Consider the following 172,500-nt stretch of genomic DNA (forward strand, 5'->3'; position numbering starts at 1 on the left):
CCACCTTGCCAAGGTGGGGGTCGCGGGTTCGAACCCCGTTTTCCGCTTTGCCAAAGTAACAACGCCGGGGTGGCGGAACTGGCAGACGCACAGGACTTAAAATCCTGCGGTGAGTGATCACCGTACCGGTTCGATTCCGGTCCTCGGCATTACAAATATGCGCCCATAGCTCAACTGGATAGAGTGTTTGACTACGGATCAAAAGGTTAGGGGTTCGACTCCTCTTGGGCGCGTAGTCTTTTTTATATTTTCGGGAAGTAGCTCAGCTTGGTAGAGCACTTGGTTTGGGACCAAGGGGTCGCAGGTTCGAATCCTGTCTTCCCGATTTTTTATTTTTATTGATTTTTATAGAAATGTATTTTATAATTTAAATGAACTGAATATGCGCCCATAGCTCAATTGGATAGAGTGTTTGACTACGGATCAAAAGGTTAGGGGTTCGACTCCTCTTGGGCGCGTTAATACGGAATCCTGCATTCCGTATTTTTTTATATTTTTAATGATTTCTAAGGGAAAAGTCTTTCTTCTTTCTTTCTGATATTAAATTCGCTATAATTAAGGTCAATATTAGTCAAAGGAATGAGTAAGATGGCGCATCAGAATACCTCGGATTTAATTGAATCATATATAAAAAAGTTTTTAGAAAAAAATGAAATGATTGAGATTCGCAGGATTGAACTGGCCGACCTCTTTAATTGTGTACCTTCTCAAATTAATTATGTGATTAATACTCGTTTTACGATTCAGCGAGGTTATTTGGTTGAGAGTAAACGTGGCGGTGGTGGCTACATACGGATTGCCAAAGTAAGAATTTCTGATAAAAGGCATATGTTGGAACAAGTGAATCAGCTATTCAATGAAACGATTAGTGAAAAAAATGCTTTTGCAATCATCCAAAAATTATATGAGGACCAAATTGTTACTAAAAAAGAAGGCAATTTAATGCTGAGCGCAATTGCCAAAAATACACTGAATGTAGAGGGTGGGCTAGAAGATTATGTTCGTGCTCGAATTCTTCGAGCATTTCTTGAACGATTAAGCTATGAAGATGGGAAGTGAAGATGAATGGAAGAACTTTTTACGCAAAGAGCACAATTAGTATTAGAAATTGCACAAGATGAAGCAAAAAAGTTTAAGCATCAGTCTGTTAGTTCTGAGCATATTTTGTTGTCATTGGTTATTGAACCGAATGGAATTGCTGGGAAAGTACTACGTGAAGTTGGATTAACTGAAACAGACATCTACGAAGAGATTGAGCATTTGATTGGCTACGGTACAATGACTTCATATCCTCAAGGAACCTTTTTACCTTATTCGCCACGCATGAAACAAATTTTTGCATTGGCAAATAGTGAAGTAAGAAAAATGGGTGCTCAAAAAGTGGGAACGGAACATATCTTGTTGAGTATGCTAAGAGATGAAAGTATCATGGCTACTCGGATGATGATCAATTTGGGAATCAGTTTAACGAAAGTCCGACAATCTTTGAAACAAAAAATGGGCATAAAAAATGATAGCCGTAATAATAGTATCCGTCGTAAAAACCCACAAGAAAAGCGTCAAATGGTAAAAGGTACTCCAACGTTAGATTCTTTAGCAAGAGATTTGACGAAGTTAGCGAGAGACGGAAAACTTGACCCAGTTGTTGGGCGTTCAAGAGAAGTAAAACGCTTGATTCAAATACTTAGTCGCCGAACTAAAAACAATCCTGTATTAGTAGGGGAACCTGGTGTTGGTAAGACAGCGATTGCTGAAGGTTTAGCCCAAAAAATCGTGATGGGTGAAGTTCCTGAAGAGATGCAAGAAAAACGCTTGATGATGTTAGACATGGGGTCTTTAGTAGCGGGAACAAAATACCGTGGAGAATTTGAAGACCGTATGAAAAAGGTGATTGACGAAATCTATAACGACGGTCAAGTCATTTTATTTATTGATGAGTTGCATACCTTGATTGGTGCCGGTGGTGCAGAAGGGGCAATTGATGCATCTAATATTTTGAAACCTGCTTTAGCTCGTGGAGAATTACAGACGATTGGTGCTACAACGTTAGATGAATATCAAAAGTACATTGAAAAAGATTCTGCCCTTGAACGACGCTTTGCTCGAATTCAAGTAGATGAACCGACACCTGAAGAAGCAGAAGAGATTTTACGTGGTCTTCGTTCAAGATATGAAGAGCATCATGGTGTAGAAATCACTGATGATGCGATAAGAGCTGCGGTTCATCTTTCGGTACGCTATATCACTTCTCGTCAATTACCTGACAAAGCAATCGATTTGATTGATGAGTCAGCTGCTAAGGTACGCTTAGATAAAACAGATGATCTTTCGGAATCTACAGTAATTAAGTTGGAAATCGAACAATTAGTCAAAGAAAAAGAACGAGCAATCCAAAAACAAGACTTTGAAATAGCAGCACAATTGCGAAGACAAGAAAAAGCATTACACAAAAAATTAGTAAAACTATTGATACTAGAAGAAAAGCAGGAAAATGGTTATGCTGATCGTGTGACTGAAGAAGATGTAGCCACAGTCGTTTCTGAATGGACAGGTGTTCCATTACAACAACTGGAAAAGAAAGAAAGTCAGCGTTTATTGGAATTAGAAGCACTTTTACATGAACGTGTTGTTGGACAAGATGAAGCAGTCAAAGCAGTATCAAGAGCAATTCGTCGGGCTCGTAGTGGGTTAAAAGATCCAAATCGACCAATTGGCTCCTTTATGTTCTTAGGACCTACAGGAGTTGGTAAAACGGAACTTGCCAAAGCTTTATCGGAAGTGATGTTTGGGGACGAGAATTCCTTGATTCGGGTTGATATGTCTGAATTTATGGAAAAATACAGCACGAGTCGGTTGATTGGGTCACCTCCGGGCTATGTTGGGTATGATGAAGGTGGACAATTAACAGAAAAAATTCGACAAAAGCCCTACTCTGTCATCTTATTAGATGAAGTAGAAAAAGCCCATCCAGATGTATTTAATCTGTTATTACAAGTACTAGACGATGGCCATTTAACAGACTCTAAAGGTCGGAAAGTTGATTTTAGAAATACGATCATGATTATGACTTCCAATATTGGTGCAACCCAAATTCGAGAAGAAAAAAACGTTGGCTTCAATGTCCAAGACATTACCAAAGATCATAAAGCCATGCAAAAGCGTATTTTAGAAGAATTAAAGAAAACATTCCGTCCAGAGTTCTTGAACCGGATAGATGAAACAGTTGTCTTCCATTCATTAAGCAAGGATGAAATCCATTCCATTGTTCAAATTATGAGTCGAGCAATCGTCAAACGTTTGAAAGAACAGGATATCCAAGTGAAGATCACTCCGGCAGCAATAGATGTGATCGGAAAAGCTGGTTTTGATCCTGAATATGGCGCTCGTCCAATACGAAGAGCGTTGCAAAAAGAAATAGAAGATCGTTTAAGTGAAGCATTATTAGGTGGAGAAATCCATTTAGGCGATCAAGTGACAGTGGGAGCCTCCAAAGGAAAAATCACTTTGAATGTACGTCTTCCAAAAAAGTATGTAGTTGAATCATAGGAGTTAAAAAAGAAGTGAGAGAATTTTGTTCCACATAACGATTGAAGGTTATGGGCAAAAGGCTCTCACTTTTTTATTTTTTTACTTTTTTCTTGTGAATTTAAATTCAAAAATCCACCAATAAATGTAAGAAGTGTTGGCAACTTTTTTAAGCTATGCTACTATTATGGAGTTGTAGGAGGAGGAAATGATGATCGAAATCATAACTACGGTAGAAACTTTTGAACAAGCAAAAGAATTACTTGAAGCAGGAACAGATACTTTGTATTTTGGCGAGGAACTATTTGGTTTGCGATTACCTGCGTCGTTTACAAGAGAAGAACAACGTCAATTAGTTGAATTGGCGCACACATATGGTAAAAAAGTAAATATTGCGATGAATGGGATTATTCATCCTGAAAAAATGAAAAAAGTACCTGAATATCTACAATTCCTGAAAGAAATTGGGGTAGATCAACTGACAGTAGGTGATACAGGTATCATATATACCATGAAGAAACATCCAGAATGGCGTATTCCCTACATTTTTGATGCAGAAACGTTAGTTACTAGTGCTAGACAAATCAATTTTTGGGCGAAAAGAGGAGCTGTTGGAGCTGTTTTAGCTAGAGAAGTTCCTTTTGAAGAAATGAAAGCCATGGAAGAAAAACTAAATGTTCCGGTAGAAATTCTAGTGTATGGTGCTACTTGCATTCATCAATCAAAACGTCCTTTATTGCAAAATTATTATCATTTTACCAAACAAGAAGAGCGAGTAGATCGTGATCGGGGATTGTTTATTTCAGAACCTAAGAAAGACGACACACATTATTCCATCTATGAAGACACTCATGGGACCCATATTTTTGCCAGCAATGACATCAACCTGTCAAAAGAATTAGGGTTATTGTATCAACATCAGTTCCGTACATGGAAACTTGATGGTTTATTTACCCCAGGAGAAAATTTTGTAAAAATTACCAAAGCATTTGTGGAAGCGAAAGAACAAATCCTTGCAGGTACTTGGAATGAGGAAAGTGCTGAAATATTAAGCAAAAAGATAAGTGAATTACATCCTCAAAATCGTGAATTAGATACTGGCTTCTTCTATATTGATCCTGAAGCCATCAAGTAAGGAGTATGACGAGAAAAAATGACAACAAAAAGAAAATTGAAACGACCCGAAGTCTTAGCTCCAGCTGGGACACTTGAAAAATTAAAGACAGCGATTCATTATGGCGCAGATGCAGTCTATATTGGCGGAAATGCTTATGGACTAAGAAGTCGCGCAGGTAACTTTACCTATGAAGAGATGGCTGAAGGCGTAGCTTTTGCAAAAGCACATAACGCAAAAGTATATGTTGCTGCAAATATGGTGACACATGAAGGAAATGAAGAAGGTGCTGGAGAATTTTTCCGTCAATTACGTGATGTCGGAATTTCTGCCGTAATTGTTTCAGATCCAGCGCTGATTGAAATATGTGCGACAGAAGCACCGGGCTTACCGATCCATTTATCGACACAAGCATCTGCCACTAACTTTGAAACTCTTGAATTTTGGAAAGAAGAAGGATTAGAGCGTGTCGTTTTAGCTCGTGAAGTTTCTATGGAAGAAGTGGCTGAGATTCGTAAAAATACGGATGTGGAAATTGAAGCCTTTATCCATGGTGCGATGTGTATTTCTTATTCTGGCCGTTGTACCTTATCTAATCACATGTCAATGCGTGATGCTAATCGTGGGGGCTGTTCACAATCTTGTCGTTGGAAATATGGATTATTTGATATGCCTTTTGGCCAAGAAAGAAATCATCTGACAGAAAACGGCGAAATAGAAGAAGAATTTTCAATGAGTGCAGTAGATATGTCGATGATCGAGCATATCCCGGAATTGATTGAAAATGGGGTAGATAGCTTTAAGATTGAAGGAAGAATGAAATCAATCCACTATGTCTCTACAGTTTCTAATGTTTATAAAGCTGCGGTCGACAGTTATATGGAAGACCCTGAAAATTATGTCTGCAAGCAAGAGTGGATTGATGAGTTATGGAAAGTGGCACAACGGGAACTTGCTACAGGATTTTATTACAATACACCAACAGAAAATGAACAATTATTTGGGGAACGTCGTAAGATCCCTGTTTATAAATTTGTAGGTGAAGTAATGTCTTATGATGAAAAAACCAAAATTGCAACGATCCGTCAACGAAATCTATTTTCTGTGGGAGATGAGATCGAATTTTATGGTCCAGGATTCACTCATTTTAGCCAAACGGTTGAGGTAATGTACAATGAAGAAGATGAATCCATTGACCGGGCACCAAATCCGATGATGATTTTAACTATGCCAGTGACACAACCTGTAAAACCAGGAGATATGATTCGGAAAAGAAAATAAAAGCATACGCTAATCAATCCAATAAAAATAAAGCATCAAAGTTATATTATCTGTTTAAACGTGTTAAACTTATTTTTTGTAAGGATAAAAAGAGTAGAGAAGAAATTTTTCTTGAAAATTTATCCAAAGTAAGAAGAAAAGCAAGCATCTTCTTAAATTAGGAGGCATAGCATGAAAACGTATGATTATATAGTTATCGGTGGTGGTTCTGGAGGGATCGCCTCTGCGAATCGTGCCGGAATGCACGGTGCAAAAGTTTTATTAATTGAAGGAAATGAACTTGGTGGGACTTGTGTGAATGTTGGTTGTGTACCCAAAAAGGTAATGTGGCAAGCCAGCACGATCCTAGAAACAATGGAACGAGATGCTTCAAGTTATGGGATCCAAGCAGATGTAAAAAAAGTAGATTTTAGAGAGTTAGTTGAAAAGCGTGAGAAATATATTGACTTTTTACATGGTGCGTATCAACGTGGCTTGGATAGTAATCAAGTGGATGCAATTAAAGGATATGCTACCTTTATAGACAGTCAAACCGTGGAAGTAAATGGGGAAACCTATCAAGCAACAAAAATTCTGATTGCAACTGGTGGTAAGCCTAGCAAAATGACGATCCCTGGTGGCGAATATGCAATTGATTCAAATGGCTTCTTTGAGATGACAGAATTGCCAAAACGGACAATTGTTTTAGGAGCAGGTTATATTGCCGCAGAACTTTCTGGTGTTTTACACGGGCTAGGTAGTGAGGTAATGTGGGCGTATCGAAAAGAACGTCCATTACGAACTTTTGATAAAATGCTATCTGATAACTTAGTTGAGATGTATCAAGAAGCTGGGATCAAAACTTACGCTGGACATATAGCTAAAGAAATCATCAAAAACGACAATGAGTATACAGTTGTATTTGAAAATGGTGAACGACTCTCTGGTGATTGTGTATTGTTCGCAGGTGGTCGAGTGCCTAATACCGATCAATTAGGATTAGAAAATACCCAAGTAAAATTAGATGAACGTGGTTTTATAAAAGTTGATAAATATCAAAATACCACAGATCCACATATTTTTGCGGTGGGAGATGTGATCGGTAAAATTGATTTGACACCAGTGGCAATTGCTGCAGGTCGACGTTTATCTGAACGGCTATTCAATGGGAAAGAAAATTCTTATCTAGACTATCACTTAGTACCAACAGTTGTATTTACCCATCCACCGATTGCAACGATCGGTGTAACAGAAGATGAAGCATTGGCTACCTATGGAAGTGATCAGATCAAAGTTTATCGTTCACGATTTACACCTATGTATTTTGCATTGAATGACTATCGACAAAAATGTGAGATGAAATTGATTTGCGTAGGAGAAGAAGAAAAAATCATTGGCTTACATGCAATTGGTATTGGTGTCGATGAAATGTTACAAGGCTTTGCTGTTGCAATTAAAATGGGCGCGACAAAAGCAGATTTTGATGATACGGTCGCTATCCATCCAACTGGTGCAGAAGAGTTTGTTACTATGCGATAGAAAGTATAACTATAGTGCGAGTCCAAAGTTAGTTTTTAGACTAACTTTGGACTCGCACTATATTTTTATGCTGTGATACCGATGTTAAACGAGCAATGATGTAACTCCCTTATGCATAAAGAAGTTCTTTTAGGTTGCTCCAAAAAGCAGAAGTGAGAATTTTTGATATTTTTAACATATTAGTCGAGATCTTTGTTTGATTTAGCTCGATATCAGTTAAAATTAGGTCATATTGATTGATTTTCACATAATCAACAGAGAAAATATTTTCTTGATACATATCAATTTTATATAACGACGGAAATTTTTTTAACAGCAGTTGTTTATAGAAAGACAAAATCCGTTCTTCCTGATAAGAAACAATGACGATGGATAAATGTTTTTTATAAGGAAGGAGTGTTGATAATAATTGTGGAGATAATGTAATCAGTTCTAAAAATAATTCTTCATAAAGTAATTGGTTTTCTTTGATTTCAGTCAAACCGGCTTGTTCGATTGAATTTTCATAAGCTGATAATAGTTTTTCTGATTCTTTGATAAATGTTTGTGATAAAAGATCTATGTATGTCGTCTTAAAGGATTGCAATCGTTCATTAAAATGGATAAAGTCATTTAGTCTTTGTATGTCGTTAGGAGATAAGGTAATATCTATGCCCATATAACGATAAAAACTATGAACTAAATTTTGTAATTTCTTTTGCTCCATTAATTCATCATTTTTTGAATTAAAAAAATATAAATGACTATATGAACTTAATAGGTTATGGACATTTGACTTTGTAATACTAAAATTATATTTCTTTTCAATGATCGAACAAAGAACGGTACTTTTTGTCAATAAGTCAAAAAATAATCGTTCACTTTCGGTTTCTTTTTTTAAAGGGTAATCAATTATGTGTCGTTGTCCGATACGAATAATGGACGTATAAAAATAGTAACTATTTAAAATTAACTTATATGTACTTACTGAAGAAAACGTATGGTTTTTATTATGATAACGTTGTAACAAGTCAAATATATAGTCAAAATGTGGTAGTTGCTGCGGGGTATAAATTTCACGAAACATGCTACAAAAAAAATGCCGTATAAAACTTTCGTCACCTGTAATTTGTAACTGATAAGCAACTTTGATCATGATTGGCCAGTTTCTTTCAGAAAAATATTCATTGATTTTAAAAATAATTCGCCGAATACTGGTTTCACTTAAAAATAATGTTTCAGCGAGTTTTGACAAAACAGGTTCATTAATAAAAATCGTTTTTAAGATTTGAACGTTCGTAGAATGATTTAGTATTTTTTTGATTAAGTCTTCCAGATTCATATCATTAGGCATTTTTAATGTTATGATTTGATACTGATCAATTTTAACGACAACAGGTGAATAGGTGTGGTTAAAAAAAAACAATGTCACTTAATAATGTTTTTTTTGTCACATTTAATTGCTTTGTTAGCGTGTTGCACTCAATTGATGACATACCCAGAAGTAATGCTAACTTGACTTGTCTTTCTGAAGTTTTTTCCAGTATATTAAGTTCTTTCATCATCATTTTGGATTTCAAAATCTTAGAAATCGCTTCCTCCCACCTTTCTCTTATGGTATATAAATTATTTTATCATATATTTTTGTTATGTTAGTGTTTTTTTATAAATTTCTATACTTGTTTTTTATTAACTTTATAGTAAATCGTTAATGGTTATTTGTTACATTGGTTATTATTGTATTTAGTTATTGTTATTTAAAAAATGGAATAGATATATTCTATATGATTGGATTTTTAAATTTTATATTTTAACACAATTCAAATATTTTTGAGAACTTAAATTTCTAAAACTAGAAAAAAACATACGGGAAATTAAAGGAATTGACTGTACGATACTCTTACATGATGTTTAATAGAAGGGAGTTTTGTACTTATGGGGTTACTTGAAAAGCAATTAGAAAGGCAAGTTACCTTACTTTATTTGTTAAATACTAGGTCTTCCAATCTTAACAAACTAGCAAGGAAGCTGACAATTACCGATAAAACACTAATTGCTGATATTGAACACTTCAATGATTCCTATTTTCCTGTTCATATTGAGGTAAATAATCACAAAGAAGTGAGTTTGACGATACCGAACAATGTCAATTTAGATGATATTTTTGTAAAAATACTGAATAATTCAATTAATGTCAAAATACTAAAATACATAGTCATATACGAACCAACACTAACTGAAATTTCTCAATCTTTATTTTTGAGTAAAACAAGTATTCGCAGGATTGTGTCAAAAATAAACAATTATTTTTATACAGAGACCATAAATATTCAGATCGATTTACAAGCAAAATTAATGGTAGTTGGCAATGAAACGGAAATTAGACGTTTATTTGCATGCATGTTTAAAGAGATGTATCGAATACAAGAGTTTGCTTATTTTGATTCTATCTATCAATTAATACGTAGGTGTCTCAAAGCACAAAATAAAACGGCTAGTGCTCCTAAAATTATTTATTCGGTGTATTACATTTTTCTTTCGATCATTCGTATAGGTCACAAACACTTTGTACCGGAAGATGAGTTGGAGAATAAAGAAATGGTTGTCACTGAGCTTTTAACAGTAATTCAAAAAGATACGGTCTTTACAACGTTGATGAGTCAAAAATATAAGTTTAATGTAACTAGAAATAATGTAGCAAATGTCTTAAGTTCCTATTTCGGCTTGCTCTTTACAACAGATACTAATCGCCAGACAATCATGCCTAAGAAAATTGAAACTTTTCTTACTCATTTTTATTATTTACTTAATATTGAAGGATCGGTCAGTAAAAGAACCATCGACTACTTATCTGACTTTATCAATTTTTATAAAGAATTAATGATCTTTAAAGTCAGTTATGCGGATATATTTTATCAAAAAGTGATGCAAAACAATCCTAAGATTTGGCAAGCGTATCATCATTCGCTAGAGGTTGCAGAACTGAGCTTTATTGAAAAAAGTGAATTATTACATAAAGACTTATTTTTGGAATTACTTATTTCTTCCAATCAATTAGTACATATGATCGAACCACAAGTGAAAGAAAAGTCGATTCTGGTTTTAAGTACACAGGAAATTGGTGTCGCTTTACTTTATAAAAATATTATTTTAAACAAGTATCCTTTTTTTAAGCAGATTGATATTTATGAACAAGATGTCTTTTCAATTGATTACCAGGTGTTGAATCAATATGACTTGATACTAACAGATCTCTCCCTGAATTTTGAACGAATCAATGCGGATATTTTAAAAATTTCAAAAGTGCCAACGCCAATTTTTTGGTCGAATTTTGAGGCGTGTTTATATTCTTCCTAAGGACAACTTTTACGAGTGCCATCTTTTTTATTTTTGGAAAAAATAGGATGGAGCCAGCTAGAAAGTCAGGTATGATTAAAATAAACAAAAAATAAAAAATTTAAAGGAGGAAAAAGTGATGGATTCTGAAGATCGTAGTATGTTGTTTCTTTTATGCTGTCTATTTGGGGGCTTGGGATTTTTGACTGTGAAATTATTAAAATTGACTTGGGAAGTAGCGAAGTGGACTGGGGATAAGCTTTGGATAGCAGTAAAATGGACTGGGGTTAACCTTCGAAAAGGATATAAAGTTCTTAAGAAAAAATGGAATAAACGGCAAGAAAGAAAGGCATTGGCCAAAGAAAAACAAGACCTAAGCCAAGAAACAGATAAGGTCCCATTACTTAAAGATGAACAAGTTCCAGAATTACAACCAATTGATAAACAAGTTTCAAAATTACAACCAATTTGGACAGTGGCGAAACAACAAAATCCTGTGGGAGTATCAGATAAACAAGTAGATGACAAAAAGAGTATGAAAGATGCCACTACGGGAGCAGTAAAAACCAGTATAGATACTAAAAATAGACTAACAAATGGTTTCCAAATAAACAACGGTCGTAGTGGAATTGCACATCAGATTTAATAAATTGCGCTATTATGCAATTAGAATAGATCTAGTAGAATGATCCAAGAAGGATGGAGGAGGAATGAACTACTTGGTAAGAAAGAATAAATTGGAGAACGAAACCGGTGAATGGCAAAATAAATCTAATTTAAAGTCAGAGTTTATCAAAGAAGCATCGTCGTTTTCTGTCAAAAAAGAAAATGTCTTTACTCTTTGTGAAAAGTCAATCCAAGAGAATCATGGAGAAAAGACTGCACTTTTAAAAGTGCAAGATATGTTAGATGACTTTAAATTTGAAGTACTTCAACGGATGGCTGGGGATCGCAAAGTGTTTGAATTACAAAGTGAAAAAACTGAGTATGAAGCAAGAATCGAACACGCCGAGGGAAAAATCAGCGGGGAGCAACTTCAACAAAAAATTAATGTATTAGAAAAGGAACAAGAAACGAAGATCGTAAAGCATGAAAGGGATAAGGCCACAATAGAAAAATTAGAAACAAAGGACGTTTTTTTATCTAATAATAGTCATGAAAGTAATGATTATCTTGGAGCCATCGCAATAGATGAAAAAACGAAGTACTTTGAGAATAAAGATCTGGCCGAAATATTAGCTAGTCAGATCAGTCAATCGAAACAAGAACTTACTGGGCTTAAGCAGCACAAACGAAACGAAGTAGCAGATTGTAACAAAAAATTAAATGAATTAAATAATGTTAGTCAGAAAAATCAAAAAATGATTCAAGAGACGTTAAATAAGTCAAATACGCCAAATACGCTAGATAAGGTTAGAGGCCAAACAATAACAGATGTTGTGATTGTTGATAAAATTAAGAAGCTTGTTAAAGAATTCATGAGAACTGAGAATTTTGAAATAATAAAAACGGATACTTTGGAAGAGATGTATGCAAAAGCTACTGCAGTTGATATTACGAGGGAGGAAGTAGAAAACAGAAAGGACAAGGCGAAAAAAGTTCTCGTAGAGACAGCTACTATAAGGAGGAAAAAAAGACAGGATAGGGGGAGTGTATTAGAACAAAATCAAGACCAAATGAATGTATCAGAAAGGGTTGTAGCGTTTGAAAAGAATGGAGAGTCAAAACCCGACCAAACAGTATCAGTAAAAACACCTAATAAAAATGGAAGTAATCTACCACAAGGAAACAAGCAGCAAACGAATAATTCTTTCAATCGATCTGAAGACGATTTACGAGAACAAGTAAAACCTGAACCTATCAATCGCCTAAGTAATAGTAATCTATCAAAAGAGAACGAGCAGCAAACGAATCATTCTCTCGATGAATCAGAAGTTGGTTTGCGAAAACAAGCTAAGCCTGAAATTCAAGCTACTAATAGTCTCCCAAATGGTGCATCAGAAAAGGATTCGGCAAATAATAGACCTGTCAGTGGCGATGTGCAAAGTATAATCAAACAATTTAATAGCAACAAAGAAACCTCTCCCGAGCTCCAGAAAGGTCCTAGAATAACATTCGCTCAAGGACATAGCCAACAAGAAGTGTCTAAACCAAACGGAAATAAGCAGCAAACGAATCATTCTCTCGATGAATCAGAAGTCGTTTTGCGAGATCAAGCAAAACCTGAAACTAAATCTATCAATCGCCTAAGTAATGTATCAGAAATAGTTTCGACGTTTGAAAAGAATGGAGAGTCAAAACCCGACCAAACAGTATCAGTAAAAACACCTAATAAAAATGGAAGTAATCTACCACAAGGAAACAAGCAGCAAACGAATAATTCTTTCAATCGATCAGAAGACGATTTGCGAAAGCAAGCTAAGCCTGAAATTCAAGCTACTAATAGTCTCGCAAATAGTGTATCAGAAAAGGATTCGGCAAATGATAGACCTGTCCCTGGCCATGTGAAAAATCTAATCAATAAATTTAATATAGAAGAAAAAGACTCCCTCGTGCTCCGGAAAGGTCCTAAAGCAAATTTTATTCATGGACTTAGCCAACAAGAGGAGCGTAGACCAAATAGAATAGCAAGATCTAGATCAGTTAGTCACACATTACATGAAGTACATAGAGAACAAACAGATAAAGGTCGCCGAAATAGTGCACCAGAACTCACTACGCCATCTGAATCTCCATTACGTTCAGAAGATCGAGAAACATCTTCACCCATGTATGATGACAGTCTTCATGAACGGCATTTAAAATTATCAGATTTTGAGTTAGATCCAGAGAAAAAACCATTTGATGATACACAATTTGACAAATTTCAAAGGTTTGAATATGATATTCCATTGCGTTACATTGGAAAGTTACGGAATTTAACCAATTCAGAACGTGTACTATCATCCTTATCTACAACTCAAGATTTAAAGACTCATGACAAGTTAGTTCGTAGAAATTCGGCTCCCGGAGTAATGACGGAACAGTCTATACCAAGTCACAGTTTTGACCAATTTGACCGAATTCTTATACCAAGAGTTAAATTGCGTTATGTTAATGGTCAAGTTAGTTTACCAAGGAAATTTACAAATCAAACTGCTGAACTCAATAAATTTCCAGAATTAAGCAGTTTTACAAACCGAGTTCTAACACCAGGAGATTCCTTAGACCAATCACCTGCTTCAAACTTAAGACGAAGCAATTCAGAACGTGTACTATCATCCTTATCTACAACTCAAGATTTAAAGACTCATGACAAGTTAGTTCGTAGAAATTCGGCTCCCGGAGTAATGACGGAACAGTCTATACCAAGTCACAGTTTTGACCAATTTGACCGAATTCTTATACCAAGAGTTAAATTGCGTTATGTTAATGGTCAAGTTAGTTTATCAAAGGAAATTACAAATCAAACTGCTGAACTCAATAAATTTCCAGAATTAAGCAGTTTTACAAACCAAGTTTTAACACCAGGAGATTCCTTAGACCAACCGTCTACACCCAATAGCGATTCAGAAATAAATAATCTTACAAATCAAGTTCCACTACCAAAGGATTCTTCAGATATACGTTCAGTATCAGAAGGTGACATGAACCAAACTTCTATGCCGGAAAACGTCAACAGTACATTAGATGAAACAGATAGTGTGAAAAAATCAGTTTCGGTTGAGGATCTAAAGTTAGCATACGTAGAAAGATTACGATCTCAGGTCGCGTTTGTCGAACAAAAGATAAAGCACGATGAAGAATTAAAAAAATATGGACCGTACAATAATTTTTTCCTTGATCAATCGAAGAAGTCTAAAGCAGCAAGATCTAAGATAGAAATCGATCTTACTAGAAATAAAACACTGTGTGAAGGTCTAAAGACAATTCTTGGCGATGAAAAAAAATTAGCTGAATTTTTAGAAGAGATACAACCAAAGGATCCTCAGGTGCTAGCTAAGGAACTCGAAAATGTTAAGCAAGATACGGCAGAATTGAAAGGAAAAGCCGAAGAGTTAAAAGAAATTACTTATAAAGATCTTAAAAAGAAATGGTATCAGGTGCTGACCCGCCCTTCATTTTATTTGTTTTTAGCAAGACAAGTACTGTGGGTTGCACCGATGGCGTTTTTTAGTGCGATGGCTGGCGCTCTTCCGCTAATGCCTACTGGCACACAATTATTACATGGATCCGCTGTAGTCAACTGGTTAAGAGGCGTGATTATTGGTAGTTATGTCGGTCAACGTTTAGTAAATGCCGTACCTAAAATCATTCCACGTACTTCCAAGAGAGTCCAACGATTTGCTAAGGAGAGATTTCCTAAGACAGTGGCAGCGCTAGAAAAAGGTTCAAAAACAATTGCTAGACCTTTTAAATCCATCGGAAAATCTGTGCGCTCGACAGCTAGAACAATTGGTCGACCTTTAAAACCAGTCGGTAAAGTAGTGGCTAGACCATATAAATTTGGTAAGGAAAAATTAAGTAATCTTAACGCTAAAACCTTTGTTCCAATCGGAAAGAAAATAAAAGAAACATTCGATATTGCCCATTCTGAAAAGCGTTCATCAGAAGAAAACCAAAATCTGAAAAAAGGGTTGGATGCTAACGGACAGCGGTTGCCGTTTGCTACTCGAGTAAAAAATGCGGCATTGATGACGACAACCAATTTCGCCAAACGTTTATGGAGAAATAAAGTGAAAACGTTAATTGGAGTCGCCTTATTTGTTGGGTTAGCTACTTTCGGCTTACCTTTACTGTTAACCGCAGCTCTTCCAGCGATTTCTGGTACACTTATTGCTTCAGTAGCAGCTATAGCAGTTCCTGCCCTTTTTACGTTGCTAGGTGTGTGGGTTGCTGATAAATACTTATTGAAACCCCTGCAAAATCGATTAGCTAATCGAGAAAATGCGAAGCGTGAACAGTTATTTACCGAACGCTCAACTAAAGTGCAAGAACTAGGACAGCACCACTCTCTTACCCCTGACTTTAATACGCGAGTAGCACGAGTGGCTCAGATAGACAATGAAAAGCAAACAGCTGAAAAACAGAAAACGCAGACGAGCCAAAAAACGAAAGAACAAGAATTAAATCGGACGAGTGTATCTTCCATTTCTACTTTGAATAAACAAACAGAAACTGACAAAGTAAGATTAAGGGATTCTGTTAGTAGAGTGCTGAATAATCCAACTAATGAAAAACAATCTAGTGGACGAGCATCATTGAGCAGTAAAAATGATCACCAGCGATCGGAGGGCTACGGACGTTAGGGATAATATCACATAAACGCTATATTCAAATTAAGTAACGAAAGGGATGAACAAACACTTGAGAAAGTCTCAATATGTTTTATGGGTAGTCCACGTAGTTGTGGTGAGTACATTAATGTATATAGGGAATCGTACATTTTTTTTATTTACGATTGATCAAAATACAACCGTAACATTTGTGGAAAAAATAGCTAGATCTTTTCTTCACGCAGTTGATGAAATAGCTAGTTTTTCCTTTCAATTCTCATTTAACGTAAAGTCATTACTGGGAGGGTTCGCTTTTGTTCTTTCTTATGGATTACTAGTATTATACAAAACGTTTGATGAAAAAAAAGTACGCCCAAATGAAGAATATGGAAGTGCAAAATGGGGGAAATTTCGAGATATCAAACCATTTTTGGCGAAGAAAAAGAGTTTTAATATCATATTGACTAAAACAGAGAGTTTATCCCTGTCAGGACGAATGAAAATTACTGGTAAAGATAATTTTAACCGTAACAAAAATGTCGTTGTGGTTGGAGGAGCCGGTAGTGGTAAGACGCGATTTTATGTAAAACCGAATCTGATGCAAATGCATTCTTCCTATGTAGTCAGTGATTCCAAAGGATTGTTATTGATGGAAACAGGAAAAATGTTTGAGGAAGCGGGTTACAATATCAAAGTCTTTGATTTGATCAATCGGCGTGACACCCATCACTACAATCCATTTAAATACATAAGAACGGAAGACGATATTCTAAAAATCGTAAATAATTTGATTAAAAACACTTCAAATCCTGATAAAAAAGGTGGCGATGATTTCTGGGAAAAGGCAGAGACTGCTTTATTAATGGCGATTTTTAGCTATTTGATCCAAGAAGTCGTTGAAGAAGATCGCACATTAGGAAATGTGATTGAATTGGTACGTCTAGCAGATATTGACGAAAATGTTCCTGGATTCGTCAGTCCTTTAGACGTGCTGTTCAATGAGTTAGAAGAGAAAGATCCAACAAACTTCGCGGTTGCGCAATATAAAATTTTCAAACTATCAGGGGATAAGACGACCAAGAGTATTTTAGTTAGTTTAGGGGTAAGGTTGTCTCCGTTTGATATTCCTAGTATCAAAGACTTGGTCTCTAAAGATACATTAGAATTGGACACTATTGGGGATCGGAAAACGATTTTGTACATCTTACTGCCAGATACAGATACCAGTTTTAACTTCTTAGCCAGTATGATGTACCAACAGCTCTTTGATATGCTGGTCTACAAAGCAGATAATATTTATAAAGGACGCTTACCATGTCATGTTCGCTGTATTCTAGATGAATTTGCCAATATTGGTCAAATTCCGGATTTTGAGAAAGTTATTTCGGTTATTCGAAGTCGAGAAATCTCAACAAATGTGATCTTACAAAATATTAGTCAGTTAAAAACGTTGTATAAAGACACTTGGGAAACCATCATCGGTACGAGTGACGTCTTTTTATATTTAGGTGGGATGGAACAAAGTACGCATGAATATATTTCTAAACTTTTAGGTAAAGAAACGATCGAACAAAGAAATATCAGTGTCACTAAAGGCTCAAATGGATCATTCAATGAAAGTTTCCAAAAGTTGGGGCGTAATTTGATGGACCCCGATGAAGTAGCCAGTTTGAAAGGGCAACAATGTATTTTAAAAATACGTGGAGCAAATCCTTTCCTGTCTGAAAAATATGACATTGTCAAACATAAAAACTATAAAAAATTAGGGGATGTGACAGACTCATATATGTATGAACGTAATCTCTCTACACCTTCCACTACGTAACATACATATGTAATTATCAGGAATTTAATCCTTGTCAATGATGCTGAGTGAAACTAGTAGAAGATGATATAAGGACTGTCTGGCACTCGGAAATCATGGTGAATCCAAAAGTAGCTTCTTGTTATTTTGAGCATTTTTGATTTTTCGACTTATTTTCAGGAATCAATTCTTAAGCGCTGTGCATTTATTTGAAAAAAATGGATAGATGTTCCAAGTTTTGTAGATGAATCAATCTATTGTGTCCAAAATAACGAATTTTAAAATTTTTTAGAGTAACTATTCTTCTCAGCTAGTCTGCTTTTTGATAAGGACCTCTTACATATATTGACTAAATTAGTCAATTATAAAATTTGAGAGAGGGAGTTTCTAAAATTTCTCAACTTAGAAATAACTGGCAAACATCGGTTGAAAAATTACCATATACTAAAAGTAGTAACAAATAATAAATAACTCAAAAAAGGGGAAATGTTTAAATGAAAGATGCAGCTTTATTAGAAAAAGTTTTTAGTTTAGTATCAAACTTCACTTTAGTAGGTGGAGGTCTTTGGCTAATTTGGGGAACGGTCATTTTAGCTGGTGCATTAAAAGATAAAAATGGTCCGCAATTACAGCAAGGAATTTGGCAAATTGTCGGTGGTGGATTGATTTTAGTTGCTGCAGGCTGGTTCGCAACTCAATTTGATTTCTCTTCACTTTTACAATAATACACTGAAAGCAGGATTTAATTTATGACATCAGCGATAATGTGGCTCTTTAATCAAATCATGTTTTATTTGAATGGAGATGATTTAAAATACACTCTGAGTAAGAATCTATCAGGATACATGTATGATGCATATAAATTAGTAGTAGATTTACAGGAACTAGTTGTTATTCCGCTTTCATTGTCTATTTTAGCCATCTTTATTCTTTTGGAATTTCAAAAAATTTCACTTAAGGTTGAGGGAGCTGGAGGAGCACCAATGCTTGGGTTTGAAATGATCATCAAATCATTTATTAAATTTGCGATTTGTTATGTGGTTATTTTAAAAATCCAAGTTTTGTTAGACGGAATCATAGTGATTACTTCTAATTTAACGTATAAAATTTTACAAGTAGGTGACGAAAAAACTGTAGCGAATGTAGCAGCAAGAGTAGAACAGGCGGTAAATGATCTAGACTTCTGGTCACAAATCGCTGTGCTATTAATTATGTTCATTCTATTTTTAGTGTCACTTGTTGTACGGACGTTGATTCAGGTAACGATTTATTTACGATTTATGGAGCTTTATATTTTTAGCGCGATGGCACCAATTCCGATGGGGGCTCTACCAAGCCAAGAATTTTCTGCTATGACCAAAGGCTTCTTTAAAAATTTTGCCGCCACGGGGTTGCAGTCAACCTTTATCGCCCTGGTTTTAGTTACATATCCAATGCTATTCATGAGAATAATGGAAGACGTTGGCACCCATATGTTTGGGATTATTTTAGGATTAACGATCTATATGATTGGAATCTTACTAGCTATCAATAAAACTAAAGGATGGGCCAAAACACTAATATCTGCATCATAAGGAGGGGAGATATGGCAATAGAAGTAAAAGTTCCAAAAGATATCAAAGAATACAAAGAAAAAGTAATAGCAGGAATGAATCTAAAACAATTATTGTGTCTTTGTATTGCTGGCGGGGTAAATGTCGCGATCGCACTGATATTCATTGCATGGTTAAAAATGCCAATCGAAATCATCAGTTGGTTGATGATCATTGCCTCTATTCCAATCGTGTCTTTTGGATGGTTCAAACGAAATGGCTTATCATTTGAAGTTTATGTTAAGCAATTTTTTAAATACCATATTTCGACAGGAACTAGAAAAAAGAAACGAAAAAAGAATGATGGTCAGCAAGACATGTCAGAAAGTAAAGAATTAGGCGGACAAGAACGATGATGAAATTAAAGTCAAAAATAAAGAATAATCATAAAAATTTAAAGAAGACTTCTAAAAATATAAAGAAACAACAGAAAAAAAATCCACAAGATGTGGATTTTTTGCGCGATACTTTTTACTTTAAATCAATTTTTCCCAGCGGTGTTTGTCAACTGGATGATAATACGTACTCCATCACAGTCGAATTAGAAGATATCAACTATCAGCTTTCATCAGAAGAGAATCAGATTGAGATTTTCTCGCAATATTGTGATTTCCTTAATTCTTTAAGTAGTAAAACCCAGCTACAGTTAACTGTCTACAAAAAGAAACGACCGTTGAGTGAATTGCAATCAATTCTCTACTACCAAGAAAAGAATGATTTTTTAGATCCTTATCGCGTAGAAATGAATGATGTTATTTCCAGAAAACTGGATGAAGAAAAAAATGGCTATAAGAAACGGATTTTGTTTACCTTCATCCAGCAACATCAAACAGAAAAACTTGCTCATAAAGAGCTGGAAATGGTTGTAGATCGCTTTGCAATGTTTGCGAGTCGATTAGGTAGTAGGATCAACCGTCTTGAGAAAAAACAGATGTTGACAATTTTGTCTGATATCTTATTAACAAAAAGTGATAAGGAAGAACCAGAGATTGAGGATATCCTACCAGAAGTGATTGAACTGAAACAAAATAAAAACTACTTGAAAATGGATGATCATTATGCCAAAACCGTTTATTTGCAAGAATATCCATCGGAACTAGCAGATACTTTTATTTTTGAACTGTTAGAAATCCCTCAAGAGTTGGTGATTACATTACATATCAAGCCACTTGAGCAAGATGAAGCATTTGACTTAGTGAAGACCAAATTAGCTTTTATGGAACAACAAAAAGTGGATGAACAGAAAAAAGCCCTACAAAACGGCTACGATTTTGAAATGCTTTCCTATGATTTGACTTATTCGCTAACAGAAGCGAAAAATTTAGTTGATGATTTACAGAATAAGGGTCAAAAGCTTTATTCAATGACTGGAAGTATCCATTTCCATGCCCCAACAGTTGAAAAATTAACAGAAGTACATGACGAGGTATCTTCTATTGGTCGACAATTTGGATTTAAGATCATCGAGTTAGAATTTATGCAAGAGGCTGGGCTGAACGCAACCTTACCTTTAGGAAATAATATATTGCCATTGGATCGAACACTAACGACTGCCAGCACTGCGATATTTGTGCCGTTTACTATTTCAGATCTAATTCAAGAAAATGGGAAATATTATGGCGTAAATGCTATTTCAAAGAATATTTTATCTCTTGACCGGAAATTATTAAAAGCACCCAATGGATTTGTTCTAGGAACTCCTGGTTCTGGTAAAAGTTTCTCGGTGAAGCGTGAGATCGTAAATGTACTATTGCGTGATGCCGAAGATGAAGTCATCATTATTGATCCTGAACGTGAGTATTCCGTTATCGGTAAAAATTTTAATGGTGAGATTATCAAGATCGCTAGTGATTCCGCTACCACGATCAATCCAATGGATATCAACGAAAATTATGGAGATGATAGTGACCCGGTTGTTTTAAAGTCGGAGTTTTTGATTTCATTGTTCGACTTGATCATTGGCGGTGCATTGGGGCTAACCTCTACCCAGAAAACGTTGATCGACCGTGTATGTCGTCGAACGTATGAAACGGTTAGCGATCGGATGCCAACTTTTGTAGATTTCTACCACATCTTACAAGAGCAAGAGGAAGAAGAAGCGCACCAATTGAGGACGGACTTGGAAATTTATATCGAAGGAAGTTTGTCAGTATTCTCCTCTGAAACAAATGTCGATATTACCAAACGGCTCGTTGTTTATGATATCAAAGATTTAGGGAAACAGCTCAAAACAATGGGGATGTTGATCGTGTTGGACCAAGTCTGGAATCGGATCACTACCAACCGGGAAAGAGGCGTTCGGACCTGGTTGTATATCGACGAAATGCAATTACTGTTTACAAATGAGTATTCTGAAAATTATTTCTTTGAATTATGGAGTCGTGCCAGAAAGTGGGGGGCAATTCCAACTGGGATTACACAGAATGTGGAGACACTTTTACTTTCGGACCTTGCGCGGCGGATGCTTTCAAATAGTGATTTCGTCATGATGCTCAATCAAGCAAAATCTGACCGTTCACAATTAGTCCGGTTATTTGATATCTCAGAAGAACAAGAAAAATTTGTTGTGAATTCACCAGAAGGTTATGGACTGATGGTATTTGGCGATACAACTTTACCTTTTTATGATCATTTTCCGAAAGATACGCAGTTGTATAAGATGATGTCAACCAAACCTGGTGAAGACTAAAACGAAAATGGAATCAGAAAGGATACGTCACAGTGCCCGATTTGAATGAACCCAATAACGAACAGCAGGAATCACAAAATAGTATTATCAGCACAGGATTAGAAAAAACCAAAGGTCTCATCAAAGACCAAAAAAAAGTTCAGAACTAACAAAAGCGATTCTTAAAAACAATCAGACAATTAAAGTAACGATAATTGTCCATAGAAATGATAAACTACCAATCATTAAAAAAAAATCTCGTTTAAAAAGAGTCATTAAACAAGGGAAACAAAAGATTAAACTGACTAAGAAACAAATTTCAAAAATAAAACGAGACGTTGAAGAATTTGGTAATAAAACCGTCGTATTAGCTAAAAATAGGTTCCGTAAAGTTTTAGGCCTAAAACGCAAAAATGATCAAAAAAAAGTGCGACAGGAATTACGATCTGATTCAAAAAGTCAGAATAACATCCAGGGAACAAAACAGTCGACAGATCAACCAAAAGTGAATGTGCAAAAGAAACAGCTAAAAAAAGAACAGTTAAAAAAAGTAGCAGAAGAAACAAAAAAAGGCAATTTGGTTGCTCGTTCTTCTAAGGATAGTACCCCTTACAGCTACACTGCTTACAAAGATCAAAAAGGATTTGCACCTCAAGATTCAGTGAAATCCACCAAAAAAAATGGTACAATATTTTTGGTAAGGGTAAAAAGACGAAAGTTGTCTATGTAAATCCTACAAAAGGCGTCGGCAAAAAGGGTGGGTTCTTCAAGAAATTTCTAGGTAAAAAAAAATCAGCGTCAAAATTTTTAGATATGGCTCAAAAGCTGTCACCAAAAGGGCAAGCAAAAGAAGCGGCTATGAAAATGCTTGGTGGGCGAGATGAAAAGGGAGATTTAACGATTATCGGGATCCTCATTACGCTGATTTTTTTAGTAATTACAATCAAGGCGCTATTGATCATCGCGATAGTTATCGTTATACTGGCGATCATTCTCGTGGTAATCTCGGTTGTTTTAGCGATTTGGACTTTTATTGTTGCCTTGTTCACATTGAAAACAGAAGATATGGCGATCGCTGAAGCATTTGAGTATATTTCCTATTTGGATGCCTCTAAAAATAGAGATGTTTATAATCGTTACAATCAATTAGTTGAAGAACATGATGAAGTTTATTTTGAAGTGAATGGAATGGTTGCCGATCCGGAACAATTTTCGTTTGCTTCAAATGGGGATAACTATATCTATTACTTAAATGCCAAATATGAAAATTATAATATTAAAAATAGTGCGCTTCCTAATTATCTGAAACGACTAAAAGACCAAACATCCATGAGTCCTCCATTATATATGTCTTTTTATGCCCAGTTTAAAGATAAGTATTCACCAATGGAGGAAGAGCCAGTTAAGATTGCAAAAGTAGAAGATGAACTTCGCGCAATCCATGATGGCACTTTTACATACAAAGTCGAATTTGAAGAAGATAAAGATACAGAAGAAAAAGTTAAAGACAAAGACAAAGAAGAAGAAGACAAAGAAGAAAAAGACAAAGACAGCGTCACGCTGAATGTCAAAGTACAAACGATTGCTGAATTTCTTGATTTAGATCCTCAAATCGAACTCTATTCAAACAATAAAGTGATAGGAACGATCTCAGCATTCTCACAAGATGAAATCGATAAATATTATCCTGTGTTAGAAATCGATCGTTTTCAGGATAAGATTTTTATGGATAATCCTTTAGGGAAAGTTTCGTATGCTTCTGTTATTGGTAATTATGGTTATCGCGGTCGGGACGATGCCAATATGAATGATGAAATAATCATTGATGCGAAACCACAAACGCCTGTCTATGCCACATCAAACGAGAAGGTAACAGAGATCAGTACGCGTACGGCTCGAGATCTAAATGGGAAAAAGCAAACGACAACAAGTATCAAAACGGAAACAGGGAAATACCAAGCTTATTATATTAATGTGACGCCGATCATACGTGAAGGAGCTTCTTTAGAAAGCGGAGATTTGATTGGTTACACAAGTGACAAATTTGACGGTAATTTATTGATGATCATGAAAGAAAAACGAATCTTCCTCTACCGCAATCCAGAAATCAATCCGACAATTTTTATTGAAAATTTGGTTTATGGAAATCGTACGAAATTAAGTCAGTATGATCGAGAACAATCGCAAGGTGAGCTTATTTATCCACCTGAAAAAGTGGTTCAATGGCGAGAAAAAGTAGTAACAGAAGCAAAAAAACAGAACATTGAATCATTTACCAATGTCATACTATCTATAATCTGGGTAGAAAGTGGTGGGGATGGTGAAACCGTTCCGGATATTATGGGAATTGCTAAAGCACAAAATTTGAATCAAACGATCAACCCAGAAAAGTCAATTGAATTAGGTGTAGCTTATTTTGCAAATTTAATAAGAAAAGCACAAATGTATCAATTAGGTAACTTAGCAGCGATCCAAGCTTACAATTATGGGGAAGACTATTTGGACGAGTTGATCCGTACAGATAGTAAATATACATTTGAGCATAGCAAAGCTTATGCGCAAGAAAGAAGTAATGGGGAAGTTGTTTCTTATAATAAGGGCGTGGCTTTAGATCTTGGCTATAACTGGCGTTACGCATTTGGTGATATGTTCTATGCACGCTTAATTTCTTACAACCTCTCAAACTCTACTGGCAAGTTGGTAGAGGTGGCAACTAAAGAAATCGGTACGTTAAATGGCAATAAATATTGGGAGTGGGCTGGCTATGAGAGCCGAATGGAGTGGTCTGCGATCTTTGTTACTTGGGTAGCAGAACAAGCAGGATATCTCAGTCAAGGTCGTGTACCGAATACTGTAAGACCGTTAGATATGTTCAATTGGTACAAAAAGAATAATAAATTCAAAGCCACTGATATAGGCTATATCCCGCAACCAGGGGATTTGATTTTCTTTGATTGGAAAGGTAATAAAACGGGGAAAGACCAAGTGGGGATCGTCGAATTTACAGGTGGAAATACGATTCAAGTAATTGAAGGTAATTCAGAAAATATGGTTCGAAGAAGAACCTATACACTCGATCATTCAGCAATCTCTGGATATGGGGTGCCTTAATCTTTCGACTAGCTAGTTAATGATTCATTAGTCAATTCGTGAAAAGTAAAGGTGGTGAGTAATTCCTAAAAATAACGAAAAGCTTTATTTTTAGGAAAAAATATGATCAAAAATTTTTTAGAAACCAAAACAGGTAGAAATTTTTTAATAGGGGTAACAGTTTTTTTCGTTGTGGTCTTGGGTTTGACAAGCTATTCATTGTTCTCAAACACAGCCAATCGGGAAGAGACGACTAAAAAAGGTCAGACAGAAGAAACAGCGGAAAGTAAGGAACGATTAGGAGAATACAGTGCCACTACTTATAGTGGTAAATGGTACTCCAATCGAAGTGACGAAATGGTACTAGAATTAAAAACCGACGGGACCTATCGTGCTTCTTCTTGGCTAGCAGCTGGTAAATATTACTTAGTCGATAACGGGTATTTAGTGCTAGAAGATAAAGAAGGAACCATGAAAAAACTCAAATTACAATCACGTATGGGAAGTACAATCTTTTATTTAAAAGAAGATAAAGAAGAAATCTACTTCTATCCAAATGAAGAAGTTAAAGTCAAAATGGAAGAAGAAATCACCGAACAAGCAGAAGCAGCACAACAAGTGATTTCACAAGCTTGGTTAGACGTCTTACAACAAGGCGCATGGGAAAATACGAATACCGATCGAACATTTACATTAGAATTTAAAGACGGTAAGTTAATCCAGAAAAAAATCGAAGAAGACAAAACGGTTAATGAGCTCACTTATGATTATCGTGTTGTCACCGTCAACCCAGATCAAGACGGTGCAGTATTTGTCATCACGAAAATCGACGATAACGGTAGAAAAGAAGAAGTTTCTTTCTCTATTGGAGAAAAAGGCTCGAAATATGCCCTAAGAGGCGACCCTGGTTCATTTAATTGGATTACGATATACGAGAAAGAATACGAAGCGGTATCTCCCACTCAAGATGGGACCACACGTGAAGAAGCAACGAAAAAGAATGTCTGATTCAGATGAAAAATAAGAAGGAGGTGAAAATATATGATGGAACCGGGAACGGAAAGAGAACTAGATTATACCGAAAGACTCTTTAAAAAGATGCCAGGATGGGCTGTTACTGCGACACTTTTTATTGGAAGAATGCTAATACGCGTAGGTCGAGCTGGGAAAAAATTATGGAATAAACGGAAAGAGAATCAACAACGAGCTTTTCTTACTCAACTATGTGAAGGAAAAAACGGTAGTGAAATAGAAAAAATAATAAAAGCAGATCCTAAACTAGCTAAATTAATCGAACCGAAAAAGAGAGGGTTGATTGGGCGAATAATTGATAAAGTGAGAGGTATTACGCCAGAAGCTAGGCAAAGAGAATTGCTCCAACAACCACTAAAAAAATTTAATAAGTTAGCATTAGAAGACCTCATAACTAGAGATGATACTAAGGTAATTGAAGATCGAGTCAATAGTCATATCAAATTCAAGAGTTCGATTGATCCAGTTGCAAGAGCAGAGTATAAAACTCATTTAATAGATGCAAAGATACAGGCTCAAAATGCTAAAAAGGGAGTGAGCGCACTTGACGTCGGTAATACCATGTCTCGTAAAGGAGAACTAAGTAAGCTTACTGATCTTACGAAACATGCAATACCACAGGCTAAAAGACTAACTGCACAAAACCAACGAATAATCGGCGGCAATACACTAACGAAAGGTTTACAGGGACAGCTTTTGCAAGCACCTGTAAGGTAAAAGATTAGCATTCTAAGATAACTTAAAATTAACCCATGAAGTCACAGCTTTTCATTGACTTCATGGGTCTTATTTTTATTTGAAAAATCAATGGATCTCTAAACATAAGACAACAGAATACTGCAAAGTAAGCCCAATGCATAACTACTGTTGAACAAGATCATATTTTTGATGGCATAGCTAAAACTGATGGGGTGAGGCAAGGATTGTTTGAATTGTTGCAAGTTACGATAGATCGTTGGTAATGTGAGAAAAGTCAACAAGATTGGCCACTGGTAGACATGGCTCAATAGTCCAATCAAGACGACCAGATAACAAGCATACATCAATAACTGGAACAACAATTGTCCAATGGGACGCCCAATATAAAAAACTAAAGTATAGCGATGATTTTCGATATCTCTTTCTAAGTCCCGTAGGTTATTAGCTAACATGATATTGGCAATCGTAAAAACCAAGGGGAGTGAAGCTAGGATGATCGTTAGGATACTCCAAATGTTTCCTTCTAAACGGAAGGTTCCTGTCTGAAAAGAAAGAATCAGATCAAATACTTTCGTACTGTAAGTATTGATGTAAATGACCATGGCAAAAATTCCCAACCCCATTGTTACACCGCTGAAAATTTCCCCTAAAGGCATTCGTGATAAGGGAATGGGCCCAAAGGTATAAAAAATGCCAATGAAGCAACAAGTAGCGCCCATCAATAATAATAAAATCCCAGTTCTAGCGGTTAGGATTACACCAATCAGTAAGACAAAGAAAATCATTCCTAGGATCATTTTTTGGATCAGTTTTGGTGAGATGCCAGTTCGTCCAATTACGTTTTCTTGGTATTTATAAGTTTTCGAATGGGCTTTTTGGTAGTCCATATAGTTGTTGATTGCTGTAGTTGCTAAATCAAAAACCAACATACCAATAAAAAACAACCCTGTATTAAGCCAATGTATTTCATGAAAAAAAGCGATAGAGAATAAAACCCCTATCGCAAAAGGAAATACACTAGCCACCTTTGTTCGTAGTTCTACTACTTCTAAAAAGATCTTTAGTGTCATAGTTCATACTCCTTATTTCAATTCAGAACGATTGCCCATCGTATATTTAGAATCTTTGTCCAAAACGAAAGTATCTTTGATCGGATCGGTCACGTATACTTTGTTTTCTTTGGTAACAAAAATGGCTTCCGTTCCATCATTCAGTTCACTTTCGACGTATTCCAATCCTTTTTTCACACCCATTGAAAAGACAGCTGTCGACAAGCCATCACCATCAATTGATTTATCTGTGATGATTGTAACACTAGCAATATCATTATCAAAAGGATAACCAGTATCTGGATCAAATAGATGATGATATTTTTTACCATCTACTTCTAAATAACGCTCATAGATGCCAGAAGTCACTAATGTTTTGTTCCGTTCTTTGATCGTCCCTAAAACAGAACCACGTGCTAGATTCGGATCTTGGATACCAACTGTCCAGTCTTGATCTTCACCACGTGGGCTATGACCTAAAACATAGACATTTCCACCTAAGTCAACGATAGCAGTCGTTACACCTTGCTGTTTTAACACTTTGACAACTTCATCTGTGATATAGCCTTTAGCAATGGCTCCAAGATCGATGATCATGCCTTTTTCTTTCAGATAAACAGTTTTGTCTTTATCGTTCAGCTCAATTTTATGGTAATCAACCAGCTTTAATGCTTGATCGATTTCTTCTTGGGCCGGTTTTCTCGCATCGTCAAACCCAATACGCCATAATTGAGTAACAGCACCGATTGCCATGTCAAAACCACCTTGTGAATCTTGACTATATTCATAAGCACGTTTTAGTAACGTGTAGATATCATCAGAAACCTTTACTGGCTTGATACCCGCTTGTTGGTTCACTGCGTCGATTTCGGAACCCTCCTGATTGATCGTGATTTTATCACCTAGTTCTTTGACCCGAGCAAAGGCAGGTTTTAATGCTGCTTCTTTGCCTTCATCATAGATTCGAATCCGAACATAAGTCCCTAATAAGAACTGTTCATCAGAATAAGGTTCTTGTAAAATTTTGGTGGTCGTTTTGCTCTCAGAGGTCGTTTGTTTCGTCGCTGTGCTGCAAGCTGCTAACGTGAACAAACTTAAAAAGGCTACGAAAGAGAGTAATCGTTTCTTTAACATGTGTTTCCTCATTTCATTAGTGGAAGGGACGGTTGCTGAGAAATCAAAAAGTGTACTTTGAGAAATAAGCCGAAACATCACAAAAATTTTTCAAAGAAAAATTTTGGACATCTCGGCTTGGATCTCAAAGAAACAACTTGTGCAATCGTCTCTTCCACGGATAATTATAGAAAATTTATTTTGTTACGATATTGTCAACTTGAATTGTTTGAGTGTCGCCTTTTTCAGCAGCATTCACTAATTGTTGTGCATACATTACAAATGAATGTGAGCTGTGAGTCGCACCAGTAACAACTTCAACATCTGCAGGTGAGCCATCTTCTTCGCCCATTGCTTTGACAAGTTCATCGTTCAATTCAGGGATGTAAGTCTCTGGAGACGTACCACTTTTTGCTTTCATATTTTTGTTGTAGTCAGCATCGTCTTGTTTTGAGTTGCCGTCTTTGTCGACATAGTCAAATTTAGATTCAGATACTTTACCATCAGCGACTGTCATTTCAAATTGTACACGGTAACCATTAGAATAGTTTTTCTCTTCTAATTTGTATGTGCCATCTTGAAGATCTGCACCGTTATTGATTTCAATTGTATCAGTATTACCAGCTTGAGCAGCTTGGATCAATTGTTGTGCATAGTTTTGGAAGCTTTCTGAAGAATGAGTTGCACCAGTAACAACTTCAACTCCACTTGCGCTTTGTGCTTCGACTAATTGTTCATTCAATTGTGGAATGAATTTTTCTGGGCTAGTACCAGCTTTTGCTTCCATGTTTTTGTTGTATTCTGTATCTTTGGTTTTAGACTCGCCATTTTCGTTGATGTTGTCATATTTAGATTCAGTGATTTTGCCGTCTTTGACAACCATTTCGAAGACTGCACGATAACCGTTAGAGTAATTTTTTTCTTCTAATTTATAAGTACCATCTTGTAACTCGCCGCCAGCAACGATTTGTGCTGAGCTTTCAGTTGTTTTTGTTTCTGATGTCTTAGCAGTTGAAGCTTCTGTTGAGCTGTTAGAGCTTCCGTTATCATCCGCACCACAAGCACCTAACATTAAAGCTGAAAAAGCTAATACAGCAAATCCAGTAATAAAACGTTTTTTCTTCATTTTACTCCCACCGTTTCCTTTTTTAGTACACAATATTCTTTGTGATTCATTATACATTCTAATGAAAATCAGCCATAAGTCAACCGTTTTCGTCAAATAACTAGTGTAATCTTTAAACCGTTTTCTTTCTGTAAATTTCGTGAAAAAGAGCTTAACCACAAATTTTTAAAAATAATGAAAATGAGTTAGACAAAAGGGAATAACATCTATATAATGTATAAAGATTGTGTAATAGGTAGCAAACTAATACAAATGTTAATCATTTCAAATAAAGGATTACCAATAAGGAGCGGATGAACAATGACAAAGCAAAATATTGTCGTTGTGGGTGCAGGTTATGCCGGGGTATCAGCAACAAAATACTTGGCAAAAAAACTTAAAAAAGAAGATGTGACAATCACTTTGATTGATCGTCATTCGTACCACACGATGATGACAGAATTACACGAAGTTGCAGGTGGACGGGTTGAACCAGAAGCAATCCAATATGATCTACAGCACTTGTTTGCTCGACAAAAAAATGTTCAATTAGTGACAGATACGGTCACTGGTATCGATAAAGAACAAAAAGTTGTGAAAACAAAATTAGGCACTTACCCATTCGATCAGTTGATCTTGGGAATGGGGGGAGAACCAAATGACTTTGGGACTCCTGGAGTAAAAGAAAACGGCTTTACCTTATGGTCATTTGAAGATTCAGTTAAAATACGTGAACACATTGAACGTACCGTGGCAAAAGCAGCTTTAGAACCTAACGATGCGTTACGTAAAGCAATGCTGACGTTTGTGGTCTGTGGTTCAGGATTCACCGGAATCGAAATGATTGGTGAATTGATTGATTGGAAAAAACGTTTGGCTAAAGACTACAAATTAGACCCAAGTGAAATTACATTGATGGTTGTAGAAGCAATGCCGACGATTTTAAATATGCTGGATCGTAATGATGCAGCCAAAGCAGAGCGCTATTTAAAGAAACATCAAGTAGAACTACTATTGAATGCACCAATCGTGGAAGTAGCGAAAGACCATATCAAGTTAAAAGATGGTCGTCAGATTCCTACCCACACATTGATCTGGACAGCTGGTGTCAAAGGAACTTCTGATGCTGCTGATTTTGGCTTAGAGTCCGCTCGTGGTCAACGTTTGGTAGCGAATGAATATATGCAGGCAAAAGGATATGAAGATAAAAACATCTATATTATCGGAGACTTGGTTTTCTATGAAGAATTTCCTGGAACACCAACGCCACAAATCGTTCAAGCGGCTGAACAAACAGGTCATACAGCAGCAGCCAATATCGTAGCTTCCATCAAAGGCGGCGAAAAGCATAAGTTTAAAGGAAACTATCAAGGTTTCATGGTATCGATCGGTGCCAAATGGGGCGTTGCCAATTTATTTGATAAGATCCATTTAAGTGGTTTCTTAGCGATTGTGATGAAACACATCGTCAATTTGAAATATTTCTTTGATATTCGTTCTGGCTATTATATGTTCCAATACATGATGCACGAATTCTTCCATATCAAAGACGATCGTAATGTGACACGTGGCCATTCTTCCCGTTATGGAAATGTCTTATGGAGTGTGCCTTTACGAGTGTTCTATGGTCTGGTTTGGTTTATCGAAGCCTTCAAAAAAATTGTTGGTGATGGGCAAGTGTTGAAACCAAGTACTTGGTTTGGTGAAGGTTCATGGTTTACAGGTAACAGCGTGTTCCCTTGGACTTGGGAATACAATGTGACCGATGTAGCAAGTGGGGCTTCCGCTGCTGGCGATGCAACAACAGCAGCTACTGGTGCAGCAACCAGTGGTGCAGGAGAAGCTGCGACACAAGCTACTCACTTTGGTCTAAGTTATGCTTATGGTGAACAGCCTATGGCCGTGATTGAAAAATCACCAGACTGGTTCACGAAAATGATGCAAGTGATCATGCCAAATAATGATGTAGCAATGTTTTTCCAAAAATTCATGGTATTCTTTGAAATTGCTTTAGCACTCGCTTTGATTGCTGGTTTATTTACCTGGTTATGTAGTGCAACGACCATTGTTTTAGTGATTACTTTCTGTCTATCTGGAATGTTCTACTGGGTAAACATCTGGTTTATCTTTGTTGCTTTTGCATTGATGAACGGTTCAGGTCGTGCAATTGGTCTTGATCGCTGGGTGATTCCATGGTTACAAAAAACACTAGGCAATTGGTGGTATGGGAGACCTAAATCCCGATATGGATCAAAATAAAAAATTAGCCTAGAGCTTAAACTGAACAATTTGAGAATAATGGCTGATTGAAGAAAGTTCTGGGGAAACCTAGGACTTTCTTTTGTTTCATGCTAAAATTGGAGAACAGTTCAGCAAGAGGAGGCGTGCGAAAAGATGAAAGAATTTATCAAGAAAAGTTTGCTTAAACCTTGGGATATTTTCATTATCGTTCTTTTGATTGCTCTTTCTTTTTTACCCATCATCGTATTTAGTTATCAACAAGACAATGTAGCTCCTGATAAAGAAGCTGTACTACGCGTTGATGGTGATGAAATCAAAACCTTCCCATTAGTAGCTGGGAGTAAAAAATATACGTATACTTATGAAGATCCACATGGTGATTATAATTTAATCGAAGTTGATGGCGACAAGATACGCATAAAAGAAGCAGATTGTGGCGATCAGATTTGTGTGAGACGAGGGTGGGCTTCTAAGAATGGCGAAACGATTGTTTGCTTGCCTCATAAATTAGTGATCGAGGTTCGGTCAACAGATGGGAGTGACAAAGATGGTCTGATCTATTAGGCTATCCACACCATGACAAAATTACAAAAAATGATTTATATATCTTTACTAGTGGCGCAAGGAGTCATCATTGGATTAATTGAGAACATGATCCCATATCCTTTTTCATTTGCTCCTGGAGCAAAGTTAGGACTTGCTAATTTGATTACCATTGTAGCGATTTTTACGATGAAAAAACGGGATAGTTTTTTATTGTTATGGCTTCGCCTATTTTTAACAACTTTGTTAGGTGGGACGATCTCTACCTTTCTTTATAGTATGAGTGGCGCGTTACTCAGCTATGTAGGAATGCTGTTAGTGAAACAGTTAGGTCCTAAGCGAGTCAGCATTATTGGAATCAGTGCAACAGGTGGCTTTATGCATAATGTCGGACAACTAGTGATGGCTTCGTTCATTGCTCAATCATGGACAGTCATGTTATATCTGCCGATTCTATCTTTCTTAGGTATTCTGTCTGGAATTGCGATCGGGATTGCAGCCAATTATTTGTTGCAACATGTACGTACATTACAACTTTTTCAAAGAGACTATGAGAAAGAACAAAAAGAGAAATGGCAACCGCTTTTTTTGAAAAAATAATGGTTATACAAGGAGTTTTTTTATGAAGCTACATCCAATGTGGAGTGAGTATCCAACTTTGAAAAACGAATTAAACGAGACGTTGAAAAAGATGGAAGATGTTGTCCGCTTAAAGAACAAGCCAGTCGAACAAGCAATCAAAGAGACGATTCATGCGGGAGGTAAACTGCTAAGACCTGCCTATCAATTGCTCTTTTCTCAATTTGGTCCAGAACAAGATCGTGAAAAGGCGATTGCGCTAGCTGCTTCGATCGAAATGCTTCATACTGCTACATTGATCCATGATGATATCGTTGATGAGGCAGATGTTCGACGTGGTCAGCCTAATTTACGTGGTCGATTTGGGAATACGGTAGCCGTTTATGCAGGAGACTATTTATTTGTTTGCTGTTTCAAATTACTTTCAAATTATTCTAATTCGCTAAAGAGCTTACAATCTAATTCTCGGAGTATGGAAAAAGTATTAGATGGTGAGCTTGGACAAATGGACGACCGTTACAATTATCATTTAACTGTGCCGGAGTATTTAGAAAACATCTCAGGGAAAACGGCCGAACTCTTTCAATTAAGTTGTTCAGTCGGAGCTTATGAAAGTGGAATGAATGAACGGTTTGCTCGAAAAGCAGGTTCAATCGGTTTAGCTGTCGGGATGGCGTTTCAGATCATTGACGATATCCTGGATTACACGAAAGATGCGGTCGATATCGGTAAACCAGTATTAGAAGATATGCGTCAAGGCGTGTATTCTCTACCATTGATTTACGCATTACAAACAGATAAAAAAGCAGAATTGATTGCATACTTGGATAAAAAAACTGAGTTGACACAAGAGGAAGCAGAAAGTGTTCGTCAGATTGTCAGGGAAGTCAATGGTGTGACAAAAGCCAAAAAATTAGCGGAAGATTACACAAAAAAAGCCTTAAAGGAAATTAGTAAGCTCCCTGATACAGCCTTTGATACACGTGAGATTCTTTTGTCAGTTACTGAGTTGATTTTAGATAGGGAAAATTAAAGAAAAATACCATAAATCAGCCGCTACAATGGCATATTCTATTTCAAGAATCAAGAAGTAAAAAGAGTAGGCATGTGATGGTTGAACTTGAGAACCTTATTGTTGAGGAATTGCTTCTTGAACGCCGTTTATTCGTTTTTAGATATACCAGAAGAGATTGAGGAAAGTTTTGGCTCAGTCTCTTTTTTATTTTAGAAAAATATTGGATCTATTTCAATCACGTTACTTCTTTATTTGGAAGATCGGTCTAAAGTTTATTCTTTAATTTTACCAATTTTTTTATTTTTAGAAAAAATAGTTGTCAAAGAGTATTGAGAAGAAAGTATGCTAATAATAGATGCCAGTGAAATCAGAGGACTTTGCTGTTGCAGTCTGAAATTTACTTAACTTTAGGCATGTACTTATAAGTGAGACTTTGTATACACAGAAAGTCGCTATCTGTATAAAAGGAGGGATCAGACTATAGGTTACAATCTTTAACTGACTATTCGTAGTTTTGGGGGAAACGACGAATAGAATTTTGAATAACATTCAGCCGGTTTTCTATTTGGGAAATCGGTTTTTTTATAACTGGATGACAAATCCAAAAGATAAGAGTGAAAAAAAGAAATTTTAACGTGTATTATTCATTAAAACAACTATTTTGCGAAACAATCTTTCCTAATTTTGAAAATAATTGTTCTGGACCAAGACTAAAAATATGTTATATTCACTAGTGAAGAAATACAATTAGAAAGGAAGATGTTGAGTGAAAAAACGATTAACAACGGATTTAACCAGAGTAGATGTAAATAAGATTTTAACCCGAATGATCAGTAAAAAAAATCATTTCTCATTTGAAGATATTGAAAAAGAATGTCAAAAACCGTTAACCACGGCGGATAAATTTCTAATTAGGACACTTGTTGTCAAAAAATTTAAGCTGAATGTAGAATATCTTTCATCTAATCAGTTAAAATTTTATCGTGTAAACAAAGAAGCGTGTTTGTAAGTCCTTTTTGTACATAATAAAATTAAAAATGTTGCAATACCATACAAAATAACACAGACCTTAAAGAATAAGGTAAGATAGAACCAGAAAGAGAAAAGGAGGAGAGCTAGGAAAGAAAAAGTGTTGTTGTGTATGGATCAAGAAGCAGCATGTTTGATTGAACAAGATTTTGGGGAAATCCGTTTAATGAAACATTATATATTGGGGAAGCGACAAATAGTAAGTAGAAGTCATACTTATATGACAGAATAGCATCAGAAAAACAAACCTTTTATAGGTGGAAGTTTGTCTGTGGCTTTTGATTGAAACATTCGATACATCAGATCAATGATATTGCAGTTGTATAAAAAAGCACATAGAGGTTTAAAAATTGTGTAGCATTTTTGTTATGAACAGCAATAGCACATAGAATAACAACTTCATTTTACAACTCGCTAAATGAAGGGGCTATGAAGTATTCTGCGAGATCACATAAAAAAGGAACCACCATTGATGAAGAAAGGGATGGGCATTTTTGCCCATCCCTTTCTTTTTGACTTACTCAATGGAGGTTAAACTAATTTCGCCAGAAAAAAGAGTGAGAAATTGGTCTTCTATTTGTACGATCAACTCTCCATGTTCTCCGATTTCTTTAGCAATCCCAGTATAATGCTGCCCTTTTTGGGTAAATTGTACTTTTTTTCCAAGAACGAAAGACTTTTCACGATAAAGTGTTAAGTATTCGTCTGTGGGTTCTGAAAGATAGTGAAAGAAATTTTTCCAAATTTGACTAATCAATTGATTCCGTGTGATGGATTTCTGACCATCAGGGAAAAGAGACGTTGCTTTCTTTTGAATTGCTTCAGGAAACTGTTTTTGCGGGATGGAAAAATTTAGACCAATGCCAATAATGATCGAACTGATCCCGCCAGTTTCCATGTCACTGATTGCTTCAGATAAAATCCCGCTAATTTTTTTTCCATTTAAATAAAGATCATTGACCCATTTGATCGAAGGGTCTTTTTTAGTCAATTCTTGAATGGCTTTCACGCATGCACTTGCTGCAATAACTGTATACTGGGGCAATTCATCAAATCGTTGATTGGGATGGATCAATAAGCTCATATAAATACCTTGTCCAGGGGCTGCAAAAAAAGGACGTCCAAATCGGCCGTGTGCCTGTTCTTGGGTATCGGCGATAAAAAGAGCGGGTCCGATTTCTTTGGTTGCCGCAAGTTTAGCATCTTTCATCGTAGATTCTGATCGTTCTTGTACCGACACCGTCAAATCTGGTATCCAAGGTTCTAATGCTTGGCGAATTTCTTGGGCATCTAACACATCAGAAGGAAGATAACGGTACCCCTTAGCTTGATGCTCAAAATGATAACCTGTTTTTTCTAATTCTTTGATTGCTTTCCAAATACTGGTACGTGACACTTGTAATTGCTGTGCCATTTTTTCACCTGATAAAAAATCAGGAGATTCTTTTAATAGTTGGAGTACTTTATCTTTTGTCGTCATCCATTGCAACTCCTTTCATGTAGTATTGTATCAATAAGAAAGCAGAAAACAAATGAGAAATTTGTCAGTTGTTATGGAAGCGACAGCAGATGATTGCTAACTTAAAAGTACTTGGTCGTCTTTCAATGCAGCGCCACTATTTTGTTTGAACATTTCTAGTAGCTGAGGGACAGTCAAATGTTGTTTTTCTGCCTGTTGAATATCCACGACGATTTGCCCTTGGTGTAGCATGATCAATCGATTTCCGTAGCGGATGGCATCTTCCATATCATGGGTGACCATGAAAGCCGTCAAGTGCTGTTCGCTAATTAATTTGTCCGTTAGTTCCATCACTGTTTTTGAAGTTGCCGGGTCGAGGGCTGCAGTATGTTCATCTAATAAAATCAATTCAGGACGTTGTAAAGTAGCCATTAATAACGTGATCGCTTGACGCTGTCCTCCAGAAAGCAAGCCGATTTCAGTGGTCAAACGATTTTCTAACCCAAGATTCAAGCGTGCGAGATGTTCCTTGAAGAAGGAACGATCTTGCGGCTTGACTCCTCGGAAAAAGCCTCGTTTTTTGCCACGTTTCATTGCTAGTGCTAAATTTTCTTCCACCGTCAATCGGACAGCAGTGCCTAATTTAGGGTCTTGAAAGACACGACTGATTTCTTTGGAGCGAGCAACCACTGACTTTTTGGTGATATCTTTGCCATTCAATAAAATCTTCCCTTGATCCACTGGAAAAGAACCAGCAATACTGTTCAATAGTGTCGATTTACCTGCACCATTTCCGCCAATAATTGTTACGAAATCACCTTGTTTCAATGAGAGATTAACTCCTTTTAGCACATGGTTTTCATTGATGGTTCCTTTTTCAAACGTATGGTGGATAGATTGAAGTGTTAAAACATCAGTCATTGATAGATCCTCCTTTTGCTTTCGTACGCTTAGGTAACTTTAATTTTTGTTGGATTTGTGGAAAAGATAAACAGATAACCAGAACAAGTGCAGAAGCTAATTTTGAATCGCTTGGTTGAACGTTCAACTCAAAAACTAACGCTAAGATAAAACGATAGATCACGGCGCCTAAAATAATTGTCAATAATCGAAGAAGCAATGGTTGGTTTCGAAAGAGGACTTCAGCGATGATGATTGAAGCCAAGCCAATCACGATCGTACCGATCCCAGAGTTTAAATCAGCAAAGCCATTGTTTTGTGCAAGCAACGAACCAGATAGAGCAATACAGCCATTTGAAATCATATACCCAATGATTTTCATCGTATCGGTGTTGATGCCATTTGCTTCACTCATTGCTAAATTATCGCCAGTCGCTCGAATCGCCAACCCCGTTTCTGTCCGTAAAAATAAAACAAGCAACGTGACAACAATCAATGCGACAAGTAAGCCAGCAATCAATACAGCATTTTCTTTTGAAACACCGAGTGATTCTGCCCATGTAAAGACGTTTTTTTGTCCTAACAAAGAAAGATTAGGTGCGCCCATGATCCGTGAGGTAACGGAATATAAGCCAGTCATCGTGATGATTCCAGCTAGAAGTGCCGGAATTTTAAGTTTGGTATGGAGCAGTCCTGAAACTAAGCCAGCTGCTGCGCCTCCTAAAAATCCTAAGAGGCAAGCAACGATTGGGGAAAGTCCATTAGTGATACTGACAGCAGCAATCCCAGCACCTAAAGGGAAACTGCCTTCAGCTGTTAAATCAGCAATATCCAGAATACGAAAAGTAAGGAAGACACCGATTGCCAGTAGTGCCCAAAGCACGCCTTGTGAAGCAGAAGATAAAAAGATACTTATTAAATTAGTCATGATTGTCCTCCTGTAAAATTATTCAGTCTCTTTGATTGTTGTTGGATCGATCCCAAGGGCTTTTGCCATGTCTTTATTGACATATAAGGAAAGATCATCTGCTGATTCAACCGGTAATTCACTCGGTTTTTTGCCAGCTAAGATCTTGGCAGCCATTTCACCTGTTTGTCGTCCTAATTCTTCATAATCAATCCCAACAGTCGCTAAGCCACCTTCTTTGACTTGATCCACGGAACCAGCAACGATCGGTGTTTTTGTTTCTTTGGCTACTTCACCGATAACGCTAGCAGCACTGGCGAATGTATTATCCGTTGGGATGTAGATACCGTCGACATCTTTGGCTAAACTTTTTGTCACTTGTTGAACATCATTGGTGGAGTTTGCCGTCAATACTTTGACTTTCACTCCGGCTTTTTTCAATGTTTTCTCGGCTAAGTCTCCTTGGATTTTGGAATTTGCTTCCCCGTTGTTGTACATGATCCCGATCGTTTTTGCTTTTGGCACGATCTGTAATAATAGTTCGATTTGTTTTTCGATCGGTACCATATCCGTTGTACCAGTCACATTTCCACCAGGTTTGTCATTAGAAGAAACTAAGTGTGCTTTTTCTAAGTCGGTAACTGCTGTCACTGTAATAGGAATCGTAGTTGTTTCATTAAGGAGTGATTGCGCAGCTGGAGTTGCAATCCCTAATAATAAGTCGGGTTGGTCTTTCACTAATTTTTCACTCATACTTTTTAGATTGTCTTGATTGTTTTGCGCATTTTGATAGTTGATTGTTAAATTGTCGCCTTCTTTATAGCCATTTTCTGCTAGCCCTTCTTTGAACCCTTTATATGTAGCATCTAATGAATTGTGTTGAACCAGTTGTAAAACACCGATTGTTTTCGAGTCATCCGATTTTGCTGAGGAACTATTTGCAGTTCCACATCCACCAAGTGCTAGTAATAATGTTGCGCCTAATCCGATCAATAAATTTTTTTCATTTCTTTTTCCTCCTTCAATTTTGAAAACAAAAAATCCATTTAGACAAAACGTCTAAATGGATTGAGTATCGAAAGAGTATGTAAGTAAGAAATCGTGATTACTTTGTACTTTTCGCTTAGCCACTTAACGTAATGTCTACGTGGCTTTTGCGTAATACAAAGTTCTTTAGCCATCATAGATACAAACCAGTTGTTTGGTGTTTGTATCCATAATTCATGAATACAAACCTATCTAAAGTAGCTAAAGTAAAAGTTATTCAATTGTGTCGGGATAAGTTGTATATTCGGTTTTTGCATAAATAAATCCTCCACAAATAATAAATTTTCCTAAGTATAGCGGAGATGTAAGGGGGTTGTCAAGACGAACATTCAGAAAATTCTCAAAATCCATGAATGTTTATTCGATATATTATAGTAAGAAAAGTTTAAGAAAAAATGATGAAAAGAGGAGGGAAACGCCAGGAAGTGTTGACTTTTATGAAAAAAGAGTGTAATATATGAAGTTGCAAAAACTATCTGATGAAGTAAAGGCAGAAACGAAATATTGTCCGTTTCGGCTTTATAATAAGGAAACAAAAATAGAAGCGCATGAAGAAATGGTTTCAAAAGAATGCTCTATTTTTGGTTTTTTTTTGCCTAAAAGCCGCAAAAAATGTCTATTGTTATCTAAATATAATATTTTTAATATTATTGTAACAATTGATCGGGTAGTCTTTTTGAATGACATTTTAGAGGGGTGAAGAGCTTGGCTGGACACGTAGTAAAGTACGGAAAACATCGCGAACGTAGAAGTTTCGCACGAATCAGTGAAGTGTTGGAATTACCAAATTTGATCGAAATTCAAACAGACTCTTACCAATGGTTCCTAGATGAAGGACTAAGAGAAATGTTTGAAGACATTTTGCCAATTGATGACTTCAATGGCAATCTATCTTTGGAATTTGTGGATTATGAATTGAAAGAACCTAAGTATACGGTAGCAGAAGCACGCGCACATGATGCAAATTACTCTGCACCATTACATGTAACGTTACGTCTAACAAACCGTGAGACAGGTGAAATCAAAGCGCAAGAAGTCTTCTTCGGTGATTTCCCATTAATGACTGAACAAGGAACATTCATTATCAACGGAGCAGAACGAGTAATCGTTTCTCAGTTAGTGCGTTCACCTGGTGTGTACTTCCATGGAAAAGTAGACAAAAACGGAAAAGAAGGTTTCGGTTCAACTGTGATCCCGAACCGTGGTGCATGGTTAGAAATGGAAACTGATGCAAAAGATATTTCTTACGTACGTATTGATCGTACCCGTAAGATTCCTTTGACTGTGTTAGTTCGTGCCCTAGGGTTTGGATCGGATGATACGATCTTTGAAATCTTTGGTGACAGTGAAACGTTACGTAATACAGTTGAAAAAGACTTGCACAAAAATGCAAGTGATTCAAGAACAGAAGAAGGATTAAAAGACGTTTACGAACGTCTACGTCCAGGCGAGCCTAAGACAGCCGATAGTTCTCGGAACTTATTGAATGCTCGTTTCTTCGATCCAAAACGCTACGACTTAGCCAACGTTGGTCGTTATAAAGTAAATAAAAAATTAGACTTGAAAACACGTCTATTGAACTTAACATTAGCAGAAACATTGGTTGATCCAGAAACTGGTGAAATCATCGTTGAAAAAGGAACTGTGTTGACTCACCAAGTGATGGAAACATTAGCACCTTTCATTGATAATGGATTGAATTCAGTGACTTACTATCCATCAGAAGATGGTGTTGTGACTGATCCAATGACTGTTCAAGTAATCAAAGTCTTTTCACCAAAAGACCCAGAACGTGAAGTGAATGTGATTGGTAATGGTTATCCAGAATCAGCTGTGAAAACTGTTCGTCCGGCAGACATCATCGCATCAATGAGTTATTTCTTAAACTTGATGGAAGGGATCGGCAACGTGGACGATATCGACCACTTAGGAAACCGTCGTATCCGTTCAGTCGGTGAATTACTGCAAAACCAATTCCGTATCGGTTTAGCTCGGATGGAACGTGTTGTACGTGAAAGAATGTCGATCCAAGATACAGAAACATTGACACCACAACAATTGATCAACATCCGTCCAGTGGTTGCAAGTATCAAAGAATTCTTCGGTTCTTCTCAGTTGTCTCAGTTCATGGATCAAACGAACCCACTTGGGGAATTGACACACAAACGTCGTCTTTCAGCCTTAGGACCTGGTGGTTTGACTCGTGACCGAGCTGGTTATGAAGTTCGTGACGTTCACTATTCTCACTATGGCCGTATGTGTCCGATTGAAACGCCTGAAGGACCAAATATCGGGTTGATCAATAGTTTATCTAGCTATGCGAAAGTTAATAAATTTGGATTTATCGAAACTCCTTACCGTCGTGTTGATCGTGAAACTGGTCGTGTAACGGATCAAATCGACTATCTAACAGCTGACATCGAAGACCACTACATCGTTGCCCAAGCAAATAGCCCATTAAATGAAGATGGTACTTTTGCACAAGACGTTGTTATGGCTCGTGCGCAAAGTGAAAACTTAGAAGTTTCAATCGATAAAGTCGATTATATGGACGTATCACCTAAACAAGTAGTTGCGGTAGCGACAGCATGTATTCCTTTCTTGGAAAACGATGACTCCAACCGTGCCTTGATGGGTGCCAACATGCAGCGTCAAGCAGTGCCATTGATCAATCCACAAGCACCATGGGTTGGTACTGGTATGGAATATAAATCAGCTCATGACTCAGGAGCTGCTTTGCTATGTAAACATGATGGTGTCGTTGAATTTGTGGATGCCTCTGAGATTCGTGTTCGTCGTGACAACGGTGCATTAGATAAATACGCTGTAACAAAATTCCGTCGTTCAAACTCAGGAACAAGCTACAACCAACGCCCAATCGTTCATTTAGGCGAAAAAGTTGAAAAAGGCGATACTTTAGCAGATGGACCTTCAATGGAACAAGGTGAAATGGCGCTAGGACAAAACGTTTTAGTTGGTTTCATGACTTGGGAAGGTTACAACTATGAAGATGCGATCATCATGAGCCGTCGTCTTGTAAAAGATGATGTCTATACTTCGATCCACATCGAAGAATATGAATCAGAAGCTCGTGATACAAAATTAGGACCTGAAGAAATTACTCGTGAAATCCCTAACGTTGGGGAAGATGCTTTGAAAGATCTAGACGAGATGGGTATTATCCGTATCGGTGCGGAAGTCCAAGATGGTGACTTGCTAGTTGGTAAAGTAACACCAAAAGGGGTAACCGAATTATCCGCTGAAGAACGTCTTTTACATGCGATCTTTGGTGAAAAAGCTCGTGAAGTCCGTGATACTTCATTACGTGTACCACATGGTGGTGGCGGGATCGTCCACGACGTAAAAATCTTTACTCGTGAAGCCGGCGATGAATTATCACCAGGCGTAAACATGCTTGTACGTGTGTATATCGTTCAAAAACGTAAAATCCATGAAGGAGATAAGATGGCCGGACGTCATGGTAATAAAGGGGTTGTATCCCGTATCATGCCGGAAGAAGATATGCCATTCTTACCAGATGGAACACCAATCGATATCATGTTGAATCCTTTAGGGGTGCCATCACGGATGAATATCGGACAAGTATTGGAATTGCATTTAGGGATGGCTGCTCGTCAGTTAGGTATCCATGTTGCAACACCAGTATTTGATGGTGCAAGTGATGAGGATGTTTGGGAAACGGTTCGTGAAGCTGGTATGGCTAGCGATGCGAAAACCATCCTTTATGACGGACGTACAGGTGAACCATTTGACGGCCGAGTGTCTGTCGGTGTCATGTACATGATCAAACTTGCTCACATGGTCGATGATAAATTGCATGCTCGTTCAATCGGACCTTACTCATTGGTTACACAACAACCATTGGGTGGTAAAGCACAATTTGGTGGACAACGTTTTGGTGAAATGGAAGTTTGGGCTTTGGAAGCTTACGGTGCCGCTTATACCTTACAAGAAATCTTGACATACAAATCAGATGATGTAGTTGGTCGTGTGAAAACTTATGAAGCGATCGTCAAAGGCGAACCAATTCCAAAACCAGGTGTACCAGAATCATTCCGAGTATTAGTAAAAGAATTACAATCACTAGGATTAGACATGCGTGTCTTGGATATCAAAGATTCTGAAATCGAACTCCGTGATATGGATGACGAAGATGATGATTTGATCACTGTAGATGCTTTGACAAAATTTGCTGAACAGCAAACAGCCAAAGAATTAGAAAAGAAAGCTGCTGAACAAGTGGAAGATGAAAGACAAGATATCATCCAAAACTTTGAAACCGCAGAAGATAACTTAGACTAATCCGGTCTATGAGCTGTAAGGCGGTCGATGATCAGCCGCCTTGCGGTTTTGCCATTAAACGAAATGGAGGGAACCCCTTTTGATCGATGTAAATAAATTCGAAAGTATGCAAATAGGTTTGGCTTCTCCCGAAAAAATCAGAAGCTGGTCTTATGGTGAAGTAAAAAAACCTGAGACGATTAACTATCGTACCTTAAAACCTGAACGCGAAGGGTTGTTCTGTGAGCGGATTTTTGGTCCTACGAAAGACTGGGAATGTGCCTGCGGAAAATACAAACGTATCCGTTATAAAGGAATCGTTTGTGACCGATGCGGTGTTGAAGTGACACGTTCAAAAGTTCGTCGTGAACGTATGGGTCACATTGAATTAGCAGCACCTGTTTCACATATCTGGTACTTTAAAGGAATTCCTTCTCGTATGGGACTTGTTTTAGACATGAGTCCTCGTGCCTTAGAAGAAATCATTTATTTTGCTTCATATGTGGTTATCGAACCAGGAAACACCAACTTAGAGAAAAAACAATTGTTGACAGAACGTGAATACCGCGAAAAACGTGAACAATATGGACAAGAATTCCAAGCAGCAATGGGTGCAGAAGCAATCAAACAATTACTAGACAGTGTTGATTTAGATGCTGAAGCAGCTGAATTGAAAGAAGAATTGAAATCTGCCCAAGGGCAAAAACGGACTCGTGCGATCCGCCGTTTGGACATTTTAGAAGCTTTCCGTGCTTCAGGAAATGAACCAAGTTGGATGGTTATGGACGTTATTCCAGTTATTCCACCAGATTTACGACCAATGGTGCAATTAGAAGGTGGACGTTTTGCAACAAGTGATTTGAATGATCTTTACCGTCGAGTAATCAACCGTAATAACCGTTTGAAACGCTTGTTAGATTTGAATGCTCCAGGAATCATCGTCCAAAACGAAAAACGGATGTTACAAGAAGCTGTTGATGCGTTGATCGATAATGGTCGTCGTGGCCGTCCAGTTACTGGACCAGGTAACCGTCCATTGAAATCTCTTTCTCACATGTTGAAAGGGAAACAAGGTCGTTTCCGTCAAAACTTACTTGGTAAACGTGTTGACTATTCAGGACGTTCCGTTATCGTTGTAGGACCTTTCTTGAAAATGTATCAATGTGGATTGCCAAAAGAAATGGCGATCGAACTATTTAAACCATTCGTGATGCGTGAATTGGTTCAACGTGAACTAGCTTCTAACATCAAAAATGCGAAACGTAAAATCGAACGTCAAGAAGACGAAGTTTGGGATGTCTTGGAAGACGTAATCAAAGAACACCCAGTATTACTTAACCGGGCACCTACGCTACACAGACTTGGTATCCAAGCATTTGAACCTGTTTTAGTGCAAGGCCGTGCGATTCGTTTGCACCCACTTGTATGTGAAGCTTATAATGCCGACTTTGATGGAGACCAAATGGCCGTTCACGTACCATTGAACGAAGAAGCACAAGCGGAAGCACGTATGTTGATGTTAGCTGCTCAAAACATCTTGAATCCAAAAGACGGTAAACCAGTTGTAACACCTTCCCAAGATATGGTTTTAGGTAACTACTACCTAACAATGGAAGAAGAAGGTCGTGAAGGCGAAGGAATGGTCTTCCGTGACCAAAACGAAGCTGTGATCGCATGGCGTAACGGCTACGTTCATTTACACTCACGTATCGGTGTGAACCCTAATTCATTAGGTGAAAAACCATTTACTGACTGGCAAAAAGAACGTACGATGATTACAACTGTTGGTAAGATCATCTTTAATGAGATCATGCCTCCAGAGTTCCCTTACTTGAATGAACCAACAGACTTCAACTTAACGGTACAAACACCGGATAAATATTTTGTTGAAGCAGGTACAGATATTCCTGCGCATATCAAAGAGCAAGAATTAGTCTTACCATTCAAGAAGAAAAATCTAGGAAATATCATTGCGGAAGTCTTCAAACGTTTCAAAGTAACTGAAACTTCTAAGATGCTTGACCGAATGAAAGACTTAGGGTATAAACATTCTACACATGCTGGTATCACAGTAGGTATCGCAGATATCAGTGTACTGAATGAAAAACAAGGAATCATTGAAAATGCCCATAAACAAGTTGAAACAATTACAAAACAATTCCGTCGTGGATTGATTACTGATGACGAACGTTATGAACGAGTAATCGCTGTTTGGAATGCTGCTAAAGATAGCATCCAACAAAAACTGATGGAAGGGTTAGAAGCGAAAAACCCAATCTTCATGATGTCTGACTCTGGGGCCCGTGGTAACATCTCCAACTTTACTCAGCTTGCTGGTATGCGTGGACTGATGGCTGCTCCGAATGGTCGAATCATGGAATTACCGATCATCTCAAACTTCCGTGAAGGACTTTCTGTCTTAGAAATGTTTATCTCTACTCACGGGGCTCGTAAAGGGATGACCGATACTGCCTTGAAGACAGCCGATTCAGGTTACTTGACTCGTCGTTTAGTTGACGTTGCCCAAGACGTTATTATTCGTGAAGAAGATTGCGGAACAGACCGCGGTCTTGAAATCCAAGCGATTCGTGAAGGAAACGAAATCATTGAATCATTAGAAGATCGTTTGATCGGTCGTTACACACGTAAAGAAGTACGTGATCCAGAAACGAACGAATTGATCATCGCTGGTAACCAATTGATTTCAGAAGATATTGCAAAACAAATCGTGGATGCAGGTGTGGAAACTGTCACAATCCGTTCTGTCTTCACATGTAACACAAAACATGGTGTCTGCAAACACTGTTATGGACGTAACTTGGCAACTGGATCTGACGTTGAAGTTGGTGAAGCAGTTGGTACGATCGCCGCTCAATCAATCGGAGAACCAGGTACTCAGTTGACAATGCGTACCTTCCATACCGGTGGGGTAGCCGGAGACGATATCACTCAAGGTCTTCCTCGTGTCCAAGAAATTTTTGAAGCACGTAATCCTAAAGGGCAAGCAGTGATCACCGAAGTAACTGGTGACGTCATCGATATCTCAGAAGATGCTTCAACTCGTACAAAAGAAGTAACAATCAAAGGGAAAACCGACACACGTACGTATACTGTTCCTTATACAGCACGTATGAAAGTCGCTGAAGGCGATATGATCCACCGTGGTGCACCATTAACGGAAGGTTCAATCGATCCTAAACAATTGTTACAAGTTCGTGATGTATTATCAGTTGAAAACTACTTGCTGCGCGAAGTACAACGTGTATACCGTATGCAAGGGGTAGAAATCGGCGATAAACATATCGAAGTAATGGTTCGACAAATGTTACGTAAAGTCCGTGTAATGGATCCAGGGGATACTGATATCTTACCAGGTACATTGATGGATATTGCTGACTTCAAAGACCAAAACTACAATACATTGGTAGCTGGAGGCGTACCTGCAACATCTCGCCCAGTCCTACTAGGTATTACAAAAGCATCATTAGAAACAAACAGCTTCTTATCTGCTGCATCCTTCCAAGAAACAACTCGTGTCTTGACTGATGCTGCGATCCGAGGTAAAAAAGATCCACTTCTTGGTTTGAAAGAAAATGTTATCATCGGTAAAATCATCCCAGCTGGTACTGGTATGGCTCGTTACCGTAACATGGAACCAAAAGAAGTCGGTGTTGCAAGTGAAAATGTTTATAGTATTTCAGACATCGAAGCACAAATGGCTGCAGAAGATGCAATGAATGAACAAACAAAATAATGTGACACCAAACAGAGCTAAGATGAACATCTTAGCTCTGTTTTTTTTGTCGTGCTAAAGTTGATAGAAACAAACGAAATTGAGAATTTGTTCATTACGGACGAGCATTTTTTCTTATTTTTGTACTTATATAAAAAATTAGTTCCGTGAATCATTGAATTGCTTAGTGAAACTTGCTAAAGGTTGCTGTGCTAGATCACTTTTGTTCATCGTTCAGGTAAAACTGCTATGTAGGGGCGGATGGGTTGAGATTTTTTCAGATAATAAGCGATACATGATCGAATGTGAACCAAATGTTTCAGTAAGTGATGTGAGTGCTTGTTGGGACGAAGGATGTGTGGTATTGAGAATCAATTTTTCAAGTAGATTTTTTGGGTTGTCTTGATCTACTAGCGTACCAGAATTCTTTACTGACTTACTTGGTAAAATTTGTTGAATTTTATCAGTGAAATTATTTTTTTTGGCATAACGTGCCATCCTGCAGTTAAAAATTTTAGCGGTTGTTAATTCAAAATCTGTGGAAAAGTATAATATAAAAGAACTATCCACAAGGAAAAAGAAAAACCGTTTATTCTCTATTGTGGAAAAAACAGTTGAGAGGGAAAAGAAAGTTATCCACAAAAGAGAAAGGAAATAGGAAAAATTGATAAAAATACCGGGAGGGGGTAAAATGATTATTTCTTTCAATAAATGTAAAAAATGTGAGAACAATAAATGGCGTTTAGGTTTAAGTCCTAGGAGTATTGTATATACTTTTAAATAGATGGATAAAAAAATCAAATCAATGAAAAGATTAGTAAAAAAGAAAATACTGCAATACTCTATCTTAATAAAGCAAGCAGGTAAGTATAGGAGTATCGATTCTTTGTTTATTCGTTTCGAAGGTAAGCAAAACAGTATCACCCTTTTATAAATCAAGGTATGATGAAAGACAAAGGGGGATTTTATATGACGAAAAAAGCAGTTTTTGCAGGTGGTTGTTTTTGGTGCATGGTCAAACCTTTTGAAACACAGCCAGGAATCATAGCAGTAACCTCTGGCTATACGGGAGGACATGTCCCAAATCCTACCTATGAACAAGTAACCACAGGAACGACAGGTCATACGGAAGCGGTAGAAATCGAGTATGATCCGTCTCTGGTTTCTTATGAACAGTTAGTCGAAATCTACTGGCAACAAACAGACCCAACGGATGCTTTCGGTCAATTTGCTGATCGCGGAGACTCTTATCGACCGGTCATTTATTATAGCGATGAAGAAGAACGTGAAATCGCTGAAGCATCAAAGAAACAACTACAAGAAAGTGGTCGATTCGATCGTCCGATTGTCACAAAAATCGAACCCCGAAGTGAGTTTTATCCCGCTGAGGAGTATCATCAAGACTATTATAAGAAGAACAAAGTCCACTATAATCTTTACCGAGAAGGGTCTGGACGAGGGAGTTTTTTACGAAAACATTGGTCTGGAAAATAAGACACATTGCATTTTGAAGAATTTCAGTTAGGGATAAAAGCTGGCTATGCTTTGGCTTGCTGTGAATTTAGTGGTTTTTATAATTTTTAGGTAAAGTTATCTAAGTGTCAATGGATCGGCCATCTGGTTGATCCATTTTTTTATAAATCAAGGTTCATTATCGTTTGTTGAATGACAGCAAGCAGAAAAGATACTAAGCTATCAAAAGCGTACGTAATGAGGCAAATAAGCGAAGTCCGTCAAATCATCATCAGTTAAAAGGATCGCATCGTTGATAACCAATAAATAGACAACTAAATTACCACACATGAAGGAGAAAAAGTGCGACACTCAAAAAAGGCACAAAAGGTACTCTTTTAGATTTTTTATCGTGAGAGAGAAAAATAAAGAAAAAAGTAATCCCAATAAACTAGCAAGAAAGAGGAGTTGCATCAGTTGATTGAGAGCTAGACCGCCACTCCAGCTTAAAAGTAATAAAACATCACCTAAACCTAAACATTCACTCCCGTAACGAGTAAGGAAAAAACTGATCAAGAATAAAACAGCAAAACTAAGCCATTGAAATTCTCCTTTGATCAACCAAGTCATCCATAAGATAAACCAGATAAAATAAAGCGTTCTTCCCTCGATCATCAAATAAAAACTATCCATTAAAGAGAGTAAAAAGGCTGACAAAAACCAAAAAACAAGTAACCCGTCTGGGCGCTGTGAAAAATAAAATAGCCAAACAGATAAACAACCATCGATACATTCTGCTATAAAATAAATCGGTGAAAGCTTGCTGCGACAGTTTCGACAACGAAAACGTTGGTAACAGATGGAAAGCAATGGGACCAGTTCATACCAAGCCAATACATGCTGACAGTTGACACAATGAGACCGTGGGTAAATAATAGAGTGTCCTTGTGGCAGGCGTTGTGCCACTAAGCATAAGAACGAACCAATGCAACAACCAATGATAAAATAGAGAAACATAGCGAGGGCCTCCTTTTAAAGAAAGATACGCCAATAACAACCATTTTATTTATTTTTAGTAGAGGTGACAAAATGAAGATTTCGATCGGAGTCGATATCGGTACGACACAAACAAAAGCAGTGGCATTCAACGAGCAAGCTGAAGTCATCGCTTCAGCTTATTTTCTAAATCCGATGATCCAAGAAGCACCAGGAATGGCAGAACAAGACCCAGAATTGATCTTCCACGGTGTATGTACAGTAATCAAAGAAGTCGTCAAACAGTTACCGAAGTCGACAACTATAGAAGTGATTGCCTTTTCAACAGCGATGCACAGTTTGATTCTGTTAGATGATAATAAACACCCTTTGACCCGTATGATCACTTGGGCAGATAATCGTGCGAAAACACAAGCTGAAAAATTAAAAAACAGCCAACTAGGGTTTCACTTTTATCAACAAACAGGCACCCCAATCCATCCAATGACGCCACTAGTTAAAATCCATTGGTTGAACGAAACTCAACCAGAACTAACGAAGCAAGTGGCGTATTATGTGAGTATAAAAGAATATATCTTTTTCCGTTTGTTTGGACAATTAGTCTGCGACTACAGTACAGCCTCAGGCACAGGTTATTTTGATATCCATCAATTCAAATGGGCAGAAGAAGCGTTAAATTACTTATCAATCACTCAAGAACAACTACCTGAAGTGATGCCGTCAACCACGATACTCAATGGATTATCAAAAGAAAAACAAGAAATTTTAGGATCAGAAAATGATATATCATTTGTTTTAGGTGGTGCTGATGGTCCTTTATCTAATTTAGGACTGGGAGCATTTGGCGAAAAGATAGCTGCGTTAACAGTCGGTACCAGTGGGGCATTAAGATTTATTACAGACAAACCACAACTACATCCCGAGATGGAAACCTTCTGTTATGTACTGGATCGTACACACTGGGTGGTCGGTGGCGCAACAAGTAATGGTGCGGGAATTTTTGATTGGGCAAGTCAAACTTTGATGCAAGAAGTAACTCAAGCGGCTATTGATCAAGGCGAAAATCCTTACGATGCCCTTTTCTCAGCAATTACGTTTGTCCCACCAGGAGCGAACGGATTACTCTTTCAGCCCTATTTATTAGGAGAACGAGCTCCTCTATGGGAGGCAGAAGCTTCTGGGAGTTTTTTAGGTTTGCAAAGAGACCACACGGAAAAAGAAATGATGCGAGCTATTCTAGAAGGAATTTGTTTCAATTTAAAAAGGATTTTGACAGGAGTTTGTTCAGAAGATCAATTAACAGAAATCAGAGCTACAGGCGGATTCTCACAATCGCCTGTCTTTCGCCAATTAATGGCTGACGTTTTGGGGTATCCGCTCATTTTCCCGGCGGTGTCTGAAGCCTCCGCTTTAGGAGCCGTTTTCTTAGGGTGGCAAAGTATCGGGAAGATCACTGATTTAAGCGAAGCTATAGAAAAAGTACAGCTTGCTTCACAAGTACCAGTTCAACAAACGGTCAAAGAGACATATCAAAAAATCTTTCCGATTTTTGTTGAAACACAAAAACAAGTAGCGGCAACTTATCAGCCTTTAGCACATTTACGTCAAACTTTAAGTACTATGGATGAAAAATAGGATGAAAAAGTAGAATGACGGAATAAGAGAGGAATAGTGTAAGAACTAGAAAAAACGACTAAAGCAATAGAAAGTCTTTTCTAAGAAATGATAGGATGAAAATCGTTCTCAACTAATTGGTTTTATTGTACTTTTGTCTCAAAGTTTACTATGCTTTTATTGTAGACAAAAGTTAGGAGGAGAAAAGAAAATGAAATTTCCACAAACAAAAGAAGTATTAAATCAATTAGTTGCAGACTTGAGTCAAATGTCTGTTGTTGTTCACCAAACACATTGGTATATGCGTGGACCAGGTTTCTTGACATTGCACCCAATGATGGATGAATTTATGGATGACTTGAATGAACAATTAGATGAAATCTCAGAGCGTTTGATCACACTAGATGGTTCTCCTTATTCAACCTTACGTGAATTTGCAGACAACACCAATATTCCTGACGAAGTAGGCAATTGGGATCGGACTATTCCAGAACGCTTGGAAATTCTTGTGAAAGGCTACCGCTATTTGGCAGACCTTTACCAAAAAGGAATTGAAGTAGCTGGTGAGGAAGGCGACGACCCAACACAAGATATTTTTATCGAATTTAAAACAGCGACTGAAAAACGAATCTGGATGATCCAAGCACATTTAGGAAAAGCACCAGAAATCGATGCGTAAAATGATCATCAACTGATGATATTATATAATAGTAAAAAAACTGCGAGGGAAGTTATTTTCCTTGCAGTTTTTATTTTAGAAGAGAAAGAAACGTTCTTCGTTCTAAAAAAGAATGAGTGCATCACAAGGATACGTGCAATAAAAACGAAAGTTTTGGATTGCTAAGAAAAAACGTTGACATTAAGGGGATTAGCAGGTAATATGTTAAATGGTATTGTTTGCCCCACAAAGAGCCCCGGAAACTCGAAGTGTATGTCAAACATCAGAACTTAAATTGGAGGAAACTAACGTGCGTACAACATATATGGCCAAACCAGGCGAAGTAGAACGTAAATGGTATGTAGTAGACGCAACTGATGTTCCATTGGGACGTCTTTCAACAGTTGTTGCATCTGTACTACGTGGTAAAAATAAACCAACTTTCACACCTCATTTGGACACTGGCGATTTCGTCATCGTAATCAATGCAGATAAAGTGAAATTAACAGGTAAAAAAGCGACTGATAAAATTTATTACCGTCACAGCAACTACCCAGGAGGATTGAAATCAATCACTGCTGGTGAATTGCGTGCTAAAAATTCTCGTCGTTTGATCGAAACTTCTGTAAAAGGAATGCTTCCTAAAAATACTTTAGGCCGCAAACAATTTACAAAATTGAATGTATACGCTGGAGCTGAGCATCCACATGCAGCACAACAACCAGAAGTTTTAGACATTACAAACTTAATCTAATAGGAGGGAATTTCATTGGCACAAGTTCAATATATCGGCACAGGCCGTCGTAAAAATGCAGTTGCTCGTGTACGTTTAGTACCAGGAACTGGTAAAATTACTGTAAACAAAAAAGATGTTGAAGAATACATTCCACATGCTGACTTGCGTGAAGTAATCAATCAACCTTTCGCTGTTACTGAAACAAAAGGCGCTTATGACGTATTTGTTAACGTAAACGGCGGAGGCTACGCTGGACAATCAGGAGCTATCCGTCATGGTATCGCTCGTGCATTGCTAGAAGTTGATCCTGACTTCCGTCTAGCTCTTAAACGTGCTGGCTTACTTACTCGTGACGCACGTATGGTTGAACGTAAAAAACCAGGTCTTAAGAAAGCTCGTAAAGCTTCACAGTTCTCAAAACGTTAATATATCTTATATATCAACGATTCTGGCACTTTCCAAATTTTGGAGAGTGTCTTTTTTTGTACTTTTGGGAACGACAATGATTTGCATTTATTGGATAAAACAATGTCTTCATTAGATCGTGTTTCCAAAGAGAGTATTCCTAATTTAGCGCCAGGACAAGTTATATTGACTGGTGTATTATTTGATCTTCCAATAATTATACAAGTTGATCCCTGTAAAAAAATTATCTATCTTTTGAGGCGTTAACAGGTTACTACTTATGGGTACTGAATCCTTTAATATAGGCAATTTGATTTTTTACATTCTTTTTGATATGATAATTATGCGAAGCGATACTATTTTTATCAATAAAGCACAAAAACCACTCTACTGCGAATAGAGTGGTTTTCTTTTTCATCCGTTGCGACTACGAATGAGTGGGCTAGAAGCAACTTGCTTTTAGTCATTGTCTGTCTCATCTAACCAGTGAGAAAAAAGTTTGATAACGATACCTACAAAAATAGGCGCAATGACCAAGGATACTATTTTTTCCAATAAAGCACACCCCCTTTGAGGGCAAGTTGCCAAAGTGAGTATAGCATATTGTGTATTAGGAAGTGAATTTAAATTTTATGGGTGAGGAATTGTTATTAAAGGGTTATCCATCCCTTTCCAAATTTTGGAGAGTGTCTTTTTTGTATATTTAGGTATAGAAATGGGTATGATTTTTTTAAACCTGCCATTCATTTTCCGTTTTTTACTTCTGCTAATCGTTGTTCAAATTTTTTATAAGTGGATAGATCGATAATTTAGTAGTTATCTTAGGAATGTTTGGAGTATATAAGTAATGATAGATGTAATTACTTGTTTCTATAATTGTATACGCGGATCGTATTTTTAAAGTATCTATTTAATAAAATGAATATTATCATTGCAATAAATAGTGTTTAATTATTTTACAAATTATCTAACCACTGAAGAAAATCAGAAGAGTATATAAAATAAATAAGTTAGTAAGGACAATTTGATTTTTTGGATTATTCTTGATATGATGATGGTGCGAAGCGATATTAATTTTTACCAATGGAACACAAAAACCACTCTACGGCGAATAGAGTGGTTTTCTTTTACAATCGTTGCGACTTCGAATGTGTGGGTTAGAAGCAACTTGCTATTAGTCATTGTCTTTCTCATCTAACCAGTGAGAAATTAGTTGAATAACTAAACCTACAAAGATAGGTGCAATAACTAGCGATATTAATTTTTCCAATGGAATCACCCCCTTGGGGGCAAGTTGCCAAAATGAGTATAGCATATTGTGCATTAGGAAGTGAACTTAAATTTTATGGGTGAGAAATTGTTATAAAATAGTCTTTTTGATTCACGCATATTTTTTGGGTACGTCTTTAGGTACGAAGGTCTTAAAATGTGGTGAAATCCATTAAAACCGTACTTGTTGAAGAGTTGCTCAATCTATTGCTATCCATCCCCTTCAAAATCTCTGCCACAGAACTAGCTCTTAAGAAAGCTCGTAAAGCTTCACAGTTCTCAAAACATTAAGAATACTATTATATCAATGTTTTAGACACTTTCTATTTTTGGAGAGTGTCTTTTTTTTGTACTTTTGGGTACGGAAATGGGTATGAGATTTTTAAACCTGCTATTAATTTTACATTCTTTGCTTCTTCCAATCGTTGTTCAAATTTTTCATAGGTGGATAGATCGATAATTTAGTAGTTATCTTAGGAATGTTTGGGGTATATAAATAATGATATTGGATATTTTTTGACTTTTCTTGCCTAAAAAATGTTGTTTTTTTACAGTGTAGAGAAAATATAATAAATGAAATACTTTCTCCGCCATTATTTGTTTTTCTCCGCCAAATAATATAAAATGGCGGAGAAAATAAGTGGATGGCGGTGAAAGAATTTAATTATTCTACACGCCTTTTGTTCGTTATCTTGTCGGAATCATTTTGCGAACTTACGGAAACTTCTCAGACAGATCGGGCGAGTTACGAGAATCACACTGTGCGAAGCTATGCTGAGTGCAGTTACCTTGAGTATGACTTTCAAGGCACTTTCCAAACTTTGGAGAGTGTCTTTTTTCATTTTGAATCATAAAAAAGATGTCGTGAGTTTCACCAACATCAAAAAAGTATAGGGGCATAATAATCTGTTCCACTTTAATGTGGAACAGATTACGTATTTATCTTTAGTGAGAAAAACTCTATGATATAGACAAGGAAAACGTTTTCTGAGGTGATAATGGATGTTATCAAAGCGCGAGAGTCAGTTAATTGAATTACTTTTAGAGGAGGAGAATTTTCAACCAGCAAGTTTCTTTAGTGAAAAACTCAATGTTTCAAATAAAACAATTTATCAAGATATTCAGAAGCTTGGACAGTTCTTGAATCGTTTTGAGTTAAAAATTGAAAAAAAACCTCGCATTGGGATCTACCTAATTGGAACGTCAACTAAAAAAAATGATGCCAAAATATTTATCACTAGTAAAGAAGCTATGTCAACAGAGGTAAAGTATAGTTCAAATTATCGTAGAGTGTACTTATTCGCCAATCTAATTTTTAAAACGGATAAAAAAGATATGAGTATTTTGAAAAAAAGTTTTTTGTCAGTATTGCAACTTTGCGTAAGGATTATGAGGAAATCATCAAATATTGTCGGTTAGCTGGGATTAGGATTACTTCAAATCATGTAATAGACACACAAAAAACACCTGAAGAGTTGATCCAGCGGACATTTGTCAATTATTTTGAAAAAAACATCGGTGTAGGGAATGAAAAATGTCAATATCACTTTGTTTTTGATCAAGCGATGGTTCAGTTTGTGGATGATTTTGTAAAGAATTTTTACCAACAGTCTAAACAGCAACCAACAAATTATATTGTCCATTCACTCAAACTTTCGTTGTTAACTTTGATTGGTCGAGTAAAGCATGGCTACCATTCACAAACAAATAAAAATCCTTTGTTTGTCGAAATAAAGAAAATGGAATTATATATGGTGGCACTAGATTTTTCAAATGGGGTCAAAGATGAATTGAATTGTTCCTTTACGATAAATGATCTTTACTTTATTTGTTCGTTGTTTATGGGACATGGAGTGAGACCGTTTGTGAATCTGGCAACCCATAGTCAACAAATCATGGAGACCACCAAACAATTTATTCAAGATATGTCGACACTGGTTGAGAAGGATTTGGGGCAAGATAGTCAGCTGCTTCAATCTCTATTTGCCCATATTGAGCCAATGGTTTATCGGTTGCAAATGGGGATTACCATTAAAAATCCTTTAAAAGAGGATATCATTCGGCAATACAGCACAATGTATACGCTAACAACTTACTGTATTCCAAAATTGGAAAAAGCAATGGGAATCAGAGTAACGGATGATGAAATTACTTTTTTGACTATTCATTTTCAGCTAGCTTTTGAAAAAATTGTGAATACGAAGCATGTTTTTCTTATTTGTCCAACGGGGTTGGGAACTTCGCAATTATTATTTCAGCGTATTCGTCATAGTTCTCCTAGCACCGTAGTCTATGAAGTGATTGATGTTCAAAAGTTGCAGGATTACAACTTAGATAGTGTCGATTTGATTATTTCAACAGTCAAATTAGAAAATGAATATCAAACGCCGATTATTTATGTTCGACCATTACCAACGAAAGAAGAAATTGCATTGATTAATCGTCATCTTCTTACCTTGAATCAACAAGACAATACATTTTTACCATCCATTGCACCGGATAAAACGATTTTAAAGAAATATTTGAAGGATGGTTGGATGTTCTTGAATCAAGATTTTGATAGTAGAGAATCTGTACTTTCTTTCATCACTGAGAAATATAAAGAAGAACAATTAGTAAAGGATAATTTTCTTGAGGTTGTACTTCAAAGAGAAAAACTAGGAGCTACCGGACTTTCATCAGGCGTAGCCATCCCACATGCAAATCCTAAATATGTAGTCAAAACAAAAATTTCTATTATCACTCTAAAAAACAAAATTACTTGGGGAGATGTGGATGTAAGGGTTGTTTTATTCTTAGCGATTGCAGAAGAAGATATGATTCAAGTGAAAAATATGATTGCACTACTTTATGATGTCTTTGTCTCACCTGAGAGAATAAAAAGTATTGCAAGTAAAGAAACAAGGAATGAGATTATTAACGAAATTATAGGAAAGAGGAAGTAAGATGACGAGTTATTTTGGAAAGAAAATTGCATTATTTCAATCTGAGGTAAAGAGTCAGAAGGAAGCTTTATCAATTATTGCAACTTGTCTATATCAAACAGGTTTAGTGAAGGATTCGTTTGCAGAGAATGTACTGAAAAGAGAAGAAGTGTTTCCTACTGGCTTATTAATCAATGATGTTGGGATTGCTATTCCACATACGGATGCAGAACACGTGAATGATTCTCAAATTGCATTTATGTCATTGAAAAAACCAGTAACTTTTTATGAAATGGGAACTGCAGATAAGGAAATTTCAGTCAGCTTGATCTTCATGTTGGCGTTGAAAGAACCACATGCACAGTTAGAAATGTTACAGAAGTTAATTACGATGTTTCAAAAAAAAGAGGTGGTTCAAAAGCTTCAAGCTGTAAATAATACTGAGGAGTATTATCAAATTATTGAAAAAGAAGGATTCGTTTAATAACCATTTTGAGGGGGAGCATTATGTTAGATTTATTACAAAAATTTGTTGATCTCGGATCAATCGTTGTATTGCCAATCTTAATTTTTGTTTTTGGTTTGATTTTAGGAACGAAACCGAGTAAGGCTTTTATTTCAGCATTAACGGTTGGTGTTGGATTTGTCGGGTTGAATTTAGTTATCGATTTATTGACCAATAGCTTAGGACCAGCAGCACAAGCGATGGTTGAACGTTTTGGACTAAACTTAACAACCATTGATGTTGGTTGGCCGGCAGCAGCTGCGATTTCTTATGGAACCGTTTTAGGTAGTTTGGCGATTCCAGTAGCTATCGTAGTCAATGTGTTATTAATTATTGTTGGCTTAACAAAAACACTGAATGTTGATATTTGGAATATCTGGCATGCAGCATTTGTTACTTCACTTGTCTACGCAGTAACGAATGACTTTGCAATGGGCATGTTGGCAACGGTTATTTATACAATGATGATTTTATTGTTTGGCGATATTTTAGGACCAATCATCAATAAATTCTATGGATTTCCAAATATTACCTTCCCACACGGAACGGCAGCACCCGGGTTTGTTTTTGCCCTACCTTTAAATTGGTTATTCGATAGGATTCCAGGATTGAAAGATTGGCATGCAGATCCAGAAACGATTCAAAAACGGTTTGGCATCTTTGGTGATTCAACAGTCATGGGCTTTTTAATTGGTTTGGTTATGGGGATTTTAGCTGGATATGATGTTGCGGGAATTGGACAATTAGCGGTGAAAACTGGCGCTGTAATGGTCTTAATGCCTAAAATGGTGGCACTTTTAATGGAAGGCTTAACGCCTATTTCAGAATCAGCAAATTCATTTGTTCAAAAACGTTTCCCAGGAAGAGAATTATATATCGGAATGGATGCCGCATTGTCAGTAGGACACCCAGCTGTATTATCTTCTTCGTTAATCTTAGTCCCAATCACGATTTTATTAGCAGTGATTTTACCAGGTAACACAACCTTGCCTTTCGGTGATTTGGCAACTATTCCATTCTTAGTTTGTTTGATGGCAGCTGTCTTTGGTGGAAACATTATTCGAACAATCTTAGGTGGGACGATCTACATGGTCACCATTTTATACATCACTTCATGGGTGGCACCATTTTTAACAAAAGCAGCACAAGCGGCAAACTTTGATTTACAAGGACATTCATCAGTAACTGCGATGGCAGAAGGTGGACTGTGGACAACACTTCTATACGTGGGTGGTGCAAAACTATTTGGTTACTTTGCCCTAGTCGGAATTGGTCTGATTATTACAGGTTTACTATTCTACGTGAATCGCATTTTACCTAAAAGAGCAGCTAAACAAACTGAAGTTTAATACAAAATAGGAGAGATGACAGATGAAAAAATTATTAATTATGTGCGGAACAGGTGTGGCTACTTCAACAGTGGTAACAGGAAAAGTAAAAGAATGGTTGAAATCAAAAGGACTCGAAAATGAAGTGAAACTATATCAATCAAAAGTTGCTGATGAGATTGGCAAAATTGATGACTACGATATTGTGGTCAGTACGACCGTGGTTCCTGACAACATTAAAGATAAAGTAATTATGGGGCTTCCTTTATTAACCGGAATTGGCATTGATGGGTTGTTTGACGAAATTGAAGCGAAGATTAAAGCCTAAAAAATACTTGAAAAGAAGGTAATCAAATGTTAGTTACAACGAAAGAGATGTTTGAAAAAGCGCAAAAAGAAAACTATGCGATTCCGGCAGCAAACTTTTTTGATTTAGATTCTGCAAGAACCTTTGTAGAGGTTGCAGAAAAAATGCAAAAGCCATTAATTTTAGCCTTTGCACAAGCGCATATTGAAGAATGTCCTCTTGAAGAGGCAGCATTAATTGCAACATATTTAGCCAAAAAAGCAAGTGTTCCAGTAGCACTTCATTTGGATCATGGACAAGATGAGGAAATCATCAAGCAAGCAATCGAGCTTGGGTTCACTTCTGTGATGATAGATGCTTCGCAGGATGAGATTGAAACAAATATTCGTCGTTCAAAAGCAATTACGGAATATGCTCATGAAAGAGGTGTTGTGGTAGAGGCTGAGATTGGACACGTGGGAACGGGAAATAGTTATGAATTTAAGGAAACCACGGACACCATTTATACCGAAGTGGAGGAAGCAGCACGTTTTGCGAAAGAAACCGGCGTCGATTCATTGGCAGTTTCGATAGGTACGGCTCATGGGCAATACAAAGGAACACCGAAAATCAGCTTTGAGCGGTTGGAAGAAATTAAAAATGAAGTTTCAATTCCATTAGTGTTGCATGGGGGCTCATCATCTGGTGATGAAAATCTACACAAATGTGCTGTTTCAGGGATCAATAAAATTAATATCTTTACTGATTTTATCACAGCAGCAATGGATGTAATTAACGAAGAAAAACCAGAGGATTATTTTACACTTAAACGATTAGCGAACCAAGCGATTGCGGATACGTTATCGCATTATTACAAAGTATTTGCAACAAAATAGAGGAGGGTTCTCATGAGAACAGTAAGAAAACCATTTTTTGTGGTTAATCCTAAATCTTATTTGTATGGTGAACAGGCATTGGAACTAGCAAAAACAGCGGATCAATTAGCTGCAGCATACGACATCGATATCATTTTTACTTGTCAACATGTTGATGTTCGGCTAATTAAAGAACAGACAACGCAGTTGATTGTGAGTGTTCAACATATCGATGGGATAGCCCCTGGTAGAGGGATGGGACACGTTTTACCTGAAGGCGTTGTAGCGGCTGGAGCAGAAGCGACCTTCCTTAATCACGCAGAACGTCCTTTATCGGTTAGTGAGCTGTGCGATGCCGTCAAGCGAGCAAAGGAACTTGGTCTATTGACTATTGTTTGTGCAAATTCTTTAGAAGAGGCGAAGCTCGTAGCTTCCTTGAAACCTGATGTGATGGTTTGTGAGCCTACGGAATTAATAGGTACAGGTCAAGCAAGTGACATTTCTTATATGATTCAAACCAATGAAGCTGTACGCAAGATGGATCCTGAAATTTTTGTTCTGCAGGCAGCAGGGATTTCAACGGTAGCAGATGTTCGCAAAGCACTTGATTCGGGGGCTGATGCAACGGGTGGAACCAGCGGGATTGTTTGTGCCAAAGATCCTGTGGACACATTGAAAGCGATGATTGAAGAAGTAAGTAAATGGAAAAAGGAGCAATCGACAAAATGACAACTTATACTGAGCAACTTGTTTTGACTTCAAATGGTCAGCGAGTGACGTATCATAACATTACCGAACAAGTAAAAGAAATGGTGGCAAAAAGTGGGATAAAAAATGGCATTTGTCTTGTTCAGTCGCCACATACTACTTGTTCAGTTATTTTTGAGGAATTCATGCACGATTTGGATTTTAATGGGGATGAATTTTTACAGGTTGATTTAAATCGGATTCTTGATCGAATTATTCCTCGAGAATTAACGGAAAATACCAATTATTGTTATCCTGGTCCGAAGCATCTTGATTTCTTGCTGTCCTTAGATGATCCAGACTATGCTGGTGATGCTGGAACGATTTTAAATGGAGATGCACATATTCGAGCATCATTCTTCGGAGCAAGTGAAAATTTCATTGTCAAAGAGGAAACATTAATGACAGGAGCTGTCGGCTCGATTTATTTCATTGATTTTGATCAAAACCGTGTTAGAAATCGAAAATGCCATATTTTAGTAATGGGTGAATAGAAAAGTAATAAGAAACAAACATTTGGGAAACTAATTGAATGGTCACACCTATAAAAATTAATACGAAAGATAATAGTTAGTTCATTCCGTTTTTTTGGTTAAACTACTAAAATTCATCATAGAGAATACTATAGGGAAACAAAAACTATTTAGTTTAGAAAAAGTATAGCCAGTTATCTGATCGGTAAATAAGATCATTGGGAAGACCTTGCTTAAGGCGTTCTTCTCAGTGATCTTAATTTATTGTTGTTTAAATCCATCCTTGCTTTATTGCAAAATTTATCGCTTCAATTCGTGAACGTGATGCTGTTTTGCTTAGAATAGCAGAGATGTAATTACGTACAGTTCCCTCACTCAAAAATAGAGTTTGGGCAATTTGTTGGGTGCTGATGCCGGTTTTTAACAACGTTAAAATTTCAAGCTCTCTTGGGGTTAAAGGGTTTTTTTGAGTAATGAATGATTGAATAACCAATTCAGGTGAAAAAATCGTATCACCCGCCATGATTGAGCGGATCGAACGAATAAGTTCTTCACTGGGACTATCTTTTAGCATATAACCGTTGACATTGTTCTGTAAAGCTTGCTGAAAATAGTGTTCTTGCGCAAAGGTAGTCAGAACCATAATTTTCACATCCTGTTTCAATAAACGAAGCTGCTTAGCAATTTCCAAGCCAGTCAACTTAGGCATTTCAATGTCTAATAAAACGATATTTGGTTTCAATTTGATGATGTCAGATAATGCCGTATCACCATCTGTTGCAGAACCAATAACTTCAAAATCTGTTTCAAGATTCAAAATCATCGTTAATGCAGTGTTCAATAATTGTTGATCCTCTGCCAAATACAATTTAATCATGCTCATTCTCCTTAGGCAACGAAATGACAATCTTTACTCCTTGTGTTCCAGTGATCGTCAACTGTCCTTTTTCAGTTTGAATCCGTTCTTTCATTCCGCTGATTCCATAGCCGGTTGATTTTAGTTGAGTGAATCCTTGTCCATTATCTTGAATGGTAATAAAATAGGTATCTATATTCTCGGTAAAATCAATCATCGCAATACTAGCTTTGCTGTGACGAATCATATTTGTGATGGCTTCTTTAATAACTGCGGATACTGTATGTTGAATGTTCGTCGGCCATTTTTCGGCTAGTTCCTCTCCTACAGAATGAAGCTGAATATTGGTAAGAACTAAATTTTTTTCTTCTTCTAGCATCGTTTGGGCAATTGTTCGCTCTTGTAAATTTGAAACGATCCCGCGAACTAATGATAAGTTTTTTCGGGAAGTCTCAGCAATATCATGTAATTCATTGGTTGCTTGGCGTGAATCAATTGCTATTAATTTCTCCGCTAATTCAGCCTTTAATGAAATGATGGAAAACGCTTGGCCTAAATGATCATGGAGATCACGAGCAATACGATCTCGTTCATTTTGGCGCACAACTGCTTCTAAACGTTTATTTTGTTGGTTGAGGCGATAGATCCGCCGATAAGATTCCCCTACCGACTTAGCTGCTAGTGGTGTAATAATAGCAGCTATGATAGTGATACCTACATTAATGTAACTGGATGAATGGGTGAAACGAGTGGTCCACAACATAGCGCCAAGACTAATCATGACGCTTACATAATAACCAGTCAAATAATGATAGAATAAACGTTTGGTTACTGGCAGGGAGCCAATCTCCCAGGCAACGAAAATAAAGAGATATCCATTTTTTTGAAAGATACCAAATAAGCAGGCAATCAATAATTGAAGGAAAACGTCCCCTGTTAAAAATTTATGAACTTCATAGCCATCTCGGTAAGCTTTTAAAAAAATAACTAAAAGTAATATAAATAACCAGTCAAACCAAGAAGTAAGGGGGAACAATGAATAGATCGTCGGTATTAAAAATACTAACCAGAAATAAGGTGCAATGCCGAATCGTTTTGGGAAAAATATGTGCTTTTCGAAAAAACTCATATGGTAGAAACCTCACTTTTACTTTGAAAAAAGACGACTACTTTGAACAGTACGAATAAAATGATCGTCCAAACTAAGAGTACCCCAAAACTAACAAAATTAAAACGTTGATAATTGATAAATCTTCTTAAAATTACAGCTGTTTGATAAGTTGGTAGCCAGTGTCCAACCTTTTGTACCCATGGGGGCATTATGCTAAGTGGCCACCATAGTCCGCTTAAAATTGCCATGGGAAAAACGATGAGATTACTAAGCAAATTTACTACGTTATCTGAACCTAATAGAGAGATGATCATTCCAATCAATATAAGTGGGAATGATAACAATGGAACGAGGAATAAAAGACCTATTAAATGAAACCAATTAATTGTTAGCTGATTTACTAAAATTCCAGTCATTATTAGTGCCAAAACCGAAAGTATATTTAACGATAGAAAGACGATTAACATCGATAGATAATATTGTGATTTTGAACCTGGACGTAGTGCTACAAATAAATCGAACTTTCTAGTATGATCTTCTAACAGAGTATGTGCGACTGTCATAACAGAACTAATCAATGAGCTATACACAATCATACTAATCATATAAGCGATATTCCATGTTTTCGAAGCTGCTGGTTGTGTTATTACCTGAGTAAATATAAGGTAAAAGCCTGTTGGCATGGCGATACTGAATAAGAGGAAGCGCAAGTTACGGAATACGATGCGTTTATAGTTGATTTGAACTTGAAACAAGAATTTTTTCATTTACCGCTACCTCCAATTACTTTTTGAAATAAAGAAGCCAACGAATTTTGCTGAATGGCTAATTCGTCTAATTGATTAAGATAAGGAATTAAAGCTTCCATCACTACGTTTGGCTCATCAGTTATTAATTGAAGATGCTGATTAGTTTTTAAACATTCTTTAACAGCTGAAATGGATGTGAATGTTTCTTTTGGTAATGGAGTGGTAAATTGGATGGTTATATGACCACTTTTTTTCCGCAATGATTTCAAGGTACCATCGTATACTAACCTAGTATCTTTTAAAATAAGGATTCGATCTGCAATCTGATCTAGTTCCTCCAGATAATGGTTAGTGATAAAAAAAGTCTTTCCATTTTGCTTCAAACGGTCAATACTTTCCCAGAATGATTGTCGACTATTACTATCCATTCCAGCAGTCGGCTCATCTAAAAAAATTAGTTGAGGGTTTCCTGCCATAGTTGTTGCAAAAGTCAACCGACGTTTTTGTCCGCCAGACAATTGATCTAAGTAACACTTCTCTTTTTCTTTTAAGTTGGCTAAGCGAATCAAGGCTTCATAAGATAATGGGTTGTGATAGTAACTACGAGCAAGATTTAAACATTCTTTGACGGTGACTCGTTCGAGTGATAAGTTTTGTTGCAACATTACACCGACTTTGTCACGGACTTTCCTGATATCTTGGGTTCCCATCACATAAGTAGTTCCTGAATTTGGTTGAATCAATTGGTTAAGTAGATTGATCAGAGTGGATTTTCCTGCACCATTTTCTCCTAATAGTGCGACAGTCTCTCCGGGTGCAATCTGAAATGAGATATTATCTAAAACGGTTGTCCGGTTATACACCTTCGATAAGTTTTGTACATCGATTATTGGATTCATATTCTTTCCTCCTACTGATGTTATCTTAGCTATTTTTTGAGTTGTAAAACAGTCATGGATGTCATCAGTTGGACATGACAATTGTCATGTCTAAAGAACACAGAAATGTAGACTGCTGACTGAATAGTCAAAAAGTTGTTATTATTAATTAAAGAAGTGGAGAAAAGCTAAACTACCTTGTTGATTGTTCATTATGGAAACTCTTTTCACTTATATCTACTATTAAATTTCGCTAATTTTGATGTGGGGGAGGACTTTTGTTACTTGGCAACCAACTGATTTTTTTGGAAGTTTGTGATTCATGGGGCACGTAAATTACTTTTATCAGACGTTCTACGGTATAATAAATGACGAACATGTTTCATTCATTTTCCTCTTACAACTAATTGAAAGCGTTTGTATTTTTGCTTCAAGAAAGATACTTAGATGCTTGGAGTATACTTTTGTTGATATCATTGATTGGAAAACGATACCTGATGCGCTTGTCACTAAAGTTTTTCCTGACAAGTGTGCATTTGGTGGTGTTCTAACTTCGTTTACTAAAGCAATTGAAATAAATTTGAGATGAAAAAGGAGCGGATAGGATGGCTTTTCCAGAGAATTTTTTATGGGGCGGTGCATTAGCAGCCCATCAATTTGAAGGTGGTGTAATTGGAACGTCAAAAGGGCTTTCGGTGGCTGACGTGATGACAGCTGGCTCACATGGTGTACCTCGAGTAATTACAGATGGAGTTGTGGAAGGTAATTATTATCCCAATCATGTAGGGATTGATTTTTACCATCGCTATAAAGAAGATATTGCACTGTTTGCTGATCTTGGGTTCAAATGTTTTCGTACATCGATTGCTTGGTCACGTATTTTTCCAAATGGAGATGAGCTGGAACCTAATGAAGAAGGTCTTCAATTTTATGACGATGTCTTTGACGAGCTGTTGAAATATGGGATTGAACCGGTTATTACATTGTCCCATTTTGAAATGCCCTATCATATTGCCAAAGAATATGGTGGATTTATGAATCGTCAAACGATCGATTTCTTTCTTAAGTTTGCAGAAGTGGTATTTGAGCGCTATCAAAATAAGGTGAAATACTGGATGACATTCAACGAGATCAACAACCAAATGAACTATTCAAATGATATTTTTGGTTGGACCAACTCAGGGGTTCATTTTGGCGATTATGAAAATCCAGAAGAAGCGATGTACATTTGTGGCCATCATACGTTAGTTGCTTCTGCTAAGGCGGTTAAACTAGGAAAATCAATTAATCCAGATTTCGAGATTGGGAATATGATTGCGATGGTGCCTATTTATCCATTTTCTTCTCGACCAGCGGATCAAATCTTAGCGCAACAGATGATGCATGATCGTTGGTTTTTCTGTGATGTACAAGTTCGTGGACACTATCCAAATTATGCCCTTAAAATGTTTGAGCGTAAAGGGTACCAGATCGATATAACAGAAGCAGATCGACAAGCACTCGCTGAAGGTACAGTGGATTATATCGGTTTTTCATACTACATGAGTAATACGGTCGATTCGCAAGTCCATCAAGATGTTTCAACGAATGTTAGTGGTGGAAGTACGTACTCCATAACGAATCCATTTATTAAGGAATCCGACTGGGGGTGGGCGATCGATCCAGAAGGTCTCCGCTATTCATTGAATGCTTTTTATGAGCGTTATGAACTCCCATTATTTATTGTTGAAAATGGGTTTGGTGCCATTGATGTTCTGGAGGCGGATCACACGATTCATGATCCTTACCGTATCGAATATTTACGTAGTCATATCCAAGAGATGGAAAAGGCGATCAATGAAGATGGTGTCGTGCTTTTGGGTTACACGCCGTGGGGTTGTATTGATTGCGTGTCATTTACAACAGGGGAGATGAAAAAGCGTTACGGTTTTATCTATGTTGATCGGAACAATGATGGTTCTGGTACGCTAGAAAGGTATAAAAAAGACTCCTATGATTGGTATAAGCGGGTAACAACCTCTAATGGAACAGAGCTTTAGACGAGCAAACATGTAAATAGAACACAAAAAATCAGCTGGTTGTTTTCAAATCAGCTGATTTACTATTTATTTGTATTAAATTGAAAGAGAGTAAAAAGTTTATGCAAGTTGACCAACCTTGTTTATAGAACCGTTTTTATTTTTTCCCATAAGTGATCCAGATCCATTGTTCCGTACTCTGCTTTAGAAATAGCTATCACTGGTATCTGAGGGAATTTCTTTTCAATTTCTTCTTTGGCATAGGCAAACGTTGGGGTTAGTAAAATAATATCTGCTTCCGAGGCGTGTTCGTCTATCTGACTTGCTTCATATATTTTAAGAGCCCAAGATTGATTTTTTTCTCTTAAAAACTTCGCTAATTTCATTTCTAAGAACTGGGTTTGCAAACTACCATTGGTAGAAATAAAATTAAAAGACAGATCAAAAATGACAATAGTTTTCATTTTTTGTTCCGCATGTTTTTGAGGATTGTTCATCGAAGTAGTAGCCATTTGTTTTCTTCCTTTCGTTTCACCTATTCGTTATCTCTAGTATACGACAATTATTTTGTAAGCGCTATTTTAAGTTGGTGGAAATAAGTGTGCTTTTTCTTTTAATTTCATTTCATATAGCTACATAGTGAATAAATTGAATAAATTGAATAAATATGAATAAACAGCTATTTTATGTTGAACTTTCATTATTCAGCTCATAAAAGGGGTCAAACAATGCTATACTTTATCCAATGGAAAACAGAATAGGAGAAAAATGTATGGATCAAAAAACATTTATTGTGCTATTGATTTGTGGCGTGATCGTTTTGCTCATTGCTCTAGATTTCAATGCGCGTCGAAAATTAAAAGAAAGTGTCCATCAGAAGTGGGGAAGAGTGCCTTATCAACCTCGATTTGATAAAGAAAAAGTTTAAAGGAAGCGTGGCTCACAGAAAAAGAATTTCGTTCATGGTCAAGTGAAGTGGATGACTTGACGTGGTACGATTTGGATATGTTTGAAGTTTTTGAAGGCATCAACCTGACATACTCTAGTATTGGTTCAGAAGCTTTATATCAACGGCTGAGGAGCTTTAACTTTGGAAAAGATCAGCGATTAGAAAAGTTAATTGCTTTTTACCAAGAAAACCCTCAAACAAGAGAAAAAATCCAATATCAATTTGCACGACTAGGGAAAAAAGATGGTAATTTTACGAAGCAATATTTAGCGGATGGCCAAAGTAAACAGATCGGACATGTCGGCTTTTATACTTTTTTAGGTCTCTTACCGATCATTGGTTTAATTTTATTATTATTTGGACAAGTCTTAGGTATTTATCTAGCGATTGGTAGTTTGATTTTTAACACACTTTATTATCAAGTCAAGAAACAGACATTAGAAACTGAGATTAATAGTATGGGTTACCTAGTCTCAACGATCTCAACAGCGAATCAAGTAGCAAAGATTGCTACACCGGTTCAAGATGAATTACGGCAAAATGTTAAACCGTTAAAAGATATTCCTAAATTTGGTTTTTCTTTTCGAGTTAAGAGTGGGTCGGAAGCAGAAATTTTATTTGATTATGTCAATATGATGTTCATGTTGCCGTTTATTTCTTATCACTTTGTTATTAGCAGGTTAGAGAAAAAAACGAAAGAAGCAATGAAGGTTTGGGAATTATTGGGAGAAATGGAAGTAGCGGCTGCGGTTCTCAACTATCGTACTTACATGCCCATTACCTGTCAGCCAGAATTTACGGACAATGGCGTAGAGGCAGAAGATCTCTATCATCCTCTCTTGAAGGAAGCGGTAGTGAACCCAGTAGATTGGCACCAGAACATTTTAGTGACGGGCTCGAATGCTTCAGGTAAATCTACTTATGTGAAAAGTATTGCGATCAATTGTATCTTAGCACAGACGATCCAAACAGCCCTCGCAGAAAAGTTTACCTTGCAGCACGGTCACGTACTGACTTCTATGGCGATCGAAGATGACTTGTTTGCAGGAGATAGTTATTTTGTTTCAGAAATCAAATCGATTAAACGTCTACTAGCTCAAGTGGAAAAAGGGGAAAGATGTTATTGTTTTGTGGATGAGATTTTAAAGGGAACCAATACGATCGAACGGATTGCTTCTTCTGCAGCAGCAGTAAGATGGTTGGCAGATTATCCTTCACTAGCTTTTGTGGCGACTCACGATATTGAATTGACTGAGATCTTGAAAAATGAATGTGAGAATGTCCATTTTGAGGAACAGGTCACAGCAGAAAAAGGAATCAGTTTTGATTTTAAATTAAAGCAAGGTCCAGCAAAAACCAGAAATGCGATTGCATTATTGAAAGTCTTAAATTATCCGGAAAAACTAGTTGCGGATGCAAAAGAAGCAGCAACATTTTTTGATCAACATCGAAAATGGGAGATTTTTGACTAAAACGTGCGGTCTTAATATGTCAGGCTTGAATGGTTTGTCGCAAACTCATTTATATTAAAAAAGGAAGAAAGCGTGCCTTTTCCTGATGGAGAAATCATGCTTTCTTCCTTTTTGGAAATGGATAAAAGGATTCATTTATTTTAGTAGAACAATTGATCGAAAGAAGATGAAATGATTGATTTTATATTGGATGCTCGAATACATAAAATTCTATTTTTATTTTGAAAACTTTATTCATTTTCTTTCAATCATTCCATGTTACAATAGAGAATCAGATGGAAAAAAGGAGATCGTTAAAAAAATGACACAGGCTCTTGAAATAAAGAATTTAAAAAAAGTATACGCAACGGGAGTTGAAGCGTTGCGAGGGATTGATTTAACGGTGGAAGAGGGCGATTTTTATGCCTTGCTTGGTCCTAATGGTGCGGGGAAATCTACGACAATTGGGATCATCACTTCACTTGTGAATAAAACTTCTGGTGAAGTAAAAGTGTTTGGTTATGACTTGGATACTGATTTGGTTCGTGCCAAACAACAAATCGGATTAGTACCGCAAGAATTCAATTTTAATCCTTTTGAAACAGTTCAACAGATCGTAGTGAATCAAGCAGGATATTATGGTGTTTCACGACAAGAAGCAATCAAGCGTAGTGAAAAATACCTTAAGCAATCCAATCTATGGGAAAAAAGAAATGTTCGTGCACGCATGCTTTCTGGTGGTATGAAACGGCGACTGATGATTGCTAGAGCATTGATGCATGAACCGAAACTATTGATTTTAGATGAACCTACTGCAGGTGTAGATATTGAACTAAGACGTGAAATGTGGGAGTTCTTGCGAGAATTAAATGAACAAGGTACCACGATTATTCTAACGACTCATTATTTGGAAGAAGCCGAAATGTTGTGTCGGAATATCGGGATTATCCAATCAGGTGAATTGATTGAAAATACAAGTATGAAATCATTACTTTCTAAATTACAATTTGAAACGTTTATTTTTGACTTAGCACCGTATGAACAAGCGCCAGTTCTACAAGGGTACACTAGTACGTTTGAAGATGAGCGGACCCTTGCTGTTGAAGTAGAACGGGATCAAGGGGTCAACGGAATCTTTGATCAATTAAGTGAACAAGGGATAAAAGTGCTTTCGATGAGAAATAAATCGAATCGCTTAGAAGAATTATTCTTGAAAATCACGGAAGAAAATGGTCATGTGGAGGAAAAAAATGTTTAGTCTTTATTTTACAGCTTTAAAAAGTTTAGCCATCAAGGAAACCAATCGCTACTTGCGGATTTGGGTCCAAACACTGGTTCCACCAGTGATTACCACCTCACTTTATTTTGTGATCTTTGGGAAAATGATTGGCGGACGTATTGGGGATATGGGTGGATTTTCCTACATGGAATTTATTGTTCCAGGGTTGATCATGATGTCCGTTATCACTAGTTCTTATTCCAATGTTTCGTCCTCATTTTTTTCTCAAAAATTCCAGAAAAATATTGAAGAAATTTTAGTTGCGCCCGTTCCCACACATGTGATTATTTGGGGATTTGTGATTGGTGGACTGGGACGTAGTATCTTGGTCGGGGCGTTGGTAACGATGATTTCGCTATTCTTCGTTCCGCTAAATGTCTTCTCTTGGGGCATCGTGATTGTTACTTTGCTGATGACATCGATTTTATTTTCACTAGCGGGTTTGATCAATGGGATTTTCGCACAGTCGTATGATGATGTGTCGATCGTGCCAACCTTTGTCCTTCAGCCATTGACATACCTCGGTGGTGTCTTTTATTCGATCTCTATGTTGCCACCAATCTGGCAGGCAATTTCTAAAGTTAATCCGATCGTTTACATGATTTCAGGATTTCGTTATGGGTTCCTTGGAACGACAGATGTACCCATCATGATTTCGATCACGATTCTTGTGTTATTTAGTTTAGTGCTTTATTCACTATGCTGGTATTTAATCAATAAAGGTAGAGGGTTAAGAAGCTAGAGTTTGTGGAATGATCAAAAAAACTTATTTGGTTTTCTACAGAAACGGATTGATTTGATCAAATTTTTGGTAATAGACAAGAAATAGTTGAGTCTAGGATAGATGCTTATCCTAGACTTTTTTTGTTCGATTAAAGGACTTCCTGATACAAATTTAGACGATCTCCACTTAAACTAGCTAAATATAATGTGTTAAAATGATAACTAATCTTTAGCTTTTAGTGTCTTATCTAGTATAGAAAAATAAAAAGGGGATATGGAATGACAATTGAATTTCGCAAAACGACGTTAGCTGATGTGCCAGCCGTCATGAAAATCATTAATGAAGCAAAACGGTTATTAGCTTCCGCTGATAGTCCGCAATGGCAAAATGGTTATCCAAATGAAGAAACGATCAGGCAAGATATCGAAAAAACATGGTCTTATGTTTTGGTAGTCGATGGAATCATTGCTGGAACATTAGCCTTACAAAAAACATCTGATAAAAATTATCAAGAAATCTTTGAAGGAAGTTGGGAAAAAGCTGATGCGCCCTATACAACAATCCATCGCATTGCACTAGCTGATGCATTTCGCGGACAAAAGCTGGCTTACCGACTCGTTGAGTATGCAGAAGCAGAAACAAAGGCCTTAGGAATGGCACAAGTAAGAGTTGATACGCACAAAAAGAATACTAGTATGCAACGTATCATGGCTCATTGTGGGTTTGAGTTACGTGGTATCGTCTATGTCGACGATGAGATAGACAATGAACGATTGGCGTATCAAAAATTGCTTTAGTAAAGGAAGCAGTGGTTTTGCTTCTTTTGTTGATTCCTAGTATAATGACTCTGTTTTTTAGAATAGTGAACGAAGAGTATTACATGGCGAAACTACAATGAAATGGAGAGTTATCAGTGAAAGAAAATTTTTGGGCAGAATTACCGAAGCCCTTTTTTATATTAGCACCAATGGAGGATGTCACAGATGTGGTGTTTCGACATGTTGTGCAGGCGGCAGGAGCGCCCGATGTGTTTTTTACAGAATTTACAAATTCCGATAGTTTCTGCCATCCTGATGGTAAAGAAAGTGTCAGAGGTCGCTTGACATTTACCGAAGATGAACAGCCGATGGTTGCTCATATCTGGGGTGATAAACCAGAATTTTTTAGACAAATGAGTATCGAACTAGCAGAAATGGGTTTTAAAGGGATCGATTTGAATATGGGATGTCCGGTTCCTAACGTTGCTGAACGTGGGAAAGGGAGTGGCTTGATTCTTCGTCCAGAAGTTGCAGCGGAACTGATCGAAGCAGCGAAAGCAGGAGGATTACCTGTAAGCGTCAAGACAAGAATCGGCTATACAGAACAAGAAGAGTTGGAAGGTTGGTTGAGTCATTTATTGAAACAAGATATCGCCAATCTTTCTGTTCATTTACGTACGAGAAAAGAAATGAGTAAAGTAGATGCTCATTGGGAGTTGATCCCTCAAATCGTAGCATTAAGAGATCAACTTGCGCCACAAACGTTGCTTACGATCAATGGCGACATTCCTGATCGGCAAACGGGCTTGGAATTAGTTGAAAAATATGGTGTAGACGGGATTATGATCGGTCGTGGGATCTTTAAAAATCCTTTTGCTTTTGAAAAAGAACCAAGGGAACATTCAGCAACTGAATTGATTGATCTTTTACGTCTGCAATTAGATCTCCAAGACCAATATGCCAAAGAAATCCCCCGTTCAATGACTGGGCTACATCGTTTCTTTAAAATCTATGTCAAAGGATTTCCGGGCGCAAGTGACTTACGTGTTCAATTAATGAATACTAAATCGACCGACGAAGTCAGAGCGCTTTTAAATGCTTTTTCTAATCAAGAGTAACCGATGAAAATTTCAAGAATACTGTATTCTGTTTGTATTTTTGAATCTTATAAAAGAAATCAGAGGTAGATAAAACGCCGAATGATCCGAATGAATTTTCGTGATCATTGGGCTTTTTTTGTAAAAGTAGTTATTTAATGAGAAAATTGAATGGCAAATGAGACAAAAATTGTCACAGTCTCTTCTAGTATCTCTAAAAACGAATAAACGGCGTTCAAGAAGCAACTCCTCAACAATAAGCGATGATTTTCTAAAACATGAGGAGCTGTTTCAAAAAATTCTTTCTTATTGTCATCAGAGCTACCCGATGTTTTCACGACCTCTGATTCACGGTGTTCAAAGAGCTGACCTTCGGCGATAAGTCAAAAAATCTCAAAACATGGGAAGCTGTTTCGAGATTTCCATCCTTAATGCTCCTGCGATTACTCGTCGCAGTTTTTACTTGGTGAGCGCTCAGGTCAAAACCCTCTTTTCACGACCTCTTGTTCACGGTGAGACAAAAGTAGCATCTTCGGAAATAAGCTGAAATTTACCAAAAATTTGAGAAGCACCAAGTAGGTAACAATCAACATCAAAAACTAGTTTTTGTGTTTCTTGTCAATTTTCGGAAATTCCTTCTTATTTCTTGATGCTAAACACTTTTGTCTCAACCTCTTTGAGCATATTAGTTTATCACTTGATAAATTTTGCGTTATCATTAAATTTATCAAGTGATAAAAAAGGTAAGTAGGTGATCCCATGAAAAAAATTATTGTCATTGGGGCGGGAGTAGCTGGATTAAGTGCCGCAGTTCGGTTGCAAAAGCTAGGATATGAAGTCACACTGTACGAAAAAGATCGTCAAGTTGGCGGGAAAATGAATCAAATCAAAACGGCAGGATTTACCTTTGATTTAGGGCCAACGATTGTGATGATGCCAGAAATTTATCGGGAAGTATTTGAATTTTGTGGGAAAGACCCCGATGACTACATTTCAATGAAAAAAGTTGATCCAATGTTAAAACTGTATTTCAACAAAGAGGAACCAATCGAGTTTTCCAATGATTTAATTGAATTGACAAAGACGTTGGAAAACATTTCGCCAGAAGATACACAAGGTTATTTCGCATTTTTAGCAGATATCTATCAGCGATATACGATCGCAAAAGAAGCCTTTATCACGAAATCATTTCGTGGTTTTTGGGATTTTTATAATCCTAAATCATTATGGGCAGGGATCCGCTTGCGGACATTCAGCGATGCGTATACGTCTATTTCTAAATTTGTGAAGGATGACCGTTTGCGTAAATCATTGGCTTTTCAAACACTTTATATCGGGGTATCGCCTTATCAAGGACCCTCTTTATATACGATTATTCCAATGATCGAATTATTTTATGGTGTTTATTTTATTGAAGGTGGAATGTATACGTTAGCGACTTCATTGGCTCGATTGTTTGAAGAGTTAGGTGGAAAGATCGTTTACGAAACATCAGTAGATGAAATCCTAATTGACAATAAGATTGCTAAAGGGATCCGAATCGGGAAAGAACAAGTGATGGCTGATGCTATTGTATGTGGCGCTGATTTTCCTTATGCGATGAAGGAATTAATTCCTGATGAAAGAAAACGGGGAAAGTATACAAATAAAAAAATCGCTAAATTTGAATATTCATGTTCTTGTTTTTTGATGTATCTTGGCTTAGACAAGAAATACCCAGAGGAACACTTGCATAGTATTTATTTTGCAGAAGACTTTAAACAAAATGTTGATGATCTCTTTGAACGAGGAAAGTTACCAGATGATCCATCTTTTTATTTGTACCGACCGTCATTGATGGATGATTCGCTTGCACCTGAGGATCAGGAAGGCTTATATGTCTTAGTACCAGTGCCAGAATTGTCAAAATATGAGAAGTGGACGGAACAAACGATGCAAGCCTATCGCCAAAAAATCATCCGATTGCTCAAAGAAAAGACGATTTTTAAGGATATCGATGAGCATATCGTATCCGAAACATTGATCACGCCCAAAGATTTTTCTGAACGTTTCAATGCTTATAATGGAGCGACTTTTGGCTTAAAACCGACATTGAAACAAAGTAATTATTACCGCCCGCATAACAAATTTTCTGCAGCAGAAAATTTATATTTTTGTGGGAGTAGTACCCATCCTGGCGCAGGGGTACCAATTGTTATGCAAAGCGCAAAATTAGCGGTAGAGGAGCTGTTGAGAGATGATAACCATTAACAATGATCCTTTTCAAGAATACCAAAAAGATTTTGCCTATTGTGAATCAATCATCAAGAAAAATTCAAAATCGTTTTACCTGGCTTTCTCACAGTTGCCTAAACGAAAAGCTCAAAGTGTCTATGCCGTGTATGCGTTTTGCCGACGTGCAGATGATTTGATTGATCGCGACAACAATCAAGCGGGATTGAGACAGTTAGAACGGCAATTGCTAGATTTTAATGAGGGAAAGGTTCCCAACGATCCAGTCTGGCGTGCGTTATCAGTGGTCTTTGACAATTTCCCCATGGTAACCGCTCCTTTTTTTGATATGCTGACTGGTCAACGAAAAGATGCTGATTTTAAGCAACCAGAAACAAGAAAAGATCTTGAAGAATATTGTTATTACGTTGCAGGTAGTGTAGGTTTGATGTTGCTTCCGCTTTTAACTGAGCGCCCAGCTGACATCGTTGTACCAGCTAAAAAATTAGGAGAAGCGATGCAGTTAACGAATATTTTACGAGATGTTGGAGAAGATTATCAAATGGGGCGAATCTACCTGACAAAAGAAGACATGACTAGATTTGGGGTGGCAACTACCATGTTAAAAGAAAAGCAAGCCCAAACACAATTAGTCGCTTTATGGGAATCACTGGCTAAGCAGGCTGAAAACTTATATGAAGAATCATTTGAAATGTTTCCTCTTATTACAGAAGATTGTCGTCAAGCACTTGCCAGTGCTGCGTTTATTTATCGTGAGCAATTAAATATCGTGAGAAAACAGCATTATTCTTTATTTGATAATAAGAATAAAGTTAGTCATTATCGAAAAGTACAGCTTTTAAAAGAGGTCAAAAGTTATCTCAAAAGCTATTGAACCGTCTGATTATTAAAGAACCGAATATAAATTCAATATTGTTGTTTTCAAACGATCATTAGTTGAAAAAATTGAAAGCAATGAGCCCGAGACCAAAAAGGTTGTCGGGCTTTTTATCACTGTTTTGTTACATAGGTCTTTCTATGCGAGAAAAATTTTCAGATAAAAATAAAGATTTAGCGGAATATTTTAGAACTTGTCGTATATTATTCATGACCAAGGTAATAGTTTTACCAACTAAATGCTAGGAGGATGGAAGAATGGGACCAATTGCAGTTACGCCTGATCAATTAAAATCACAAGCGAAGATCTATCAGCAATCAGCGCTCCAAATACAAGAGGCTATCCGAAAAGTAAATACGATGAACCAGCAAATTGCACATAATTGGAAAGGACAAGCTTTTCAAGCATATCTTGATCAGTATCACCAGTTAGAAGTTAGCGTTAAACAAATGACACAATTATTTGAAAGTATTTATGAGCAACTCAACAACTATGCGAATACCGTCTCAGAACGGGATCGTCAAGATGCTCGGAATTTTGGGTTGCTATAGCGTTTATCAGTAAAAACCAATCTTCGTTTGACTTGTACCCATTAAAGCAGCAAATGTCAGTTGTTTTTTAGCTATTTTCATTTGGTTTTTGTTTTGATTCCTTGACTTTGAATGTAAAAAATAAGCCATACATGAAAAAAGGGGTAACTCAATGAAACAGGGAATAGTCATTGATATTTGTTTGCAAATCGAACAGCAAACGATCGACTTGCAAATACCTAGGGAAATAACCATTAGGCGCTTAAAGGAATTATTTGTGAACGCGCTTCAGGTTTCTTCGATCGTGCTACCGGCTGCGTTCGATTTAGAAGTGACAAATAAATCAATACGATTGAATGAAGAATTTCTTTTATCAGATTATCCAATTAGTCATGGTGACCAACTGTTAATCAAGCCACGTATCCTTAATGGTGGTGACAACAAGTAATTGAAGAGCGAAAAGGATGTATTTAAAAAAGAAGGTATTAAAATAACCGATGAACGAGTGGAAATTCAGCTACAAGCGAATCAATATGCGCTGGATCAGATCGAACAATATACATTTTTTTTAAAACCTAAAAGAAATTTACTGGCAGGTGACGTTAGCCATTTATCTACAGAAAAATTAATCATTCAATACAAAAAAACAAATCAAATGAAGTGTTTCTCACAGGTTTTGATTAAATTAGATTTTTACCAACGATTATTGCTTGCCCAAAAAGTCAATCAATTGTGTGATTTTATGAATGGACCGATCCAACCATTGTTTCATCCCGATAATTTGTTTCTGTTTGGAGAAGAGATTTTTCTTGCACATCGAGGGTTTATGCAAGTTATCGCTCCATATACGGTCACTGAAAATGATTTTCTGAAGCAATATCGGGCACTGGTGTTGGCTATCTTATATCCTAATTTGAGTTATGAGAGTTTAAATGGAGGAAGTGAAGGATTAACAGATGACTTGTCGAAATTGCTCCATGGAGCAAAAAATGTAACAGAAATCAATCAGATTATTAGCGACCAAATCGAAACACAAAAGGAGATTCGAGCGACAGAATTACGTGTGGTCAGTAGGAAAAATTACTTTATTTTTAAATGGGGTAGCCTTTTATTCAGCTTGTCAACCATCCTTTTTGCTTTATTAACAGGAATTTATGCGTTTTATCAATTACCACAGATAGAACGGAGCGTGGATGCACAAGCAAAATATATAGCCAAGGATTATGCAGGTGTTTTAACGGCTTTAGCAGATGTATCCCCCAGTTTGTTTTCTCAAAGTATCAAATATATAGTGGCTGTTAGTGTCATTCAATTAGATCATTTAACTTCATTAGAAAAAACAGCTATTTTAAATCAATTATCTCAAGAGTCAAGTGAGAATCGTTTGCTTTATTGGATTTACATTGACAGAAATAATCTCCAACAGGCATTGGATATCGCTCAAAACATTGGAGATGAGCAGTATCTTTTGCATGTCTATACTAAGTTATATCTGACAGTAAAAATGAACGATCAAATGAGTGGTGAAAAAAAGCAAAAATTACTAAAAAACTATCAAGAAAAAATTAGTCAATATAGCAAAAAGCCAGGAGAGAATAAATCTGAAAATCCCACAAAATAAGACACTATGCACCGAAAATCAGATGAATATCAGTCTTTCCATCCTTTTTGATCTCTTTTATTTTGGGGAGATGTTTATTCATGAAGTATTTACTCAAAATGATAAAGAGCTGGTGATCGCCGGCAAAAAAATCTGTTATATCAAACAGCATATAAATTTTTCAGACTCTTCGATCAAAGATGATCCGAGGTTTCTGATATTAAAGCATGAAACATTGCAGAGAAAGTGGATCGATCCACCGAAGCAATTGATTGATATTTCATGTGCAACAACCTCTGCCTTGATGATTGAATCAGATGCAATGATTGCGATAGATTATCAGGATAATAACTATCAATTGAGTATATATCCTAGTAAAGCACCCGTTTATTATAATCAGCAACTTGTAACAAAAGGTGTATTTACTTTCCAAGTAGGTGATCAGATCGTAGTGGATCAGTGGATTATCGAAAGGCGGGAAAAGCAGTGGCAGATCATCGGTTTAGGTCAAGCGATCCAATTAAATCCATGGGTACTTTCTGAAGTCCCTTATATACCTGAATATCCTAAGCACTTCCCCTTTTTTAGAAGAAGCCCTAGAATCTATCTGGAAGAGCCAAAAGTACAAGTGGAGGTTCGATTACCGAGACACGAAGCAGCTCAGGAGAAACAATCCTTTTTTAAATTGGTTCTCCCGTCTTTAGGCATATTTATCTTAAGCGGAATGTTTCTATTTTTTAGCAATCGAAACCTGCTTCTGATACTAGGTATGTATGGACTTAATTTATTGACGTCCAGTATCTCTACTATCAATTATTTATTAAATAAAAAGAAAATAAAACGAAAAAAAAGTGAACAAAAAATAACTATCCAACAATATAGAATCAAAAAAGCTTTTGAATTAAACAGGTTACAGCAAAGACAAAAAGAAGTTTTACAGTACATGTATCCTTCTAATAATCAATTAGCACGAATGACAAAGGAATGTCATCCAAGAATCTATGAACGTCGACCAAAGGATAAAGATTTTTTAACCGTTTGCTTAGGAATAGGCGAACGTCCATCCAGTTTTAAAATTGTTAGTTCTTATTTGGATGAGGATCAATGGAACGATGAAATTCTATCCGATTTTATTCGTCCTTATCAAAAATTAAAGAACGCACCTATTGCGATTTCATTAGCAACTCAGTCAGTGGGGCTTGTCGGTCCATCGAATGTTTTGCAGGAAGCTCTTCAATCTTTACTATTTCAAATTTCTGTCTTGCACTCTTACCAAGAGGTTGAGTTTATCACTCTTCTTCAAGAAAAAGAATATGAAAAAACATGGAAAAATTGGCGTTGGTTACCACATCATACGTTGCGATCCTTTCCACTTAAACAAAGAGGGCTCCTATTCAATTTAAAAAATCGAGAGTTGGTTTTAAGTGCATTTTATAAGATCCTTTCTAAAAGGAAGCAAAAACTACAACATGCTGATTATCAGAAGATAGCTTTTAAACCAACTTATGTTTTTTCAATTATCACAGAAGAAGGCTTGTGGGAGCATGAAATCAGTGAGTTTTTAACAGAAGAATTAAATCGGTATGATGTCGTAGTTATTTGGGCGAAGGAATCTATCGATCAGTTGCCTGAAACTGTAACGACGTTAATAGCGTATCAAAGTCAAGATATTGCTATGTTGATCAATCATAAAGAACAACACATTAATCAACCATTTACACCTAATCGTTTACCAACTAGTTATCCACTTGAACAAGCAATTTTTCGCTTAGCTAACTTATTCCATGAAGAAATTGAAAATCAAAATCTGCCAGAAAAAATCAATTTATTAGAGCAATATCAAGTTCAGACTGTTGAGGAGTTAATGATTTCTAAGCGCTGGTTGAACGCAGAGCCAAGTAAGACATTGCGTTCATTGATCGGCTGGCAGAGAAAAAATCAGGGGATCTACTGGGATCTCCATGAACAGGCACATGGACCTCATGCTTTAATTGGTGGCACGACTGGTTCAGGGAAGTCAGAATTTCTGATTACTTATTTAGTGGGATTAGCCATCAATTTTTCTCCTGAAGATGTAGGGATTCTAGTGATTGATTGGAAAGGTGGCGGCCTCGCACAAACAGTAAGTAAGTTGCCACATTTTATGGGTGCGATCACTAATTTAGACCGAGTTGGTACGTCCCGTGCATTGATCAGTATCAAAGCGGAGCTGGAAAAGCGACAAAGGTTACTTGCGACCTATGAAGTAAACAACATCAATGAGTATATGCAGTTATACAAACAACGAAAACAAAGGAACGTTTCTGCGTACCCTGATCAGCCGCTGCCTCATCTTTTTCTAGTATCCGATGAGTTTGCCGAATTAAAAGTCAATGTGCCAGAATTTTTGGAGGAGCTGACTTCAGTAGCGCGGATTGGTCGTTCACTTGGCGTCCATTTAATTTTAGCTACCCAAAAACCAGCCGGAGTAGTCAACGACCAAATCGAGGCGAATAGTAAAAGTAAAGTGGCATTGAAAATGGCAAGTGTTCAAGACTCAAAGGAACTTTTACAAACAACAGATGCAGCTTATGTGTCAAGACCAGGGAGGGGTTATCTTAAGGTAGGAGAAAATGACGTCTATGAATTGTTCCAAAGTGGTTATACAAAAGCACCCTACGCACCAAACCAATCTCTTGAAGATGAACGGATCGTTGTTGTGAATGAATTTGGTCAAAAGGAAGTCCTCTTTGCTCCTACAGAAAAAGATTCGAGGAAAGCAGCGGGCAGTATAGTTACGCAATATGAGGCAGTCAGAAGGTTGATTGTACAAACTTTTCAACAATCAACATTCAGCCAACCATCACAACCTTGGTTACCAGAATTACCAACGTGGTTAGTAATGCCTATCTTTAAAGGAAATGAACGGAATACATTAAAGGTTCCTATAGGCTTGTTAGATGTACCTCATGAGCAAAAGCAAAGTCATTATTACTATGATTGCGAGAAAAGTAGTCATACCGTTGTATTCGCTAGTTCTGGATATGGAAAATCTACGTTATTACAAACAATTGTTTTAAGTCTTGCAAGACAAAATACTCCAAATCAAGTATGGTTTCATCTAGTTGATTTTGGTACTAATGGCCTTTTACCGTTGAAGAAGTTGCCACATGTCGTTGACATCGTCACTTTAGAAGAAGAAGAAAAAAGACAAAAAATGTTTGTGAGAATCAATCGATCATTGGCGGAGAGAAAACAACTGTTTAAAGAAAAGGGTGCCACAAATCTCTACCAATACCAAGAAAAAACGAGCATCCAATTACCGATCATTTTTATTATATTAGATAGCTACGAGAGTTTGGGGATAGAGGATAAACGAAAAGATTCCATCGATGAAACAATCGTGCATTTACTAAGAGATGGTGCAAGTTTAGGGATTTATCTTATTCTATCTGCAAATCGTGTCGGGAGTATTCGCCTAAATATGATGAGTCAATTTGCAACAAAGCTGTTTATGTATTTACATGATGAAAGTGAAATCAAACAAGTGCTGGGAAGAGAAGCGATTGTTGCGTTGCCTATTAAAGGAAGAGGGCAAGTGATGCTTGACCGACCAACGATATTACAATTTTATTTACCCACTAATGGTCAAAATGAATCAGAAATATTCGAAAAAATGGCAGAAGAAATAACAAATATAGATCAAGACTGGGTAGGAAAACGTCCTGAAAAAATCCTGATGGTGCCCGAACGGTTAACGCCAAAACTTTTCAGTCAGTTTGTGCGCAATAAAGAAAAAGACTTGGTGTATCTAGGTTTGAATAAGCAAACAGTTGAGGTGGAATCATTTGCATTTTTTCTTGGAAAGCAGCTAGGTTTATTTTTTACTTCCAATGTACAATTGCAGAGGATGTTTTCATGGTGGCTATCACAAATGATGGATGTGGAAGAAAATGTTATTTTAATCGATGTTTCTGGAACATTGGAGCAAATAAAAAACGAAGTGACTTCGTATTTTAGCTTGCATGATGTCGCAAAACGAAGTGAGAAATTTACTCATTTCTGGGATGAACTGTGGTTCACGCCAAAAACGAGAAAAATCGTGGTTCTTAATGGACTGGCTGATTTCGTGGAAGAAATGGGGTTATTCTCGGGAGAAGTGGGCAAGTTATTAAATAGAGGAAATTCGTGTTTTCAATTCATTTTTATTGATCTGTTAGCGAAAACTGGCAACTTTTATGGTGGAATGACTCAAATAGTAAAAGAAAATGTTTCTCAGATCCTTTTTGATGGGAGTCTCCAAACTCAAGGATTTGTTGATGATTTCACATTTACAAGAGAAAATAACCCAAATAATAAAAATAGTTTTTACAGTTTAAAGGATGGAAAGTTGGAAATCATAGTAGTTCCTGTCGAAGAAGAGTGAGGGTAAAAATGATACCGCACTAAAAATAATGTACCCGAACAAGAGGGCACGGGTGCATGGGTTAGCTCCAACAACAGAAGGAAGAATTTTTTGTAATAGCTTCTCAAGTGTTCGAAAATTCATGCGATTTCGAGGAATTAATTCTGGAATGTCTATTTGGCAAGAAGGTATGCTCACCATTTATTCATTTTTACACCTAAAAGAGTCTGGGAAGTCCTTTTTTGTCCCAGACTCTTAACGGTAATTTTTTTGAAAACTTCTTCTTATTATTGAAGTTTAAAGCATTTTTTTCTGTCTTTGGCAAAAAACTCAGGATCACTCGTAAATAACGTTGGCATAATAAATAGTTACATTTTTTTTCGAGTAATTTTAATTCTTGGATCATTGCTTTTTTTCGCGGGTATTTTTCTTTTAATTCTTTGATCAACAATTGAACCGAGATCATGCTGTTTGGTAAAGTAGCCATTTCTTCAATATATCTCACCAGTTTATGATAATGATTCCGAGTAGTCATAGTGTGGGCTATTTTCCGCAATTCATATTCATATTTCTGTAATAGTGCTTCGGGAGTCTGTTTTTTTAAAATATTGAAATAACGATTAGCTTCTTTGATTCCAGAGGTCTCTAACACACGATTCAATAATAGATCATAGCATTTTTCCTGTGAATAAAGTAAGCCAATGTCTTGATGATTATGTAATTCTTGGAACAAACGGTTTCGCAACGATATCCATTCGTCTTTTGAACAAGTTTTTTTCAATTGGTGAACTAGATTCATATCTAATGCATCATTCTCAATCAATAACTTAAAAACTTGATTTATGTATTCTTCTTTTTTTCCTAATTTATAATAGAGTTTTTTTAGAGAATAACGATGAAGTTGAACGAGATCAGGAGATTGACGATCCAAAAGCAGACTCTCCTGTAGTACTTTTTCTGCTTCTTTGTATATTCTGTTTTTAAGTAAGTAATTAACATATTGTGTCCTGATAGTAGGGGAGTGCCAGTTTTCTTGGATAGTATGTTGAATTTTTTGCTTGGAATAGTTTAAGTACTCCATTTGTTTAACAGATAAAATTTGTTTCTTTTTTTTCAATCCTCTTTTTTTGTCTGCGGGTTCTTTCTTCAACGAGGAAGCAGATTGTTTCTCATAGTATGCTTGATATTTATTGATATCAAAAGAAGCATCTGAATAAATATATTGTTGAAAACGTTTTGCTAAGTGGTCATTTTCCTTTAAAATCATCTTTAAAAAAGGACGGATTTGTGAATCTTCCGCGTAGGAAACCAAATATGCGCTGTTATTTGCATCTTTCTTTTGTAAGTATTTATTGTATTCGAATAAAACGGCTACTAAATGGGGACAATGATCGTTCGATAAGCAGGGGCAGCTACAAACCATTTTTTCTAAATAAAAGTGGTCAACGAGGTCAATGATTGCATGATAGTTTTCATTACTAGTAATGTTGGCAGTAATCTGTTTTTGCTTAACCTTAAAGTTTTTTACCTGTTCCCCAATAAAATAGGAGTATCCTAAATCTATTGTAGTTTCTAAAAAATATTCTTTCCAGTTGTTCACCTAATCTCCTCCTTTATATTAATTCTTACTTAATAAGTTTAACGGATAAATGGATGAAAAACAGTATTTTTTTGTTGATACGTAAGTTATTTAATTTTAATATAAATGGCTATTTTTAGGTATATTTTTTATAGTAAAATAATTACCAATTGTTGTTTAAAGAAATTTTTTTATTCTTTCGTGATTGTGAGGGCGTTTTTCAATTTCTAATACAGCAATTTTGTGTAGCAAAGAGTCTAACGTGATATGTGACATTTCTTCCTCTACTTTTGCTTGGAGTTGGGTATAGCTTGCCGTCAATGTTTCTTGAATATTCGCACCAACGATACAATTTGGGTTTGTTTTCGGATCCACTTGAATGAGATTAGTATTTCCTTCAATACTTTTATAAATATCTAAAAGTGAAATTTTTTCAGGAGAACGAGCTAAAGAAGGTGCAGCTTTTCCGACTTGCGTAATAATCAAATTCGCTTTTTTTAGTCGGCTCATGATTTTACGGACATTAGCTGCACTGGTTTCAATACTTTTCGCAATCATCTCACTAGATAACATATCGCTATCTTGAAAAATTGCTATGTAGGCTAAGATGTGGATCGCATCGCTCAATTGTAAAGAATATTTCATACTATCCCATTCCTTTCGACGTTTATTCTTGACTTATTTTAACATACTCTTTAAGATAATGGTGTAACTTAAAAATGTACAGGTTCTATTTAAAAAATTTATCAACGTGAAAAAAGGAGTGGTTAGAATGAATTATCTCATTACTGGAGCAACTGGTGGTTTTGGTAACTATGCTATGGAGTACTTAAAACAGCTCGTTCCTCAGGAAAATATCTATGTGTTGGCGCGGAATGAAGAAAAGGGGAAAACACTTGAAGAAAAGGGTTGGAATGTCCGTTTCGGAGATTATGCTGATTATTCTTCTATGAAAAATGCCTTACAGGGAATTGATCGCTTGTTGTTTGTGTCTGGTGCACCTGGTAATCGGCAAGCTGAGCATGAAAATGTTGTGAAGGCCGCAAAAGCAACTGGTGTTTCTTACATTGCTTATACTAGTTTTGCTGATGCCGATCACTCGACCAGTATTCTAGCGCCAGATCATCAGTTTACAGAGAAAGTAATTGCTGATTCTGGAATCGCACATACTTTTTTACGTAATAATTGGTACTTAGAAAATGAATGGCCACTCATTGAACTTGCCTTAAAGAATGGGCGCTTTATTTATTCAGCAGGTGAAGGCAAAACTGGCTGGGCATTAAAACGAGAATATGCCGAAGTTGCAGCAAAAGCACTAGCAAACTTGAACTTTCCAGAAGTTCTTGAATTATCGGGTCAACCGATCACGTATGAAGAACTAGCTAAAGAATTAAAAGAAGTGACAGGCAAACCTATTGATATCGTGGCTACCAATGACCATGAGTTCATCAAAAATTTAGAGGAGGCTGGTTATCCTGAATCTGCTGCACAAATGTTTGCAGCTATTCAAAAAGATATCAAGAATAATCAACTCGATGTTTCCTCAAAAGATTTTGAACAAGCTTTGGGACATCCACTTGTCTCTTTAAAAGATGGACTAGAAGAATTGTTGAATCAATAGTTGTAAAAAGCGGTTGAGACAACGTTTTTAATTTTATAAAACAAGGGTAAATTCTCACAAGTGACAAGAAGTATAAAAATAAGGTTTTTACGGTTGACACTTACCTGCTTACTGTTTCTTATTGAGTTTATTGCTGAAAGTTTAGTCAGTGAAAACCGTGAACAAAAGGTCGTGAAGCATCGTTTAGCTCTGATAACCTTAAGAAAGATTTTTTGGAACCAGTTTTTTGGTTTTGAAAAATTCGGACTTATTTCAAAGAGTAGCTGGTTGAACACTGTTTATTCGTTTTCACACCTATTTAAAGAGTCTGGGATCAGGCTCTTTTTTTGCATTTAAGTGATAAGTAGAAGATTGACTTTTTTGAATGTAATAAAAAAAACACTTACGAGAAAATGAGAAATATGCTACGATACTTTTCGTGACAAATTTAAAGGAGTGGTATAGTTGCCTACAAACAAAAAAGAAGGAATTATTTTTACATCACTAATGTGTTTTCTCATGGTCTTAGGAATGAGTGTGTATAATCTCTGGCTTCATGGGGATTTATATTTTTCAAATCTATTGATTGGTTTAGTTCCAGGATTCATCGTGGCTTTTATTTTAGATGTCTTTATTGTTGGTGTGATTGCGAAAAAAATAGCTTTCAAGTTGCCAGTAAATTCAGAAAGTAAATTTCAAATGATCGTAACGATTTCTTGTCTGATGGTCCTAGGAATGGTTACCTGTATGTCGTTGTTTGGTGTTGTGATTGAGCAGGGAATACCTGACCAACTATTTTCAGCGTACCTTACCGCATGGAAAATGAATGTGATTGTTGCATTGCCTTTGCAATTACTAATCGTAGGTCCTATCTCTCGATTGGTATTAAGCACGATCCAAAACTAAAAAGATCTTTTAGATTATAAAAAAAGAGGATGCGACTTGTTTAGCATCAAGAGATAAAAGAACTTGCCTAAAATTGCGTACACGCTTATTAGGAAGTTTCGTTTATTTTTTGAATGAGCTACTTCAGTCACATGCTCTTTTTTTTAAGAACAATTAATCAAAAAATGTTTGCATCATTTCACGAACCTGTGTACACCATTGTAGTTCTTGCTGGCAAAGTAAAATTCTTCGTTGAATAACGACATAACGTCCAAATTCCTCTTTTTTATTTACTGAAAGATCTGCTAGTTTTGCTTGGTTTTTTTGCATGATTTTGTTTAATTGTTGTTCTCTTGTAAATAAAAGACCCGTCGCTGTTGTTTTATCTAAGGTAGAAAAAGCGTACAGTTTGGCTAAAAATTCATCTTTTTGAGTAGGAGCAGGGGTCTCTTCTTTGATCCATTCTTCTACGATCGCTTTTCCTTCATTGGTAAGGGTATAAATTTTTTTCTGCGAATGTTCTTCGATTTCCAGGACAGAAATATAACCTTTCTGGTCTAATTTAGCCAGTGTCGTGTAAATCTGACTGTGGTGAGCTTCCCAGAAAATGGTGATTAATTGTTTTAGTTCATAACCGGAACGAGGTTTAGACAAAAGAACGCATAATAAGATATAGGCTAAAGTATTCATACGATACCTCCTGACTGGTTTTCTCTTATTATAGCATATTTTTTATTTTTGTTTTTATATGTGCATATTGACATGTAAAATAAATCATGTATGATGCTAGGTAGAGAAAGGAATGGGGAATTTGGAGAATCAAATAGAAATCAAAGAAGAACTAACAGAGAAAGGACAGGAACAAAGTAAAGGAAAGAATTCAGCGTTAGTAGTCGCTGCAACTTGTATGTTTGCGTTTATGGGAGTTGGCTTAGTAGATCCCATTTTAAAAACGATTGCTGCTCAATTAGATGCAACACCTGCCCAAACGACATTATTATTTACGAGCTACATGTTGGTAACGGGAGTAGTGATGTTGTTTACAGGTTTTTTATCGAGTCGAATTGGTTTGAAAAAAACATTGATGGCAGGTTTGGTCATTATTGTTGTATTTGCTGGCTTAGGTGGATTGTCCAATGATATTGGTACATTGATCGGATTGCGTGCTGGTTGGGGTGTAGGGAATGCTTTATTTGTTTCAACAGCACTTGCGACTATTGTAAGTATTTTAGTGGGTAACACTGAAAAAGCTATTATGATGTATGAAGCAGCACTAGGCTGTGGGATGGCTGTTGGACCATTAGTTGGCGGCATACTAGGAAGTGGCTCGTGGCGGTATCCTTTTTATGGAGTAGCTACGTTGATGTTTATTGGCTTTTTAGCATTGGCGATCCTTCTTCCAGAGGCAGGAAAACCACAAAGGAAGGTTGGTTTTTGGGAAGGGGTCAAGGCGTTAAGTAATCACAAATTGCGTTCCGTTGGTCTGATTGCCTTATTATATAATTTTGGTTTCTTTACGTTACTTGCCTATGCACCATTCTTATTAGTGGGGTATAGTGAGTTAGAGGTCGGTTTTGTTTTCTTTGGTTGGGGCGTTTTATTAGCAATTGCTTCGATTTTTGTCGCACCAGTACTAGAACAAAAATTCACTACTTACTGAACGATTTTAGCAGCGTTTGTTTTCTTTATTATTTGTTTGGCGTTACTAGGTGCCGGTTCAACTATCCAAATTTTAGTGCCAATCAGCATTGTACTTTCAGGTTTTTTCCAAGGGATCATCAATACATTATTGACAACGATTGCTATGGAGATACCAGGTTTACCAAGAAATGTGGCTTCTTCAAGTTATAGCTTTGTTCGTTTCTTTGGTGGGGCATTAGCGCCATTTATTGCAGGGATCATTGGCGAAAAACTAGGTGAAAGTTATGCTTTTTATTTTGCTGCGATCATTGTCGTAATTAGTGTCTTTTGTATTATTCATCATCAAAATTATTTTGTAACAGATGAAGATCAATAAAAATGAGGTTTTGAAAGAAAGAATAAAAACCGAAAAAAATAGTTAATGATGAATCAATAAAACCTTGAATTTCACATACTGTGTTTCAAGGTTTTTTTCTGTTATTTGTGACGTTCGATCTACAGTTCTGGTAACTGGTATCGTGAGAGGGTTTATTTTTAACATGTGTTTCAACGAAAAAGGTCAATGAATACACTGTTTTTGTCATAAATCATGTTATGATGAGAATAAGACACAGCCAGTAAAAAGTGAGGAAAAGCGATGATTGAAGAATATTTCAAAGAAGTAGGTATCACGTTGGTTGAACTTCCCATCGAGTTGGTGGATGATCGACCCGTTTATGGTGGTTATCTAAAAGAGCTGCCTGTAATCAATGCGACAGGAGAATCTCGAAAAATCATGCACCAGAAACTAGCGAGTATGTATCAAGCCTATCGTGAACAACTACTTACAGATATGGAAATAGAAAAAGAAAAACAATGAATCTGTCGACAGAAGAATTGTTAAGATATTATGATGGTGAGACATTCGATGGGTTTGCCATTTTTTCTAACGATAATGAAGATCATCTTGGCTAAAATAAGCTATTATCGACTTAAAATTACGCTTAATGCGTTTCTTTTAGTCGATAATAGCTTATTTCACTCATTGTAGTTATGAGGCATTCTAGTTAAAGCGCTTGGGTAAGTTGTTTTTGTTTAATTGATATTTGAAAGACAAATGGAAAATTCCGGCAATCAATAAAGTGATCGTATAAGCAATCGAATGGTGGAACGCTAGATTGTAATTGATCACAGCTAAAATGCCTAAAGCGAGCATATAACTAACATGTAGCCTTTGAACAATGCCTTTAGGACCAATTTTTTGAAGATAAACTTGCCATTTTTCCTGAGTGGGATTAAAATTTCTTTTTTTATTTGGAAAAAAGTGGCTAAAATCATCACTCCTATAAAGGCAGCGATGTTTAAAGAAATCAAGTATACTAAAAATATCGTGAAAATTTCGAACATAAAAGTAACCTTTCTAACTAAAAAACTTTTCAAGAATCAAAAAATAAAGAAAAATTTTGTCATATTTTTATTGTGAAGACTAAAATGTTTCGTGTGAAACATTTTAGCGGATTTGACCTTCGCCGTAAATGATATATTTCGTAGAGGTCAGTTCATTCAATCCCATCGGACCTCGAGCATGTAATTTCTGAGTAGAAATACCGATTTCAGCACCAAAACCAAAAACAGCTCCGTCAGTAAAACGAGTTGAGGCATTCACATAAACCGCAGCGGCGTCCACTTCGTTCAAGAAACGTTGGCTTGCTTGGTAACTATCCGTAACGATGGCTTCAGAATGTTTTGTATTATGGCGATTGATATGGTCGATCGCTTCATCTAAAGAATCAACGACTTTCACAGCCAGAATATAGTCTAGATATTCCGTATCCCAATCAGCTTTTTCTGCAAGGGTTGCAGTTTCTAAATATTCCATGGCACGCGTATCTGCACGTAGAGAAACCCCATGATCTACTAATGCTTTTTCAATAACAGGTAAAAAGAAAGGGGCGATCTCTGAATGGATCAACAATGTTTCTGCAGCATTACAAACAGATGGACGAGAAGCTTTTGCATTGACGATGATATTCGTTGCCATGGTCAACTGAGCATCTTTATCGATATAAATATGATTGTTACCAGTGCCAGTCTCAATGATTGGGACTGTGGCTTGTTCCTTCACTCTTCTGATCAAATTTGCGCCGCCTCGAGGAATCAACACATCTAAGTACTCTGTTAATTTCATTAATTCAGCAGCCGTTTCATGAGATGTATCGTCCACAAATTGAACAGCGTAAGGAGACAGGCCAGCATCAGTTAACGTTTGTTGCAGAAGCTTCACTAATAATTGATTGGAAAAGAAAGCTTCCTTTCCGCCTCTAAGAATAACGGCATTTCCTGATTTAAAAGCCAAGCTGGCTGCATCAGTCGTCACATTCGGTCTAGATTCATAAATGATTCCGATGACACCAAGTGGGACACGTTTTTTTCCAATCAGTAACCCATCAGCATTCTTCCACATTTGTTCTACTTTTCCAATTGGATCCTCTAATGAAGCGATTTTACTGATTTCTTCAGCCATATCATGGATACGCTCAGGCGTTAAGCGTAAGCGGTCAAGCATCGTTTCGCTCATCTGATTTTCGGTTGCTTGCTCTAAATCTTTCTGATTGGCTTCAAGTATCGCTCCTTGATTTTTTTTGAGCATCAATGCCATCTGTTTGAGAAGGTCATTTTTCTGTTCTGTACTCATCAAAGCAAGAGTTTGGGCGCTTTGTTTTGCATTTTTTCCAAGTTGATTTAAATCAGTCATACGTGTTCCTCCTTAAATAAGGTTCCAAGTTCTTTACCGGCTAAAAGATCGAAGATAATGGTAGGATTTTTTCCGTTTGCCAGGATCATTGTACTGTTGGCTTCAAAAATACGTAATGCTGCTTGTAACTTACTAGACATTCCTCCTGTTCCAAAGGTGCTGCCAGCACCACCCGCTTGTGCCATTAAACACTCGTCAATGACCGAAACGGTTTGATACATCTTTGCGTCTGGATTTTTTGAAGGATCGGCGGAATAAAATCCGTCAATATCAGATAAAACAATTAATAAATCTGCTGTGATCAATTTTGTAACGATCGCAGATAGTTGATCATTATCACCAAATTTCGTTGTATGTTCAAGTTCATCGACTGCTACAGTATCATTTTCATTAACGATCGGGATGGTTCCCATTGCTAATAACTGTTCAAGTGTGTTGATCACATTGACTCGACTTTGAGGAAAATCGATCACATCCCGAGTAACGAGGATCTGAGCTGTTTGCTGATTGTAAACACTGAAACGTTGATTATAAATGTTCATCAATTCTGCCTGTCCGATCGCAGCAATTGCTTGTTGTTCCGGGATCGTTGTGGGGCGTGTAGCTTGATTCATTTTGTGCATCCCGACACCAACAGCGCCGGATGAAACTAATACGACTTCTTTCCCTTGATTCCGAAGATCAGACAAGACAAAGGCAAGCTGATCAATCGCAGCGAGGTTGATGTTTCCATTGGGATAGATTAAAGTACTCGTTCCCACTTTAATAACAATTCGTTTGGCTTTTGTAACTTCTTTTCGCATGTGACACCTCTAACTAAATACACGTTTTGATTTCGTTCTATTCTACTTGTTTTACACCATAAAGTCATGTATAAAATTTATTTTTTATGACAGCAGTATTTTATTCATCTTAACATAAATTAATGAAGAATTTTTTAAGTCGTCCTTTTGGTATCATGAATATGGTAAAATAAATATAGTCTATTTTGGGAGGAAATTCGGTGAGAAAAAGAGGATTTGAAGTTATTTCAACATATGCACAACAAAAGATACAATTACCTCAACGAGCAACTCATCATGCTGCTGGATATGATTTTGAGGCGGCAGAAGATATTGTTATTCCAAGTATTTGGAAAGCTGGATTAAAACAAGGGATAACAGCTCTTTCAGAGGTATTGAAAAATGAAGAAACAACAGTCGACGAGAAAAAATTAAAACCAGTTCTTGTTCCAACTGGGATCAAAGCCTATATGGGAGAAGATGAATTTTTACAGTTAGCCAATCGTTCAAGTAATCCGTTGAAGCGTTTTTTAGTTTTAAGTAATGGAGTAGGTGTCATTGATAGTGATTACTATAATAATGATGCAAATGAAGGGCATATCATGTTCCAATTTACTAATTTTGGTTTGAAGGATGTTGTCATCAAAAAAGGTGAGCGAATTGGACAAGGAATTTTCTTGCCATTCTTAAAAGCAGATCAAGACCAAACAGAACAGGCTCGTAAAGGTGGCTTTGGTTCATCAGATGTATAACTACTCAAGGTTTATTTAATTCAAAAATAATTATTTAAGGAGGCGGGACAATGGCAAAAAAAGCGAAAGTCCAGTTTGTTTGCCAAAATTGTGGCTATGTTTCGCCTAAATTCTTAGGGCGTTGCCCAAATTGCGGGAAATGGAACACGATGGTCGAGGAAATCGAGCAAGATACGACTGACCGTAGAACACGAACAAGTTTGACTGGAGAAAAAGCCAAACCAACGAAAATTGCAGAAGTGATTCCTAAAAAGGAACCACGAGTCAAAACAAAATTAGATGAATTGAATCGAGTTTTGGGCGGGGGCGTCGTTCCGGGGTCAATGATTTTGATTGGTGGCGATCCAGGCATCGGTAAATCCACATTACTTTTACAAGTATCCCAACAATTAGCTGATATCGGCGGGAAAGTATTATATGTTTCTGGAGAAGAAAGTGCAGAACAAATTAAATTACGTGCCGAGCGTTTGGGTTCAATAAATACAGAATTTTACTTATATGCTGAAACTGATATGAATGAAATTAGCCGTGCCATCGAACAGATTTCACCAGATTATGTGATCATTGATTCGATTCAAACGATGACACAACCTGATATTACGAGTGTAGCAGGGAGTGTCAGTCAAGTGAGAGAAACGACTGCTGAGTTGTTGAAAATAGCGAAAACAAATGGGATTGCGATTTTTATCGTAGGACATGTAACGAAAGAAGGATCGATTGCGGGTCCACGTATGCTTGAACATATGGTTGATACTGTTTTGTATTTTGAAGGAGAACAGCATCATAGTTTTCGTATTTTGAGAGCAGTAAAGAATCGATTTGGTTCAACAAATGAAATTGGTATATTTGAAATGCATGAACATGGATTAGAAGAAGTTGCGAATCCTTCCCAAATCTTTTTGGAAGAACGATTAGAAGGAGCAACAGGCTCAGCGATTGTTGTGGCGATGGAAGGTACCCGCCCAATTTTAGTGGAAATCCAAGCACTGGTAACACCAACAATGTATGGAAATGCTAAACGAACCACTACTGGCTTAGATTTTAACCGAGTATCATTGATCATGGCAGTTCTCGAAAAACGAGCAGGCTTACTGTTGCAGAATCAAGATGCTTACTTAAAAGCAGCAGGTGGGGTAAAATTAAATGAACCAGCCATTGATTTAGCGATTGCTGTGAGTATTGCTTCCAGTTACAAAGAAAAAGGGACACAACCGACAGAATGTTTTATTGGCGAAATCGGGTTGACGGGCGAAATTCGCCGTGTCAGTCATATTGAACAGCGTGTCAAAGAAGTACAAAAGCTGGGTTTCACAAAAGTTTATTTGCCAAAGAACAATCTAGGAGGGTGGAATCCTCCGACTGGCATTGAAGTCGTAGGTGTCGCTACCTTGGCGGAAACGTTAAAACGTGTCTTTCGTTAAAAATAGTAAAATTAAAGAAATGGAGGAAAGAGTATGCAAAAACGTGTCATCACCTTGCTGATGATTATTGTCGGTGCCAGCTTAGGTATTTCTTTTTTACCAATGGCTTGGCAGACAATTGGTCAGCAAACAAATGGATGGCTGAATAATACATTTACCAATAGCCTGTTAGGTGCACTTATTTTCTTTTTATTGTCTTTGCTATTGGCAAAACATATCTCAGCTGTTATCAAGCAAATTGAGGGAAAATTAAGTGAGGTTAGTTTAACTTACCTATTGTTTGGTGCAATTGGTGGGATTATCGGGCTAACTTTAGGTGTAATTATTTCAACGCCACTATATAATTTGAAAATTCCGTTTGTAAATAGTGTTCTTCCCATCTTATTAATGGTTATTTTAGGCTATTTAGGATTCAGGATGGGAACCACTCGAATCGATGAATGGAAAAAAATCTTTGGTTCAAGAAACAAGAAAGTGGAACAAGAAACACCTAGTCAAGTGGAGAGCCAAATACTGGAACGGAAATTAGGCGAGAACTTTCATAAATACAAGATCTTAGATACTAGCGTGATCATTGATGGACGAATCTATGACATCACCAAAACTGGTTTTTTAGAAGGCACACTGATGATTCCGAATTTTGTGCTTTATGAATTACAGTATATTGCTGATTCTGGCGATAGCCTAAAACGTGTTCGCGGACGCCGCGGGCTGGATATCCTCAATGCTTTGCAAAAAGAAGAAGGAATCTCTGTTGAAATGTATGACGGTGATTTTGAAGATATCACTGAAGTGGACAGCAAATTGATCAAATTAGCGAAAATTTTAGATGGTGTCATCGTGACAAATGATTATAACTTAAATAAAGTCTCAGAGTTTCAAAATGTACCAGTGTTGAATATCAATGCTTTAGCGAATGCAGTAAAACCGGTAGTTATTCCAGGTGAAAACATGAATGTTTTAGTCGTAAAAGCAGGAACAGAACGTCAACAAGGGGTTGCTTATCTCGATGATGGCACCATGGTGGTCGTGGAAGATGGACAGCATTATATGAACGAACATATCGAAGTGGTTGTTACAAGTGCCTTACAAACAGCTGCCGGGCGGATGATTTTTGCAAAACCAGCCCATGCAGGTCGTGGGATCGATAATAAAGACAATAAAAAAGAAACTGAAAAAAGTAAACATGCTTAACGAAAGAAAAATCGGAATATGAGTATAAAAAGTAGCCAACTGGTAAGGAAATTCAACCAGTTGGCTTTACTATTTCCCATATTAAAGGTAAAATTTGTGCTGAGTGGCTTTCATTTTAATGAAAAAGCCTTTAAGAAATATGAGGATGTAAAACAGAACATGTTTTTCGTGTTTTATCTCATATTTTAAAGTCTAGTTTGAAAGAAGAGGAAGAAAATGACGAAAGTACGCGTACGCTATGCACCAAGTCCAACTGGGCACTTACATATTGGGAATGCTCGAACAGCATTGTTCAATTATCTATTTGCTCGCCACAACGATGGAGACTTTATTATTCGTATTGAGGACACAGACCAAAAACGAAACATTGAAGATGGTGAAAAGAGCCAATTGGAAAATTTGGCTTGGTTAGGTATCGATTGGGATGAATCTCCTGAAAATCCTGGAGAATATGGTCCTTATCGTCAATCTGAAAGAAAAGAAATTTATCAGCCTTTGATTGATCAACTTCTTGCAAGTAATCGGGCATACAAATGTTACTGTACAGAAGAAGAGTTAGAAGCAACTCGTGAAGAACAACGTGCACGTGGAGAAATGCCTCATTATGCGGGTACTTGTGCAAATCTAACACCAGAAGAACAAGCAGAAAAAGAAGCGCAAGGGATTGAACCAGTGATCCGATTCCGTGTACCACGTAATACGGAATATGCGTTCAAAGATATGGTCAAAGGGGATATCACCTTTGAATCAGATAATATCGGTGGCGACTATGTCATTCAAAAACGTGATGGTATGCCAACATATAACTTTGCTGTAGCTGTAGATGATCATATGATGAAGATTACTCATGTCTTACGTGGGGATGACCATATTGCAAATACACCTAAACAATTGATGATCTATGAAGCTTTTGGTTGGACACCACCAACATTCGGTCACATGACATTGATCATCAATACAGAAACTGGGAAAAAACTAAGTAAACGTGATGAATCGATTTTACAATTTATCGAACAGTATCGTGAATTAGGTTACTTACCAGAAGCAATGTTCAACTTTATTGCATTATTAGGTTGGTCACCAGTAGGCGAAGACGAAATTTTCAACCAAGAAGAATTGATCAACATGTTTGATCCAAATCGTTTGAGTAAATCACCTGCAGCCTTCGATGCGAAGAAATTACAATGGGTGAATAACCATTACATGAAAGAAATGGATTTAGATAAGTTAACAGACATGTGCTTGCCTTACTTGATCGCTGACGGTCGAGTACAAGAAAATCCTGATGAAAAAACGATCGAATGGGTCAAAAGAATCGTTAGTCTGTATCAACCACAAATGAGTTACGCAGCTGAAATCGTAGAAGCTTCTTCCTTATTCTTCAATGAACATCCTGTATTGAACGATGCGGCTAAAGAAGTATTAGCAGGCGAAACTGTTCCACTTGTTCTTAATGCATTTAAAGCACAACTAGAACAAATGGAAGTCGTGGATGCCCCAACCGTAAAAGCAGCAATCAAAGCTGTCCAAAAAGAAACTGGCGTTAAAGGTAAAAATCTTTTCATGCCGATCCGAGTAGCTGTTTCAGGACAAATGCACGGACCAGAATTACCAGATACGATCGAATTGCTTGGTCGTGAAAAATCATTAGCACATTTAAATCAAGTCATCAACTAAACACGATGAACAGAAAGAAGTAAGTAATCATTGATCTCAAGAGAGGTGACGGGCGGTGGAAGTCACTGATTGATGTTTACTGAAATGCCTCTGGGAGTGGTTTCGGCGAGTGAAATAGACACATCTCTTTGTGACGAATTTCAGGTAGTCGAGAACGTGTAAGCTTACGTTAACAGCTAGAGGTAATCATATCTGATTATAAATAAAAGTGGAACCACGCCAATTAGCGTCTTTTAATAAGGAAACTTGTTAAAGGCGCTTCTTTATTTGTCAGAGAACTACATAAATTATTGAGAGGAAGGAGCGATGACGATGGGGTGGTTTGCCCGAGCGGTAGAGGCAGCTAAAAAAAATGACCCGGCTGCTCGTTCAACATTAGAAATCGTTTTGACATATCCAGGGTTTCATGCCTTATTTTGGCATCGGGTGTCACATTACTTATATCAGCATAAACTTTACTTGCTGGCAAAAATCAATGCACAATTTTGGCGATTTATAACAGGAATCGAGATACATCCTGGAGCCCAGATCGGACAAGGTGTTTTTATCGATCATGGGATGGGGATCGTGATTGGAGAAACCGCAGAGGTCGCTGATGATGTAGTTCTTTTTCATGGAGTTACGTTAGGTGGTACAGGTAAAGAAACGGGCAAAAGGCATCCCACAGTGAAACAAGGGGCAATGCTTTCTGCCAATGCTCAAATATTAGGACCGGTCACGATTGGGAAACATACGAAGATTGGTGCCGGTGCAGTCGTTTTAAAAGACATTCCAGATTATGCTACAGCCGTGGGGGTTCCTGCAAAAGTAGTACGGATTAATGGAGAAAAAGTGAGGAGATCAGAATGATAAAAATTTACAATACATTGACTAGACAAAAAGAGGAATTTGTACCGATTCAAGCAGGAAAAGTCGGTATGTACGTGTGTGGTCCGACTGTTTATAACTATATTCATATTGGAAATGCCCGCAGCACGATTGCTTTTGACACGATTCGACGCTACTTTGAATATCGGGGATATCAAGTCGATTATGTTTCCAATTTCACTGATGTAGATGATAAAATCATTCGTGCTGCTAATGAATTAGGGATCACGGCGCCAGAAGTAGCCAACCGTTTTATCCAAGCATTTGAAGAAGATACCAAGGCGTTGAATGTGGAGCCAGCTACAGCGCATCCTCGTGTGATGGATCATATGCCAGATATTATTTCTTTCATCCAAGTATTGATCGAAAAAGGTTATGGATATGAATCAAATGGCGATGTCTACTACCGTACAAGAAAATTTTCAACCTATGGACAACTTAGTGATCAATCGATTGATGAGTTAGAAGTGGGCGCGAGTCAACGGACGGGAGCAGAACAAAGTCAGAAAGAAGATCCGCTTGATTTTGCACTATGGAAAAAAGCAAAACCTAATGAGATCTCTTGGGATTCTCCATGGGGACCCGGACGTCCAGGATGGCACATCGAATGTTCCGTTATGGCAACGAAACATTTAGGGGAAACAATTGATATCCATGGTGGTGGGCAAGATTTAGAGTTTCCACATCATGAAAATGAGATTGCCCAAAGCGAAGCAAAAACGGGAAAGAAATTTGCCAATTATTGGATGCACAATGGTTACGTCACGATTGGCGATGATGATCAGAAAATGAGTAAATCATTAGGTAACTTTATTACTGTCCATGAAATGATCCAAACGGTAGATCCACAAGTGTTACGCTTCTTCATGGCAACAACTCAATATCGCCGACCGATTCGTTATAGTGAGGCAACGATGAAGGAAGCAGCGACAAACTTGCAACGCTTAAGAAATACATTTGATAATCTTAAATTCCGCCTAGCAACAGCAGAAAAATCTCTGGCGGATGACACAAAGTATTTAGCTGAACTTGAACAAATCGAACAACGCTTTATTGAAGAAATGGACGACGATTTTAATGCTGCGAATGGAATTACCGTCGTTTATGAATTGGCAAAATGGTTAAACACGTATTTGGAGAAAACAACTGTTTCAGCGGATGTTCTAGCAAACGGGGAAGCATTATTTACCCAATGGTTGGCTATTTTTGGTATTTTATTTACATCTGAGGAATTACTTGATGAAGAAATCGAGCAGTTGATCGAAGAACGTACGCAAGCAAGAAAAAATCGTGATTTTGCCCGTAGTGACGAAATCCGTGACCAATTAAAAGAAAAAGGGATCTTGCTTGATGACACACCGCAAGGAACTCGTTGGAGAAGAGAAGCATGAAAGACTATACACAATTAAACGGACTAGCTTTAGCTTATGTAGGAGATGCCATCTATGAGATCTATATTCGTGACTATTTGATCGAACAAGGGGCGACTAAACCGAATAAACTTCATAAAGCAGCCACGAATTATGTTTCAGCAAAAGCACAAGCTTATCTGATTAAAGAGATGCTAGAAGAAAAATTGATGACACCAGAAGAAGAAACTTTTTATCGTCGTGGTAGAAATGCCAAAAGTCATACAAGTGCAAAAAATGCAGATGTCACAACTTATCGAATTGCCACAGGTTTTGAAGCTTTGATGGGGTATCTGCATTTGACGAAACAAACAGAACGGTTAGAAGAATTAATTGAATGGTGTATCCAGAAAGTCGGTGAAAAAAATGGGTAGAGAACAAAAAGAACGTCATTATAACAAACGTAAAAAAGCAACGAAACAGCCAATGAACGCTTCATCACAGAAAAAATCGCAAAAAAAGCGAAACCATTATGACACTTCCTATGAACCTGTAGTTGGGGAGAAAAAAGAGGAAGCAATCGAAGATAATTTTGTCTTTGGTCATCATGCAGCAGTAGAAGCCTTACAACAAGGTAGAGGGAATAAATTATTTTTACAAGAGGACTCACGGGGAGAAAAAACCGAAGAGTTAAAGAACATTGCTAGAGATCAAGCTGTACCAGTTAAATGGGTACCAAAACAAAAATTAGATACATTAAGTGATCATGGTGTACATCAAGGAGTAGTCTTAGCGATTACCCCGTATGAATATTTATCCTTAGACCAGCTTCTTCAGCAAACCAAAGAAAAAACAGAAACACCTTTCTTTGTCATTTTAGATAGTATTGAAGATCCTCACAATTTTGGTTCGATCCTACGAACAGCGGATGCAAGTGGGGTAGACGGCGTAATCATTCCTAAGCATCGGGCGGTAGGCATTACGCCAATCGTTACAAAAACCTCTACTGGAGCAGTCGAACATGTACCTGTAGCACGAGTGACTAATCTTGTTCAAGCGGTCCAACAACTAAAAGAAGCCGGTTTTTGGGTTTTTGGGACAGATATGGATGGTACAAATTTCCAAAAATGGAATGCAAAAGGCGCTATTGCTTTAGTGATTGGTAATGAAGGACGAGGAATGAGTCCTGGATTGAAAAAAGAAATGGACGAACTTTTGACCATTCCAATGGTCGGTCACGTTCAAAGTTTGAATGCGAGTGTTGCTGCTGGATTGTTGATGTATCAAGCTTTTTCTCAACGTCAAGGAGAGTGATCAGATGAAAAAGCAGCTCCTAATTGTTGATGGTTATAACATGATCGGTTCTTGGCCAGAACTCGTTTTGTTGAAAAAACAAGAAAAGATGGCGGATGCTAGAGAAGCTTTGTTGCATCGTTTGTCAAATTATGCCAAATACGAAGGAATTGAAGTGATAGTTGTTTTTGATGCACAATTGGTTCCAGGCATTCAGCAAAACTATAAGAAATACCAATTAGAAGTCGTCTTTACAAAAGAAGATGAAACGGCAGATAGCTATATTGAACGTATTGCTGGCCAATTGAATGATCGTTTAACGCAAGTAACTGTTGCCACGAGTGACTTAGCCGAGCAATGGATGATCTTTTCACAAGGGGCTTTGCGGACTTCTGCCTATGAATTATACAAAACGATCCAGAAAACAGAGAAAAACATTGCACAAGATAATATAAATATGCAATTTGATAATTTTCGTCGTAATTCGCCTTGGAGTAAAGAACAATTAGAAAAATTGTCCCAAAAGTTAGACGATTTAATGCGAAAAGGTAGATAACATAGTTATATGATTAGTCAATCGGATGATTGATGGTAAGATTCCTCCATAATCGAAAGAGATGGAGGAATTATTTTATGTCTGAGGAGTTATTGCGCACCGCACGTGACGGTGATGAAGAAGCATTCGCTATCCTATATCAAAAATATTTTCCACTTTTGTTACGTTTAAAAAATATGTACTACCTAAGAAATTATGTGTATGAAGATTGGGAACAAGAAGCAAGGATCGCCTTATACCAAGCTTTAAAGACTTATGAAAATAACAAAGGCGTTAGCTTTGGCAGCTATTATAAAAGCATTATCAGTAATCAAATTTATTCATTATTAAGAAAACAAAATGCCTTGAAACGTAGAGACCAAAAAGATGAATTATCGATTGATCAGAAGGTTGAAACAGAAGGTCCGGACTTTTTAGCAGAAATCACTACTCAAGAACCACTTGCGATGCAACGATTACTGTTAAATGAAGCCATTGAAGATTGCGAAATCAAATTTTCAAAAAAGGAAGCAAAAATATTTTATTATTATATGCAAGGAACCGATTTCAAGAGGATGGCAGAGGAACTTTCAATGGATGTCAAACAAGTCAAGAGTGCGTATAGCCGTGTGAAATTTAAAATAAAACAACATCTCAAAAATTATCATGAGGAATAATTTATAAAATTATTAATGTTTTTCTTATTTGTTTTTATTGCATTTCTTTTTTTATATGGTAAACTTGAAAATTTTTAGAAAGTGTGGTATATTGGGTAATGAGGTGAACTGTATGCCAACAACTTTAGCTACAATCAAAAAAGATTTAGAAGGTCGTATCGGCAGCCCAATCATGCTGGTTGCTCAGACAGGAAGAAAGCGTCAAACAGAACGCCGAGGCGTTTTAACAGAAACCTATCCTTCAGTATTCGTTGTTGATTTGGATCCTGAAGAAAATTCTTTTGAACGAGTATCGTATAGCTATTCAGATGTACTTACTCGAACAGTCGAGATTGAATTTTTAACTGAAGCAGTTTAAAAAGCAAGCGAGCCTAGTTTTTTATAAGGTTCGTTTGCTTTTTTGTTTGGAAATAGGTATGCTGAAAAAAAGAGAATTGGAGGCACTTTCAAATGGAACATTATGTAAAAAAATTTGCAGATTTGACCACTCAAGAATTTTATGAGATTGTCAAAGAACGCATTGCTGTTTTTGTCGTAGAACAAAATTGTCCCTACCAAGAAGTGGATGAAATTGATAGCCAAGCTTGGCATACGTATTTCAAAGATGAAGCAGGGAAAATTTCTGCTTATACACGTATTTTTGAAGAAGATGGAACCATTCATTTTGGTCGAGTGTTGGTCAATAGTGAGCATCGTAAAGAAGGGTTGGGACGTAAGATCGTGCAACGTACGATGGAAGTAATTGAAGCCAATTACCCGCAACGACCGATCGTCATTGGGGCGCAAGTCTATCTTCAATCTTTTTATGAGTCATTTGGATTCGAGGCCATTTCAGATGTTTATTTAGAAGATGACATCCCCCATATCGATATGAAAAAATCGAGCTAAAGTGATCATGACGATAGGTAGCGCAATACAAAAAAGAACAGTTACAGTGAAAACTGATAGCTGTTCTTTTTTGTATCATTTAGTTTTCTTTATTTTTCAGTTGTCTGATCAACGGTTGCTTGTGTAGTTGGTCGTCCGTTGTTTTCTGCTGTTTGTTGTGCAAGTAGATCACGAATGTCGCTCAAATAATCTTCAGCAGTTGGTTTGGCAGGTGCTTCTTCTGTTTCTTTTTCAGGACGTAATCTTTTAGCGTGGTTGGCTGCTTTTACCACTAAGAATAAGACAAACCCTGTAATAATAAATGTTATGATTGCACTAATAACATTGCCGAAAGCAAACGTAACTCCTTTAGTAGGTGACCAGTCCAAGATAGAAAGGGCGCCTTCCAAATCAGACGTGCCAGTAATCATCGCTACAACCCAGCCTACAAGAGGTGTGATCAAACCTTGAACGATCTGATTGACAATGCTAGTAAATGCACTCCCGATAACAACCCCAACGGCTAAATCTAATACGTCGCCACGCATAATAAACTCTTTAAATTCTTTAATCATTTTTCTCCTCCTCTCACTTATCCTTAGTATAACGAAGAATAAAAAAATATAAAAACGACATGCATTTATGGCTAAGGTCTGTCGTTCAAGTACTTATATGCTATACTAGAAGGTGACTCTTAAGTGATGCAAGAGAGAATTAAAGCAGTAAAAAATAGTAGCCACATATTCTTTTATCCTCCAAGATAAAATCAACCATGTCGGAGAACGAACTGCTAATAAAGGAGCATGTACTATGACATATCAACTGGCAGAGGGTGTAAACCTCCACGTCTTGCAAACAAAACAATATAAAACGGTTCGTATCTTTGTTCGCTTTACTACGCGTTTAAAAAAAGAAGTCATCACGAAACGTTCCCTTTTAAGTAGCTTGTTAGAAACGAACAGTTTAAATTATCCTGACCAGACTCAGTTAAGTGCAAAATTGGCGGATCTTTATGGTGCTAGTTTTGGAACGTCCGTGAGAAAAAAAGGCAATCTTCACTGGTTGGATGCTAGCATCAACTTTGTCAATGGCAAGTATATCAACGATACCAGCATTTTAAACCAAGCTGTTGCTTTTTTGAAAGAAGTTCTCTTTTATCCAAACATTACGGGGGAAAAATTTGATCCAGCCACTTTTGCTTTAGAAAAAAACAATTTGAAACTTTATTTAGAGAGCTTAAATGAAGACAAGCAAACGATGGCTTCACTGGCGCTTCAAGAGTTGTATTTTGATCAGTCGGAGGCGCAGAAAATACCAAGTTTTGGAACAATCGAAGATCTAGATGAACTCACAGCTGAAGTGTTAGCTGACTATTATCATCAGATGATCACAGAAGATCAGATCGATATCTTCGTAGTGGGAGATGTCTCTCCTGCAGAAGTCCAAGCAGCTTTTAGTGAATGGGCATTTCCAGAGCGAGAAAGATTACACCCGGAAATTTTTTATAGCCAACCGCAAGAAAATATCATCAAAGAGCGACAGATCGAAGAACCAGTGACTCAGGCGAAATTAAATTTGGCTTATCAAACCAATGTCTATTATGACCAACCGGATCGTTTTTCATTGATGGTCTTCAATGGATTATTTGGCGGTTTCCCACACTCTAAATTATTTATGAATGTTCGTGAAAAAGAGAGCCTAGCTTACTATGCTTCCAGCAGCATTGATACTTTTCGTGGGTTCCTAAGTGTACAAACAGGAATTGATGGACGTAAACGTAACCAAGTATTGCATCTGATCCATGAACAATTAGAAAGTCTACGAAATGGGGAAGTCACAGAACTTGAATTGACACAAACTAAGGCCATGTTACGAAACCAATATCTATTATCATTAGATGCCCCACAAGTAGCTGTCGAGACTGCCTATTTAGAGAATTGGTTGCCAGAAACGAAATTAACAGCTGACGAATGGTTAAAACGGATGGAAAAAGTAACGGTCGAAGACATCCAAAAAATAGCTCGACAAATCGAGTTGCAGGCAATTTTCTTTTTAGACGGAGGTACAACAAATGAATAAAACAGAATATGATCGAATCAACGAAACACTGTACCATGAAGTATTACCAAATGGTTTGACTGTTTATTTATTACCTAAAAATGATTACCATAAGACATATGGTTTATTTAGTACAAATTACGGTTCGATCGATAATGAATTTATTCCATATGGTTCAGATAAAAAGATAAAAGTTCCAGATGGTATTGCCCATTTCTTGGAACATAAATTGTTTGAAAAAGAGGATGGCGATGTCTTTCAATTATTTGGACAACAAGGGGCCTCAGCTAACGCGTTTACCAGTTTTACCAAAACAAGTTATTTATTTTCAACGACAGATCAAGTTGAAAAAAATTTGACGACTTTACTTGATTTTGTCCAAGCACCTTATTTTACGGAAGAAACAGTTAATAAAGAAAAAGGGATCATTGGGCAAGAAATACAAATGTATGAAGATGATCCAAATTGGCGGATGTTTTTTGGCATTTTGAATAATTTATACCCTGAACATCCTTTGCATATCGATATAGCTGGCACAGTTGAAAGTATTGAAGCAATCACTGCTGATGATTTATACACGTGCTATCGGACATTTTATCAGCCAAGTAATATGGTCTTGTTCGTAGTAGGAAAATTAGAGCCGGAAAAGTTGATGGAATTGATTCGAACCAATCAAAATGCTAAGGATTTTCCACCAGCTCAAAAAATCGAACGTTATTTCCCTGACAATAATGGTGATATTATTGCGAAAAGCTCAATGCGCTCAGCAATCACTAGAGATAAGTTTGTCTTGGGAATCAAAGGGCTAGATGTTTTACCAGCAGAAGGGAAGGAATTATTGAGATACAAGACTGCTCTCAATCTTTTATTCCAATTGTTATTAGGGAATACTTCTCAAAATTATTTGAAAATGTACAATGATGGTTTAATTGATGACAGCTTCGGTTTTGAATTTAGTTTAGATCGAGAATTTCATTTTGCTGACTTTAGCGGAGACACGGATCAGCCAGAAAAAGCAGCTGAAAAAGTGAAAGAAATTCTTCTGCATTTTGAAGAGGATCAAGAACTGTCTGAAGAAAATCTAACATTGTTGAAGAAAAAGATGTTAGGACAATATTTCCAAACATTAAATTCACTGGAATACATTGCAAACCAATTCACGCAAAGCCTATTTGGGGATCAAACATTATTTGATTTACCAGAAATTATTGAATCCATTCAATTAGCAGATGTATTAAAAGTAGGTCGTTCTTTTATCAAAGAAGAAGCGTTCAGTGAGTTTTATATGCAGCCAAATGTCTGATATAGAAGTAGAGATGACGAATGGGAAAGTAGTTAAACTCTTAAATTTCGTTATAGAGTGCATTCAATGTTACCCTAAGATAACTTCGTTTATGGTATTCTTAAGAAGATAAAGAATAAAAAATGGGCGTTGGTGTATGGCGTGTTACATTCTTAACGAAAAGGAACAATTAGACGACTAGCGTTTATACAATTGCTGGTTAGAATAAAAAGACTGGAGAAGATGAACGAGTGGCTTTTGAAACCATCGGAGAAACATTAAGGCAAGCTCGCCTAAATAAGAAAATATCTTTAGATGAATTACAGCAGATTACGAAAATTCAAAAACGTTATCTAGAAGCAATCGATAATGATGATTTTGATCAACTACCTGGAAAATTTTATGTTCGGGCATTTATTCGTCAATATGCAGAAGCTGTCGGTGAAGATGGCGATCATTTAGTTGATGTATTTGATGGGAAAAGCAAATTATCAGCTGGAGAAGTTGTCGCACGTCCTGAACCAGAAACAGTGAGTGGTTCGAGAAAAGCTATGCATCAGGAAGAAGCCAATCCAAGTAAGTTTTGGACAAGTCTACCGGTTATTTTACTTGGTTTAGTCGCTTTAGCAATTATTACTGTTGTGGGTTATATGACTTGGCAGGATCGAAAATCTGACCCGATTATTGATACAACGGCAACTTCAGTTTCGGTTGACGGTGCAATTACACAAACGACATCTAGCACTAAGAAAGAGCGTGAATCCTCTTCTTCAACAAGTACGACAACCACTTCAACAACACAAGAAGAGAAAAAGATGGCGATTACGGCTGGTGAAGACACAGGTAGTACGATCGCAGTGAATGTTACGGATGCGAAAAAACCTGTTACACTTGAATTTGCAGCGACTAACCGAATTTGGATCGGTGTATTAGTGGATAATGCCTATGTTTATCAAGGGACATTAGCAGCAAATGAAACACAAAGCACGCAATTACCGGAAACGGCAACCAATGCAACGATTCGATTAGGAGCTGCAAGTAATGCAACGGTTAAGATAAACGGGGAAGAAATCCCTGTTAATCCAGGAGCGAATAATCAAAATCCTAAAAATGTCACATTGACACTACAGTATGCAGAGTAAATCGCTTATAAGTAGAATGATGTGAAAAAAGAAAACAAGATAAGTACCTGGGAAGGCAGATTCATCTTAGGTGCTTATCTTTTTTCACGACTGCTGATAAAAACTGATCATTATCGGTGGAAAGTTTAGAACGAGTCACGTAGAATAGGGAAGAAAGGAGTCGATAGTGTGAATTTACCAAATAAATTAACTGTACTTAGAATTTGTATGATCCCGATTTTTATTTTAGTTGTCGGATTACCCTTAGATTGGGGACAAGTAACCGTAGGAACAACATCACTTGCTGTGACGCAATTAGTAGGAGCGATTATTTTTGCTTTAGCAAGTATTACCGATTGGCTCGATGGAAAAATTGCTCGTGCCAGAGGATTAGTCACCAATTTTGGAAAGTTTGCTGATCCATTAGCAGATAAAATGTTAGTGATGACCGCTTTTATCATGTTGGTGGGGCAAGGTAAGGCACCAGGATGGGTAGTTGCGATTATCGTTTGTCGAGAACTAGCTGTTACCGGTCTGCGACTATTGTTAGTCGAAGATGGGGAAGTCATGGCAGCAGCGTGGCCAGGAAAAGTAAAAACGGCTACGCAAATGGTGGCTATTATTTTGTTATTCATCAATAATATTCCATTTAATCTGATCAATTTACCGATGGATCAAATCATACTGTATGCTTGTTTGATCTTCACGATTTATTCAGGTGTTGATTATTTTATGAAAAATAGTGGTGTGTTCAAAGGTTCGATGTAAGATTCCTTACAAAGATGCACCATTTCGATAATTCGTCTTACCCCAAAATAACATTTTATATTTTGGGGTAAGACGAATTTATTTATGCTGATTCACGTTTCAATCATTTATTTGATCGCCATTTTTCTAAACTAGCTAGATGCCTAGCTATCTTATGATGAAGATGAAAATGATGAAACTCTTTATCAGAAAATGAGCAAATGATAAATGAAACGTTTAGCAAATGGCGTATACTATTAGTAGATAAAAAGAGATTGAGAAGAGACCAAAACAGGCCAACGAGAATTCGTCTGTTGTAATGAAGGAAGCGAAAAAATGAAATCAGAAATCATAGCAGTAGGGACAGAACTTTTACTAGGACAAGTAGTCAACACGAATGCCACGTTTTTATCCGAACAGTTAGCAGACCTCGGGATTGATGTGTATTATCAAACGGTGGTTGGTGATAATCCCGACCGCTTAGAATCATTACTCCAATTAGCAGAAACCAGAAGTGACTTGATCATTTTATGTGGAGGGTTGGGACCGACAGAAGACGACCTGACGAAAGAAGTTACTGCGAAACATCTAGGGGAAGAATTGATCCAAAACACCGAAGGCTATAAAAAATTGTTAGCATTTTTTGAAACGACCAAGCGTAAAATGACTGAAAATAATTTACAACAATCACAAATCATCGATGGGGGGATTGCTTTACCTAATCGCACAGGCTTAGCATTAGGTACGTTCTATCAAACAGCAGACCATGTCTATCTCTTGTTACCTGGACCACCGAGCGAATTAAAGCCAATGTTCATTGAACAAGCTCGCCCATTATTGGAGCAAAACTTTCCATCTGAAGAAATGCTGATCTCAAAAGTTTTACGTTTTTACGGTATCGGGGAATCCCAACTAGTCACAGAATTAAAAGACTTGATTGAAACACAGATCAACCCAACGATTGCCCCTTACGCAAAACCTAACGAAGTCACTTTACGATTAACTGTGAAGACCAAAGACAAACATGCAGGAAACCAAGCCTTACTTGTTTTGGAAGAAAAAGTATTGGCGAGAGTAGGTGAGTACTTCTATGGATATGGTGATGATAATTCATTGCCTAAAGTGGTCGTAGAATTATTAAAGGAAAGAAACCAAACAATAACTGCAGCAGAAAGTTTGACTGCTGGAGCCTTTCAATCAGCTTTGGGAGAGATCTCTGGTGTTTCTCAAGTCTTCCCAGGAGGCTTCATTACCTATTCTTTAGAAACTAAAGCAGAATTTTTACACATCGATGATGCACTATTGAAGCAGCATGGAACCGTCAGCCAAGAATGTGCAGAACAAATGGCTATCCAAGCACGTAATTTAGCAAAAACAGATTATGCGATTTCGTTTACTGGAGTGGCTGGACCAGATACCTTAGAAGGACAGCCAGCTGGAACAGTTTGGATCGCGGTTGCAACAAGCGAAGGGGAGGTCATTTCGCAGAAATACCAATTTACCAGAGACCGTTCTCATATAAGGAATAGCGCAGTAATGCAAGGATTTGATCTCATTAGAAGACAACTATTAAGAAAAAATAAATGCGAATATTTGTTCGGTTTTTTCTTGCTTTTTGTCATTAAAAACGATATGATTAGTACAATGAAATGTCGCACTGATTTGTGAATATAAGGAGGATTATCGTATTGGCAGATGATCGTAAAGCAGCCTTAGATGCTGCGTTGAAAAAAATTGAAAAGAACTATGGGAAAGGCTCGATCATGAAACTTGGCGAAAAAATCGACCAACAAGTTTCGACTATCCCAAGTGGTTCTCTTGCATTAGATGTTGCTTTAGGTGTTGGTGGTTACCCACGAGGACGTATCATTGAAGTATATGGTCCTGAAAGTTCAGGTAAGACAACCGTTGCCTTGCATGCAATCGCTGAAGTACAAAAAAATGGCGGAACAGCCGCTTTTATCGATGCTGAGCATGCCTTAGACCCACAATATGCTCAAAAATTAGGGGTAAACATTGACGAATTACTTCTTTCACAACCAGATACTGGGGAACAAGGACTAGAAATCGCTGATGCGCTTGTATCAAGTGGTGCAGTAGATATCGTAGTAGTCGATTCGGTTGCAGCTTTAGTTCCACGTGCTGAAATCGATGGAGAAATGGGTGACTCTCACGTAGGGTTACAAGCTCGATTAATGTCACAAGCATTGCGTAAACTATCTGGGTCGATCAATAAAACAAAAACGATCGCTATTTTCATTAACCAAATTCGTGAAAAAGTTGGAGTGATGTTCGGTAATCCTGAAATCACACCTGGGGGACGTGCATTAAAATTCTATGCAACGATTCGTTTAGAAGTGCGCCGTGCGGAACAATTGAAACAAGGAACAGACATTGTTGGGAACCGTACGAAGATCAAAGTAGTTAAAAATAAAGTAGCGCCACCATTCAAAATTGCTGAAGTCGATGTGATGTATGGGCAAGGAATTTCTCAAGAAGGAGAATTGCTTGATATGGCGGTTGAAAAAGATATCGTTGATAAAAGTGGTGCTTGGTATTCTTACAAAGAAGATCGTATTGGACAAGGTCGTGAGAATGCAAAAAATTACATGTCCACTCATCCCGAAATGATGGCAGAAGTTTCTGCTTTAGTCCGGGCGGCTTATGGGATCGGTGAAGATGTAGAAATACCCGAAGAAACGCAAGCAGAACTTCCTTTAGAGGAATAAGATGAAGTAAGAATAGAAATAATCGAATAACTATTCAAAGGATGTTTGAGCATCGAGAGAACTCGCGTCGTTCAGAGAAAGTGTTTTCCTTTGATATGTTGTCGATTGAATCTAATAAGCCGAAATTTTTTAAAATTTCGGCTTATTTTTTGTCTTTTAAGTAGTCATTTGACTATACTTTCTCCTAAAACATAATGGGAAATGGGAATGTTTATGCAGTGACTGACTACATCGGCAGAAAGGGACTATTCTACTTAAATGAAAGGATAGTTTGTTACTTAAAAGTCATTTTTTGTTCTTAATTTTCATTAATGCAAAATTATTTGTTCTTAATATGTTTTGGTTATTATTTAATATTATCTTTTATTCATAAAATGACCTTTAAATGAAAATAGAGAAAGCCGTTTCTTATGTATTTAAAGTTGACACTACGGGGTACAAACATTAGAATAAACTTGTGCATGTTTTTGTACACCTATGCATAAAGCATATTAACAAGTTTAGAGTACTTTATCATAAAAGTTATATAGATGATAAAAATGAAAAAGATAGTATGGAGGTGGATTTTATGGTATTCAATATTCTCCTCGCTATCATCGGTTTAATTGTCGGTCTTGGTTTAGGGTTTATGGTTGCAAAGTCACGTCATGAAAAAGAAATTGCAGGTGCTCAATCATCAGCAGCTGGAATTATTGATAGTGCAAAGAAAGAAGCAGAAACTCTAAAAAAAGAAGCATTGTTAGAAGCTAAGGAGGAAAACCAGAAATATCGTTCTGAAGTGGAGAGTGAGTTGAGAGAAAGCAAGTTAGAATTAAAATCTCAAGAAAATCGTTTAATTCAGCGTGAACAAACGTTGAATCGTAAGGATGACTCATTGGAAAAACGTGAGACCTCACTTGAAAGCAAAGAAGAAGCACTTAGTTCAAAACAGCAATTGATTGAAGAGCGAGAAAAAGACGTTGAAAAGTTGATTGAAGAACAACAAAGAGAATTAGAAAAAATTGCTGGTTTATCTAAAGAAGATGCAAAAGATGTCATCATGAAATCAACTGAAGAAGAATTGAATCATGAATTGACGTTAATGGTCAAAGAATCGGAACAACGTGCAAAAGAAGAAGCAGATCGTAAAGCCAAAAATCTTTTATCGTTAGCGATTCAGCGCTGTGCGGCAGACCAAGTATCTGAAACAACTGTATCCGTAGTAACTTTACCAAATGATGAAATGAAAGGACGCATCATTGGTCGAGAAGGACGAAATATCCGTACACTAGAAACATTGACTGGAATTGACTTGATCATTGATGATACACCAGAAGCAGTGGTCCTTTCAGGTTTTGATCCAATTCGTAGAGAAATCGCTCGGATGACTTTAGAAAAACTGATCCAAGATGGACGGATCCATCCTGCACGAATCGAAGAAATGGTCGAAAAATCGCGTAAAGAAATGGATGAACGAATCCGTGAGTACGGGGAAGAAGCGGCGTTTGAAGTTGGTGCGCATACCCTTCATCCAGATTTGATCAAAATCATGGGTCGTCTTCATTTTAGAACTAGCTATGGACAAAATGTTTTGAAACATTCAGTAGAGGTTGCTAAATTGTCAGGTATACTAGCCGCTGAGTTAGGCGAAGATATCCAATTAGCTAAACGAGCTGGTTTGCTTCATGATATCGGGAAAGCATTAGATCATGAAATCGAAGGTTCTCACGTAGAGATCGGTGCAGAGTTAGCTGCTAAATACAAAGAAAATCCTGTAGTGATCAATGCGATTGCATCTCATCATGGAGATGTTGAAGCAACGTCAGTTATTTCTGTCTTGGTAGCTGCTGCAGATGCCTTATCCGCTGCACGACCAGGAGCTAGAAGTGAATCCTTGGAAAATTATATCCGTCGCTTAAGAAGCTTAGAAAACATTTCAAATAGCTTTGCCGGAGTAGAATCTAGTTTTGCTGTTCAAGCTGGACGAGAAGTTCGGGTTATGGTAAAACCAGAAGAGATCTCTGATTTAGATGCAGTTCGTTTAGTACGAGATATTCGTAAACGAATTGAAGAAGAATTAGATTATCCAGGGCATATCAAAGTCATCGTTATTCGTGAAACGCGTGCGACAGACTACGCTAAGTAAAAAATAAAAGAACGTTACGATTAGTTAGGATAATCGTAGCGTCTTTTTTGTTTTAAACCACTATTTAATCAAGCTTGATCGCTTTAACATTATTTTGATAAGAGGTTGAGCAGCTATAAACATGGTGTGTTAACTTTGAGTTCTAAATTAGCTTCTTAATAAGAAGTAGGCATAATCTAACTAGAGACGATTATTCTATCATTAAAGTAGATCAAAATTATTCTTAATGACTACTAGAAAATCAAACTAGGATGAAGAATAGTTAGGAAATAAAATTTGTTGCATTAGTGTACATTTTTTTAACGAGAGATAAAAGTTGTATAAACTAGTAAAATATTGATCTATGAGTTTGAAATCAATTTTATGTACAATTTTTTACTAGGATTTATTGGGTAGAAAGATATAGTTTTTGTTCTTGAAAACACAAGTAATTGATTCTATATGATCTAAATATAGATGAGGTGGGGTAAGCAGATGGATAATTATGAGTTGTTGGAATACAATTTAGCAGAATTTATGACTTCAGATATGCAAGAGGAATTTTTACAATTTTTTCATTTTCAGAATATTAATGAATTTAAGGAACAGTATGTTCATTCAAAAAAACTGCTAAAAGATCAGAACGAAGAGATGTTGAATGAACTAAAAGAATGGAGACAAGTTGATTCAATTGAAAAATTCTCGCAACAAGTAACAATAAAGCTAACTGAGCAATATTTTATGAAGTACCCAAATCTAATAAAATACAAAAATGTTAGCAATAACATTAATGAAAACCTTTGCAAAGATATTCATGAGATTCTTTTGCGAACGATTGTTTATGACTTTAATCTATTAAAGTCACAGTTACAAAAACTCTCTGTGAAAAGTTATATTAGAAATTATTTATCTAATGAGAAATACGTCACAGGTTTGTTTCAAAGATTTCCTGTTTTATTCAATTTAATAGATAAAAAAATCAAAGAAACAATTTGTTACATTTCTGAAGTTATCCAACATGTAGAGTATGATTCAAAGGAAATTAACGAATTGTTTAGTATTCAACTTGATCAAGAAATAGGAGTTGAATTTTCTTCGGGTGATCCGCATCTGTCAGGAAAATTTCCACTCGTGATAACAGGTAAAAAGAATAAAATTATTTATAAACCACGAAGTAATTACAATGATTTATTATTTGGAGAATGCGTTGCTTTATTTAATAAAAATAATTTTAACAAACAACTAGCACAAATAAAATTATTGAATCGTAAAACGTATTCTTGGTCAGAATTTGTTGTAAGTGATCCTTGTCAATCAGAAGAAGAAGTTCAAGATTTCTATTATAAAATGGGGGCAATTATTGCAATTCTTTTCTATTTAAATGCTTCGGATATTCATCTTGAAAATCTAATTGCAAGTGGTGGTTCACCCATGCTCATTGATTTAGAATGCTTGTTTAACAATTTAGATCGTATGGAAGCATTATCTGTAAATGATAAGATACATGAATTTTTGACTAATTCTGTTCTTAATTCTGGAATTGTACCTATGTACAACGAATTTTTTAAAGATGATATTTCGGCTTTAGGAAGTCATGAAAACTTATTCCAACGTTTTTCAGTACCACAATTGATTGTTTCAGAAGATGATTTAGAAATTAAATTCACTGAAAATTCTGATGAATTTAAATATTCATATTCTAATGTTCCGATGTATCATGGACAAAATTATCGTTTTTTAGACTATAAGCAACAGATCTATCAAGGATTTACAGAAACATTTCACCTATTTTTGGATAAAAAATCAGAGCTGATTGATATTGTTGAGCGCTATAAAAATGATATTACTATCCGACATTTAATAAAACCAACAGCAACTTACAGTAAAATAGCGACTTTAAGTTATCATCCTAGGTTCTTGACAGCACCGTTTGATCGCTTGTTATTTGTCTATTCTCAAATGGCAAGATTTGGTTCTACACCATTTCTTACCTATGAAATTGAGGACATACTAGAGGGGGATATCCCTTATGTTTTTTCAAAACTTAACTCAAATACACTTAACATTTCAAAAAAATGACATTTACGAATAACAGTCGTATAGATTTCTTAACACTATGGAAAAAAAAGATCCATTCTCTTAGTGAGAAAGATTTAAACTACCAATTAAATATTTTGCAAAAAAGCTTTGGAGATAAAAATATTACGTTAGAAGATCTTTTTATAATTGGAGAAAAAAATGATGAGATCAAGACTTTAGAATCTTACATCCATAGTAAAAGGATAGTACACAATAAGCAGGTGACGTGGCTTCATACCGGTTATGAAGATTTAACAAAAGACAAAGATTTTAAAATTCGTTTAAAACTGCAGCCAATGAATAACAGTTTGTATAATGGGAAAATTGGTGTAGCAATCACTTACTATTATTTATGGAAAACAAAAAATGATTTTGATTACAAAAACAGATTTCTATTAATATTGAATGATTTACTTGATCATTTTGATTTATCTAATCAAAAAAATTATGATATAGGGGTTTTTTCTGGATTAGGTGGTTATATCTATTTATTTAATTTGATTGCTCCATCCTTGCGAACATCAAAACTGATCGCAATTGAGCAAGATATCCTTCAATATCTGGGACAAAAAATAAAAAAAGACAAAATTCTGGATATTATGAGTGGTACGGCGGGGTTATTACTACTTTTTTGTAATATTTATAAAAAGAGCCCTAATAAAGAATTAAAAAAATTAATTGGACTTTGTGTGGAGAATTTATTAAATAATTTAATAGAATCAGAGGGAAAAGGAAGTTATTGGGAATCCTCTGTAGAAAAGAAACTTATTTTAGGTTTTTCTCACGGAACATCAGGTATTCTTTATGCTTTAGCGATTTATGAAGAGTTATTTTCGGTAACCAAAATAAAAGAAACGATTGGCGCAGTTACCTTATTTGAAAACCAACATCGTAAAAACGGTGTGTGGTTTGATACAAGAGGAGAAAAATGGATTGAGCAAAATACTTTTTATTGTAATGGTCTTGTAGGAATGCTTACTCATCGATATCTTATGGAAGGAGAAAGCCCAGAGGAGCTATTATATTTTGCTCGATTAAAAGAAGAATTAAACAAAGAACGTGTAGATAGTTGCTTATGTCATGGCTTTTTAGGAAATATGTGGCTTTACCGTCATTTCTTCATTCATCATAATATAAAGTCATATGCGTTCTTACTCGATGATTGGAATGCATACTTAGACAAACGAACAATTAATGAAAGTTGTTTAGAAGACGAGTTTCTAGATGTTGGTTTGATGACCGGTCTTTCCGGGGTGATTTTGGGATTGTTAGCGTTGGAGAACCCTAACATACCAAACATACTTTTATTCGATTTATAGATAAATCCTTCAACCGAAAATACGAATGAAGAGATAGGATCTGATTGAATAATAGATTGATAAGTGTAACAAACAGTTGATGACAATAAAAAATGATTGATCAACTTGAAAGGAGGTGAAGAAAATGGCAGTAGGACTATTAATGAAAGCAGGCAATGTTTCTGAAGAATTAGCAGTATTAAACAACGAACATAGTTTGAATGCTTCGCTAGATACCATCTGCGGAACAATGGGTAGCCTTGGTTGTGGTAGTTTTGGTTGTGGCTCTTTATCTAGCTGTTGCTAAAATATATACGGATGAAAGGTTTCAGAGGTTTTATTGTGAATATTGAAAAATAATAATTCAGAATGAAGAGTCTGAATCTGGGACATTAATCAGAAAAAATCTGATTAATGTCCTACTTTTTTTAGTAAAAAGATTCCTTCAGACTCATTCGTTTTATTTCTTATCCAGCATTTCTCGATCTTTTTCGATCGTTGTATTGATCCCTTTGATAATAGCAGGAATGAAGCCAGCTTCTTCTAAAGCCACAACACCTGCAACGGTTGTTCCGCCAGGGGAAGAAACCTGGTCAACTAGCTCCCAAGGGTTTTCATCACTTGCTAGGAATTTTTGACAAGATCCCATAATAGCTTTGGCAGCGATCTCGGTTGCCATTTTTTTAGGTAAGCCATTAAAGACACCCGCACGACCCATGGCATCGATCAACATATAAATAAATGCTGGTGAACTACCGGCTAACCCAATAAACGTACTGAAATCACCTTCTGCCAGTGGATAGACACTGCCGATTGCTTCAAAGATTTGCGTTGCTTCTTTGAATTCCTCATATGTGACATGATGATTTTTACAGATAGCAGAGACACCTGCACCCACACTAACGTTTACGTTTGGCATGACACGAATGATTTTCGCTTCGGGGTCATTTAGGGCTTTTTCCAGATCATGTAATGATTTTCCTGAAGCAATTGAAATAAAGAGACATTTCTGACTATATTTTCTTAAATCCTTCAGTACTTGGTCAATGATTTTAGGTTTGACTGCCAGTAAAATGACATCTACTTGTTTTGCGACTTCTTGATTTGTTTGACAGGCGGTTACACCAGTTGCTTCTGCAAAACGTTGTGCATTTTCGAAATGACCACTTGAGACAAAAATATCTTCTTTAGCCACTGTTTCGTGTTCAATCAAGCCGTTAATGATTGCTTGCGCCATATTACCTGTTCCAATGAATCCAATTTTCATGTTATCCTCTCCTTTTGTTTTAGCATAGCTTTCTTTTCAATGAAGGGCAAGCAAAGAATAAAGCGTGTGGATAATAGATACATAAACAGGTGAAACTAGTGCATAAGTGGTAAAAATAAGGTAAATAAGCTAACATTGATTTATAAATTGAAAGTTTTCAAGTAAGGATGGTAAAGTGTGAAAAATAAAAGTCATACGGCATTTCAGTGGTTGAAAAATCATAGCTTGATTTTAAAAATGATTTTTTTTGGATCTATTATAGTTTTCGTTGCCAATCAAGTCGTAAATATTGCAAATGGAATGAGTTGGCAAGATATTTGGCAAACTATGCGACAACAAAGTTATGTTACGCTGTGTTTAATGGTTTTAGTGGGGTTGATCGGTGTTTTGCCAATGTTGTTGTATGACTGGGTGACGATTCGCGTGTTGGAAAAACAAGGGAAACCTAAAATGAAGCGTCACGATTTTTTCTTAGCTGCTTTTATTACGAATACAATTAATAACTTAGCGGGCTTTGGAGGAATTGTTGGAGCTAGTCTTAGAGCAAATTTTTATGGAAAAGAAACAAATCGGAAAATGGTACTTGCTACCGTTTCTAAAGTTGCATTATTTATGTTGACTGGTTTATCATTATGGTCATTTCTAACGTTCATTGATGTTTTTTTTCTACAAACTACTAGTATTTTTAGAAGTTATTGGATTTGGTTACTTGGCGGTAGTGTGATAGCACCGGCTATTTTTTTCTTTGCTTATTTAAAAAGAAGAACATTATTTGCGGAATTCTATCCTAAGGGTCTAGTCGGGTTACTGTTAGCTTCTGTGGGGCAATGGACTGGAGCATTGGTCGTTTTTTTAGCGATTGGTTATTTGATGGATGTAGATATTTCCTTATTTTCGATTTATCCAATGTTTATTATCGCTACGTTAATCGGTATGTTGACAATGGTTCCTGGGGGTGTCGGGACATTTGATGTGTTGATGATCTTAGGTATGAGTCAGTTAGCTGTTCGACAAGATATTGCAGTGGTTTGGTTACTTTATTACCGTTTGTTTTATTATGTGGTTCCTTTTGCGGTTGGCTTATTTTTATTTCTGTCACATACTGGAGTAAAAGTGAATCGTTTTTTAGACAATATACCACGACTGCTCTTTCAAAAAATCGCGCATTTTATTTTGGTCACAGCCGTTTATTTTGCAGGGATCATGATGGTGTTACTATCTACGATTACGAATCTTTCTGCGATCAGTCGATTGTTTCAGATTTTATTACCTTTCTCGTTTAATTTTTTAGACCAAACGTTGAATCTATTGATTGGATTCTTATTGCTTGGGTTGGGAAGAGCGTTAGCAATGAAAGTGAAGAAGGCTTTTTTACCAACTATTGCTTTATTAGCTTTTGGAATCATTAACACAGTTACTCGAACATTATCTTGGCAATTGATTTTAGTGTATATCTTGATTCTTCTGGCTGTCTGGCTAGCTCGGAAAGAATTTTACCGTAAAAAATTTGTTTATTCATGGGGTGCCATTCTTTTTGATCTATGTTTGTTTGGGTTTCTATTTATCGTCTATGCAATTGCAGGGTATCATAGTGGACGTTTTTGGGTAAATCGATTGACAGCTGATCGCTTTCTCCTGTTCCCATCCGATGAAGTTTGGTTTTCAGGCTTGATTGGTCTAGGGATCTCGCTGTTGGCATTAGTAGCATTGTATCAGTACCTTGCTTCTGAAACGAATGAGTTAGGGTCAGATTTACAAATCGAAAGATTCAAACAGATGTTGACCGTCTATCAGGGGACATCTGCTAGTCATTATCTTCGTTTACCAGGATATAAATATTATTACTATCAACAAAATGGAGAGGATCAAGTCGTCTTTGGTTACCAGATCAAAGGAAATAAATGCTTTGTTTTGGGAGACCCGATTGGCAATCCTAAAATGATTCGTCCTGCTATTACAGAATTTATGCAAAAAGCTGATTGCTTAGGGTATCAAATTGCTTTTTACAAGATCTCAGAAAAATATGTGGTAATGTTGCATGAATTAGGTTTTCATTTTACAAAAGTCGGCGAAGTAGGAATGGCAGATTTGACTACAGAAGAAATGCCTTGGGTCAATCAACAGCTAGAGTACCAGCGTCTAACTAATGAAGGCTATCATTTCACTTGGTACGAACAATTACCTGAGGAATTATTAGCTGCGGTGAGCGAGGTTTCGGATCAGTGGTTACATGGTGCGAGAGAAAAGCATTTTTCTGTTGGGCGTTTTGACAAATCTTATCTGTTAGCCAGCGGTGTTGGAGTGGTACGCAAAGAACAAAAAGTGGTCGGATTTATTACAGAGCAACCAATATCTGAAAGCCAAGCAGGCTATGATCTATTACGTGTATTGCCAGATGAACCTGCTGAACTATCCGATTATTTATTAGTCAATCTATTTGTTGTCTACCAAGAAAAGGGCTATCTTGAGACAAATCTTGGTTTAGCTCCGTTAGCAAATGTAGGGGAAACAGACTTTGCATTCTTTCAAGAGCGCATCATGCATATTGTTTATAATTATGGTAGTTTTTTTTACTCCTTTCAATCGACCTATGAAGAAAAACTGCGCTATGTCACTCGTTGGGAAGGTCGCTATTTTGCTTACATGAAGGGAAGCAGTTTTACATTTGCCACATTACAGTTGTTTATACTAATTGGGAAGGGAAAAGAAAAAAGTATCAGTTTTGCAGAAGAAGTATTAACGGAATTGTAAATTGCGTAAATAGAGGAATAACTGGTGACGTATTTTAGCTACCCATAGTTTAAAACGTAAAAAAGCGATTGACGGTAGCTAGAGACAATGAATGTGGTCGAAGGATGGTTTGTTTTATCTGTAGACAGAAAAGGTCTGAGAAAACCGCTAAGATCGTAAACACGTCACTCGTATGAGCTATACTTTTATTTTTCTCTGTGATAGAATACTTGCGACTTAGACTTTTTGAATGGGTGAGAGGATGGAACTGATAGAAAAAGCACCAGCTAAGATCAATTTGGGATTAGATGTCTTGTACAAGCGTCCCGATGAGTATCACGAGCTGGAAATGGTAATGTCGAGTGTAGATTTAGCAGATCACTTATTCTTTGAAGAGATACCTGAGGATCGAATCATCGTAGAAACGAATAAGGCATTTTTGCCAGTAGATCAACGAAATAACGTTTATCAAGCAGCAACATTGCTTAAGAATAAGTATCATATCAAAAAAGGCGTAAAAATATTTGTGAAAAAAAATATTCCAGTTGCAGCTGGACTGGGTGGGGGCAGCACAGATTGTGCAGCTGCACTGAGAGGGATCAATCAACTATGGAATCTCGGTTGTTCTCTGGAAGAATTAGCTGAGATTGGTTTGGAAGTTGGTACGGATGTGCCTTATTGTGTTTATGGTAATACTGCGTTTGTTGGCGGCAAAGGAGAAGTGGTCCAAGTTCTCCCTTCAATGCCTCAGTGTTGGGTAATCTTGGTGAAACCTAAAATGAGTGTTTCGACTAGGACCGTCTTCAAAGAAGTAGATGCGCAAAAAATCCAGCATCAGAACATTCCTAGACTAGTGGAGGCAATCCAGCAACAAGATTACCATACGATGATTCAATACATGGGAAATAGTTTAGAAGATGTTACCGGCAAACGTCATCCAATTATCCATCAAATCAAAGAACGCATGTTAAAGTATGGGGCAGATGCCGCTTTGATGAGCGGAAGCGGACCGACAGTCTTTGCCTTATGTCAACATTATTCAAGAGCACAAAGAGTCTATAACGGGCTGAAAGGTTTCTGTGATGAAGTATATTTAGTACGCACGTTGTAAAATAGGCCAGAACTAGTTGTTGCTAAGAGATGAAGAATAAAAAATCTACAAAACAGAAGAAGCTGTTTTGAGATTTTTTTTGAGTTGGTTGCAGCTTAGTTACTCTAAACGTTATTTATTCTATTTAGAAATTGGAAAAAATGGTCTAGATAACTTGTTGGGCTCTCAGTAACATGAATAAACTATCATTCATTTTACGGTTTACATTGAATTTATTCGTATAAATCAGAAATTGAAGGATTTCTATTGACTCTATTTTTTTATTCTGATACATTAAGTTCCGTTGATAAATCGTAATTTTACGATTTGTTCGAAAGGAGAGTCTTATGAAAAAATATATGATTGGTTTAACACTAGCTGTAGGGATGTTTTTATTAGCGGCTTGTGGTGGTACGAACCAAAAGGATTCAAAGAAAAATGAGTTAACGATTGTTACGACCTTTTATCCGATGTATGAATTTACGAAAGAAGTAGTTGGAAATGAAGGAAACGTCAAGTTGTTGATCCCATCTGGGACTGAACCGCATGATTTTGAACCTAGTGCAAAACAACAAGCAGAAATCGCTGATGCGGATGTGTTTGTTTATAATAGTCCAGATATGGAATTTTTTGTTGATTCATTGAAAGATTCTGTCGATACGAATAAAACATTGATGATTGAAGCAGCTAAAGGAATTGATCGTCTGAAATCAGCAGAAGAAGACCATGACCATGATCATGAACATGAAGAAGCTTCTTCTGAAAGTCATTCGCATGAGTATGATCCACATATTTGGTTAGATCCTGTGTTAGCAATCAAAGAGGTCAAAACAATTGCTTCAGAGCTTGGGAAAAAGTATCCTGATAAAAAGGCAACTTTTGATAAAAATGCGGATGCTTATATCAAAAAATTAGAAAACCTGAACCAAAAATATACGGATGCACTCAAAGATGCCAAAAACCGCACGTTTGTGACGCAACATGCCGCATTTGCGTATTTAGCGAATCAGTATGATTTACACCAACAAGCGATTGCAGGGGTAACGCCTGATCAAGAACCCACACCAAGCCGCTTAGCTGAACTAAAAGATTTTGTGAACAAAAATAAGATTAAAGTGATTTATTTTGAAGAAAATGCGTCATCCAAAGTGGCAGAAACATTGTCGAAAGAAACGGGTGTTAAATTAGAAGTATTGAATCCATTAGAGAGTTTGACAAGTGAACAAATCAAAGCGGGTGAAAATTATATTTCGGTAATGGAAGAGAACTTAAAAGCGTTAAAAGAAAGTATTAATTAAGAACGGAGGCATTTCGCGTGCATTATATCGAAATATCCGATTTGACTTTTTATTATGATGAAGAACCTGTATTAGAAGATGTGTCTTATCACGTTGATGCAGGAGAGTTCGTTATTCTAACAGGAGAAAACGGTGCAGCAAAATCAACATTGATCAAAGCTTCCTTAGGCTTGTTAAAACCTTCTAAGGGAACAGTGAAAATCGCCCCAAAAAATCAAGAAGGACAAAAATTAAGTATTGGTTACATTCCCCAACAAGTGGCATCTTTTAATGCTGGCTTTCCAAGTACAGTCTTAGAATTGGTTCGTTCCGGTCGCTATCCGAGAGGACGTTGGTTCAAACGGCTTTCTGAAAAAGATCATCAGCATGTTAAACGAGCTTTAGAATCTGTTGGAATGTGGGAGATGCGTCATCGACGGATCGGAGAATTATCCGGTGGACAGAAACAACGGATTAGCTTAGCCCGTATTTTTGCGACTGACCCAGATTTATTTATATTGGATGAACCGACAACGGGAATGGATGAAGAATCTCGTAATGAATTTTATCGACTATTGCGTCATAGTGCCCATGAACATGGCAAGGCAATTTTGATGATTACTCATGATCATGAGGATATCAAGCAATATGCGGATCGACAAATTCGTTTGGTAAGAAAGGAGGATTCTCCATGGCGTTGCTTTCATATGAATTCATGAGACGAGCTTTTTTAGCAGCCATTTTTATTGCGGGGATTGCTCCAATGTTAGGTGTCTTTTTAGTGATCCGAAGACAATCATTGATGGCAGATACACTGTCACACGTTTCGCTGGCAGGGGTGGCATTGGGTTTCTTTTTGAATATCAATCCAACGTTGACTACGATGTTCGTAGTAATATTAGCTGCGGTGATTTTAGAATATTTACGTACGATTTATCGTACTTACTCAGAAATTTCAATTGCGATCTTAATGGCTGGCGGACTGGCGCTGGCATTAGTTTTGATGAATCTTAGTGGTGGAAACTCAGCCACAAGTATCCAATCGTACCTCTTTGGCTCGATTGTGACGATTACTTGGGATCAAGTTATCTTTTTGGGTGTATTATTTGTTATTATTGGTTTCTTATTCTTTTTGTTCAAGCGACCAATGTACGTGCTGACTTTTGATGAAGATACCGCCCATGTTGATGGTCTGCCTGTTCACCGTATGTCAATGCTGTTCAACGTGATTACGGGTGTTGCGATTGCTGTCATGATCCCAATTGCCGGGGCATTATTGATTTCAGCAATTATGGTCCTGCCTGCAGCGATCGGTATGCGCTTAGGCAAAAGTTTCAATGTGGTGATTGCCATTAGTATCGGTGTTGGCTTTATCGGCATGTTATCGGGACTAACAAGTTCCTTTTATCTAGATACGCCACCGGGTGCGACGATCACACTAGTCTTTATCGTGTTGTTTCTTGTGGTCAATTTGTTCAAGCGGGTGCTTGTTTCCATTAAGCGAAAAAATAAATAAAAAATCAAAAAGAAAAGCGATGAAAACGAAAAATTTTCATTGCTTTTTCTTATATTTAGATAAATACCGAACTATTTAACTTATTTTCTTACAAAATTTTCGAATTTTTAAATGAAAACTTATATAATGTAAAACGATATAATTTCTTAAAAGGAGCTGAAATATGTGAAAGTACGTCGCAGTGAACGTCTTGTTGATATGACTCAGTATTTATTAGATCATCCTCACGAATTAATTTCATTGACAAGTTTTGCCGAACGTTATGAATCTGCTAAATCTTCGATCAGTGAAGACTTGGCAATTATCAAAAAAACATTTAAGGAACGAGGGTATGGTACCCTAGAAACAATTCCAGGTGCCGCTGGTGGGGTTTTATTTATACCAGAGATTTCTTACGAAGAAGCCAAAAAATACATTGAGTCGTTAGCTGAACGATTGTCTGAACAAGATCGTTTGTTGCCTGGAGGTTATGTTTATCTATCCGATTTACTAGGTGAGCCCGAATTATTGCGCCAAGTTGGAAAAATCATTGCTTCTAAGTATTTAGGTGAAAAAATCGATGCAGTGATGACAGTTGCTACGAAAGGCGTGCCGATCGCGCAAGCTGTGTCCTATTATTTAAATGCACCGTTTGTTATCGTACGCCGTGATTCAAAGATCACAGAAGGATCGACAGTTAGTGTGAATTATGTTTCTGGTTCTTCTGAACGAATCGAAAAGATGGAATTGTCAAAAAGAAGTCTTAAACGTGGTTCTCGTGTCCTAGTCGTTGATGATTTTATGAAAGGCGGCGGCACAGTCAATGGAATGAAGAGCTTGATCGAAGAGTTTGAATCTGAACTTGTAGGAATCACCGTTTTTGCAGAATCCAAATTTAATGGTCATCGTGCAATTGACGATTATACTTCATTACTATACGTGAAAGATGTCGACACGAAGACCAAAAACATTACAGTTGTACCAGGAAATTATTTCAAAGATTAGAGATTGAAAATTTATTTATTTGCCGATCAATAATAGCTGGAAGAGATTGTGACAGAAGTGTCCAGCTCTGAGAAATAAGCCGGAGAATCCGAAAATAGTTTCACCTATTTTGGGAATTCTTTGGCTTATTTTCGATAGAAACACTACAGCAACCAGCAACAACAAATCAGATATTCAGCTGTTATCTGTCAGATGAGAGAAATTCGTTCTCCTTTTTCATATAACCCTATTTTTCTCTCACTATTGTTGATTGACTAATTGATTTTTTAACCCCCAAGATAAAAATGGTCTAGTTACAAATATAGTCTGCTTGGTTGAAAAATTGAGTAGAGTGGGCTAAACTTAAAACCATCAAATACAATTAGGAGTGACGCAGTTGGACGCACGTTATGCAATCATTTTGGCAGCGGGAAAAGGAACTCGCATGAAGTCAAAATTATATAAAGTTTTACATCCAGTTTCAGGACAGCCGATGGTGGAACATATTATCAATCGAGTAAGTGAAACCAACCCAGATCAAATCATCACGATCGTCGGGCATGGCGCTGAGCAAGTAAAGGCACAGTTGGGTGAACGTAGTGAATACGCTCTGCAAGCAGAACAACTTGGTACAGGTCATGCAGTATTACAAGCCGCATCTTTTTTACAAGGGAAAGAAGGCACGACACTGGTGATCAGTGGCGACACACCGCTTTTAACCACTGAAACATTGAACAATTTATTTGAGTATCACCAAGGAAAAAATGCGAGTGCCACGATTCTAACCGCACAAGCCGAAGATCCAACTGGATATGGTCGTATCATTCGTGACCATATTGGGATCGTTGAAAAAATCGTTGAGCAAAAAGATACTACACCAGAAGAAGCATTGGTCCAAGAAATCAATACAGGAACTTATTGTTTTGACAATCAAGCTCTGTTTGAAGCATTGAACAAAGTAGGAACAGACAATGCACAAGGGGAGTACTACTTAACCGATATCATTGAAATCCTCAAAGATGCTGGAAAAACAGTAGCAGCTTATCAGACAGAAGACTTTGATGAATCAATGGGAGTCAATGATCGTATTGCATTAGCTAAAGCTAATGAATTGATGCGCCAAAGAATCAACAAAATGCATATGGTCAATGGTGTAAGTTTTGTTGATCCAGCAACGACTTATATTGATGCCGGGGTAGAGATTGGTTCTGATACAGTGATCGAAGCAGGCGTCCAACTTCAAGGTAAAACCGTCATTGGATCAGATTGCGTGATCGGTGCCCATTCTCGAATCGTAGATAGTGTGATTGAAGATCATGTGGTAGTTGAACATTCTGTGATCGAAAAAAGTCTTGTGAAAAGTCATGCGGACGTGGGACCATTTGCTCATTTACGACCAAAAGCAGAAATTGGTGAAGGTGTCCATATTGGTAATTTTGTGGAAGTCAAAAATGCTGAAATTGGTAAAAATACCAAAGTTGGTCATTTGACTTATGTCGGTGATGCCACATTAGGCGAAGAAATCAATGTTGGTTGTGGCGTGGTCTTTGTGAATTACGATGGGAAAAACAAGCACCGCACAACAATTGGGGATCATAGTTTTATCGGTTCTAATGCAAATATCATTGCCCCAGTGGAAATTGCTAAAAATACATCAGTAGCTGCAGGGTCAACAATCACAGAAGATATCCCTGAATATGCTATGGCAATTGCCCGTGCAAGACAGGTCAATAAAGAAGAGTATGCTAAAAAACTCCCTTATTTAAACTAAGACTTTTGTAAAACCCCTTGATTTATTCAGAAAATATGACTAGTATTTAATAGGTAGAATTCTAGAGTTGTGAAAAAGAAAGTGGAGGTCCCCATGTCAAAACATTACTTTGACCCAAGATTAAAAATTTTTGCGTTAAATTCAAATCGCCCGTTAGCAGAAAAAATTGCTGCAGCTGTCGGTGTCGAATTGGGTAAATCATCGGTTACTCAATTTAGTGATGGAGAAATCCAAGTGAATATTGAAGAAAGTATTCGCGGATCACATGTTTATGTTATTCAGTCAACGAGTAGTCCTGTAAATGATAATTTAATGGAATTGCTGATCATGATTGATGCCTTGAAACGTGCCAGTGCAAAAACGATTAACGTAGTAATGCCTTACTATGGATATGCACGTCAAGATCGTAAAGCTCGTGCCAGAGAACCAATCACTGCAAAACTTGTGGCGAACATGATTCAAAAAGCTGGAGCAACTAGAATGTTGACGCTTGATTTGCATGCTGTCCAAATCCAAGGATTCTTTGATATTCCTGTTGATCACTTGATGGGTGCACCATTGATTGCAAATTATTTCTTAGAAAAAGGGATTAAAGGGGACGATGTAGTAGTTGTATCACCTGACCATGGTGGTGTAACTCGTGCGCGTAAATTGGCTGAATTTTTAAAAGCACCAATTGCGATCATTGATAAACGCCGTCCAAAAGCAAACGTAGCAGAAGTAATGAATATTATTGGGCAAGTAGAAGGAAAAACTTGTGTATTGATTGATGATATGATCGATACAGCAGGGACGATTACCTTAGCGGCTAATGCACTAAAAGAAGCAGGCGCAGTAAGTGTCTACGCATCATGTACACATCCAGTATTATCTGGACCAGCTTTACAGCGTATTGAAGATTCTGCGATTGAACGCTTAGTTGTAACAGATTCGATCTATCTGCCAGATGACCGTAAGATCGAAAAAATCGATGAAGTAAGTGTCGGTGGTTTGATGGGTGATGCAATTAAACGTATCCACGAAAATAAACCTGTTAGTCCATTGTTCGAAACAAAAAATAAGAGTTAAAAAAATTGAATAGTATCACAAAGGGGAGCCTTATGAGGCTGAGATTGAAGTTTTTCTAAACCCTTCGTACCTGTATCGGTTATGCGAGCGTAGGAATTGTGACGATCAATTGACGTTAGTCATGTAACGTTGGTTGTAGAAGTATGTTGTATTTACTTCCTCCTTTGTGATTTCAAATGAACGGAGGAAGTTTTTTTATGGAGAAAAAATATAAAGTATGGATTGAGGGGACACTTGTAGCTGCACTAGCGATGGTGTTATCCTTTATCCCTCTTCAAATAGGTAGTAGCTTTGAGATTTCATTAGGACAGATTCCACTGACATTGTTTGCGTTAAGAAGAGGCTGGAAGGCAGGGATTTTATCAGGATTTATTTGGGGGATTTTACATTTTCCAACAGGACAAGTGTATTATCTCAGTGTCATTCAAGTATTGATCGAGTATCCGATTGCTTTTACCTTTGCAGGATTTGCAGGAGTGTTCGCTAAAAGGCTGCAAAACAGTCTAACGATGGGCAATAAAAAAGGGATGACAACCACTATTATATTAGGAACTTTAGTTGGTGTTGGTGCTAGATATTTCTGGCATTTTGTCGCAGGCGTCGTTTTTTGGGGAAGTTATGCTTTGTGGGGAATGAATCCATGGCTCTTTTCTTTAGTCATGAATGGTGCAAGTGCCTTGGCTACAGGAATTGTTACAATGGTTGTTTTGCTTGGGATCGGGCGGACAGTTCCAGCTTTGTTCATCGGGAAAAAATAAACGAAAAGAGCCTCAGTCACTATAAAAGTGTCTAGGCTCTTTTTTTATAAGTATAAAATAATGGAACATCCAAGCATCAGCTTAAAGGAGTATAGTTGAGTTCCGCAGCTTCTCCTACAAGCTCCCAGCGTTTTTCTTCTGCATGATAAACTAAAGTGCCAATTGCTTCTTCATCAAGGTATCTTGTTCCTTTTAGCTTCCAAATATAATCTTCAATGACATAGATCGGGATATGATAATCGTTATCGATCAATCCACCTTGTTCAAAAGAAAAAATGATTCCTTCTTGCATCAAATTACGCATATTCTTCAGTAATTCCACACTAATTTTTTCGACCGGAATATCTCGTTTGAAAAACGATTTTTTCTCATTGATTTTTTTTGACAAGATGATACTTAGTTTATTGGCAAAGATCCGATAAAATTCATCTAAATAGCGATAATAGATTCGTTCTAATTGATCGTTAAGATCGAAGTAGACGAAATTATTTTGTAATTTATAAAAAAATGGTGAGTGAAGATGGGTCTTCATGTGTCCAAAATATAACAATTCTGAAATTTCTAATGGCGTTAATTCTTTCAGCATCGTTAAGTCGTTAAAATCGATCCATTTTAAATCACTCGAATGATTACGATTACGTGCAGAAGAGAAAAAGCGTTGGATATTTTCTGTTCCACGAATCACTTTCAACCCAGTATGGGATTCGTATTCACCAGCATTTTCTGAAGGATCTAATAACAATAAATTTTGTGGGAAATGCACGATGTTGTTTGAAAAATCACTAATAGTCAGCCCCTTAGTCACAACCGCATTGCTAGTAGTATCAATATGTACATAAACTGACTCAGACATCATGCTCCTCCTCTCACTCATTATCACTTTCATTTTACAACATTTATTAAAAAAAAGCTTGTTTCTTTTATTTTAAAATTCCATTACAAAATCACTTTTTTTGTGATAAACATGGACATTTTCATTGTTTTTGTATAAATGGATGGAATGGATTTTGTTATAGCTTTTACAAGAACAATGTATTCATTTTAGTATTTCTCAAAAAAATAGTATACTTTAAAAGAATATATTTGTCTTGTTATAATAAAAAAGGAGAAGATTATGCTGATTCAACAAGTGTACGGTTCAGAAAAAACAGTCCTCTACTCTACACTTCAACGAGCCAAACAATTGCTACCCTTTTATGCTACCCATCAGGAAAGCCGTGATGCCTTTTGGTTGGCAACAAAGAAAAGGCAAGCTTGGCGGATGATCGGTAACAAACATACCCTTTATTTTATTGCCGAACGAACCAGTGAACAATGGCTGATTAAAAATGTGCTAGTGGTTGGTGACATGCCTGGTTGGACGCTTTTTTTTAAAGAGATAGAGTGGTGTTCCCGTTTTTATTTCAAAAAATATTGTTCTTTTCAATGGATTGAACCACTGTCGACATATTGGCAGACACTCCTATCTCATCATGGTTATACGCAAGACAATCAGTTGGCTCAGACAATCTGGCAAAAAAAACTGACCTATCATATTGGTTTAGTATTAGGTGGCGGTGGCGCTCATGGTGCCTATCAAATCGGTGTTTGGCAAACGTTAAAAGAACATCAGATTCATTTTGAAGTAATTACGGGAACTTCAGTTGGTGCGTTAAACGGTGTATTGATCTTGCAAGATGATTTATCGCAAGCTCTTTCTTTATGGCAATCCCTCGCAACGAATCAAGTATTACAGCTACCAGAAACTGCATTATCAGAAGATCTACGGAAAAGGTTTATCCAAGAAACACGGCAAATGACGAGAGCAGCAATTATCAAGGGGGGAGCCTCAATCACCCCTTTGGAAAAGTTACTCAAAAGTAAATTAGATGCTGAGAAGATTTTAAAAATGAAAAGTCCTCGTTTATTTACCGTTTCGACTCGACTTCCTGATTTTAAAGAAGTGGTGACACCGATCCAGCAATTGGCAAGCAATGAAATTGCTGATTGGATCCTAGCTTCGGCCTCGTTTTATCCCGCTATGAGTTATCGAAACATTGCTGGACAAAAATATATTGATGGTGGTTATCGAAATAATTTGCCTGTGGATGTAGCAATTAAAGAAGGGGCAACGGAGTGCTTAATAGTAGATGTGGATGGTCCCGGAGTGACTAAGAAGATTACGATACCAGAAGAGACTGTTCCATGGCTCTGCCGCTCTAATTGGTCATTGGGAACCTTCTTGATTTTTGATCGGCAGAGAAACCAATTCAATCTCCAATTAGGCTATCTGGAAATGAAAAAAAAGTTAGGTGATTTTGAGGGGAATTGGTATACGTTCTATTCAACGAAACTTGCAGAACAATATTGGCGTAAATTTTTAAGCTATCTAGTGAATGATCTTCAGCTAGAAACAACTTTTGTTCAACAACCAAAATTTTGGCAAACTTTGCGTAATATATATAAAGACAGGGTAGTAATTGAAACATGCGGGGTGGCGATGCTTGAACTATTAGCCAAAAAAAAGCTCGTTTTACCGAATAAAGTTTATGATGTAGATGAATTGATCGAACAGATCATTCAAAAAGAATCAAGTTCATTTTTCAATCAAATGATTCGAGAGGTCGGACAATTAAATAGTAATGAGTGGCGCAGAGTCCAAAAATACCAAAAAAAGCAAAAGACTGAACAGGAACAAATCAATGAAATTGCTCATTTAGTTAAACAAAAAAAGAACGAGCAACTTCAATCTAAGCTTCATACGCAGTTATTTGACACCCTATTGAATTTATATTTACTTTATCTAAAGGAGGAACAACCATGGCACAAGAATTTTCCTACGAAATCATAGAAGAGATCGCTGTTTTATCCGAAAATAATAAAGGATGGCGAAAAGAGCTGAACCTAGTCAGCTGGAATGGCCGCCCACCTAAATTCGATCTTCGTGACTGGGCGCCCGAACATGAGAAAATGGGTAAAGGGCTTACTCTAACCAATGAAGAATTTGAGGCATTACAAAAAGCTATCGAAAATATGTAACAGAAAGGACCCTGTTGAATGAAAAGTATGACTGGTTTTGGTAAAGCCACCCGTGAAACCGCAGAGTATCAATTAGAAGTTGAGATCAAAAGTGTCAATCAACGCTTTTTAGATATGCAAATACGTAGTCCTAAATTGTTAAATTATCTCGAAAATGATATTCGCCAATTGATGAAACAACATTTAAGTCGAGGTCGAGTCGAAGTTTTTATCAATCTGACGTATTTGGGACAAAATCAAAAACAAGTTTTTGTTGATTGGAATTTGATTGACGAGCTGATGACGAACTTAACTGAAGGAATAACCCAACGTTATGGAGAGAAACAGCAATTACAGATTGGACGTCTATTAGAAACTTTGACAACGAATGAATCTTTTGTCGTGATTGAAGAAAAAAATGAAAACAATATGGATGAACTGACAGCCTTGGTTTTAGAAACGGTCCATGAAGCACTAGCTGAAATTGAAAAAAGTCGCCAAAAAGAAGGGACAGCCTTAGAGGCGATCATTCAGAAAAACAGTGATGAACTGAAACAAGTATTAAATGACTTACAACAATTTGTTGAGTTATACGAACAAGAGTATCAGGAAAAATATCAAAAGAAACTAGAAGATTACTTGGGAGCAACGGTCGATCAACAAAGATTGCTGACTGAACTCGCTATTTTATTAGAGCGAGGAGATATTCATGAAGAATTGGATCGCTTAGTGATCCATATCGGCAAATTGGATGAATTACTTCAAGTAAAACAGCCAGTTGGCAGAGAACTTGACTTTTTGATCCAAGAAATGAATCGAGAAATCAATACGATTGGTTCAAAATCAAGTGCGATTGAAATCAAAAACCAAGTGATCCAGTTAAAAACGATTTTAGAAAAAATCCGAGAACAGATCCAAAATATTGAATAGCAAGGAGACGAAAAAAATGAACTATTATGATATCACGTTTCATGAATTAAGTGGGAAAACGGTCATCAAAAGAAATGTTCCTTCTGAAAAAGCAGGATTTGAAGCTTGGCAAGATGCCTGTGCGCAAGTGACGGAGAAAGAAATCCAATTGTTAGTTAACGATGGGACTTATGTGACGATGAATCGTCAATTTATTGTGAGAATCGATGCAGAAGAAGTGAAAGACCCAACTGAAAAAGCACTCTCTCGAAAAGATGAGATCATGGGTGTTGTCAATACCTTGTCAAACATGGGTTTTTAAAAACGACGGTAATCGGCATGTTAGTGAGAAGAGCTGCAACCATATGTTGCGCTTCTCACTATTTTTTTGAAAAAGAATGCTGCTCAGTTAGAACCTGTAAGGTGAGAGGGACCTTTTTTTGAACTTTTGAATGAAGGATGAACTTGATAGTTAATCACTATCATCAAAAGCCCGAGTGAAAAGCAAAGGTTTTGCCAGTCAAAGGCGCTTTTTTTTGCTATAATCAAAGATGCCCTTGAAAGTTGTCGAAAAAAAGTGCAAAATAAACGTTAGTATAAAAAGACTAGTTGAAAGGACGTCGTCATGTCAGAGCGTGGATTATTAATCGTGTTGTCTGGACCATCAGGTGTAGGAAAAGGCACAGTGCGAAAAGCAATTTTTGAGAGTGAGGATAATGATTTCCAATATTCGATTTCAATGACTACTCGTAAGATGCGTGAAGGAGAAGTCGAAGGAGTCGATTACTACTTTAGAAGCAAAGAAGAATTCGAAGCAATGATCGAAGCCGGAGAAATGCTGGAATATGCTGAATATGTAGGGAATTATTATGGAACACCTTTGTCTTATGTCAATAAAACATTGGACGAAGGAAAAGATGTATTTTTAGAAATCGAAGTCCAAGGTGCTCAACAAGTCAAAGAAAAAGTACCAGATGGCGTATTTATCTTCCTAACTCCTCCCGATTTAGCCGAATTAAAATCAAGAATCGTTGGCCGTGGGACAGATGCAGATGAAGTAATCGAAGAACGAATGAAAGTTGCCAAAGAAGAAATTGAAATGATGGCACTATATGATTATGCCGTAGTCAATGACCAGGTACCCCTGGCGGTAGAACGAATCAAAAATATCATTGCCAGTGAACACTTTCGTGTCGACCGTGTGATCGGCAAATATATCAAAATGTTAAAGGAGATGTAGTCTTATGATGTTAAAACCTTCAATCGACTCATTGTTAGATCGCGTAAATTCAAAATATTCTCTAGTTATCTTAGCAAGCAAACGTGCACACGAGCTAGATGCAAAAGCACAACCTACGATGGATTCATTTGAATCAGTAAAAAGTGTTGGACAGGCATTAGAAGAAATCGAAGCAGGAAATGTGATCAATGATCCTCATCCTGAATTAAAACGGGAACGCTTGAGAATGGAAGATGAAGAGCGTAAAGCCAAAAAAGATCGTGAACAACAAGAGTTAGAGTCACGTATCCGTGAAGAGCAAAACCAATAAAAAGTGCTAGATTCTTTGGATAAGCCGAAATTTCCGAAATTTGTATTCTCAAATTTTTGTGGAATTTCGGCTTCTTTTTAGGATCACGTTTTAGCATATAAGAATGACTTTTCTGCGGAATGCTGCTGCGCCGTTAATTTTTTGTAAGGATTCATCAGAAAATAAGACAAACCAAGCAATCTCTAGTAAAATAGGCAAGAACGATTTTGTCTATTTGATAGAGTAACTAAAGGAGGAAGGAAACCATGCCAATCACAGCTGATGTTATCGTCGATGTACCCACTATGCAAACCGATCAGCCTTTCACCTATCTGGTTCCTTCTGAAGTAGAAACGGCGATTCAAGTCGGGATGCGAGTAGAAGTTCCTTTTGGTAACGGCAACCGTCATGTTCAAGGGTTCGTTGTAGGTTTGCGAGTACAAGATAGCATCGAACAAAAAATTTAAAAGCGATTGTCCAAGTATTAGATTTAGCACCTGTGGTTAATCAAGAACTACTTCAATTGGCTGATTATATGAAGACGATCACTTATGCGTTTAAGATCACTTGCTTACAAACGATGCTTCCTGCTGTCATGAAAGCATCCTATGACAAACAAATCTATCCTGTAAGTGAAGCGGCGGACGTCCAGGCATTCTTTAAAGGACGAACAGAAATCTCCTGGAAAGAAGCGCAAGAAGAGGGCATTTTATCCCAATTGATCCGTTGGCGTCAGGACAAGTTAGTAGATATCAGATATGAAGTACACACTAAGAACAAAGTCAAAACGATTCGTTTGATCCGCTCAAATTTGAATAGTGTCCAGCTTGAGGAAGAGTGGGGAAAGTTAAGAGCGAATGCGAAGAAACAAAAAGAACTTCTGCTTTGCTTATCTGAGCAAAAAAAGGCTGAACCAATTAGTTATTACAAAGAAAAAGGTATCAGCACGGCAACTTTGAATCAAGGAAAAGACAAAGGCTGGTTAACTTTTGAAGAAGTAGAAAGTTATCGTGATCCTTATAAAAATCGCACGTTTGAACAAACACAAGCATTCCAGCTAAATAAAGAACAACAACATGCAGTAGAACGTATCGTTGAAGCAGGGCAACAAGAGAAGAGTCACACTTTTTTATTAGAAGGAATTACTGGAAGTGGAAAAACAGAAGTTTATCTACAGGCCATTGCTGAGGTATTAGCTCAAAATAAAACAGCGATTATGCTTGTTCCTGAAATTGCTTTGACACCACAAATGGTAGAGCGTTTTAAAGGGCGTTTTGGAGAGGCGGTAGCTGTCTTACATAGCGGGCTATCTCAGGGAGAAAAATACGATGAGTGGCGTAAAATCGAAAGAAATGAAGCCCAGGTTGTTGTTGGCGCCCGCTCGGCAATTTTTGCCCCTTTAGAAAATATCGGATTGATCATCATTGATGAAGAACATGAATCAAGCTATAAACAAGATGAAACGCCACGTTATCATGCCAGAGATCTAGCGATTTGGCGTGGAAATTATCATCATTGTCCAGTAGTACTAGGAAGTGCGACACCATCTCTTGAATCACGTGCTCGAGCACAAAAAGGGCTGTATGAATTACTCCATTTGAGTCAAAGAGCCAACTTGTCTGCTCAACTTCCAACAATTGAAGTTGTTGACATGCGACAAGAATTGCAACAACATAATACGTCCACATTTTCCAAACAGTTACAAGCAAAAATCCAAGACCGTTTGGCGAAAAAAGAACAGATTGTGCTGTTACTAAATCGGCGAGGATATTCTTCCTTTGTGATGTGTCGGGATTGTGGTTTTGTTTTACCTTGTCCCAATTGTGATATTTCTCTGACCCTTCATATGGACACCCACTCCATGCGTTGCCATTACTGTGGACATGAAGAACCAATCCCACACCGTTGTCCTAACTGTGGAGGGAATAAAATTCGTTACTATGGAACAGGGACCCAAAAAGTCGAAGAAGAATTAAAGACCCTTTTCCCAGAAGCTGGTGTTTTACGTATGGATGTTGATACGACCAGAAAGAAAGGTGCGCATGAACGTATCTTGCAACAATTCGGTCAAAAAAAGGCGAATATCTTACTGGGGACGCAAATGATTGCCAAAGGGTTGGATTTTCCTGATGTGACGTTGGTCGGCGTTTTGAATGCTGATACTTCCCTTAACTTGCCTGATTTTCGTTCAAGCGAGCATACGTTCCAATTGCTTACGCAAGTTTCGGGAAGGGCAGGCCGAGCCGAAAAAGCAGGCGAAGTGATTATCCAAACCTTTAATCCGCAACATTATGCAATTGAATTAGCAAAAGAACAAAATTATGAGCGATTCTATCAACAAGAAATGGCCGTCCGACATCGTAGTGGATACCCACCTTATTATTTTACTGTCAAAATCACGACCAGCCATGAGGAAGAACAAGTTGCTGCTAAGAAGATTTTTGAGGTTGCGAATCAGTTACGTCAAGTGTTAGGAAATCAAAGCTTGTTATTAGGACCGACCCCTAGTACAGTGAATCGGGTAAAAAATCGGTACTATTACCAGTTGATCATTAAATATAAACATGAGCCTAATTTAGCGAATATCTTAAAAAATATTTTAGACCAGGGCCAAAAAGAACAACGACAAGGATTATTTGTCGCGATTGATAATGAACCATTACACTTTATTTAAGAAGGGAATTTACATGCGCTATCCTATATTGATCCACCCCAATGATAAATTGAAACGTGTCGCACAACCAATCGATGTGATCACAGATGAAACAATTACTTTACTAGATAACCTATATGAAACGATGGTTGCTAACGACGGTATTGGCATTGCCGCTCCACAAGTTGGTCAAAACAAGCGAGTTGCAATCGTAGAAGTAGATGAAGGTGAAAAGTTTGAATTAATCAATCCAGAAATTATTGATGCAAAGGGAGAAAGCATTGATGTAGAAGGTTGCTTAAGCATCCCTCATGTTTATGGGACCGTCAAACGGTTTGACGAAGTAACGGTTCGCTATTATGATCGTGAAGGCGAAGAAATCGAAGTAGTAGCCTTTGGTTACTTAGCTCGTGCCTTTCAGCATGAGATCGACCATTTAGACGGTATATTATTCGTTGAAAAAATGATTGAGCAAATTCCAGAAGCCGAATTAGAAGAGTATATGGAGGAACATCTTGATGACTAAATTAGTATTTATGGGAACGCCAGCTTTTTCAGTACCGATCCTTGAAGGCTTATTAGAAGAAGGGTATGAAGTAGTCGCAGTCGTGACACAACCTGATCGCCCTGTGGGACGTAAAAAAATCATCACCCCTACCCCAGTAAAAGAAGCAGCCGTGAAACACGGTTTATTGGTTTTACAACCTGAAAAAATCTCTGGTTCAGAAGAAATGGAAAAAATCATTGCCCTACAACCAGATGTGATTATCACAGCTGCATTTGGTCAATTTTTACCAGAAAAATTATTACAGGCACCTGTTCACGGAGCTATAAATGTACATGCATCTTTATTGCCAAAATATCGAGGAGGGGCGCCAGTTCATTACTCGATTATCAACGGGGAAAAAGAAACCGGTGTAACGATCATGGAAATGATCAAAAAGATGGATGCAGGGGGCATTTATGCTCAAGAAAGTTTACCAATCACTAAACAAGACGATGTGGGAACCATGTTTGAAAAGTTAAGTGCATTAGGGAAACAACTATTACTTAAAACATTACCTGATATTTTGAATGGAAATTTGAGTCCACGTCCACAAGATGAATCAAAGGTAACTTTTTCGCCGAATATCACACGGGAGCAAGAAGCAATTGATTGGAACAAGACAGCAGAAGAGATCGACAACCAAGTCCGTGGGATGCGACCATGGCCGATTGCATTTACGACATACGAACAAACCCGTTGGAAACTTTTAAATGTAGAAGCGTTAGCTGAGAAAACTACGGCGGAGCCAGGGACCATCATCAAAAAAGATAAGAAAAATCTGTGGATTGCTTGTGGTAAACAAACGGTGTTGGCAATCAAAGAATTACAGCCAGCAGGTAAAGGAAAACAAGCGATCAATGAGTTTTTGAATGGTAGTGGACAACAGGTAATGATTGGGCAGCAGGTGAAATAATGGCAAAAATACCAAAAAAAATGAAAAAATCTGTTCGTTATATGGCACTGATCACCCTTGAAAGAGTAAACAAGGGCGGTGCTTATTCTAATTTATTATTGAACGAAATGATCAATCAAGGGGATTTAAATCAAAAAGATGTTGGCTTGTTTACTGAATTGGTCTATGGAACGATCAGTCGTCAACTTTTACTGGAATTTTATGTCGCTCCATTGATAGCAAAAGCAAAAAAAGTGGATGATTGGGTTAAAACATTACTTTATTTGTCAGTTTATCAGTTGGAATTTCTAGATAAAGTTCCAGCTCATGCGATTTTAAATGAAGCGGTCGAAATTGCTAAGATCAAGGGAAATCCTGGTACTGGGAAATTTGTAAATGGTGTTTTAAGAAATTATCAACGACAAGGTAAACCAGATGTTGAACAAATCGGTGATCCGATTGAACGCTTATCCGTAAAAATCAGTTTACCGATCTGGTTAACCAAGCGATTGACTGATCAAATCGGTTATGAAGAAACGGAAAAATTAGGACTTTCCCTCTACCAGCCAAGTCACGTCAGTGGTCGAGTAGATATCAGAAAATATCCTAGAGAACAAGCAATCGAGACACTCCAAGCAGAAGAAATTTCAGCGACAGCAAGTAAACTTAGTCCTTATGGGGTAATTGCTGAAAAAGGACATTTAGCATCTAGTTCCTTATTCCATGACGGGGTCATGACGATCCAAGATGAAAGTTCGATGCTGGTCGCACCCGCTATGCAAATCGAGCCAGAACATCATGTTTTAGATGCTTGTGCGGCACCAGGAGGAAAAACAACGCATATTGCCACGTTTTTAGATCCAACATGTGGTGGCGAAGTTACAGCACTGGATGTTCATGAACATAAAGTAAAACTCATCGAAGAAAATGCGGAACGCTTAGGTGTTTTTACAACTGTTTATGCACAAAAAATGGATGCACGTGAAGTGAAAGAGGAATTTTCAGCTGAAACATTTGATCGTATCTTAGTTGATGCCCCTTGCTCAGGATTAGGACTATTGAGAAGAAAACCAGATATTCGTTATAAAAAAAATGCCAGCGAGTTAGCTAATTTACCAGTGATCCAATTGGCGATTTTGGAAAGTTGTGCATCTGTGTTAAAATCTTCTGGAATATTAACTTATAGTACTTGTACGATTCTTAAAGAGGAAAACCAAGAAGTCATTGAAACATTTTTACAGCGACATACTGATTTTGAAAGGATTGATGTTTTAGTTGATCCTGTGCTACAATCATCAATCGAAGATAAAATGTTGACTTTATACCCACATCAGTTCTATACAGATGGGTTTTTCATTTGTTGTTTGCGTAAAAAGTAATGAGGTGAAAGAATGCAGATTGAATATCAATCAGATGTAGGAAGACGACGTAATACAAATCAAGACTATGCGAGTGTTTTTACGAATCAAGCTGGAATTAAATTAGCAGTATTGGCAGATGGAATGGGCGGTCATCGTGCAGGTGATATCGCGAGCCAGATGGCAGTGACAAACTTAGGAACTGCTTGGGAAAATCTAAGTTTAAGTGATGACGAAAAAGTAGCGCAATGGTTCATCAAAACGATCCAAGAAGAAAATACTCGTATTTATCAACGTGGCCAAGAGCAACCAGAATACAATGGGATGGGAACGACGATCGTAGCAGCAGCTTTATCAGAAGATCAGTTTACTATTGCTCATGTGGGGGATAGCCGTGCCTACTTGATCCGTGAAGATAAAATCATTCAACTGACAGAAGATCATTCTTTAGTGAATGAACTAGTAAAATCTGGAGAAATCAGTGAAGAAATGGCAGCGAACCACCCACGAAAAAATATTTTAACTCGTTCTGTAGGAATGCCAGGAACTGTAGAAGTCGATGTATCGACTTATATTTGGCAATTAAAAGATCGTTTGTTGTTGTGTTCGGATGGGTTAACGAACATGTTATCTGAAGAAACGATTGGAACGATTATCAATCAAGAAGGGGCTTTGTTCGACAAGGTAACAGAATTAATCGAACGTGCAAATGAAGCAGGCGGAGCAGATAATATTACCGTTCTTCTGATCGAATACAAGGAGGACGTAGCATGATTGAGTTAGGCAAAAAGTTGAATGGTCGTTATCAAATCACTGGAAATATTGGTAGTGGGGGCATGGCAAATGTTTTTCTAGCCCATGACCTTATTTTAGATCGTGATGTCGCAGTCAAAGTGTTACGATTCGATTTCCAAAATGATCAAACGGCAATTAGACGATTCCAACGAGAAGCACTAGCTGCGACTGAACTAGTTCATCCTAATATTGTTAGTGTGTATGATGTTGGAGAAGAAGACAACATGCAGTATCTCGTGATGGAATATGTAAAAGGAATGGACCTGAAACGCTATATTCAAACCCATTATCCTGTTCCTTATGATACAGCAGTCAATATTATGCAACAAATTTTATCAGCTATTTCTTTAGCACATACGCACCAAATCATTCATCGTGATTTGAAACCACAAAATGTCTTGATCGATAATGAGGGCGTGGTCAAAATCACTGATTTTGGTATAGCAATCGCATTATCTGAAACATCGATCACACAAACGAATACGATGTTAGGCTCTGTCCATTACTTATCTCCTGAACAAGCTAGAGGAAGTATGGCTACGAAACAATCAGATATCTATGCCTTAGGGATCATTCTTTACGAATTATTAACTGGCAGTGTTCCTTTTGATGGTGAGTCTGCAGTGACGATTGCCTTGAAGCATTTCCAAGATGAGTTACCTTCAATCAAGGATCTAGACCCAACAACGCCGCAAGCTTTAGAAAATGTGGTATTGAAAGCTACTGCAAAAGAACCGGCAGATCGATATAAAACAGCAGAAGAAATGTCAGAAGACTTAGCAACAGCGCTGTCTCCTGCTCGGGCAAATGAAGCCAAATGGGTGCCACAAGCAATGACCAAAGAAACTCAAGTGATCACACCATTAGAAGAAGATACACCAATGCCAGAGTCATTTAAATCCATGCCATTACCTAAAGAAAAATCAGAAGAAACTCCTGTGATGGCAGAAGAGACAGTTCCTGATCCAAAGAGTAAAAAGCATAAAAAATGGTGGATTATTTTATTGGTGATCTTAGCCTTATTAGGAATCGGAACAGCCGTCTTTTTTGCTTCTGGAGGTCGTGGAGAAGTCGAAATTCCTGACGTTTCGGGATTATCAGAAGCGTCTGCCAGAGATACTTTAGCAAAAGCTAAATTAGAAGCAGCAACAAAAACCGAAGAGATCCCTGATGAACAAATCGAAGAAGGAGACGTTGTCAAAACGGACCCAGCAGCGGGAACTACAGTGAAACAAAACCGTGAAGTTACCCTTTACGTCAGCACAGGTAAGAAAAAAATCAAGTTAGATGATTATACTGGGATGAATTTTGACGAAGTAAGTAGCCGATTGAAGAAGCTTGGTTTTCCAGCTGATAGTATCGAGAAAAAAGACGAGTTCAGTGATGAAGTAGAAAATGGACGAATCATTTCCCAGTCGGATGAAGAAGGAACGGAAGTCGATCCAACGACAGATAAGATCACATTTGTTGTGAGCCAAGGCGCGCAACCAACGATGGGGGATTATACTGGTCAAAATTATGACACCGTTCGTGGGATATTGAGCTCAAATGGTTATAAAAGGATCAGTGAGACGTATGATTACAGCGATACGGTTCCAGCTGGTTCAATCATTAGCCAATTACCTAGTTACGGTGAACCATTGACTGAAAATAGCTATATCAGTTTTGTCGTTAGTCAAGGACCAAATGCGAAAACATTAAATGATATTTCAGGCTATACGAAAAGTGATGCACAAAGTTATTTATCAAGTATTGGCGCAGAATACATCGGACATGAGTCTTATGAATATTCTGATACCGTAGAAAAAGATAAAGTGATCCGAACAGCTCCTGGCGTGGGGGCATCGATTACTCCAGGAACGATCGTCAATGTCATTTATTCAAAAGGACCAGAACCAACCAAAGAATCAAAAGAATCATCAAGTTCAACCAAAGAATCGTCAAGCAGCAAAGAAAGTTCAAGTACTACTACGTCTAAAGAAGAAAGCACGTCGTCTTCATCCAAATAGTAATAACAATAAAAAATAGCAGAGCGTTTCTAAACGTGCTCTGCTATTTTTTATTGAGTTTCGCTAAGTTTCTTGTCAGGAACGCCACATGATTTTTCTTTCCTGTGGTAAAATAAGGAAAACTGGAGGTGGCATACATCAAAGGACAAATCAGAAAAGCAATTAGTGGGTTTTATTATGTACACGCAGACGGTGAGACCTATCAAACGAGAGGACGAGGAAACTTTCGTAATCGAAAAATCACTCCGTTAGTGGGTGACCAAGTACTATTTGAAAGCGAAAACAAGACGGACGGTTATTTGTTAGAAGTGATGCCTCGTAAAAATCAACTGGTGCGTCCACCGGTAGCAAATGTCGATTTAGGTGTCGTAGTTACAAGCTTGGTAGAACCAAATTTTTCTTATAATTTATTGGATCGCTTTCTAGTGACTTTAGAATATGAATCCATTGAACCTGTCATATTTTTGACAAAAACAGATCTTGCTTCAAACGAACAGCAAATCGATGAGATCAAGCAAACGTATGAAACGATCGGTTATCCAGTGATTGTTCCGAAATATCCTGGAGATACTGCAGAATTAATTCGTTACTTCCCAGAACGATTGACCGTTTTTATGGGCCAATCTGGTGCTGGAAAATCTACACTCTTAAACCAAATTTCGCCAGATCTAAACTTAGAAACGGGGGAAATCTCTGATTCTTTAGGACGTGGGAGACATACAACGAGACATGTGGAATTACTCCCATTGTATGATGGTTTAGTTGCAGATACACCAGGATTCAGCTCGATCGATTTTTTGACGATCGAAACGACTGAATTACCAAAACAATTTCCTGAATTTGTCAGTGCATCGAACCATTGCCGTTTTAGAGAATGCATGCATGCTAAAGAGCCTGGGTGCGAGGTGAAACGCCAGGTCGAAACAGGTGAGATTGCCCAAACACGTTATGAGAACTATTTGCAATTTTTACAGGAAGTCGAAAATCGAAAACCAATCTATTCTAAAAAAGAAGGTAAACGAAAATAGGAGGAAGCATTAATGAAAATAGCACCATCTATCTTAAGCGCAGATTTTTCTAATTTACAAAGAGACATCGAACTAGTAGAAAAAGGAGGGGCAGATTACATCCATGTAGATGTAATGGATGGACAATTTGTTCCAAATATTACATTTGGTCCCAATATCGTACAAGCTATTCGACCAATTACTAAGTTACCACTAGACGTGCATTTGATGATTGTTGACCCGGAAAAATATATTCCGGCGTTTGCGAAGGCTGGAGCAGATATCATCACGGTGCATGTGGAAGCCACTCCACACATTCATCGAGCATTGCAAATGATGAAAGATCTAGGCGTGAAATCAGGAGTCGTGATTAATCCAGGCACACCTATAACGATGATCAAACATGTTTTACCGATAGCAGATCAGGTCTTAGTGATGACTGTTAACCCAGGATTTGGTGGACAAAGTTTCATTGAAGAAACGGTAGAGAAAATTGCTGAATTATCAGAATTACGCGAGCAAAATAATTGGCATTATTCCATTGAAGTAGATGGCGGTATCGTTCCTGAAACCGCACAAATTTGTCAAAAAGCTGGAGCAGATGTTTTCGTTGCCGGTTCTTATATCTATAACTCAGAAGATCCAGTGGGTCAAATCAACCAGTTAAAAGAGGCATTGAAATAAATGCAGGTTTTATTAGTGGCAGGAGGTTCTCCTGAAAATTGGCCAGAACTACAAAACAGTTATGACTGTTATGTAGGCATTGATCGTGGTGCATGGTATCTTCTTCAAAACAATTTCCCCTTGGATTTAGCAATCGGTGACTTTGATTCGTTATCGGTAGATGAAAAAAAACAAGTTGAACAAGCAACGAATGAACTGATCCAAGCACCAGCAGAAAAAGATGATACAGATACGCAGTTGGGGTTGTGTCAAGCCATTGAACGATATCCAGAAGCAACAATCACGATCATTGGCGCAACTGGTGGTCGATTGGATCACCTGCTTGCTAACCTTTGGCTGCCGTTAGAACCAAGATTTAAACCACATGCTCAAAAGATCATTATTTGGGATCGTCAAAATCATGTCACCTACTATTTACCTGGCAAACATGTGATTACCAAAATGGATAAAATGCGTTATTTGGCCTATTGTTGTTTGACGCCTGTAACAGAGCTGTCCATCCAAAAGAGCAAGTATGAACTGGAAACAACTGATGTGAGCCAAGCAACTTCTTATGCAAGCAATGAATTTGTTTCAGATACGGCTGATTTTTCCTTTTCAACTGGGATAGTCGCAGTGATTCAAAGTAAAGATTAAGTTTGCTCTAACCGAGTAAATACAACAGAAATAGTTAAAAATGACAAGTCAAATTATTTACTAAAAAAAGCTTAAGAGAGGTGTCATACCTTTTGTTTCGCCTCAATTAGTGATAAAATTGACCATAAGAGTCTAATTAATTCGAGGTGTCTTTGTGAAGAAGTTCAATCCTAATAAAAATATTATTATTACCTTAATCATTGTTATCATTGTGGTGACAATCTTAAGTGTGACTGCCGCGCAACGAGCGAATGAAGGAAAACCTAATTTCTTCCAGTCTTTTGTCAATGACAGTGTTTCATTTGTTGACCGTGCAATCTCTGCGCCCGTAAGATGGGTCGAAAATGGAGTGGATTCAGTCCATAATCTTTTCACGACTTATTCTGAAAATGAGCGATTAAAAGAGAAAATCGATAGTTATGATGAATTAGCATTAAAAAATAAAAATGACCAAAAAGAAATCGAAGCATTAAAGAAAGAACTTAACTTAAATCAAACATTGACTAACTATGAAAAAGTAACGGCGAATGTGATTACACGCTCACCAGATACTTGGCAAGATATGTTGATCGTTGATAAAGGATCAAAAGATGGCATTGAAGTGAACATGGCGGTAATGGCACAAAAAGGATTAATTGGTCGAGTAGTTGAAGTCAATCGTACTTCTTCTAAGATCGAGCTGCTGACTTCGTCAAATGAAAGTTCGAATCATTTCCCAGTTCGGGTATCTTCTTCTAGTGGAGAAGCGTTTGGATTATTGAAAAACTATGACGAAAAACTGCAAGCGTTAGTCGTGACACAATTAACTGGAGATACGAATATCAAAGAAGGCGACGTCGTTCAAACTTCTGGCTTAGGTGGGAACTCACCAGCAGATCTGCCGATCGGAACAGTCATCAAGACCAAACCAGATAGTTATGGCTTGGATCGTGAAGTATATGTTAAGCCTTACGCTGGAATGTATGATCTGCCAGTTGTGACGATCGTGCAACGACTGGTGGAGGATTAACCTATGCTGAAAAAAGATACAATGAAATATTACTTGCCAGTTGTATTGTTCTTATTGATGTTGATTGATGGGCATTTGACTAGAATGTTTGTCGAGTGGTCAAATGGGCAATACATGGCTAGTGCCCATTTTCTCATTTTGGCTTTGCTGTTTTGCAGTATGAAATTTCCTAAAAGGTATTTATTGATTACAACGGTCGTCCTTGGAGCAATCTTTGATACCTACTATATCGGTGTAATCGGGATCTATGCGGTGGCATTACCACTGATGGTCTTTATTATGTATTCGATGAGTTCTTATATCCACTTTAATATCTTTACAGAATTTTTTAGTATGATTATTTTTGTTACGGGGTATGAGTTGTTCACTTTAGCTGTACAATTGATTTTCAAATTAGTATCTGTAAATAACACTTACTTTATTACTAGATATCTTGGGCCAACTTTATTATTAACGATGATTCTATTCGCAGTTTTCGTTTTTCCATTCAAGAAATTATTCAGTGATGAATAATTTCTTTTTTTTGTACTGATTTCTGAAATAAATGTCATATTTTGTGAATAATCATTGAAACTTACATGTTTGTCATTTTAAGATTTTATTTTGAAATGTTTTTGTAACATAACTATTATATCGTTGACATACTGCTATGGTACAATTTTTATATCGTTAAGAAAGACTTAAATATATTTAGATATTTATTAAATTAAGCCAGTCGGAGGAATGAAGAGTGAAAAAGAGTTTATTATCAGCGGTAATGCTAAGTTCAATCGCTTTAACTGCCGTAGGATCACCGATCGCTGCCGCGGCGGACGATTTTGATTCTCAGATACAACAACAAGACAAAAAAATTGCAGACTTACAAAACCAACAAGCAAGTGCACAATCACAAATTGAAGCATTAGAAGGTCAAGTTTCTGCTATTAACACAAAAGCGCAAGATTTATTAACTAAACAAGATACATTGCGTAAAGAATCTGCTCAATTAAAACAAGAAATCAAAGATTTACAAGAACGTATTGAAAAACGTGAAGCAACAATCCAAAAACAAGCACGTGAAACACAAGTAAAAAATACTAGTTCAAACTATATTGACGCTGTGTTAAATGCAGATTCATTAGCAGATGCTGTTGGTCGTATCCAAGCAATGTCTACAATCGTTAAAGCAAACCAAGACTTAGTACAACAACAAAAAGAAGACAAACAAGCAGTAGAAGCGAAAAAAGCTGAAAATGAAGCAAAACAAAAAGAACTTGCTGACAACCAAGCTGCTTTAGAGTCACAAAAAGGCGATTTATTAGCAAAACAAGCTGACTTAAATGTCTTGAAAACTTCATTGGCTGCTGAACAAGCAACAGCAGAAGATAAGAAAGCTGACTTGAACCGTAAGAAAGCTGAAGCTGAAGCAGAGCAAGCACGTATCCGTGAACAAGCTCGCTTAGCAGAACAAGCTCGTCAACAAGCAGCTCAAGAAAAAGCTGAAAAAGAAGCACGTGAACAAGCTGCTGCACAAGCTGCACAAACACAAGCTTTATCATCAGCATCAACTACAACAGAAAGCTCATCAGCTGCACAATCTTCAAGTGAAGAATCAAAAGCTCCTGAGTCTTCAACAACAGAAGAATCAACATCTACTGAATCTTCTACAACAACAGAAAATTCATCAACTGGCTCTTCTTCTACTGAATCATCTTCAACAGAAGAATCAACAGTTCCTGAATCTTCTACACAAGAGTCAACACCTGCGAATACAGAAAGCAGTTCAAGCAGCTCTAATACAAATGTAAATAATAATACAAACAATAGCACTAATAATAGCACTAATAACAGTACAACAAATAACAACAATAACAACAATACTGTAACACCAGCTCCAACACCTACACCAACGCCTGCTCCAGCACCAGCACCAAATCCTTCTGGTAGTGTGAACGGCGCTGCGATTGTAGCAGAAGCTTACAAATATATTGGTACTCCATATGTATGGGGTGGTAAAGATCCAAGTGGCTTTGACTGTTCTGGATTTACACGCTATGTATATTTACAAGTAACTGGCCGTGACATCGGTGGTTGGACAGTACCTCAAGAATCAGCTGGAACAAAAATTTCAGTTTCTCAAGCAAAAGCTGGAGACTTATTATTCTGGGGTTCTGCTGGCGGAACTTATCACGTAGCTATTTCATTAGGTGGCGGACAATATATCCATGCACCACAACCAGGTGAAAATGTTAAAGTTGGTTCAGTTCAATGGTATACACCTGATTTTGCAGTAAGTATGTAATAATAAATAGAATGAACAGGAGGAGAAATCTTCCTGTTCATTTTTTTTTGTGGCTCTATTCTTTTTGATGTTGGTGAAATTCACCAACATCTTTTTTATGGTTTAAAAAGTATAAAAATGATACCCTATGATTCTAAGGTTTCTTTTTACCAATATCCTTTGACAACGTGTCTTTTTTAGTCTGTAATGCAATCAGTGAGTAAAGAATGAAGTTTATATGTAGCTATAAAATAGTAGGGGACATTGGTGATTTTCACAAAAAATGATCATGGATGTTTGGAATGAGAGACGAAGCAACCAAAATAAATGAGCTAGAGTGAAGAAGGTTGGTGTAAACCAATCACTATTCTCTCTAGCTCATTTGGACTTATTAGTCAAAATAGGATTTCCAATGAATGAAAAAACTGCTATTTTTACTGTTTATGAATCGATCATTTTATCTAGTAATGATTTAGCTTGATCAATTAATGTACATATTCTTCAGAAAGTGTCATGAAACTATTGATATCCTCTAAAACCATATCGATGCCAGCTTGCCAGAAATCTGGTTTCGTTAAGTCAACACCTAAATGTTTTTGAGCAAGTTCTTCGGTTGTCATTGAAGCTGTATCTCTTAATAACTCAATGTATTCTTGCTCAAAACTTGTTCCTTTTTTGTTTGCATAAGCATAAATACCTAAACTAAATAAATAGCCAAACGTGTAAGGGAAGTTATAAAAAGGAACATCATCAATAAAGAAATGCAATTTAGCTGCCCAGAAGTGTGGGTGGTAAGTAGCTAAGGCATCATGATAACCTTCTTTTTGAGCTTCAACCATCATTTGAGTGATTTCTTCTTCTGAAACAAGTCCTTCTTGTCGCGCAGAATAGAAACGATTTTCGAAAATGAAACGAGAATGGATATTCATAAACATGGCCAAAGCATTTTGTAATTTAGTATCTAATAAATTGATTTTTTCTTCTTTCGTTTTGGCTGCTTTTAAGGTAGCATCAGCGACAATCAATTCAGCAAACGTGCTAGCAGTTTCTGCAACATTCATTGCATAATCACGGTTCAATGCTGGCAGATCCCACATGACACTGCTATGAAAGGCATGACCTAATTCGTGGGCTAGCGTAGCTACTTCATTGACTGAGTTACTATAGGTCATAAAAATTCTGGATTCTTGGGTTTCTGGCAGCTCAGTACAATACCCGCCAGGTCGTTTTCCCGGACGATCCTCTGCTTCAATCCAACTTTTTTCAAATGCAGATTGTGCAAAGGTTGCCATTTTGGGACTGAATTTTTGAAAATTCTCAATGATGAAAGAGGCAGCTTCGTCAAAGGTAAACGTCTTTTCCTTTAGATCTCCTAAAATAATTGGTGCATCTTGATCTTGCCACTCCATTTTTTCTTTACCGAAAAGATTGGCTTTTCTTGTTAAGTAATCAACTAACGGTTGTTTATTTTTTTGGATAGTTGCCCACATCACATCAAGTGTTTCTTTTTTTAAACGATTGTATTCTAATGGTTTTTGTAAATAGTCGTTCATACCATGTAGTTTATAGGTTGATAAACGGAAACCATCTAAGTGATTTAATGTGTCCGATAGTAAAGACGTTTTTTCTTGCCAAGCTTTTTCCCAGGCGATAAATAACTTTTCACGTACGAGTGGATCTGGATCACCCATCATTTTATTGAAGGCTTGACCTGCTGACAAGTCAGTTACCTTGCCATTTTCTTCAAATGGAATCACGATTGTTCCCACAATTGTGTCGTAATGACTGCTCCACGCATTCAGCCCGTCTAATGAGAGTGTATTGATGATGTTTTCTTCTGCTTCGGACAATAAACGATGACCGTCTCTGCGAATCTCATTCATACGAAAAGCAATCAAAGAAAATGCATCTGTTTGGAGCAATGTTTGCCAATTATTGTCAGATATTTCTGCAAATTTTTTCGATAAAATCGTATCGGCTGATTGCCAACGTGGTAATAGTGCATATAATTTTCCTGATAAAAGCTTTGCTTGGGTATCTTTGACATTCGCAGATAACAAAGCCGTAATATAACTATTACATTGAGAAAAACCTTCTGTAATTGTTTCTTGTTGTTTGATCAGTGTCGTAAGTTCATCATTTGTACTGACTGAATGATCCCATTGATTAACGGATTGATAATAGGTATTGATTTGTTTTTCTAATTGTTCTAAGCGTTCATTTAAGGCTGGGGAATCACTTCCACCTGAAAAAATTGAATCAAGATCCCAATTTAGTGAATATGTCATGAAAAAGCTCCCTTCAATTTATAATACAATTAGTATAGCATTATTTTCTTATTTAAGTCTCTAAGAAAAGTTTGTTGTTTCGCAAAAAAAGAGCTATTATAAATGGCAGAGGTGACTTATGAATTCAATAAAAAAACAAATGAAAAATGGCAACTTTTATTTAGTTATTGCAGTACTCATCATGGCTCTCTTATTTTACAGTTCATCGCAAACTTACGGACAACAATCCCAAGTCTCCAGGATCGAAGAGTGGTTTCCCAATCATCCGTTTAAACAAGTATTTGATAATATTCGTTTTACTTATGGCGATGGGGTAGTGAGTGTGGATCATTTAGGTTATGGTAAATTCGTTGAATTTTTCTTACGAAAAGGTGCTCATTTTGGGTCTTATTTTATTTTAGGTGGTAGTTTGTTTTTAGGGGTCTTTCCTAAAATGAAAATCTGGTGGTTAACAAGTGTCTTAGCTTGGTTATCGGCGACCGGTTATGCTGGGTTAGATGAATTTCATCAGATGCTTACAGGGAATCGAACACCGTCTTTCCAAGATGTCATGCTCGATTCAATGGGGGCGTTGACAGCGATTGTCTTATGCTTGATCGTTGGTTTTGTGAGAAAAAAATTTTAGGTAGAAGTATCAATTAGTGTACATGAAAAAATGAGTTATAGAAGTAATTAAAATTGAGTATGAAGCCGAAAAATTCTAAAATAGTTTTCTATTTTAGGATTTTTCGGCTTCATTTCGTAGTATACTTGTGATTCATTTTTATAGAATAGAACTTGTGGATCAAAGCCAGCTGTTGTTTATTTATTGATAGATTGGATTGGAATTTATTTTAGGAGTGGTTGATTTTATCCTTGAATCATTATCTGTACCTCTCTTTGGGCACTAGTTTTTTATACAGTGACGCCTTTTGTGTATCGCTGTATAATCCTTTCATTATTTCTTCAAACAGAAGTTCATATGTATGTAATAATTTCTGGTGATTAGCCAACTCATTGGATGATGAGCGAAAAAACCTATTCCATAGCGAATTATTTTGATCTTGATTCGCGATCGTAGTATGAATAATATCCAGCTGCTGAAGGATTGAACAGAGGAGGCCCTTACCATTTAAAAATGATTGCATTTTTCTCTTGTCACTAGCTAGTTTTTTGACTAAAATCTTTTGTTCAAATTCGTTATTCTCTGGTTTGACGAGTAGTTTTTGCTGGTCTGCGATACTGGCGGATAATTCTAAGATCTGTTGCTCAGTGTAACCAAGAAACTATTGATAATAAGTTTTTTTAGCTTGTAACTTATCGTCCATTTTATTCCCCCTTTGATAGTGATAGACGTAAAAAAACTGGTCTCTCTAAAGTTTAAGATAAACTTTGTTGAGAAACCAGTTTTTTTATGAATTCATTTTTTATTGAAGCTATCAGAAAATGATTACTGGTGTACCTTTTTCTACCATGCCAAACAATTCTTTCATGACACTTGGCGGCGTATTGACACATCCATGAGATCCACGAGTTTTCCAAAGATCGCCACCATATTCAGGTTGCCAGTCGGAATCATGGATACCAACACCGGTCCAGTCAACTGGCATCCAGTAGTTTACAGGACTTGCATAAGGGGTTCCATCATCATTCGTTCCTTTTAATGTGGCATTTTCCTCTTTGTTCCAAACATAGAAAACACCAGCTGGAGTAGGGGTCGTAGGTTTTCCAGACACGATGTCAGTTTCTAGCGCAACTTTACCATCTTTGTAATACCACATATGTTGGTTTTTTAAATCAACTTCGATATAGGTATCTTCTATTAAAGGATGATCAGCTGTTGTGGCACCTTGAACAATTGGTGATCGGGTAAAGTCTTTACCTGCCAGAATGGCTGACTTCAAAGCTTCTGTTTCTGCATCAGTTTTGATTGACCAACTATAGGTACCAACAGGAACCGTTACTTCACCACGTTTTGTACTTTTAAATTTCGTGTCATTCGTACTCGTGTTATATTTTTCTCCTAAACCTGTTACATAGTTTTTAACTTGTGTTGTATCTAAATCAACTTTACCATCTGTGTAAGTTAGCCAGTTAGCAATTTCAGAACGAGGTATCTGGAAAGTATTACCGTTGATACTATAGGTTCCTTTGGTATTAGCAATGGCATTCATTTCATCGACTTGTTTTGTTAAATTTTTATCGGTCGCTGTCACTTTTGGTTTTGTTTGAAATTTAGTCAAATCAATTTTGTTTTTGCCATCCTTAACACTGGTTTTCAGCGCGTTGATAGCTGCTGTCACATCAATCGTATCGCCAGTTATTTCTGGTTTTATTTTGAAAGAGTCACCAGATTTTTCAATCGTCGCATCTTGTGTCTGTGTCCGATCTTTATTTAATTCGGTTAGCTTATTCGTCGTGGAAGCCAGCGTTTCATCTAGTTTTTGATGATCAGTATCTTGTGGATCAATTTCTTGTTTTTCACTAGCGGAAACATAGTTCATGCCCCATGACCAAGCATTTTGTTGGTTTAACAATCGAGATAAATCTGCTGAAAAGTCATCTTTATAACCAAGCTCAGATTTTGCGATCTCTTCCCAAACTTTCCCATTTTCTTCAATCGTCAGCTTTTTATTGGAAAAGGTGTCTTTTAATTTGTCATTTGCCTGTTGCACGGTCAGGTTACTTACATTGATGGAATTAATTTCCGTGTTAGGTAAAAAATGATTGGTGTAATATGTACTGCGGTAAGCGTAAAAGCCGATTAATGCGAGGAATACGCCTAGCGTAGTTAATAGACCAATGTGTAGCGATTTCGATTTTTTATGATGAGAAGATCTTGTCATGCGGGCAGCTCCTTATTTGATAGTTTAGCGTATAACGAACTAATCATAGCATATTTTGAGAAAAAAGACGAAGGGGACAAATGATTTAGCAAAAATTTAACGATCGTTAAGTAAAAAAATCAAGCAGAATGCTGACATTCTGCTTGATTAAGTGGTTAAATTTATTCTAATTATTCAGCGTCTAATTTAGAAAAAGCTTCATCTAAGATTTCTTTTAATTGTTTAGCTGAAGCAGCCATACGATCTTGTTCGCTGTCACTTAGAGGGATTTCGATAACTTTTTGGATACCTTGACGGTTGATTACTGCAGGGGCACCAATGTAGATATCGTTCAAGCCGTATTCACCATTCATAAATACAGATAGTGGAAGTACAGCATTTTCATCATCTAAGATGGCACGAGTGATACGTGCTAAGGCTACAGCGATACCATAGAAAGTAGCGCCTTTCTTTTCAATGATTGTGTAAGCAGCATCACGTACACCAAAGAATAAGTTAACCATTGCTTCTTCATCAACGTCTGGATTGTTTTTAACCCATTCATAAATTTGTAAACCAGCAACGTTAGCATGTGACCAAACAGGAAATTCTGAGTCACCGTGTTCACCTAAGATATAAGCATGGACGTTACGTGCATCAACATCAACTAATTCTGCAAGTGCTTGACGGAAGCGAGCTGAGTCAAGTGAAGTACCTGAACCGATTACGCGTTCTTTAGGGAAGCCCGAGAATTTCCAAGTTGAGTAAGTTAAAATATCTACTGGGTTAGCAGCAACTAAGAAAATACCATTGAATCCTGATTCAACAATTTGTGTTACTACATCGCGGTTGATTTTTAAGTTTTTATTTACTAAGTCTAAACGAGTTTCACCTGGTTTTTGTGGTGCACCAGCAGTGATAACTACTAAGTCAGCATCATGTGCATCTGCATAAGTAGCAGAGTAGATTTTTTTAGGTGAAGTAAATGCTAGAGCATGTGATAAATCAATAGCATCTCCTTCAGTTTTTGCTGTGTTGATATCTACGATACCTACTTCTTGTGCAATGTTTTGAGTAACTAGGGCAAAGGCATAGCTAGAACCTACGGCGCCATCTCCAACAAGAATTACTTTTTGATGATCTTTTTTTCTGCAGCTGCAGTCATTATATATCAATCCTTCCATTGATTTTGTTTTTTCCCATGCCTATGCTAACATTTATCAAGCCCGCTGTCACGCTATTTGGCTATAAAATATAACAGATAACAAGGTTGTATTATATGTAAAAGCTTACATGTGCGTGATTTCACTATTTTTAAAAGGTTATTAATTTATTAGACTTTGAAGAAAATTTTAATTTCTTTATCATTTGTTAAACATTCTCTTTTTGTTGAAACAGGTATTTGTGTGTTATACTTAATAGTAGAAAGTAAAAAAATGAAAAAATGAGTCAAAGACTGGATTGCTTTAGGGCGCTCCAGCCTTTTGTGCTGCTTTTTTCAATTAGGTGGTAGAACAAATGAAAATGATCGTAGGGCTTGGAAACCCAGGAACCAAATATGCACAAACCAAACATAATATCGGCTTTATGGTCGTTGATCGCATGGCTGAAAAGCAACAAGCTGTGTTTAAAAAAAATACATTTGAAGCGGAAGTTGCAGAGTTTTTCTATCAAGGAGAAAAAATCTTATTAGTGAAGCCGCAAACTTTTATGAACGAATCTGGTCGTGCTGTAGGACCATTAATGACTTATTTCGGTATTTATCCGGAAGAATTAGTTGTTGTTTATGATGATTTAGATCTTGTAACTGGCAAGATCCGCTTGCGCCAAAAAGGGAGTGCTGGTGGACATAATGGAATAAAAAGTATCATTTCTCACTTGAATACGAATGTATTTGACCGTATCAAAGTAGGCATTGGTCGACCAGAAGGAAACAAAACTGTTGTTCAACACGTGCTAAGCCCATTTAGTAAAGAAGTTCAACCATTGATTGAAGCAAGTATCGATCAGTCAGTGGCAGCACTCGAGTTTATGCTGGATGGTCATTCGTTTATCGATACGATGAACAAATTCAATTAGCGAAGGAGGAAAAAAATGGATATCGTTCAATTAATTGGTAAAGATCCACAGGTAAAGGAATGGCTCAACCAGATAGAAGAAAAATCACCAAGACAATTGATCACTGGTTTAGCTGGTTCAGCCAAAACTCTTCTCTTTGCTCGAGCGTTCAAAAAAACAAAGAAAAACTTAGTCGTATTAATGCCTAATCTGTATTATGCGAATCAACTAGCAGAAGATTTGCAACATGTTTTGCCAGCAGAACAAATACATTCTTTTCCAGTAGATGAAGTTCTTTCTGCGGAAATGGCTTTTTCTTCCCCAGAAGCAAGAAGAGAACGAGTTGCTACACTAAATGCCTTACAACAAAAACAACCAGGGGTCTATTTATTACCAGTAGCAGCATTGCATAAACGATTACCCAGTCCAAAAGTTTGGAAACAAGCCCAATTGACTTGGCGAACGGGAGAGGAAATAGCCGTTGACGATCTGCCTCGTCTATTGACTTTATTAGGCTACGAACGAGTTGAGATGGTGGCAAAAACAGGAGAGTATAGTATTCGTGGCAGCATCATTGATATCTACCCGATCAATCTCGAACATCCCGTACGTATCGAATTATTTGATGTAGAGATTGACTCCATGCGATATTTTGAAGTAGAAACTCAGCGCTCGATCGAAAAAGTAACAGAAATTTGGATCGCACCAACAAGTGAACAGGTCTACGACCAAGCTGATTTACTTCATGGGATCGACCGACTGGAAAAGTTGTTAGAAAAGAAACTAGCGACGATTTCAGAAGAAACAGACCGCCAATTCGTGCAGGATTATTTTGGACAAGTGATCGCGCAATGGCAAGCAGGAAATCCGACAGAAGACGCGAAACTTTATGCTGATCTTCTTTATCAAGAAGAAACGACGATCCTTGATTATTTTCCAACAAGTAGTTTATTCATTGTGGATGATTATCAACGAATCATGGAAACAAATCGGGAGATCGAAAGAGAAGCAGCTGAATGGCAAACACAAAAAATTAGTGAATTACGTGTCTTCTCAGAGCAAGTCTTTGTCAATGATGTGCATAAATTAGTTCAAAAAGAAAAATTTGTGACGACTTTTTTTGCGCTTTTTCAAAAGGGTATGGGGAATTTACGTTTTCAAGCGATTCACAATTTTCAATATCGTACGATGCAACAATTTTTCGGTCAAATGCCATTATTGAAAACAGAAATGGACCGATGGCGTAAGCAAGAACAAACAGTAGTCATCTTTATTCCTACGAAAGAACGGATTAGAAAAGCGGAGCAGATGTTACGTGATGAAGAGATCCTAGTCGTGGAAACCGAAAAAGAAAAACTGATCAGAGGACAAGTGCAACTAGTGGAAGGGGCGCTGCAAACAGGGTTCGAACTTCCTCAAGAAAAAATAGTCGCAATTACGGAAAAAGAAATTTTCCAAAAAACGACGAAGAAACAAACACGGCGACAAACCGTAACTAATGCGGAACGTTTAAAAAGCTATAATGAACTAAAAGCAGGCGACTATGTCGTTCACGCAAATCACGGGATCGGTAAATATATTGGGATGGAAACGTTAGAAGTGGATGGTGTCCATCAAGACTACATGACGATCCTTTATCAAAATGACGATAAATTATTTATTCCGGTTACCCAGCTGAATTTGATCCAAAAATATGTTGCTTCTGAATCAAAAGCACCTCGTATCAATAAATTAGGCAGTAGTGAATGGACGAAAACCAAAAGAAAGGTTTCGTCTAAAATTGAAGATATCGCAGATGATCTGATCAAACTATATGCTGCCAGAGAATCAGAAAAAGGGTATGCGTTTGGACCGGATGATGGGTATCAAAAAGAATTTGAAAATGCCTTCCCATACTCTGAAACGGATGACCAATTACGGAGTGCCGCAGAGATCAAACGAGATATGGAAAAAGAAAAACCGATGGATCGTTTGCTCGTTGGTGATGTTGGCTACGGTAAAACGGAAGTGGCTTTACGAGCTGCTTTTAAAGCCGTCAAGGAAAGTAAACAAGTTGCCTTTTTAGTTCCTACGACCATTCTCGCCCAACAACATTATGAAACGATGTTGGAACGTTTTGAAGGATTTCCAGTAAATGTAGGTCTATTGAGTCGTTTCCGAACGAAAAAACAACAAAAAGAAACGATTGAACAATTACGTACTGGACAAATCGATATCGTAGTCGGAACGCATCGTATCTTATCTAAAGACATTGAATTTAGTGACTTAGGGTTATTGATCGTTGACGAAGAACAGCGTTTTGGTGTAAAACATAAAGAACGTTTGAAACAACTACGTGCCCAAGTGGATGTCTTGACGTTGACAGCGACACCGATCCCACGGACACTCCACATGTCAATGCTCGGGGTTCGTGATTTATCAGTGATCGAAACACCGCCTGCCAATCGTTATCCGATTCAAACTTACGTGATGGAAAAAAATCCTGGAGCGATTCGTGAAGCTATCCATCGAGAAATGGGGCGTGGCGGTCAAGTGTTCTATCTCTATAATCGAGTAGAGACGATCGAACAAAAAGTGGAAGAAATCCAAGAACTTGTACCAGAAGCACGGATCGGTTATGCGCATGGTCAAATGACTGAAGCGCAATTAGAAAATACATTGTTTGATTTTATTGAAGGACAATATGATGTGTTAGTCACAACGACGATCATTGAAACGGGTGTCGATATTCCAAATGCGAATACGCTCTTCGTTGAAAATGCTGATTACATGGGGCTATCGACTCTTTATCAATTACGAGGTCGTGTGGGACGAAGCAACCGAGTGGCGTACGCCTACTTCATGTATGAACAACAAAAAATCTTGAATGAAGTCAGCGAAAAACGTCTTCAAGCCATTAAAGATTTCACCGAACTAGGCTCTGGTTTTAAAATCGCTATGCGGGATTTATCGATCCGAGGAGCAGGAAATCTGCTAGGTGCGCAGCAGCACGGCTTTATTGATGCTGTCGGATTCGACATGTATTCGCAAATGTTAAGTGATGCTGTTTTACGTAAACAAGGAAAGAACAACCAAGTGGAAAAAACAGCAGTTGAAATCGATCTTGGGGTCGATGCTTACTTGCCAGAAGAATATGTTTCGGACCAAAGACAGAAAATTGAAATTTATAAACGGATCAGGGAACTTGATTCACAAGAAATGCTTGATGAATTAGAAGATGATCTTTTAGACCGTTTTGGGGAATACCCTGAAGAGGTGGCACATCTCTTAACGATTGGCCAAATCAAAATGGATGGCGATCGCGCCTTGATTGAAACAATTCGCAAGCAACAGCAGACTATCGTCTTTAATCTAAGTAAAGCAGGAACAAAACGCTATACTGTAGAACAGTTATTTGAAGCTTTGACTGCAACAAAACTAAAAGCAAGTTTAGGTGTAGAAAAAGAAAAAATGGTGATTCGACTAACGGTTCCTAACAAGACCGATGAAGCAGTTTGGTTGCAAGAAATCCAACGTTTTGTCAAAGCTTTACGTGAACAAAAATATCTGTCTGCTTAGGAAGGAGCGAATACTTTGGACCATAAAGAGATGCGTCGCGTGATGCATGGCGCATTTATATTGACGATTGCTTCTTTCATAGCAAAAGTCCTAAGTGCGCTGTACCGCATTCCGCTCCAAAACTTAGTTGGTGATGAAGGATTTTATGTATACCAACAAGTATACCCAATCTATGGGATTGCCATGACTTTAGCGTTGTCTGGTTTACCGCAATTCATTTCAAAATATGTCGCTGAACGAAAAGATCCAATTCAGCGAAAAGAAGCACTGCAACGGCTTTATCCATTAGTTTTTTGGACAGGGATTGTTCTGTGGCTGTTTACTTTTCTCTTTAGCCGTTGGATTGCTTGGATGATGGGGGATCAGCAATTACGACCGCTGATCCAAATCGTTTCATTTACTTTCTTACTGATGCCAGGACTATCTTTTTATCGAGGAAATTTCCAAGGCAGATTTTTGATGGAACCGACAGCTGTTTCACAAGTCGTTGAACAATTTGTGAGAGTGGCGATCATCGTTTTCAGTGCCTTTGCTTTTCGACTATTTGGCTGGTCAGTTTACCAAACAGGAACTGCTGCTATGAGTGGTGCAGTCATCGGGGGACTTTGTGCCTATGGTGTGTTGCGCTATTATGAACAAAAGATCCATGGTGGGGCGTTAAGTTTTCGACATTTTTCGGTCACGAAACGACCTGACAAACGATTGATCCGGCGTTTTTTAGTTGAAGGGGGCTTAGTGTCAATCTATAGTGGTCTGCTGATTTTCTTTCAGCTGATCGACTCATTTTTTGTAAAAAATGCGCTTCAAGTTTATGGACTATCTGAACAAAGTGCAAAAATTGCAAAAGGGGTCTATGATCGTGGGCAACCGTTAGTTCAATTAGGACTAGTGATTGCAACTGCATTAAGTGCGACTTTCTTACCTGCATTGACGAAATACTTGATAACGGCTGTGCATAGTCAATTTCTAAAGACTGCCAAAATCTATTTACGGTTAACAACGACTTTAGCATTAGCTGCTTCTGTAGGTCTAGCTATGCTTTTACCGTATATCAACTATGCGCTATTTAAAGATTACGCTGGGAATGCAGCGTTGGTGCTATTCGTCTTTGCAATTGCTTTAACAGCGATCATCCAAACCTATCAAAGTATTGCCCAAAGTAAAAATTCTTTTCGTCCCTCTTTGAAAGGTGCAGGCTGGGGGCTGTTAGCCAAAGCATTGGCAACCCCGTTTCTAACTGGTTATCTAGGGACAGTAGGAGCTAGTTTGTCGACCTTGCTAGGATTGGCTGTCACTCTATGGTATTTTGTCCATACGGAGACTAGTGAAATCAATCAGTTCTGGAAAGAACGCCGCTTTGGAAGTAAATTGCTTCAATGTTTGGGATGGATGATCTTAGCCTTACTGATTTATTATGGCGGGCTGACGATGATTTTTGGCCCGGTTGCTCATCGGTCTTCTGCGTTCTTTGCCAGTTTAGCAGGTGTAGGAATCGGAGCGTTCGTCTTTGTGAATGCTGTGATCTGGACAAAATTATTTACGGTTAGAGAATGGTTGATGTTACCGTTTGGAAAAAAGATTTTACGATTTAATAAACTTATAAAAAATAAAAGTGAGGAATCCTAATGCGATTAGATAAATTTCTTAAAATTTCTCGAATTATCAAACGCCGCTCTGTAGCAAAAGAAGTGGCAGATAAAGGAAGAATTCAAATCAACGGAAAATTGGCTAAATCTTCTAGTGATGTCAAGGTAGGCGATCAATTGAAGATTCAATTTGGAAACAAAACAATGGAAGTAAAAGTCAATGAATTACATGAGTCAACGAAAAAAGAAGATGCTCAAAAAATGTATGAGATCATTTCGGAGATTCGCAAGCAAAACACTGACGAAATAGATTAGACAACCCTCAATGATATTGGTATAATGAAAACGACAATCAAAAAAGATTGGAGCGAAGAGAAGTGACAAAAAAAAGCAACAAAATTGCTGCTTTAGATACAGAGTATGCAAAGAAAAAATATGTCGAATTTCAAGAACAACAACGCCAGTTGATTTTTCGTAGACGTCGATTAGCAGTTATTTTTATAGGTGCTTTGGTCATTTTCGCAATTTTAGGTTTTCAAATTTTTCGTGATATGCAAAGAATGAATCAATTAAACGAATTGAAAGTTGAAGCAAATACGGAATTAAGCCAAGTCAATGCTGATGTGGATCAGCTAACACAGGATGTCTCATTATTGAAAGATGATGACTATGTGGCGAAACTTGCGAGAAGCAAATACTTTTATTCAAAAGAAGGCGAGCAGGTTTATCCAGTATTAGAATCAAATACGGATGACACAGACCAAACAACTAGTTCAACAACTGCAAAATAAGCAGTATTATAAATAGGTTAATAATTAGGAGGAACATTTTTTTTATGTCAATCGAGGTAGGAGCAAAACTGCAAGGGAAAGTATCAGGAATTACAAATTTTGGCGCGTTTATTGATTTAGGAGCTGGAAAAACTGGTCTAGTTCATATCAGTGAAGTCTCAAATGGCTATATCAAAGATATTCATGATGTTTTAAGTGTCAGTGATGAAGTAACTGTTAAAGTTATCTCAGTTAATGATGATGGTAAAATTGGATTATCAATCCGTCAAACACAACCAAAACCAGCGGAATCAACAGAATCAGATGATGATAAGCGTCCAAAAAAATACCAACAAAGAGATCCTCGCGATAATCGAGGTCGTTCAACACAGAAAAAACCTTTTTCTCGCAGTCAATCTTCTAATAACCATAAAGAAGACTTCGATTCATTAATGAGTTCATTTTTAAAGGATAGTGATGATCGATTGACTTCCTTGAAGCGCAATACAGAAGGTAAACGTGGCGGACGCGGCGGACGTCGCAGCTAACCAAAAACTTAAGAGCAGGCAATTGTCGCAGACTTTTGTCCGCTCTTTTTTTCATTGGAATCTTTGATGGTAGGTTGATCGAAGCCGAGAAGGAACAAGGAAGTGATTCGATGGAAGAAGAACAAGACGCAAGGAAGATCAGACAACGTTTTTTGACAAATTGTGAAATCAATGGTTATTTGAATGAACAAACAAGAGCGCTACTGGCGGTTTCTGGGGGAGTAGATTCTATGGTCCTTCTGGATTTAATGATGGAAGCGCAAAAAAAATGGGGTTTCTTTTTGGCAGTGACCCATATCAATCATCAATTAAGAGAAGAATCTGTTCATGAAGTTGCGTATTTAAAGAAGTATTGTCAACAACATCAACTCCCGTTACAAGTGGAAGTTTGGGAAAAGCCAACAAAAAAGGGCATTGAAACAGCGGCTCGAGAGTTTCGTTATCAAGTGTTTGCGAAGCAGATGCAAAGCGGCAGCTATGACTGCCTAATGACGGCACATCATGGGGATGACCAAATGGAAACGGTTTTAATGAAGTTGTTGCGTGGGGGGCAACTTAGTACCTATGCTGGGATCAAAGAAGCCCAACCCTTCTCCAATGGCCGATTGATTCGTCCGTTACTAGGATTTAGTAAGGCGCAATTATATCAATATGCTTCAGAGCGAGAGCTGGTTTATTTTGAAGACCATACGAATCAAGAGTTGGATGTTCAACGTAATCGCCTTCGTCATTTGGTTCTGCCTCAACTAAAACAAGAAAATCCACAAGCAATGGTTCATTTTCAACGTTTTTCGCAGCAGATCCAATGGGCAGATCGATTGATTCAAACACACATGAAGAAAGTCTTGATGGAAAATGTCGTAGAAGAAAACGAACGGGTGCATTTTCCTTGGAAACTATTAGCGGAGATGCCAGAAGAAGAAAACTATTATTTCTTATACGCATTCTTTGATCATTTTTTTGAAAAAACAGCGATCGTGATCAAAGAAAAACAAATCCAACTGATTTTACAACAGTGTCAACAGAAAAAAGGCCAATGGAAAATTACTCTTGAACGAGGGTGGGTTCTGCAACGTAGCTATGAAAAAATCTATCTTATCCAAGAGAAAGCTGATCCCTCAAAAACAATACAAGAACGAACAGAGGCACATAAGTTAGAGTTGAATCAACGCATCAGGTTAGATGAAAGCTGCTGGATCGGCTTGTTTACACCTGAAGCAGCCGAAGAAGCTAGAAAAGCAGATGATTGGGACGAGTTTTCTCATGATCTTTGGCTATCTTCACATCAAGAACTGTTTGTAGGAAAGAGACAAGCAGGAGAGCGTATCCAGCTAAATAGCAAACTAAAAAAGAAAATATCCAGATATTTGATTGATAACAAAGTACCTGATTCACAAAGAAAAGAGGCATGGGTCGTGAGGGATCAAAATGAAAATATTTATAGTTTGGTCCCATTTACCTATTCCTATTTGAGTATTGGTGTAGAAACTGATAAAATACACTACATACTTCTTTACAAATATCACAAAGAAGCAATTGGAAGGAGAACCTGATGTTAGAAAAGGATATTGAAAAAGTTTTGATTACAAGAGAAGAAATACAAGTTCGTTGTGAAGAACTAGGCAAAGAATTGGCAGAAACTTATAAGCATAATAATCCACTCGTTGTTGGTGTTCTAAAAGGCGCTGTTCCATTCATGGCAGATATCATACGTTCGATTGATGCTCACTTGGAAATAGACTTTATGGATGTTTCAAGTTATGGAAATGCAACGGTTTCATCAGGAGAAGTCAAAATCGTCAAAGATTTAGATACCAATGTTGAAGGTCGTGACTTACTGATCGTTGAAGATATCATCGATAGTGGAAGAACACTCGCTTATTTGGTTGATCTATTTAAATACCGTAAAGCAAAATCAGTGAAAATTGTCACATTGCTTGATAAACCAGAAGGTAGAGTAGTTGATATTGAAGCAGACTATGTTGGATTCAATGTTCCTAATGAATTTGTAGTGGGTTACGGATTAGATTATGCAGAAGCTTACCGTAATTTACCATACATCGGTGTATTGAAGCCTAGCGTTTATCAATCAAATTAGTGCTGTATCTACTATAAATTGTGTTACAATAGAATGGTCAGGATTGATAAAAAAAATGCTAAATTAAAATAACGCATAGGGAGGGCAACTATGAACAAAAAAAACAATGGCATGATGAAAAATGCCTTGTATTATGTCCTCGTAATCTTAGCGATGGTTATGGTCGTATATTTTATCTTTGGTAATAACGGCCAACGATCGTCAGATATCGAGTACACAAAATTTACAGAACAATTACAAGCAGGTAAAATCAAAGAATTTGAAGTGCAACCTGCAAATGGTGTATATAAAATTTCTGGAGAGTATAAAGAACAGCAAACCGTCTCTAACAGTGGTGGACTTGCTATCTTAGGATCGACAGATACAAAAACGACACACTTTACAACGATTATTTTGCCAAACGATACCACACTTAGCCAAGTGACTGATTTAGCGAAAGAACATAACGTAGCTACAACAGTCAAAGAAGAATCAAGCAGTGGCGTATGGGTATCCTTATTGCTAAGCTTCTTACCAATTATCATCCTTGTGTTCTTCTTCTATATGATGATGGGGCAACAAGGTGGTGGCGGAGGCGGCGGTGGCCGTGTCATGAACTTTGGTAAATCAAAAGCCAAAGAAGCCGACAAAAAAGCTAACCGTGTACGCTTCTCAGATGTCGCTGGTGCAGAAGAAGAGAAACAAGAATTGGTTGAAGTTGTTGAATTCTTAAGAGATCCGCGACGTTTTGTTGAGTTAGGCGCACGTATCCCAGCTGGTGTTCTTTTAGAAGGACCTCCAGGAACTGGTAAAACATTGTTGGCAAAAGCTGTAGCTGGAGAAGCGGGTGTACCGTTTTACTCTATTTCAGGTTCTGACTTTGTAGAAATGTTTGTGGGTGTTGGGGCAAGTCGTGTTCGTGACTTATTTGAAACAGCGAAGAAAAATGCTCCAGCAATCATCTTCATCGATGAAATTGATGCTGTTGGTCGTCAACGTGGCGCAGGCATGGGCGGTGGACATGATGAACGTGAACAAACACTGAACCAATTGCTAGTTGAAATGGACGGATTTGATGGGAATGAAGGTGTCATCGTCATTGCTGCAACAAACCGTTCAGATGTACTTGACCCTGCACTTTTACGTCCAGGACGTTTTGACCGTCAAATTTTAGTTGGTCGTCCAGATGTGAAAGGCCGTGAAGCAATCTTACGTGTTCACGCACGAAACAAACCGATGGCAGATGACGTTGATTTGAAAGTCGTGGCACAACAAACACCAGGTTTTGCTGGTGCAGATTTAGAAAATGTCTTAAACGAAGCAGCTTTAGTTGCGGCTCGTCGTAACAAGAAGAAAATCGATGCTTCAGATATTGATGAAGCAGAAGATCGCGTGATTGCAGGTCCAGCTAAGAAAGATCGCGTAATCAGCAAAAAAGAACGAGAAATGGTGGCTTATCACGAAGCAGGTCATACGATCGTTGGTTTAGTCTTGAGTCGGGCACGTGTGGTTCATAAAGTAACCATTATTCCACGTGGACGTGCAGGTGGTTATATGATCGCCTTACCAAAAGAAGATCAATTCTTGATGACAAAAGAAGATATGTTTGAACAAATCGTTGGTTTGCTTGGTGGTCGAACAGCAGAAGAAATCATCTTCAACGTTCAATCAACTGGGGCTTCTAATGACTTTGAACAAGCAACAGCTTTAGCACGAAGCATGGTAACTGAATATGGAATGAGTGATCGTTTAGGTCCAGTTCAATATGAAGGAAATCATCAAGTATTCGTTGGTCGTGACTATGGTCAAACGAAAGCTTACTCTGAACAAGTGGCTTTTGAAATTGACCAAGAAGTGCGTAAGATTTTGATGGAAGCTCATCAAAAAGCGCATGAGATCATCGAAGCACATCGAGCACAACATAAATTGATCGCTGAAAAACTGTTAGAATTTGAAACACTCGATGCGAAAGCAATCAAATCTTTATTTGAAAAAGGTGTTATGCCTGAAGGTTCAGAATCTGCTAACTATCCTAGTGAAAAAGAAGCGCAAACTTTTGAAGAAGCAAAACGTGCTTTGGAAGAAAAAGACGCAGAAAAACAAGCGGAAGAAAAGCAAGATTTTGAGCACGATAAGAAAGAATTTGAAGAAGAGAAAAAAGAATTAAATGAAGAAGAACATCAAACTTCTTCAACAGATGATTCGGATGATCAACCGAAATAATCGCTAAAAAATGAGAGCTACGACAAAAGTCGTGGCTCTTTTTTAGTAGTTGTTTTATTTTTTATTATAGAATAGGCAAATAAAAGAAAAGATAACATTCATAAGTTGAAAATTATCAGCGTAACTAGTATGATTCACTATGAATTTAAAAATCGGAAAAGAGGTACATAAATAAATGGAAGATTATTTGATCAAGGCACTGGCCTATGATGGCTATGTACGTGCTTATGCAGTTCAAGCAACAAATACTGTTGCAGAAGCCCAAAAACGACACGACACTTGGCATACATCATCGGCTGCATTAGGTCGTACGCTTGTTGGCGGACTTTTACTAGGTTCGACGCTAAAAGGCGAAGACAAGTTAACTGTGCGGATTCAAGGGGATGGTCCGGCTAATGGGATTGTGGTAGATGCAAATGGTAAAGGAGAAGTCAAAGGCTATATCCAAAACCCTCATTTGAGCCTACCTTTGAATGAAGCAGGAAAAATTGATGTGCGTGGTGCTGTGGGAACGCAAGGGATGTTCAGTGTTACTAAAGACCTCGGTTTGAAAGAACCATTTTCGGGACAAACACCTATTGTTTCTGGAGAAATTGCGGAAGACTTTACCTATTATCTTGCAATCTCAGAACAGATTCCTTCAGCAGTTGGATTGAGCGTTTTAGTTAACACGGATGACAGTATCAAAACAGCTGGTGGATTTATGATCCAAATCATGCCTGGTGCAGATGAAGAAACTATCAGTAAAATCGAAGAACAATTAAAAACGACACCACGTATTTCTACTTTATTAGACGAAGGATTAACACCTGAAAAAATTCTTGAAGGTTTACTAGGAACTAGTGAGTTGAATATTTTAGAGAAAATGCCGGTACAATTCAAATGTGATTGCTCAAAAGAAAAATTTGGGGAAGCAATTATTGCTTTAGGGGCAGAAGAAATCCAAGCGATGATTGATGAAGATCACGGAGCAGAAGCCGTTTGTTCATTCTGCAACAACAAGTATGAATACAGTGAAGCAGAATTATCCGAGCTAAAAGCAGAAGCGCTGGGAGGAAAATAAGTGGAACATACATGGAAAATCGGACATGTTGAAATTCCCAATCGAGTAGTTGTCGCACCGATGGCTGGAATCACTAATTCAGCTTTTCGTGTGACCGTCAAAGAGTTCGGTGCTGGATTAGTCGTCTGTGAGATGATCAGTGACCAAGGAATCCATTTTAGAAACAAGAAAACATTAGAGATGCTGCATATCGAAGAAACAGAACATCCACTAAGCTTGCAAATTTTTGGTGGAAACAAAGATACTTTGGTCGAGGCTGCCCAATTCGTTCAAGAAAATACAGCGGCTGACATCATTGATATCAATATGGGTTGCCCAGTGAACAAAATCATCAAAGCAGAAGCAGGCGCTAAATGGTTATTGGATCCAGATAAAGTTTATGAGATGGTGCAAGCTGTCTCTTCTGCCGTTGATGTACCAGTTACTGTGAAAATGAGAATTGGTTGGGATGACCAACATGTCTTTGCTGTGCAAAATGCTTTAGCGGCTGAAGCAGCTGGTGCCAGTGCAATCGCCATGCACGGACGTACGAGAGTACAAATGTATGAAGGTAAAGCAAACTGGGAAGTATTGAAAGAAGTTAAAAGTCAGCTCAAAATCCCATTTATGGGCAATGGAGATGTCAAAACTCCGGAAGATGCTAAAAGAATGTTAGAATACGTAGGAGCGGATGGTGTGATGATCGGGCGTGCAGCGTTAGGCAATCCTTGGATGATCCATCGCACCCAGCATTACTTAGAAACCGGCGAGTTAATCCCTGAACCAACACCAAGAGAAAAAATCGAGACCGCTAAATTACATTTGAAACGTTTAGTCGATTTAAAAGGGGAGGTTGTTGCGTGCCGAGAATTTCGGACGCATGCTTCCTATTATTTAAAAGGAATCTCTCGAGCAGCAAAAGTAAAAGTTGCAATCAATCAAGCAGAAAAACAAGTAGAAATCAATGAACTGCTTGACCGCTTTTTAGAGAAAACAGAAAAAGTATCTGTGAAATAATCCAGTGATTTTCTAAGTTTTTCGTGAATTTTCAAGTCGAACTTTAAGTTCGGCTTGCTTTTTTTGTGTTTCATTGGCATTATAGGAAAGAGAATAACATGAGAATGGAGGAACTTTTGTGACACAGGAACAACAACATCAAGTAGAAGATTTAAACGATCAAATGCTTGTTCGCCGTCAAAAAATGGAGCAATTAAGAGAAAATGGGATTGATCCTTTTGGTAAACGATTTGAACGTACGCACAATTCAGAAGAATTACATGAATTGTTTGATCCAAGAACAAAAGAAGAATTAGCAGAGATGGGGCTAACTGCAAGTGTAGCCGGTCGAATGATCACTCGTCGTGGTAAAGGAAAAGCTGGATTTGCTCACTTACAAGATCGTGAAGGCCAAATCCAAATTTATGTACGTAAAGATCAAGTAGGTGATGAAGCCTATGATGTATTCAAACATGCTGATTTAGGAGACTTCTTTGGCGTAACAGGTGAAATCATGAAGACTGACACTGGCGAAGTTTCAATCAAGGCATCAGAAATCACTATTTTATCAAAAGCTTTACGTCCGCTACCAGATAAATACCATGGATTGATTAATATCGAACAACGTTATCGTCAACGTTATCTTGATTTGATCAGTAACCGTGAAAGTTTTGATCGCTTCATGAAACGTAGCCAAATTATTAGCGAAATCCGTCGTTATTTAGATGGTAATGGCTATATTGAAGTAGAAACACCAGTCTTACACAATGAAGCCGGTGGTGCTGCAGCTCGTCCATTTATTACACACCATAACGCACTAGATATTGATTTATACTTACGTATTGCGTTAGAACTTCATTTAAAACGCCTAATTGTGGGTGGAATGGAAAAAGTTTACGAAATCGGTCGCGTTTTCCGTAATGAAGGGATCGATACAACTCATAATCCAGAATTTACGATGTTAGAAGCTTACACCGCTTATACAGATTTCCAGGATGTCATGAACTTGACTGAAGGAATCATTCGTAATGCAGCCCAAAAAGTTCTTGGTACAGCAGAAATCACTTATGATGGCCAAGCAGTTGATTTGGAAAGTGACTTTAAACGTATCCATATGGTAGATGCGATCAAAGAGCAAACAGGTGTCGATTTCTGGAAAGAAATGACATTAGAAGAAGCATTAGCACTTGCTGAAGAGCATCACGTAGAAGTGACCGAAGCAATGGGTGTAGGACATGTCATCAATGAGTTCTTTGAAACTTTTGTGGAAGAAACATTGACACAACCAACTTTTGTTTACGGACATCCAGTAGAAGTATCTCCATTGGCGAAAAAGAATCCAGAAGATCCACGCTTTACCGATCGTTTTGAATTGTTTATCGTTGGTCGGGAATTTGCGAATGCCTTTACCGAATTAAATGATCCAATTGATCAAAGAGAACGTTTTGAGGCCCAAGAAAAAGAACGTGAGCTAGGAAACGATGAAGCACACGGTGTCGATGAAGACTTCTTGGAAGCTTTAGAATATGGTATGCCACCAACTGGCGGTCTAGGTATCGGAATTGACCGTTTAGTTATGTTATTGACGGATGCACAGTCGATCCGTGATGTTTTACTATTCCCAACGATGCGTTAGATATGGTGAATATGAATAAAAAAGAAGCCAAGAACTGTTGGCTTCTTTTTTTATAATCTAGTAAAAGAGAGAAGTCAAAGGATCACTCTATTTTTAGTAGATAGCGTAAAACTTACACCACTTTTTGTCAGTTTCTTTTTTGAAATAATGAGGTACGGTAAAAAAATGCAAGGCGAGGATAATCGAAAAATTTATTATGTGGAGGCATAGATAAAGGAATTGCTTGCTTGTATTTGAGTGGATTGATTAAACTATCTTCTTATTTATAACGAATATTAAAGAATAAGGGATGAGTAATATCGCAGGAAAACTATTAAAATACGAATGATTATTTTTAAAATTACAGAAATGATCGTTCAATGAAAAAAACTTGAAAAAATACAAAAAATTCGTTGACCGTTAAAGGTTTAGTTGGTATATTATTATTTGTTCAAAAGTTATCACTAAATAACTTCTGACAAAAATAAAAAATAACTTCAAAAAGTTCTTGACGTGTGAGAGATCACATGATAAGATAACTGAGTCGTTAAAAAACAACAGCTTACGAAGCTTGATTCTATCGAAAAAAACTTCAAAAAAGTTGTTGACAAATAACAAACGATGAGTTATGATAAATGAGTTGCTGAAACACTTCTGAAAAATGAAGTTAAAAAAACTTTTAAAAAAGAGTTGACAAACAAATGTCACTCTGATATGATATAAAAGTTGCTACGGCAATCTCAAATGATTAGCTTTTATCAAGTAGACCTTTGAAAACTGAACAAAGCAAAGACAAACCAAATGTGTAGGGCGTCTTGATTGATTCAAGACAACAAACATTTTTAACAAGCAAGCAATATGCTAGCAAACAATTGAGCTTAACAATCGCAAGATTGTTCGAACTTTTTATGAGAGTTTGATCCTGGCTCAGGACGAACGCTGGCGGCGTGCCTAATACATGCAAGTCGAACGCTTCTTTTTCCACCGGAGCTTGCTCCACCGGAAAAAGAGGAGTGGCGAACGGGTGAGTAACACGTGGGTAACCTGCCCATCAGAAGGGGATAACACTTGGAAACAGGTGCTAATACCGTATAACAATCGAAACCGCATGGTTTCGATTTGAAAGGCGCTTTCGGGTGTCGCTGATGGATGGACCCGCGGTGCATTAGCTAGTTGGTGAGGTAACGGCTCACCAAGGCGACGATGCATAGCCGACCTGAGAGGGTGATCGGCCACATTGGGACTGAGACACGGCCCAAACTCCTACGGGAGGCAGCAGTAGGGAATCTTCGGCAATGGACGAAAGTCTGACCGAGCAACGCCGCGTGAGTGAAGAAGGTTTTCGGATCGTAAAACTCTGTTGTTAGAGAAGAACAAGGATGAGAGTAACTGTTCATCCCTTGACGGTATCTAACCAGAAAGCCACGGCTAACTACGTGCCAGCAGCCGCGGTAATACGTAGGTGGCAAGCGTTGTCCGGATTTATTGGGCGTAAAGCGAGCGCAGGCGGTTTCTTAAGTCTGATGTGAAAGCCCCCGGCTCAACCGGGGAGGGTCATTGGAAACTGGGAGACTTGAGTGCAGAAGAGGAGAGTGGAATTCCATGTGTAGCGGTGAAATGCGTAGATATATGGAGGAACACCAGTGGCGAAGGCGGCTCTCTGGTCTGTAACTGACGCTGAGGCTCGAAAGCGTGGGGAGCAAACAGGATTAGATACCCTGGTAGTCCACGCCGTAAACGATGAGTGCTAAGTGTTGGAGGGTTTCCGCCCTTCAGTGCTGCAGCTAACGCATTAAGCACTCCGCCTGGGGAGTACGACCGCAAGGTTGAAACTCAAAGGAATTGACGGGGGCCCGCACAAGCGGTGGAGCATGTGGTTTAATTCGAAGCAACGCGAAGAACCTTACCAGGTCTTGACATCCTTTGACCACTCTAGAGATAGAGCTTCCCCTTCGGGGGCAAAGTGACAGGTGGTGCATGGTTGTCGTCAGCTCGTGTCGTGAGATGTTGGGTTAAGTCCCGCAACGAGCGCAACCCTTATTGTTAGTTGCCATCATTTAGTTGGGCACTCTAGCAAGACTGCCGGTGACAAACCGGAGGAAGGTGGGGATGACGTCAAATCATCATGCCCCTTATGACCTGGGCTACACACGTGCTACAATGGGAAGTACAACGAGTCGCAAAGTCGCGAGGCTAAGCTAATCTCTTAAAGCTTCTCTCAGTTCGGATTGTAGGCTGCAACTCGCCTACATGAAGCCGGAAT

140 protein-coding genes, 5 tRNA genes, 1 rRNA gene, 5 pseudogenes, 1 riboswitch and 1 other annotated feature (2 of these 153 running past the window's edge) are annotated in these 172,500 nt (G+C 37.3%); of the genes and pseudogenes, 122 read left to right on the top strand and 29 right to left on the bottom strand.

The annotated features are described in order from the left end of the window. The 10 genes from EHR_RS04610 to gor form a co-directional block, all read left to right on the top strand. Positions 1–47, top strand: a tRNA-Gly gene (locus EHR_RS04610) (it extends 25 nt beyond the left edge of the window). Positions 48–63: 16 nt separating this feature from the next. Further along, positions 64–149: transfer RNA gene (locus EHR_RS04615), tRNA-Leu, on the top strand. A gap of 10 nt (positions 150–159) precedes the next feature. Continuing rightward, a tRNA-Arg gene (locus tag EHR_RS04620) sits at positions 160–233 on the top strand. An 18-nt stretch (positions 234–251) separates the two neighbouring features. Continuing rightward, positions 252–325 (top strand) — tRNA-Pro (locus EHR_RS04625). A gap of 59 nt (positions 326–384) precedes the next feature. Continuing rightward, a tRNA-Arg gene (locus EHR_RS04630) sits at positions 385–458 on the top strand. Between the two features lie 130 nt (positions 459–588). Next, on the top strand, positions 589–1,059 hold the full coding sequence (locus EHR_RS04635; protein WP_010737205.1) for a CtsR family transcriptional regulator: 471 nt from the start codon (positions 589–591) through the stop codon (positions 1,057–1,059). A gap of 6 nt (positions 1,060–1,065) precedes the next feature. Next, a complete protein-coding gene (locus tag EHR_RS04640) occupies positions 1,066–3,546 on the top strand; it encodes an ATP-dependent Clp protease ATP-binding subunit (RefSeq protein WP_010737206.1) in 2,481 nt (826 codons plus the stop codon). Between the two features lie 190 nt (positions 3,547–3,736). Then, positions 3,737–4,660, top strand: coding sequence for a peptidase U32 family protein (locus EHR_RS04645; protein WP_014834383.1), 924 nt, complete (start codon positions 3,737–3,739; stop codon positions 4,658–4,660). A gap of 18 nt (positions 4,661–4,678) precedes the next feature. Next, on the top strand, positions 4,679–5,920 hold the full coding sequence (locus tag EHR_RS04650; protein WP_010720714.1) for a peptidase U32 family protein: 1,242 nt from the start codon (positions 4,679–4,681) through the stop codon (positions 5,918–5,920). Between the two features lie 171 nt (positions 5,921–6,091). Continuing rightward, positions 6,092–7,438 carry a glutathione-disulfide reductase gene (gor, locus tag EHR_RS04655; RefSeq protein WP_010737208.1) on the top strand — a complete coding sequence of 449 codons (1,347 nt, stop codon included), beginning with the start codon at positions 6,092–6,094 and terminating at the stop codon, positions 7,436–7,438. A 109-nt stretch (positions 7,439–7,547) separates the two neighbouring features. On the opposite strand, the gene EHR_RS04660 is transcribed toward gor, so the two are convergent. Next, positions 7,548–8,849: a helix-turn-helix domain-containing protein gene (locus EHR_RS04660; RefSeq protein WP_010737209.1), complete on the bottom strand. Its 1,302-nt coding sequence runs from the start codon at positions 8,847–8,849 to the stop codon at positions 7,548–7,550. A gap of 503 nt (positions 8,850–9,352) precedes the next feature. On the opposite strand from EHR_RS04660, the gene EHR_RS04670 reads away from it, so the two are divergent. The 12 genes from EHR_RS04670 (at position 9,353) to EHR_RS04725 (ending at position 26,911) form a co-directional block, all read left to right on the top strand. Next, entirely contained in the window at positions 9,353–10,774 is a 1,422-nt protein-coding gene (locus tag EHR_RS04670; RefSeq protein WP_010737210.1) for an AcpB/EbpR/MafR family transcriptional regulator, read from the top strand. A 118-nt stretch (positions 10,775–10,892) separates the two neighbouring features. Then, positions 10,893–11,399, top strand: coding sequence for a hypothetical protein (locus EHR_RS04675; RefSeq protein ID WP_010737211.1), 507 nt, complete (start codon positions 10,893–10,895; stop codon positions 11,397–11,399). A 64-nt stretch (positions 11,400–11,463) separates the two neighbouring features. Next, positions 11,464–16,041 (top strand): coiled-coil domain-containing protein, encoded by a 4,578-nt coding sequence (locus EHR_RS04680; RefSeq protein ID WP_016249924.1) that lies wholly within the window; start codon positions 11,464–11,466, stop codon positions 16,039–16,041. Between the two features lie 46 nt (positions 16,042–16,087). Next, positions 16,088–17,833 carry a VirD4-like conjugal transfer protein, CD1115 family gene (locus EHR_RS04685; RefSeq protein ID WP_010737214.1) on the top strand — a complete coding sequence of 582 codons (1,746 nt, stop codon included), beginning with the start codon at positions 16,088–16,090 and terminating at the stop codon, positions 17,831–17,833. Between the two features lie 473 nt (positions 17,834–18,306). Next, entirely contained in the window at positions 18,307–18,537 is a 231-nt protein-coding gene (locus EHR_RS04690) for a hypothetical protein (RefSeq protein WP_010720705.1), read from the top strand. Positions 18,538–18,561: 24 nt separating this feature from the next. Continuing rightward, positions 18,562–19,386: a VirB6/TrbL-like conjugal transfer protein, CD1112 family gene (locus EHR_RS04695; protein WP_010737215.1), complete on the top strand. Its 825-nt coding sequence runs from the start codon at positions 18,562–18,564 to the stop codon at positions 19,384–19,386. Between the two features lie 11 nt (positions 19,387–19,397). After that, positions 19,398–19,760 carry a PrgI family protein gene (locus tag EHR_RS04700; protein ID WP_010737216.1) on the top strand — a complete coding sequence of 121 codons (363 nt, stop codon included), beginning with the start codon at positions 19,398–19,400 and terminating at the stop codon, positions 19,758–19,760. Then, positions 19,757–22,093, top strand: coding sequence for a VirB4-like conjugal transfer ATPase, CD1110 family (locus EHR_RS04705; RefSeq protein WP_010737217.1), 2,337 nt, complete (start codon positions 19,757–19,759; stop codon positions 22,091–22,093). The genes EHR_RS04700 and EHR_RS04705 overlap by 4 nt, the downstream gene beginning before the upstream one ends. Positions 22,094–22,583: 490 nt before the next feature. After that, on the top strand, positions 22,584–22,802 hold the full coding sequence (locus EHR_RS04710) for a hypothetical protein (RefSeq protein WP_148282898.1): 219 nt from the start codon (positions 22,584–22,586) through the stop codon (positions 22,800–22,802). 83 nt (positions 22,803–22,885) lie between these two features. After that, the gene (locus EHR_RS04715) at positions 22,886–25,183 is read left to right on the top strand and encodes a lysozyme family protein (protein ID WP_014834390.1); all 2,298 of its coding nucleotides are present in this window, start codon (positions 22,886–22,888) and stop codon (positions 25,181–25,183) included. Positions 25,184–25,285: 102 nt separating this feature from the next. Then, the gene (locus EHR_RS04720; RefSeq protein WP_010737219.1) at positions 25,286–26,170 is read left to right on the top strand and encodes a hypothetical protein; all 885 of its coding nucleotides are present in this window, start codon (positions 25,286–25,288) and stop codon (positions 26,168–26,170) included. A gap of 33 nt (positions 26,171–26,203) precedes the next feature. Beyond that, positions 26,204–26,911: a hypothetical protein gene (locus EHR_RS04725; RefSeq protein ID WP_010737220.1), complete on the top strand. Its 708-nt coding sequence runs from the start codon at positions 26,204–26,206 to the stop codon at positions 26,909–26,911. Between the two features lie 98 nt (positions 26,912–27,009). Here the strand turns inward: EHR_RS04725 and menA are convergent, their stop codons facing one another. From menA to pplA, 3 genes are all read right to left on the bottom strand, one after another. Continuing rightward, the gene (gene menA / locus EHR_RS04730; protein WP_010737221.1) at positions 27,010–27,963 is read right to left on the bottom strand and encodes a 1,4-dihydroxy-2-naphthoate polyprenyltransferase; all 954 of its coding nucleotides are present in this window, start codon (positions 27,961–27,963) and stop codon (positions 27,010–27,012) included. A 12-nt stretch (positions 27,964–27,975) separates the two neighbouring features. Next, entirely contained in the window at positions 27,976–29,076 is a 1,101-nt protein-coding gene (locus EHR_RS04735) for an FAD:protein FMN transferase (RefSeq protein WP_010737222.1), read from the bottom strand. Between the two features lie 175 nt (positions 29,077–29,251). Then, the gene (gene pplA / locus EHR_RS04740; RefSeq protein WP_010720695.1) at positions 29,252–30,181 is read right to left on the bottom strand and encodes an extracellular electron transfer flavoprotein PplA; all 930 of its coding nucleotides are present in this window, start codon (positions 30,179–30,181) and stop codon (positions 29,252–29,254) included. 300 nt (positions 30,182–30,481) lie between these two features. On the opposite strand from pplA, the gene EHR_RS04745 reads away from it, so the two are divergent. The 5 genes from EHR_RS04745 (at position 30,482) to EHR_RS04765 (ending at position 35,547) form a co-directional block, all read left to right on the top strand. Further along, positions 30,482–32,419 carry an NAD(P)/FAD-dependent oxidoreductase gene (locus EHR_RS04745; protein WP_010737223.1) on the top strand — a complete coding sequence of 646 codons (1,938 nt, stop codon included), beginning with the start codon at positions 30,482–30,484 and terminating at the stop codon, positions 32,417–32,419. 135 nt (positions 32,420–32,554) lie between these two features. Continuing rightward, entirely contained in the window at positions 32,555–32,965 is a 411-nt protein-coding gene (locus EHR_RS04750) for a NusG domain II-containing protein (protein WP_010737224.1), read from the top strand. 12 nt (positions 32,966–32,977) lie between these two features. Then, positions 32,978–33,544, top strand: coding sequence for a Gx transporter family protein (locus tag EHR_RS04755; protein ID WP_010720692.1), 567 nt, complete (start codon positions 32,978–32,980; stop codon positions 33,542–33,544). Positions 33,545–33,566: 22 nt separating this feature from the next. After that, positions 33,567–34,556 (top strand): polyprenyl synthetase family protein, encoded by a 990-nt coding sequence (locus tag EHR_RS04760; RefSeq protein ID WP_010737225.1) that lies wholly within the window; start codon positions 33,567–33,569, stop codon positions 34,554–34,556. A gap of 748 nt (positions 34,557–35,304) precedes the next feature. Next, positions 35,305–35,547, top strand: a complete 243-nt coding sequence (locus EHR_RS04765) for a hypothetical protein (RefSeq protein ID WP_010737226.1) — start codon at positions 35,305–35,307, stop codon at positions 35,545–35,547. A 537-nt stretch (positions 35,548–36,084) separates the two neighbouring features. Here the strand turns inward: EHR_RS04765 and birA are convergent. The 4 genes from birA to EHR_RS04785 form a co-directional block, all read right to left on the bottom strand. After that, a complete protein-coding gene (birA, locus tag EHR_RS04770; protein ID WP_010737228.1) occupies positions 36,085–37,047 on the bottom strand; it encodes a bifunctional biotin--[acetyl-CoA-carboxylase] ligase/biotin operon repressor BirA in 963 nt (320 codons plus the stop codon). A 96-nt stretch (positions 37,048–37,143) separates the two neighbouring features. Beyond that, entirely contained in the window at positions 37,144–37,947 is an 804-nt protein-coding gene (locus tag EHR_RS04775) for an ABC transporter ATP-binding protein (protein WP_010720688.1), read from the bottom strand. Beyond that, entirely contained in the window at positions 37,940–38,854 is a 915-nt protein-coding gene (locus EHR_RS04780; protein WP_010737229.1) for an ABC transporter permease, read from the bottom strand. Before EHR_RS04780 ends, EHR_RS04775 begins: the two co-directional genes overlap by 8 nt. An 18-nt stretch (positions 38,855–38,872) precedes the next feature. Next, the gene (locus EHR_RS04785; RefSeq protein WP_042969864.1) at positions 38,873–39,859 is read right to left on the bottom strand and encodes an ABC transporter substrate-binding protein; all 987 of its coding nucleotides are present in this window, start codon (positions 39,857–39,859) and stop codon (positions 38,873–38,875) included. A gap of 478 nt (positions 39,860–40,337) precedes the next feature. Here EHR_RS04785 and EHR_RS04790 point away from each other — a divergent pair, with 478 nt between their 5' ends. The 3 genes from EHR_RS04790 (at position 40,338) to rpoC (ending at position 47,936) form a co-directional block, all read left to right on the top strand. Beyond that, positions 40,338–40,580 (top strand): hypothetical protein, encoded by a 243-nt coding sequence (locus EHR_RS04790; protein ID WP_010720685.1) that lies wholly within the window; start codon positions 40,338–40,340, stop codon positions 40,578–40,580. 5 nt (positions 40,581–40,585) lie between these two features. Further along, positions 40,586–44,203 carry a DNA-directed RNA polymerase subunit beta gene (gene rpoB, locus EHR_RS04795; RefSeq protein ID WP_010720684.1) on the top strand — a complete coding sequence of 1,206 codons (3,618 nt, stop codon included), beginning with the start codon at positions 40,586–40,588 and terminating at the stop codon, positions 44,201–44,203. Positions 44,204–44,282: 79 nt separating this feature from the next. After that, positions 44,283–47,936 (top strand): DNA-directed RNA polymerase subunit beta', encoded by a 3,654-nt coding sequence (rpoC, locus tag EHR_RS04800; RefSeq protein ID WP_010720683.1) that lies wholly within the window; start codon positions 44,283–44,285, stop codon positions 47,934–47,936. Between the two features lie 213 nt (positions 47,937–48,149). Here the strand turns inward: rpoC and EHR_RS04805 are convergent, their stop codons facing one another. Continuing rightward, positions 48,150–48,413: a hypothetical protein gene (locus EHR_RS04805; RefSeq protein WP_014834392.1), complete on the bottom strand. Its 264-nt coding sequence runs from the start codon at positions 48,411–48,413 to the stop codon at positions 48,150–48,152. 471 nt (positions 48,414–48,884) lie between these two features. Here EHR_RS04805 and msrA point away from each other — a divergent pair, with 471 nt between their 5' ends. Further along, positions 48,885–49,409, top strand: coding sequence for a peptide-methionine (S)-S-oxide reductase MsrA (msrA, locus tag EHR_RS04810; protein WP_010737231.1), 525 nt, complete (start codon positions 48,885–48,887; stop codon positions 49,407–49,409). A 330-nt stretch (positions 49,410–49,739) separates the two neighbouring features. On the opposite strand, the gene EHR_RS04815 is transcribed toward msrA, so the two are convergent. Further along, positions 49,740–50,384 (bottom strand): prepilin peptidase, encoded by a 645-nt coding sequence (locus EHR_RS04815; protein WP_010737232.1) that lies wholly within the window; start codon positions 50,382–50,384, stop codon positions 49,740–49,742. Positions 50,385–50,456: 72 nt separating this feature from the next. On the opposite strand from EHR_RS04815, the gene EHR_RS04820 reads away from it, so the two are divergent. The 4 genes from EHR_RS04820 to rpsI all read left to right on the top strand — a co-directional run bounded on the left by EHR_RS04820 (position 50,457) and on the right by rpsI (position 53,797). Further along, positions 50,457–51,998, top strand: coding sequence for a gluconokinase (locus EHR_RS04820; RefSeq protein ID WP_010737233.1), 1,542 nt, complete (start codon positions 50,457–50,459; stop codon positions 51,996–51,998). A 190-nt stretch (positions 51,999–52,188) separates the two neighbouring features. Beyond that, complete coding sequence (locus EHR_RS04825) at positions 52,189–52,656, top strand: Dps family protein (protein ID WP_010720679.1); 468 nt, start codon at positions 52,189–52,191, stop codon at positions 52,654–52,656. 304 nt (positions 52,657–52,960) lie between these two features. Then, positions 52,961–53,389 carry a 50S ribosomal protein L13 gene (gene rplM / locus EHR_RS04830; protein ID WP_034686358.1) on the top strand — a complete coding sequence of 143 codons (429 nt, stop codon included), beginning with the start codon at positions 52,961–52,963 and terminating at the stop codon, positions 53,387–53,389. A gap of 15 nt (positions 53,390–53,404) precedes the next feature. Continuing rightward, on the top strand, positions 53,405–53,797 hold the full coding sequence (gene rpsI / locus EHR_RS04835) for a 30S ribosomal protein S9 (RefSeq protein ID WP_002287505.1): 393 nt from the start codon (positions 53,405–53,407) through the stop codon (positions 53,795–53,797). 438 nt (positions 53,798–54,235) lie between these two features. Here the strand turns inward: rpsI and EHR_RS14080 are convergent, their stop codons facing one another. Both EHR_RS14080 and EHR_RS14680 read right to left on the bottom strand, forming a co-directional pair. Next, a complete protein-coding gene (locus EHR_RS14080) occupies positions 54,236–54,364 on the bottom strand; it encodes a type I toxin-antitoxin system Fst family toxin (RefSeq protein WP_376109651.1) in 129 nt (42 codons plus the stop codon). A gap of 586 nt (positions 54,365–54,950) precedes the next feature. Continuing rightward, on the bottom strand, positions 54,951–55,100 hold the full coding sequence (locus EHR_RS14680) for a type I toxin-antitoxin system Fst family toxin (RefSeq protein WP_306690505.1): 150 nt from the start codon (positions 55,098–55,100) through the stop codon (positions 54,951–54,953). Positions 55,101–56,047: 947 nt separating this feature from the next. Between EHR_RS14680 and EHR_RS04840 the strand changes: the two genes are divergently transcribed. The 8 genes from EHR_RS04840 to EHR_RS04875 are packed head-to-tail and all read left to right on the top strand — an operon-like array spanning position 56,048 to position 62,204. Further along, positions 56,048–56,464, top strand: coding sequence for an HTH domain-containing protein (locus EHR_RS04840; protein ID WP_014834398.1), 417 nt, complete (start codon positions 56,048–56,050; stop codon positions 56,462–56,464). Next, positions 56,422–57,990, top strand: coding sequence for a BglG family transcription antiterminator (locus tag EHR_RS04845; RefSeq protein ID WP_014834399.1), 1,569 nt, complete (start codon positions 56,422–56,424; stop codon positions 57,988–57,990). Before EHR_RS04840 ends, EHR_RS04845 begins: the two co-directional genes overlap by 43 nt. 1 nt (position 57,991) lies before the next feature. After that, positions 57,992–58,453: a PTS sugar transporter subunit IIA gene (locus tag EHR_RS04850; protein ID WP_010737236.1), complete on the top strand. Its 462-nt coding sequence runs from the start codon at positions 57,992–57,994 to the stop codon at positions 58,451–58,453. Positions 58,454–58,476: 23 nt separating this feature from the next. Further along, a complete protein-coding gene (locus EHR_RS04855) occupies positions 58,477–59,823 on the top strand; it encodes a PTS galactitol transporter subunit IIC (protein ID WP_010737237.1) in 1,347 nt (448 codons plus the stop codon). 22 nt (positions 59,824–59,845) lie between these two features. Beyond that, positions 59,846–60,130, top strand: a complete 285-nt coding sequence (locus tag EHR_RS04860; protein WP_010720673.1) for a PTS sugar transporter subunit IIB — start codon at positions 59,846–59,848, stop codon at positions 60,128–60,130. Between the two features lie 26 nt (positions 60,131–60,156). Beyond that, positions 60,157–60,984 (top strand): class II fructose-bisphosphate aldolase, encoded by an 828-nt coding sequence (locus EHR_RS04865; protein ID WP_010737238.1) that lies wholly within the window; start codon positions 60,157–60,159, stop codon positions 60,982–60,984. A gap of 12 nt (positions 60,985–60,996) precedes the next feature. Further along, positions 60,997–61,692 (top strand): triose-phosphate isomerase, encoded by a 696-nt coding sequence (locus EHR_RS04870; RefSeq protein ID WP_010737239.1) that lies wholly within the window; start codon positions 60,997–60,999, stop codon positions 61,690–61,692. Beyond that, on the top strand, positions 61,689–62,204 hold the full coding sequence (locus tag EHR_RS04875; RefSeq protein WP_010737240.1) for a YjbQ family protein: 516 nt from the start codon (positions 61,689–61,691) through the stop codon (positions 62,202–62,204). The genes EHR_RS04870 and EHR_RS04875 overlap by 4 nt, the downstream gene beginning before the upstream one ends. A gap of 250 nt (positions 62,205–62,454) precedes the next feature. On the opposite strand, the gene EHR_RS04880 is transcribed toward EHR_RS04875, so the two are convergent. From EHR_RS04880 to EHR_RS04895, 4 genes are read right to left on the bottom strand one after another with little or no spacing between them, the layout of a single operon-like run. Further along, a complete protein-coding gene (locus EHR_RS04880; RefSeq protein ID WP_010737241.1) occupies positions 62,455–63,060 on the bottom strand; it encodes a response regulator transcription factor in 606 nt (201 codons plus the stop codon). Then, on the bottom strand, positions 63,053–64,168 hold the full coding sequence (locus tag EHR_RS04885) for a sensor histidine kinase (RefSeq protein WP_010737242.1): 1,116 nt from the start codon (positions 64,166–64,168) through the stop codon (positions 63,053–63,055). Before EHR_RS04885 ends, EHR_RS04880 begins: the two co-directional genes overlap by 8 nt. After that, positions 64,165–64,917, bottom strand: coding sequence for an ABC transporter permease (locus EHR_RS04890; RefSeq protein WP_010737243.1), 753 nt, complete (start codon positions 64,915–64,917; stop codon positions 64,165–64,167). The genes EHR_RS04885 and EHR_RS04890 overlap by 4 nt, the downstream gene beginning before the upstream one ends. Beyond that, positions 64,914–65,798: an ABC transporter ATP-binding protein gene (locus EHR_RS04895; RefSeq protein WP_010720665.1), complete on the bottom strand. Its 885-nt coding sequence runs from the start codon at positions 65,796–65,798 to the stop codon at positions 64,914–64,916. The genes EHR_RS04890 and EHR_RS04895 overlap by 4 nt, the downstream gene beginning before the upstream one ends. A 584-nt stretch (positions 65,799–66,382) precedes the next feature. Between EHR_RS04895 and EHR_RS04905 the strand changes: the two genes are divergently transcribed. Then, positions 66,383–67,816 (top strand): 6-phospho-beta-glucosidase, encoded by a 1,434-nt coding sequence (locus tag EHR_RS04905; RefSeq protein ID WP_010737244.1) that lies wholly within the window; start codon positions 66,383–66,385, stop codon positions 67,814–67,816. A gap of 122 nt (positions 67,817–67,938) precedes the next feature. Here EHR_RS04905 and EHR_RS04910 read toward each other — a convergent pair whose 3' ends face one another. After that, the gene (locus EHR_RS04910) at positions 67,939–68,307 is read right to left on the bottom strand and encodes a hypothetical protein (RefSeq protein ID WP_010737245.1); all 369 of its coding nucleotides are present in this window, start codon (positions 68,305–68,307) and stop codon (positions 67,939–67,941) included. Positions 68,308–68,567: 260 nt separating this feature from the next. On the opposite strand from EHR_RS04910, the pseudogene EHR_RS04915 reads away from it, so the two are divergent. From EHR_RS04915 to essC, 11 genes and pseudogenes are all read left to right on the top strand, one after another. Continuing rightward, positions 68,568–70,216: pseudogene (locus EHR_RS04915) on the top strand (MutS-related protein). A 301-nt stretch (positions 70,217–70,517) separates the two neighbouring features. After that, positions 70,518–71,453, top strand: coding sequence for an ABC transporter ATP-binding protein (locus tag EHR_RS04920; protein ID WP_010720660.1), 936 nt, complete (start codon positions 70,518–70,520; stop codon positions 71,451–71,453). Continuing rightward, the gene (locus tag EHR_RS04925) at positions 71,446–72,216 is read left to right on the top strand and encodes an ABC transporter permease (protein WP_010737247.1); all 771 of its coding nucleotides are present in this window, start codon (positions 71,446–71,448) and stop codon (positions 72,214–72,216) included. Before EHR_RS04920 ends, EHR_RS04925 begins: the two co-directional genes overlap by 8 nt. 260 nt (positions 72,217–72,476) lie before the next feature. Further along, positions 72,477–72,995, top strand: a complete 519-nt coding sequence (locus EHR_RS04930; RefSeq protein WP_010737248.1) for a GNAT family N-acetyltransferase — start codon at positions 72,477–72,479, stop codon at positions 72,993–72,995. Between the two features lie 116 nt (positions 72,996–73,111). After that, positions 73,112–74,074 (top strand): tRNA dihydrouridine synthase, encoded by a 963-nt coding sequence (locus tag EHR_RS04935; RefSeq protein WP_010720657.1) that lies wholly within the window; start codon positions 73,112–73,114, stop codon positions 74,072–74,074. 738 nt (positions 74,075–74,812) lie between these two features. Continuing rightward, the gene (locus EHR_RS04940; RefSeq protein WP_010737249.1) at positions 74,813–76,303 is read left to right on the top strand and encodes a phytoene desaturase family protein; all 1,491 of its coding nucleotides are present in this window, start codon (positions 74,813–74,815) and stop codon (positions 76,301–76,303) included. Continuing rightward, on the top strand, positions 76,290–77,159 hold the full coding sequence (locus EHR_RS04945; protein WP_010737250.1) for a phytoene/squalene synthase family protein: 870 nt from the start codon (positions 76,290–76,292) through the stop codon (positions 77,157–77,159). Before EHR_RS04940 ends, EHR_RS04945 begins: the two co-directional genes overlap by 14 nt. A gap of 260 nt (positions 77,160–77,419) precedes the next feature. After that, a complete protein-coding gene (locus EHR_RS04950; RefSeq protein ID WP_010737251.1) occupies positions 77,420–77,713 on the top strand; it encodes a WXG100 family type VII secretion target in 294 nt (97 codons plus the stop codon). Positions 77,714–77,864: 151 nt separating this feature from the next. Then, on the top strand, positions 77,865–78,140 hold the full coding sequence (locus EHR_RS04955; RefSeq protein WP_010720653.1) for an EsaB/YukD family protein: 276 nt from the start codon (positions 77,865–77,867) through the stop codon (positions 78,138–78,140). Continuing rightward, entirely contained in the window at positions 78,141–79,313 is a 1,173-nt protein-coding gene (gene essB / locus EHR_RS04960; RefSeq protein ID WP_010737252.1) for a type VII secretion protein EssB, read from the top strand. Between the two features lie 214 nt (positions 79,314–79,527). Next, on the top strand, positions 79,528–83,697 hold the full coding sequence (gene essC / locus EHR_RS04965; protein ID WP_241653077.1) for a type VII secretion protein EssC: 4,170 nt from the start codon (positions 79,528–79,530) through the stop codon (positions 83,695–83,697). A 196-nt stretch (positions 83,698–83,893) separates the two neighbouring features. Here the strand turns inward: essC and EHR_RS04970 are convergent, their stop codons facing one another. After that, a complete protein-coding gene (locus tag EHR_RS04970; protein WP_014834404.1) occupies positions 83,894–85,276 on the bottom strand; it encodes an SWIM zinc finger family protein in 1,383 nt (460 codons plus the stop codon). Positions 85,277–85,432: 156 nt separating this feature from the next. Beyond that, a complete protein-coding gene (locus tag EHR_RS04975; protein ID WP_010737255.1) occupies positions 85,433–85,900 on the bottom strand; it encodes an Rrf2 family transcriptional regulator in 468 nt (155 codons plus the stop codon). 127 nt (positions 85,901–86,027) lie between these two features. Between EHR_RS04975 and EHR_RS04980 the strand changes: the two genes are divergently transcribed. Both EHR_RS04980 and EHR_RS04985 read left to right on the top strand, forming a co-directional pair. Beyond that, positions 86,028–86,876 (top strand): SDR family oxidoreductase, encoded by an 849-nt coding sequence (locus tag EHR_RS04980; RefSeq protein ID WP_010737256.1) that lies wholly within the window; start codon positions 86,028–86,030, stop codon positions 86,874–86,876. 444 nt (positions 86,877–87,320) lie between these two features. Continuing rightward, a complete protein-coding gene (locus tag EHR_RS04985; protein WP_010737257.1) occupies positions 87,321–87,761 on the top strand; it encodes a DUF2798 domain-containing protein in 441 nt (146 codons plus the stop codon). A gap of 153 nt (positions 87,762–87,914) precedes the next feature. Here the strand turns inward: EHR_RS04985 and EHR_RS04990 are convergent, their stop codons facing one another. Further along, positions 87,915–88,430: a PadR family transcriptional regulator gene (locus tag EHR_RS04990; protein WP_010720645.1), complete on the bottom strand. Its 516-nt coding sequence runs from the start codon at positions 88,428–88,430 to the stop codon at positions 87,915–87,917. A gap of 112 nt (positions 88,431–88,542) precedes the next feature. Here EHR_RS04990 and EHR_RS04995 point away from each other — a divergent pair. Then, positions 88,543–89,757: pseudogene (locus EHR_RS04995) on the top strand (MFS transporter). A gap of 261 nt (positions 89,758–90,018) precedes the next feature. After that, positions 90,019–90,335, top strand: a pseudogene (locus EHR_RS05000) (hypothetical protein). Between the two features lie 88 nt (positions 90,336–90,423). On the opposite strand, the pseudogene EHR_RS13975 reads toward EHR_RS05000, so the two are convergent. The 3 genes and pseudogenes from EHR_RS13975 to proB all read right to left on the bottom strand — a co-directional run bounded on the left by EHR_RS13975 (position 90,424) and on the right by proB (position 92,918). Further along, positions 90,424–90,767: pseudogene (locus EHR_RS13975) on the bottom strand (hypothetical protein). A 103-nt stretch (positions 90,768–90,870) separates the two neighbouring features. Further along, positions 90,871–92,115, bottom strand: a complete 1,245-nt coding sequence (locus tag EHR_RS05010) for a glutamate-5-semialdehyde dehydrogenase (protein WP_010737261.1) — start codon at positions 92,113–92,115, stop codon at positions 90,871–90,873. Next, positions 92,112–92,918 (bottom strand): glutamate 5-kinase, encoded by an 807-nt coding sequence (gene proB, locus EHR_RS05015; RefSeq protein ID WP_010720640.1) that lies wholly within the window; start codon positions 92,916–92,918, stop codon positions 92,112–92,114. Before proB ends, EHR_RS05010 begins: the two co-directional genes overlap by 4 nt. A 200-nt stretch (positions 92,919–93,118) precedes the next feature. Here proB and EHR_RS05020 point away from each other — a divergent pair, with 200 nt between their 5' ends. The 12 genes from EHR_RS05020 (at position 93,119) to EHR_RS05075 (ending at position 103,550) form a co-directional block, all read left to right on the top strand. Further along, positions 93,119–93,649: a dCTP deaminase/dUTPase family protein gene (locus EHR_RS05020; RefSeq protein ID WP_010720639.1), complete on the top strand. Its 531-nt coding sequence runs from the start codon at positions 93,119–93,121 to the stop codon at positions 93,647–93,649. 50 nt (positions 93,650–93,699) lie between these two features. Beyond that, on the top strand, positions 93,700–95,070 hold the full coding sequence (radA, locus tag EHR_RS05025; RefSeq protein WP_010720638.1) for a DNA repair protein RadA: 1,371 nt from the start codon (positions 93,700–93,702) through the stop codon (positions 95,068–95,070). A 33-nt stretch (positions 95,071–95,103) separates the two neighbouring features. Then, a complete protein-coding gene (locus tag EHR_RS05030; protein ID WP_010737262.1) occupies positions 95,104–96,264 on the top strand; it encodes a PIN/TRAM domain-containing protein in 1,161 nt (386 codons plus the stop codon). Positions 96,265–96,480: 216 nt separating this feature from the next. Continuing rightward, positions 96,481–97,941 carry a glutamate--tRNA ligase gene (gene gltX / locus EHR_RS05035; protein ID WP_010720636.1) on the top strand — a complete coding sequence of 487 codons (1,461 nt, stop codon included), beginning with the start codon at positions 96,481–96,483 and terminating at the stop codon, positions 97,939–97,941. Beyond that, positions 97,938–98,178: a binding site (T-box leader), on the top strand. Its footprint overlaps the gene before it by 4 nt. A 75-nt stretch (positions 98,179–98,253) precedes the next feature. Then, the gene (gene epsC / locus EHR_RS05040; protein ID WP_010720635.1) at positions 98,254–98,790 is read left to right on the top strand and encodes a serine O-acetyltransferase EpsC; all 537 of its coding nucleotides are present in this window, start codon (positions 98,254–98,256) and stop codon (positions 98,788–98,790) included. After that, the gene (gene cysS / locus EHR_RS05045; protein WP_010737263.1) at positions 98,787–100,199 is read left to right on the top strand and encodes a cysteine--tRNA ligase; all 1,413 of its coding nucleotides are present in this window, start codon (positions 98,787–98,789) and stop codon (positions 100,197–100,199) included. The genes epsC and cysS overlap by 4 nt, the downstream gene beginning before the upstream one ends. Then, a complete protein-coding gene (locus EHR_RS05050) occupies positions 100,196–100,591 on the top strand; it encodes a Mini-ribonuclease 3 (protein ID WP_010720633.1) in 396 nt (131 codons plus the stop codon). The genes cysS and EHR_RS05050 overlap by 4 nt, the downstream gene beginning before the upstream one ends. Then, positions 100,584–101,471, top strand: a complete 888-nt coding sequence (rlmB, locus tag EHR_RS05055) for a 23S rRNA (guanosine(2251)-2'-O)-methyltransferase RlmB (protein WP_010720632.1) — start codon at positions 100,584–100,586, stop codon at positions 101,469–101,471. The genes EHR_RS05050 and rlmB overlap by 8 nt, the downstream gene beginning before the upstream one ends. Before the next feature lie 4 nt (positions 101,472–101,475). Then, entirely contained in the window at positions 101,476–102,006 is a 531-nt protein-coding gene (locus EHR_RS05060) for an NYN domain-containing protein (protein WP_010737264.1), read from the top strand. Positions 102,007–102,083: 77 nt separating this feature from the next. Next, positions 102,084–102,662, top strand: coding sequence for a sigma-70 family RNA polymerase sigma factor (locus tag EHR_RS05065; RefSeq protein ID WP_010737265.1), 579 nt, complete (start codon positions 102,084–102,086; stop codon positions 102,660–102,662). 112 nt (positions 102,663–102,774) lie between these two features. Further along, positions 102,775–103,020 carry a Veg family protein gene (locus EHR_RS05070; RefSeq protein ID WP_005875105.1) on the top strand — a complete coding sequence of 82 codons (246 nt, stop codon included), beginning with the start codon at positions 102,775–102,777 and terminating at the stop codon, positions 103,018–103,020. Between the two features lie 92 nt (positions 103,021–103,112). Further along, a complete protein-coding gene (locus EHR_RS05075) occupies positions 103,113–103,550 on the top strand; it encodes a GNAT family N-acetyltransferase (protein ID WP_010720628.1) in 438 nt (145 codons plus the stop codon). 89 nt (positions 103,551–103,639) lie between these two features. On the opposite strand, the gene mscL is transcribed toward EHR_RS05075, so the two are convergent. Next, positions 103,640–104,104 (bottom strand): large conductance mechanosensitive channel protein MscL, encoded by a 465-nt coding sequence (gene mscL / locus EHR_RS05080; protein WP_010720627.1) that lies wholly within the window; start codon positions 104,102–104,104, stop codon positions 103,640–103,642. 235 nt (positions 104,105–104,339) lie between these two features. On the opposite strand from mscL, the gene yfmF reads away from it, so the two are divergent. The 10 genes from yfmF (at position 104,340) to EHR_RS14220 (ending at position 117,254) form a co-directional block, all read left to right on the top strand. Next, a complete protein-coding gene (gene yfmF, locus EHR_RS05085; protein WP_010737266.1) occupies positions 104,340–105,608 on the top strand; it encodes an EF-P 5-aminopentanol modification-associated protein YfmF in 1,269 nt (422 codons plus the stop codon). Next, positions 105,601–106,890, top strand: coding sequence for an EF-P 5-aminopentanol modification-associated protein YfmH (yfmH, locus tag EHR_RS05090; protein ID WP_010737267.1), 1,290 nt, complete (start codon positions 105,601–105,603; stop codon positions 106,888–106,890). Before yfmF ends, yfmH begins: the two co-directional genes overlap by 8 nt. Positions 106,891–107,120: 230 nt before the next feature. After that, positions 107,121–108,011 carry a RodZ domain-containing protein gene (locus EHR_RS05095; protein ID WP_010720624.1) on the top strand — a complete coding sequence of 297 codons (891 nt, stop codon included), beginning with the start codon at positions 107,121–107,123 and terminating at the stop codon, positions 108,009–108,011. A gap of 168 nt (positions 108,012–108,179) precedes the next feature. Further along, complete coding sequence (gene pgsA / locus EHR_RS05100) at positions 108,180–108,758, top strand: CDP-diacylglycerol--glycerol-3-phosphate 3-phosphatidyltransferase (RefSeq protein ID WP_010737268.1); 579 nt, start codon at positions 108,180–108,182, stop codon at positions 108,756–108,758. 315 nt (positions 108,759–109,073) lie between these two features. Continuing rightward, complete coding sequence (locus EHR_RS05105; protein WP_014834410.1) at positions 109,074–110,405, top strand: competence/damage-inducible protein A; 1,332 nt, start codon at positions 109,074–109,076, stop codon at positions 110,403–110,405. 20 nt (positions 110,406–110,425) lie between these two features. Continuing rightward, complete coding sequence (gene recA, locus EHR_RS05110; RefSeq protein ID WP_010720621.1) at positions 110,426–111,466, top strand: recombinase RecA; 1,041 nt, start codon at positions 110,426–110,428, stop codon at positions 111,464–111,466. Positions 111,467–112,034: 568 nt separating this feature from the next. After that, a complete protein-coding gene (gene rny / locus EHR_RS05115) occupies positions 112,035–113,591 on the top strand; it encodes a ribonuclease Y (RefSeq protein ID WP_010720620.1) in 1,557 nt (518 codons plus the stop codon). A gap of 474 nt (positions 113,592–114,065) precedes the next feature. Further along, positions 114,066–115,649 (top strand): type 2 lanthipeptide synthetase LanM, encoded by a 1,584-nt coding sequence (gene lanM / locus EHR_RS05120; protein ID WP_042969872.1) that lies wholly within the window; start codon positions 114,066–114,068, stop codon positions 115,647–115,649. Further along, the gene (locus EHR_RS05125; protein ID WP_014834411.1) at positions 115,646–116,968 is read left to right on the top strand and encodes a lanthionine synthetase LanC family protein; all 1,323 of its coding nucleotides are present in this window, start codon (positions 115,646–115,648) and stop codon (positions 116,966–116,968) included. The genes lanM and EHR_RS05125 overlap by 4 nt, the downstream gene beginning before the upstream one ends. A 124-nt stretch (positions 116,969–117,092) precedes the next feature. Next, positions 117,093–117,254 (top strand): hypothetical protein, encoded by a 162-nt coding sequence (locus tag EHR_RS14220; protein WP_010720618.1) that lies wholly within the window; start codon positions 117,093–117,095, stop codon positions 117,252–117,254. A gap of 153 nt (positions 117,255–117,407) precedes the next feature. On the opposite strand, the gene proC is transcribed toward EHR_RS14220, so the two are convergent. Beyond that, on the bottom strand, positions 117,408–118,214 hold the full coding sequence (gene proC / locus EHR_RS05130) for a pyrroline-5-carboxylate reductase (RefSeq protein WP_010720617.1): 807 nt from the start codon (positions 118,212–118,214) through the stop codon (positions 117,408–117,410). 237 nt (positions 118,215–118,451) lie between these two features. On the opposite strand from proC, the gene mprF reads away from it, so the two are divergent. The 9 genes from mprF to thiT all read left to right on the top strand — a co-directional run bounded on the left by mprF (position 118,452) and on the right by thiT (position 129,387). Beyond that, a complete protein-coding gene (gene mprF / locus EHR_RS05135; protein ID WP_205943387.1) occupies positions 118,452–120,965 on the top strand; it encodes a bifunctional lysylphosphatidylglycerol flippase/synthetase MprF in 2,514 nt (837 codons plus the stop codon). Between the two features lie 241 nt (positions 120,966–121,206). Then, entirely contained in the window at positions 121,207–122,055 is an 849-nt protein-coding gene (gene ispE / locus EHR_RS05140) for a 4-(cytidine 5'-diphospho)-2-C-methyl-D-erythritol kinase (protein WP_014834412.1), read from the top strand. Between the two features lie 326 nt (positions 122,056–122,381). Continuing rightward, complete coding sequence (locus EHR_RS05145) at positions 122,382–123,332, top strand: metal ABC transporter substrate-binding protein (protein WP_010720614.1); 951 nt, start codon at positions 122,382–122,384, stop codon at positions 123,330–123,332. 17 nt (positions 123,333–123,349) lie between these two features. After that, the gene (locus tag EHR_RS05150; protein WP_010737272.1) at positions 123,350–124,030 is read left to right on the top strand and encodes a metal ABC transporter ATP-binding protein; all 681 of its coding nucleotides are present in this window, start codon (positions 123,350–123,352) and stop codon (positions 124,028–124,030) included. Next, positions 124,003–124,827, top strand: a complete 825-nt coding sequence (locus EHR_RS05155; RefSeq protein ID WP_010720612.1) for a metal ABC transporter permease — start codon at positions 124,003–124,005, stop codon at positions 124,825–124,827. Before EHR_RS05150 ends, EHR_RS05155 begins: the two co-directional genes overlap by 28 nt. A gap of 165 nt (positions 124,828–124,992) precedes the next feature. After that, positions 124,993–125,811: a pur operon repressor gene (gene purR, locus EHR_RS05160; protein WP_010720611.1), complete on the top strand. Its 819-nt coding sequence runs from the start codon at positions 124,993–124,995 to the stop codon at positions 125,809–125,811. Between the two features lie 376 nt (positions 125,812–126,187). Next, positions 126,188–127,561: a bifunctional UDP-N-acetylglucosamine diphosphorylase/glucosamine-1-phosphate N-acetyltransferase GlmU gene (gene glmU, locus EHR_RS05165; protein WP_010737273.1), complete on the top strand. Its 1,374-nt coding sequence runs from the start codon at positions 126,188–126,190 to the stop codon at positions 127,559–127,561. A 93-nt stretch (positions 127,562–127,654) separates the two neighbouring features. Then, positions 127,655–128,629 (top strand): ribose-phosphate diphosphokinase, encoded by a 975-nt coding sequence (locus EHR_RS05170; RefSeq protein ID WP_014834413.1) that lies wholly within the window; start codon positions 127,655–127,657, stop codon positions 128,627–128,629. An 11-nt stretch (positions 128,630–128,640) separates the two neighbouring features. Next, positions 128,641–128,742: riboswitch (TPP riboswitch) on the top strand. Positions 128,743–128,826: 84 nt separating this feature from the next. After that, positions 128,827–129,387, top strand: a complete 561-nt coding sequence (gene thiT, locus EHR_RS05175; RefSeq protein WP_010720608.1) for an energy-coupled thiamine transporter ThiT — start codon at positions 128,827–128,829, stop codon at positions 129,385–129,387. Positions 129,388–129,463: 76 nt separating this feature from the next. Here thiT and EHR_RS05180 read toward each other — a convergent pair whose 3' ends face one another. Beyond that, entirely contained in the window at positions 129,464–130,240 is a 777-nt protein-coding gene (locus tag EHR_RS05180) for a hypothetical protein (RefSeq protein ID WP_010720607.1), read from the bottom strand. Positions 130,241–130,501: 261 nt separating this feature from the next. On the opposite strand from EHR_RS05180, the gene EHR_RS05185 reads away from it, so the two are divergent. The 18 genes and pseudogenes from EHR_RS05185 to EHR_RS05270 all read left to right on the top strand — a co-directional run bounded on the left by EHR_RS05185 (position 130,502) and on the right by EHR_RS05270 (position 148,693). Continuing rightward, entirely contained in the window at positions 130,502–132,217 is a 1,716-nt protein-coding gene (locus EHR_RS05185; protein WP_010737275.1) for a patatin-like phospholipase family protein, read from the top strand. Further along, the gene (locus EHR_RS05190) at positions 132,187–132,405 is read left to right on the top strand and encodes a YdbC family protein (protein WP_010720605.1); all 219 of its coding nucleotides are present in this window, start codon (positions 132,187–132,189) and stop codon (positions 132,403–132,405) included. The genes EHR_RS05185 and EHR_RS05190 overlap by 31 nt, the downstream gene beginning before the upstream one ends. Positions 132,406–132,423: 18 nt before the next feature. Further along, complete coding sequence (locus tag EHR_RS05195) at positions 132,424–133,314, top strand: YicC/YloC family endoribonuclease (RefSeq protein ID WP_010737276.1); 891 nt, start codon at positions 132,424–132,426, stop codon at positions 133,312–133,314. 16 nt (positions 133,315–133,330) lie between these two features. After that, the gene (locus EHR_RS05200; protein WP_010720603.1) at positions 133,331–133,615 is read left to right on the top strand and encodes a hypothetical protein; all 285 of its coding nucleotides are present in this window, start codon (positions 133,331–133,333) and stop codon (positions 133,613–133,615) included. Between the two features lie 303 nt (positions 133,616–133,918). Next, on the top strand, positions 133,919–134,533 hold the full coding sequence (gmk, locus tag EHR_RS05205; protein ID WP_010720602.1) for a guanylate kinase: 615 nt from the start codon (positions 133,919–133,921) through the stop codon (positions 134,531–134,533). 4 nt (positions 134,534–134,537) lie between these two features. Next, on the top strand, positions 134,538–134,843 hold the full coding sequence (gene rpoZ / locus EHR_RS05210) for a DNA-directed RNA polymerase subunit omega (RefSeq protein ID WP_010720601.1): 306 nt from the start codon (positions 134,538–134,540) through the stop codon (positions 134,841–134,843). Positions 134,844–135,088: 245 nt separating this feature from the next. After that, positions 135,089–137,496: pseudogene (gene priA, locus EHR_RS05215) on the top strand (primosomal protein N'). A gap of 13 nt (positions 137,497–137,509) precedes the next feature. Beyond that, on the top strand, positions 137,510–138,001 hold the full coding sequence (gene def, locus EHR_RS05220) for a peptide deformylase (protein ID WP_010720599.1): 492 nt from the start codon (positions 137,510–137,512) through the stop codon (positions 137,999–138,001). Then, entirely contained in the window at positions 137,994–138,935 is a 942-nt protein-coding gene (gene fmt / locus EHR_RS05225) for a methionyl-tRNA formyltransferase (protein ID WP_010737278.1), read from the top strand. Before def ends, fmt begins: the two co-directional genes overlap by 8 nt. Next, on the top strand, positions 138,935–140,293 hold the full coding sequence (gene rsmB, locus EHR_RS05230; RefSeq protein ID WP_010737279.1) for a 16S rRNA (cytosine(967)-C(5))-methyltransferase RsmB: 1,359 nt from the start codon (positions 138,935–138,937) through the stop codon (positions 140,291–140,293). The genes fmt and rsmB overlap by 1 nt, the downstream gene beginning before the upstream one ends. A gap of 12 nt (positions 140,294–140,305) precedes the next feature. Beyond that, on the top strand, positions 140,306–141,046 hold the full coding sequence (locus EHR_RS05235; RefSeq protein WP_010737280.1) for a Stp1/IreP family PP2C-type Ser/Thr phosphatase: 741 nt from the start codon (positions 140,306–140,308) through the stop codon (positions 141,044–141,046). After that, complete coding sequence (pknB, locus tag EHR_RS05240) at positions 141,043–143,076, top strand: Stk1 family PASTA domain-containing Ser/Thr kinase (RefSeq protein ID WP_010737281.1); 2,034 nt, start codon at positions 141,043–141,045, stop codon at positions 143,074–143,076. The genes EHR_RS05235 and pknB overlap by 4 nt, the downstream gene beginning before the upstream one ends. Positions 143,077–143,204: 128 nt before the next feature. Beyond that, a complete protein-coding gene (rsgA, locus tag EHR_RS05245) occupies positions 143,205–144,104 on the top strand; it encodes a ribosome small subunit-dependent GTPase A (RefSeq protein ID WP_010737282.1) in 900 nt (299 codons plus the stop codon). 12 nt (positions 144,105–144,116) lie between these two features. After that, positions 144,117–144,767 carry a ribulose-phosphate 3-epimerase gene (rpe, locus tag EHR_RS05250; RefSeq protein ID WP_010720593.1) on the top strand — a complete coding sequence of 217 codons (651 nt, stop codon included), beginning with the start codon at positions 144,117–144,119 and terminating at the stop codon, positions 144,765–144,767. Next, complete coding sequence (locus EHR_RS05255) at positions 144,768–145,403, top strand: thiamine diphosphokinase (protein WP_010737283.1); 636 nt, start codon at positions 144,768–144,770, stop codon at positions 145,401–145,403. It abuts the gene before it with no gap. A 154-nt stretch (positions 145,404–145,557) separates the two neighbouring features. After that, positions 145,558–146,412, top strand: a complete 855-nt coding sequence (gene mreC, locus EHR_RS05260; RefSeq protein ID WP_010720591.1) for a rod shape-determining protein MreC — start codon at positions 145,558–145,560, stop codon at positions 146,410–146,412. A gap of 3 nt (positions 146,413–146,415) precedes the next feature. Further along, positions 146,416–146,925, top strand: coding sequence for a rod shape-determining protein MreD (gene mreD / locus EHR_RS05265; RefSeq protein ID WP_010737284.1), 510 nt, complete (start codon positions 146,416–146,418; stop codon positions 146,923–146,925). Positions 146,926–147,142: 217 nt separating this feature from the next. Next, on the top strand, positions 147,143–148,693 hold the full coding sequence (locus tag EHR_RS05270; protein ID WP_010737285.1) for a C40 family peptidase: 1,551 nt from the start codon (positions 147,143–147,145) through the stop codon (positions 148,691–148,693). Positions 148,694–149,157: 464 nt separating this feature from the next. On the opposite strand, the gene EHR_RS05275 is transcribed toward EHR_RS05270, so the two are convergent. Continuing rightward, the gene (locus EHR_RS05275) at positions 149,158–150,960 is read right to left on the bottom strand and encodes a M3 family oligoendopeptidase (RefSeq protein WP_010737286.1); all 1,803 of its coding nucleotides are present in this window, start codon (positions 150,958–150,960) and stop codon (positions 149,158–149,160) included. A gap of 118 nt (positions 150,961–151,078) precedes the next feature. On the opposite strand from EHR_RS05275, the gene EHR_RS05280 reads away from it, so the two are divergent. Beyond that, entirely contained in the window at positions 151,079–151,585 is a 507-nt protein-coding gene (locus EHR_RS05280; RefSeq protein ID WP_010737287.1) for a VanZ family protein, read from the top strand. A 793-nt stretch (positions 151,586–152,378) separates the two neighbouring features. Here EHR_RS05280 and EHR_RS05290 read toward each other — a convergent pair. Further along, positions 152,379–153,785, bottom strand: coding sequence for a L,D-transpeptidase family protein (locus EHR_RS05290; RefSeq protein WP_010737288.1), 1,407 nt, complete (start codon positions 153,783–153,785; stop codon positions 152,379–152,381). 170 nt (positions 153,786–153,955) lie between these two features. After that, positions 153,956–154,948, bottom strand: coding sequence for an L-lactate dehydrogenase (locus tag EHR_RS05295; protein WP_014834417.1), 993 nt, complete (start codon positions 154,946–154,948; stop codon positions 153,956–153,958). 334 nt (positions 154,949–155,282) lie between these two features. Between EHR_RS05295 and pth the strand changes: the two genes are divergently transcribed. The 13 genes from pth to EHR_RS05360 all read left to right on the top strand — a co-directional run. Beyond that, positions 155,283–155,843, top strand: a complete 561-nt coding sequence (gene pth / locus EHR_RS05300) for an aminoacyl-tRNA hydrolase (protein WP_010720584.1) — start codon at positions 155,283–155,285, stop codon at positions 155,841–155,843. 15 nt (positions 155,844–155,858) lie between these two features. Continuing rightward, on the top strand, positions 155,859–159,380 hold the full coding sequence (gene mfd, locus EHR_RS05305; RefSeq protein WP_010720583.1) for a transcription-repair coupling factor: 3,522 nt from the start codon (positions 155,859–155,861) through the stop codon (positions 159,378–159,380). 15 nt (positions 159,381–159,395) lie between these two features. Continuing rightward, positions 159,396–161,006, top strand: a complete 1,611-nt coding sequence (locus EHR_RS05310) for a putative polysaccharide biosynthesis protein (RefSeq protein WP_010737289.1) — start codon at positions 159,396–159,398, stop codon at positions 161,004–161,006. After that, entirely contained in the window at positions 161,006–161,281 is a 276-nt protein-coding gene (locus tag EHR_RS05315) for an RNA-binding S4 domain-containing protein (protein ID WP_010720581.1), read from the top strand. Before EHR_RS05310 ends, EHR_RS05315 begins: the two co-directional genes overlap by 1 nt. 62 nt (positions 161,282–161,343) lie before the next feature. Next, positions 161,344–161,757 carry an FtsB family cell division protein gene (locus tag EHR_RS05320; protein ID WP_010737290.1) on the top strand — a complete coding sequence of 138 codons (414 nt, stop codon included), beginning with the start codon at positions 161,344–161,346 and terminating at the stop codon, positions 161,755–161,757. 44 nt (positions 161,758–161,801) lie between these two features. Further along, positions 161,802–162,284 carry a S1 domain-containing RNA-binding protein gene (locus EHR_RS05325; protein WP_010720579.1) on the top strand — a complete coding sequence of 161 codons (483 nt, stop codon included), beginning with the start codon at positions 161,802–161,804 and terminating at the stop codon, positions 162,282–162,284. 110 nt (positions 162,285–162,394) lie between these two features. After that, positions 162,395–163,837 carry a tRNA lysidine(34) synthetase TilS gene (gene tilS / locus EHR_RS05330; RefSeq protein ID WP_010737291.1) on the top strand — a complete coding sequence of 481 codons (1,443 nt, stop codon included), beginning with the start codon at positions 162,395–162,397 and terminating at the stop codon, positions 163,835–163,837. Further along, entirely contained in the window at positions 163,837–164,382 is a 546-nt protein-coding gene (gene hpt, locus EHR_RS05335) for a hypoxanthine phosphoribosyltransferase (RefSeq protein WP_010737292.1), read from the top strand. Before tilS ends, hpt begins: the two co-directional genes overlap by 1 nt. Before the next feature lie 90 nt (positions 164,383–164,472). Then, positions 164,473–166,584, top strand: coding sequence for an ATP-dependent zinc metalloprotease FtsH (gene ftsH / locus EHR_RS05340; protein ID WP_010720576.1), 2,112 nt, complete (start codon positions 164,473–164,475; stop codon positions 166,582–166,584). 175 nt (positions 166,585–166,759) lie between these two features. Continuing rightward, a complete protein-coding gene (gene hslO, locus EHR_RS05345) occupies positions 166,760–167,647 on the top strand; it encodes an Hsp33 family molecular chaperone HslO (protein WP_010737293.1) in 888 nt (295 codons plus the stop codon). After that, positions 167,648–168,643: a tRNA dihydrouridine synthase DusB gene (dusB, locus tag EHR_RS05350; RefSeq protein ID WP_010720574.1), complete on the top strand. Its 996-nt coding sequence runs from the start codon at positions 167,648–167,650 to the stop codon at positions 168,641–168,643. A gap of 118 nt (positions 168,644–168,761) precedes the next feature. Continuing rightward, positions 168,762–170,258 carry a lysine--tRNA ligase gene (lysS, locus tag EHR_RS05355; RefSeq protein ID WP_010737294.1) on the top strand — a complete coding sequence of 499 codons (1,497 nt, stop codon included), beginning with the start codon at positions 168,762–168,764 and terminating at the stop codon, positions 170,256–170,258. An 883-nt stretch (positions 170,259–171,141) separates the two neighbouring features. Beyond that, positions 171,142–172,500: ribosomal RNA gene (locus EHR_RS05360) — 16S ribosomal RNA — on the top strand; it runs 201 nt beyond the window's last position.

This window comes from Enterococcus hirae ATCC 9790 (assembly GCF_000271405.2).
GTDB classification, from domain to species: domain Bacteria; phylum Bacillota; class Bacilli; order Lactobacillales; family Enterococcaceae; genus Enterococcus_B; species Enterococcus_B hirae.

Excerpts from the sequence above, each read along its gene's own strand:
- EHR_RS04635 (WP_010737205.1), top strand. The coding sequence starts at position 589 with ATGGCGCATCAGAATACCTCGGATTTAATTGAATCATATATAAAAAAG.
- EHR_RS04640 (WP_010737206.1), top strand. The coding sequence starts at position 1,066 with ATGGAAGAACTTTTTACGCAAAGAGCACAATTAGTATTAGAAATTGCA.
- EHR_RS04645 (WP_014834383.1), top strand. The coding sequence starts at position 3,737 with ATGATCGAAATCATAACTACGGTAGAAACTTTTGAACAAGCAAAAGAA.
- EHR_RS04650 (WP_010720714.1), top strand. The coding sequence starts at position 4,679 with ATGACAACAAAAAGAAAATTGAAACGACCCGAAGTCTTAGCTCCAGCT.
- gor (WP_010737208.1), top strand. The coding sequence starts at position 6,092 with ATGAAAACGTATGATTATATAGTTATCGGTGGTGGTTCTGGAGGGATC.
- EHR_RS04670 (WP_010737210.1), top strand. The coding sequence starts at position 9,353 with ATGGGGTTACTTGAAAAGCAATTAGAAAGGCAAGTTACCTTACTTTAT.
- EHR_RS04675 (WP_010737211.1), top strand. The coding sequence starts at position 10,893 with ATGGATTCTGAAGATCGTAGTATGTTGTTTCTTTTATGCTGTCTATTT.
- EHR_RS04680 (WP_016249924.1), top strand. The coding sequence starts at position 11,464 with ATGAACTACTTGGTAAGAAAGAATAAATTGGAGAACGAAACCGGTGAA.
- EHR_RS04685 (WP_010737214.1), top strand. The coding sequence starts at position 16,088 with ATGAACAAACACTTGAGAAAGTCTCAATATGTTTTATGGGTAGTCCAC.
- EHR_RS04690 (WP_010720705.1), top strand. The coding sequence starts at position 18,307 with ATGAAAGATGCAGCTTTATTAGAAAAAGTTTTTAGTTTAGTATCAAAC.
- EHR_RS04695 (WP_010737215.1), top strand. The coding sequence starts at position 18,562 with ATGACATCAGCGATAATGTGGCTCTTTAATCAAATCATGTTTTATTTG.
- EHR_RS04700 (WP_010737216.1), top strand. The coding sequence starts at position 19,398 with ATGGCAATAGAAGTAAAAGTTCCAAAAGATATCAAAGAATACAAAGAA.
- EHR_RS04705 (WP_010737217.1), top strand. The coding sequence starts at position 19,757 with ATGATGAAATTAAAGTCAAAAATAAAGAATAATCATAAAAATTTAAAG.
- EHR_RS04715 (WP_014834390.1), top strand. The coding sequence starts at position 22,886 with ATGGCTCAAAAGCTGTCACCAAAAGGGCAAGCAAAAGAAGCGGCTATG.
- EHR_RS04720 (WP_010737219.1), top strand. The coding sequence starts at position 25,286 with ATGATCAAAAATTTTTTAGAAACCAAAACAGGTAGAAATTTTTTAATA.
- EHR_RS04725 (WP_010737220.1), top strand. The coding sequence starts at position 26,204 with ATGATGGAACCGGGAACGGAAAGAGAACTAGATTATACCGAAAGACTC.
- menA (WP_010737221.1), bottom strand. The coding sequence starts at position 27,963 with ATGACACTAAAGATCTTTTTAGAAGTAGTAGAACTACGAACAAAGGTG.
- EHR_RS04735 (WP_010737222.1), bottom strand. The coding sequence starts at position 29,076 with ATGTTAAAGAAACGATTACTCTCTTTCGTAGCCTTTTTAAGTTTGTTC.
- pplA (WP_010720695.1), bottom strand. The coding sequence starts at position 30,181 with ATGAAGAAAAAACGTTTTATTACTGGATTTGCTGTATTAGCTTTTTCA.
- EHR_RS04745 (WP_010737223.1), top strand. The coding sequence starts at position 30,482 with ATGACAAAGCAAAATATTGTCGTTGTGGGTGCAGGTTATGCCGGGGTA.
- EHR_RS04750 (WP_010737224.1), top strand. The coding sequence starts at position 32,555 with ATGAAAGAATTTATCAAGAAAAGTTTGCTTAAACCTTGGGATATTTTC.
- EHR_RS04755 (WP_010720692.1), top strand. The coding sequence starts at position 32,978 with ATGACAAAATTACAAAAAATGATTTATATATCTTTACTAGTGGCGCAA.
- EHR_RS04760 (WP_010737225.1), top strand. The coding sequence starts at position 33,567 with ATGAAGCTACATCCAATGTGGAGTGAGTATCCAACTTTGAAAAACGAA.
- birA (WP_010737228.1), bottom strand. The coding sequence starts at position 37,047 with ATGACGACAAAAGATAAAGTACTCCAACTATTAAAAGAATCTCCTGAT.
- EHR_RS04775 (WP_010720688.1), bottom strand. The coding sequence starts at position 37,947 with ATGACTGATGTTTTAACACTTCAATCTATCCACCATACGTTTGAAAAA.
- EHR_RS04780 (WP_010737229.1), bottom strand. The coding sequence starts at position 38,854 with ATGACTAATTTAATAAGTATCTTTTTATCTTCTGCTTCACAAGGCGTG.
- EHR_RS04790 (WP_010720685.1), top strand. The coding sequence starts at position 40,338 with ATGAAGTTGCAAAAACTATCTGATGAAGTAAAGGCAGAAACGAAATAT.
- EHR_RS04805 (WP_014834392.1), bottom strand. The coding sequence starts at position 48,413 with ATGGCACGTTATGCCAAAAAAAATAATTTCACTGATAAAATTCAACAA.
- msrA (WP_010737231.1), top strand. The coding sequence starts at position 48,885 with ATGACGAAAAAAGCAGTTTTTGCAGGTGGTTGTTTTTGGTGCATGGTC.
- EHR_RS04815 (WP_010737232.1), bottom strand. The coding sequence starts at position 50,384 with ATGTTTCTCTATTTTATCATTGGTTGTTGCATTGGTTCGTTCTTATGC.
- EHR_RS04820 (WP_010737233.1), top strand. The coding sequence starts at position 50,457 with ATGAAGATTTCGATCGGAGTCGATATCGGTACGACACAAACAAAAGCA.
- EHR_RS04825 (WP_010720679.1), top strand. The coding sequence starts at position 52,189 with ATGAAATTTCCACAAACAAAAGAAGTATTAAATCAATTAGTTGCAGAC.
- rplM (WP_034686358.1), top strand. The coding sequence starts at position 52,961 with ATGGCCAAACCAGGCGAAGTAGAACGTAAATGGTATGTAGTAGACGCA.
- EHR_RS14680 (WP_306690505.1), bottom strand. The coding sequence starts at position 55,100 with ATGCACAATATGCTATACTCATTTTGGCAACTTGCCCCCAAGGGGGTG.
- EHR_RS04840 (WP_014834398.1), top strand. The coding sequence starts at position 56,048 with ATGTTATCAAAGCGCGAGAGTCAGTTAATTGAATTACTTTTAGAGGAG.
- EHR_RS04850 (WP_010737236.1), top strand. The coding sequence starts at position 57,992 with ATGACGAGTTATTTTGGAAAGAAAATTGCATTATTTCAATCTGAGGTA.
- EHR_RS04855 (WP_010737237.1), top strand. The coding sequence starts at position 58,477 with ATGTTAGATTTATTACAAAAATTTGTTGATCTCGGATCAATCGTTGTA.
- EHR_RS04860 (WP_010720673.1), top strand. The coding sequence starts at position 59,846 with ATGAAAAAATTATTAATTATGTGCGGAACAGGTGTGGCTACTTCAACA.
- EHR_RS04865 (WP_010737238.1), top strand. The coding sequence starts at position 60,157 with ATGTTAGTTACAACGAAAGAGATGTTTGAAAAAGCGCAAAAAGAAAAC.
- EHR_RS04870 (WP_010737239.1), top strand. The coding sequence starts at position 60,997 with ATGAGAACAGTAAGAAAACCATTTTTTGTGGTTAATCCTAAATCTTAT.
- EHR_RS04875 (WP_010737240.1), top strand. The coding sequence starts at position 61,689 with ATGACAACTTATACTGAGCAACTTGTTTTGACTTCAAATGGTCAGCGA.
- EHR_RS04880 (WP_010737241.1), bottom strand. The coding sequence starts at position 63,060 with ATGATTAAATTGTATTTGGCAGAGGATCAACAATTATTGAACACTGCA.
- EHR_RS04885 (WP_010737242.1), bottom strand. The coding sequence starts at position 64,168 with ATGAGTTTTTTCGAAAAGCACATATTTTTCCCAAAACGATTCGGCATT.
- EHR_RS04890 (WP_010737243.1), bottom strand. The coding sequence starts at position 64,917 with ATGAAAAAATTCTTGTTTCAAGTTCAAATCAACTATAAACGCATCGTA.
- EHR_RS04895 (WP_010720665.1), bottom strand. The coding sequence starts at position 65,798 with ATGAATCCAATAATCGATGTACAAAACTTATCGAAGGTGTATAACCGG.
- EHR_RS04905 (WP_010737244.1), top strand. The coding sequence starts at position 66,383 with ATGGCTTTTCCAGAGAATTTTTTATGGGGCGGTGCATTAGCAGCCCAT.
- EHR_RS04910 (WP_010737245.1), bottom strand. The coding sequence starts at position 68,307 with ATGGCTACTACTTCGATGAACAATCCTCAAAAACATGCGGAACAAAAA.
- EHR_RS04920 (WP_010720660.1), top strand. The coding sequence starts at position 70,518 with ATGACACAGGCTCTTGAAATAAAGAATTTAAAAAAAGTATACGCAACG.
- EHR_RS04925 (WP_010737247.1), top strand. The coding sequence starts at position 71,446 with ATGTTTAGTCTTTATTTTACAGCTTTAAAAAGTTTAGCCATCAAGGAA.
- EHR_RS04930 (WP_010737248.1), top strand. The coding sequence starts at position 72,477 with ATGACAATTGAATTTCGCAAAACGACGTTAGCTGATGTGCCAGCCGTC.
- EHR_RS04940 (WP_010737249.1), top strand. The coding sequence starts at position 74,813 with ATGAAAAAAATTATTGTCATTGGGGCGGGAGTAGCTGGATTAAGTGCC.
- EHR_RS04945 (WP_010737250.1), top strand. The coding sequence starts at position 76,290 with ATGATAACCATTAACAATGATCCTTTTCAAGAATACCAAAAAGATTTT.
- EHR_RS04950 (WP_010737251.1), top strand. The coding sequence starts at position 77,420 with ATGGGACCAATTGCAGTTACGCCTGATCAATTAAAATCACAAGCGAAG.
- EHR_RS04955 (WP_010720653.1), top strand. The coding sequence starts at position 77,865 with ATGAAACAGGGAATAGTCATTGATATTTGTTTGCAAATCGAACAGCAA.
- EHR_RS04975 (WP_010737255.1), bottom strand. The coding sequence starts at position 85,900 with ATGAAATATTCTTTACAATTGAGCGATGCGATCCACATCTTAGCCTAC.
- EHR_RS04980 (WP_010737256.1), top strand. The coding sequence starts at position 86,028 with ATGAATTATCTCATTACTGGAGCAACTGGTGGTTTTGGTAACTATGCT.
- EHR_RS04990 (WP_010720645.1), bottom strand. The coding sequence starts at position 88,430 with ATGAATACTTTAGCCTATATCTTATTATGCGTTCTTTTGTCTAAACCT.
- EHR_RS05010 (WP_010737261.1), bottom strand. The coding sequence starts at position 92,115 with ATGACTGATTTAAATCAACTTGGAAAAAATGCAAAACAAAGCGCCCAA.
- proB (WP_010720640.1), bottom strand. The coding sequence starts at position 92,918 with ATGCGAAAAGAAGTTACAAAAGCCAAACGAATTGTTATTAAAGTGGGA.
- radA (WP_010720638.1), top strand. The coding sequence starts at position 93,700 with ATGGCAAAAAAAGCGAAAGTCCAGTTTGTTTGCCAAAATTGTGGCTAT.
- EHR_RS05030 (WP_010737262.1), top strand. The coding sequence starts at position 95,104 with ATGCAAAAACGTGTCATCACCTTGCTGATGATTATTGTCGGTGCCAGC.
- gltX (WP_010720636.1), top strand. The coding sequence starts at position 96,481 with ATGACGAAAGTACGCGTACGCTATGCACCAAGTCCAACTGGGCACTTA.
- epsC (WP_010720635.1), top strand. The coding sequence starts at position 98,254 with ATGGGGTGGTTTGCCCGAGCGGTAGAGGCAGCTAAAAAAAATGACCCG.
- cysS (WP_010737263.1), top strand. The coding sequence starts at position 98,787 with ATGATAAAAATTTACAATACATTGACTAGACAAAAAGAGGAATTTGTA.
- EHR_RS05050 (WP_010720633.1), top strand. The coding sequence starts at position 100,196 with ATGAAAGACTATACACAATTAAACGGACTAGCTTTAGCTTATGTAGGA.
- rlmB (WP_010720632.1), top strand. The coding sequence starts at position 100,584 with ATGGGTAGAGAACAAAAAGAACGTCATTATAACAAACGTAAAAAAGCA.
- EHR_RS05060 (WP_010737264.1), top strand. The coding sequence starts at position 101,476 with ATGAAAAAGCAGCTCCTAATTGTTGATGGTTATAACATGATCGGTTCT.
- EHR_RS05065 (WP_010737265.1), top strand. The coding sequence starts at position 102,084 with ATGTCTGAGGAGTTATTGCGCACCGCACGTGACGGTGATGAAGAAGCA.
- EHR_RS05070 (WP_005875105.1), top strand. The coding sequence starts at position 102,775 with ATGCCAACAACTTTAGCTACAATCAAAAAAGATTTAGAAGGTCGTATC.
- EHR_RS05075 (WP_010720628.1), top strand. The coding sequence starts at position 103,113 with ATGGAACATTATGTAAAAAAATTTGCAGATTTGACCACTCAAGAATTT.
- mscL (WP_010720627.1), bottom strand. The coding sequence starts at position 104,104 with ATGATTAAAGAATTTAAAGAGTTTATTATGCGTGGCGACGTATTAGAT.
- yfmF (WP_010737266.1), top strand. The coding sequence starts at position 104,340 with ATGACATATCAACTGGCAGAGGGTGTAAACCTCCACGTCTTGCAAACA.
- yfmH (WP_010737267.1), top strand. The coding sequence starts at position 105,601 with ATGAATAAAACAGAATATGATCGAATCAACGAAACACTGTACCATGAA.
- EHR_RS05105 (WP_014834410.1), top strand. The coding sequence starts at position 109,074 with ATGAAATCAGAAATCATAGCAGTAGGGACAGAACTTTTACTAGGACAA.
- rny (WP_010720620.1), top strand. The coding sequence starts at position 112,035 with ATGGTATTCAATATTCTCCTCGCTATCATCGGTTTAATTGTCGGTCTT.
- lanM (WP_042969872.1), top strand. The coding sequence starts at position 114,066 with ATGGATAATTATGAGTTGTTGGAATACAATTTAGCAGAATTTATGACT.
- EHR_RS05125 (WP_014834411.1), top strand. The coding sequence starts at position 115,646 with ATGACATTTACGAATAACAGTCGTATAGATTTCTTAACACTATGGAAA.
- EHR_RS14220 (WP_010720618.1), top strand. The coding sequence starts at position 117,093 with ATGGCAGTAGGACTATTAATGAAAGCAGGCAATGTTTCTGAAGAATTA.
- proC (WP_010720617.1), bottom strand. The coding sequence starts at position 118,214 with ATGAAAATTGGATTCATTGGAACAGGTAATATGGCGCAAGCAATCATT.
- mprF (WP_205943387.1), top strand. The coding sequence starts at position 118,452 with ATGATTTTTTTTGGATCTATTATAGTTTTCGTTGCCAATCAAGTCGTA.
- ispE (WP_014834412.1), top strand. The coding sequence starts at position 121,207 with ATGGAACTGATAGAAAAAGCACCAGCTAAGATCAATTTGGGATTAGAT.
- EHR_RS05145 (WP_010720614.1), top strand. The coding sequence starts at position 122,382 with ATGAAAAAATATATGATTGGTTTAACACTAGCTGTAGGGATGTTTTTA.
- EHR_RS05155 (WP_010720612.1), top strand. The coding sequence starts at position 124,003 with ATGGCGTTGCTTTCATATGAATTCATGAGACGAGCTTTTTTAGCAGCC.
- EHR_RS05170 (WP_014834413.1), top strand. The coding sequence starts at position 127,655 with ATGTCAAAACATTACTTTGACCCAAGATTAAAAATTTTTGCGTTAAAT.
- thiT (WP_010720608.1), top strand. The coding sequence starts at position 128,827 with ATGGAGAAAAAATATAAAGTATGGATTGAGGGGACACTTGTAGCTGCA.
- EHR_RS05180 (WP_010720607.1), bottom strand. The coding sequence starts at position 130,240 with ATGTCTGAGTCAGTTTATGTACATATTGATACTACTAGCAATGCGGTT.
- EHR_RS05185 (WP_010737275.1), top strand. The coding sequence starts at position 130,502 with ATGCTGATTCAACAAGTGTACGGTTCAGAAAAAACAGTCCTCTACTCT.
- EHR_RS05190 (WP_010720605.1), top strand. The coding sequence starts at position 132,187 with ATGGCACAAGAATTTTCCTACGAAATCATAGAAGAGATCGCTGTTTTA.
- EHR_RS05195 (WP_010737276.1), top strand. The coding sequence starts at position 132,424 with ATGAAAAGTATGACTGGTTTTGGTAAAGCCACCCGTGAAACCGCAGAG.
- EHR_RS05200 (WP_010720603.1), top strand. The coding sequence starts at position 133,331 with ATGAACTATTATGATATCACGTTTCATGAATTAAGTGGGAAAACGGTC.
- gmk (WP_010720602.1), top strand. The coding sequence starts at position 133,919 with ATGTCAGAGCGTGGATTATTAATCGTGTTGTCTGGACCATCAGGTGTA.
- rpoZ (WP_010720601.1), top strand. The coding sequence starts at position 134,538 with ATGATGTTAAAACCTTCAATCGACTCATTGTTAGATCGCGTAAATTCA.
- def (WP_010720599.1), top strand. The coding sequence starts at position 137,510 with ATGCGCTATCCTATATTGATCCACCCCAATGATAAATTGAAACGTGTC.
- fmt (WP_010737278.1), top strand. The coding sequence starts at position 137,994 with ATGACTAAATTAGTATTTATGGGAACGCCAGCTTTTTCAGTACCGATC.
- rsmB (WP_010737279.1), top strand. The coding sequence starts at position 138,935 with ATGGCAAAAATACCAAAAAAAATGAAAAAATCTGTTCGTTATATGGCA.
- EHR_RS05235 (WP_010737280.1), top strand. The coding sequence starts at position 140,306 with ATGCAGATTGAATATCAATCAGATGTAGGAAGACGACGTAATACAAAT.
- pknB (WP_010737281.1), top strand. The coding sequence starts at position 141,043 with ATGATTGAGTTAGGCAAAAAGTTGAATGGTCGTTATCAAATCACTGGA.
- rpe (WP_010720593.1), top strand. The coding sequence starts at position 144,117 with ATGAAAATAGCACCATCTATCTTAAGCGCAGATTTTTCTAATTTACAA.
- EHR_RS05255 (WP_010737283.1), top strand. The coding sequence starts at position 144,768 with ATGCAGGTTTTATTAGTGGCAGGAGGTTCTCCTGAAAATTGGCCAGAA.
- mreD (WP_010737284.1), top strand. The coding sequence starts at position 146,416 with ATGCTGAAAAAAGATACAATGAAATATTACTTGCCAGTTGTATTGTTC.
- EHR_RS05275 (WP_010737286.1), bottom strand. The coding sequence starts at position 150,960 with ATGACATATTCACTAAATTGGGATCTTGATTCAATTTTTTCAGGTGGA.
- EHR_RS05280 (WP_010737287.1), top strand. The coding sequence starts at position 151,079 with ATGAATTCAATAAAAAAACAAATGAAAAATGGCAACTTTTATTTAGTT.
- EHR_RS05290 (WP_010737288.1), bottom strand. The coding sequence starts at position 153,785 with ATGACAAGATCTTCTCATCATAAAAAATCGAAATCGCTACACATTGGT.
- EHR_RS05295 (WP_014834417.1), bottom strand. The coding sequence starts at position 154,948 with ATGGAAGGATTGATATATAATGACTGCAGCTGCAGAAAAAAAGATCAT.
- pth (WP_010720584.1), top strand. The coding sequence starts at position 155,283 with ATGAAAATGATCGTAGGGCTTGGAAACCCAGGAACCAAATATGCACAA.
- mfd (WP_010720583.1), top strand. The coding sequence starts at position 155,859 with ATGGATATCGTTCAATTAATTGGTAAAGATCCACAGGTAAAGGAATGG.
- EHR_RS05315 (WP_010720581.1), top strand. The coding sequence starts at position 161,006 with ATGCGATTAGATAAATTTCTTAAAATTTCTCGAATTATCAAACGCCGC.
- EHR_RS05325 (WP_010720579.1), top strand. The coding sequence starts at position 161,802 with ATGTCAATCGAGGTAGGAGCAAAACTGCAAGGGAAAGTATCAGGAATT.
- tilS (WP_010737291.1), top strand. The coding sequence starts at position 162,395 with ATGGAAGAAGAACAAGACGCAAGGAAGATCAGACAACGTTTTTTGACA.
- hpt (WP_010737292.1), top strand. The coding sequence starts at position 163,837 with ATGTTAGAAAAGGATATTGAAAAAGTTTTGATTACAAGAGAAGAAATA.
- ftsH (WP_010720576.1), top strand. The coding sequence starts at position 164,473 with ATGAACAAAAAAAACAATGGCATGATGAAAAATGCCTTGTATTATGTC.
- hslO (WP_010737293.1), top strand. The coding sequence starts at position 166,760 with ATGGAAGATTATTTGATCAAGGCACTGGCCTATGATGGCTATGTACGT.